The organism is Leptolyngbya subtilissima AS-A7, assembly GCF_039962255.1.
Classification (GTDB): Bacteria; Cyanobacteriota; Cyanobacteriia; order Phormidesmidales; family Phormidesmidaceae; genus Nodosilinea.
In genome coordinates, this window is record NZ_JAMPKY010000006.1 from 226,990 (window position 1) to 399,027 (window position 172,038).

General features: G+C 55.2%; 150 protein-coding genes, 3 tRNA genes and 2 pseudogenes (1 of these 155 only partly in view). 85 read left to right on the plus strand and 70 right to left on the minus strand.

What is annotated here, in order from left to right; genetic code table 11:
• Positions 1-1,025: the 5' portion of a 1-deoxy-D-xylulose-5-phosphate reductoisomerase gene (gene dxr / locus NC979_RS14785; protein ID WP_190515289.1), read on the minus strand. The gene continues 169 nt to the left of window position 1, outside the view; 1,025 of the gene's 1,194 nt are visible here — the first part of the coding sequence; its start codon is at positions 1,023-1,025; its stop codon lies beyond the left edge, outside the window.
• Between the two features lie 230 nt (positions 1,026-1,255).
• On the opposite strand from dxr, the gene NC979_RS14790 reads away from it, so the two are divergent.
• Positions 1,256-1,609 (plus strand): ArsR/SmtB family transcription factor, encoded by a 354-nt coding sequence (locus NC979_RS14790; protein ID WP_190515292.1) that lies wholly within the window; start codon positions 1,256-1,258, stop codon positions 1,607-1,609.
• On the opposite strand, the gene mrdA is transcribed toward NC979_RS14790, so the two are convergent.
• Positions 1,606-3,405, minus strand: coding sequence for a penicillin-binding protein 2 (gene mrdA, locus NC979_RS14795; protein ID WP_190515295.1), 1,800 nt, complete (start codon positions 3,403-3,405; stop codon positions 1,606-1,608). The genes NC979_RS14790 and mrdA overlap by 4 nt on opposite strands.
• Positions 3,406-3,535: 130 nt before the next feature.
• Here mrdA and NC979_RS14800 point away from each other — a divergent pair, with 130 nt between their 5' ends.
• On the plus strand, positions 3,536-4,831 hold the full coding sequence (locus NC979_RS14800; protein ID WP_190515297.1) for a TAXI family TRAP transporter solute-binding subunit: 1,296 nt from the start codon (positions 3,536-3,538) through the stop codon (positions 4,829-4,831).
• A 28-nt stretch (positions 4,832-4,859) separates the two neighbouring features.
• Here the strand turns inward: NC979_RS14800 and NC979_RS14805 are convergent, their stop codons facing one another.
• The 4 genes from NC979_RS14805 to NC979_RS14820 all read right to left on the minus strand — a co-directional run bounded on the left by NC979_RS14805 (position 4,860) and on the right by NC979_RS14820 (position 9,785).
• Positions 4,860-7,076 (minus strand): hypothetical protein, encoded by a 2,217-nt coding sequence (locus NC979_RS14805; RefSeq protein WP_190515300.1) that lies wholly within the window; start codon positions 7,074-7,076, stop codon positions 4,860-4,862.
• 203 nt (positions 7,077-7,279) lie between these two features.
• A complete protein-coding gene (locus NC979_RS14810) occupies positions 7,280-7,495 on the minus strand; it encodes a DUF2839 domain-containing protein (RefSeq protein WP_190515303.1) in 216 nt (71 codons plus the stop codon).
• 99 nt (positions 7,496-7,594) lie between these two features.
• Positions 7,595-8,137: a GNAT family N-acetyltransferase gene (locus NC979_RS14815; protein ID WP_190515306.1), complete on the minus strand. Its 543-nt coding sequence runs from the start codon at positions 8,135-8,137 to the stop codon at positions 7,595-7,597.
• A gap of 115 nt (positions 8,138-8,252) precedes the next feature.
• Positions 8,253-9,785 (minus strand): ATP-dependent DNA helicase, encoded by a 1,533-nt coding sequence (locus tag NC979_RS14820; protein ID WP_190515308.1) that lies wholly within the window; start codon positions 9,783-9,785, stop codon positions 8,253-8,255.
• A 178-nt stretch (positions 9,786-9,963) separates the two neighbouring features.
• Here NC979_RS14820 and NC979_RS14825 point away from each other — a divergent pair, with 178 nt between their 5' ends.
• The 3 genes from NC979_RS14825 (at position 9,964) to NC979_RS14835 (ending at position 11,483) form a co-directional block, all read left to right on the plus strand.
• Positions 9,964-10,806, plus strand: a complete 843-nt coding sequence (locus tag NC979_RS14825) for a prephenate/arogenate dehydrogenase (protein WP_190515310.1) — start codon at positions 9,964-9,966, stop codon at positions 10,804-10,806.
• A gap of 128 nt (positions 10,807-10,934) precedes the next feature.
• On the plus strand, positions 10,935-11,234 hold the full coding sequence (locus NC979_RS14830) for a DUF4258 domain-containing protein (protein ID WP_190515313.1): 300 nt from the start codon (positions 10,935-10,937) through the stop codon (positions 11,232-11,234).
• Between the two features lie 3 nt (positions 11,235-11,237).
• Positions 11,238-11,483, plus strand: a complete 246-nt coding sequence (locus NC979_RS14835) for a type II toxin-antitoxin system MqsA family antitoxin (protein WP_190515315.1) — start codon at positions 11,238-11,240, stop codon at positions 11,481-11,483.
• 49 nt (positions 11,484-11,532) lie between these two features.
• Here NC979_RS14835 and NC979_RS14840 read toward each other — a convergent pair whose 3' ends face one another.
• Together NC979_RS14840 and NC979_RS14845 are read right to left on the minus strand one after the other, a co-directional pair.
• Positions 11,533-13,344: an ATP-binding protein gene (locus tag NC979_RS14840; protein WP_190515318.1), complete on the minus strand. Its 1,812-nt coding sequence runs from the start codon at positions 13,342-13,344 to the stop codon at positions 11,533-11,535.
• A 159-nt stretch (positions 13,345-13,503) separates the two neighbouring features.
• Positions 13,504-13,737, minus strand: coding sequence for a hypothetical protein (locus NC979_RS14845; protein WP_190515320.1), 234 nt, complete (start codon positions 13,735-13,737; stop codon positions 13,504-13,506).
• Between the two features lie 290 nt (positions 13,738-14,027).
• Between NC979_RS14845 and lepA the strand changes: the two genes are divergently transcribed.
• The 4 genes from lepA (at position 14,028) to NC979_RS14865 (ending at position 19,476) form a co-directional block, all read left to right on the plus strand.
• Complete coding sequence (gene lepA, locus NC979_RS14850; protein ID WP_190515323.1) at positions 14,028-15,833, plus strand: translation elongation factor 4; 1,806 nt, start codon at positions 14,028-14,030, stop codon at positions 15,831-15,833.
• A 946-nt stretch (positions 15,834-16,779) separates the two neighbouring features.
• Entirely contained in the window at positions 16,780-17,826 is a 1,047-nt protein-coding gene (locus tag NC979_RS14855; protein ID WP_190515325.1) for a hemerythrin domain-containing protein, read from the plus strand.
• Between the two features lie 333 nt (positions 17,827-18,159).
• A complete protein-coding gene (locus NC979_RS14860) occupies positions 18,160-19,101 on the plus strand; it encodes a glycosyltransferase family 2 protein (RefSeq protein ID WP_190515327.1) in 942 nt (313 codons plus the stop codon).
• Between the two features lie 42 nt (positions 19,102-19,143).
• Positions 19,144-19,476 carry a ssr2422 family thylakoid membrane protein gene (locus NC979_RS14865; protein ID WP_242023859.1) on the plus strand — a complete coding sequence of 111 codons (333 nt, stop codon included), beginning with the start codon at positions 19,144-19,146 and terminating at the stop codon, positions 19,474-19,476.
• Between the two features lie 25 nt (positions 19,477-19,501).
• Here the strand turns inward: NC979_RS14865 and NC979_RS14870 are convergent, their stop codons facing one another.
• Positions 19,502-22,726 carry an alpha-mannosidase gene (locus NC979_RS14870; RefSeq protein ID WP_199308662.1) on the minus strand — a complete coding sequence of 1,075 codons (3,225 nt, stop codon included), beginning with the start codon at positions 22,724-22,726 and terminating at the stop codon, positions 19,502-19,504.
• Here NC979_RS14870 and NC979_RS14875 point away from each other — a divergent pair.
• From NC979_RS14875 to NC979_RS14905, 7 genes are all read left to right on the plus strand, one after another.
• Complete coding sequence (locus NC979_RS14875; RefSeq protein ID WP_190515330.1) at positions 22,700-23,965, plus strand: hypothetical protein; 1,266 nt, start codon at positions 22,700-22,702, stop codon at positions 23,963-23,965. The genes NC979_RS14870 and NC979_RS14875 overlap by 27 nt on opposite strands.
• A gap of 148 nt (positions 23,966-24,113) precedes the next feature.
• Positions 24,114-24,230, plus strand: coding sequence for a photosystem II reaction center protein I (locus NC979_RS14880; protein WP_073607192.1), 117 nt, complete (start codon positions 24,114-24,116; stop codon positions 24,228-24,230).
• A gap of 243 nt (positions 24,231-24,473) precedes the next feature.
• Positions 24,474-26,741, plus strand: a complete 2,268-nt coding sequence (locus NC979_RS14885) for a DUF3769 domain-containing protein (RefSeq protein WP_190515332.1) — start codon at positions 24,474-24,476, stop codon at positions 26,739-26,741.
• A gap of 127 nt (positions 26,742-26,868) precedes the next feature.
• The gene (locus NC979_RS14890) at positions 26,869-27,561 is read left to right on the plus strand and encodes a DnaD domain-containing protein (RefSeq protein WP_190515335.1); all 693 of its coding nucleotides are present in this window, start codon (positions 26,869-26,871) and stop codon (positions 27,559-27,561) included.
• Positions 27,562-27,619: 58 nt separating this feature from the next.
• Positions 27,620-28,096 (plus strand): hypothetical protein, encoded by a 477-nt coding sequence (locus NC979_RS14895; RefSeq protein ID WP_190515338.1) that lies wholly within the window; start codon positions 27,620-27,622, stop codon positions 28,094-28,096.
• A 209-nt stretch (positions 28,097-28,305) separates the two neighbouring features.
• The gene (locus tag NC979_RS14900; RefSeq protein ID WP_206755239.1) at positions 28,306-28,746 is read left to right on the plus strand and encodes a Vgb family protein; all 441 of its coding nucleotides are present in this window, start codon (positions 28,306-28,308) and stop codon (positions 28,744-28,746) included.
• Between the two features lie 36 nt (positions 28,747-28,782).
• Positions 28,783-29,352, plus strand: a complete 570-nt coding sequence (locus NC979_RS14905; protein ID WP_190515343.1) for a PEP-CTERM sorting domain-containing protein — start codon at positions 28,783-28,785, stop codon at positions 29,350-29,352.
• Between the two features lie 25 nt (positions 29,353-29,377).
• On the opposite strand, the gene NC979_RS14910 is transcribed toward NC979_RS14905, so the two are convergent.
• Positions 29,378-30,709: a glutamate-5-semialdehyde dehydrogenase gene (locus tag NC979_RS14910; protein WP_190515345.1), complete on the minus strand. Its 1,332-nt coding sequence runs from the start codon at positions 30,707-30,709 to the stop codon at positions 29,378-29,380.
• Positions 30,710-30,847: 138 nt separating this feature from the next.
• Positions 30,848-31,252 carry an ArsR/SmtB family transcription factor gene (locus NC979_RS14915; protein WP_242023860.1) on the minus strand — a complete coding sequence of 135 codons (405 nt, stop codon included), beginning with the start codon at positions 31,250-31,252 and terminating at the stop codon, positions 30,848-30,850.
• 135 nt (positions 31,253-31,387) lie between these two features.
• On the opposite strand from NC979_RS14915, the gene NC979_RS14920 reads away from it, so the two are divergent.
• A complete protein-coding gene (locus NC979_RS14920; protein ID WP_190515347.1) occupies positions 31,388-31,558 on the plus strand; it encodes a metallothionein in 171 nt (56 codons plus the stop codon).
• Between the two features lie 121 nt (positions 31,559-31,679).
• Positions 31,680-32,360 carry a cofactor assembly of complex C subunit B gene (locus NC979_RS14925; RefSeq protein ID WP_190515350.1) on the plus strand — a complete coding sequence of 227 codons (681 nt, stop codon included), beginning with the start codon at positions 31,680-31,682 and terminating at the stop codon, positions 32,358-32,360.
• Between the two features lie 25 nt (positions 32,361-32,385).
• Here the strand turns inward: NC979_RS14925 and NC979_RS14930 are convergent, their stop codons facing one another.
• A complete protein-coding gene (locus tag NC979_RS14930; RefSeq protein ID WP_190515353.1) occupies positions 32,386-32,964 on the minus strand; it encodes a hypothetical protein in 579 nt (192 codons plus the stop codon).
• An 81-nt stretch (positions 32,965-33,045) separates the two neighbouring features.
• Positions 33,046-34,170: a THUMP domain-containing class I SAM-dependent RNA methyltransferase gene (locus NC979_RS14935; RefSeq protein ID WP_190515355.1), complete on the minus strand. Its 1,125-nt coding sequence runs from the start codon at positions 34,168-34,170 to the stop codon at positions 33,046-33,048.
• Positions 34,171-34,445: 275 nt separating this feature from the next.
• Between NC979_RS14935 and infC the strand changes: the two genes are divergently transcribed.
• On the plus strand, positions 34,446-34,916 hold the full coding sequence (infC, locus tag NC979_RS14940) for a translation initiation factor IF-3 (RefSeq protein ID WP_073607200.1): 471 nt from the start codon (positions 34,446-34,448) through the stop codon (positions 34,914-34,916).
• 78 nt (positions 34,917-34,994) lie between these two features.
• On the opposite strand, the gene NC979_RS14945 is transcribed toward infC, so the two are convergent.
• From NC979_RS14945 to NC979_RS14960, 4 genes are all read right to left on the minus strand, one after another.
• Complete coding sequence (locus tag NC979_RS14945; RefSeq protein ID WP_190515357.1) at positions 34,995-35,372, minus strand: response regulator; 378 nt, start codon at positions 35,370-35,372, stop codon at positions 34,995-34,997.
• The gene (locus NC979_RS14950) at positions 35,369-38,230 is read right to left on the minus strand and encodes an ATP-binding protein (protein ID WP_190515359.1); all 2,862 of its coding nucleotides are present in this window, start codon (positions 38,228-38,230) and stop codon (positions 35,369-35,371) included. The genes NC979_RS14945 and NC979_RS14950 overlap by 4 nt, the downstream gene beginning before the upstream one ends.
• Positions 38,209-40,695, minus strand: coding sequence for a response regulator (locus NC979_RS14955; protein WP_190515362.1), 2,487 nt, complete (start codon positions 40,693-40,695; stop codon positions 38,209-38,211). Before NC979_RS14955 ends, NC979_RS14950 begins: the two co-directional genes overlap by 22 nt.
• Positions 40,696-40,930: 235 nt before the next feature.
• Positions 40,931-42,106, minus strand: coding sequence for a site-specific integrase (locus NC979_RS14960; protein ID WP_190515364.1), 1,176 nt, complete (start codon positions 42,104-42,106; stop codon positions 40,931-40,933).
• 75 nt (positions 42,107-42,181) lie between these two features.
• On the opposite strand from NC979_RS14960, the gene hemH reads away from it, so the two are divergent.
• The gene (gene hemH / locus NC979_RS14965) at positions 42,182-43,345 is read left to right on the plus strand and encodes a ferrochelatase (protein ID WP_190515366.1); all 1,164 of its coding nucleotides are present in this window, start codon (positions 42,182-42,184) and stop codon (positions 43,343-43,345) included.
• On the opposite strand, the gene NC979_RS14970 is transcribed toward hemH, so the two are convergent.
• The 4 genes from NC979_RS14970 to NC979_RS14985 form a co-directional block, all read right to left on the minus strand.
• Positions 43,342-43,899, minus strand: coding sequence for a DUF4126 family protein (locus NC979_RS14970; protein ID WP_190515369.1), 558 nt, complete (start codon positions 43,897-43,899; stop codon positions 43,342-43,344). The genes hemH and NC979_RS14970 overlap by 4 nt on opposite strands.
• 39 nt (positions 43,900-43,938) lie before the next feature.
• Entirely contained in the window at positions 43,939-45,036 is a 1,098-nt protein-coding gene (gene hrcA, locus NC979_RS14975; protein WP_190515371.1) for a heat-inducible transcriptional repressor HrcA, read from the minus strand.
• A 94-nt stretch (positions 45,037-45,130) separates the two neighbouring features.
• On the minus strand, positions 45,131-45,616 hold the full coding sequence (locus NC979_RS14980) for a 2Fe-2S iron-sulfur cluster-binding protein (RefSeq protein ID WP_190515373.1): 486 nt from the start codon (positions 45,614-45,616) through the stop codon (positions 45,131-45,133).
• A gap of 93 nt (positions 45,617-45,709) precedes the next feature.
• Positions 45,710-46,498 carry a hypothetical protein gene (locus NC979_RS14985; protein WP_190515375.1) on the minus strand — a complete coding sequence of 263 codons (789 nt, stop codon included), beginning with the start codon at positions 46,496-46,498 and terminating at the stop codon, positions 45,710-45,712.
• A 212-nt stretch (positions 46,499-46,710) separates the two neighbouring features.
• On the opposite strand from NC979_RS14985, the gene NC979_RS14990 reads away from it, so the two are divergent.
• Entirely contained in the window at positions 46,711-47,733 is a 1,023-nt protein-coding gene (locus NC979_RS14990) for a LysR family transcriptional regulator (RefSeq protein ID WP_190515377.1), read from the plus strand.
• A 26-nt stretch (positions 47,734-47,759) separates the two neighbouring features.
• On the opposite strand, the gene NC979_RS14995 is transcribed toward NC979_RS14990, so the two are convergent.
• The 3 genes from NC979_RS14995 to NC979_RS15005 all read right to left on the minus strand — a co-directional run bounded on the left by NC979_RS14995 (position 47,760) and on the right by NC979_RS15005 (position 50,863).
• Positions 47,760-48,494: a Crp/Fnr family transcriptional regulator gene (locus tag NC979_RS14995; RefSeq protein WP_190515380.1), complete on the minus strand. Its 735-nt coding sequence runs from the start codon at positions 48,492-48,494 to the stop codon at positions 47,760-47,762.
• A 667-nt stretch (positions 48,495-49,161) separates the two neighbouring features.
• Positions 49,162-50,106 carry an alpha/beta fold hydrolase gene (locus NC979_RS15000; protein WP_190515382.1) on the minus strand — a complete coding sequence of 315 codons (945 nt, stop codon included), beginning with the start codon at positions 50,104-50,106 and terminating at the stop codon, positions 49,162-49,164.
• A gap of 40 nt (positions 50,107-50,146) precedes the next feature.
• Positions 50,147-50,863: an ACT domain-containing protein gene (locus NC979_RS15005; protein WP_190515384.1), complete on the minus strand. Its 717-nt coding sequence runs from the start codon at positions 50,861-50,863 to the stop codon at positions 50,147-50,149.
• A gap of 407 nt (positions 50,864-51,270) precedes the next feature.
• Here NC979_RS15005 and NC979_RS15010 point away from each other — a divergent pair, with 407 nt between their 5' ends.
• Positions 51,271-51,792 carry a GNAT family N-acetyltransferase gene (locus NC979_RS15010; RefSeq protein ID WP_190515386.1) on the plus strand — a complete coding sequence of 174 codons (522 nt, stop codon included), beginning with the start codon at positions 51,271-51,273 and terminating at the stop codon, positions 51,790-51,792.
• Between the two features lie 111 nt (positions 51,793-51,903).
• Here the strand turns inward: NC979_RS15010 and NC979_RS15015 are convergent, their stop codons facing one another.
• Positions 51,904-52,317, minus strand: coding sequence for a DUF4332 domain-containing protein (locus NC979_RS15015; protein WP_190515389.1), 414 nt, complete (start codon positions 52,315-52,317; stop codon positions 51,904-51,906).
• Between the two features lie 94 nt (positions 52,318-52,411).
• On the opposite strand from NC979_RS15015, the gene NC979_RS15020 reads away from it, so the two are divergent.
• Together NC979_RS15020 and NC979_RS15025 are read left to right on the plus strand one after the other, a co-directional pair.
• A tRNA-Pro gene (locus NC979_RS15020) sits at positions 52,412-52,485 on the plus strand.
• Positions 52,486-52,631: 146 nt separating this feature from the next.
• The gene (locus NC979_RS15025) at positions 52,632-53,387 is read left to right on the plus strand and encodes a Tic22 family protein (RefSeq protein WP_190515391.1); all 756 of its coding nucleotides are present in this window, start codon (positions 52,632-52,634) and stop codon (positions 53,385-53,387) included.
• Between the two features lie 219 nt (positions 53,388-53,606).
• Here NC979_RS15025 and NC979_RS15030 read toward each other — a convergent pair whose 3' ends face one another.
• From NC979_RS15030 to NC979_RS15040, 3 genes are all read right to left on the minus strand, one after another.
• On the minus strand, positions 53,607-55,811 hold the full coding sequence (locus NC979_RS15030) for a phosphoketolase family protein (protein ID WP_190515394.1): 2,205 nt from the start codon (positions 55,809-55,811) through the stop codon (positions 53,607-53,609).
• Between the two features lie 221 nt (positions 55,812-56,032).
• On the minus strand, positions 56,033-56,503 hold the full coding sequence (locus NC979_RS15035; protein ID WP_190515396.1) for a hypothetical protein: 471 nt from the start codon (positions 56,501-56,503) through the stop codon (positions 56,033-56,035).
• 23 nt (positions 56,504-56,526) lie between these two features.
• Positions 56,527-56,931, minus strand: a complete 405-nt coding sequence (locus NC979_RS15040) for an NIL domain-containing protein (RefSeq protein WP_073607218.1) — start codon at positions 56,929-56,931, stop codon at positions 56,527-56,529.
• A 112-nt stretch (positions 56,932-57,043) separates the two neighbouring features.
• On the opposite strand from NC979_RS15040, the gene NC979_RS15045 reads away from it, so the two are divergent.
• On the plus strand, positions 57,044-57,625 hold the full coding sequence (locus tag NC979_RS15045) for a thioredoxin family protein (RefSeq protein ID WP_190515399.1): 582 nt from the start codon (positions 57,044-57,046) through the stop codon (positions 57,623-57,625).
• 8 nt (positions 57,626-57,633) lie between these two features.
• On the opposite strand, the gene ald is transcribed toward NC979_RS15045, so the two are convergent.
• From ald to NC979_RS15065, 4 genes are all read right to left on the minus strand, one after another.
• Positions 57,634-58,749, minus strand: a complete 1,116-nt coding sequence (ald, locus tag NC979_RS15050; RefSeq protein ID WP_190515402.1) for an alanine dehydrogenase — start codon at positions 58,747-58,749, stop codon at positions 57,634-57,636.
• A gap of 86 nt (positions 58,750-58,835) precedes the next feature.
• Positions 58,836-60,074 (minus strand): ATP-binding response regulator, encoded by a 1,239-nt coding sequence (locus NC979_RS15055; RefSeq protein WP_190515404.1) that lies wholly within the window; start codon positions 60,072-60,074, stop codon positions 58,836-58,838.
• A 192-nt stretch (positions 60,075-60,266) separates the two neighbouring features.
• Positions 60,267-61,505 carry an adenylate/guanylate cyclase domain-containing protein gene (locus NC979_RS15060; protein WP_190515406.1) on the minus strand — a complete coding sequence of 413 codons (1,239 nt, stop codon included), beginning with the start codon at positions 61,503-61,505 and terminating at the stop codon, positions 60,267-60,269.
• 254 nt (positions 61,506-61,759) lie between these two features.
• Complete coding sequence (locus tag NC979_RS15065) at positions 61,760-62,293, minus strand: peptidoglycan-binding domain-containing protein (RefSeq protein WP_199308663.1); 534 nt, start codon at positions 62,291-62,293, stop codon at positions 61,760-61,762.
• A 364-nt stretch (positions 62,294-62,657) separates the two neighbouring features.
• Here NC979_RS15065 and NC979_RS15070 point away from each other — a divergent pair, with 364 nt between their 5' ends.
• Both NC979_RS15070 and NC979_RS15075 read left to right on the plus strand, forming a co-directional pair.
• Positions 62,658-63,317 carry an RNA polymerase sigma factor gene (locus NC979_RS15070; protein ID WP_190515408.1) on the plus strand — a complete coding sequence of 220 codons (660 nt, stop codon included), beginning with the start codon at positions 62,658-62,660 and terminating at the stop codon, positions 63,315-63,317.
• 82 nt (positions 63,318-63,399) lie between these two features.
• Positions 63,400-64,119: a DsbA family protein gene (locus tag NC979_RS15075; protein ID WP_242023861.1), complete on the plus strand. Its 720-nt coding sequence runs from the start codon at positions 63,400-63,402 to the stop codon at positions 64,117-64,119.
• A 118-nt stretch (positions 64,120-64,237) separates the two neighbouring features.
• Here the strand turns inward: NC979_RS15075 and NC979_RS15080 are convergent, their stop codons facing one another.
• Positions 64,238-67,972 (minus strand): EAL domain-containing protein, encoded by a 3,735-nt coding sequence (locus NC979_RS15080; protein WP_190515413.1) that lies wholly within the window; start codon positions 67,970-67,972, stop codon positions 64,238-64,240.
• A 944-nt stretch (positions 67,973-68,916) separates the two neighbouring features.
• Here NC979_RS15080 and NC979_RS15085 point away from each other — a divergent pair.
• On the plus strand, positions 68,917-69,396 hold the full coding sequence (locus NC979_RS15085; RefSeq protein WP_242021217.1) for a hypothetical protein: 480 nt from the start codon (positions 68,917-68,919) through the stop codon (positions 69,394-69,396).
• Between the two features lie 316 nt (positions 69,397-69,712).
• Here NC979_RS15085 and NC979_RS15090 read toward each other — a convergent pair whose 3' ends face one another.
• A complete protein-coding gene (locus NC979_RS15090; protein WP_190515418.1) occupies positions 69,713-70,756 on the minus strand; it encodes an S-layer homology domain-containing protein in 1,044 nt (347 codons plus the stop codon).
• Between the two features lie 1,107 nt (positions 70,757-71,863).
• Between NC979_RS15090 and NC979_RS15095 the strand changes: the two genes are divergently transcribed.
• The 5 genes and pseudogenes from NC979_RS15095 to NC979_RS15110 all read left to right on the plus strand — a co-directional run bounded on the left by NC979_RS15095 (position 71,864) and on the right by NC979_RS15110 (position 78,691).
• Positions 71,864-74,560: a TnsA endonuclease N-terminal domain-containing protein gene (locus tag NC979_RS15095; protein WP_190515421.1), complete on the plus strand. Its 2,697-nt coding sequence runs from the start codon at positions 71,864-71,866 to the stop codon at positions 74,558-74,560.
• A gap of 2 nt (positions 74,561-74,562) precedes the next feature.
• Positions 74,563-75,705, plus strand: a complete 1,143-nt coding sequence (locus NC979_RS15100) for an AAA family ATPase (RefSeq protein ID WP_190515424.1) — start codon at positions 74,563-74,565, stop codon at positions 75,703-75,705.
• Entirely contained in the window at positions 75,698-77,278 is a 1,581-nt protein-coding gene (locus NC979_RS15105; RefSeq protein WP_190515426.1) for a TniQ family protein, read from the plus strand. The genes NC979_RS15100 and NC979_RS15105 overlap by 8 nt, the downstream gene beginning before the upstream one ends.
• A gap of 66 nt (positions 77,279-77,344) precedes the next feature.
• A pseudogene (locus NC979_RS25380) lies at positions 77,345-77,800 on the plus strand (TniQ family protein); the annotation flags it as partial.
• 186 nt (positions 77,801-77,986) lie between these two features.
• A complete protein-coding gene (locus tag NC979_RS15110; protein ID WP_242023862.1) occupies positions 77,987-78,691 on the plus strand; it encodes a helix-turn-helix domain-containing protein in 705 nt (234 codons plus the stop codon).
• A gap of 443 nt (positions 78,692-79,134) precedes the next feature.
• Here the strand turns inward: NC979_RS15110 and NC979_RS15115 are convergent, their stop codons facing one another.
• Positions 79,135-79,401 carry a helix-turn-helix domain-containing protein gene (locus tag NC979_RS15115; RefSeq protein WP_190515430.1) on the minus strand — a complete coding sequence of 89 codons (267 nt, stop codon included), beginning with the start codon at positions 79,399-79,401 and terminating at the stop codon, positions 79,135-79,137.
• Positions 79,402-80,055: 654 nt separating this feature from the next.
• Here NC979_RS15115 and NC979_RS15120 point away from each other — a divergent pair.
• The 4 genes from NC979_RS15120 (at position 80,056) to NC979_RS15135 (ending at position 85,704) form a co-directional block, all read left to right on the plus strand.
• Positions 80,056-80,604, plus strand: coding sequence for a type I restriction-modification system subunit M N-terminal domain-containing protein (locus tag NC979_RS15120; RefSeq protein ID WP_190515433.1), 549 nt, complete (start codon positions 80,056-80,058; stop codon positions 80,602-80,604).
• Between the two features lie 257 nt (positions 80,605-80,861).
• A complete protein-coding gene (locus tag NC979_RS15125; RefSeq protein WP_190515435.1) occupies positions 80,862-82,100 on the plus strand; it encodes a hypothetical protein in 1,239 nt (412 codons plus the stop codon).
• 13 nt (positions 82,101-82,113) lie between these two features.
• Positions 82,114-82,839: a hypothetical protein gene (locus tag NC979_RS15130; protein WP_190515437.1), complete on the plus strand. Its 726-nt coding sequence runs from the start codon at positions 82,114-82,116 to the stop codon at positions 82,837-82,839.
• A gap of 144 nt (positions 82,840-82,983) precedes the next feature.
• A complete protein-coding gene (locus NC979_RS15135) occupies positions 82,984-85,704 on the plus strand; it encodes a DEAD/DEAH box helicase (RefSeq protein ID WP_347403892.1) in 2,721 nt (906 codons plus the stop codon).
• Between the two features lie 184 nt (positions 85,705-85,888).
• On the opposite strand, the gene NC979_RS15140 is transcribed toward NC979_RS15135, so the two are convergent.
• From NC979_RS15140 to NC979_RS15150, 3 genes are all read right to left on the minus strand, one after another.
• Positions 85,889-86,395: a hypothetical protein gene (locus tag NC979_RS15140; protein WP_190515441.1), complete on the minus strand. Its 507-nt coding sequence runs from the start codon at positions 86,393-86,395 to the stop codon at positions 85,889-85,891.
• Positions 86,396-86,459: 64 nt separating this feature from the next.
• A complete protein-coding gene (locus NC979_RS15145; RefSeq protein ID WP_190515444.1) occupies positions 86,460-86,786 on the minus strand; it encodes a hypothetical protein in 327 nt (108 codons plus the stop codon).
• A 244-nt stretch (positions 86,787-87,030) separates the two neighbouring features.
• Positions 87,031-87,103: transfer RNA gene (locus NC979_RS15150), tRNA-Ala, on the minus strand.
• Positions 87,104-87,257: 154 nt separating this feature from the next.
• Here NC979_RS15150 and NC979_RS15155 point away from each other — a divergent pair.
• The 3 genes from NC979_RS15155 to NC979_RS15165 all read left to right on the plus strand — a co-directional run bounded on the left by NC979_RS15155 (position 87,258) and on the right by NC979_RS15165 (position 90,483).
• Positions 87,258-88,340: a RuBisCO accumulation factor 1 gene (locus tag NC979_RS15155; RefSeq protein ID WP_242023863.1), complete on the plus strand. Its 1,083-nt coding sequence runs from the start codon at positions 87,258-87,260 to the stop codon at positions 88,338-88,340.
• Positions 88,341-88,349: 9 nt separating this feature from the next.
• Positions 88,350-88,562, plus strand: a complete 213-nt coding sequence (locus NC979_RS15160) for a hypothetical protein (RefSeq protein WP_190515448.1) — start codon at positions 88,350-88,352, stop codon at positions 88,560-88,562.
• A gap of 181 nt (positions 88,563-88,743) precedes the next feature.
• Positions 88,744-90,483 (plus strand): potassium channel family protein, encoded by a 1,740-nt coding sequence (locus tag NC979_RS15165; protein ID WP_190515455.1) that lies wholly within the window; start codon positions 88,744-88,746, stop codon positions 90,481-90,483.
• A gap of 43 nt (positions 90,484-90,526) precedes the next feature.
• Here NC979_RS15165 and NC979_RS15170 read toward each other — a convergent pair whose 3' ends face one another.
• A complete protein-coding gene (locus NC979_RS15170; RefSeq protein ID WP_190515458.1) occupies positions 90,527-91,096 on the minus strand; it encodes a Uma2 family endonuclease in 570 nt (189 codons plus the stop codon).
• A 100-nt stretch (positions 91,097-91,196) separates the two neighbouring features.
• Here NC979_RS15170 and NC979_RS15175 point away from each other — a divergent pair, with 100 nt between their 5' ends.
• Positions 91,197-92,690, plus strand: a complete 1,494-nt coding sequence (locus tag NC979_RS15175) for a DEAD/DEAH box helicase family protein (RefSeq protein WP_190515461.1) — start codon at positions 91,197-91,199, stop codon at positions 92,688-92,690.
• A gap of 405 nt (positions 92,691-93,095) precedes the next feature.
• Complete coding sequence (locus NC979_RS15180) at positions 93,096-93,893, plus strand: hypothetical protein (protein ID WP_348253772.1); 798 nt, start codon at positions 93,096-93,098, stop codon at positions 93,891-93,893.
• A 226-nt stretch (positions 93,894-94,119) separates the two neighbouring features.
• Here NC979_RS15180 and secG read toward each other — a convergent pair whose 3' ends face one another.
• The 4 genes from secG to NC979_RS15200 all read right to left on the minus strand — a co-directional run bounded on the left by secG (position 94,120) and on the right by NC979_RS15200 (position 98,694).
• Positions 94,120-94,374, minus strand: coding sequence for a preprotein translocase subunit SecG (secG, locus tag NC979_RS15185; RefSeq protein ID WP_190515466.1), 255 nt, complete (start codon positions 94,372-94,374; stop codon positions 94,120-94,122).
• Positions 94,375-94,464: 90 nt separating this feature from the next.
• Positions 94,465-96,063 (minus strand): 2,3-bisphosphoglycerate-independent phosphoglycerate mutase, encoded by a 1,599-nt coding sequence (gpmI, locus tag NC979_RS15190; RefSeq protein ID WP_190515469.1) that lies wholly within the window; start codon positions 96,061-96,063, stop codon positions 94,465-94,467.
• A gap of 288 nt (positions 96,064-96,351) precedes the next feature.
• On the minus strand, positions 96,352-98,061 hold the full coding sequence (locus NC979_RS15195; RefSeq protein ID WP_190515471.1) for an ABC-F family ATP-binding cassette domain-containing protein: 1,710 nt from the start codon (positions 98,059-98,061) through the stop codon (positions 96,352-96,354).
• Positions 98,062-98,271: 210 nt separating this feature from the next.
• Positions 98,272-98,694, minus strand: a complete 423-nt coding sequence (locus NC979_RS15200) for a hypothetical protein (protein WP_190515473.1) — start codon at positions 98,692-98,694, stop codon at positions 98,272-98,274.
• Positions 98,695-98,991: 297 nt separating this feature from the next.
• Here NC979_RS15200 and hisIE point away from each other — a divergent pair, with 297 nt between their 5' ends.
• Entirely contained in the window at positions 98,992-99,642 is a 651-nt protein-coding gene (gene hisIE, locus NC979_RS15205) for a bifunctional phosphoribosyl-AMP cyclohydrolase/phosphoribosyl-ATP diphosphatase HisIE (protein ID WP_190515475.1), read from the plus strand.
• A 92-nt stretch (positions 99,643-99,734) separates the two neighbouring features.
• Here hisIE and rsmG read toward each other — a convergent pair whose 3' ends face one another.
• Both rsmG and NC979_RS15215 read right to left on the minus strand, forming a co-directional pair.
• Positions 99,735-100,469, minus strand: coding sequence for a 16S rRNA (guanine(527)-N(7))-methyltransferase RsmG (gene rsmG / locus NC979_RS15210; protein ID WP_190515478.1), 735 nt, complete (start codon positions 100,467-100,469; stop codon positions 99,735-99,737).
• Positions 100,470-100,484: 15 nt separating this feature from the next.
• A complete protein-coding gene (locus tag NC979_RS15215) occupies positions 100,485-101,141 on the minus strand; it encodes an ABC transporter ATP-binding protein (RefSeq protein ID WP_190515480.1) in 657 nt (218 codons plus the stop codon).
• 301 nt (positions 101,142-101,442) lie between these two features.
• Here NC979_RS15215 and NC979_RS15220 point away from each other — a divergent pair, with 301 nt between their 5' ends.
• On the plus strand, positions 101,443-102,378 hold the full coding sequence (locus NC979_RS15220; protein ID WP_242023865.1) for a Sll0314/Alr1548 family TPR repeat-containing protein: 936 nt from the start codon (positions 101,443-101,445) through the stop codon (positions 102,376-102,378).
• A 59-nt stretch (positions 102,379-102,437) separates the two neighbouring features.
• Positions 102,438-102,890: a DUF3531 family protein gene (locus NC979_RS15225; protein ID WP_073607252.1), complete on the plus strand. Its 453-nt coding sequence runs from the start codon at positions 102,438-102,440 to the stop codon at positions 102,888-102,890.
• Positions 102,891-103,064: 174 nt separating this feature from the next.
• Here NC979_RS15225 and NC979_RS15230 read toward each other — a convergent pair whose 3' ends face one another.
• Complete coding sequence (locus NC979_RS15230) at positions 103,065-104,036, minus strand: ribose-phosphate pyrophosphokinase (protein ID WP_190515483.1); 972 nt, start codon at positions 104,034-104,036, stop codon at positions 103,065-103,067.
• A gap of 204 nt (positions 104,037-104,240) precedes the next feature.
• Here NC979_RS15230 and gloA2 point away from each other — a divergent pair, with 204 nt between their 5' ends.
• On the plus strand, positions 104,241-104,630 hold the full coding sequence (gene gloA2 / locus NC979_RS15235; RefSeq protein WP_190515486.1) for an SMU1112c/YaeR family gloxylase I-like metalloprotein: 390 nt from the start codon (positions 104,241-104,243) through the stop codon (positions 104,628-104,630).
• Here the strand turns inward: gloA2 and NC979_RS15240 are convergent, their stop codons facing one another.
• Both NC979_RS15240 and NC979_RS15245 read right to left on the minus strand, forming a co-directional pair.
• Positions 104,631-104,948 (minus strand): DUF3067 family protein, encoded by a 318-nt coding sequence (locus NC979_RS15240; RefSeq protein ID WP_190515489.1) that lies wholly within the window; start codon positions 104,946-104,948, stop codon positions 104,631-104,633.
• Positions 104,949-105,034: 86 nt separating this feature from the next.
• Positions 105,035-105,271, minus strand: coding sequence for a hypothetical protein (locus tag NC979_RS15245; RefSeq protein WP_190515491.1), 237 nt, complete (start codon positions 105,269-105,271; stop codon positions 105,035-105,037).
• A 138-nt stretch (positions 105,272-105,409) separates the two neighbouring features.
• Here NC979_RS15245 and petC point away from each other — a divergent pair, with 138 nt between their 5' ends.
• The 4 genes from petC (at position 105,410) to NC979_RS15265 (ending at position 110,472) form a co-directional block, all read left to right on the plus strand.
• Complete coding sequence (gene petC, locus NC979_RS15250) at positions 105,410-105,952, plus strand: cytochrome b6-f complex iron-sulfur subunit (protein ID WP_190515493.1); 543 nt, start codon at positions 105,410-105,412, stop codon at positions 105,950-105,952.
• 74 nt (positions 105,953-106,026) lie between these two features.
• On the plus strand, positions 106,027-106,992 hold the full coding sequence (petA, locus tag NC979_RS15255) for a cytochrome f (RefSeq protein ID WP_190515495.1): 966 nt from the start codon (positions 106,027-106,029) through the stop codon (positions 106,990-106,992).
• Positions 106,993-107,233: 241 nt separating this feature from the next.
• Positions 107,234-109,024, plus strand: a complete 1,791-nt coding sequence (gene typA, locus NC979_RS15260; RefSeq protein WP_190515498.1) for a translational GTPase TypA — start codon at positions 107,234-107,236, stop codon at positions 109,022-109,024.
• 233 nt (positions 109,025-109,257) lie between these two features.
• Positions 109,258-110,472, plus strand: coding sequence for a DUF58 domain-containing protein (locus tag NC979_RS15265; RefSeq protein ID WP_199308664.1), 1,215 nt, complete (start codon positions 109,258-109,260; stop codon positions 110,470-110,472).
• 161 nt (positions 110,473-110,633) lie between these two features.
• Here NC979_RS15265 and gatB read toward each other — a convergent pair whose 3' ends face one another.
• The 3 genes from gatB to NC979_RS15280 form a co-directional block, all read right to left on the minus strand.
• Positions 110,634-112,136 (minus strand): Asp-tRNA(Asn)/Glu-tRNA(Gln) amidotransferase subunit GatB, encoded by a 1,503-nt coding sequence (gatB, locus tag NC979_RS15270; protein ID WP_190515500.1) that lies wholly within the window; start codon positions 112,134-112,136, stop codon positions 110,634-110,636.
• Between the two features lie 116 nt (positions 112,137-112,252).
• Positions 112,253-113,137, minus strand: coding sequence for a 4-hydroxybenzoate solanesyltransferase (locus tag NC979_RS15275; RefSeq protein WP_190515503.1), 885 nt, complete (start codon positions 113,135-113,137; stop codon positions 112,253-112,255).
• A gap of 87 nt (positions 113,138-113,224) precedes the next feature.
• The gene (locus NC979_RS15280; protein ID WP_190515506.1) at positions 113,225-114,190 is read right to left on the minus strand and encodes an RsmB/NOP family class I SAM-dependent RNA methyltransferase; all 966 of its coding nucleotides are present in this window, start codon (positions 114,188-114,190) and stop codon (positions 113,225-113,227) included.
• 481 nt (positions 114,191-114,671) lie between these two features.
• Here NC979_RS15280 and NC979_RS15285 point away from each other — a divergent pair, with 481 nt between their 5' ends.
• From NC979_RS15285 to NC979_RS15295, 3 genes are all read left to right on the plus strand, one after another.
• Positions 114,672-114,989 carry a hypothetical protein gene (locus NC979_RS15285; protein WP_348253777.1) on the plus strand — a complete coding sequence of 106 codons (318 nt, stop codon included), beginning with the start codon at positions 114,672-114,674 and terminating at the stop codon, positions 114,987-114,989.
• A 214-nt stretch (positions 114,990-115,203) separates the two neighbouring features.
• A complete protein-coding gene (locus NC979_RS15290; RefSeq protein ID WP_242023866.1) occupies positions 115,204-116,091 on the plus strand; it encodes a bifunctional transcriptional activator/DNA repair enzyme AdaA in 888 nt (295 codons plus the stop codon).
• Positions 116,091-116,990: a DMT family transporter gene (locus NC979_RS15295; RefSeq protein WP_190515508.1), complete on the plus strand. Its 900-nt coding sequence runs from the start codon at positions 116,091-116,093 to the stop codon at positions 116,988-116,990. Before NC979_RS15290 ends, NC979_RS15295 begins: the two co-directional genes overlap by 1 nt.
• A 37-nt stretch (positions 116,991-117,027) precedes the next feature.
• On the opposite strand, the gene psb29 is transcribed toward NC979_RS15295, so the two are convergent.
• On the minus strand, positions 117,028-117,777 hold the full coding sequence (gene psb29, locus NC979_RS15300) for a photosystem II biogenesis protein Psp29 (protein ID WP_190515510.1): 750 nt from the start codon (positions 117,775-117,777) through the stop codon (positions 117,028-117,030).
• Positions 117,778-117,864: 87 nt separating this feature from the next.
• Positions 117,865-118,863 carry a glycosyltransferase gene (locus NC979_RS15305; RefSeq protein WP_190515513.1) on the minus strand — a complete coding sequence of 333 codons (999 nt, stop codon included), beginning with the start codon at positions 118,861-118,863 and terminating at the stop codon, positions 117,865-117,867.
• Positions 118,864-119,127: 264 nt separating this feature from the next.
• On the opposite strand from NC979_RS15305, the gene NC979_RS15310 reads away from it, so the two are divergent.
• Complete coding sequence (locus tag NC979_RS15310; RefSeq protein ID WP_190515515.1) at positions 119,128-120,207, plus strand: SDR family NAD(P)-dependent oxidoreductase; 1,080 nt, start codon at positions 119,128-119,130, stop codon at positions 120,205-120,207.
• A gap of 21 nt (positions 120,208-120,228) precedes the next feature.
• On the opposite strand, the gene NC979_RS15315 is transcribed toward NC979_RS15310, so the two are convergent.
• Positions 120,229-121,134, minus strand: a complete 906-nt coding sequence (locus NC979_RS15315; RefSeq protein WP_190515517.1) for a LysR family transcriptional regulator — start codon at positions 121,132-121,134, stop codon at positions 120,229-120,231.
• 309 nt (positions 121,135-121,443) lie between these two features.
• Here NC979_RS15315 and NC979_RS15320 point away from each other — a divergent pair, with 309 nt between their 5' ends.
• Complete coding sequence (locus tag NC979_RS15320; protein ID WP_190515520.1) at positions 121,444-121,731, plus strand: hypothetical protein; 288 nt, start codon at positions 121,444-121,446, stop codon at positions 121,729-121,731.
• A gap of 129 nt (positions 121,732-121,860) precedes the next feature.
• Here the strand turns inward: NC979_RS15320 and NC979_RS15325 are convergent, their stop codons facing one another.
• From NC979_RS15325 to NC979_RS15340, 4 genes are all read right to left on the minus strand, one after another.
• The gene (locus NC979_RS15325; protein WP_190515523.1) at positions 121,861-124,881 is read right to left on the minus strand and encodes an EAL domain-containing protein; all 3,021 of its coding nucleotides are present in this window, start codon (positions 124,879-124,881) and stop codon (positions 121,861-121,863) included.
• On the minus strand, positions 124,862-125,596 hold the full coding sequence (locus NC979_RS15330; RefSeq protein ID WP_242023867.1) for a FecR family protein: 735 nt from the start codon (positions 125,594-125,596) through the stop codon (positions 124,862-124,864). Before NC979_RS15330 ends, NC979_RS15325 begins: the two co-directional genes overlap by 20 nt.
• 379 nt (positions 125,597-125,975) lie before the next feature.
• A complete protein-coding gene (locus tag NC979_RS15335; RefSeq protein WP_190515527.1) occupies positions 125,976-126,713 on the minus strand; it encodes a type 1 glutamine amidotransferase in 738 nt (245 codons plus the stop codon).
• 281 nt (positions 126,714-126,994) lie between these two features.
• Positions 126,995-127,564 carry a hypothetical protein gene (locus NC979_RS15340; protein WP_199308666.1) on the minus strand — a complete coding sequence of 190 codons (570 nt, stop codon included), beginning with the start codon at positions 127,562-127,564 and terminating at the stop codon, positions 126,995-126,997.
• Positions 127,565-127,864: 300 nt separating this feature from the next.
• Here NC979_RS15340 and glnT point away from each other — a divergent pair, with 300 nt between their 5' ends.
• The 4 genes from glnT to NC979_RS15360 all read left to right on the plus strand — a co-directional run bounded on the left by glnT (position 127,865) and on the right by NC979_RS15360 (position 133,307).
• Positions 127,865-129,190 carry a type III glutamate--ammonia ligase gene (gene glnT / locus NC979_RS15345; protein WP_190515529.1) on the plus strand — a complete coding sequence of 442 codons (1,326 nt, stop codon included), beginning with the start codon at positions 127,865-127,867 and terminating at the stop codon, positions 129,188-129,190.
• 536 nt (positions 129,191-129,726) lie between these two features.
• Positions 129,727-130,014, plus strand: coding sequence for a YkvA family protein (locus tag NC979_RS15350; RefSeq protein ID WP_190515532.1), 288 nt, complete (start codon positions 129,727-129,729; stop codon positions 130,012-130,014).
• Positions 130,015-130,214: 200 nt separating this feature from the next.
• Entirely contained in the window at positions 130,215-132,083 is a 1,869-nt protein-coding gene (ftsH4, locus tag NC979_RS15355) for an ATP-dependent zinc metalloprotease FtsH4 (protein WP_190515534.1), read from the plus strand.
• Between the two features lie 171 nt (positions 132,084-132,254).
• Positions 132,255-133,307: a Rieske 2Fe-2S domain-containing protein gene (locus NC979_RS15360; protein WP_347403890.1), complete on the plus strand. Its 1,053-nt coding sequence runs from the start codon at positions 132,255-132,257 to the stop codon at positions 133,305-133,307.
• A 55-nt stretch (positions 133,308-133,362) separates the two neighbouring features.
• Here NC979_RS15360 and NC979_RS15365 read toward each other — a convergent pair whose 3' ends face one another.
• A complete protein-coding gene (locus tag NC979_RS15365; protein WP_190515537.1) occupies positions 133,363-134,433 on the minus strand; it encodes a septal ring lytic transglycosylase RlpA family protein in 1,071 nt (356 codons plus the stop codon).
• Between the two features lie 891 nt (positions 134,434-135,324).
• Between NC979_RS15365 and NC979_RS15370 the strand changes: the two genes are divergently transcribed.
• The 8 genes from NC979_RS15370 to NC979_RS15405 all read left to right on the plus strand — a co-directional run bounded on the left by NC979_RS15370 (position 135,325) and on the right by NC979_RS15405 (position 145,179).
• On the plus strand, positions 135,325-135,531 hold the full coding sequence (locus tag NC979_RS15370; protein ID WP_190515538.1) for a hypothetical protein: 207 nt from the start codon (positions 135,325-135,327) through the stop codon (positions 135,529-135,531).
• A 158-nt stretch (positions 135,532-135,689) separates the two neighbouring features.
• The gene (locus NC979_RS15375; protein WP_190515539.1) at positions 135,690-138,248 is read left to right on the plus strand and encodes an EAL domain-containing protein; all 2,559 of its coding nucleotides are present in this window, start codon (positions 135,690-135,692) and stop codon (positions 138,246-138,248) included.
• Positions 138,249-138,577: 329 nt separating this feature from the next.
• A complete protein-coding gene (locus tag NC979_RS15380; protein ID WP_190515540.1) occupies positions 138,578-139,969 on the plus strand; it encodes an NAD-dependent succinate-semialdehyde dehydrogenase in 1,392 nt (463 codons plus the stop codon).
• Between the two features lie 96 nt (positions 139,970-140,065).
• Entirely contained in the window at positions 140,066-141,703 is a 1,638-nt protein-coding gene (locus NC979_RS15385) for an acetolactate synthase large subunit (RefSeq protein ID WP_190515541.1), read from the plus strand.
• Positions 141,704-141,813: 110 nt separating this feature from the next.
• Positions 141,814-142,563: a hypothetical protein gene (locus NC979_RS15390; RefSeq protein WP_190515542.1), complete on the plus strand. Its 750-nt coding sequence runs from the start codon at positions 141,814-141,816 to the stop codon at positions 142,561-142,563.
• Between the two features lie 117 nt (positions 142,564-142,680).
• Positions 142,681-143,493, plus strand: coding sequence for a carbon-nitrogen hydrolase family protein (locus NC979_RS15395; protein ID WP_190515543.1), 813 nt, complete (start codon positions 142,681-142,683; stop codon positions 143,491-143,493).
• A gap of 102 nt (positions 143,494-143,595) precedes the next feature.
• Complete coding sequence (locus tag NC979_RS15400) at positions 143,596-145,035, plus strand: cation:proton antiporter (RefSeq protein ID WP_242023868.1); 1,440 nt, start codon at positions 143,596-143,598, stop codon at positions 145,033-145,035.
• Between the two features lie 71 nt (positions 145,036-145,106).
• Positions 145,107-145,179: transfer RNA gene (locus NC979_RS15405), tRNA-Thr, on the plus strand.
• A 325-nt stretch (positions 145,180-145,504) separates the two neighbouring features.
• Here the strand turns inward: NC979_RS15405 and NC979_RS15410 are convergent.
• Positions 145,505-145,831, minus strand: coding sequence for a hypothetical protein (locus tag NC979_RS15410; protein WP_190515545.1), 327 nt, complete (start codon positions 145,829-145,831; stop codon positions 145,505-145,507).
• Between the two features lie 132 nt (positions 145,832-145,963).
• Between NC979_RS15410 and NC979_RS15415 the strand changes: the two genes are divergently transcribed.
• The 3 genes from NC979_RS15415 (at position 145,964) to NC979_RS15425 (ending at position 148,432) form a co-directional block, all read left to right on the plus strand.
• Positions 145,964-146,815: an ABC transporter ATP-binding protein gene (locus NC979_RS15415; RefSeq protein ID WP_190515547.1), complete on the plus strand. Its 852-nt coding sequence runs from the start codon at positions 145,964-145,966 to the stop codon at positions 146,813-146,815.
• Between the two features lie 418 nt (positions 146,816-147,233).
• A complete protein-coding gene (gene scpB, locus NC979_RS15420; RefSeq protein WP_190515549.1) occupies positions 147,234-147,794 on the plus strand; it encodes an SMC-Scp complex subunit ScpB in 561 nt (186 codons plus the stop codon).
• A gap of 269 nt (positions 147,795-148,063) precedes the next feature.
• Positions 148,064-148,432: a DUF760 domain-containing protein gene (locus NC979_RS15425; protein WP_190515551.1), complete on the plus strand. Its 369-nt coding sequence runs from the start codon at positions 148,064-148,066 to the stop codon at positions 148,430-148,432.
• A gap of 51 nt (positions 148,433-148,483) precedes the next feature.
• Here NC979_RS15425 and NC979_RS15430 read toward each other — a convergent pair whose 3' ends face one another.
• Positions 148,484-149,308, minus strand: a complete 825-nt coding sequence (locus NC979_RS15430) for a nucleotidyltransferase family protein (RefSeq protein WP_190515554.1) — start codon at positions 149,306-149,308, stop codon at positions 148,484-148,486.
• A 70-nt stretch (positions 149,309-149,378) separates the two neighbouring features.
• On the opposite strand from NC979_RS15430, the gene NC979_RS15435 reads away from it, so the two are divergent.
• The 8 genes from NC979_RS15435 (at position 149,379) to NC979_RS15470 (ending at position 155,412) form a co-directional block, all read left to right on the plus strand.
• Entirely contained in the window at positions 149,379-149,981 is a 603-nt protein-coding gene (locus NC979_RS15435) for an alpha/beta hydrolase (protein WP_190515556.1), read from the plus strand.
• 375 nt (positions 149,982-150,356) lie between these two features.
• Positions 150,357-150,536, plus strand: a complete 180-nt coding sequence (locus NC979_RS15440) for a hypothetical protein (RefSeq protein WP_347403891.1) — start codon at positions 150,357-150,359, stop codon at positions 150,534-150,536.
• A gap of 689 nt (positions 150,537-151,225) precedes the next feature.
• On the plus strand, positions 151,226-152,107 hold the full coding sequence (gene bchL, locus NC979_RS15445) for a ferredoxin:protochlorophyllide reductase (ATP-dependent) iron-sulfur ATP-binding protein (RefSeq protein ID WP_190515558.1): 882 nt from the start codon (positions 151,226-151,228) through the stop codon (positions 152,105-152,107).
• 215 nt (positions 152,108-152,322) lie between these two features.
• Positions 152,323-152,670: a DUF5331 domain-containing protein gene (locus NC979_RS15450; RefSeq protein ID WP_190515561.1), complete on the plus strand. Its 348-nt coding sequence runs from the start codon at positions 152,323-152,325 to the stop codon at positions 152,668-152,670.
• Between the two features lie 85 nt (positions 152,671-152,755).
• The gene (locus tag NC979_RS15455) at positions 152,756-153,187 is read left to right on the plus strand and encodes a DUF5331 domain-containing protein (protein ID WP_190515563.1); all 432 of its coding nucleotides are present in this window, start codon (positions 152,756-152,758) and stop codon (positions 153,185-153,187) included.
• A 27-nt stretch (positions 153,188-153,214) separates the two neighbouring features.
• Entirely contained in the window at positions 153,215-154,651 is a 1,437-nt protein-coding gene (locus NC979_RS15460) for a ferredoxin:protochlorophyllide reductase (ATP-dependent) subunit N (protein WP_190515565.1), read from the plus strand.
• Positions 154,652-154,756: 105 nt separating this feature from the next.
• Positions 154,757-154,972 (plus strand): hypothetical protein, encoded by a 216-nt coding sequence (locus NC979_RS15465; RefSeq protein ID WP_190515567.1) that lies wholly within the window; start codon positions 154,757-154,759, stop codon positions 154,970-154,972.
• Entirely contained in the window at positions 154,969-155,412 is a 444-nt protein-coding gene (locus tag NC979_RS15470; RefSeq protein WP_190515571.1) for a hypothetical protein, read from the plus strand. The genes NC979_RS15465 and NC979_RS15470 overlap by 4 nt, the downstream gene beginning before the upstream one ends.
• A 501-nt stretch (positions 155,413-155,913) precedes the next feature.
• Here the strand turns inward: NC979_RS15470 and NC979_RS15475 are convergent.
• Entirely contained in the window at positions 155,914-156,147 is a 234-nt protein-coding gene (locus NC979_RS15475; RefSeq protein ID WP_190515573.1) for a helix-turn-helix domain-containing protein, read from the minus strand.
• A 104-nt stretch (positions 156,148-156,251) separates the two neighbouring features.
• Between NC979_RS15475 and NC979_RS15480 the strand changes: the two genes are divergently transcribed.
• On the plus strand, positions 156,252-156,494 hold the full coding sequence (locus NC979_RS15480; protein WP_190515576.1) for a hypothetical protein: 243 nt from the start codon (positions 156,252-156,254) through the stop codon (positions 156,492-156,494).
• 134 nt (positions 156,495-156,628) lie between these two features.
• On the opposite strand, the gene NC979_RS15485 is transcribed toward NC979_RS15480, so the two are convergent.
• Positions 156,629-157,114 (minus strand): DUF4079 domain-containing protein, encoded by a 486-nt coding sequence (locus tag NC979_RS15485; RefSeq protein WP_190515578.1) that lies wholly within the window; start codon positions 157,112-157,114, stop codon positions 156,629-156,631.
• 173 nt (positions 157,115-157,287) lie between these two features.
• On the opposite strand from NC979_RS15485, the gene NC979_RS15490 reads away from it, so the two are divergent.
• From NC979_RS15490 to NC979_RS15500, 3 genes are read left to right on the plus strand one after another with little or no spacing between them, the layout of a single operon-like run.
• Positions 157,288-157,758: an Lrp/AsnC family transcriptional regulator gene (locus NC979_RS15490; RefSeq protein ID WP_190515580.1), complete on the plus strand. Its 471-nt coding sequence runs from the start codon at positions 157,288-157,290 to the stop codon at positions 157,756-157,758.
• A gap of 9 nt (positions 157,759-157,767) precedes the next feature.
• Positions 157,768-158,388 (plus strand): LysE/ArgO family amino acid transporter, encoded by a 621-nt coding sequence (locus tag NC979_RS15495; RefSeq protein WP_190515582.1) that lies wholly within the window; start codon positions 157,768-157,770, stop codon positions 158,386-158,388.
• A gap of 35 nt (positions 158,389-158,423) precedes the next feature.
• Positions 158,424-159,635: a murein hydrolase activator EnvC family protein gene (locus tag NC979_RS15500; RefSeq protein WP_190515584.1), complete on the plus strand. Its 1,212-nt coding sequence runs from the start codon at positions 158,424-158,426 to the stop codon at positions 159,633-159,635.
• Positions 159,636-159,739: 104 nt separating this feature from the next.
• Here the strand turns inward: NC979_RS15500 and NC979_RS15505 are convergent, their stop codons facing one another.
• A complete protein-coding gene (locus NC979_RS15505; protein ID WP_255524785.1) occupies positions 159,740-159,874 on the minus strand; it encodes a hypothetical protein in 135 nt (44 codons plus the stop codon).
• Positions 159,875-160,594: 720 nt separating this feature from the next.
• Between NC979_RS15505 and NC979_RS15510 the strand changes: the two genes are divergently transcribed.
• Positions 160,595-160,876 carry a hypothetical protein gene (locus NC979_RS15510; RefSeq protein ID WP_073610147.1) on the plus strand — a complete coding sequence of 94 codons (282 nt, stop codon included), beginning with the start codon at positions 160,595-160,597 and terminating at the stop codon, positions 160,874-160,876.
• Between the two features lie 121 nt (positions 160,877-160,997).
• On the opposite strand, the gene NC979_RS15515 is transcribed toward NC979_RS15510, so the two are convergent.
• Positions 160,998-163,307 carry an ATP-dependent helicase gene (locus NC979_RS15515; RefSeq protein ID WP_190515586.1) on the minus strand — a complete coding sequence of 770 codons (2,310 nt, stop codon included), beginning with the start codon at positions 163,305-163,307 and terminating at the stop codon, positions 160,998-161,000.
• A 121-nt stretch (positions 163,308-163,428) separates the two neighbouring features.
• A complete protein-coding gene (murJ, locus tag NC979_RS15520; protein ID WP_190515588.1) occupies positions 163,429-165,036 on the minus strand; it encodes a murein biosynthesis integral membrane protein MurJ in 1,608 nt (535 codons plus the stop codon).
• Between the two features lie 273 nt (positions 165,037-165,309).
• Between murJ and NC979_RS15525 the strand changes: the two genes are divergently transcribed.
• Positions 165,310-165,465: a hypothetical protein gene (locus NC979_RS15525; protein ID WP_190515591.1), complete on the plus strand. Its 156-nt coding sequence runs from the start codon at positions 165,310-165,312 to the stop codon at positions 165,463-165,465.
• 120 nt (positions 165,466-165,585) lie between these two features.
• Positions 165,586-166,026 carry a hypothetical protein gene (locus tag NC979_RS15530; protein ID WP_190515592.1) on the plus strand — a complete coding sequence of 147 codons (441 nt, stop codon included), beginning with the start codon at positions 165,586-165,588 and terminating at the stop codon, positions 166,024-166,026.
• Between the two features lie 88 nt (positions 166,027-166,114).
• Here NC979_RS15530 and kefC read toward each other — a convergent pair whose 3' ends face one another.
• The 4 genes and pseudogenes from kefC to psaA form a co-directional block, all read right to left on the minus strand.
• Positions 166,115-167,998 (minus strand): glutathione-regulated potassium-efflux system protein KefC, encoded by a 1,884-nt coding sequence (kefC, locus tag NC979_RS15535; RefSeq protein WP_190515595.1) that lies wholly within the window; start codon positions 167,996-167,998, stop codon positions 166,115-166,117.
• On the minus strand, positions 167,991-168,626 hold the full coding sequence (kefF, locus tag NC979_RS15540) for a glutathione-regulated potassium-efflux system oxidoreductase KefF (RefSeq protein WP_190515597.1): 636 nt from the start codon (positions 168,624-168,626) through the stop codon (positions 167,991-167,993). Before kefF ends, kefC begins: the two co-directional genes overlap by 8 nt.
• Before the next feature lie 507 nt (positions 168,627-169,133).
• Complete coding sequence (gene psaB / locus NC979_RS15545) at positions 169,134-171,362, minus strand: photosystem I core protein PsaB (protein WP_190515600.1); 2,229 nt, start codon at positions 171,360-171,362, stop codon at positions 169,134-169,136.
• Positions 171,363-171,483: 121 nt separating this feature from the next.
• A pseudogene (gene psaA, locus NC979_RS15550) lies at positions 171,484-172,038 on the minus strand (photosystem I core protein PsaA); the annotation flags it as partial.

A 172,038-nucleotide genomic window follows, 5' to 3' on the forward strand; every position in this document is an offset into this window, starting at 1 on the left:
TGGATCTTCTCGTCCAAAAATAGTGCCACCGCCTGCTCGTTGGCGGCGTTGAGCACAGCGGTCATCGTCCCGCCCGCTCGCCCAGCGGCGTAGGCCAGATCCATACAGGGGTATTTGGCGTGGTCAGGCTCGCGGAAGGTGAGGTCGCCCGCTTTGACTAAGTCTAGGGGTTCCCAGTCGGTGTAGATGCGATTGGGCCAGGAGAGGGCATAGAGCAGCGGCAGGCGCATGTCGGGCCAGCCCAATTGAGCCAGTACCGACGTATCTTGCAGCTCAATCAGTGAGTGAATAATGCTTTGGGGATGGATGACGATGTCGATGCGATCGTAGTCCATGCCGAACAAATAGTGGGCCTCGATCACCTCTAGCCCTTTGTTCATCAGCGTGGCCGAATCTACCGTGATCTTGCGGCCCATCGACCAGTTGGGGTGCTTGAGGGCATCGGCCACCGTTACCTGGGCCAGCTTTTCCACTGGCCAGTCGCGGAAGGCCCCGCCGGAAGCGGTGAGCAAGATCCGCCGCAGGCCATCCTTGGGCACCCCCTGGAGGCACTGAAAAATCGCAGAGTGCTCGGAGTCGGCAGGCAGCAGCTTGACGCCGTGTTTTTCCACCAGGGGCAGCACGGCGGGGCCACCGGCAATTAGGGTCTCTTTGTTGGCCAGGGCGATGTCTTTGCCCGCTTCGATCGCCGCCAGGGTCGGCAGCAGCCCGGCGCAGCCAACAATGCCAGTCACTACAGCCTCCGCGTCGCCGTAGCGAGCCACTTCCACAATGCCGTCGTCGCCCGCAAGCAGCTGAGGCATCGGATCGAGACCAGCTAGGGCGTCGCGCAGTTCACCCAGCTTGTCGGGATTGCAGATGGCGACGATCTCAGGCTTAAACTGGCGTACCTGTTGGGCCAGCAGCTCCACATTGTTCCCTGCGGCAATACCCACTAGGCGGAACTGGTCGGGGTGGTGATCCAAAATATCGAGGGTCTGGGTACCGATAGACCCAGTTGATCCAAGCAGGGTGATGGCTTTCACAGCAATCCTCAGGGTGGGTGAACGCTATCTTTAAGAATCCCATGACGGGGGCCATGGCCCAAGGTCTTAGCAGAATCTCGTTTTCTAAGATTTGATTTAACCCCACGGGGATCATGGCTAAGCAATTGACAAGATTTGATGACTGTATCGCTATGGATAACTGTAAAAATACAATAGTTGTTAAGATTACTGAGAATCGTTCGCGCACACCCGAGCCTACCCCCTAAACCATGGACTCTGTAGAACCGGTTTCAGTTGAAGTTGTGCAGCAGGTAGCGGATTATTTCAGCGTACTCAGCGAGCCGATGCGGCTACGCATCCTTAATTTCCTGCGCGAGGGTGAAAAATGCGTGCAGGAGCTAGTCGAGGCCACCCAAACTAGCCAGGCTAACGTCTCTAAACACCTTAAGGTGATGCTCCAGGCGGGCATTCTCAGCCGCCGCACCGAAGGTACCTCCGCCTACTACAGCGTTACCGACGAGCTCATTTTTGACCTGTGCGGCTTGGTGTGCGATCGCCTCGCCTGCCGCATTGAAGCCCAGGCCCAGCACTTTCGCAACTTTAGCCTGGCCAGCCGCAGCTAGGGAGCAGCCGCCGCTGCATTTTGGTCGGCTTTGAAGTAGGCTTCTAAAACCTTCAACACCATGGGGGCAGCCACCTTACCACCGCCGCCGCCCGAGTGCTCGGCAAAAGCCACAACCACCACCTCGGGTTTTTCCATGGGGGCATAGGCTCCAAACCAGGCGTGAGAAAGGCCAGGCGGCGCTTCAGCGGTACCACTTTTGCCCGAGAGGGGAGGTAGGTGGGGCACGTTGAGGCTCTGGCCCGTGCCGCCTGTAATTACCCGTCGCAGCCCCTGGTGTAAGACGTCAATCGTCGCATCGCTCAGCTCTAAAGACTCTTTCCAGTTGCGGTGCTCCTCGTTGTCTTTGAGCAGGTGGGGGGTAACCCGGTAGCCATTGTTGGCGGGCACCGCAAACATGTTGGCCACTTGAAGCGGCGTCGCCTGCATAAAGCCCTGACCAATAGACATGTTGATCGAGTCGCCAATCACCCAATCTTCGTCTAGGTTTTTTTGCTTCCAGGCTTCGTCGGGCACTAAGCCTGCGCTCTCTTCAGCACCTAGCTCAATACCGGTTTTGCGGCCAAAACCATAGCGGCGGGTCATCTCGATCAGAGTAGGGCCGCCGATGCGCATTGCCACTTGGTAAAAGAAGGTGTCACTACTCCAGGCCATCGCGCCAGGGAAACTCAGGGGGCCAAAGCCCGCCCGGTTCCAGTCGCCAAACTGAATGCCCCCCACCTGGATGTAGGGATAGGTGGGCAGCACCGTACCCGGATCGTACTTGCCCGACTCTATGGCCGCTGATGTGGTGACAATCTTAAAGGTGCTGGCTGGTGGAAACGCTTGCAGCGATCGGTTGAGAAAGGGGTGATCAGCTCCCTGAAGCTGTCGCCACTGGGCCTCAGTGATGCGGGTAGTGAAAATATTGGGGTCGTAGGTGGGCCAGCTGGCCATGGCCAGCACAGCGCCACTGCGCGGGTCGATAGCGACGATCGCCCCCTCGCGGTTGCCCAGAGCCGCCTCCGCCGCCCGCTGCAGCTCAATATCGATAGTGAGCTGAATGTCTTTACCGGCAACGGCGGGTTTATCGCCCAAAATGCTAATAATCCGCCCAGCGCTATCGACCTCCACCTGCTGGCCACCCCAGGTGCCGTGCAGCGTGCTCTCAAAGGCCGACTCGGCCCCCATCTGCCCTACTACATCCCCTAAGCGATAGCCCTGCTCGCGGCGGGCCTTGAGCTGCTCGTCGGTGAGTTCGCCTGTGTAGCCAATCACGTGGGCAGCGAGGTCACCGTTGGGGTAGTTGCGCACCGCCTCAGCCTCCAAACGCACCCCGGGCAGCTCGTTGGTGTATTCGGCTAGGGCTGTGGCCTGGGCTGGGCTAATGCCGCGGGCAATGGTAATCGACTCAATCGACTCGTAGCCCGCCTGCTCTAGGCGCTTTTGAATCTCGTCGGGGGGCACATTGAGCACCTTGGACAGCCGGTTAATCACCATAGGCCACTTGTCGCGGGGTAGCGCGATCGGCCAGATTGACACGGTGTGCGACAGGCGGCTACCGGCGAGAATTTTGCCGTTGCGGTCAAAAATCGTGCCGCGAGCCGGGCGCTTTGGCACCAGGCGAATGCGGTTGGTGTCGGCCAGCTGACGATTGCGATCGCCCTCCACCACCTGGAGCTGAAATAGCCGCAGCCCAAAGGCCCCTACTAGCAGCACCGACACCAGCACCATCAAGAACACGGCCTGAAAGCTGCGCCCAACAGTGCGACCGCGCACAGTATCGGGTACGTAGGGTAAATTTTGGAGTAGAGCCATATATGTAAACCCAATCCAATTCCAGAGATGGAGCGTTGCGGCGAAAAGGCTACCAATCCTAAGCTGGACTTGGATTAGCCCCCCACGGCAAAATCGGCCAGTCACCATTTTATATCGGCCCAGGAGATCTATGCAGGGAAAGGTTGTCTTGCCGGTGGTGGTGCTGAGTCTGGTGGGAGTCGTGGCCTCGGCCTTTTTTTTGGTGCGTGAGCACACCCGCACCTACCGCCTGGTTCTGGCCTCAGGTGGCAGCACGGGTGAATATTACGCCTTTAGCCAGGCCTTTGCCCAGGTGGTGGCCCGCAACCATCCCACCATTGCCATTGAGGTGCTAGAAACCGACGGCTCTCTGCAAAATATGGATTTGCTCAAAACCAACGCGGCCCAGCTGGCCCTGGTGCAGAGCGATACACCAGTGCAGCCGCCGGTGCGGGCGGTGGCCTTACTATTTCCTGAACTGTTTCATCTGCTGGCTCGCACCAATACCAACATCAACGGCGTAGCCGATCTGCGGGGCAAGCGGGTCGCCCTTATGCCCAAGGGCAGCGGCTCCTACGCCCTGTTCTGGCCGCTAGTGCAGCACTACGGCCTGAGTGCAGACACGGTGACGGTTCTGCCCATGCCCGTTGACCAGGCCCACGCCGCCTTGGCCACGGGAAAGGTGGATGCCCTGTTTCGCGTTATTACCCTAGGCAACCCTGCCGTGGGGAAGCTGCTGCAAACCGGCACCACTCGCCTGATTCCCATCGATCAGGCCGATGCCCTCCAGCTGTCGCTGCCCTACCTCGAAGCCCAGGTGATTCCTAAGGGAACCTATAACGGCGGGCGCCCCGTGCCCCCAACCGACCTACCGGCGGTGGCGGTAAACGCTTTGCTGGTGGCCCACGAGAGTCTGCCCCCTAAGGTGGTAAATGCCCTCACCCAAACCTTGCACCAAAACCGCAACGAGCTGGTGGCTTTGTACCCACGCGCCGCCAGGATTCGCCTCGACACCTCGGGGGATTTAGGCCTGCCGCTGCACCCTGGAGCTGAGGCCTTTTATAGTCAGGGCGAGCCTGAGTTTTTGGTGGAGTATGCCGAACCCATTGGGCTGCTGCTGTCGGTGGGTGTGCTAGGGGTTTCAAGCCTATGGCAGCTGCAATCGTGGCTGTTGGGCAAGCAAAAAAATCGGGCCGACACCTACAACCTAGAAATTTTGGCACTGATCGATGCGATCGATCGGGCTCAATCGCTGGAGGAACTGGCAGCCCTGCGTGAAACCCTATTTGACATTCTCAAACGGGTGATAACCGATCTAGATGTCGATCGCATTACCAGCGAGTCATTTGAGTCATTCACCTTTCCGTGGGAGATCGCCAACAACACCATTCGCCACCAGGAGATGGTGCTGCGCAGCAGTGCTGGCAGAGCCGATCAGCGGAGGTAGGGACGTTGATCAGCGTTGAGCCAGTTGGTTAATGCCCGGCGTAGAGCGCGCCCGAAAACAGCACTTCGGTATTCAGGCTGGCAGCGTGGGGCAACCCAATTGGCGCATGGGCGAGGTATTCGGGCTGGGGCTGAACCGATATGACGGGGGCCACGGGCTGCGTTGCCTGGGGCTCTCCAGCGGGGGCAGCCGCCGGACCGGGCACTAGTTCGAGGGGCTGAGGAGCCGGGGCTGACGGCGCTATCAGCGGCTGGGGAGGAATCGCCGCCGGTAGGGGAGCCGGGGCAAGATCCACCGGGGCGGGTACTACCGCAGGAGCACTGGGAGGTTGAGGCGATCGCGGCACTGGGGCTTCTGCCTCAGCTGGAGCCGCTGGGCCAGGGACGGTGTCAATGCGATCGGGTAGGGGAGACTGCGGCCAGCCCAGGTTCGAGTTGATTGGCGCAGGGGCCATCGGTAGGTCCTCTGGCAGGGGCGAGGTTGTCGCATTCTCAAGGGATGCTTCAGCAGGAGTCTCCACTGTGGCAGCCTCTTCGGGATCTTGCACCTCGGTCCGACGAGCGGCAGCCCGTTCGATGGCGCGCAGGCGAGCCCGCTCGGCAGCCGCAATCTCTCCCTGCCAGCCGGCGATCGCGTCGGTGGCTTCATCGTAGAGGGCGCGGCCGGGCTTGACGCCACTGGCCTCAACAATGGCTTGAGACAGCTGACCGCGCTGGGCTAGCGATCGCGCCCGGTTGAGCAAAGGCCGATCCTCCATCACCTGGAGTTCACTGGTCCAGATATAAACCCAGCTTTGGGCCTCGCCGCGCAGGGCTCGGTGGAGGGCGATGCCGCTGGCGGTCTGAATTGCCTCCCGTAGGCCGTCAAAGGTTTTGGCTCTAGCCAGCTCGTGGGCTTTGACTAGCTGGGGGCGATCTTCCAATCGCTCAATCTCCTGCCGCCAGTGGGCCACCATGGTTTGGGCTTGCACCCGCCGGGGGTGCCCCTGGGGCACTTGGGCAGCCTGGCTAGCAGCTGCATTGAGGGTCTCTTTGGTGCGCACTTGCCCAATGGCCTGGGCGGTTTGCAGGCGGGCCAGCTCGCCCATGTGGTTGCGCCAGCTCATCACGCTCGACTGGGCTTGGGGATAGTAGGGGCTGTCGGCGGGCAGGCGATTGGCCAGCAGCATGGCCTGGTAGAGCGTCACCAGCTGGTCGGGGGAAGTGCGCCAAGTAGTCAGGCTTTTCTGAGCCATCTGGCGGGCCTGGCTAATCCAGATTAGCTCTTGGGCAACTTGGGCGCGGCTGGGGTTGAGGGCAGCGCTGCGACCCAGGGCGATTGCCGCATCGAGCTCTGAGGCATACCACTTGTCTTGCCCCAGCTTGAGCAGCAGGTCGCTCCAGCGATCGAGGTAGGGCTGCACCTGCTGGCGAGCGTAGGTGCTTTCGTCGATCTGGCTGGCGGTGCGCAGGGCAGCTTCGAGGCGATCGCTGCCACCAGGGACAGCCGTGGCCACCGCCTCACCCAACAGCTCTTGAGCACGACGCTCTAGACGAATCTGGCGCGACAGGGCCTGCACCTGCTCGACCCGCCAGTGAGAATTATTCAGCTCGGCCAGGGCCAACACCTGCTGCGAGGCCGTGGCCCAATCTTTTTGCTTCAGCGCCGTTTGGGCCGTGGCCATGATCGCTTCGCCCTGATCCCACTCGCCCTGCCAGGTCTGCATGGTCTCTTGGGCGGTGGCAAATACCGGACTTTCCGTCGGAATGTGGCTCACCAGCGCCTGGGCCTGCTCCATGCTACCGTTGCTGCGTAGCTCTTGCTCAGCGGCCTTGAGTACGACCCAAGACCACTGCTCAATCAGAGGCTGCACTTCGTAGTAGAGCGGGTGTCCAGCCGTCCAGCTGCCCGCTAGGTCAAGGGCAGTCAGCACATCGGGCAGTGCGCCCGACTCAGCCGCCACCTGGGCACAAAATAGCTGAGCGCGATCGGTCGTTACCGAGGCTGGGTTTTCACAGTTGGCGGTGGGGGGCAGATTAATCAGCCAGAAAAATGCCCCAAGCGCCGCGCCACTGGCGGCAAAACAGCTCAATAGAGTAATCAGCAGCAGCCGCCAAGACTGATTGCCGCTCTGGGGCACTGGCACCATCACCTCAGACAGCCCCAGGGCCGAGTCGGCCTCATCGATCACTAGACTGAAATCCTTAGCAACCCCTTCTGTCAGAGGTTCTCCCCGCTGGGGGCCAGACTGCTGTTGACTCAGCATATACCCGTAAGCTCCCGCGCAACCACCTTTCCCCACTCTACCCAGAATCAAAGGAAGACGGGAAGCATCAGTTACGATTTCTTAGCGCTGGCGGGAAATTTGCCTCGGTTTTGTCTTCAAACCTTGAAATGCAGTGCTGGCCAAGTCATTGTAGGACATGGACAGCTAGACGAAGCCAAAACCGAAACGCTATCTGGCTCGCCCTAGTCCGCCAGCGTCCACCAGCCTAAGCTGGGGCCAATAAACCGCAGCGTAATCCAAAAAGCGATGATCAGCACAATGGCACCCCAGGTACCTCGGGCAGTCCACTTCATAAACTGCTGCGACTGATCTTTGGTAATTGGCAGCCAGGGTAAAATTGGCTCTGACTGACCGTACTTTTCGCCTAGCTGCTCTTTGCGTCGTTTTGATTCGCCCATGGGTCTACGCCGCTACATGCTCTACTCATCATCAGATTAAATGATTTGATGTCATTCGGGCCCTCAATTTACGCCGGGCCTTAACTGATCGCGAGATTGTCAGACCGGCTCTCGGACTTTGGCGAAGATAAATGTGTCTCGTGGTGTGGGCGAAAGGTTAGGGCGAATCATAAACCGAGGCAATATGCCCTCACGCCGTAAACCCGCCTTTTCCAAAACTCGCGCTGAAGCAAGATTTTCTGTGTCGCACGTCGCCCAGATGCGATCGATCTCAGGCAGACTCATCAACCATGACACAACTGCCCTGGCTGCTTCCGTCGCCAACCCTTGCCCCCAATAGCGGCGGTTGAGAACATAACCAAAATCTGCCCCAGGGCTCTCTATCCGGCACGCAATCGTCCCAATCGCTGTGTTCTCAGTCTTGGTAGCGATCGCCCAACAGAACTCACTGCCAGACTCCCATTGAGCAGCAAAGCTTTCGAGCGCGTCGACCGTATCCTGAATGCCCGTGTGCCTTGGCCAATCCATGTAGCGAGCCACTTCAGGATCCCGACCATACTCGTAGACAGCCGCCGCGTCGGCCAGGGTTGGACGCCGTAAAATCAGTCGGTCTGTAATCAGTTGGGTAGGGACTTGGTACATGCCACAACGCCTCAGGAGTACGGTTCGAGGCTGTGACCAAAGTGTTTTGGTTGCGTCACCGCTCGCCCTCCATGCATACAGCCGTTCCCACTCCCCAGGTTTTACAGTTCTCGCCCTAAGGCCCCCACTGGGTAGGCAGCGATCGCGTGCAGGCCGCTGGACTCAGCGCCTCTAAGATTTGCGCTCCATAGCTGCGGTAGTGAACGCGGGTGTCGAGCAGAGCCACCGTGCCACCGTGCAGCCGCGAGGGGGCCACGGCCCGCTGCAACTCCGTCACTGCTGTGGGAAAGAGGTATAGCCGAAACCAATCCTGCCGCCGCCGCTTGTGATAGGCTACGCGCCCCGCCACCATCGGGTTTTCTAAAGAAGGCAGGGGCAGGGTCGCAATAATCAGCAGCGCCGGAGGCGGCAGCAGCGCCTGGTGCTGCCGCCAAAATGCCCAGCCGCTGACGAGAATGCCGTTGGTGTCGATGGCGGCATTCTCCACCTGCACCCGCGAACCAAATTCTCCAGCCAGCATTGCCCCTAGCTGCCCCTTCAGGGGCAAATCATCCAGCAAAATTACTGTAGGGCCAGAGACTTGGGGGCGAGCAACGTTCAGCAGATGGCGAATTTCTTGGTGCAGCACCCCCTGAAACTGGGGAGTGTTAGGCAGGGGCAAATGGGTGGGCAGGTAGAGCTGAATCGCGTCGTTTTGCCGATTGGGGGTGAACTGGAGGCAGGTGAGATCGCCAAGCCCCAGGCGCTGGCGAAAGTTGTCGGCTGCTTCATCTGGGTCAAGGGCGGCACCGATTAGCACCACCGGCTGGCGAGGCCACACGGAAGTCATAGCAGTGGCGAGTTCTACCGGGGCGCAGTGCAGCGTCATGTGGCCGCGATCGCGATCGACCGAAAACCAGAGCAAATGGTCGGGCGGATTAAACCGCTGCCAGAACTTCACCCACTGAGGCGGCATTGGCCCCTCGGCCTGGGGCGCACTGACACGGCTGGCGGTCAGCACCTGGTGCAGGCGCTGGAGTTGCTGGCTATCGCCTTCTTCGAGCAGGTAACGGTGGTAGGGGTTGGCCGGGCGCTGAAAAGCTGCGTGGGTCAGGGCCACGTGGGTGTTTTGAATGAGGCTCTGGTGGTCGGGGTAGGCCAGCGCCAGATGAGTCCAGTCGAGGGTGCCGAGGTCAACGGTGAGCTGCTGATGCAGCCAGAGTTCGAGGTTGTCGGCATCGTCAATCAGCGTAGGAATGCCGTCAGGGAACTGGTGGCCCCCCTCCAGGCGATCGCCCAGCCAAGCCTCGGGCGTAGTGATCAGCAGCCCATCGAAACCGTCGCCAGGCCAGCGATCGCCCATCTGCACCGGCTTCCGCAGCCGCAGCTTTTCTTGCAGCCGAGGAATATCAACCATCAGCACCCGTTGGGCCGTGGAGTCAGGCGCCACTACCACCGCTGGGCCAGGCCACATCATCAGCGCAATTAGGTAGCTGAGGCGATACTCGCCTTGGTAGGCAGACAGACCACCCACCTGCATCAACGCACTGCGCCCCAGCCGCAGGGCCCGCGCCACTAACCGCGCCAGCGTCAGATGGTGGGGCCAGCTCGGCTCTCCCCATTCCCGCAGCAGCGCGCGCAGTTGTTGGTGTACTTGGGCCTCAATCACGGGGGGAAACGCCGCAGCGCCACGAAAGAATTGATTGGAACGGTTGACGACTGAAGTAGGTGGCGGGTTGCCCGCTCAGCTACAGGCGTTCATTGTCGCATAGATGACTGGTTGGGATCTCTAGGTATCCCCCCACCGATATGCTGATAGGGTTTGCTGTGGATACGGGATTACAGCTATGGAACGCATTGCCATCATTGGTTTGGGCCTAATCGGCGGATCGCTAGGGCTTGATTTGACCCGGTACGGTCATCCCGTCGTGGGCATTGCCCGTCGCGCCACCACTGCCGAGGAGGCTCTGGCGATGGGAGCCGTGACCGAGGCTGGCAACGAGCTGGCGCTGGTGTCGGGGGCCGATGTGGTATTTATCTGCACCCCGATTGATGCTGTTGTCGCCACGGCAGCGGCGATCGCTCCCTATTTGTCTGAGGGAGCGGTGGTTACCGATGTGGCGTCGGTGAAAGGAGAGCTTGTGCCCAGCCTAGAGTCTCTGTGGCCGGACTTTGTGGGTGGCCACCCAATGGCGGGCAAGGCCGAGGCTGGGCTGGCGGTCGCGGAGGCAGGGTTGTTTCAGGGCCGCCCCTACGTGCTTACCCCCACCGAGGCAACAAACCCAGAGGCTTTGGAGCGGGTACGGGCGATCGCCACTTCCCTAGGGGCGAATCTTTGCCAATGCCACCCCGACCAGCACGATCGCGCCGTCGCTTGGATCTCGCACCTGCCGGTGATGGTCAGCAGCAGTCTGATTCTCGCCTGCCAAGGAGAATCAGACCCGGACATCCTCGCACTTGCTCAAGCCTTATCCAGCTCGGGCTTTCAAGACACCAGCCGGGTGGGCGGCGGCGTACCTGATCTGGGTACATTGATGGCCCGCCACAACCGCACGGCATTGCTGGAGGCGCTGACCGGGTATCAGCAGCAGCTAGAGCAGCTGAAAGCCTTAATTGAAACAGAGAACTGGGACGCTCTGCACAGCCAGTTAACCAAGTCGCAAGCCGCCCGATCTGCCTATCTAGGCTAAGTAGAAAACGGGTTGCCGATCGCGAGCCATTTGTATCCGCCTGCAAGGTCTGCGAAGAGTGTGTTTGGAGCCTGGAAGCTAGCGGAATAGCGGATGGGTAGATAGGTGATGGACGGTGGGGTGGCAAAATGGATATTGAGAGCATTCAAAAAAAGATTCGCGCTGAGGAATATGTCTACACCTCCCATGCAGACATTGAGCGCAAAGCCGATGATTTGACCTTGATGCAGGTAGAAGAAGCTTTATTAAATGGAGAGTTTCTAGAGCAATATCCAGATACAGGTCGTGGCGAAAGTTGCTTAATTCTTGGACATTCTAGTAATCTGCCCATTCATATTGTCTGCGGCTGGCGAGGGGAGAGAGTTGCCATTATCACCGTCTATATACCAGGGCCGCCCAAATTTATTGATCCAAAAACAAGGGCTTAACCGATGCGAGATATTAAATGCAACACCTGTAGTAGCGCTGACTACGAAGAACGCCGAATTACTTATCTGTATAGCCATCAAGGACAATATCTGATTGTCCCCAATACCCCCGTGGAGATTTGCAATGACTGCGGCACAGTCTATTACAGCGCTGAAGTTCTAAAGAATATTGAGCGTCAGTTTTTTGCTATTCGCAACAATACCGAAACACCTGACCAATATCTCCAAGTGCCTGTGAAATCCCTGTAAAACCTGCGAGTCATCTGCTGGTGATTCTTTCGCAATTCAAAGATGCCGCCTACTTCGGCGGGTACACCGGCTCTTTGTCGATCACCACCGGCTTCTGGTACAGCAGGGCTGTAAAGGTCACCGTGGAACCCAGCCCTTCGCCCATGCTGATGAACTGCACCACGCCGCCCATGGCTTCCACCAGACGTTGGGAAATCGCCAGACCCAGGCCGGTGCCGCCGTACTGGCGGGTGCGATCGCCATCCACCTGGCTAAAGCTCTGAAACAGCCGATCCTGCTTTTCTAGCGACACGCCAATGCCCGTATCGGCCACGCTAATTTTGACTAGTCCGGGCCAGGTTTTGCCCTGGTATTCCACCTTTTGGGGCTTCACCTCGGCGCTGATAGTGACACCGCCCTCGTGGGTGAACTTGATGGCATTGCTCACTAGATTTATTAGCACCTGGAGCAAACGCTGATAGTTGCCGTTGACGGTAATATCGTCGCGGGTAGCGGGCAGCAAAATGTCGAAAGTTAGGTGCTTTTCGTCGGCCTGGTGGCGCATGAAGTTTTCCACGTCGGCCAACAGCTCCTTGAGGCTAATTGGCCCCATGTCGATCTGCATTTTGCCCGCTTCGATCTTGGCAATGTCGAGCACATCGTTGATCAGCTGTAGCAGGTGGATGGCTGACTTGTGGGCCTCCTCAATGAATTCTTCTTGCTCGGCGGGGTCGTCGGCCATGCCGTCAAGCACCAGCTTGAGAAAGCCAATCATGCCGTTGAGCGGGGTGCGCAGCTCATGGGAGGTGTTGGCCAAAAACTCGCTTTTCAGGCGCGAGGCTTCTTCGGCCTGCTGGCGGGCTTCCTCAGCTTGGCGGCGGGCCTCCTGAAACTCAAGCTGCTTCTCCATCAGGCTAGCGTTGGCCTGCTGGAGTTTGATCGCCAGGGCATGGCTTTCGCCAAACAGGGTAGCGTGGGCGATCGCCGTACCCACCTGATCGGCCAGGTCAGTGAGCAAATTTAGCTCGATGTCTGACCAGGGGCGATCAGGGCGATCGTGGAGCACGATAAAGCCGTTGATGGTGTTTTGGTAACGGGTGGCCACCGCCACAATGGATGGGTCAGCGGGCTGCCGCTGCGGCACCACCGCCACTGACGACTGAGCCGCAGCACTGAGGCAAGGCGTTTCGGCCAGCGTCCACACCTGCCCCTGCCAACTGGGCAAATCGCCCAACCGCGTATACTCAGCGGTCACCGTGGCAGTCTGAGGAGCCACGTTGGGGATGGCGTCGCAGCTGCACACCAGGCAGCGGTTCACCCCAAACAAGTCGCCTAGGCCCTCCACTGTCTGCTGACGAATTATTTCTAGATCCAGCGTCCAGCGAACGTTGCGAGTAATTTGGGTGAGCCGAGGCGAATAGGTTTGCAGCTGGGCACAGGCCGCAGGCAAGCTCTCCTGAACCACAGCGGGAACTTCTGCGGTCCGCAGCCAAGGAATATTAGCCAACCCGTGCGGGTCAACCAGGTAGCCTGTGGCGGCAATGCGAAATAACTGGCCGTCTAAGCCAATTATGGGTTGGAGCACCCACTGCACATCGATGCTGTGGGATCCCAAGGGGCAGCGCCCCGGCAGCTGCACCGGTTCCTGGTGGGTGGCTAAGCTTTCGAGCGCCTGACCCAGGGCATGGGGGGCAGCAAAGGAAACGATTTCGGCCAGCGATCGCCCCACCCAGTTAGCCGTTAGCGTCTCCGGCAGAGCTTTGACCCCCACGGTCTGAATTGACTCCACCACCGCCGTAGGGCTGAGCACCATAATCCAGGCGGAGATAGCATCCGCTGGGCTGGCCGCGGCCAAGGTCGGGAAAGAAGGTCGCGATCGCATAGGGGTACGAGGCCGGAACGCTCCCATGGTAACTAACCGATCGCACCGATGGCTCTAGTTGAGAGGGAATTAGAAAGGTTTAGGGTGTCAGGTATAGAGTTTAAGGGGCAGCCTTAGACCCTACACCCCACACCTTGAACCCTGATTCTGCGCTCCTAATCAATCATTCCACTCGCCCTTGGGCGGCACCGTCGGGTTGCGGGGCAGGTGGCGCACTAGGTCATCTTCGTAGCGGCGATCGCCCCGCAGCCACTGGCGCAGAGCAACATCGATCACCTTGCTGGGGTCAGGGGAAAGATGGGTAACCTGGTCGAGCAAGTCCTTATCGATTTGTACCGAAAGATCGACTTTTTCCGCCGACCGCTCGCCGGAAGAAGAGGCAGAGTGTTGCATAGTGAGTGGCCTAACTGCCGGGTATGGGGTGGATTTAGAATCTATCATCCAGTCTAAGCCCTGGCATAGGTGGGTTTGACGCCAAGGCCCACAACCCCTGCAAGATTAGGTCTGAAGATCTTGACATAACAAGCCCAGTCCCTCCACCTTCCCTATCTCCTCACCCTCCCTTTACTCTCCTACCCCCGCACCCATCTACCCATCCACTCCCCTAACCCTCCGCCGAGCATTCGCTAAACGAGGGATTACAATATTAAAGTCTGTAAACTACTGCCGCTGGTAAGCCTTGTATGACAGAGGTTCCCGTCTCTCAGATTCGCAATTTCTCGATTATTGCCCACATTGACCACGGCAAATCGACCCTGGCCGACCGGCTGCTCCAGCGCACCGGCACCGTCAGCGATCGCGAAATGAAGGCCCAGTTCCTCGACAACATGGATCTGGAGCGGGAGCGGGGCATTACCATCAAGCTCCAGGCCGCCCGTATGAACTACAAGGCCAAGGACGGCAAAGATTACGTCCTCAACCTGATCGACACCCCAGGACACGTAGATTTCTCGTATGAGGTGTCCCGCTCTCTCATCGCCTGCGAAGGAGCGCTGTTGGTGGTTGATGCCTCCCAGGGGGTTGAGGCTCAAACTTTGGCCAACGTCTATCTAGCCCTAGAGAACAACCTCGAAATCATCCCCGTTCTCAACAAAATTGACCTACCCGGTGCCGAACCCGAGCGCATCAGGCAAGAAATTGAGGACATCATCGGCCTTGATTGCAGCGGTGCTATTCTTGCCTCAGCCAAAGAAGGCGTGGGCATTGACGAAATTTTAGAATCTATCGTCTACCTGGTGCCGCCCCCGGCCGACACCGTCGATCAGCCCCTACGAGCGCTGATCTTTGACAGCTACTATGACAGCTACCGGGGCGTGATCGTCTACTTCCGCGTTATGGATGGCAGCATTCGCCGCAAAGACAAAGTGCGGCTCATGGCCTCAGGCAAAGAGTACGAAATTGACGAACTGGGCGTGCTTGCCCCCACTCAAATTCAGGTAGACGAACTCCACGCAGGAGAAGTGGGTTACTTTGCCGCCTCGATCAAGGCCGTAGAAGATGCCCGCGTGGGCGACACCATTACCCTGGTGCAAAACCCCGCCACGGAAGCTCTGCCTGGCTATGCCGAAGCCAAGCCGATGGTGTTTTGTGGTCTCTTCCCCACCGTCTCAGACCAGTTTGAGGAATTGCGCGAGGCCCTCGAAAAGCTCCGCCTCAGTGACGCCGCCCTTCAGTATGAGCCAGAAACCTCAAGCGCCATGGGCTTTGGCTTTCGCTGCGGCTTTTTGGGCCTGCTGCACATGGAAATTGTGCAGGAGCGTCTAGAGCGCGAATACAACCTGGATTTAATCACCACCGCGCCCTCGGTAATTTACCGAGTTACCACCCTCAAGGGTGAGGTGCTCGAGATCGACAATCCCAGCACCTTACCCGACCCACAAGCCCGCGAAAAAATTGAAGAGCCCTACGTGCAGCTCGACATGATCACCCCCGAAGAATATGTGGGCGCCCTGATGGAGCTGTGCCAGAACCGCCGGGGCGAATTTAAGGACATGAGGTACCTGGCCCAGGGCCGTACCACCTTGATCTACGAGGTGCCCCTGGCCGAGGTCGTGACCGACTTTTTCGACCAGATGAAGTCGCGCAGTAAGGGTTACGCCAGCATGGAGTACCACCTGATCGGCTACCGAGAAAACCACCTGTCGCGGCTCGACGTGTTGATCAATGGCGATCCGGTCGATTCTCTAGCATCCATCGTCCACCGCGACAAGGCCTACTACGTGGGCAAAGCCCTAGTCGAAAAGCTCAAAGAGCTGATTCCGCGCCACCAGTTTAAGATTCCGATCCAGGCGGCGATCGGCAGCCGAGTGGTGGCCAGTGAGAGCATTCCCGCCCTGCGCAAAGACGTGCTGGCCAAATGCTATGGCGGTGATATCTCGCGGAAGAAGAAGCTGCTGCAAAAGCAGGCCAAGGGTAAGAAGCGCTTAAAGGCGATCGGTACAGTAGATGTGCCCCAAGAAGCCTTCATGGCGGTGCTGAAGCTGTCGTAATCTAGAGAGCGCAAGGGCTAGCTAAATCTAGGGTATCTGCAGGGTGTGTTTGGTCGCAGCGATGATGTCTTTAGAGCCTTTTGCTTTTAGGTTTGGTCTCAAAGCAAAAGGTCTCCGAAGAAGCCTAGATCTGCGGCACTAACACAGCGCCTATAGGAAGTGAGCGCTAATCCAATAAATCTTCTGCTGGGAGGAGGTCGAGAAGCATCCTGAGGCTGCTAGAGCCAGCGGAGACCTCGAATTTTATAAAATCTCTGCAATGCTGCTTTTGACGTGTTTAGAGGCTGTTTTAGTTACACGCATCAAAACTGAAACTAAACCTTCACGTTGAAGCAGCCGAACTGCTCTAGTGCTATGTCTAACTAAAAATAGGAATGCCCCTAAGCTGAGCGAATCAAAATGTTTGCGCAGTATCTCCAGCCGAGAAACCCAAGCGTTGGTGGGCTTGGTTGGATTCCGCTAGCTGACGCTCTAATCACTAACAAAATCCAAACTTTTCCTTTGTAGTTAATTCGTTAGGAATACCCGCTCCTATGCGGCAAGGCTAAAACCTATGACCCAGGTTAGGTAGACGATAAAGACTCACCTATTTAAAATTTAGAGGTGAGTTATTCAAGTTTTTTGCCTCTCAAAATCATGGCATAGGATGGCTTACATAGGTTTTTCCTAGTGCTTGTAGACGTTGACCAATAGGCATATTTCCTGTTAACCAATAGATAATTTAGCTGTTCAACGTCTACAAGCAGGATGTAGGTATACTTCCATGATTCTATAGCACTTCTCTAATTCGAAAAAATTCTTGGGATAGGCATCTTACCTCTAAGGCAAGATGCCTATCCTGAATTTAAGAATTATTTGGACTGCTGTAATCCGGCGGGGGCACCCAAGTTTCGCCAAACCTGATAACTAAGCTTGAATTCAGTTGTTTTGCAGAGGAAAGTCAATCATGGTTACAACGTTAGACGATACAAAACGGCAGTTAATTGGTGAGAAGCTGGCAGACTTAAAGGCCTTTCAAAATTTGATAATCTCGAATGATCAAAAGCTCATGGAGGCCTGCCCCTACCAAGATATTCGCGAACGTCTCCAGAACTTTCTGGAGGACGACCAGAAAAACCTTGGCATTATTGAAACTGTAATTGTTCAATATGGTGTTCCAGCCGATCCTAGTACTGCAACTGAAACATTCATTTCACAGTCTGAGCAGATGATGTCTGGTGATGAGTTTACATTTTATCAAAAACTCATGCACCATGAATTGATGAAGCATAGTCAAGCGATGAGCGGCATCGTAATTCATAAGGCAGCCCAGAAGGTAGGAGCAGACATTGAAGTAGCCATTGGACCTTTGAATACGGTCAACTTTGAAGGGCGTGCCCATCAAGAACAGCTTAAGGGGATGCTCGAACAGGTGGGTGTTCGTGAGATGACTGGTCAAGACGCCGATCAAGGAATTTGGGCACGAGTGCAAGACTCGATCGCCGCATTGTCGGGGGTATTTGGTAGTGTGGTGACCCAAAATACCGACAAAGAGGATATGAATATTCAGACTCTGATTCGGCTAGATCATAGCAAGGCAAACACCATCTTTACCGAAATCGGTGGCACTCAAGATCCTCAAAAGCTCCAAGAGTATTTTGGGCAGCTCTATAAAGATTTACTGGCTCATGCTGGGGCGGAAGAAGAAGTCGTCTATCCGAATGTGCGCTCATTCTACGGCAATGAAAATACTCAAGAGCTGTACGATGAGCAAGCTGAAATGAAGCGCATGCTGGATGAGATCAAAGCCATTGACCCTGCTTCGACTGATGAGTTCAAATCAAAGGTTAAACAGTTAATGGATATCGTTGGCGATCATATGCGCCAGGAAGAATCTACGATGTTTGCCGCCATTGATAAGAATTGCAGCACTAGTCAAAAGGAACAAATGGCAACTGACTTTAAAGCTGCCAAGGGTAAGCTACAGCGGGAAATGGCATCTGCTATTGGGTAATAGCGCTTTTTCTCGATGTAGCATCGCTACTCAGTGCAGCTAACTTTCGTGAGCTTGTTTCGCCCTATGGGAAGCAAGCTACATCCTTCAACCCCTTCTCCCGTTTTGGAAGAAGGGGTTAAAGGTTATTTCTAGGATGATTAGTCTAGGAGCGTAAATAAGCCTGCCGTTGATGGGTTGATCTGACGTAACTTTGACCATCTCTTCACCCGTGGTAGAAGCCTCTATGAGGACTTAAACTCCCTGGTAATCTATTCTGCTGGTAGGGCATGCTAAGGCCGTGATCAATATCCTAACTAGGAATACTGGGCCTACTGGCCTGGAGAGGCGGCCATGAAATTTAGCCTGGTAATTACTACCTATAATCGGCTGGACTTGCTGAAGCGAGCGATCGCCTGCGGTCTCAACCAAACCATGCCCTGCGAAGTCGTGGTCGCTGACGATGCCTCCACCGACGGCACTGAGGAGTATGTGCGCAGTCTGGGTAGCCAGGTTGTCTATCACCGCAATGCCCAAAACCTTAACCATGCCGCTACGGTAAACAATGGTGTAGCCGCCGCCAGCGGTGAGTGGGTCAAGTTTTTGGATGATGACGACTATCTAGCACCCGACTGCCTTGAGAAGATGGCGGCGGCGATCGCCCAGCATCCTCAAGCCGTGCTCTGCTCCTGCCAGGCAATTCAGGTTGACGAGTATGGTGCTGAGATTCGCCGCACCCCAGCTACCGGACCCGGCCAGGTGTTCTACATTCCTCAAAGCGCCATCCACTACGGCATGTTGATGGATCAGGTGCCCTTTGGCACCCCAGCCCAGGTAGCGGCCCGCCGTGATGCCTTTTTGCAGGCGGACGGCTGGGATACCTCCATGACCACCAACTACGACGACATCGACGCCTGGGTAAAGGTGGCCGACTTTGGCGATGCGCTCTTCCTCAACGAATGCCTGGCCTACCGCACAATCTGGGCCGGGGGCTACGAGCAAAAAATGTCGCTCAGCCGCCGCATGGCGCTGAATTTGACCATCAAAGAGCGCATTTATGGGCGGGTGCATGAGGGATACCGCGATCGCATTCCCACCCTTGTCGCCATTGGCCAATACCTGCACCTGCACTGGGGCCTAGTCGCCCTGCGCCAGCGCCAGGTCGCGGCTGGGCTCTCCCTATTGGCCCCCGGTGCTCTGTCGCCCGAGGCCTGGCAACTACTGGCCCAGGCTCGCAAATTGCGATCGCAGCCAGGAGCGAATAGCTTAGTCCCCCGTACTGTTCTGGTTCCCTAGGGCGTTAGGTATGATGGAAACACCGACTCACTGGATCAGGTGATGCAGGCCAGCGAAACACCCGAAGGATTTCAGCAGCAGATCTTGTCAGAGCTGCGGCAAATCAACCAGCGGCTCGACCGAGTAGAGACTGATATCAGCAACGTGAAGACTGATATCAGCAATGTCAAGACTGACATCGGCAGAGTAGAAACTGATATCGAAAAGCTTAACTTCAAATTTGACACCTACCAAAACGCCTCTGACCAGGTCACGCGGCTAGCGACAACTATTGTGATCGCAGCAGCATCGGTGGTAATTTTGTCGCCCGTTTTGCAAGCCATTACCCCAGCCATCAGTGCTCTGGTGACTGGGATAGCTCCTGGCAATAGCTAGGACGCAACCTGCAATGTCCGGGTATCTATAGGGCCGGACTAACGGATACCGCCAGACTGACAATTTGCCAGGGCTCTACCTCATGCCATCCCTTCGCTTCGTAGGGTTCTTCTAGCAAATTTACTCGCCCCGTTACCTCCATTGATATGGAGCCCTGGAGTTTTAGAGTCGTTTCTAGGCCACTGCTCTCATAACCGCGCAGAATGTACTGTTCTGCTGATCCTTCTGCCTGCTTGAAGGCTGACAGCACAAACCCAGTGTCTCCTAAATTAAGGAAGCTGGCGGAGGATTGAGCGCCTATAGACATGACAGAGGATGGCAACACGCAGGGCCGAATAGGCAGGTTGAAGTTGTGGGCGGCCTGTACGGTTTTGGCCTGCTGCCAGCCACGTGCGTGGGGATAAATGGCGTAGCTAAAGGTTTGGCAGCCGCGATCGCACCCCGGATCCGGCCAGACAGGAGCCTTAAGCAGCGTCAGCCGCAGTTGGTTGGGTGTAGCATCAAACCCGTGCTTGTAGTCGGTGAGAATGCTGATGCCGCGATCGCCATCGCTGAGGTCGGCCCAGCGCAGGGCAGGTACTTCCCATTTGGCCTGGTCTTGGGGAGTGGTGGGAGTGGTTGAGCGGGCGATCGCTCCGAAGGGAATTTCATAGGTCGCCTCAGCCGCCGACACCGTTAGCGGAAACGCCGCCTTCAGCACCACTTGGGTTTCGTGCCAATCTACCTCGGTGTGAACTGCAAGTATGGAAGAATTTGCCTCCAAACGATAGTCTTGGGCGATGGTGGACTGGCCAAAGTGATGGACTACTCGGAGGGTCTGCCGCGCTAGACCATACTCAATCCAGCTAACACTCTCAAGTACAAAGGCATCTAGGGGATGGTCTTGGTAATCAGGGGCAATATTCCACGCGTCCCAATATTGGCCCTCGTCTTTGAAAGCCTGGAGCTGGTTTCCACAGCCCTGAAAGGTTTCGGTGCCGGTAGCTTTGTGGATCAGGCTGGCGATGCCGCCAGTGGCCGGGTCGATGGTGGCTCTCAGATAAGCATTCTCTAAAACCCACTCGGCGGGGGTCGGACTGGGGAGGGCCGCCTCGGCAGGAATCAGCCAGATCAGGCGATAGCCCACCGAAGGAATAGCGGGAACGTAGACCAGCAGCGACGGAGAGTCAGTCTGTTCAAGCTGGGTGGGTAGCGTTTGGCCCTCGGCATCCTGCGCTTGCCAGGAGGTTTGAGGCAGGGAAGACAAAGAAACGTTCACTACTTCACTGCGCTCCCAGTTCAGCGGGTTGAACAGCGCCACGGGCACGGCGTCAGGCTGTGGAGGCGCAGGTAGAGGACAGCGCACGGCGAGAGCCTGAAGAGAGGTTTGCAAAAGGCGATCGCCCATCTCCAACGCCGCCTGCCATTCTGCATTCGCTTGCTCAAACACTTCGGGGATCGACGACCCCGGCAAAATATCGTGGAACTGGTTAAACAGCACTAGCTTCCAGGCGGTTTCTAGCTCGGTCTGGGGATAGGGCTGAAGCCCGTAGATTGCGGCGATGGAAGCAAACAGTTCGGCTTGGAACAGAATGTCTTCGCAGCGGCGGTTGTACTGTTTTTGGTCGCCGTGGGTGGTGTAGCAGCCCCGGTGGAGTTCGAGGTAGAGTTCGTCGTTCCAGGTGGGGAGTGGGGGAGGAGGCGAGGGAACGGGCGGATGGGTGGATGGGTGGATGGGTGGATGGGTGAGTTGGTCAAACAAGGGGGCAGCGTGGCCGAAGGTGAGGGTGGGGAAGAAGGGGGAACTGGCCCAGCGCTGGGCTTTGTGCAGCATGTCGCGGGTGGGGCCGCCGCCGTGGTCGCCGACGCCGGGGAGCCAGAGGGCGTCGACAAACCCTGTGTTGGCTTCCCACTGGCAGGCGTATTGGGCCATGTCAACCGGAGCGATGTCGGTGCCGATGGGGGGCAGGGTAACGCCCGTAATCTCGGTGCCGTCTAGCCCCTGCCAGCTAAACAGGTCGTGGGGAAAGGGGTTGGTGTCGTTCCAGCGGAGTTTTTGGGTGGCGAAGTAGCGAATGCCGCCCTGGGTAAGCAGCTGAGGCAGTTGCCAGGAGAAGCCAAAGGTGTCGGGCAGCCAGGCGACCGCGCTCACTCCGCCAAACTTCTCAGCACAGTATCGCTGGCCATAGAGAATCTGTCGGGCGATCGCCTCTCCCCCCGGCAAGTTCAGGTCAGGCTCAACCCACAGCCCCGCATCAATCGCCCATCGTCCGGCTTTAACTTCTTGCTGAATGGTGGCAAATAGCTCGGGGCGGTGCTGCTCTAGCCAGGCAAACAGCGCTGGGGAGGAATGGCTAAAAGTGAGTTCGGGAAAGTCTTGCTGTAGGGCTAACACCGAGCGAAACGTATTCTCGGCCGCTTCCCAAGTTTCGGGGACGGGCCAGAGCCAGGCTAGATCTAAATGGGCGTGGCCTAGACAGTGGAGGGTGCGCTGCTTGAGCCAGGGCGAAAACTGCTTCAAAGTATCCCGTACGCGCAGAAGTGAGATGTGGAAGCGATCGCGATCGCCCACTCCATCCCAATCAATTTCTCCGAGAGCCTGGGTGAGAATGTCGAGCTTTTCCCCATCAAACTGAGCTAGATAGGTGGCTAACACCGCCAATTCGTCAGCCACAAAACTGGGCTCGGGGCAGTCGCCCGCCAAAGCCTCAAACACCAGTTCGGCCTGCACCAGCGCCCCCTCATCGTGGCCCGGACTTAGCAGCTTCAGCGAAACATCCACCGATTCTCCCGGCACAACCCTGTCCGTCAGCACAATCCGCGTCCAGCAGTCGAAGATATCTCCCGTCTGCACCGGCTCGCCATTGACAAAGATGTCCGCTTGGTCGGCCCACCAGCGCAGCGCCAGCCGTGCCGTTAGCCCATGAAGGGGATAGCCATTGAGCTCGGTGGGCCAAGTAAAGCGCTGGTGCAGCCCCAGGGAGACTTTGCCCTTAGGCCAAGCGATGTGATGGCGATCGTTCAGCGTTGCTAGCGGCCAGGTTTTCCAGGCATTGCCAAAGGAAACATTCAGATCATCCACAGCCTCAGGACAGCGGTGCCAGGTACTCCGCACATCGAGTTGGCTCAGGTGACGGAGGCGATCGAGGATGGCTAAAATCTGCGGCGGGAGTACAGGGAGAACGGTGGCAGGGGGCATGGCTCCGGTATGATCAAAGGCAGTCTCCCCAGTGTAGGCAGAGTTATGGCGACTTCGTCGCGCTCGTTTCAAAGCCAAACCGTGGCCCGCTTGGTGGCGGGATATCAGCAGATGGCCCACAGCACCGGGCAGTGGCTGCGGCAGGGGCGCACCGCAGCGGTTTGGGGTCTGCAAGTAGCCGTTTACCCCTTCTACGCAGCGGTGCAGGGGCTAAGAATGGGCGCTCGGCAGTTGCAAGCCACCCGTCCCTGGCGGCCGGTTTGGGCCAAACTCACGGGAGCACTCCCTGCAGAACTGGTAGCAGCAGACACACCGATTCGCGCCTTGCTGTCGGTCATTCAACCACCGGTAGTCCACGGTCAAATGGTTCGGCCTGGCGGGCTACAGCTAGTCAACGTCCATGGGCCATGGCTTAAGCAGTCGAAGGCTGGCGCAGTGCTAACCCCCGGACAGTGGCATCTAGTGCCGCTCAATCAACCCATTCGCGGTATCGCCTCAGACTTAGCAACTCAGCAGCTAGTGCTAGTGACCGTTGACAACGGGATTTTTGCCGACCTGAGCGACGATCAGCAGCAGCGACTTCAGCAGGCCCTAGTGCTCATGCTGGCAGAATATGCGCGGGTGCGGCGCCGCCATAGTCTTAACTCTCAGCTCCAGCAGCCTGGGCTGCCTCTACCCCAAACTAATCCAGCGGTGTTGCCACCCATGCGCTGGCTGCCTGCTGCGCTGCGCTGGCTGCAAACTAGCCCCCTGGCAGCGGCCACTAACCTGTTTGGCGAAGCTAGCCAGCAAGCAATGACCGCGACAATCACCCTGCACAGACGCACCACGCATCGCGCCATTGGCCAAAGGCCTCGATTTGAGGCCGCAACCACAGAGCCTAAAAATCCCTACGGCCACTATCCGCCTCGTATTTGGGGTCGGCCTGCGTTGAGAACTCTGCCAGCGACGGCTTCGGTTGAGCAAGCCGCTGAGTTGGTGGTAACGATGGCCGGGGCGGTGTCCGCGGTCCCTAAGGGATCCAATTCCTCTGCCTTGGAAACCCAGCAGGGGCAAAATGGTGCGATCGCCCCAGGCAGCCAACGTTTACCCATCGAAACTGTCACCGCTGGCCGTTCGCCCGGCTCAACTACACTCACGGGCACGAACCAGTATCAGCTCGATTCCCCGAGCGCCCTAGATGTCAAAGTTACCCAAATCAACTACGTCGACCCGCCGCTGGTCACTGTACTGCGGGGTTTAGACTGGGTGCTCTACGTGCTCGAAACCTGGCTGCGAATGGCGTGGGCCTGGCTGCGATCGCTTTGGTAGATTAATCAGGGCCGGCAGATAGGCGAACGTTTGGCGATATGATAGACCCAGCTTAGTCCTGCACCGGGGCCGTTTCCGTCAGCGGAATTTGGCTACTGCTTGGGGCAGGTCTTGGGCCTACTCTGCTACCGGTTTGGAGACCTAACTCATGCTCACCCTTAAGATTGTGGTTTACCTCGTAGTCGCCTTCTTTGTGTCCCTGTTCGTGTTTGGCTTTTTGAGCGGCGACCCCTCCCGCAACCCCGGCCGTCAAGACATGGACTAGGTTTGGCCTGGGTGACAGGTTGATATCTACTAAATGGCAAATGCCCTGGGAACTGTTCCGGGGCTTGTCATCTGGCCTGCCCTGCGGAACCTGAACCGCTAAAAGTAGTCTGGGAATTGGCAGCCCTGCCATGGGTTGCCCGTCTGTGCCCTAGAGCTGCTACATCAAGGTTAATAGCCTGGTGACAGTGGCCTGTTTGAGCCCGCTTGCCGGGCTTTGTTTTTGCTTTGGTGATGCCAGCCCATGCCTTTGCCGCCTATGTTGCCCGCTGTGCCCCCACCCCCAGAATCAGCCGAAGTCGTGCTGGTTTCAGCGGTAGCGGCCTCCCAGTTAGGGCCGGGGGGCATGGCAGCGTTGGCGGAGCCTGACCTTTGGTCAATCGCTCCAACCGATAGTGTTGTAGCTAGCCCCCTGTCTTTGAGCGGAGTTAGCCTGTTGGCGAGCGATGACGGCTCAGAACCCCTGGTGCCTGAACCCACCGATAGCGAGCCTCTAGTGCCCGTTGAACCAGCGATCGAGGACACCGAAGCACCGGTTGAAGTCGATTCAGAACCTCTTAATCCTGGGCCTGAAAGCCCTCAACCCGAAAATTCTGAGGCTGAACCGCCTGAGCCTGAATTACCCGACACCCCCGTCGAAGATGCCCCCGTCGAAACAGAACTGCCGGCTGAGGGGGTGGGCTCTATATTGCTGCGGGCCGATCGCCAGGAGTTTGAGCCCGTTCGCCAGATTGTGACTGCTACAGGCGATGTCCTGGTGCAGTTTGGCACGGGGCAGCTAGCCGCCGATCGCCTCTGGGCTAACCTAGTCAATCGCCATCTGCGAGCCGAAGGCAACGTTTTCTTTAACCGCAACAATCAAATTATTGAGGGCGCAACAGCCACCTACAACCTATTGCAGGGTGCAGGCACGATTACCGAGAGCCGAGGTGAGCTAGAGCTGCCCGCCCTAGAAGACGATTTCTCCACCGATTCGGCTGGTCTAGGGCAGGGTTCTAACATTCCTCTTGACTATCGGCTGCAAAATCAGGGGTCCATTTCCCAGGTCACCAGTCCGGGCGGGATTGCCCTGGCGACGGGCGATCCTCAGGTGCTGCTGGGGGGAGAGCAGCGACCAATTGAGCGGGTACGGTTTGAGGCCGAGCAAATTTCCTTTGATGCTGACGGCTGGTATGGCGAGCAAGTTCGGCTGACAAACGATCCCTTCTCGCCCCCAGACTTGGAGTTTAGGGCCAATAGTGTGCGGCTTACACCCATCAATGAGTTAGAAGACGAGCTGGTGTTTGAGAACCCCCGGCTGGTATTTAACCAAGGCCTTTCCATTCCGTTGTTTAGAAATCGCTTTGTGCTTACCCGAGGGCAGCTGCCTCCAGAAGCCCTAAATCCGTTGCCAGCGGGCATTGGCATTGATGGTCGCGATCGCGGTGGCCTGTACGTCGAAGCCCCGCTGCCGATCAATAGGGTAGGGCCTTTAAACATCACGATCGCGCCTCAGTTTTTCATCTCCCGCTGGTTGGGCGCCTCAAACTACAATATCGGTGACCCCGCCAACTTTGGTTTGGCAGCCCAGGTTGAGGGTTCTTTGGGGCCACGCACTCAAGTGCTGGGCTCTGCGAGCCTAGCGGGGTTTGACTTGGCAAACTTCAGCGAGCGATTTCGGGCCAGCTTTCGGGCTCGACAGCTGCTTGGCACCCACCGCCTCACTTTGGAGTATAGCTACCGCGATCGCCTCTTCAACGGCTCCCTCGGGTATCAGGATGTGCAAAACACCATTGGTGCCCTGCTTGAGTCTCCCGTGGTGGCTTTGGGTAACAGCGGTATTAACCTCACCTATCAGGTGTCTGGGCAATACATTACGGCCAACACCGACCGGCCTGATCTCTTAGACCCCGGGGAAGGCATAGGCTTAGCCAGCCTGTTTCGTTTTCAGGGTAGTGCTGACCTCACTCGCAACTTCTTGCTGTGGCAGGGGCAACCGCTACCTGCTACCGCTACCGAAGGGTTGCGCTATTCTCCCCGACCGCTGGTACCCAACCTGGCGCTAGGGGTCGGGCTACGAAGTGGAGCTACCTACTACACCAGCAGCGACTTCCAAGAGTCGTTAGAAACCAGAGTTATTTTGTCGGGTCAGCTGGGCCACCTACAGCGTAAAACCTTCGACTACACCCAGTTCAACATTGGCTTTAGACACACTATCATCGGTGGCGATACATCTCCCTTTCTGTTCGATCGAACGGTCGATCGAAACGTGCTGTCTGGGGGCGTTATTCAGCAGATTTATGGCCCTTTTCTAGCCGGTTTTCAGGCCTCGATGAACGTAGATAACGGGCGCACCATTGATAGCAATCTGATTTTTGAATACCGCCGCCGCGCCTACGGGCTACTGGTAACCTATAGCCCCACTCAAGAAACCGGTTTCTTGGGATTTCGGCTTAGCGGTTTTGATTGGGTAGGGCGCACTGCTCCCTTTGATTCGCCACCAGATACCCCCAGCGATGTGGTAGTGCAGTAGCCCTGCCTTCCACGGACAGTAATAAACCTTACGATGGTAGTCTTTACGCAGGCTTAAGATTAAGCTGAAAGGTAATGACTACCTAAAATGCCCCATTCAGTGGGGATTAACGCGTAGGCAAACCATTATGACTTACCTCAGCAACACTCCAGATGTTGAGCCCATCTACCAGTTGCTCACCAGCTACAGCTTTGAGGCTGAGGACTATCCTACCAAAGCTGTTATTGCCGGTTGGTTGGAAGAGTTTGGTCCAGTTTGGGTGAGCCACGCTATTACCGAAGCCCTTTATCAAGGGCGCTACAAAGTTATTTCTATCGACCAAATTCTCAAGCTGTGGCAGCGGCGGGGCCAGCCCATTCGCCACTTCAATCGCGAGTTTGAATCCATTATTTTAGGCCAGTCGCTGCTCTGCCCTACGGGCTATGGAGATGGCACAGAGTCCTCACCCGTTCGTTGGGCTCTGCCGTCGATCGCTCCGGCCAGCTTAAATTTAGAGATTGATGCCCCACTAGAAACTGACGCACCGCTCTCCAGCACTGCGTCTACCGACTTTACACCTGCCTCGATCGCAACCAATTCAGAAGTAGAGGCAACGACTGGTTCCTTGGACGACAGTGAGCCAGGGGCTGAGGTTACAAGCGAACCGGCGATCGCCTCTGTACCAAACACCTCCAACATCCCTGATTTTCGCCCGCTACCTGCAGAGGCGGTGTCCCCCCGGCACCAGGCCGACATTATTCAGCCCTTTGTACCCCGGCGCGATGGGTCAGAGTTGCACGAGCGGCTGCGATCGGTGGTACAGGGGGGCATGCGAGAATAAAAGCCTGCCCTAGGGACTCGGTAGCGTATACTGATATAGTACGCACGATCTACACTAAATGGTTCAATATACTCTGGCCCAGAGCCCAGATGTCGTTTTGACAGTGTCGGGCAAAGATTCTCGCAAAGCCCGCGACAAGGCGATGGATCAGCTCATGGCCATGCTTGACGATGGCGAACTGCCTACCGCTTTGGCTGATGGCTTTAGCGTCGAGCAACTCGTAGAAGTGCAGCCCCCTACCTCCTCAGCCGCCGTGCAGCAGCAAGAAGACGCCGTCGTAGAAGCCATTCAGGTTTTGAACCAGTTGGCCACGCTCAAGGTAAAAGTGCAGTCATCTCGCGATGAAGCGCTTCAGGTGCGCAACCTGGTAGATCTGCTGTTTACCGATGACCCGATGACCGACGACCAAGTGACTGAATTGAAGGACGGCTTTAAAGTCTTGAAATCGTTTGCTCAGAGCAACCTGCGGTTCAAAGAAGCCAAAGCCCAGGCAGAATCAGCGCGCCAGGTGCTGGACGAGGCATTAGGGAATTAGGCCGTCAAGAAAAATTGCTCAGGAGCAGCAGTAGGTGATGCTTCGCTCTACCAGGACGCTAGGGAAACGCGCGAATGCAATAGTGGGCTTCCTATAAAGATTTGATGAAATCAAAGCAAATGTCGGAGTAGGCACAGTTCCCTTGTCAAATTCAACAGAGAATTTGGATGAGCATCTCAGTGTTTACACGCAGTTTCTCCGGCAGCGCCATGAAATATTTGACCCAATTTGGTCTTCCGTTGCTGAGCACCCTTGGCGTCGCAACGTTTTCTATGGCGGCGAATGCAGCCCTGCTGGTAGGGAACACTTCGGGCAATAACATCGTTATTTTTGATGAAATTACCGGTGATTTTCGCGGAGAACTAATTCCAGATAACGGTCTGCTAGATAGCCCCAATACCTTTGTGTATGGGCCTGATGGCAACCTATATATCAGCAGCGGCACTACCCCAGAAAACTCTGCCATTTTGCGGTTTACCCCCGAGGGTGAGTTCATCGACGTGTTTGCTTCGGGGAATGGCCTGTTTCGTCCCTATGGTGTGGCCTTTGGCCCCGACGGCAACCTGTACGTCAGCAGCTTTTTGTCCGACGAGATTCTGCGCTACAACGGCACCACCGGGAAGTTTATTGATGTATTTGCCCAGCGATAGGGAATTACGCCGGATGGCCTCAACGGCCCCAACGGTTTGCTCTTTGGCCCCGATGGTCGGCTCTATGTGACGACTCAGGGCAGCGTTGCAGTGAAAGGCATGCCCGTCTTTGGCCAGCCCAGCATTATTCTCAGCTATGACATTGCCACTAAAGCCAAGACGGTGTTTGCTGAGCAGTCCGAGCCTTCGCCCGACAGCAGAGGATTTGTGAGCTTCTTGGGCATGGCGATGGATCCTCTCAGCGGTGAACTGCTGGTCAGCGATTTTGCCAATGGCATTCGTCGCTACGACTTTCTCACAGGGACGCTGTTGGGAGAACTATCGACCAACTATACCGGCTCTGTGCCGAGCAGTAGCTTTATCGGCAGCTTAGCCTTTGCCCCCAATGGCGATCTGTTTACCGTGGGGTTTGACATCGTTTCGGAAATTGGCTCCATCCTCAAATACGATGGGCCGACCAAAGAGCGATCGCTGCTAGCCGACGCCAACCCTAAGCTACAGCGCCCCATTGGTATTCTCTATGCCGCACAGCCAGTGCCAGAGCCCTTTGCTTTGGGAGGGCTGGCGATCGCCGCTGGTGGCCTCATGCTCTCTCGCCGCCGCTAACCAGTATTTGTTTATCCTGCCGTAGCTACTGTAAGTCCAAATCTCTGTGAGTGAAGGGTTTGGCGTCACTGCCGCTGTAAGTCACAGAAACGTGACCGTCACCTACTAGCTGATATTTATAGGTAACCAACCCCTCTAATCCCACTGGGCCGCGAGGGGGCATCTTTTGGGTGCTGATGCCGACTTCGGCCCCGAAGCCATAGCGAAAGCCATCGGCAAAGCGGGTAGAGCAGTTGTGGTAGACACCGGCAGCATCGACACGATCCATAAAGTGGGCGGCGGTGGCAGGGTTTTGAGTGGCAATGGCTTCCGTATGGCGCGACCCATAGGTATTGATGTGGACGATCGCCTCATCCACCGACGCCACAACTTTGATCGCCAAAATCAGATCGCTGTACTCCGTCGCCCAGTCTTCCTCTGTGGCGGAGGCTAAATCGGGCAAAATCTGCTGCGCCAGCCGATCGCCCCGCAGCTCTACTTGAGCAGCCCGCAGCGCCGCCGCCAGAGGTGGCAACCCTTGAGCGGCAGCATCTTGGTGAATCAGCAGGGTTTCGATCGCATTGCAGGCCGAGGGATAGGCAGTTTTGGCATCGACGGCGATCGCAATCGCCTGGGCCAAATTTGCCTCGCTGTCGATGTACAAATGGCAAATGCCATCGGCGTGACCCAGCACCGGAATGCGCGTATTCTCTTGCACGAAGCGCACAAACGCGTTGGAGCCGCGTGGAATGATCAGATCCACGTAACCTTCGAGATTCAGCAGGGCGCGGGTTTCTTCGCGGGTGGTCAAGAGCTGCACCGCCGCTGGGTCTACCCCAGCATTCTCAAGCCCCTCTTTGATCGCCCCCACCAGAGCAGTGCACGATCGCACCGCCTCTTTGCCCCCTTTGAGAATCACTCCGTTGCCCGACTTAATCGCCAGGGCCGAAATCTGCATCACCGCGTCGGGGCGCGACTCAAAGATTACCCCCAGCACCCCTAAGGGCACCGCCAGCCGCTTGAGCACTAATCCCTCGTCTAGCTCGCGGTGAATTTGCACCGTTCCTACCGGGTCGGGCAGGCGGGCTACGTCGCGCACACCGGCGATCGCCCCCGCCAGCTTCACCCCATCCAGCTTGAGCCGTCCGTACAGCGGCTTGGCCAGGTTGTCGGCTAGAGCAGCTTCGCAATCTGCTTGGTTGGCCGCCACAATGCGATCGGCATTGGCTTCAAGGGCAGCGGCCACGGCCTCGATCGCCTGGTTTTTGGCCTCAGCAGAGAGACTAGCTAAAGTTTGAGCCGCCTGGCGAGTGGCCTGGGCGATCGCCAACAGCGGCTGAGTAGCGGCAGCATCCTGGGCAAGGGGAGAAACGGTCATAGCAATACGACAACCCGGCAATACTCCAGTCTACCGTTTCCCTGGAGACAGGTTTACGGTCCCAAGTTTATGGTCTGAGGTCTAGAAATACTTCACCTCCCCTTACCCATCCACCCCCTTATCCATCCACCCATCCACCTACTCCTCCGGCGGTTCATCCAAGTGATCCGACGCTTCCCGATAGAGATTGAAAACGTGATCGTCCTTGAGGCAGTAGAGCACATTGCGCCCCTGCTTGCGGTAGCTGACCAGACGAGTGGCGCGCAAGATGCGCAGCTGATGGGACACCGCCGACTCGCTCATGGCCACGGCAGTTGCTAGCTCACCTACCCGCATTTCGCTCAGAGCCAGAGCCGAGAGAATGCGCCAGCGATTGGGATCGCCCAGCACGCCAAAAAATTCGGCCATGCGCTGGGCCTTTTCTATGCTCAAAATCTCGTCCACAGGCGACGAACCAGCGTGATGGCAGGAAGGGTCATCGAGAGGGGGGCGATCGCCAGCCATACCAGTGATCTCTGAAGAATAGCCAGGGCCTAGGGACATATCCCAATTATCACAGCAAACAATAGTGAACCATTTAACCCATGAACACTTGTTCACATGTTATAGTCAACTTATGAACAGGTGTTCAAGTATTGAGCATCAGTTTAGTTCACCTAGCCCAAGAGGAACCTTGCTATGACTACCGTTACCCAAATGAAATGCGCCTGCGACTCCTGCCTGTGCATTGTTGACACCAGCCAGGCCCTAGAGAAAGATGGCCAGTACTTTTGCAGTGATGCCTGCGCCGACGGTCACCCCGAGGGGTCTTCGGGCTGTGGTCACACTGGCTGCGGCTGTAATAGCTAACCCGTTGCGACAGCAAGGTGCAGGGGATTCAGTTGCCTGCACCCTGCTGTTCCCATTCACCGCTAGCAGCCTAAACCCCATTAAAATCAAGAAAGAGGCGAATCAAGGGATAGGCTAAGAAATGGCACAAAATGACCCAAACCGGGTGCTACGGCTGCTGCCGCTGGTAACGGGAAGCTTGGGCGGCACCCTGCTGCTGCTCAACCGAGTGCTGACTCCAGCCCTGACCGAATCTCAGGCGCGATCGGACGTGATGGGTGTGATTCTTAGCGCTCTGCTGATTTTGACGGGCTTGCTGTGGCAGCGGGTGCAGCCTACCCTGCCTGAAGCCGTTGCCTTAATTGGAGAAGAAGGGTTAGAGCTAGATGAGGCCCTGCCCGATGCCGCTAAAACTGAACTGGCCTGGGCTTCTCACCTGCTATTGACCAACACCGTTACGCGCTCCGTCGTCGTCTACCGCCAGGGCAAAACCCTGCTGCGGCGCGGAATCTTAGCTCCTAAAGCCGAGGTCACCCCCGGCCCAATCTTGAAACGAGTGTTGGAGACTGGCAAAGCAGTGTATCTGGTCAAACTCAGCATTTACCCAGGCCGTGTAGAGTTCGACTATTTGCCTGAAAATACTCAGGGCGTAATCTGTCAGCCCATGGGTCAGGGCGGCGCGCTGATCTTGGCCGCCAATGCCCCCCGTAGCTACACCCGCCAAGACGAAGCCTGGATCGAAGGCATCGCCGACAAGCTTGGCCATACCCTAGATACATCAACGATTACCCCAGATGTCCAAGTAGAGATTTCCCAGGCGTGATAAGAAGCAATTATTAGATAACTTTCTATTGAAGAAGAGCTAATAGAACACACAACCCACCAATTAAGCAAACCATAATGTGCAGGGCAGACCAAAGATATAAAGTAGGAAACTTGCTAAAGAAAGGATCCCGACTAGCACTTTCGTCTAGCGCTTCGCATTCAATTTCTCGCAACTGTGCCTGTGGACAAAGTTGAGCGATGCGCTTGCTAATTAGTTTGGCTACTCGATAGTTTTTTAAGTAGTGCTGCGAATACTTAGCCGACATGAATAGGCCAAACAGGCCAAGAAAGATTGTCAATAACCCAACAGGAATAGTTTGCTTAGAGAATTCCTGCTGTGAAATAAAAGCAAAGGTAGCAGCCGCAATCGTAATTAGAAAATTGCTCATGGTTGCTCTTTGATCTTCAGCCTGCTTGGCAAGCACATACCTCGTTTCATACATTTTGAGCAATACTTCGACCGTGAGCTGTTTTTCTGGCTCAGGAAGCTCATGCATGCTGAAACCTCGTGTTCTTCCTTGCTTTGATGTGATGTGATTGATGTCTTCCCAATCAGTTCCTGCTAAGTTTTCTGGCCAAGCGTCGATTTCAAACTTAACCATCACAGTACCCAACTGATCTTTTGAAGAGATCAACACTAACGGCTTCGCGAGTTGCAAAGACTTCTCTCACCATAAAATTCCTCAATACAGTTCGTACTTGAGCCACTGGCAGTGGAGCGTGCCGTTATAAACCGCCACCCGCTGAGCCGATTTGAGGCCAATGTGTTGCGACAGGGCTTTGTTGCCGCTAAGGACAAAGGCCGTCCAGCCTTTGAAGCGCTGCTTCAGCACGTTCCCCAGCAGTTTGTAGAAGGCTCCTAGGTCTTCGTCGGCACCTAAACGTTCGCCGTAGGGCGGGTTGCACAGCAGAAAGCCGCTGTCGGCAGGAGCCTCTAGATCGGCCAAATCGGCGGCCCAAAAGTTAATCTGCTCGTCCAAGTCGCAGCGTTGGGCATTGAGACGGGCCTGGTGAATGATGTCGGGATCGCGATCGCACCCCCCCACCCAGGTGCCCAGATTGTCTTTGCGCGCTGCCTCCGCCTCCTGCCACAGGCGATCCCACAGGTCGCCATCAAAGTCAGGCCAGGTCTGGAAGCCAAACTCTTCGCGAAAAATGCCTGGGGCGATATTGAGCGCCGCCATGCTAGCCTCCAGGGGCAGCGTGCCAGAGCCGCAGAGAGGATCCAGTAGCGGCACGTCACCGGGCCAGTCCGTCAGCTTCACCAGCGCTGCCGCCAGGGATTCTTTCAGCGGGGCGGCTCCCACGGCGGGGCGGTAGCCACGGCGGTGCAGGCTGCTGCCCGAACTGTCGAGGCTGACGGTAGCGGTGTCGTCCTGAATGTGGACGTTGAGCCGCACCTCGGGATGCTGGGTGTCGATGGTAGAGCGATCGCCCCAGTGCTGCCGCTGCTGATCGACCACGGCATTTTTCACCTGAAGGGCAGTGAAATGGGTGTGGTTGAGGCTGCGGTTTTTGCCGGTGGCATCGACCGCAAAGGTAAGCTCAGGGGTGAGGTAAGGCCGCCAGTCAATGCTCTGAATGCCCTGGTAGAGATCTTCAGCGTCGCGGCAGGGACACTCGCCCAGCTTGACCAGCACCCGAAAGACCAGCCGCGACCAAAGGTTGACCCGATACAGCAGGGCCAGGTCGCCCTCAAAGGCAACCCCGCAAAAGCCCGGCTCAACCTGCTGAGCACCTAAATCTTCGAGTTCGGCGGCGGCCAAGGCCTCGAGCCCACGGGCAACGGTGGCGAAATATGCAGCCATGGGGCCTCCCCTATGAGTTCTGTTGTACGCCCCAGCATAGCGGGATCAAAGCCCGACTTTATAAGGCATCTACCGTTTTGTTAAGACCGGATATTTCGACACAGCTCTGGCTTAAAAGCTAAGCTATTCTATGGATAACATGATGGATAATACCCTTCTAGGTGTATTAGGTGTATGGTTGCTAGGCCAAGCAGCCCTAGGGTCACTTCTGTCCCTAGCCATCGCACCGGCCAACTGTCGAATTTTGAGAGGAACGACTTATTTCTAAGACGCAACTGGTAAACCGGCAAATTCGCTCACCTCAGGTGTTCTTAATCGACCAAGAGAACCAAAATCGGGGTCTCATGGAAACTCGCGAAGCGCTTACGCTAGCCGAGGATGCAGGACTTGACCTGGTGGTGGTCTCTAACGGCAAAGATGCCCCTGTGGCCAAAATTCTGGACTACGGCAAGCTTCAGTACCAGCAGAGTAAGCGGCAGAAGCAAAGCTCTAAGCCGTCTTTGAAAGAGGTCAAGCTGCGCCCCAACGTGGGTGAGTCTGACTACCAGCTCCGGATTCGCCGCTCGGTCGAGTGGCTGTCGAAGGGAGACTCGGTTAAGTTTTTGGTGCGCCTGCGTGGGCGTGAGCACCAGCACCGCGATCGCGCTGGAGAGCTGCTCGATAGAATCGTGAAGGACATCGGCGATGCGGGCAAAGTGCAGGCCCTCGACAAGAAGGCCCTGGTGCTGATGATTACCCCCGCCTAGGGGTAAGCCGGTCGTCTTCCCTGCTGCATTCTGGCGACTGCTTGGTCGTCCCTGGTGCTTTGCTCCTGAGTTCTACGGTTAGGTGGCCCAGTCTAAGAGCTGGGCCACCTGTTGCCATACCTTCACCGGGTTAAAGGGTTTAGCAATTACTCCAGCCACGCCTAGGGTACAGAAGCGATCGCGATCGCTGGTCAACACCTTAGCCGTGAGCAAAATTATCGGTATGGCCTGGGTCTTGCGGTTAGCCTGAAGCTGCTCGTAGACCGCAAAGCCATCCATCTCGGGCATTGAGACATCTAGCAAGATGGCATCCCAAGGGGCGGCTAAGGCCTTGTCTAAGCCCTCCTGCCCTGACCCGGCACTGTCAGTTTGCCAACCGCCAAACTCTTCAAGCGAGAGGCAAACTACTTCGCGAATGTCCAGTTCGTCGTCGATCACTAAAATCCGCTTGCTCATGCTTTCTTCAGCGGCAGCGTAAAGAAAAATGTACTGCCATGGCCGACCTGGCTCTCTACCCAGATTTCCCCGCCGTGCTGCTCCACAATCTGTTTACAGATGGCTAGCCCCAGCCCCGTGCCCCCGCGCTGCCGCGAATCCGACACATCCACCTGCTGAAAACGCTCAAAAATCATCTCCAGACGATCGGCTGGAATGCCTCTCCCCTGGTCTTTGACTGCGACCCGCGCCCAAACCGGCTGATCCCCAAGGGTAGTGTCAGGGGCCGCAATCGCTTTGGGAGTGAAGACCAGAGCCGCTGTCAGCCAAATTTTGCTCCCCGCCTCAGAAAATTTAATCGCGTTGCCCAGCAGGTTGGTGAGGGTTTGCACTACCGCATCGGGGGCGGCTAGCACCGTAGCGGCGGCGGGAGTGACCCCAATGGTGACCTTGGCTTCCAAGGCGATCGCCTCTACCCCGTTAACCGCCAGCGCCATCAGCTCATCCAGGCGGCAGGGCTCCAGATTGAGCTCAATGCGGCCCGACGTTAAACGCTCCAGGTCAAGAATATCGTTGACCAGCCGAATCAGCCTTTCAGTATTGTTAAGGGCCATACCCAGCATTTGCTGAGCTTTCTGGGGCCGGTTGTGCAGCACCCCCGACTCTAGAATGCCTAGAGCTCCCCGAATAGCCGTTAGGGGCGTCCGCAACTCGTGGCTGATGATGGAAATGAACTCATCCTTGAGGCGGTCGATCCGGTAGCGATCGCTGATGTCACGCACCACCACCAGCACCTCGTCCTGAGTCACTGGAATAATTCGCGCCTCTTCGTAGATGGTCTCCCCCCCCACGACAAACTCGTACTCCTGGCGCTGAATGCTACCCGTCTCTAGAGCCAGTTCGACGCAGCGCTGGCGCTCTTGGGCAATGGGGCCAGGCAGGTTGTCATAGACGCTGTTTTTGTAGAGCTGGCTGCGATCGCCCAGCCAGGTCACCGCCTCTGGGTTATAGATTTCTAGGGGACGACCTTCCCGCCCCAGGCGCATCAGCAGGTCAGGAATTGCGTTGATTAAGGCCTTTTGGGTAGCCTCACTGGCCGCCAGAGAAGCCATTTGCTGCGCTACCTGATGCTCTAGCTCGCGCTGGTAGTCGACCCGAAACCGCTCAACCTGCCGCCGCTCGGTAATGTCTTGGAATGTATTGATGCTGTAGAGCACCTGCCCCAGGCTGTTGAACACCGGAATCGTGTGCACCTCTAGGGGAATGCAGCGATCGCCAGTGTCTACCTCAATGTCGTCGGTGTAGGCGGTTTCACCCCGCAGCCCGCGCACCACCGGTAGCTCGTCGGTAGGGTACAACTCGTTACTGCCGGCTCGGTAGAGCTGATAGGTTTCTGCCAGCTGTCCAGAGTCGGCGGTCGTAACCCCGTTGACCAACAGTTCTTTACCCTTGGCATTGAGAAACAGCATTTGCCCCGCCTGGTCATGCACACTCAGGGCGACTGGCACCCCGTTCAGGAAAGTAGCTAGCGCATTCTCGCGGTCCTCAAGGGCATGAAACGACGACACCAGCTGGCCCACCATGCGGTCAAACCCCTGGCGCAGAGCTTCAACTTCTTGAATTGTGCTGGGCTGGGTGGGCGGTACAATCGCCAGGCCGTTGGTCAAAGCCTGAGTCGCCCGTTGGAGCGACAAGATCGGTTTAGCAATGTATTCAGCCGTCCAAATGCCCAGGCCGATCGACCCAATCAGGGCCAAGGCGCACAGCAGGGCTGTCCGGGCCGTGTTGGCATCGATGTCAGCCATAAATTCAGAGGCCGGTACCACGGTAACCAACAGCCAGTTCAGGTCGCCCTGGAGCGGTGTTGTCTGCACAAAATATTGCTTTTGGTCAAACTGGAGGTGAGAAAAGCGCGGCGATCGCACGTTCTCAAGGCTGCCATAATCGGCAATCAGGCTGGCCGCTACCGTCCGGGTGAGTGGATTGCGGCTTTGACTCACCGCCAGTCGGCAAGACTGTAGCGCCACATTCTGCGCCGGATCAGAGCGCGGCTGTTGATCAAACGGCAGCTCCCCAGTAGAAGTCGCCACCAGATGACCGTCGGGCTCAATTAAGAAAATCTGACCCTCGCCGCTCGGGATCAGCTGCTGCAAAAACTCCCCCAGCTTGGTAAGCAAAATGCCGGTGCTAAAGACGCCGCCAAAGTCTCCCTTGGGGGTCTGAAAGGGGACAAACCGCACCATTACCAGCTGGGGCTGATCGTCTCCTCGCTCTAGGGTCACTACTAGCCGCCACAGCCCTTCTGGGTTAGCCTGAGCTGCCGCATACCACGGGTTGTCTGGGGGATCGCGGTGGGGGTGGTAGCCCTGCCGAATTGGCGGCAGCAGTGTCTTAGATTGGTCCGCGACATCTAGCCGGTAACGGTAGAGCCGGTTGTCGACCACGGACACATTGCGCTGCCGCACCGAGAAAAATCCTGGGGGTGCTTGACGAGCTACGTTTAGAAACGCACCGGCCTCGTTGGCAATGACAATACCCGTCAGCTCTGGAAAGAGTTGGAGCTGCTCTACCAGGTGACTTTCCAAGCCGACTAGGTCGGTGCTGCTAAGCGTTCCAGTTTCGAGCAGATAGGCATTGGTCTGAGCCACAAATCGGGACGTTTGCAGATAGGCATTGAGGTTTTCCCTCGCCCGCTGGCCCGTGATCGTCATCATCTGACGGGCTATATCCTGCACGGCCCGCTGCCCACTGCGGTACGACAGGTAGCCCACCAGCCCCGTAATGCCAATCACCTGTAGCAAGAACGGCACGATGAGCAAATTGCGCAGAGAAAACTTCATGGCTAGGTCGAGTTCACTCAGCACATCGGGTATAGGCAAAAGGTGTTGCCACCGCGCCCTTTGGCGTCCTTGAGAGCCTGGTCAGCGGTTTTCAGCAGCAGATCGATAGAGAGGCTACCGGTGGGGGTGGTGCCACCGATGCCTAAGCTCAAGGTAATGTAGTTGCCCTCATCAGAGGTGGGCTGAGGAATTTTGAGGTCGGTGATGGCCTGCTGCATGCGCGCGACCACCCGCAGCGCCCCATCCAGGTTGGTGTTAGGCAGCACAATTGCAAACTCATCGTCGCCGCAGCGGGCCACCAGATCAATGTTGGGGTTAATGGTGCAGTGTAGGGTGCGAGCAATGCGGCGCAGGGCAGCATCGCCCGCCTGCTGCCCGTAGATCTGATAGTAGGTGTGCAGGCTATCGGGGCTGCACAAAATCAGCGAGATCGGAGCCTGGTCCTGGCAGTGACGCTCCCACTGCTGCTGCAAAAAGGCATCGAAGTGTAGGCCGTTGGCCACTTGAGTGAGGGGGTCGGTGGTCTCTTGCTGATTCCAGTAGAGGGCTTGGCGATGGCGCATTTGCTCAATTTGCTGACGCAGTCGCGATCGCTCAATCCGGCTCAGCACCCGCGTTACCAGCTCTGGCCCCACGATGGGCTTACCGATTAGGTCATCGGCCCCCATTTCAAACACCTGGCGCACGGTCACAGTGTCAGGATGGGCTGCCACCGTCAGAATGGGCAGGTTGCCAAACCGCGAGTCTTGGCGCACCACCTGGCACAGGTCAATGCCGCTAAAGGTGGGCATTTCTAAAGCCAGCAGCAGCAAGTCAGGCTGCACCTGGCGCAGCATCTCCCAAAACTGGCTGGAGTCGCCCAGCTCAGTCACCTGTAAACCCCAGGGAGTGAGCAGTTCTGTAATGGCACCCCGAGTGACGGGGTCGTTGTCGACTACCATCACCCGTGCCTCAGGCGCTTGGGTTTCCGGCAAGAGGTGGCTTAAGGTATCAAAAATTTGGCTGGGGGTAGCCGGTGCCACCAGGTAGCGATCGCCCTGGAGACGAGCCACCTGTACCCGTTCCTCTAGACTGTCGCGGCAGGTCAAGACCAGCACTGGCAGCTGTGGAAACCGCTGCTTAACCTCCCGCAGGGGCGCTAATTTTTCGGCTAGAGGAGCGCTCTGGTCGAGGGTGAGCACCACCGCCTCCGCTCGGCCCTGGGCCAAGGTCTGCAAAAGCTCGCCTAGGTCGGTGGCCCGATCGAGGTGCCAACCGTAGCTGACAGCATCGTCCTGTAATTGGTTGATCAATTCGAGCTCCACCGACAGAATCACCCCAAGGTGGTCAGCCTGGCCAATCTCAGCTGATAGCGGTTTAGGAGTTAAGGCCAAGGTCTGCTTGAGGTCGAGCAGGTGGCGAGAAAGCTGGTCAATTTCTGTGGTTTGCAGGGGGCAATCGCCCAGCAACTGCTCGATCTGGCGGGCGTAGGTCGAGCCTTCCTCATAGCCAAAGGTACCCAGCCCACCGGCCAGCCGATGGGCCTCCTCCTGGGCAATGGCCCGCTGCTGAGGGGGCAAGTTGCCCGCTTGAAGCGATCGCACCGCTGCTTCTACCACCGCCAACCGCTGCTGAATCGACGCCTGAAACCGAGCTGCGATCGCCTCTAAAGTCTTGCCCTTGAGCGCGGTAACCAGTACGGGCTCTTGAGTTTCTGCCTGAGCACCGCCGCTAGGCTCATGGAAACCATTATTGGCTGTTCCTAGAACCAAACTCGGCGGCAAATCGCGGAGGCGATAGCCTAGCCCGTACACCGTCTGAATCACGCTTTCGACCACGCCGCTGCGCTTGAGGCGGTTGCGCAGATCCTTCACCAAGTTGGTCACGGCCCCTTCGGTGGGCGAATCGTCAATAGTCCACAGGTGGTCGAGAATGGCACTGCGGCTGAACACCCGTTGGGGATGGCGCAAAAACAGCTCCAGCAGGCTGTATTCCTTCGGCGTTAGGGGAACGACTTGGCCGCCGTAGGTGACCTGAGCCAGGGTTGGGTTAAGGCACAGATGCCCCCACACCAGCGATGAAATGGTTGTCGCCCGCGCCCCCCGCCGCAGCAGAGCGCGAATGCGGGCTAGCACCTGAGATACCTCGAAGGGCTTAGTTACGTAGTCATCGGCCCCAGCGTCCAGCCCGGTAATCACATCCGCATCGTCGGCCTGGGCTGTCAGCATTAAGATCGGAGTAGACACTTCCTGATCCCGCAGGTGACGGCATAGGCTCAGGCCATCCAGCCGGGGAATATTGATGTCTAGCAAAATTAGGTCGTAACTCCACAGGGCCGCTAGCTCTTGAGCAATGATGCCGTCAGCCGCCTGCTCCACGGTGTAGCGCGCCGCAGTCAAGTGAAAAACCAACAGTTCTCGGGTAGAGGGGTCATCCTCAACGAGCAAAATTTTCATCGGTGGGGCATAGCCAAAATAGTAGATGCTGCCGATGCCGAGAGACAGTAGCCGGGCTGAGGCCAGCATAAGGCCAAGCCGATTACTGTCTGTCTATGGAACTTCACAAGCCAATCGTTTCAGTAGATTTACGATGGGCAAAAAGTTAAGCACACCCTTTTTGTAAGACAATTGCGACTCTGCACAGGCTCTTGGCGACTCACCTGACAGCGTTGCCCAGTAGCGCTAAGAGTGAAAGACCAATCTAGCCGAGCTAAATATTTCTTAGCATATCGTTAAGGATTTATTTTCTCTACCGCCTCAGCTACAAAGGGGGCTGCCAGGTGCCCCGCTGCAGAGCTGCCTGCACGGCCGTCCGTTGGTCACGGTGGGTAATCCAGCGATGGTAGGTGCGATTGTGAATCGCTACCGAGTGCCCCATCATACGGGCCGCTACGGTGTCGGGCAGGCCAAAGTGAATGGTGCGTACTGCCCAGGCGTGGCGCAGGTCATAGGGCGAGAACGGCACTCCATAGCGCCTAAACTGAATCGCCACCTGCTGACCAATCCGCTGAAGGGTAGTGTGAGCTAGATCGGTGTTGATAGGCGGTAGGGCGCCCTGGCGCAGGTCGAAGCGCTCGATCCACTCTGGATAGAAGGGCCACACATCGTGCAGACCTGTCTTGGTCGTTTCGAGCACTGTAATCCGACCCTCAGGGTCGCCCTGGAGGAGGTCTTGGTAGTCACAGAAAAAGACTTCGTGATTGCGCAAACCATAGGTGGCCATCACCCCATACACATAGCGCCAGGCCGGGTTGGGGATGCGATCGCACCATTCCACAATTACCTCATCGGAAGGTAAGAGCCGTCGCTGGGCCTTACTGTTGCCGTAGGTACCGGCCAGCTGCTCGAAATCCTCAGGCAGGGTCAGCCCCTGAAAGTCAGCAAAGGCTTTTAGGGCCGTACAGGCTACCTGACGGCTGCGGGACTGGGGTGATAGGGTCTCTAAGGTGGCTACGATAGCCGCCTCAAGCGGCTGGCGGGGCTGCTGCTCAGCCTGCACCAGCAGCTTTTTGAGGTAGGGGGCATAGGCTTTATCCCAGGTGGTTTTGCGCGAGGCCATGGCGGCGACATCAGCGCAGGGTTGCGCCATCAGGTGGGCCTCAAACTGGGCAACCCGGTCAGTCAGGGGCATCGTCTCCTGCTGACACTCTGCCGCTGGAGCCAGATAATTGGTCCAGCTAAAACGGCGCTCGATTAGCTGGGCAGCAATGATTTTAGCCTCGCGCTCGATCTGCTTGAGCCCGGCGGGGGTGGCGGGCAGCTTGAGGGGAATGCGCTGCTGATGGGGCCAAGTTTTGGCGCTGTCGGGGCGAGGCGGGAGGGTGCCTCGCAGGCTGAGGCGATCGCCCCGGCGCTCGATCTGGAGCCCCAGGCGGGCGGCTTTGAGGCGGGTATTGAGCGCTGCGATCGCGTCATCTAAAGCGGCGGGGGAAGCCATCAACGTCGGAAACCGTTCATTCAGCTTGTAGAATAATTGGGGTATGAGTACTTACTTTAGAGCCACTACAGTGCCATGGGTCGTGTTGGGGTCTTATTACTAAATCTGGGGGGGCCAGAGCAGCCCGACGACGTTCGCCCCTTTTTGTTTAACCTGTTTGCCGATCCAGAAATCATTCGCTTGCCCTTCCCTTGGCTTCAGCGGCCCTTGGCCTGGTTAATTTCAAGCTCGCGCGCTAAACAGTCGCAGGCCAACTACCAGCAGATTGGCGGTGGCTCGCCCCTGCGCCGCATTACCGAAGAGCAGGCCGACGCCCTCAAGCAGGTGCTGGCCGACAAGGGCACCGAGGCCAATATCTACATCGGCATGCGCTATTGGTACCCCTTCACCGAAGAGGCCGTGGCTCAAATTAAGCGCGACGGGGTCGAAAAGCTGGTGGTGCTGCCCCTCTATCCCCAGTTTTCGATCAGCACTAGCGGCTCCAGCTTTCGTCTGCTGGAGCGGCTGTGGCTCGAAGACCCGGCTCTTCAGCGCATTGTCTACACCGCTATCCCCTCTTGGTACGAGCGCCCTGGCTATAGCGAGGCCATGGCCGACCTGATCGCCCAGGAGCTCGACAAACTCGAAAACCCCGACCAGGCCCACATTTTCTTCAGCGCCCACGGGGTGCCCGTCAGCTACGTCGAAGAAGCCGGCGATCCCTACCAGCGCGAGATCGAGCACTGCACCGAGCTGATCATGCGATCGCTCAATCGCCCCAATCCCCACACCCTGGCCTACCAGAGTCGGGTCGGGCCAGTGGAGTGGCTCCAGCCCTACACCGAAGATGCGATCGAGCAGCTCGCCCAGCAGGGTGTAAAAGACTTAGTGGTAGTTCCCATCAGCTTTGTCTCCGAGCACATTGAGACTTTGCAAGAGATCGATATTGAGTATCGCGAAATTGCCGAAGAAGCGGGTATTCACGGGTTTCACCGCGTGCCTGCCCTCAACACCCATCCCCGCTTTATTGCCGACATGGCCGACATGGTCACCGAGGCTCTAGAGGCCCCGCGCCAGCTCTTCTCCGACGTGGTGCAGCCCGACAAAAAAGTCAAAATTTACCCCCAAGAGCGATCGGCCTGGGGGCTTACCCCCGTTGCGGAGGTGTGGAATGGGCGACTGGCTATGGTGGGCTTTTTGGCTCTGCTGCTAGAGCTGGTCAGCGGGCGCGGCCCGCTGCATTTCGTGGGCATTCTCTAGGGCCGCGATCGCCGCGGCCAATGCTGCCACAGGTACGAGGTGCGAATCACCAGCCACAGCAGTAGCAGCGCAATAATGCCCCCCTGATTGGGGGCATCAAAGGCCAATATGGCGAGCACTATGCACAGCCCGTCAACTACAAAAAAGCTCCAAAGGGGTGGGCGACGAGGCCGAAAAAAGAGACCCATCTGCAACAGCTGAATCACCAAGGCTAACAGGGCGCTGATCAGGCCAATTAGGGGGTAGATCCAGCCTTCTAGGCCAAAGGTTCGAGCTACCCCTAGCCCTGCCAAAGCGCCGACACCAGGGCTCAATATCAGCTCTAAACCCTGAAAAAATCGCTGGCTGTCACTGCTCTTCGACAGCATCAGCTCAGCCATCGACCAGCTCACCAGCACCCCCAATACCAGAGCCGGGGGCAACCGTGATAGCAGGGGCACATTAGACCAGAGCTGGGGGCCAGACAGCAGGCCAATAAGCAGCAGCGGCAGCGCCAGCCGCAGCCCCGTCGCCGCCGCGATCGACAAAATAGCCAGTAATTCTGTAATAATCACGGTCTTCCCTTTTCGGCTCGGGCTGTTTTCAGGGATACCCTATTCGCTCAGGGCAGTAGATAGGTAGTCGGCCGCCGCTTTAACCACCGCCACCGCATTTTCGTACACCATACGGGTTGGTCCTAATACCCCCACACTGCCAACAGAGGTATCGTGTCGGGTGTAGTTAGACACTACCAGGGCACAGCCCTGCATGGGCTCTAAAGGATTTTCAGCGCCAATCCACACTTTAACGTCTACGCCCTTTAGCGTCTGAGTTGCCACGGGCGGGGTGGCAAAAAACAACGGCCACAGCTGCGACTGATCTTCTTCTAGCAGACGCACGATCGACTGAATGCGCTGGGCATCGGAGAACTCGGGCTGGCGCAGCACCTCAGCCAGGCCGCTGATCACCAGTTGAGGGGTTTCGGCGGCCTGCGATCGCAGGGCTAAATCCCCCAGTGCCTGGCATAACAGCACTCCGTAATGCTCAAATTCGGCGTCGAGATCGCCCCAGTTGAGGGTAGTTACATCTGCCAGGGGCCGACCCCGCAGGTGGTGAGTTAAAAAGTTAGACAAAATTTCTAGATCCCGGCGACCGGGTTCTCCGGCTGCCCCCGATGTAGCCGAACCCAACACTGCTGGCAACTGCACTACCACCGACTGGGTCGCCAACGAGTCGAGCACCACCACCATCAGCACCTGCCCCCCATCTACCACTACCAGCTGAATGTGGCGAATGAGTACGGTATTGGCTTGGGGCACGGTTACCAAGGCCAGGTAGCCACTGATCTGGGCCAAAATCTGAGTCGCCTCCTTTAGCAGCGACTCCAGGCTACGGCCCATCCAGTGCAGCTCTTCTGACAACGCCGCATCAACTCGGCGACCCACCCGAGCCGACGGCGACATCAGCCGATCTACGTAAAGTCGATAACCAAAATCAGAGGGCACTCGCCCTGACGAGGTATGGGGTTGATAGAGCAGCCCATATTTCTCGAGCAAGCCCATGGTGTTGCGCACCGTAGCTGGACTAACCCGTAGGTTATATTCCTGGGCTAAGGCCCGTGACCCAACTGGCTCTGCTGTGGCAATGTAGTGACGAATGGTGGCCTGAAGCACCTGCTCATGGCGAGCACTCAGGGGAGGGGCAGGGTCCATAGGGTGGTTGGTATAAAACTCAACTACGGCATTGCCCTACCATAACAGATGTTTTCTGGTGTTCAGCATTACCCCTCAGCCTCCAAGCCCATGTCTACAGGTCTGTGCTCTGGCTAAAGAATTCACCCACCTTAAAGCTAGCAGTGCTCTCGAGCTGAGCCATCGTCGATCGCGTAATCAGCTTGCCCTGCTCCACCAGCACCTCACCGGTAATGGGGTGCAGCAGATCTTGGTCTGCCCGGCGACCAATTAGAGCCTCAATGTCCTGGAGAGAATTGACGTACATCCCCGGTGGTAGCTCGACGATGACGCCGTTGTTCACTACTCGGGCTTGGCAGGCCAACCGCGAATTGGGCTTGCAAGAGGTAATTACCTCCAGGGTGCGCTGCTCACGGCGGTTGATCGGAGTCAGTGCCTCCATACCCGACTGCACGTAGATATGGCAAGTAGCGCACATACCTCGGCCGCCGCACTCCTTGAGTACATCTAAATCTTTGTTTAGAAGGACCGAAAGCAGGTTGCCGTTGGTTTCAACGGAGGTTTCTTGGGCAATAGGCTCTAGGCGAACAGTTTTGGCCATGGGTACTACGGGGGTAAAAATATAGAAGAAAGAGCCTGGTTATCAGCTAAGAGCATAGCGGCAGCCATGGGGACCTGCTCAAGCCCCGCTTAGCTAGCTACTGGACGAGAGCTCTAGCAAAAGACCCTTCTCCTGAGGGGTAAGGGTCTGGCCAGTAGCCAGAGTTTGAAAATTGCGGATAGTTCTGCCGCCGCGACCCAAAAAGGCTGTCACCCAGTCTTTTATCCACTGCTGTTGTTCTGCTGTCAAAGGCGCTTTACCATCGGCGGTAACAGTAAAGTGGGCATCCTTTTGAATCTCAAACTGCTCTAGCCAGGGGTGAGCTGGGCGCGATTGCTTCCAAGTGTTGATCACCATGGTTTTTCCCAGGTATTGGATAGCCCCATCACTGAGGTGGTTGAGGGCAGCAATTACCTCATGGCAGCTTGGAGTTAGGGTACCCCGTTTAGGGGCCGTAGGCTCCAGCGGAGGGGCTGCAGCCCCAGAAATCGTGCTAGCACCGCCGAGGGTGACGCAGCCAGCCAGCAGGCGAAAGGTAGACACTGCATTGTGGGGAGCTTCTACCAAAGTGGCCTTGAGCTGACCAATCGCCGTGCGATAGTCGGCCAGGGGCATTTGGTCGGTAATGAGCACCAGCAAAATCAGGCCCTGATCGAGCTTGTAGATATGGGCCAGCTGGTTGGCAAAGCGAAAGGTAAAGGTGTCGAAATGGGCGGGAGTGGTTTCGACCACCTGCTGAATACCCTGGGCGAGGGCATCCTGCTGATGGGAGTTGAGGCTAATGTCTGGCCCAAAGAAGAAGGGGCGGTTGCGTCCGTCAATGAGCGCCATCCCAGAGATGCCGGGCAAATTCAGGACATTCTGGATCACCTGACGTTTCATAAATCCTTAGGGTCTCGCTCTAAATTTTGGTGTTGAGTGTCCCGAACCAAGTAATCTAGGGATGGCAGACTTAATTCAGCACCGGCCTAAAAGGCATGAGCTTGGGTCATTAGTTTACCCAGGGGTGGTGCGGTGGCACCACGGGGAGCAGCCTGTATTACTATCATGGTTTGTTGGCAGCCCAGGATTATCGTACGTTAGGGTTAATGCCCATGTCTGACCTTCCCTTTACCCTCGATCAGCTGCGTATTCTCAAAGCTATTGCAGCGGAGGGCAGCTTCAAACGAGCGGCAGACAGCCTATACGTGTCTCAGCCAGCAGTCAGTCTTCAGGTGCAAAACCTAGAGCGCCAGCTAGATGTGCCGCTGTTTGACCGGGGTGGGCGACGGGCACAGCTCACCGAGGCAGGGCATTTGCTGCTGAGCTACGGCGATCGCATTCTTAGCTTGTGTCAAGAGACCTGCCGCGCCATTGAGGATCTGCAAAACTTGCAGGGGGGCACCTTGATTATCGGCGCCAGCCAAACCACTGGCACTTACTTGTTACCCCGGATGATTGGCCTGTTTCGCCAAAAATATGCCGATGTGGCGGTGCAGCTGCATGTGCACTCCACCCGCCGTACCGCTTGGAGTGTGGCCAATGGCCAGGTTGACCTAGCAATCATCGGTGGCGAACTGCCTCCCGAACTACAGGACTCTTTAGAAAGAGTGCCCTACGCCGAGGATGAACTCGCACTGATCATGCCGATGTATCATCCGCTGGCCAGTCAAGCGGTAATTCAGCGGGAAGACCTCTACAAGCTGCACTTCATCGCCCTTGATTCGCAGTCGACCATTCGCAAGGTGATCGACCAAGTCCTGACCCGCTGCGGCATCGAAACTCGCCGGCTCAAAATTGAGATGGAGCTCAACTCCATTGAGGCGATTAAAACCGCTGTGCAGTCAGGGTTGGGAGTGGCTTTTGTGTCTAACTCAGCGATCGAGAAAGAGTTGCAGATGGGGGTACTGCATCGGGCTAAGATCGATTCAGTGGTTGTCAACCGCACCCTGTCAGTCATCTTTAACCCGAACCGTTATCGATCTAAGGCCGCCGCCGCTTTTACCGCTGAGATTTTGCCTCAGTTCACCAATCTACCTTTGAACTTCAAGCCCATAGGTGCGGAGAAAAACGGGGCTGACAAGAACGGCACTAAGCCTACCGCTCCACCGCCAGAGCCCCTTAACCTCAGCCCTTAAAAATTTTCTGTACAAGGCCAACCTGCCTACGCCTCCCGGACTGCTGCTGGGTCGCCCGGAATCGCAATCAAACCATCTTTGTGAATGTGAATCAGCTTGCGCTGGCGCAGTTTGCCCATCAGACGGGTCACCGTCACCCGCGTGGAACCAATGGCGCTGCCAATCTGGGCATGGGTCAGGGACCAGGGCAGGTAGTAGCCAGCCTCATAGGGCTCGCCAAATTCTTCGATCAGCAGGGTGAGAAAGCCGAGCAGGCGATCAATAGTGCGCCGCTGGCCTAGGGTGCTCAGCCACAGCAGTTTGCGCTGGTGCTGGTACCGAAAGGCATCGAGCACCTCGCGCCGAAAGTGGGGCCAATTGTCGAGATCGCTCCAGTACAACCAGATCACGGTGGTCTGATCGACGTGGGCAAAGCTCTGCAGCAAGAAGGGCGACTGAGCCACAATTTCAAAGGGCTGACCGGCCCCGACAAATCCTAAAAATGCCTCTTCACTCAGCCCAACCGCTAACCCGTCGGCGGCGACGTCATCGCTGGATTCATCTAACTCTGGGCCAGCCAACTCCGAAGCTAGCTCAGTACCCTGGGCGCTGCCCACTAGGCGCACAGAGCCCCGCTCAACCAGGTACAGCAACCCAGAGCGGGCAGGGATGCGCTCGTCTTTATTAAAGGTTCTGGCCCTATAGTGGGCATGGGCCCAGTCGGTAATGCGCTGCCAGGTCAAGAACGGTCGGGCATTGTCGGAGCGAGGGGATGATTGCATAGCAATAGCTGGGCTAAACGGTACAGACCGTGACCATGGGGCAAAGGGTAGGTGCGATCGCTCAGGACGAGTGAGTAATGTCAGCAGCACTCACCGGGTTAGACTACCACTCCGTTGGGGACAGGCGGGTTGTCAGCCACTATCGACTGACCTCGTCACAAAGGGCATGGAGTCTCAAATTTAAGCACTTCCTCCAGTTCAGACAGTCCTGCGGCAGCAGCAAACCTGACTTGTTTCAGATTCTTGTAAATTTGTCATCGTGAAGGTTACGTAAACCATCCAATACTAATACAGAGATCCCGTAATTTCCCGTAGCGCCTTTAGCTAATCGGCAACATTCTGTGGATCCTTTCCCTTAATCTTTCTATTAGACAGCTTAGCCAGTTGAGCTCAGTTTGCTATCCCTCTAAAGCCCTGTAGCCGTCTAATAAGTTGCGTGATAAGGCGATCGCCTACCGAGTAGCTTTACGCCTAAATTTCTATAAGAAAAACTGTTCGTTTGACTGGGTTTTAGGGGGTGACATTTCCCCAAAGTCAGCATATAGTATAAATGTGTGAGGAGCGAACCAGAAGAGATGCCGAGACGAAACACGGCCAGTCGTCGGCATCTCTTTTGTTTTGTATGTAACCAAAATTGTCTATGGATGCTGGCAAATCGCTTCATGTGCTAGCCCTGACAAAATTGAAAATCTTTTTCCCCATTGTGCTCAGCTCTTTTGGGACTGAAACAGTGGGTTTTGAGAATACTTCGCAGTGCTTGGGCGACCATCTGAGGCTGTTCTAGCATAGCCAAATGGCCGCAGTTTTCAATCTCAATCACCGGAAGTTCTCCTGGGTGGACACCTTGGAGATAGCCTGCTAAATGGTGCACGTAGCGCAGATTCATCACCTGGTCTTGGCGACCCGCGATAAAGTATACCGGCTGCTTGAGCGTAGCCACCAGCCGGGGCAGCAGATGCACTTCGGCTTCGGTGGTTGATTCTAGCAGGGTGCCCAGGGCCGCGGCGGGGTCTGCCTGAAGCAGATCGAGGCAGCGATCGCGACCCCAGCGGTAGTTCAACGGCTGGTGCACCATCATGCGAGTGAGCAACAGCGGCAGCAGCGGCAATCGACCCAACCAAGGCCGTCGCCAGCTCACGATGTACTGCCCCGCCTGGCGAAACTGTTGAAACTCTCGGTCTAGATAAAGGCCACCGCCCGCATTCAGGCAAACCACTCCCTGCACCAGCTGTGGGTAGCAGTGGGCCATCCACAGCGCCACGCTGCCCCCAAGAGAATGGCCCACTAGCCACACCGGACCCAGGTTGAGCTGCTCTAGCAGCGCCGCTAAATCACGGGCATAGGCCCCCAAACCGTAGGGCGATGGCGAAGCTCCCCAGCGTTGGGCAGCGTCAGGAATGCCTGGACTGTGGTGCTCAAGGCCGCGGCGAGATTCGCCAAATCCTCGCAGGTCGTAGGCCAGGCAAGGGTGATCGGTACTCAGCCCGTCAATCAGCGGCTGCCAATACCGATGGCTGAGCAACCAGCCGTGAATAAAAACTAGAGGCGGGGCGTCACCCTCGTTGGTGAGCTGGTAGTAGTGGGGTACACCAAAGACTGTGGTAGTGGCCATAGGGTCATGGCCTCAAAGGCTGGGCTACCACCATCGTACCCTAGCTCATTAAGCGGTAGCGCATGCCCTCAGCGATTTTCTGCCCCAAATAGTCTGGAATCAGGTTCTCATTGGGCCCAAGTAAGTAAAGAATGAGTCGAGTACGCCCTCGCCACACCAGTAGGTTGGCGTTGACCACCAGCAGATCCTCCTGCCAAATGGCGTACATCACTTTATAAAAGAGTCCCGGCTGGTTGTCGGCTTCAATTAGTAGCGCTGGCAGATGAAAAACCGGATCCACGTAAAACTCCGTTTCTACCCGTTCGAGCCCGGCGTTGAGGTTAAACTCCACCGTCAGCATTTCTTCTACTTCAAAATGTCCTGCCAGAGTTTCTTGAATAGCGCGGCACACATTGTCAGTAGTCTTAGGGGTCAGGGCCTTGCCTCCCCGAGACACCACTAACTTAATGAACACCAGCATGGGCGGATAGATTTGCCCATAGAGACTGAGATTGTGAATGGTTAGCCCATAGGCCGCCAGCACACCAAAAATATCGCTTAGCAAAAACGACTGGTTGCGATAGACAAAGTGCAGCGCGCTTTTGTTGCCCTCGGGTTTAATGTCAAGCACAGCCTTGCGCTGCTTGTAGAGCTGGTAGGCTAAGCGCAAGTTTTGCAGCTGAATCTCACTGCTGACAAACTGCTCATAAAACTGGGGGAAAGCTCGGTTGAAGCGCTTCAACAGCTCAACCGTTGAGGGGTTTAAGCCAGCGGCCATGGTGGGAAGGATGGAACTCCATGGAGGTAACGTTAGCATTTGCCGCATCAGGAAACCCTAGCAAAAGCAAGAATCTATTCCCCCGTCCTAACGCTTTTGGCCACCGTTGTCGTCGGGGGAACCTCCTAAGTACTGGGTTAGAGGCGTCAGATACCCAAAGGAGCCACAGTGGGCCTCGAAGGCTCAGGCTGCGATCGCCCGCACGCTCCTCAAGACAGAGCCTCTTCAGCAGCCCACATAAATCTCCAGTGTTGCCAGAAGCATAGGGATTTTATGGGGATATACTATGAGAAACGGTCGTCAGGCTTTTAAGTCTAACCTTTAGCCGTAGCCAATGTGCCGCGCTATTGAGGTGCTTAACTTATACTGCTGAACGTTGTGCCACTTCATTATCAGACAGGGCCTGCATGGGTTTTTGGAAAAGTCTTTTTGTCGGATCTGATGGCGCTGCGTCCGGAGAAACCAAGTCGGCAGGTAGCGTCTTAGAAGCTCTGCCTGAGCAGGGTGAAGGGTCAACCATTGTGTTTAGCACCGATCGCGACCTCGACCTCTACGAACTCGAAGAGTTATGTAACGCCGTGGGTTGGGCCCGCCGTCCTATTCGCAAAGTTAAAAAAGCCATTCAGCACAGCTATCTAGTTGTCACCATGTGGGAGCAGCGCGGCGCCCGCCGCCGCCTAGTCGGATTTTCTCGCGCTACCTCCGACCACGCCTTTAACGCCACGATCTGGGATGTAGTTGTGCATCCTGACTTTCAGGGGCGTGGTTTAGGCAAAGAGCTCATGCGCCAGTTGATCAAAAAATTGCGCAGCGAAGACATCAGTAACGTAACGTTATTTGCTGACCCACAAGTGGTTGAGTTTTATAAGGGCCTAGGTTTTATGCCCGATCCAGAAGGCATTAAGGGCATGTTTTGGTACCCAGATTAGGCGCAGCATAGGGCGCAGGGTTATCAGCACAGCGCTGACCGGCCGGTGGGTAACGCCCAGACCACATCAAAAGTTTTAACCAATACCGAAAGTACCGTCCGTCTTCCGGGCTTAGGCTGAACGCGCCAGGGCCTTGGCCTGTTGAATCCAGAGGCTGACCTGGTCAGGGGTGGGGCACAGGTCGTTGCGCTGCAGAGTAGCCACATGCAGCCGACGCAATCGGGTGTAAAGCCCTTGGGCCGTGGCCTCAGACAGCTGCGCCACCGAGATAATGCCAGCGTGCAGCAGCAGCCCGTTAAACTCGCAACCCACAGCTGGCACCCGAGCCAGTTCTGCCAAAATAACCCATTTAGTGACGTAGCGTAGGGGCACCTGCATCTTCTTAGCCAAGGTTTGGCGATGGTCTACTGTGGCGCCATAGCGACGGAGTTGGTCGGTGCTGGTTAAGCCTAGCTGCGCCATCCCTTGGGCATGGGTGGCGCTCAAACCAGGCAGTTGCTCAAGGGGATAGGCTGGGCTAGCCATAGAAGACCTATATCGATAAAGGATGGCGTTCATCTAAGCATGAACCAGCTGTACCAGCAGAAAAGCAGGCTATACTGGTGGGCATGTTGGTCTACGGGATGTAGCGCAGCTTGGTAGCGCGCCTGCTTTGGGAGCAGGATGTCGCAGGTTCAAATCCTGTCATCCCGATTTTGAGTATAGTGGCTTGCCTTAGGCAGATAGTAAGACTGTCACAGGGAGCCGTAGAACATACTGTTGGTTTGTAGTATTTATAGTCAGGATATTGACGATTATCCGTCCGCTTCTTTGCTGTTACGCTACGCAGAAACACCCCTATGAAACACCTCTTTTCCCCCCTTCTACGGCCTCTTCCCCTGATGACCCTGGTGAGCGGCAGCTTGCTGGGAGGTAGTCTGGCGATGCCTTTACCCGCCTCCGCTTTGGGTGAAGAGGCTATTGTCGACAAACTTGAGCAGGTGCCGGTCTTTGTAATTTTGAACTCTGACGGTCAGCCCCTCACCGCTGCGGCCGAGGTCGACGACCAAGAGGTTAAGGTGCCCGTAGTCTTTATTGATGGCGAGGCTGCTGAAGAATTTTTGACCCGCGCCCAAGAAGAAGATCCCAGCGCTGAGGTAGCTCTGGTGGATCTCGGTACTTTGTACCAGGAGACAGTCCTTGGCGACGAAGAGAAGGTGCCGCTGCTGTATCTTCCCATTGGCGACGAGTTAGATACAGCGATCGCGCTTCAGTCCAATTTTCAAGGGGTGCCATTGTTCATAGCCCGTCAGGGTGCAGACGGTCCTTACCTGACCATCACTCAGGATGGTCAGGCATCGCTGCCGATGTTCTTCTCGCGCAACGATCTGCAAACGCTGCTCGATCGCTACAGTGAATCTGACGCCGCAGCCGCCGACGATATCGTAGTACAAGTGCTTTCGCTCGAGTGGTTGCTCGCTACCATGACCAGCAACAGTGACCCTGAACTCGATGCTCAACTTCAACAGGTGCGGCTCTTTCCCTCTACGGAAGTGCTCAACTACATTCGGGCTCAAGAAGAGGCAGCGCCTGCCGCTGCGCCTGCTGCTGAGTAAGCCTCTAACTGTCTTGGATGTACCCGTCAAGAGCAGGCATTAGCAGAGCTACGCCGGTTCTACTTTGTGCAGCAGTATCTATCTGCTAACCCAGAGTTAGGATGCTGGCCTGAGGACACCGAGGTCAGATTTTCTCAGATAGCCGATGGCTTCGACTTTCCTCAGCCATCGGCTATTTTTGTCTTTAGGTTGCTGTGGCCACAGAGACAGTGGCGAACCTTAGCCCAGCAGCGCCGTGGCCCTGGCGACAAAATCGTCGGCAGTGAGCCCGTTAAGCGCCATAATCTGGCCGGCGCTGGCTGTGGTTTCGCCCCGTCTCCAGCAGAAGGTGTCGCGGGGGGCGATACTGCGCAGCATGATGGGTTCGAGCATAGCGCTCGAGCCCCCCGTCACCCCAATCAGCACATCGCCACCAAAGAGCCGCTCGAACCCAGCGTCGTCTAAGAAATTGCTGTCGGGTTCAGAGCACATATCCCAAGCCACATCGGTAGGGCGATAGAGCTGGCGGGGGTTGACCACTGACACAATGCGGCTGCCGATGCCCTTAACGGCTAACTGTTCGGCGGCCTCAAAGACAGGTATCAGGGTCATATCGCCGATCACGGCAAACACAACGGTTTTATCGCCAGCGATGCTGGCCAAGGTTACCGCTCCCTCGGCCAGAGCGCGGCGAGTCTGCTCAAAGGTGGTGCGAACGGGCAGCGGCGACTTGCTGGCCGTGATCGTGATGCCTTTGTTGCGGGTAGCCAGGGCCCAGTCGTAGCACACCTGAATGCTGTTGGCGTCGGTGGGAAAGAGGGCGTATACGTTGCCGTTGCGCAGCATACCCGCGAAGTAGTTCTCAACCTCGGGGCGCTGATGGGTCCAGCCGTTGCGACCCTGTTCTAGGGCCCCAGCGGTAAACAGGGCGATCGTAGACGGGGTAGGGCGGCGCAGCTCTGCCATCGCTTGGGTAACGGTCTGCCAGATCGGCAGGCCGTTGATGGCAAAGGATTCGTAGGAGCACCAGAGGGTGCGAGCGCCAAACAGGGCCTGGGCAGCAGCGAGTCCGGCGCAGGCGTCTTCGCTGAGGGGTTCGTACACCTGACCCTGGGGCTGCTGGAAGTAGGTGGCGTCAGTGGTGGGGTGAATGATTTTGAGCGCCTGGTTGATGTTGTTGATGCCAGAGGCAGCGTTGCCATCGGCGTTAGTGACTACAAACTGGGCATCTTGCTGGCCCACGTAGCCCACCAGAGCTCCCATAGCGGTGGTGGCTACCTGCTTATCCCCGCCCACAGAAAATTCGTTGAGGGGCAGCGTGCCTAAATCGGCCAGGGGCAGCACCGATTCTGTGACCGCTGTTTTAGCACCAGGGCCGCCCGTGGAGCGCTCATAGTTAGTGCGCACCAGTGCCCAAGCGTCGGGATGCAGGGCGCGGGTGGTGAGAGCGCTGACAATGTAATCGCGCTGGAGGGAGTCGCCGGGGTAGAGGTTGTGGGACTGAGCACCGCGCTTGTGAACACCTGCTCCCTTGAGCTGCTTGACGATTAGCACGGTCAGGGTGCCGCCCAGGGCGAGCTTGGCCGCTTTGTCGGTAGCTTCGAGCACGGCTTGGGTAAAGGCAAACCGCTGAGGGAAGGAGAAGGCGGTGCTGTCTACGTAATCGCCAGGCTGGTTAGCGTCGTCGAAATCTTTGGCATCGACCAGCACTACTTCCTGGAAGCCGTTGCCGCGCCAGTAGTCGACCATGGCCCGATTGGACTTGGTAGAGACCATGCTGTGGTGCTCTTGGCTATAGCCATTCCACACCAAGATGGGCAGGAAGTTGGTGACAGTGGGGTAGGCGGTGTTGAAGTGGCCAAAACTGCTCATGATGTAGGGTTCGCCCAGCCCGCCGTCGCCGATGGTGACGGGGAAAAGTACGCCGGGGTGCAGCTTGGCCCCGACCATGGCAAAGTGCTGGCCTTGGCCTAGCGGGCCAGCGGGGTTGAGCAGGCCGGGAATTTGGCCGGACAGGTGGCCGAGCAGACCGTGGGTTTCGCGGAAGCGATCGCACAGCTGCTGCACGGTCTCAATTCCCATGTCTTCTAAGGATCGATCTAAAAACACATTGCTGTAGAAGCCAGGAGCGTGGTGGCCGACCTCGGTAATGATGTTTTTGTGGCCCAGCATGACCAGAGATGCGATCGCCTCAGCAATGCTGGCAAATCCGCCGGGGTGGCCCGACTCTTTGCTGGCGGTGACTTGCAGGGTGAGGTAGCGCAGCGCATCGGCAGCCAGCAGAGTCTGGTAGACGGCCACCGGATCGCTGGGAGAAGACACGGCGGTTTGTTCCGGGGCGATCGCCGCAGACTGGCCGTAGGCCGCAAACTCGGGAGGCAGCTCCCCAAAGTGCTGAATGCCTTCGCAAAAAGCCGGAATCGATTGTGTGGTGGCCACTGTCATACCCTAACCCCTTAACTAGCGTCAAAAGAACGATGGCTCCCCAGCCTTGCTTGCGTGCCTGGTTTGATTGAAAGTCATCTAGCTAGCAGGCGCAGTTGTATACAGTTGGCAAGGAGCTGTTAACCATCCTACACAGCGATGGGGCACCGAGGCGGTGGACACTATTACGATTCTGGAGGGCTGAGATTGGGGTAAGCCGACACATTGATATGGTTGAGAGCTTAGAGGTGCGCACCATGGATTGTGGCCGATTGCAGCAGGACGGGTAGCCAGCTCAGGGCTAGCCCCAGGAGCGCCAGGACTGACAGCCAAACAAAGGCCACCATGTCTTTGTATCCAGCGATTAAATTGTCGACGCGGGCCAGCAGCGACACGGCAATGAGCATGACAAAGTAGGCAAACCGCTGAAACTGGCTGACCGCAGCCACGGCCAGCGAGGCAGTGGTGAGCGCCATGATGAAATAGCCCAGATCAGACTGAAAGCCTAGCAGCAGGAGATGCCGCATTTTGGGCCAGCCCAGGGTAATCGCCCAAGCCCCCCAAATCGCCAGCAGAGCGCTCACGGCCCAACCTCCAGGAGATGTCTCGCCGTGGTGCAAAAAACCACCGTAGGTAGCGTAGGCCATGATCAAAAGCGTCCATGAAAGCCAGTGGCTCTGGAGCACGTTAGACAGGGAGCGGCTGGGTCTCATGGCGATCGCCTCGCAGGGAACGGCTAAAGATTGGTAGAAATGGCCTGCACGGGGCAGGTGGGCACGCACTGCTCGCAGACAATGCAGCGCGAGCGCGCAAAGGTTAACCGGTAGGTCTCTGGGTCGAGGGTAAGGGCGCGGGTGGGGCAAACTCCGGTACACAGACCGCAGTGGACGCAGAGGTCTTCGTCCACGACAATTTCACCGCTGGCGCTCGACACCTCAATGCCCTGCACCTCTAACCAGTCGATGGCGTCGTTGAGCTGGTCGATGTCGCCCGACAGCTCAACCACCAGGGTGCCCACCTGGTTGGGGGCCACCTGGGCGCGAATAATGTTGGCAGCAATATTGAAGTCTTTGGCCAGTCGGTAGGTAATCGGCATGTGCACCGACCGCTTGGGGAAAATTAGCTTGACCCGTTTTTTCATGGCCGCCTCTACACCCCGATTCTTTTACACTAAATACTAGCGGACTGCTTCTATCCTAACCGGAGAGCCAGTGTGTCCCACCTTGATCGAATGCTGAGATTGCCGTCGCCCTATGCCAGACAATGCCCCTAGCTCTACAGAACTTCCTTCGAGCCGCGCCCGCAATCTGGTGGTCGCGATCGCGGCCATTGGGCTGGCGATCGCCATGGTTTTAGGGATTCGCACCCAGTCGACCACGCCCTCACTGAGCGAGCTGGCTAACAGCGCCGTGCCTTACGAGGTGGCCCAAACCAACGGCAAGCCCACGCTGCTAGAGTTTTATGCCAACTGGTGCACCAGCTGCCAGGCGATGGCGGGCGATATGGCCGAGCTGCGGGACGGGTACGGCGATCGCGTCAATTTTGTCATGCTCAACATCGACAATAACAAGTGGCTGCCCGAAATGCTGGCCTACCGCGTTGAGGGCATTCCCCACTTTGTCTATCTGGGAGCTGATGCCCATCCCATTGCCACCGCCGTTGGCGAACAGCCTCGGCAGATTCTCAGCGATAACCTAGATGCGCTGATCGCCCAGGCTCCCCTGCCTCACCGGCAAACCTTTGGCCGAGCTTCAGAGGTGGAGGGTGACTTTCTGTCGCGGCAGAGCGCCGTCAATGACGACCCTCGTGCCCATAGCAGCGCAGTGGTGAATTAACTCACGTCCTACACCCCGACCAACGTTCCACCGGTCTGCCCTGCCAAATCAGGAAACACCTCCCGCACAGCAGGATGGACGAGCTGCCCTGCGGACACATTCAGCCCCGCGGCCAAACCGCTGTCGGTGGCCAGCGTATCCAGGCCGTGGTGCGCCAGTTTGAGCACATAGGGCAGAGTAGCGTTGTTTAACGCCTGGGTGGCTGTCCAGGGCACGGCACCGGGCATGTTGGGTACGCCAAAGTGCACTACCCCCTGCTCGACGTAGGTGGGCTGACTATGGGAGGTGGGGCGCAGGGTTTCGATGCAGCCGCCCTGGTCTACAGCGACATCAATAATGACTGAGCCGGGGCGCATGGTGGACACCAGCGCCTTCGAGACTAGGGTGGGAGCTTTACGACCGGGCACCAGCACCGCGCCAATCAGTAGATCGGCCTGGGGCACGGAGGCGGCAATTTGGGCGGGGCCGCTGTAGAGCAGCTCAACACGGGAACCAAACAGAGTTTCGAGATAGGCCAGGCGATCGACGTTGAGATCGATAATCTGCACCCTAGCCCCCAGCCCCACAGCCATTTTGGCGGCCTCGGTACCGACTACACCGCCGCCCAAAATCACCACGGTGCCAGGGGCCACACCGGGCATACCGCCCAGCAGCACCCCTCGCCCACCCTGCTGACGCTCTAGATAGCGAGCCCCAAACTGTACCGAGAGCCGTCCGGCAATCACGCTCATGGGGGTGAGCAGGGGCAGCCTACCGTCAGCGGCGGTGACGGTTTCGTAGGCGATCGCCTCAATGCCGCTGGCCATCAACGCTGCGGTGAGCGATCGCTCGGCGGCCAGATGCAGGTAGGTAAACAAAATCAGGTCACGGCGAAAAAAGCCGTACTCCGAGGGCTGGGGCTCTTTGACCTTCACCACCATGTCCTGGCTCCAGGCGGTGGCCGCATCGGTTACCAGCGTGGCCCCGGCCGCGTGATAGTCGCTATCCTCAAAGCCCGACCCGGTCCCGGCCCCGGTTTGTACTACCACCGAGTGCCCCTGCTGAGCAAGGCTTTGCACCGCCGCCGGGGTCAACCCCACGCGAAATTCCTGGTCTTTGATTTCCTTGGGTAGCCCGATGCGCATAGTGTCGCTGTCAATAGGTGGAAGGGTACTTCCATCCTAGCTAAACCACCAGGTGAGGCCATCCCCTAGTAGGCCGATGGCTCCCCTTACCCTGCGCTCCCGAGCTGGGGCAAATAAAGCGTAAAGCAACTGCCCTGGCCAGCCTCAGACTTGAGGGAAATGATCCCGTTGTGGAGCTTCGCAATCCGCTGGGATAGGTGCAGGCCCAAACCATGGCCTGCCCGAGCATGGTTGCCCTGGCGAAACCATTCAAAGACCGCGGACTGCTCGGCAGCGGGAATGCCGATGCCGGTATCGGTCACAGACAGCCAAACCCAGGGGCGATCGCGAGGGTAGCCAGTCGCCTCAACCTCAGGCGGCAGGTACGGCTCACTGCCTACCGTAACGCTGACTTGGCCAGCGTCAGTAAATTTAATAGCATTGCCGATCAGGTTGGTGATTACCCGGCGCAGCTCTAGGTGGTCGCCTTCGACGATAAAAGCATCGTCGTTCAACAGGCCGTTCCCGCGAGTAAACCCATCTGCAGTAGCAGCACCATTGACGGCAGCTGCGGAGACGGCGTGAGGGGCATCTACCCGGTCAGCCCGACACAGCATAGCCGTGAGCGATTTCTCGGCGGCGATAGGGGCCAGCTCAGTCACTACGGTTTCAGCCAGGGTGAAGAGATTGACGGGCGAGAGGGTCAGCGCCTTGTGCCCAGCCTCATGGCGATACACCTCCAGCAGCGTGTTGACCATACTGAGCAGGTGGCGGTTGCTGTCGATAATGGTAGCGATCGCCTCTTTACCGTCGTCGGGCATGGGGCCAAAGGCGTCGCCCTGGCACAGCTTAAGCATGCGGTTGGCGGCCACCAAAGGCGTGCGTAGGTCGTGGGTAAGACGGGCCACAAAGTCATCCCGCTGGCGAATCATGTTGGCTTGGGCATCCATGCTGCGCTTGAGGCGAAGCAGCGATCGCACCCTAGCCCGCAGCTCATTGACATCCACTGGCTTACGGATGAAATCATCTGCCCCAGCATCAAGTCCCTGCACCAGGCTTGACTGATCGTGGGCCGTGATCAGCAGAATGGGAATGTAGGGTAGAGACGTATCGTCACGAATCTTTTGGGTCACCGCATAGCCATCTAGGCCAGGCATCATGACGTCGAGCAAAATCAGGTCGGGGGGAGGCACCTGCCGTACCACATCCAAAGCCGCCTGACCGCTCTCCACACAGGTCATGCGGTAGTCAGGATCATCCAGAATCGACTCGATCAGGAACAAGTTGTCTGGAGAATCGTCTACAGCCAGGATAGCGAAGGAATCATCGGGGAAATCCGGAGGCATTACGGGTTCAACACTGTTGGCGGGGCACTTATTATAAGGTTGCTGCGGAGGTTGCTGCGGCGTTCTGCAAAGCGTCACCAGGACAGTAACAATACCTAATACTCTGCTCTTCAAGTTGCCACAGTATTATGCCAGCAACCTCTATCTGAGGGTATACGCTTTTCTGTTGGGGCCGCTGTCTGAGCAAGGCTCCTAAGCGAGGGTAAACAGCTCCAGCTCTTGGGCCCGACCACGAATGGGGTGCACCCCCACAGACTGCAAAGGCCAGGCGCCAGCCCGCTGTCGAGTGGCAGCGCTCACCAACACCCCATGCCCCAAAGTTTTCGTTAAAGCTTCGAGTCGGGCGGCCACGTTGACCGTATCGCCAATTACCGTAAACTCAAGGCGACCGCTGGTGCCCAAGCAGCCTGCGACTACTGGGCCAGAGTGCACTCCAACACCCATGGCTAAGGGCGAAATTTGCGTTACCTCCCGCACCATGGCGGAGGCGGCAGTGAGGGCGCTGCGGGCGTGGTTCTCCAGCGGGTCGGGAGCACCAAAAACCGCCAGCATGCCGTCGCCCATAAACTTATCTACCCAGCCCCCGTGGTGCTCCACAATAGTGGCCAACAACCCCTGATAGCGATTGAGAAAATCAAGAGCCGTCTGGGGTTCTAGGGCTTCAGCAAAATGGGTAAACTCGCGCAGATCGGTCACCACCACCGTAACGTCGCGCTTTTGAGACTGTTGAAGCAGCTCCAAGGGCGCCTCAAAGGCGGCTTCGACAATGGTTTTGGGCAAAAACTGCGCCATCAGCAGGCGGCCCGACTCGTTTTTGACGTGGCGGCGCACAATGACCGCCATGCGCATGCCCAAATAGCCAGTGCCGAATACCGTAATGCCCGCAAACAGGGCAAGGGCCAGGTTGAGCTTAAACAGCACCGCCGCGTAGCCAAAGTTAACCAGAGCCAGCAAGGAGGTGAGCAGCGCAGCGCGACGACTCAGACGCAGCCCTCCCGACACCGCCACCAGGCTGCAAAAGGCCACCACGTTGGTTAAAATCAGCGGTTGGGTAGCCCCTAGCACCCGCCAAATGTTGGTAATGAAAGCCCACAGCAGCAGATTGTCGAAGATGGGAATGATCACCTGCCAGCGGCGCAGGGCCTCCATCGACAAGCCCTGGCGCAAAATGACCACCAGCCCCAGGGCAAACAGGTTGGCGCAGAGACTAATGATCAGCACCGTGGGCGGTACGTAGTCTTTGCCCAGCAGCTGGGGAAACAAAAATACGGCCGCGTCGAGCAGCAGGGAGATCAGCAGCACGCCCATGCGCACGTAGGACAGCTGGAGTTCGTTGCGGTGGGCCTCTCGGGATACTACCTGGTCGAGGACGGCCTGGATGCTGAGGCGACGGGAGAGAGCAGTTGCGCCCGAAGGGGTTTGAAAGGTCATCTCCGCTGATGGTTGAGGGGGAACACAGAAGCGATGTCCCTGATGAGGCGGACGGCGATGGTCAAGGACCGGCCCCCTAGGGCCATCGCGCCGCAACCTAACGGCTTAGTTCATTAAAGCACGGCCCTTTCCATGGTTCTGGGCTTGTAAGCGAAGGTTAACCCTAGAAAGGTTGCTCTGGCTTCAGAACAACCTCAAGCTACCCAACCATGCCCGCTTCGGCATGGCCTGCGATCGCCCCCAGCACCTCGGTCCTATAGGTATCCCAGGGGAAGCCCGTCGGGGTATGCCGTCTTGAAGGATTCTATGGCGCGCTGGGTGGTAGGCCCCATGATGCCATCGATCGCACCGCTGTAGACCCCCACCCGCTTGAGGTAGGCCTGAAGGGCTTTGGTCCTGTGCTGTAAATCATTCCACAACGTATCGACCCAGTTTTGCCCCAAAATGCGCTGGAGCCGGTGCTGCTGCTGTCGCAGCACGTCGGCGGGCATGAGGTTGAGCTGTTCGCCCACCCAGCCATCGGCCTCGTCGAGCCAAAAGCTAAGCACAGGATCATCGACGGCCTGGTCTAAGATAGCGCTCAAGCGAGCCTCGTCAGCGGCAGACAGCCGGGGCTGAAGGGCCAGGGTGCAGTAGTCAGCCAGCGTCTGGCGGTGCTGCTCTAGCCCCCGCCCGAGCGCGTCAATTGGGGCATGGTCTCGGGCAGTGAGTAGATCGACTACGGTGGAGCCGGAAGCCCCTGCCATAGAAGGATCGCCTAGGGGTGCCGTCGCGTGTTCCGTGTTCATGACTCCTCGCGTGCCTCCGGAGGGAAAGCAAAATAGACAACCGAGATTGGCGAGCTGCCCGCTGCTGTGATGCCGCTGCGATCGCAGCGGCATCACAGGCTTACATCAGCCAGCTGCCAAGCAGTCAAAACCCAGGCAAAGCTCCAAACTAACCCGGTTGAAGCCGAAGCCGACAGGGTTTGGAGATTGCCGCACTAGTGTATTAGTGACCTCAGGCCGACGTTTGTGACAGGCCAAGCCAAACTTTTTTGCCAGAATTCTTTAGAAGTTTTTGAGCGCTAGTTTCCGCAATTTGAAATGTCACAGTGGAGCCATCTACATCACTTAGAAAGTGAGTGATGCTGCACCTAAGGCCCTAGGGAATATGAGCCAACCTGACGACACCAGTGGTTTTAATGAGTTCCGCCCACCCGCCGATGCTCCAGCCCAAGATGTGTTCGATCAAGCGCTGAGTGAAATTCTCAGCAAAGACAACACCCATGCTCACACCCTGCTCAGTGTCATTCAAAGAACCCTCAAGCAGTACCATCTAGACGCCCAGTTCGAAGCCCACGAGATTCTCCACGAGGCCTATCTGCGGGGCAAAAAGAAGCTCCAGACCGGAGAAGTGATCCGCAACCCCTATGCTTGGCTCAAGGCTACGGCCGTTCACGTAGTCTACGAACGCAAGCGCCAGCATCGCACCAGCGCCACTGACCCCCAGGTGATGGAGGCGATCTTGCCTGACTATCGCCTCAACCTGATGCAGCAGCAGATGCTGCTCGAAGAGCTAGACCTGCTCTATCAAGCCTTGCACCTGCTCTACCAAGAAGACCCTACCGCAACCTGTCTGCTCTATCTACGCACCGTGCGCGGCTGGTCTTGGGATCAAATTTGCCAGTGGCTTGTCGCTGAGGGACAGCCGCTGGCCAGTGAAGTCGCGCTGCGCCAGCGGGCTTCTCGGGCGAAGCGCCGCCTGCAAAACATCGTCTGGCGACGCATCGATCAAGGCGCTCCACCGACTGGGCCGATGTCCTATCGATGAGCAACGTTTGCTGAGAAAAAGCTGGCTAGGCTACCTCTAGAACGGCATGATGGGGATAGCCCTAGCACCGAAAAGGAAGCCCATGGATAAGGTCTTGGCGCGGCTGCGCGAATCCAAACTGCTGCTGTGGGGCATTGTTGTCGCTCTGCTGGTGGGAGTAGCGATTCCAATGTTGATTTTCTTACCCCGACGCAACCAGGCCAGCCCGCCCCCTAACCCCGAGGCTCACCAGGAAGTCGTCACTGAGGTGATCACCTCGACCGATCGCGCCAGTTTAATCGGCTCCTCGCCCACTAAGGGCAATCCCAACGCGCCGATTGTGCTGTTCAAGTTCTCTGACTTTGAGTGCCCCTACTGTGCTGTGGCGGCGGGCAATATGAATGAGTTTGTGGGCAATCACGAAGCCGATATTCTCTACGTCTATAAGCATTTTCCCCTCACCCAGATTCACCCTGAGGCAATGCCGTCGGCGAAGGCGGCCTGGGCAGCGGGGCAGCAGGGGCAGTTTTGGCTTTACCACGACGGTCTGTTTGTCAACCAAGGTCGACTGGGCGAAGACCTCTATGTTGAGCTGGCCGAGGCCATGCAGCTCGATCTGGAGCAGTTCAACCGCGATCGCGCCAGTGCCGAGGCCGAAACCGCCATTCAGCAAGATCTGGACCTAGCTCAGCAGCTTCAGCTCCAGGGCACTCCCTCCTTCATCATGAATGACCTGCTAATTCCTGGGGGCGCGCCCCCTGAGCTGTTTGAGGAGATCTTTAACCAAATTAATGCGGCCATTAAAAGCCAGAGCCAACTTTAGGAGGCGTCTCAGGCAAAGGTGACAGGTGGGTGGGATATAGGGTCTAAGGTGTACGGTTTAGGGTGTAGGAGTTAAGGTCTGCCCTAGACCCTGAACCCTACACCCTTTTGTCTTTAGGCTAGGCCATCTGAACCTCAGTTAGCTCAGTCACAAGGGTTTCTGCTACCGCCGCCGTGACCGGGGCATTAAACAGGTATCCCTGGCCCAGTTGGCAGCCCAGTGATTTGAGCTGCTGGAGCTGTTCTGGGGTTTCAATGCCTTCGGCAATGGTAGTTAGGCCCAGCTGCTGAGACAGATTAATAATCGTTCTCGCCATGCTGAGGTTGCGATGACTCTCAGACAGGTTGTTGACAAACGACCGATCGATTTTGAGGTTGTTGACCGAGAGCCGGTGCAAATAGCTGAGGGAAGAGAACCCGGTACCAAAGTCATCAATGCTGATCTGGATGTCCCGCTGGTTGAGCTGCTGTAGCCGCTGGTTGATGACTTCGATGTCTTCCATAAACATGCTTTCAGTAATTTCGAGGGCAAGGCAATGCCCCGGCAACCCGGTTTCAGCTAAAACCTGCTCCACTAAAGCCACCAGGTTGGCCTCTTTGAGCTGAACCACTGAAAGGTTAACGCTCATTTTGAGCGCTGCTGACGCAGGAAACTGCGCCTGCCAGGCGGCCAACTGCTGACAGGCGGTTTTTAATACCCAGGTGCCGAGGGGCACTATGAGCCCTGTATCTTCGGCAATGGGGATGAAATCGACGGGGGAGATCATGCCTTGAACCGGATGTTGCCAGCGGACCAGGGCCTCAAAGCCAACTAGCCCGCCAGTGGCCAAATCGACGATGGGCTGGTAGCGCAGGGTCAACTCCTGCTGGGCAATAGCCAGACGCAGGGCATTTTCCAGTTCTAGGCGCTGCAACGCCTTCTGGTGCATGGTTTGGTTGAAAATCGTATAGCCTAGCTGGCCCGTTTGCTTGGCTGAGTACATGGCAATTTCGGCATCGCGCAGAATATTGATGCCTTCGTTATAGCTGCGATCGCCCAGCACAATGCCAATGCTGGCCCCGATGACGACATCTTGGCTAGCCAGAGGTATAGCCGTTTGAAAACTGCCTAACACTCTCTCGGCGGTGCGCACCACCGCCGTCAAATTGTCGATGTCTTCGATCAGCAGCACAAATTCGTCGCCGCCTAGGCGGGCCGCCAGATCAACGCCGCCGATGGCAGCCTGCAGCCGCTTGGCAATGAGCTGTAGCAGGCGATCGCCCACCGGATGCCCGAGGCTATCGTTAATTACCTTGAAGCGATCAAGATCAATCAGCAGCACCGCGAACTGCGCGTCATCATGCTGATGAATCCGCTTGATCGCCAGATTCAACCGCTCAAGCAGCAGGCTGCGATTGGGCAACCCGGTCAGGCTATCATGGGTGGCGTCGTGCTCCATCTGCTGAAGCATGCGCACCTGGTCACTAATGTCGCGAGAGCTGGTTTGCAGGTAAGTGGGCACTCCCTCGTCTGAGTAAATCACCTTGATGAGAGTTTCGAGCCAGATATAGCGCCTATTTTTGCAGCGCGCCCGATAGGTGATTGAGCCAGAGGCTGGATCGTGAAGGGCCTGCTGAAACTGAGGCTGAATCAGGGGGCGATCTTCTGGGTGGCACTGGCGGTAGGGATCGCTGCCCACCAATTCTTCGGGCTCAAAACCCAGGAGCGCGGTGCAAGAGGGGCTCAGGTAGAGAAACTTACCCGACAGGTCGTGTAGACAGACCAAGTCTTTAACATTCTCAGCCAGCAGTCGAAAGCGGGCCTCACTCTGTTGTAAGGCCGCTTCAGCCTGCTGACGCTCTAGCTCAGCAGCGGCTCGGTTGGCAAAAATTTGCAGAATGGTAGCGTAGTCAATGCGATCGCGCAGAGGCCGCTTACTCATCACGCAGAGCAGACCCAGCACATCGCCCCCGGCGCTGGTCATCGTTACCCCTACGTAGCCCTTTAACTTCAAACGCTGCAAAAAGGGGTTGGTGGAGAACGACTCAGCAACTTGGTCAACGCAGCGATGAAACCCTTGACTTAGCACCAGGGCACAGGGCATCTCCGTAGCCGCGATCGTGATATTGGGCTGTAGCTCTCCCTCACACCAAAAGGCTAGGGTGTGCATCCCGTCGGTTTGGCGTTCTGCTACATAGACGCAGTCGGCATCTAGGGCTGAGGCCAAATGCCCCACCAGCTGTTGAAAAAACGCTTCCCCGGTGACAGCTGCCGTGCCAGCCATTAGCTGTTGCAAGGCGTCGGTAGCTTGCTTAATCTCAGTAATATCGCGCTCAATGACCACGTAGCGGTAAACCTCACCCTGCTCATCTCGAATTGGAAACGAGCGATTCCATATCCAGCGGGTGTGGCCGTCAGCGCCAATGAACCGATATTCGTCATTGAAAAAGTCTTTGCCCTGCAGCTCGTCTGCAAATTTCTCAGCAACCCAGGGGCGATCGTCAGGATGAACGTACTGTAGCCAGGCTCCAGGGGAAGAGTTGTCGGCCACGACATCTTGGTAGAGATCCGCAAACCGATTGTTGGAGTAAATCAGCTTGCCAGTGCTGACCTCTCGCAGCAGCAGCGAATCTTCGATGCCATCAACGATCTGCCGCAGCTGTTCGTGGCTCCGCTTCAGCGATCGCCCCATCAGCCTTTTAGCCTGAAGCTGCTGCCTGAGCTGTGAGTTGCTCGTACGCAACGCCGTTTCCTGGGCGAACAAATTAGCAATCAGCTGGGTGAATGCCTCCGTTAACCGAGAGACCTCGTTGCGGCCCTTGACCCGAGGCAGCAGCACATCGCGGTTGCCGTCACGAATTTGATCGGCGGCGGCGGCAATTTGCAGCAGGGGCTTGGTGATGCGGTAGGCGGCGATCCAACCCACAACCACAAACCCACAGCCGAGGCCTAGCCCGCCCAGCAAAATTTGCCAAAATAGGGCGCGAGCTGGGCTAAAAGCTGTAGACACCGGCTCGTGCACTAAAATCGTCCAGCCCAAGCCGGGGTAGCTGCTATGCCCCTGGCTACTAAAAAACCCTACCAAGTAGTGTTCACCATCGGGCCAGCGCTCCACAGTAAAACCCTTTGACTCGGTCTGAGCCAGACGCAAGCTGTTTAAGTTCAGCTGCTGCCCCTGCCAAGCTTCAGGGCCAAGAATAACCTTGCCTGCAGCATCAACAATAAAAACAGCTTGATTACTGGCAGCGGGATCCTGCATTAGCGAAGTTGCTACCCCTTCCACCCATTCCCAGGTGATGTGAGCGCCCAAAACACCTTGCAGTTCTCCGCGATCGCTATACACAGGAGCGGCCACATCTAGCAGACGCAGAGGGGCTCCATCGGCCTTGGGCGGCAAAAGCTTACTCAGCAACTTGGCATCGTGCACATCTCCCACGAAGGGTTCATTTTTGGCCGCAATAAACCAGTCTCGCTCAGCCACGCTCACCCCCTCTAGCAAGTCCTGGGTGCTGACTTGAACGACACCTTGGGTGTCGGCAAAGCCAATCCAGGTGTAGTCGGGGTAGGTGCTCTGGAGACGTTCAAGCAACGACTGCCGCTCAACCATGGCCTGGGAAAACGTTCCCACCAGCTTGAACTCGGCAATAATTTGAATCTCACGGTAGCGCTCAAACAGACTGCGGTCTAATTCTTCTGTAAGCTGGCCCGCCATCAGCTCCAGCCTGTAGCCCATGTCGCGCTCGATCTGATCCTCTGCCTGTCTACCGGCCACACCGCCTAAAACAGCCGACAGCAAAAGCGTGATGCCGCTAAAGGCAACTCCCAAACGGATACCTAGGCTGGTGTTGACCCAGGACGGAAAAAATCGCTGCATAAGCTCAAATTTGAGGGAGCTAAGAAACTTTAAAGAGCCATACGGCTTGAATGTTGCTGTTTGTGAGCACAGGGACATGGAGGAGCTCACAGGTGTGTATAACTACTACCGAATAGTCAGATTCACGTATAGTGCTCTGACTATTCGGTAGTGGAGTTTGCCACAGAAAGATAACGAAGAGATATGTCTACTGTGCTCTCAGAACTTGAGATTTAGTTGCTAGGAGACATTTACTTCGTGGCTAATATCCTAGAAAATACTTACTTCCGTACCTGAAACTAGTTGTGAAATGTTAGTTTTCAAAGATCTTGATCCGTATTTTTAGTAGTCAAAAACGCAACACTGCGTTTTTTGAGTATGCCCACTTCACCAATTTTTCATCCTGTGATGAGACCCTGCAATCTTTAAGTCAACCTAAAGGCCAGCACCTATAGATAGTCTGCCTTTTAACAGCCGGTTTTGGTCTTACTTCAAAGCAACGAAACCCGTGATTAACCGATTAGAACTATATAGATCTATCTATATATAAAAATGTGTGAGCGGCGAGCCGGGTTATCGGCGCCCCAGCTGCCCAGGAAGACTATGCCAGTTGAGTGTGCCAGTTTAGCTGTCTGCCTCCCCTACCTCCTGAATTGGAACAGGCAGGTCAAGGGCTTGGTCACACATTTTTGCTGGTTCTAAAGCTGAAAACGCCTGTGGATATAGGGTTTTGCTAATTTAGGCTGTCTCCTCGACTGTTGGGTCACTGTCACCCACTACACAAAGTGTCATGGCCTCGCTAAGGGATACACAGGCCCTAGCGCTACAACAGTGTCATGGCGAAAGCGAAGACAACTGCTTCCCCGCCGGCCCCATCCAACCTAATGGCATTGCTCAAACCGTTTTGGGTGGGCTTCTCAACAAAAGACAGTCAACAACACACAGTTTGCATTTGGAGAATGACCATGAAAACCCGTTCTATCGCTGCGATCGCCTTGGGTCTTACCGCTGCTTCTATGGCTGCCCTTCCTATGGCCGCTAACGCCCAAGATGCCAGCACTGACCTCAACTACATCGGCGCAGGCGTCGGCATCAGTGACGACATTGGCCTCTCGATCAACAGCAAGGTTACCGTAGCCGACAACATCTCAGTGCGCCCCGGCGTCATCAGCGACCTCGACTTCAATGGCGACGATGGTGAAACCGTCTTCCTGCTGCCCGTGACCTACGACTTCAACGCCATTACCGACAACGGTCGTATACTGCCCTATGTTGGGGCTGGCCTATCGGTTTCTACCGAAGGCTCTACCGAGGTCGGTCCTATGCTCACCGGCGGGGTTGACTACCGCATCACTGAGCGCATCGTAGCCAATGGTGGTGTCAACGTATCGTTCTATGACAACACCCAAGTCAATGGCTCTGTCGGCTTAGGCTACGCGTTCTAGGTTCCTAGACCTCCTGCTCTGAACCAGTAAACTAGCAAAAAAGAGATCGGTGGAAGTTCCACCGATCTCTTTTCTTTTGATTGAGTTGCAGCGCTGAGTTGAGAATGTCGTCATTGGTCAAATTGACCAAGCCACTGTAGGTCAGCCCCGTACTGCGGCCAATTTAAACGCTCATCTCAGAGCCTTACTCGGCCGATTCAAACTTTCATTGGTGTAGTGCAGCGAGCGCCCTACCTCTACTTGCCAGATTTGCTTAGCTCCTAGAGGTTATTGCCAGACTGACTTTACCCACGAGCGCCCCCTAGAATCCTCAACCTTACTGGCCAGACTGAGATGGATTCACGATGTAATTGGCTGCTGGGTTATCAGCTAGTGGAGCCAACCTGCCTTGGTGAACCAGAGCCTGATGAATAAACGCTGCAATTTCAGCACGGGTAGCCGGCCGATCAGGGTTGAGTAATTGGCGGTCGGGATAGTTAACCACTAAGCCTGCCTGAGTTGCAGTGGCGATCGGATCTACTGCATAGACCGGAATTTTTTGGGCATCGGTATAGTAGTTGCTCACGACCTCTGAAGGCAGAGCCTCAAACTCAGGATTGTCTCCTGCTGCACGATCGGTGCGATTTGGAGTTTCAGCTGTATTTGCCGGAGCCGACGAATTAGGAGCAGCGGCAGTGTTGGCAGAATCTGGGGTTTGAGCAGGGCGATTAGCCGCAGGGGGAACGTTTCTAGCTCTAGCGGGAGCCACAAGGGGCTGCATCAAAGTTGTTAGCGCCATCGGCATGAGAAAGGTGTTTCTGCGGGGTCGCTGGGTGGCACGGGAGGATTGGTTTGCTGCTGTTGATTTGGCAGCTTGATTATTGGTAGCTGCTTGATCGGTCGCAGATTGCTCTGAAGCGGTTGAATTATTGACTGCGGGAGTCGCGGCACCTGAAGCATTCAGGTTGGGCGGAGCTTCCAGGTTGAGGTTTTGAGATAGGGAGACTAGGGCTTCGGTTCTTGAAATGTCTCGATCAGGTGCAAACAAGCCACCAGGGTAGCCAGACATAAAGCCGGATTCGTGAGCTTCTTCAATGGCATCTTTAGCCCAATGATCGTCTGGAACATCGTTATAAACGCTGCCATCGGCGATCGGGTCTTCTTGGACTTGATTAAAGCTTTGGCTGAGGATGGCAGCAAACTCGTCACGCCGCACTGGCTGATCGGGTCTAAACGTTCCATCTGGATAGCCTTTAAGCAGATTTTGAGCGGTCAGACTTTGGATAAAAGGCTGTGCCCAATGCCCTTCAATATCTGGTAAAGAGCCTGCTTGTCCGCTAGTCTGCTCGGGAGATGCGATCGCTGACGTGGGTTGCAGCATCAGTAAAGGGACAAACGTGCCGATTGAGAGTCCTAGAACTGCAACTGTTGCACCTGCAACAGACCAATGAGAGCGATTCAGCATTTGTCTTTCCCCTGGGAGGTGGCGGATTTCTTGGTATTCAGGCTATGCAATCTTTAAGCTGATCTTGTCTATCTTTCGGACGACACACCAGGCATAAGTTGAGTGGGCTAGTAGTGCGAACCCTGAACGCTCAACCACGGGCAGTGAGCGACTACCGAGGGGCAAAGCATCAGCGCGGGCAAGGCTCTGATCTTCCCAGCTCCCAAAAGCGGAATGATTTGTGACCATAACTCTTGCCAGTGGCTCTGGAAAGATTTGCTGACTATTGTGGGTTTACCCATAAACGTACCAAGGATAGAAGCATAAAGGTACCACCCAGGGGTCTCGAGCATCGCAACCACGTCAAGATCTGACGCATCATAGAAGCATAAGTTTACCAAGAGTGGAATCTGGAAGCATAAGCTTACTGAGAGTTTAAGGGCTACTACCTCTATATCCCGCACTCAATTCTGGCCTGGACATTGAGCTATCTATTGTCCAAGCCATTTCTATGGCTTTTATAGTGGCTCTCCTTGGAGGAAGGTAGCTAGGGATACCTGTAGCGAAAATACTGTATGGACGTAACGGCCAGGCAAGTTTCGCAAGATATTCCGACAATAGCTAAAGCAAAGTTCGGACTGAACTCTCTCTGCTCTGCATTTTGCAATTGAGTACGCAGAGTGCAGAATTTAATACCCTTGTCAAGTTATAGAATAATGTAACTGGCACAATGGCACTCTTTTTTAGAGTTTTTTCGATCTAAAACAGACTTTCCCTAATTTCATGCAATACAAATAAAACCTAGAACTCTCACAGAAAGGTATCCTCAGCCCACTTTGCCCAGACTTCGGTCCGGAAATTCAGTAAATTAAAAGATAGGATTAACCCATTAAGAATGGCTCTTTTTCTTATTTTTTTGGAGGCAAAGTTACATTATCGTGTAAGTTTTGCTCCGCTTCATTTGTGCCACTTTATATAACTCCAAAAAAGATTGACAAGCGAATTTCAATCAGCTAATCTCCCTTAATACTGAGCGGAGAGATTATGTTGACTCAGCTGGAATTTGATTCTTGGTGCAGTCGTCTCAATCTCTCGGTTGAGGCAAAAGAAGCAATAAACAAAATCAGAGCATCCCAACCAGCTCGAAAGGTTGGAGGTAGTTACAAAAATGTGTGCGGGCAATTTCCAAGTCGAAAGATGGGTGTTTCCATCCAGTTCGAGTCTCACAAAAATGAATTGCCAGTAATTTATAAATTAGAAAATGACGACAGCGTTCTAGAGTATTACGATCAGCCAAATCAGATCATTTTCCCTTCCGAGACCAAGCAAGGCGCGGCAAGAGGTTATCTCAGAACTCCAGATTTTTTTGTGATTTGCAGTGATTCTGCAGGTTGGATTGAATGCAAGACCGAGAAAGATTTAGAGAAACTTCAAGCGAAAAACCCAAGGCGGTATTGCTTTGGGGATGACCAGAAGTGGCATTTCCCGCCAGGCGAAGCATACGCGACGGAAATGGGTCTCTATTTTCATGTTTGGTCAGACTCAGAGATCAATTGGGTTCTTTACAGAAATCTTATTTTTCTTGACGACTATTCTTCCAAGTATGAGATCAATAGAAGAGAAGAAAAAGAGCTTCTAATATCATTAATTTCCGAGAATCCTGGCATGAGCTTGACTGATCTATTCAGGCATAAAAAGAATTTTCTTAAAGATTTAATTTATTCTTTAATCGCTCAAAGAGAAATATATATTGATCTTAATATTGCACCATTAGTAGAACCTGAAAAATGCCTTCTTTTTGCCAACAAGGAAATATCAATAGCTTATAGAATAAGCATTGATTCAATGAACAGCTTGCAAGCAAACCAAATTTCTCAGGTAAAGCTTCAGGCAGGAGAAAAATTAATCTATGAGAATAAAGAGCTAACCATTTGTTTCGTTGGTTCTGAGAGTGTAGTTCTTCAGGATGAAAATCAAAAATTCCTAGAACACAAAATCTCAGAAATAGAGTTATTGATTACTCAAGGAAAGATCAAGGTATTAAATTATCAATTGGAAATACCAAGCAAGGATGAAATTCTTGAGTGCTTGATTGAAGCAAGTAAGGATGACTTATCAATAGCTAATATGCGCTTCAATTGCATTCAAGGAAATATCGAAGAGGGGTACTCGTTAGAGACAATAAGAAAGTGGAAGAGGAACTTTAAACTAGCCAAAAAAGAGTGTGGTGTAGGGTTCATCGGCCTTCTTCCTAAAAACCATAAAAAAGGAAATAGAACAAGAAAAATATCTGAAGAAAAAATAGTTTTAATGACTCAATTCATTGATCAGAAGTATGAGACATTTAAACAACAAACAATTAAATCTGTCTACGGTTCTTTTCTTCATATTTGGAAGGAGAAAGGAATGTCTATTGATGATGCTCCAAGCTATAAGACATTTGCCGAGGAAGTTAAGAAAAGACCTAAGTATGAACAAGAAATGAAAAGAAGAGGATATAAAGCCGCATATAAACATCAAGAGTTTCAATACGAACTAAATTTTAGCATACCCAGCCATGGAGATAGACCTCTTGAAATCGGTCACATAGACCACACAGAATTAGATCTAGAACTTAGATGCTCTACCACAGGGAAGAAACTAGGTAGATCATGGCTCACAATTTTGATTGACGCTAATACAAGAAGAATTCTAGCTCTTTACATAACTTTCGATCCACCATCATACCGCTCCTGCATGATGGTAATTAGAATTTGTATTCAAAGACACGGACGTTTACCTCAAATAATCGTCACTGATAATGGAGCTGAGTTTCATAGTATTTATTATGAAACTCTCCTTATTTATCTGGGTTCTACAATAAAGTACAGGCCACCGTCAAAATCACGATTTGGCGCAGTATGCGAACGTTTATTTGGCACTTGCTCTAGACAACTAATCTATAACTTGTCTGGAAATACTCAGATCACAAAAGATGTTAGAGTAACTACAAAATTTAATAATCCAAAAGAATTGTCGACATGGAATTTAGGCGATTTGTATACCTACTTAAGCATCTGGTCGTACGAAATTTGCGAGCATAATACTCATAGTTCTCTCGGAATTACTCCTCAAGAAGCATGGCAAAACGGCATAGAAAAATTTGGCTCTAGAGATCACAAATTTATTATATATGACCAAAATCTAAAAATTCTCACTATGCCTGGGCCAAGAAAAGGCACTGCAAAAGCCCGAGCAGGTAAAGGTATTCGAATTCAAAATCTTTACTATTGGGCTAATGATTTTCGGGATCCTGAACTAGAAGGAGCAGATGTTGACGTTCGGTATGATCCGTTTGATAGAGGCATAGCTTATGCATTTTTGAAAGGCCGATGGGTTGAATGTAAAAGTGCTTATTACAGTATTTTTAAAGGGAGATCAGAGAAAGAAATAGAAATGGTTTCCGCCGAGTATCGCAAGAGAAATGAAAGAAGTAATAAGGAATTGAAGCTTAATGCTTTAGTAATAGGCAATTTTTTGAAAGAGATTGAAGCTGAAGAAAATTTTCAAAAGCAGCGACTCAAAGACTTAGAGGCTCAGCAAATCTTAGAATACTTAGAGAATTCTAATGGCTTACTTGCAATGGAAAAAAGTGATGACGCTTCAGAGGAAGAAATATTAGATGCGTACAACAAGGATGAAAGAAAAGAAGTTCATAACGATGTCACCTCTTTAACATTTCAACCCATGGAGCTTATTTAAGTATGAGCCGACTATTTCCTCAAGACTTGTTGAAAGCCGACAAGGTTGAAAGAAGTCAGTATTTTCAAGGCGTCATAGTGAACCACGGAAAGTTGTCAGAAGTCATCCAGAAGGTTTACGAATTAATAATTAATCCAAGCTCTCAATCTTCAATCATCACTGTAATCGGACCTACCGGAGTCGGAAAGTCTACTTTAATACCAAGAATTGAAAAACTGCTGATTGAAAGATCTCTTGAAGATAAAAATTTTCATCCAGGAAGGATACCTGTTGTTTCACTGGAAGCAGCCTCACCGTCTTCAGGGAACTTTGATTGGAAAGATTATCACTATCGTGCTCTTGTAGCAATGGAAGAGCCACTGATTGACTATAAGATTGACTATTCAACTCAAGAAGTTTACAGAGATGTAAATGGGAAAGTAAAAGTTCGGTCTACTGCATCAACAAATAGACTACGACATGCTCAAGAAAACGCTTTACAGCATCGTCAGCCTTATGCGGTTATTTTAGATGAGGCACAGCATATTCAGAAGATGTCTAGCGGCAGACGGCTGCAAGATAATATGGACTGTTTAAAGTCCATTGCGAATATCACTACAATCCCTCATGTCTTAATAGGTACCTATGAACTTTTAATGATGCGCAACCTAAGTGGGCAGCTAAGTAGAAGAAATCAAGAGGTTCATTTCCCACGATATAAAGCAAATTCCGAAAGCGATCAAAAAACATTTCGTGCAGCTCTTCAAGCTTTAACTTTTTATTATATGCCTATGGCTGAAGAAAATAATTTGGATTCTGAGTGGAAATATTGTTATGAAAGATCATTGGGATGCGTTGGGATACTAAAGGACTGGCTTAGTAGAGCATTAAACTATGCTTTAGATGAAGGAAGCGAAAAAATCACAAAGCATCATTTAGAAAATACAGCTTTAACAGTTGCTCAATGCCAGAAAATTGTTATTGAAATTATTGAGGGCGAGAAGTTACTAGAGGGGTCTCCATCAGAGGTTGATAAGCTTAGAACACTTTTAGAGTTAGATGAAGAATCCGTTAAAAAACTCGAAAAAAAGCCTGATTCTAATAAGAGGGGCAGGAGGATAGGAACTCCAGATCCAGTTCGTAGAACGAGTCATTCCGATGAATGAAAGCTACTCTATTAAGAGCGCTGGTATTAATCAAAGCCAGTACGTTAGCAGGCTTTATTCAATGCAGCCTATCGGCTGTGGTCTTCCACATGTCGAAAGTTTAATTAGCTACGTTTCAAGACTAGCCACAGCACACTGTGTTCCTACAGGCCTCTTGGTGACAAAGGAAATTGCTCCTTTAATTAAACCTAATTATAGTTTGGTTAGTAAGTCTCACCCAGGGAGTTTGGGTGTCATATTTTCCGATTCAACTAGTGCACTCAATGGATATGGTGATTGGGCATTTGGAGCAGTCAACGCAGTTGAGAAGCTTACTTGCAGAACGGATATATTTCAACTAACTTTGCTTAATTGGCGAAAAACTATATCTAATTGGAAACTTTTAAAGCAGCAAAGAGCTTGGTGTCCTCTTTGTTTTAAGGAATCACTTGATGATTCTAAAATTCTGTATGAACCTCTTAATTGGAGTTTAGAAGTACTCAAAATATGTCCTACTCATAAGACTCCTCTTGCTAACATTTGTCCTCATTGTGAAAAAGAGAACAAACCGCTTTCATGGTATAGCAAGTCAGGGTTTTGTTCAAAGTGCCGAGAGTGGCTAGGTATTGATGCTTACACACGTAAACTACCTAATCTGAAATTTGAAGCAGTTGAAGATGAAGAGCAACTTCACTGCATCAAATGCGTAAGCGATTTATTTTCCATGCCGCCAGAGAGTTTTTCTGACAAAGTCAAGGTTTCCATTGCAAGCCATTTAGATCGTTTTGTAGAGGGTAAAGCGCGTGGCAAAGTTTCATATTTAGCTCAAGCCTTAGCAATTGATATATCTGCAGTACAAAAATGGCGTAAAGGCCAAAGTACTCCAACTTTAGCCTCTATGATCAGTATCTGCTACAAACTTCAAATTGATTTTCCCACTTTGTTCGAGCCTGCTTGTAGTGAGGCTATCGATAAAATTTGTGAGTTAGACAAAAATCATAAGGAGCCAAGTGAAAAATCAATTTCTTATAGACCCAACAGGCGTAATGTGCAAAAGCGGAGATTGGTCATATCAGTTTTAGAGACAGCACTTCTTGAGAATCCCCCGCCATCAATCAATGATATTGTAGCTACGTTAAAATACCGTACTAGCTCAGCCCTCTATTACTATGCTCCTGAAACCTGCAAAAGATTGATACAAAGGCACAAGGTTTTTTTGAAGGAACATTTGAAGGAGCAGCAGGTCAAGTCTATCCGAGAAATTTTGGAAAGAGCTTTGGACGAATATCCTCCAAGATCTTTACAGAATGTTGCTAGTGAATCAGGAATATATCCGCAAAAATTGAGAGCTTACGAAAAAAGCTTGTGTAAGCAGGTGTCTTATAATTACTCTAAGTTCATAAAACAAAGGAGAGTTGATCAGGAGGAAATTCTTTTTGAGGAGATGAAGCAGATCGCTCAATCTCTTTACAGCAAGGGCATTAGACCTACCCAGAAACGTGTAGCCCTTCATCTGAGTAGTCCTTGCTTGGTTTTGCGACATGGGATTCGAGAAAAGCTAGAGCAGTTTCTTCAAGAGAATGAGTGGTTTTGAGGTGTTGCTACAATGTCTCGACCCATATCAAATTCAAGTGTAAGTTTAGACCTAGGCACAGTGGTGATGGGTATACCACCGAGGTCTGTTAGTAGGCTCTATCATGTTCTCCCTAAAGGTATTGATACTGCCTACATCGAAAGCCTAACTAGCTTCATATGCCGTTTAGCTATAGCTCATTGTGTACCTGCAGGTGCGCTGCTTGAGAATCTAGCGAAACCTATGCTGGGAAAAGAGCATGGAAGCGCAACGCTGCATAAAATTTATAACTATACTGCTGCTATAAACGGGCCGGGCACAATGGCTCAAGACCTAATTTCCTGTTTAGAAGAGCTTACACATCAACATGCTCTTTCCAGAATTACCTTAATACCCTGGGCTGAGATTCTTACTACAAGACGACTCTTACGATCCCACAGGGCTTGGTGTCCCTGCTGTCTGCAAGAACTTAGGAATCAAGGGCTTGAGGTTTATGAAGCGTTGCTCTGGACAGTTGAAGCTGTCAAGGTCTGCAATAGACATCATCTCTATCTAAAAGAGAACTGCGCTGCCTGCAGTAAATCAAGCATCTTCTTGACTTGGCAGGGCCGACCAGGCTATTGCTCTCACTGCTCATCATGGTTGGGCTTAGAGCATAGCCAACTCACCACAGAACAGGGATGTCGAAGTGATGAACAGCTAAGCCGACAGCTCTGGATCGCGAACGCTGTGGGTGAAATTTTAGCTGCTGACAGTAGCTTGCTTAAACCTTCTAGGGAAAAACTAGCTAAAGGATTATCGAAAGCTGTCAGTCATTTTGCTGACGGTAACACTGCAGGGTTGGCAAGACAGCTAGGAGTACCTAGGAATACCCTTTGGCTTTGGTGTAACGGTAAAAATCATCCTACTCTCGGTTCTATATTGGATATCTGCCAAAAAGTAGGAGTTAATCCTCTAAATCTTTTCTGCGATGAGAATCTCAAGCTTCCACTGCGCACTCTGCTGAAACCAACACTTCTTCAGGCGCCTGAAACCTTTAGACAATCCCCAAAGAGATTTCCCAGAGCTACAGTCGAAAAACACCTTCAAATGCTGTTATCTGTTGAAGATGGCCCTTTTCCTTCTTTAGAGGAGGTTGCTCGACAGCTCAAGCAGGATAGACGGACCATACTGCGACACTTACCAGAGCTAAGTCGCGAGATATCGAAGCGCTATAGAGCCTACCGACGGGAGGCAAAAGAAGCAAATATGAAAGCCTCTTGTGAGGATATAAGGCAAATCGTTATCGAACTACGAAAAACGAACCAATATCCTTCGGAGGCTCGAGTGGCATCACTTATGGCTCATCCTGGGTTCTTACGCTACGAGGTTGTTCGAAGCACCCTTAAGGCGGCACAAAAACCGATGCATTTCTCTGACTCTGGTGACCTTTAAGCGATGTGTGGTGCTCGTGCACCTGCGAAGCCCCTTTTGCAGCCGTAATTCTGAATAAGTGGTCGAAGGGATTATCTAGGGGGATCTTGGAAACAGGGGAGACTGGGATGTAACCTTGGATCGCCTATGCTCACGATATTGGACATATCAAATTTAGTAGGGTCTACTGGCTCTCCAGGTACGAAGCGGTATGGCTGAGGTTCCCAATCAAATAGGGTCGGTACATAGCCTTGGCCATTGCCTTTCCAACTAGCCGTGTCTTCAGCCAACCTCGTACAAAAGCTTTCAATGAGATCTTGGGCTTGGTTGGTCTGACCCTGTGAGCAAAATTCCGAAAGCTTATCGATTAAGCGGTTCATGACATCCTCAAGCTCTTCTGCCACCATGGGGCACCTCTAGTTACTTAATACAAGGGTACTCAATTTTCTGGGGGCAGTTCAACTTCAACGCTTACTCGGCTTCCCAAAGCTTTGCTCAGAGGGGCTTTCGAAGTCTACGAAGTACATGAGAGGCTTATCGTAGATCGAGGCGAATTCAAGGAGTTCAATGACGTCGACGCGTCGCTCGCCGGACTCGCACTTGGAAACGAAGGACTGAGGGACGCTGAGGCGGGCCGCCACCTGCTGTTGGGTCAGGTGGGCTTCTAGGCGGGCAGCTTTCAGCCGGGCGAGGAACTGTTGGTAACGAAGTGAATAGACTGAGCTGCTCATGACGAGCAAGCTACAATCAGCGGTTAAAATATCCCAAAATCGGATATTCGTAGAGGTTTAACTCGATGTTGAGATTGTTTGTGGAATGGGACGGGGATGCAGCCAACCTAAAACTATTTTTGAGGTGTTCCTCTTGTGGTGGGATCATTGATGACTCAGATCTTGCTGTAGCGCTCTACCCAGTCAGAATCCAGTCTCGGAGAGAGGTGTATGGTGTACCCATCACTGATCTGGACTGGACTACGGTGTATACGGTTCACTCTGGACCGTGTTCTTATAGAGCAAAGACCTTAGCCCTAGAAAGCTATAAGCAGCTTGAGGCCATGCAGCTTTCAGTGTTTTTATCTCAGCTCATGAAAAGTACAGATGCCCTTCGTGATACTCGGCCAGAGCTTTGGGATGATATCAAGCGGGAAATGGAGTGGGATGAGTAGGGTGCTCAGCACTGAGGTTCTACCCAGCCGTGCTGCCACCTCAGAATTAGGGTTGGTTGATCGTCTGGCAGCTCTACGGTCAGGTAAAGTTTCCGTTAAAAAATAAAGAACTCGTTAGTTTGGGCCGTATTTAGAACTAGAACGGGAACTATCAGTGGAAATACCCGCCTCGCGAACGGCTCATGGTGGGTTAGCTAGACCAGCGATAGGGATCGAGTGAATGCCGCGCGGAAAAAAGAACGGAGCTAAGGGCCAGCCCAGCAACGGAGCCAACCTAGGCTTTGAGCAAACTCTCTGGGCCGCCGCTGACAAGATACGTGGCCATGTGGATGCTGCTAAGTACAAGCACGTCCCTCTAGGGCTGAGCTTCCTCAGGTACATCTCCGATACGTTTCAGGAGTTATACAACGATCTAGCCGCTCGAGCCGACACCGACTACACTGGCCCCAAAGACCGCGAGGAGTACACGGCGGAGAATACCTTCTGGATGACGAAGGAGGCTCGGTTGAGCCACATTCAAGCCAGCGCTAAGCAGCCCACGATCAGCAAGATTATTGCGAAGACCATGCTGGCGATTGAGAAGGAGAACCCCAAGCGGCTGAAGGGAGTGCCACCCATAGGCTACGCTCGCCCAGGCTCCAATAAAATCCCCCTGTGGCAACTGAGCGAATTAATTAGCATCATTAGCCCCAGGGATAAGGCTAGCCGCTCTAAGGGGCTGGTACATGACTTTTGCAGGAGGTACATGACTTTACGGCCCTGTCTATAGGTTATGACTTGAAGTTATTAAAACTACCAATCATTTGTACTAATTAAAAGCTTGTAAAGAGTGAAAATTAGGAGGAATATATTATTACACTCAGTACGATAACAAGTTGGCTGGCGAGTTCAGTAACGCCTTCTACCGATGGTAGGTACAGACATCAATTATGTGAAGAAGATCTAAACCATCGTGCTGCAGCGATCATTGAGCTTAAAGAATTTATTAGAGAAGCTCATGAAGATGCTCGCTCTCGCTTAAGAGATTTGGAGTCAGATTCTCTTAATCCTATACCTTCTAATTTGGACCCAGCGAAAGGTTATCCTGAGATACTCCATATTCAAACTTTGAAGGGTTATTTCGGAGAAACATTTGCAGGAATCATAGCGTTAAACTTTTCACCTTTTGGTGAAACAGATTGGGAGGTTCCGGCCTTTCTTTTTCGGTTTCACTTAACCGAATTTCAACAACTAGAGTTCCTTCAGCAAGTTGAGGATGAGGAAGCTAACCTTCGTCCTGGAAGAACCGGAGATGATTGTTTAGCCTTTAGACGTAATCACGCAGGCGAGATCATCGCTTCTTTAGTTTGCGAGGCTAAATGTACTGCAGATCATCAATCCAGCATGATTTCTGAGGCCCATGAAAAGGCAAGCTCGGCAAATCCATTGCCTGTTGATCGTCTTCAGTTAATTGAGATTTTGAAAGATCGAGGAGATCCTGAGGCAAACAGTTGGATCGACGCTTTAAGGCAACTAAAACTACGTAGTTCTGCTTCCAACTACGAAAGATATGACCTCATTAGTTATGTCTGTGGATTACCAGGTGTACAAGGTGGTGTGGAAAGAATTTCAAGATCCGCTCCACACCTTAATTATACTGGAAGAAGAAAGCTAGAAGTAGTTGAAGTTCACTTGCATGATATAGAAGGGCTCATAGAAACTGTCTATGAGAAACCACAAGAGTTCTCTTTACTTACAATATGCAATCCATCAAGCATGGAAGAAAAGTGGAACAACGTATTATCTCAAATCAGGACTGCTGCTACTTTGAGTTTACTTCGCACGCAATGCAACTTATTACACTTCGACGGAGAAACAGCTTATATTGGAGTTAATTCTTTACCCCTTTTTAGAGATGTCCAGAAAAAAATAGATGATCTAAAAAAAGCCTTTAAAAATTCCGGCGAATACACTCCACGACAAGGAAGAAGAGGAAGAGAGATACAAGTAGAAATCAAGCTCAAGCTTCTATGTTCACCAATAGCTATCTCGTCCTTATATTTATCTCAAGTATGGGAAGATGTGCTATCTCATGTTGAGCAGACTTCAACTAAGGCGTTACTTAGGCAGCAATGTAACCTCTTGAGCATAAGTGGTGATGAAGTCGTCATTGGAGTTGCATCACAACCATTACTTGATCGAGCTCTCAGTCAAAGTCAAAAGATTCAGGAAGCTTTTGAGCAGGTTCTAGGTCATAGAGTTAATGTACAGCTTATTAACTTATAAAATTTAAGGGTGAATGATGGCTCAGCCTAGTAGAGAAACCCTAGATCTGGCAAGCGAGCTACAAAATCGAATGGCTGGAGAAAACCTGATTCCTTCATTCGCCAAACTATATAGCCAGTATACAAGATTAAGAGAAGGCCGTCCCGGATTAAACAGGTGGAGAGCAGATGAAGCTAGTAATAGGTTAGACGATGCCATTACGTTAATTGAAACCTGTCTAATCAATCAGGAAGCAGGTATTCCTGGCTGGGAAGAGAGCATGCGAAGAGCTGGAGAGCTATTAGAATGGCTGTCACATCCAGAGTTAAACCCTAACAACTTACCAATACATTTATTGTCTGCGGCTACTTATCAGTTAGCGGGATATCCTGCAAGAGCATCAGGCTTACTCAATGAAAGTATAAGACAAGAATCTGAGTCTGAAATTCTTCGTCTATTACTCAAAGCAGATTTTCCAGGCTTGTTGAATCAAATAGTTGCTTACTGGTCAGAGGAAGTAAGCCAAAACGAGCTAGGAAACTCAAGATCAAACTTGGGAGTTTCTCAGGGGTTTGAAGTTGAATTACAAAAAAAAATAGTTAAAGAGACAATTAGTTGCTTAGGCGTCTTATGTTCATTCGCGAGATGGGGAGAAGAGTCTCGGCTTGAAAGAGCTATTAATAAACTCGCTAATATCAATAAAGTTCTTGTTCATGGAGATTTTTTTTTATTCTTGGCTGTTGGCAAAACTATGCTCTGAGGTTGCGGCGTCATATCCATCAAAGTCTTTTCGACATAACCTAAACCAACTCATTGAGAATATCAGCCAGACAGGTAGAATCGCTATAGAACGTTATTTAAGACAATCTTATAAGGAAAAAAATCGCTTGCTTGGCCTTCTCAAATATGCGGAATTGAAAGGTTGGCTTCAAGTGAGTCTTTCGCCCTATGCACACCTACTGGATCAGGTAAGACAGCAGTTGCTGAGTTGGCTATTTTACAAAGCTTATTTATTTCTTCTGGGGAGCAGGGTTCTCCTTCTAATATTTCGAATCCTCTAGCAATTTATTTGGTTCCATCACGAGCTCTAGCTACTGAAGTAGAATCCACATTGGCTCGAGCTTTGCATTTTTCAAGTAATGAGCAAATTAAGGTAACAGGTCTATATGGAGGAACGGATTGGGGACCTACTGATGCATGGTTAACGGCCAGTGAGCGAGTAGTGCTAATTTGTACTTATGAGAAAGCAGAAGCACTTTTCAGATTCTTAGGTGTCCTTTTCATTCATAGGGTTAGATTGGTTGTAATTGATGAAGCACATGCTGTTCAGTTTGATGGCAACAACGATAGTCTCCGATCTTCAGAGAATCGCTCATTACGTTTAGAATCTCTTGGCACAAGATTGTTGACTTATCTCAATCAAGATTATTGTCGAATGGTTGCTTTATCAGCAGTTGCAGCAGGTGCAGAAAGTCAAATGGCAAGGTGGATTTCAAGACAGCCAGACGCTACACCTGCTAAAACCTTTTACCGAAGCACTCGTCAGCTCATTGGTAGATTAGAGTGCTTTGAGAATAGAAAATTCAGAATTTACTATGATCTACTAGATGGAGCCGATTTGGGGTTTCGGGAGACAGATCAACCTCCAGATAGGCCTTATATTCTAGATGCATTCGAGCCATTCCCAAGGCCAGTCGGTTCGTGGAATGGCGTTGAAAAAAGTCTCCGCCCGTATCTATTTTGGGCTGCAATTAATTTAGCGAAAGTTGATAGTGAAGGTAAAAGAAAAACTGTTCTAATTGCAGTTCCTCAACAGCCGGGTGGCTATGCTGATGATTTCTTAAACCTCCTCGAAAGAAGCTGGAATCAAGTTCCAAGACCTGATTTTTTTGAAGAACCTAGTGATCCCATAAAGCTTCGGCTCTGGCAGAGGTGTCTCCGTTCATGTGAAGACTATTTCGGAAGAGGCTCTCGAGAATTTAGACTATTAGAACAAGGAATAGTTGTTCATCATGGACAAATGCCAGGATTAATGGCACGTCTACTGCTTGAGCTAATTCAAGAAAAGGTTGTACAAATCGTTTTGGCAACATCAACTCTTTCTGAAGGCGTTAATCTTCCCTTTGAATTGATACTTATTCCCAGCCTTTTTAGAGGACAACATCGCATCTCAACTCGTGAATTTCGAAACTTGGTTGGACGTGCTGGGCGTCCTGGCTCCGGCACCGAAGGTCGAAGTTTAATGGTACTTTCACCTGAACAGTTGCCGATGCCTAGAAGAAGAAGAAATAGACAAAATGTCGCTTATGACGACTTAATATCTGAGATTAGAGGGCAAAATATCCCTGATGACAGCAATTCTGATGCTAAAAGTCCTTTGTCAGAACTTTTATACCTCTTACGAGATCAATGGAGAAATATATCAGAGTCAACCTCAGCAGATGCTTTTTTAGATTGGTTAGAGCATACTAGGCCTATAGATTTTTCTACCCTTTCTGGGGCATCAATTCCGTTAGCGGTTGAAACCCTTGACTCATTAGATAGTGTACTGATATCTGCCATTGTAGAGTTAGAGCAGCTATCACATGAAGAATTATCTATAGATGCTTTGGAAGCAAGAATTCGAGAAATTTGGCAACATAGCTATGCTTTCTATGCAAATCGGCAACAAGCAGAACTGGAAACATTCTTTACCCACAGAGGTAAAGCATTAAAGACTAGAATTTATCCAGAATCAACACAGCGTCGTCGTTTATATAAAACAAGCTTGCCACCTCGATCAGGAAATCAGTTATTGTCTGTTTATGATGAAATAAAACAACACCTTCAGACAGGAGATAGTTACTATGCCTGGGAAACTAATCAACGCATTAATTTTATACAAAATTTAGTTACCCTTTTAAGTCTCATACAGAGTTTCAGACCCAAAGCAGATAGTTTAGATTGGCAGCAGGTGTTGCATTGGTGGCTTGATCCTTCAAGTGCTGAAGTTTCTCCAAATGCCAAACAGATTTCAAAATGGCATCGATATGTTAGCCACAATTTCACCTACCGCATTAACTGGGGCTTAGGAAGTGTCCTTTCTTTAGTCATTGATGAGACTTTCCATGGTGAGCTGATAGAGATTTCGTTAGAAGATTGGCATCGCACGGGTTTACCTTGGATCGTTTTCTGGTTAAAGGAATTGATAGTGTGGGGCACTCTTAATCCTGTAGCTGCATATTTGCTTGCAAAAGGTTTTGCGACAACTCGTGCTGAAGCCTCACGATTATCAGAAACTTATTATCTTCGTTATGAAGACCTTGGCCCTAATGAAGTTTTGAATGCTTCGATCATTAGAGAATGGTCAGATGCAGCTTTTGCAGATCCTACACGTTCTCTACCTATAAATAGGCCTGCAAGTCGCAATGAGGTAGAACTACTTAGAGACTTCCCGGAAGAAGCCAGTCAACAATGGAAGGTCATTCCAGTAGAAGTTAGCGAGGAATTATATTGGTATGATCCTGCAGGTTTTCAGTTAGCTAAGTGTCAAAAACCAGCGACTTGGGAAACATCTTTTTTGAACGAATATGATTTCATACTAGACTCAGCGAACCGAGTAGTTCTATCTGAAATCTACGTTTGAGTTTAGAGATGTTTTTGCTGTTGTAATCAGCAAATGGTCTTCAGAAGCCTCTGAAGTAAAGTTTTGGCTTCAAAGGAAACCTTGAGGCTTGCTGATACTTACGGGGGTCTGAATCAACACTCCTCAACAAGTAGGAGAAGGCGACTCAGACAGTGTTGCAACAGGCTGAAACTTTGTGCAAGGACTAAGCGCCTTGATCGGATTGTGATTCAGTTCGCGGCATTACCACGGTGCTGTCGGTTGAGTACTGCTGCTGGCGTTCGATCGCCTCTCTAGCTAGTTCAAGCAATCCTCGAGCCAGTTCTTCTTGATTAGTGGAAACAAGGTATGAGTAGGAATTTGAAGTCAAAGACTTGAATTCGGGATGTGCAGCGAGCGCTTCGAGCGTTAAAAAGCGGAGCTCATACTTCCAGTCGGACCATTTACTTGGATCAAGAACTTTAAAGTAGGTGTCGCCATCAAAGATACATGCGATAAGCCAGCCCACAAAGAAGTGGCTATAGGCCTTTTCCCAAGTGTGCTTTAATCGCAGGTCACCGAATAAATGGCGAACCTCCGGTTCGAAGTTTTCTGGCTGAACATGTGCCATGTTTGACCTGTGTATCCAGCACCAAACGTGGAACACTTCGGCTTTCAGCTTTTGAATGCTGATTAAACCTTGAGTTAGTGGTTTAGCGCGCAGCCTTTGCATACATAAAATGTGAGTCCATGAGGTAGAGCTGTCTAACTACATGTCGCCTGAACTCTACGAACCTTTAGCTCAAAACTTGTGAGATTTGAGCACCCAAATGCTCTAGAGTCTTTTGGCGAGCCTGGTCAGCTGCAGCTCTAGCGGACTCGGCCAGTATCGTATCTGTATTGGGGGTAAGTTTTAGCGCCCCGCCGAGGTAGCCCAGAGATTTGCAGTAGAAATCACTTAGGTTCTCTAGGGATAGACGCTTTACCGTCTGGTAGTCGCCCTGCTGAAACGAGTAGAGTGCTTGACGGTGGAGATCAGTCTTGGGCTCTCCTAGAACCTCTAAGATGATGGCGATGGCTGCGTTGACCTTCTCGGTCGTTAATTCTGCCGCTGAAGCGCTCATGGGGTTTAACCCTCAACTATCACTGTGAGCATAGTACAGCTTGACGCATAATAGTACTAACGCATTGTTTTTGGCGAATTCCCAACACGGTATTGGAACCATATCCTTACCAAATTAGAGCTATATCCTTGCCAAAACGTGGGAAGCATAAGCGTACCAGGCAGCTTTGGAAGCATAAGCGTACCTGTTTGGTACGCTTATCGGTAAACGCACAACTATAGCCTCTGTGGAGGCGTATTCTTTATGGAGCTAAGCGGATTCGAACCGCTGACCCCTTGCATGCCATGCAAGTGCTCTACCAACTGAGCTATAGCCCCTCATGCGCCAACTTTTTCGCTGAGCGCATCAACAATAGTGACCTAAGGGGGGTACCGTCGTCAACCCCAAATTTTCCCTGAGTTTTATTCAACGGTAGCGGTGAAGGGCAGCCATCCGCGATAGAGTCAGGAAGATTGTAGTGTTCACGTGGCAATGGCAATGGTTTATCCTGGTTCTTCGTCTCCCCCCGATGCCGATGCGGTGCAGGATGTGCTGCTGCGGTTGCGGCGTAAAGAAGGCACTTGGGTCAACTGGGCCCAGGGCTGCCAGGCTCTGCAAAAGGCGCGGTTCACTCCCCAGCAAATTTTTGAAGAAACCGGCTTTGAGCCCATCCACCAAAACCAGATTATGGTGGCGGAGCAGGTCTACCAATCTATTCTCAAGGCGGGGGTGACCGAGGCGACCCAGGCTCACTTTACCGAGCGGGGCAGCGATGCCCTCTACGAGCTGCGGGTGCTCTCCCAGGGCGATCGCGCTGCCACCGCTGATTTTATCTTCCAGCACGGCATCGACTCTGAGGAGGTGCGCGATCTGGTCAAGCCGATCAAAGAATATGCCTACCGCAAAGACAAACCCGAGGGCTTTGCTGATGGGCCAGGGGATGCGATCGCCTACCAGTTCTGGAAGCTAGCCCGTCAAAAAGACGATCTGCAAGACCGATCGCGCCTGATTGCCCAGGGCCTGCGCTTTGCCCAAAGCCCCACTGCTCGCCAGCACATCGAAAAGCTGTTGACCGACTTTACGGTTGTCAAAGACCGCCCCGCCCCTCGGCTGCCCCTCTACCGGCTCGAAACTGAAAGCGAGCTGCCGCGCATGATCCCCGTAGTGGGGCAGATGCCGCTGACGGTGGACGATTTGAAGGCGGTGCCCGTAGTGGTGGCGGAAGAACCCTTCAGCATGGTCAGCGCTAACGGCGCCAGCGCCTGGATTGCGGTGCCCGGCTGGCAAGTGATCTTTCGGGCCGAAGACCCAGTGGGAATTCTCACCCAGTCCCGGCTGTTGCCCAACTACCCTAGCGATGGTGCCGATGAGACGGTGCTGGTGGTCGTCGATCGCAGCGATCGCACCTGGGACGACGACGGCTACTTTCTCACCACTAACGGCGATCAGCTCGCCTTGTCGTGGTCACCGAGCCCGATAGAGACCCCCATCTTGGGCAAAATGATTCTCATTCTGCGGCCGAAGCGCATTTTGGATGAGAACTACAACCGCGAACTCTGGCAGCTAGACGAATAGGAGACAACCATGGGCCTCGAACGACGCTTATCTCGCACCATGTTCTTAAATACCGAGATTGTGGAGCTGCGGCAAATGTGCTTCACCCCCGGTCGCGTGTTTGAACCGGGCAAATATATCGCGGGCGACCTGCCCGACACGGCCTTTGAGATGGGATTAGTAGACAAGCTGCCGCCGGTACGGGGAAAGAGCGAGGAGATTGGGGATCCGCCGGAAGCGTGAGTGAGCGGGTGAGGAGGGTGAAAAATTCAAAGTTCAAAATTTTGAATTCTCAATTTTGAATTTTGCATTCATTCCCCTATCTCATCCTCACCGTCCAAACTTTTAAGACAACGTGCCCCAGACTACAGCGGCTACCGCCTCCAACCTCGACAACAGATCGTAGTATCTGTGGTTGATGGCCATGGTCGTGACATCCTTAACGCCTCAGGAATTGCCACCGCTGCCACGGTCCCAGATTATTGTCTGCGGTCTGGGGCGCACGGGGTTGCGGATTTTTAGGCTGCTGCGGCAGCAGGGGGCGCAGGTGGTGGGCATTAGTTACCATCCCCTGCCAGAGGTGGTGGGCGAGATTGTGGTGGGGGAACTGCGATCGCCTACGACCCTCACCCAAGCCGGCATTCACCAGGCCCACACCCTGGTGCTGGCCACCTCCGACGACGCCCTGAATTTGGCAATTCTGACCCAGGCGCGTATTCTTAACCCCAGCATTCACATCATCAACCGGCTGTTCAACATCAGCCTGGGGGAGCGGCTCGACCACACCCTGCCCCACCACATCAGTTTCAGTTCGGCGGCGCTGGCGGCACCGCTATTTGCCTTTGCGGCACGGGGCAACCGGGCGATCGGGCAGCTGCGCCTGTTTGACCTTACCTGGCCAATGTACGAGGAGGTGATCGACGCCACTCACCCCTGGCACGGCAAGCCGCTAAAAACCCTCTGGGACAATCGATCTCAGCTCTTGATTCACTACCACTCGGCCCACCACCCGATCGAGCTGGTGACAGCGGTAGTGACGGGGGAGGTGTTGCAAGTGGGCGATCGCATCGTGGTGGCCACCCAGCCCCAGCAGCCTATCCTCAAGGCTCGCCACATACCTCAGTTTTGGCAGCGACTGCTGGTCACCCTCGACCACGGCCGCCGCCGCGCCCGCGCCACGCTGCTAGTAATCTTGGCCCTGCTGATTACCATTGGTCTGGCTACGTTCACCTATCTTTGGCACGACCTTAACACCAGCTGGGTCGACGCCCTGTACTTCTCGGTAGGCATGATTACCGGAGCCGGGGGCCAAGAACAGGTGGCAGAAAACTCCTCGGCCAGCATCAAAGTTTTCACCGCTGCGATGATGTTGGTGGGGGCGGGGGTGATCGGCATCTGTTACGCCCTGCTCAACGACTTTATTTTGGGCTCACACTTTCAAAGCCTGTGGAGCGTTGCCCGTATGCCCCGGCAGCACCACTACATCATTTGCGGTCTAGGGGGCGTAGGCTATCGCACGGCCCTTCACCTGCACAAAGCCGGCTATCGGGTAGCCGTAATCGAGCAAGATGCCCACAACCGCTTTTTGTTCTCGGTTAAGGCGCTCAAAATTCCGGTCATCATCGCTGATGCCAACCTGACCTCCACTCTAGAAACCGTGAACTTGGCCTCGGCCCAGGCCTTGCTAGTCGTGACCAGCGACGACACAGTGAATTTAGAAATTGCCCTGACGGCCCGCAGCATTAGCCCCCAGGTACCCAGCGTCGTGCGCATCTTCGATGCCGAGTTTGCCCAGCAGGTGCAGCAGGTGTTTGAGTTTGACCAGGTACTTAGCCCGATGGATTTGGCTGCACCCACTTTTGCTGCTGCGGCCCTTGGGGGTAGAATTCTCGGCAACGGCATGTCTGGGGATCTGCTGTGGGTGGCGATCGCAACGCTGATCACCCCTCACCATCCCTTCTACAACCAATCCATCCAGACCATAGCGCAGACAGCGCAGCTGGTGCCCCTATATATCGAGTCAGCCCATCGCACGCTCCACGGCTACAGCTTACTCAACGTGACCTTGACCGACGGCGATGTGCTCTACCTAACCATGCCTGCCAATCGACTAGACTGCCTGCAATACACCCCAGTAGCTGTCACAGAAGAGCTGCGAGGGTGAGAGGGTGTAGATCGATGGGGCGCGATTGCCTATCCCTCGGATCTCAAAGATGGTTGATCTGAAGCCAGCTAAACAGCTGCTCCGGGGCCAGCGTTAACGGCACCCCTAGTAAAACTGGCAGCTCAGCATCTTCAGCCCATTCCTCAGGCAAGCGCTCGGGGCAATAGACCAGCACCACCCGTTCTTCAGGATCAATCAGCCAGCCCATCTGCCCCCCATGGCGCAGGCTGTGCAAAATTTTGCGAGTCACCTTCATCTGGCTCTGCTGGGGGGAAAGAATCTCAATAATCCAATTTGGGGCAACGTTAATGCCAGTGCTCAGGATCTCGCCATTCTCGTCAACGGGAATCTGGCTTTGTTCCAGCACAACAATATCTGGCACTATGGAGCGCCCACCAACGGTACAGCGCAGTTCGGTGAAAGCTTCATAGGGCGAATCAGCGGCGTTGTTAATGACGCTAACCAACCGCGACTGAATTCGACTGTGTTTTCCACCGGGCATCGGTTTTTGGCTGACCTCTCCCTGCACAAATTCCCAAGCCGGTGACTCTTCAATGTAGGGCAGCGTCAAAAACTGCTCTAGGGTCAACCGTTGGGGTAAGGCAACAGTCATGACGATGGCCCTCGCTAGCCGTCAACTGCCTGAATTGTAGCTTTCTGAAACCCTCACGTTTAGCTGCCCGCTACAATATCCCCAGTAACTATGAACCACCATGGGGCGCACACCCACCCTCACCTACGATCGCGGCACCCTGATCCTGCATCCACCGCCGCGAGGCAAAAGCTGGGTAGACTTTGCCCATTGGGACGATCGCATTGAGAAATTCCGCGTTCCCGCTCAGCAGTACCGCGCCCTAGTCGAAACTCTGCGAGCCGAGCAAGTGCCCTTCAACGATCAGGCCCAAACCTTCAAGCCACTGGAGCTTGATCCCCGGCTGAGCCTGGAACCCTATCCCCATCAAACAGAAGCCCTACAGGCCTGGATCGACCAGCGCTGGCGTGGTGTGGTGGTGCTCCCCACCGCTAGCGGCAAAACCTTCCTGGCCCAAATGGCTATGCAGGCCACACCTCGGCCCACACTGATTACCGTGCCGACGCTGGACTTGATGCATCAATGGTATGCCCATCTAGAGGCAGCCTTTCCCGATGTAGAAGTAGGGCTTTTAGGCGGGGGATCAAAGGATCGCACGCCGATTTTAGTGGCTACCTACGACAGTGCCGCCATCCACGCCGAAAGCCTGGGGAACCAGTACGCCTTGCTGATCTGCGACGAATGTCACCACTTACCCAGCGACTTCAACCGGGTGATTGCTGAATACTCCATCGCGCCCTACCGGCTGGGGCTGACCGCCACTCCCGATCGCGCCGACGGTCGGCATGAGGATTTGACCCATCTGCTGGGGCCAGTGGTTTACGCCAAGTCAGCGGCAGATCTGTCGGGGGATGCCTTGGCCCCGTTTCAGATTGTGCCGATTAGGGTGAAGCTGTCGAACCAGGAGCGATCGCGCTACGACCAGCTGATTGCCCAGCGCAACCGTTTTTTGCAGGAGGCCAATATCTGGCTCAGTTCGGCCCAGGGGTGGCAGCGATTCGTTCGAGCTAGTGCCCAATCCCCAGGAGGGCGGCGGGCGATGCTGGCCCACCGAGAGGCGCGGGCGATCGCCCTGGGTACTGAGGGCAAACTGCGAGTGCTTGCCGACTTGCTCGCTCAGCACCACCCCGATCGCACGATCATATTTACGAACGACAATGCCACGGTTTACCACATCTCCGAGACCTTTTTGATCCCCGCTATTACCCACCAAACGCCGGTCAAAGAGCGCCATGCCATCCTCCAGGATTTTCGCCATGGCCAGTACCCTACCCTGGTGGTCAGCCACGTACTCAACGAAGGAGTGGATGTGCCCGAGGCGCGGGTGGCCATTTTGCTCTCCGGCAGCGGCTCCACTCGCGAGTATGTGCAGCGGCTGGGGCGTATCTTGCGCAAGGGCAGCGGCAACAAACAGGCCATGCTTTACGAAGTTGTGGCCGAAGAAACCACCGAAGAATCTATTTCCAGTCGTCGCCGCCAGGGAGTGCAACCGTCGCCGGCTAGCCCTCGCCAGCTAGAACTAGTACCGGTAAAACCGGTCTATAGTGCTGATCCCCTACCGGCTGTGCCGCGAGCAGCAGAGGCACCATCCTTACCTCTTTCTGACCCAGAGTGAGCACTCACCCGTGCCACAAAAATAATCCCAAAGATAGTGGACACAGGTGTGCTCAGAAAGCTCCTCAAACGCTATCTTAGTAGTAAGCTAAAGTCTTGCTAGAAGAGGGTTACCGGCGATCGCGCCCGAGCCTTACATCGGAGCTTTGCCCACGGCTTAATGCCGCGTTTATTGATCTAGGCTTTCCCCCACAGCCCTACGTGTCGGGTTTTGCCCTAGTTGACGAGAGTTAAGTAACGAGCTAGGTAAGCCTGGTGGTCTAGTTCTTTGGCCTGCTGTAGTTGTAGAGCTGGCCAGCGACCCGCCTTTTACTGCCAGATTTGAGCCTTAACTTCCATTAACTTGGGAACCAGTTCGCTTGGGTTCTCGGACTCTTGCGAGCGCGGGTGCCTCTGTCTCATAGCTTTGGCGATTGCCCCAGCGCCAAGCATTCCTGCTTTCCCAATCCCCACCTATCCTTCGATGAGTCACCTGTTTGCTACGGCTTTGCTTCTTACCCTTGGTGTTGGTTCAGCGGGACTGTTGACAGTTTCTGCCCAGCCGACTCAGGCCCAGTCTTTCAACCCCCTCAGCCCCTTGCAGGCGGGGCTAATGGGCACTAGCTCTGCAGTGCCCGCTCTCGACAACTACCTAGCTCAAGTAGAAATGCCCCTGGCACCAGAAGCAGGGATCGCAGAAGCTGGGACATCCTCTGCCGGGGAGCAAGACGAGTCTTTAGATGCGATCGCCGCCACGATTTGTGCTCACCTACCGGAGTGGGAGCGCCCGTCGGCGATCGCTCAAACTAAGCAGCTAGAAGCCATGCCCTATTACGGTGAAGTACTCGATACCGATCCCATGGCTGAGCTGGCCAAAGCTTGGTGGAGTCACGAAGTTTTTGTATTCACTACCTACGGCCTCAGCGCCCGCACCGATCCCCTTTATCTCTCTGGGGTGTGGACAGCAATGGATGACCTCTGGGACTGCTACAGCGGCGATCAGCCCGAGCAGATCAATCAGGGGGAGCTGGCAGAAATGTGGCTGCTGCATCACCGCTTGGTCAACCTAGAATGGCAAGACAATCAGTACCTAGTCACTGTTGAGCCCGTGGACGCTGGCCTGCAACTGGTGCAGTTTCCCCGCCGCGAGAATGGTCAAACTTTACCCCTAAGCATTGTCTCCACTACAGGGCAAGCCCTGGCGGTGATGTCTGGCGATTGGTGATCCCCACGAACACAATTCAATAAGAGAAAGCCTCCGACTCGTTTGAATCGGAGGCTTTCTCTTATTCTTTTCAAACTCTAGTTCCTTGCCAGCTCTAGCCAAATTCGTTAGTTTTCAGACCCTTTGTTCAAATAGGGCAAACGGTATTGACTCCTACAAGCCAGACCGTTTTTGAATCAAGGATGTTGAATCGAGGATAGTTCTTAGAGCCAAAAATTCAAAGGTTTTAGAGGGCAGGAGGAGTGGCGGCGACATCGAGCCAGCCTGCACTCAGCACTACCGTCAGGCCCATAAACAGCACGGTTAAGGTCCAAGTAACGCGGTTGAGAGTGGTTTCAGCGCTTTTGGTGCTGGTAAATAGCTGGGCCTGACCACCTAGGCCGCCCAAACCATCGCCCTTAGGGCTGTGCAGCAGCACCAGGGCCGTTAGACCCACAGCAGCAACCATCCAGATAACTTTCAAAATTGTGATAACTATCATCGCGTTTTTAAACTAACCTGCTCAAAATAATGGCCCAATCTTCACTATACCCCAAGCCTTCCAGCCATTCCAGCATCGCCTCAGGTAGGACTAGAGGGAGAGTTTAACCGGGGTACGGTTGTTGCGAATTTCTACATCGGCGGGGAGAAACATTGAGCGCCCGGTCATTTCTTGGGGCTGAGGCAGACCCAAAATTTGCAGAATGGTCGGGGCAATATCAGACAGCCGCCCGTCTTCGCGAAGATTAACGTCGCCACCGTAGGCAGGCACCTTGAGCTTCTCACCTTCAACCAGAATAAAGGGCACCGGGTTGGTGGTGTGGGCTGTCCAGGGCTTGTGGTTTTCGTCCCACATCAGCTCGGCGTTGCCGTGGTCAGCAATGATAATGGCGGTGCCCCCAGCTTTGCCAATACCGTCAATTAAGCGGCCTAGCTCGTGGTCAACGGCTTGAAGAGCCGTGATCGTGGACTCCATCTTGCCGGTGTGACCCACCATGTCGGGGTTGGCGTAGTTGATCACCACCAGCGAATAAATCCCTTTTTTGATGGCAGCTAGGGCGGTGTTGGTCACCGCCGCCGCCGACATGGCCGGAGCCTTATCGTAGGTCGCGACCATCGGGCTAGATACCAGCTCTCGGTCTTCGCCCTTTAGGGGTTCTTCCAGACCACCGTTAAAGAAGTAGGTGACATGGGCGTACTTTTCGGTTTCGGCGGTGCGAAACTGCTTAAGCCCATGGTTGGCTACTACTTCGCCCAAAATGTTGCTCAGGTTTTGAGGCTGAAAGGCCACCTTGACCGGCATCTCCGGGTCGTACTGGGTCATAGTGACAAAGCTTAGGGGTGCCACTAAATTCCGCTCAAAGCCCTTAAAGTTGGGATCAACTAGAGCCTGAGTTAGCTGGCGAGCGCGATCGGGGCGGAAGTTGAAGAAGATTACGCCGTCCTCTGGGGCGATCGCACCGGGAGCCAGCCGCACTGGCTCTACAAATTCATCGTTGATCTCCTGGTCATAGGATTCCAGCAGCGCTTCCATGGCGGTTTTGCCGCTGCCCTCGCCGGGGTCGGTCATCACTCGGTAGGCCTTCTCGACGCGATCCCAACGGTTGTCGCGATCCATGGCGTAGTAGCGGCCGCTGAGAGTGACCAAGCGGCCCAGGCCTAGCCGGTCAACGTAGTCCTGAATTTTTTGAACCGACACCCTACCTTCGGTGGGCTTTGTGTCGCGGCCATCGGTAATGACGTGAATGCAAACTTCATCAACGTCTTGGGCTTTGGCCATCTCTAGCAGGCCAAACAGGTGAGAGAGGTGAGAGTGCACGCCCCCCTCAGAGCACAGCCCCACTAGATGCAGCTTACTATTGCGGTAGCGCACCGCCTGACACACTTCTAGAAAAGCCTCGTTCTCTTGCAGGGTGCCGTCTTCTACGGCGTCAGAAATACGCACCAATTCTTGGGGCACAATGCGCCCTGCACCAATGTTGAGGTGACCAACTTCGGAATTGCCCATCTGACCGTCGGGCAGCCCCACATCCTTGCCTGATGTACGAATTAAAGTGCGGGGATAAGCGGCCCACAGACTATCCATAACCGGAGTCTTTGCGGCGGCGACAGCGTTACCGTCGGTATTTTCCCGATATCCCCAGCCGTCAAGAATGATTAAAACCATCGGCGGGACTGACGCTTGACTCATAGGTAAGAATCCTTGGGAGTTGGACTAACGTCTCAGCAATCATACTATCCAGAAATTTGGCCCCAATCTGAGCTGGGACGGAGCTGGAATAGCCGTTTAAAGACTCACTTACACGCGATCGCGCCAGGCAGATACATTTAGTTCGCTGCTGTGAGTGCGTAACCCACAGCACGAAAAGCTAGCAACTGTACTCTGAACCCAGCCTAAACGCGCTATACAGGCATGTGACCAGGTTAAAGCGCAATTTAAGAGAAATTTTTATAAACTGCATATTACTCTACATCGGCGTCATTTTGTAGCGCCTGCTTTGCGTTTGGCCTGCTGCTGCTGGCGCTTAGCGTCAGCCTTTGCCTTTTTCTCAGCCTCTAGGGCGGCTCGCTTTTCGGCCTCGGCCTCTTCTGCCACCTTGTCGAGGTAATAGTGGTAGTCACCCCGATATAGCCGCAACTCGCCATCGCGAATTTCGACAATTTTGGTAGCAACGCGGGAAATGAAGTAGCGATCGTGGGAGACGAGCAGCACCGTACCGTCGTAGTGCTGTAGGGCCTCCTCCAGCATCTCCTTGGCGGGGATGTCGAGGTGGTTGGTGGGCTCGTCGAGCATCATCAGGTTGGCGGGTCGCAGCAGCATTTTAGCCAGGGCCAGGCGAGCTTTTTCGCCGCCGCTGAGGGCTTTCACCTGTTTAAAGGCCATGTCGCCTGTGAACAGAAACCGCCCCAGCAGGGTGCGGACTTCTTCGTTGGTCCAGTCGGGCACTTCGTCGTGAATGGTGGCGATCACGGTTTTCTCTAGATCGAGAGCCTCAGCCTGGTTTTGCTCAAAGTAGCTGGGGATCACGTTGTGGTTGCCCACTTCGACCTGACCGTCGGTGGGAGTTTCTAGCCCGGCAATCAGGCGCAGCAGGGTCGATTTGCCCGAGCCGTTGTGGCCGAGGAAAGCGATGCGATCGCCTCGCTCAATCAACAGATTAGCCCCCAAAAACAGGATCTTCTCATCGTAGCTGTGGGTGAGATCAGCAACCGTCACTACTTCGCGCCCACTGCGGGGAGCCGGGGGAAAGCGAAAGTGCAGCGTGCGCACGCTGCCGGTGGGGGCCTCAATGCGCTCTACCTTATCCAGCTGCTTTTCGCGGCTTTTGGCCTGGGTGCTGCGAGTGGCGCTGGCCCGAAAGCGATCGACAAAGGCCTGCTGCTTGGCGATTTCCTTTTGCTGGCGCTCAAAGGTGCTGAGCTGAGCGGCCAGGCTTTCTTCTTTTTGGGTGAGGTAGGCGGTGTAGTTGCCCAGGTAGGTGGTGGAGACGCCGCGCTCGGTTTCAACAATCTGGGTGCAGAGGCGATCGAGAAATTCTCGGTCGTGGGAGACGATCACCATGGGAGTAGTGAGCTTTTTGAGGTAGCCCTCTAGCCACTCGATAGTGTCGAGGTCGAGGTGGTTAGTAGGCTCGTCGAGCAGCAGCACGTCGGGGGCTTGCAGCAAGATTTTGCCCAGGCCCATGCGCATCTGCCAGCCACCGCTAAACTCGCTGACGTAGCGATCGCCGTCGCTGGCCTCAAAACCCATTTCAGGCAAAATTTTCTCAATTTGCGACTCTAGCCCATAACCGCCCAGGGCATCAAAGCGCCGCTGCAGCTTGTCGAGTTCGTGGATCAGGCGATCGAGTTCAGTGGGATCGGCGGTCTCCATCAGCGTGGGGATGTGGTGCAGCTTTGACTGTACCTCGTTGGCCTCTTTAAATACCGTCCAAAATTCGTCGCGCACCGTGTGGCTGGGGTCAACCTCAAACTCCTGGGAGAGGTAGGCGATTTTGAGGTCGGCAGGGCGAATGATAGTGCCCGTGGTGGGCTCAATCTTGCCGGTGATAATTTTGAGCTGGGTCGATTTGCCGGCGCCGTTGACGCCGACGAGACCGATGCGATCGCCTGGCTTCACCTCCCAGTTCACGTCTTTGAGAACCTCCCCGGTGGGGTAAATCTTGCTGATGTGCTCTAAACGCAGCATGGGCGGCTCCAAAGGCGGGGAGTAAACGAATCTTTACCAAAGGTAACGAAAAATGGGGGCAGGTTGTTGACTCTTGCGCTATCTGGCTAATTCATCTCTGGGAGAAAAATCGATCCGCCGCTGCGCCCACAAAAAAGGACGCAGCTAGGCTACGTCCTCGTTAATTCACTAGTAAAACTTTAGCCTCAGGCATAACCTGAGAACTACTGACTACTTCTTCATGTCCTTAGCCATTTTGCGGAACATGTCGAGGCTGGTATCGACCTTGCGACGCTCGGAGCTAGCATCCTTCTTGACAGCAGGTTGAATAGAGATTTCAGACGGGGCAATCTTTTCCACAGACAGGCCCTGCTGCTCTTGCAGACGTTTAGCCTCTAGAGCAGAAATTTGCCGAACGCTTTCTTTTTCTACGGTTTCGCCGCGCTTTTTGGCAAAGGTGCGCCGCACGGTCTTAGACGAGCGCATGTACTCAATGTTGCCATAGCTCTTAGCGTCGTCCTCATTCAGAAAATAAGCCCCCCCGACCTGTTTGATGGTGGGTTGCTGGGGGGCGGGCTGCCGCCGCACGGGACGGTCTGACTCGCCGGGATTCTTAGCTTTGCCGCCAAACAACCCGCGAATAAATCCAGTCATGAAGCTCTCCTGCGTCTGTAAATAGTAGGGTCGAATGAACCAAGCCCGCAGGCAAAGCGCCCCTAATCAGGGCAGATGGCCAGACTAGACTTAGCTGAAGGTTTGTTAACTCCTATGTTAACTTTTGTTGGCAGCAAAGTTGGCAGCAAATTGGCCTAATCCTCGTTTTGTATCAGGTTGGGCGTTTATGAGAGCAGTTCATGGAGCAAGCCGCAGCGGCCAGCGATTTCTAGAGCATAGGAGCAGGGCCAAGGCGAAGAAATACTAGAGTGGGTAAGGATGTTTTACCCCCTTGCTATGGTCACTTCTCCGTCTTCGCCCTTTGCCGCCGCTGTGCCCGTCGATCGCATTCGCTACAACGACCAGGGGCTGGTGCCTGCCATTGTGCAAGACCACCTCGACGGCACCGTGCTGATGATGGCCTGGATGAACGCCGAATCGCTCCAGCGCACTCTAGATAGTGGCGAAACCTGGTTCTGGAGTCGATCGCGCCAAGAGTTTTGGCACAAGGGCGCAACCTCGGGCCATGTGCAAAAGGTGCAGGCCATCCGCTACGACTGCGACAGCGATGCCCTGCTGGTCACGGTAGAACAGTTAGGCGACATTGCCTGCCACACGGGCGAGCGTAGCTGCTTTCATCAAGTAGACGACCACAAAGTTGCCCCGCCCGCCGATACGCTGTCTCAGGTGTTTGAGGTAATCTGCGATCGCCGCGACCACCCCAACCCCGACTCCTACACCTGCAAGCTGCTGGCCGGAGGCGACAACAAAATTCTCAAAAAAATTGGCGAAGAAGCCGCTGAGGTCGTGATGGCCTGCAAGGATGATGACGCCGATGCGATCGCCGGGGAAGCCGCCGACCTGATGTACCACACCCTAGTTGCCCTAGCCCACCACGGGGTTGATATTAAGGACGTGTACCGCAAGCTCCAAGAGCGGAGACGGTAATGTGAGTGGATGAGTGGATGGGTAGGGAGACAGATAAAGATACTGTTTCAATCCCTCACCCATCCACCCCCCACTCCCTACCCATCCACTCCCTACACCAACGGCGTCTTCGACGGGATCCCCGGCAGGCGCGGAAACTTGTCTGGCGTGCGCTCTACTTTAGTGAGCACGACGTTGTGGCGCACGCCCTGGGTGATGGGCGTGATCTGCGATCGCACCTCCAATAGCTTGCCGCCCAGACGCGGCAGGATAGCTGTCAAGCCAGCTTCCTCTTCTGCCGACCACTGGCCTCGGTAAAGAATGGCTTGGCCGCCCAGGTTTAACAGAGGCAGGGCATACTCAGCGCAGGTGTTGACCGGGCCAACCGCCCGCAGCAGAGCCAGGTCATAGGATTCGCGGTGAATGGGCTGGTGGGCCACCTGCTCGGCTCGCTGGGGCAAAAAGCTGACGTTAGCGATCCCCAAAGTTTCGCAGACGGTTTCGAGGGCGACGAGCTTTTTGCGGGTGGCGTCGAGCAGGGCGATCGCCCAGTGGGGAAACACCAGCGCCACCGGCAGGCCGGGGAAGCCGCCCCCGGTGCCAACATCAACCACCTTGAGCGCGTCGGCACTGGCTCCCTCGCTCAGCCACGGGGCCACACCCTGAAGCGAATCCCACAGGTGCTTTTCCCAAAAATCCTCAGGGGTGGTGATGCGGGTTAGATTGACCTGCTGGTTGGCTGCCAAAATGGCGTCGTAGAGCAGCTGAAAACTCTGCTGCTGGCGATCGCTAGGCTGCCAGTGCAAAGTACTCTGCCAGCGATCGCCGTAGGAAGGTAGCATGTCCATAAAATTCTAAAGTGCCTATCCGGCGGTGGTCGAAAGGGTTGTTGTCGGCACCGGAGCCAGACGGCCATGATCGAGATGCCAGCAGCGATCGGCCAGCTGAGCCAGTTCGTCGGCATCGTGAGACACCACCAGCAGTGTCCAATTCTGCTTGAGCTGCTTGAGCAGCGCAATGATCTGCTGACGCATCGACCAGTCTAATCCGGCGGTGGGTTCATCCAGCAGCAGTAGGTAGGGCTTGCGAATGAGTTGTACCGCTAGAGCCAGGCGCCGCTGCTGCCCGCCGCTGAGGGCGTGGGGCGCCGCCTTGAGGGAGAGCTGCTCTAGCCCTACCGCCCGCAGCGCTTGCTCAATCTGGTCACGGGCCATTTCTGGATGGCCCAGACGCAGTTCTTCCAGCAGGCTGTGCCCGCAAAAGTGGCGTTCAGGAAACTGAAACACCAGCCCCGCCAGCTGCCGCAGCGACTCAGGGTCGAGGTCTTGCTGCCGCCACTGAATCGTGCCCTGGGTGGGTTGAGCAAACCCTGCCATCAGCTCTAGCAGCGTACTCTTGCCCGACCCGCTCGGTCCGTAGATCAACCCTAGCTGCTGGGGCGCTAGCTCGAGGGAAATATCCTGCAAGATGGCCTTAGGGCTGGCCGGGGGATGATAGGTCAGTTGGCGAAGATAGAGCATTCCACCCGCACAATACAACAGAAGACAACACGACTAAATTCTGCGAAAACCAGTACAGCCACCATGACCGACAGCCGATACCTTTTCCAGTGTGCCCTACTAGGTTGCCATTGGTAGAGAGCCGAGGCCGATTTGACGAGAGCTAGGCCAGTGTAGCTTCTGTAACATTACCGCTGCAAACTCCTAGGTAATTCGCCACAATTGGGCCATCAGGTATCACGATGGCTGATTGAGCAGGCATCTCTCCCTCCAAGTCATACTGTTCCGTTTTGATGTTCAGGTCGTAAGGGGTAATTTATTCATGGTTTTTCACGTTCGCCTGGCTCCACCTCGATTGAGTTCGCGCCTCAAAGCACTGTCTGCTGGTGCTCTCACCACAGCCTTTTTAGCGCTTACTCCCCTGTCGGCCCATGCTGGAGATCCGTTCCGCCCCAACGATCCTCACGAAATTGGCGACAAGACTGAGGCCGTTTTTAACGCGCTCTTCTACGAAGGCAACTACACCGCAGCCCAGTCACTAGTTGGGCAGGCGATCGCAGCTGAGCCCGACGAGCCTATGAACTACGCCGTTGCGGCAGCGCTTGGCTACCTCAACAAAGATTTAGACAAGCTGGCCGAACAGGCCCGCCTCACCCAGCAAACTGCCACTGCTCTCAAAGAAACAGACCCCCTGCGTGGCCACCTCTACACCGCTGTGGGCATTTTCATGGAAGGTGCCCATGTTCTGCAAACCCAGGGGATCGCTCGAGGCACTCCCTCGACCCTGCGCCTGCTGCAGCGGGTCTTTAGCGAGCTGGCAGCCGCGGAGCGCATCGACGCCAACGACCCAGAACTCAGCCTGCTCAAAGGCTTTATGGATTTGCTGCTAGCGGTCAATCTGCCCTTTGCCAACCCTGATCAGGCGATCGCCCGGCTACAAAACGGCAGCCCTGCCTATCTGGCCCACCGGGGTGTTGCCATTGGCATGCGTGACCTAGGGCGCTATGACGAAGCCCTAGCCGAGGTCGACAAGGCGCTAACGGCCGCCCCCAACAATCCTGATTTGATTTATCTCAAAGCACAGATTCTATTTCTGCAGCAGAAGTATGACGCCAGTCTGCCCCTATACCAATCAGCGCTGACCTACGCTGACCAGCTGCCAGCCTCGACGGTGCAGCAAATTACTCTTGAGGCCTGCCAGGCTGAGGGAATCGCTGGGGAGGTCTGCGTCGAGCGATCGCGCAATCTCGAACCCTAGCCTCCACAAGTTCAGGTAAGTTAAGCCCTATGCTGAGTAATGCAGTATGGGGCTTAACTATGCAGGTTGAATTTCGCGAGTGCGACTTCTTTAACCTTTGGATCTGGCTCAAATTTGAAACCGTGCCCTCCTCCATGGAGCAGCAGTACATCGACGAAGTCTTTTCGTCGTGGTTTTTTTTGGGGAAGCTGGGGGGCTTTAATGCCGAAAACCTTCAAGTGCAGGATACGGGCCTCGATATCAGCTATCTTCCCTACAATGAAGAGCAGCTGAGCAACAGCATGCTCTCGGTGATGCACAACATGGGTGAAGTCGAGTACGAAGGGCTTTGGGCCCGCTGCTGGCTCGATCTGGGCACCAGCGATGCCCTGGCCATCGACGTTTTAATCAACACCCTAGAGCAGTTTAGCCGTGAGTATGTGGTCATTGAGACCTGCTACATCGGGGGCGAAAACGCCGACTGGCCAATTCCAGGCAGTGGGCAGCCCGAGTTTGTTGACGAAGACGCCTAGCCTGTCCCGCTGACATTAGCAGCACCTAAGAAAACATAAAGAGGGGATGCCTGATGGCATCCCCTCTTTGTGTAAGACTACAGCTGCGATTCGCGCAGGGTAAAGCCTATGGCATCCCAGAAACGGGAACCGACTCGGAACGAGTATCCGTTCCGGAATCGCTTAGTCTAGCGGCTAGCGAAACATGCTGCTGACAGAGCTTTCTTCGTGAATGCGCCAGATAGCTTCACCCAGCAGATTTGCCATCGACAGCACTGTCAACTGCGGAAACTGCCGCGCGGCCGTCATCGGGATCGTATTAGTGACAATCACTTCTTCAAATAGACCCGCTGATAGGCGCTCCACCGCCGGGGGAGAAAACACCGCGTGGGTGGCGCAGGCATAAACCTGGCGAGCCCCTTCCTGTTTGAGTAGGCGAGCTCCCTCACAGATCGTGCCAGCGGTGTCGATCATGTCATCGACCAGCACGGCAGTTTTGCCCCGCACGTCGCCCACCACGTTCATCACTTCTGCCACGTTGTGGGCCTGGCGACGCTTGTCAATGATGGCTAGAGGGGCATCGTTAAGCTTTTTGGCAAAGGCGCGAGCGCGGGCTACCCCGCCCACGTCGGGGGAGACCACCACCAGGTCTTCCAGCTTTTTGCTGGAAATATAGTCAATCAATACCGGGGTGCCGTAGACATGGTCGCAGGGAATGTCGAAGTAGCCCTGAATTTGGGCGGAGTGTAGATCGATCGCCAAGATGCGACTGGCTCCGGCCTTGGTCATCAGGTTGGCCACAAGTTTGGCGGTGATTGACTCGCGCCCAGCTGTTTTGCGATCGGCACGGGCATAGCCATAGTAAGGAATCACCGCGGTGATCTGCCGCGCCGAAGCCCGTCGACAGGCGTCGATCATGATCAGCAGCTCCATCAGGTGATCGTTCACCGGATAGCAGGTGGGCTGAATCAGGTATACGTCACAGCCGCGAATCGACTCTTGAATTTGAATGTAAACCTCACCATCGGCAAAGCGCTTACGCACCATAGGGCCGAGGTCTAGCCCTAGGTAGCGAGCCACTTCGCGCGCTAGGTCAACGTTGGCCGAGCCGGAAAAAAGTTTGAGGCGGTTGTTATCTCCGAAGTGCGACAGCGACGGAGTTTGCATCGGCAAAGTGGCGGAACGGATCACATCAGGCCCTCTGAGCATGTTCACCTAGGAAATCGTAGCATTCCAGTCTAAAAAGCTTCTGAGCAATTATCCTTAAAATGCTGTTGTGCCATGCCGCTTGGGCATGCCCTGAGGCCAGCGTTCCCCCGTAGGGCAAACCGCTATCCTGAAGCGCATGGCACTCAAATATCTTAATGAGTGATGGCATTTTGTCAGGGGATTCACCACATTGCGATCATCTGTAGCAATTACGCTCAGTCTAAGCAGTTTTACACCCAGGTGCTGGGCTGCGCTGTGGTACAAGAGACCTATCGAGCCGAGCGCCAGTCCTACAAGCTTGATCTGCGCCTAGCCGATGGAATTCAGATTGAGCTATTTTCTTTTCCCCACCCACCGCCTCGTCCATCACAGCCAGAAGCCCGAGGCCTAAGGCATTTAGCTTTAGTTGTTGAGGATCTGGAGGCGGCTATTCAGCACCTTCACGCTTGTCAGGTGACGACAGAAGAGATTCGGCTAGATGAATTAACGGGCAAACGCTTTGTCTTTTTTCAAGACCCTGACCAACTGCCCATCGAGTTGTACGAGCGCTAGTTAAAACTCATCGGTTAGCCACTCGGAGGCGCGTTCTCCTAAGGGTAGGGGAATGCTGACAGCTTTGCCTAGCCGGGGGCGATCGCGGGTTTCAGCGATCTGCTGCTGCACGTATTCCACCTGTCCCCACTCGTATAGATAGAGCATGACCTGATTGAGGTGGGCCAAGTACTCCTCTTCACTGAGAGGAAACGATACCTGCTCTAGGTATCGCCACATCACCTGGAGAAATATTTTGCCCTGGGTACGCCGAAACTGAATGTCAAAGGAGTAACCCCATTTGTCTATTAACAGCGCTTGTAAATCTGCCCCTGTCACGCCCCTACCTCTGCTCTAGCTATCGTTGCCGTATATACATTTCTTTACGATACGCCCTAGTGGTCAACCTCCCTTGCGCCGAAGCTTCACTTGCCAAAAATGGGCGATTGATGGAAATAAACAGGATTTTTCAAATTTTGAAGCTCTTTTTGACTTCCAAGGGTGTCTTTCTCTCCCTTTCTCTCGTCTATACCCGCTTTTTCTGGGATTTTGGGATTATGACTATGCGATCGCTCCCATCCTTTTACTTTCGGCAGGGATTTTCTGAGAACAGCAAGGTGCAATAATACGATTGGTAAAGCTAAAGGCGTGGTCAGCGACATCGGGACTGCTCCACATTGGTGCCCCGTAAAGGGTTTGCCGGGCTAGCGTAACGGGTCATGCATCCGCTTGCTGATCCCCGCTCAGCTACCGCCGTTGATAGCTGTTATTCATTTGAAACAGGTATACCAGTCTGGATTATGACTCAAGTTTCTGGAACCTCCGATGTCCCTGATTTGGGGCGCCGCCAATTTATGAACCTGCTGCTGCTGGGGGCCGCCTCTGGGTCCGTCGGGGGCATGCTCTATCCCGTTATTAAATACTTCATTCCCCCCTCTAGTGGTGGCGGCGGTGGTGGGGTAACCGCCAAAAACGAGCTAGGCAACGACGTGATTGCTAGCCAGTTTGTAGCGAGCCACAACCCCGGCGATCGCGTCCTGGTGCAGGGCCTCAAGGGCGATCCCACCTACCTAGTGATTCAGGAAAGTGGTTCCCTAGAGAGCTACGGCATCAGCTCTATCTGCACCCACCTGGGCTGTGTAGTACCCTGGAACGCCAGCGAAAACAAGTTCATGTGTCCGTGCCACGGCTCTCAGTACGATGCCACAGGCAAGGTCGTACGAGGCCCAGCACCGCTGTCTTTGGCTTTGGCTCACGCCGACGTCACTGACGACGACAAAGTTACCCTCAGCAATTGGACTGAAACCGACTTTCGCACTGGTGACTCGCCCTGGTGGGCCTAGACGAGCCTGTGCTTTGGCCAACTGCAGCGCCATACCCCGTTGACATCACCCCAGTTGACATAACTTTTGAACGCATGAATAGACTCACTTCGTTAATCAACGGCCTGCGCCCCCTCGCCATTACCTGCGCCGCCGTTCTGACGGTGTTTGCAGGCTGGCTGGCGGCTCCTCAGACCGCCGAGGCGTATCCCTTCTGGGCCCAAGAAAACTACGCTGTCCCCCGCGAGGCCACCGGCCGGATTGTGTGCGCCAACTGCCACCTGGCGGCCAAGCCCACCAAGGTAGAAGTGCCCCAGGCCGTTCTGCCCGATTCCGTATTTAAGCTCAAGGTTGAAATTCCCTACGACCTCAGCACTCAGCAGGTATTGGGCGACGGTAGCCGCGGCGGCCTCAACGTCGGTGCTGTGGTGGTTCTCCCTGAGGGCTTCAAAATTGCTCCCGCCGATCGCATCTCTGAGGAGCTCAAGGAAGAAGTCGGCAATACCTACTTCCTGCCTTATAGCGACACCCAGGAAAACATTGTTCTGGTCGGCCCGCTACCCGGCGAACAGTACCAGGAAATTGTATTTCCCGTGCTGGCCCCCGACCCCGGTCAAGACAAGTCGGTTGCCTTTGGCAAGTATCAAATTCACGTCGGCGGCAACCGCGGTCGTGGCCAGGTCTACCCCACCGGTCAGGCCAGCAATAACACCGTTTATAACGCTACCTTGACCGGCACCGTCACAGACGTTGAGCCCCAGGCTGCTGGTGGCTACCAAGTCACTATTGAGGCAGACGCAGGCAACACCGTGACCGAGACCATTCCCGCTGGTCCTGAGCTACTCGTGGCTGAGGGTGACGTAGTGGAAGCCGGCAAGCCCCTGACCACCAACCCCAACGTGGGCGGCTTTGGCCAGATGGATGCCGAGATTGTGCTGCAAAGCCCCAACCGCATCAAAGGTCTAGTGGCCTTCTTGGCGGCGGTTATGCTCACCCAGATCATGCTGGTGCTGAAGAAGAAGCAGGTCGAGAAGGTTCAGGCTGCTGGCATGACCATGTAGGCCATTTACAGCCTGGTTGGCAAACTTCATCGAATTTCTCGACGATAGGGAAAAGGGACGTCAGTTGGCGTCCCTTTTTTACGGCCTGAATTTAGATGGGTAGCTGTCGTCAGGAGTCTGTTGGATGAGCTACAATTGTTAAGTATTTTTTCATATTCGAAACTTGTCTTGAGCTTCCTTACGTTTGGCGCTCTGGGGTAGTTTCGTCGCCCGCTTATTGTCGCCAAGGTTTTACACAGTTATGACGCTTCCCATTCGCAACGTTGCAATTATTGCCCACGTTGACCACGGCAAAACCACTCTGGTAGATGCCCTGCTAAGGCAGTCTGGCATTTTTCGTGAAGGGGAAGCCGTACCTGACTGCGTGATGGACTCCAACGACCTAGAGCGCGAGCGGGGCATTACCATTCTCTCCAAGAATACCGCCGTTCACTACGGTGAGACGTTGATCAACATCATCGACACCCCTGGCCACGCCGACTTTGGTGGCGAGGTGGAGCGGGTGCTGGGCATGGTTGACGGCTGCATTCTGATCGTGGATGCCAACGAAGGCCCCATGCCCCAGACTCGGTTTGTGCTGAAGAAAGCACTTGAGAAAGGACTGCGCCCCATTGTTGTAGTCAATAAGATTGACCGACCCCAGGCCGATCCCCACGGTTCGGTTGATAAGGTGCTGGATCTATTTATTGAGCTAGGGGCCGACGACGATCAGTGTGAGTTTCCCTACCTGTTTGCCTCAGGGATATCGGGCTACGCCAAGACCAAGATTGAAGACGAAGGCATCGACATGAAGCCGATGTTTGAGGCCATTCTCGACCATGTGCCGCCTCCGATTGGCGATCCTGAAAAGCCCCTGCAAATTCAGGTAACGACCCTCGACTACTCCGAGTACCTGGGCCGCATTGTGATTGGCAAAATCCACAATGGGGTGATCAACGCGGGTCAGCAAGCTGCCCTAGTCAAGGAAGACGGCAGCATGGTGAAGTCTAAAATCTCTAAGCTGCTAGGTTTTGATGGCCTACGGCGCATTGAGATCGAAACCGCCTCAGCGGGCCACATTGTGGCGGTAGCGGGCTTTGCCGATGCCAATATCGGCGAGACCATTACCTGCCCCACCAACCCCCAGGCACTGCCGCTGATCAAGGTAGACGAGCCGACCCTACAGATGACCTTTGTGGTCAACGACTCACCCTTTGCGGGTCAGGAGGGCACCTTTGTCACCTCCCGACAGCTGCGCGATCGCCTCATGCGTGAGCTTGAGACTAACGTGGCGCTGCGAGTCGAGCCAACCGACTCTCCCGATCGCTTTTCAGTATCGGGCCGGGGTGAGCTGCACTTGGGCATTTTGATTGAGACCATGCGCCGCGAGGGGTATGAGTTTCAGGTGACCCAGCCTCAGGTAATCTACCGCGAAGTCAACGGTCAGCCCTGCGAACCCTACGAACTCCTGGTGCTCGATGTGCCAGAAGAGGGTGTAGGCGGCTGCATGGAGCGCATTGGCCAGCGTCGGGGTGAGCTGCAAGATATGCGGGTGATGGGCGATGGCCGTGCCACGCTGGAGTTTGTGATTCCAGCGCGGGGCCTAATTGGCTTCCGCGGTGAGTTCATGCGTCTGACTCGCGGTGCAGGTATTATGAACCACAGCTTCTCAGACTATCGCCCTCTCTGTGGTGAGATCGAGGCGCGCCGCAACGGGGTGCTGATTGCCTTTGAAGAAGGGGTAGCCACCTTCTATGCTCTCAAGAATGCTGAGGACCGCGGGATATTCTTTATCACCCCTGGTACCAAGGTTTACAAGGGTATGATTGTCGGCGAACACAACCGCAACCAGGATCTCGACCTCAACATCTGCAAGAGCAAGCAGCTCACCAACCACCGAGCCGCTGGCGGCGACGAACTAGTACAGCTGCAAACCCCTGTAGATATGAGCCTGGAGCGTGCTCTTGAGTACATTGGCCCAGACGAACTGGTGGAAATCACGCCTGAGTCTATCCGGCTGCGCAAGCTGTCTAAGAAGCTGGCCAAGCGCTAAGTCGATGGTATGACAGCTCGCCATAGAGCTGCTCAAAAGCTAAGAGGTCTGGACGAATACCTCAGCCCAGCTGAAGTATTTGCTTAGCCTTACCAAAAGCGTCTACATCTCGCCTGCCCTTTTTAGCAGAGCGCTAGGATGTAGACGCTTTTGGTTTGTAAAAACGCTGGGCTGTCGAAGTGGCTGGGTACGCTGAAACGTAACGACAGCGGCACGCTATAGGGGAAACAGGTTTGAAACGGTTTACGCAGTGGCTAGAGCATCGCTGGGTCAACCCAGCCTATGTAGGTTGGATATTGCTGGGGCTGGCGCTGTTCTTTTTTGCGGCGGCCACTAATACCTTGGCGGGCTGGCTATATGTGATTAGTGGAGTGATGCTGGCGCTGCTGCTGATCGCGGCAGTGCTACCACCTCGGAACTTGCAAGGACTTGTGGTGACGCGATCGCCCATTGCCCCCGTCACCGCTGGGGCACCGTTGGATATTGAGCTGAGGGTTCGCAATACTCAGCGCCAGAGTAAAGGGCTGTTTCAAATTATCGACCCTGTGCCCTCGCGGCTGGGGGCCGTGGCGACACATGCCGTGGGCGCGCTGCCCCCAGGGCAAAGCCACACCTGGCGGTATGCAGTGCCAACCACGCGGCGAGGCGTCTACCGCTGGTCAACGATAGATCTGCGCACAGCGGCCCCCCTGGGTTTGTTCTGGTGTCGGCGCACAATGCCCGCTCCTGCCACAGCCGTGGTCTATCCCCAGGTGTTGCCCCTGAAGCGCTGCCCTCTACTGGATACTGTCGGCCAGCGCCAGGGTCAGCACTGGCGCTACAGCCCGCTAGCCAAGGCTGACACCCAGGGAGTAACGCGATCGCTGCGCCCCTACCGCTGGGGCGATCCAACCCGGCTGATCCACTGGCGCACCAGCGCTCGCTACGGCGAACTGCGGGTGCGCGAGCTAGAAAGCATCACCACCAGTCGAGAAGTTTTGATTGCCCTCAACACCACCGCACGCTGGAATGAGGAGAGCTTTGAGCAAGCGGTAGTAGCGGCAGCATCGCTCTATAACTACGCCTTAAAGCAGGGGTTTGCCGCAGCCCTGTGGGTTCCCCAAGTAAACACCCTGCGCGACTCAGCCCGAGTGATGCACGCTCTGGCTGAAGTGAACCCTGATCCAGGCCACGAGCTGCGAAGCGTAAAGTCTAGGGCATCCCAGAAGCGGGAGTCGACCTGGGACGAGGATTCAGGCCAAAATCGCGCTATTACTCTGCCTCAAGTAACAACAATTTGGCTCACCGCTGCTGGAGCCCAAACCGTTAGCCTCGCTGCTGGCAGTCGACAATTGATTTGGGGCAACGGCGATCGCAACGCTACTTCGGCAGATATGCTAAGCACGCTTCAAATGGATCCAAGTCTTCCTCTGGAACCGCAGCTACAGGCTAATTTAGCGGCTAGATAAATGTGGAGTGGCTGTGGCGGCATTGCGCAAAAAATTGGCAAAAAAAAGGAGAGCTCAAACGGCTCTCCCTACCATCAGGGTGCATCTAGTATCATGTTAGCCCAAAAATTGCATGGGGGGTAAGACCCCTTATTGAATTTTTTCAATATTTCTAGGGCATATCATTGATTGAGTTTTTGGCTAAGCAGCTGATTGCTCAACTTTGGATCTACTCTGCCGCCGCTACGCTTCATTAGCTGACCCACAAAGAAGCCTTGAAGCTTTTTCTTACCGCCGCGATAGGCCTCTAGCTCTTCGGGATGGGCTGCCAACACTTCGTCGATCATGGCCTCGATCTGCGCAGGGTCAGAAATCTGGCTGAGGCCTCGCGCTTCCACTAGGGCTTTAGGAGAGCCGCCCTGGGTCAGCAGCTCAGGTAGCAAGTCTTTGCCGATTTTGTTGCTGATAGTGCCCGCCGCGATCAGCTGCACTAGCTCGGCTAGGGCAACAGGGGTTAGGGGCAGCGCATCAATGGATACTCGCTCGGTGTTGAGATAGGCGGCAATGTCTTGGGTAATCCAGTTGGCGGTGAGTTTGGGGTCAGCACCAGCCGCCATCGCCGCTTCGAAGTATTCCGTGATGGCGCGCTCGTCGCTCAGCACGCGGGCATCGTAGGGAGAGAGGCCAAACTCAGACTCGTAGCGATCGCGCTTTTGAGCCGGTAACTCGGGCAGTTCCGCCAGCCAGCCCTCTTTTTGCTCTGCTGACACCACGATGGGCGGCAGGTCAGGTTCAGGGAAATAGCGGTAGTCACTAGAGCCTTCCTTAGAGCGCATGCTCTTGGTGCGCTGGCTGCTTTCGTCCCACAGGCGAGTTTCTTGAATGATTTTCTCGCCGGTTTGGTTAGCTTTGATTTGCCGATCGATTTCGTACTCGATCGCTTTTTGAATGGCGCTAAAGGAGTTCATATTTTTGATCTCCACCTTGGTGCCAAACTCCTCTTGGCCCACTGGCCGCACGGAGATATTGACATCACAACGCAGAGAACCCTCCTGCATGTTGCCGTCGCTAATGCCCAGGTAGCGCACAATGCGGCGTAGCTCTTGGGCGTATTCGGCAGCTTCTTGGCCGGTGCGAATATCGGGCTCGGAGACAATTTCGATCAGGGGAACGCCGGCTCGGTTGTAATCAACCAGGGAGTAGGTGGAGCCAGCTAGGCGATCGCTGCCTGCGTGCACCAGTTTGCCCGCATCCTCTTCCATGTGCAGGCGGGTGATGCCGATACGCTTGCGGGTGGCTTCTTTAGTCTTTTTGTCGATCAGCTCGATCTCAAGCCAGCCGTGCTCAGCAATGGGCAGGTCGTACTGAGAAATTTGGTAGTTCTTAGGCAGGTCGGGGTAGAAATACTGCTTGCGATCGAACTTAGAGTAGGGTGCGATCTGGCAATTTAGGGCTAACCCAGCCTTGACGGCATACTCCAGCACACGTTGATTGAGCACCGGCAGCACCCCCGGCATGCCCACCACGATAGGGTCGATGTAGGTGTTAGGGTCGGCCCCAAAGGCTGTAGAGGCTGGGGAAAAGATTTTGGTTTCGGTACACAACTGACAGTGGGTTTCGAGGCCAATGATGGCTTCGTACTGAGTTTTAGCGGGCTGAGTTTTGGCGGGGGCCGCAGTGGTCATAAACCGCTCCAACGGGGAATTGCATTCTTAGAGTAACTATTGTAGCCCTGACGGGGTAGGTGGAGGGGTGGGGGAGTAGGGGGTAAGGGAGTGGAAGGGTGAGGGGTGGGGAGTGGTCATAGCAGATAACCTAGGATCATACCGATGAGAAGGACGAAGCCGAGTTGGACGTTCTGCCGAAAAATCTGCCCGTAGAGGTTGAGCGGTGGCTTGTAGCGGCTGAGCAGGTAAGACTGGCGCGACCACACGATTAGCGCAGCGGCCAGCCCCAGCCAGTAGGGAAACGCGAGGAACAGCAGCAGGCCTAGCCAAATTAAAAGCAGCCATGCGCCGAAGAAGCAGAAGCCAATGAACTGGGGGGTGTAGTCGCCAAAGAATAGGGCAGCGGAGTTGACACCCAAGCGGCGATCGTCGTCGCGATCGGGGATGGCGTAGACGGTATCGAAGCTTAGAGTCCATAGCACCACGGCCAGCCAGAGAATCCACACCGGTAGATCTAAGTTATTAGTGACCGCTGCCCAGGGAATCAGCACCGCAAACCCCCAGGCGAGAGACAGCACCAGCTGCGGCACCGGAAACACGCGCTTTGCCAGGGGATAGAGCAAGATAAACGGCACGGCCAGCACGCACAGCCAAAAGCTGAGGGCATTGAGGTAGAGAGACAGGCCGTAGGCGCAGAGGAGGGACACCAACAGGACTCCGATCCCCACTTGCACGGACAAGTCGCGGGCGGCAAGAGGGCGGGTGCGGGTGCGCGCGACATGGGGATCAATGTTGCGATCCCATAGGTCGTTGACGACGCAGCCAGCGGCACTAGTAGCCAAGGTGCCTAGAATAATGACGCCAACCAAAGGTAGGGGAGGGCTACCTTCGGCAGCCAGCACCACCGACCACAGAGCCGGAATCATCAAAATCAATCGCCCGGTAGGCTTATCCCAACGCAGCAGACGAATGATGGCATCTAGGGTAGAGGGTTCGGGACGGGTAGAAGGACTCGCCATAGTCGCCAACGATGAGTGCATAGGTACATCTTCAGCATAGCGGCCCTTGAGCTTGGCCCAAAGCGTTGGCAGCAGGGCACAGCAGGGTTAAGGCGATCGCTCTACGCTATAGATTTGCATGCCCTTAGCAGTTAGAAAGTCTAAATTGACAGGCTCTGTTGAGGTCGCGCTATTGCGCAGCAGTGAAGTGAAGCCACCTGCCCCTAGCCTAGATTGGGGCCACAGGCGATAGCAGGGAAAGGCGGACAGAGGTGAGGCATTGTCGGCCAAAACGGGGACGTCTACTGCCTCAAACTGGGGAAACTTTTTGAGCAGCCACTCCACGACCTGCTCGTTCTCTTCGGGAGAGAAGGTGCAGGTCATGTAGGCTAGATAGCCGCCGCCTGCCACCGTTTGCGCGGCACTGGCCAAAATTCGCTTTTGGCGACTGGCGTTTTTCTTGATGTTGACGGGGTGAAAACAGCCTAGGGCCTGATCGCCTTTGGCCAGGAGTGACTGGCCGCTGCATGGAGCATCGACCACCACTACTGAGGCGGTGTGGGAGAGTTGTTCGGCAAAGGTTTGAGGATCGAGGTTAAACACCAGCGAGTCTGTCAACCCGCAGCGTTTGAGGTTAGAAATCAAGATTCTGACCCGCTTGCGAACGACCTCGTTGCACCAAAGATGATCGGGCATCAGGGCTTTCCAGGCCAGCAGACTTTTGCCCCCTGGGGCGGCGCAGAGATCGAGCACTGACTCTGTTGGGGTTGCGATCGCGCTAAACACCGCCGCCGAGAATACCGAAGCCATATCCAGGCAGTAGTAGGCGCCAGCTTGGTGAAGAGGGTGTTGACCAGGGCGCTGATCACCGCTGAGGCGATCGACCCAGGCGGGCTGCCAGGGTAGGGGTGGTGCGATCGCAAAGGGCACCACCTCTGGCCGAGGCTGCATCCACACAATGGCGGTGGGAAACGGCTGAGGGTTGACCAGAGCCTCTACAAAGGCATCGCGATCGCGCTCCTCAGCAAATAGCCGACGGCTCAGTTTTAGCAGCAGGTTAGACGGTTCGCCCATAGGGCAGGATTATGCCACAGCCTGCGGGTCAACCCTAGATATATGGGCAATGAACCGGGAATATTGCTCCTCAAGCTTTGACCTTAAGTTAATTAATCGTTAACTCAATTCGTATTTAAAGAACGATGGAGTTTTAAGAGGATAATATTCAACCCAACTAAATAGTAGTTATGGTCACATTAGCAACTAAGTTTTCAAACATAGATCTAGTGAGCTCACTATCTTCTCCGTTAGTCAACAGGGATATTACCCCTGTTTGAACTGATCCCTAGCAAGTTTACGTTCGTTAAAGTTTTAAGAAACGTTCATTCACATAATTGTGACTGTGCTCAACACAAACATGAAGACAATATAAAGGGCGTTTAGCAATTGCAGAAGCTATATCCTTGTAAGCGTCAGAGGTTTGGGCCTTACGGTAGATGATCCCCATTTTTTCAAGAGTGAAAATGTAGAGGTTAAACACAGCTTTTAGGAAGCCACTATGAAATCAGCGCAGTGCCAGGTGTCATCTTGTAGCCGCTGCCGTTTTTATTCTCCGGAGGGACGGCGGGGAGGACAGTGCAGTCAGCTCGGCGTACCTGTAGAAAGCCGGTGGTCACCGTGTTCCTTAGCTGTACCCGTGTTTACATCGCCGCTGGTGACGATGAAACCCCTGGACTTTTTGCCTCAACCCTTAGATTTAGGCTTTGCCGAAGTTTCCCGAGAGGCGGCGCGACTAGAGGCATCATTAGAGGCCCCTGCTGTGGAGAGGTATTCAGAAGACGCTCTTCGACCTGCCCCTGCCCGAGTTCGGCGCTAGATCGACTGTAGTTAGCTCCCAAAATTTCTGAGAAATTATCCCACCCTTTTGCACGGACAACTGAAGTACCTAGGCAGCTATGTCTCATAGGGCGCTAAAGCTCTCACTTTTCGGTGGGTAGGTGAGGGGCAAAGGCTGGGGTAGCATCTGAGGCCGCAAGAAACGGGTGGTCTGGACTGGGGGCGATCGGTAGATTGGGAATTGTAGTTGACCTATGGCTGCGAAACCCATGAATCCTGTGGTGAAATCTGCAACCTACGACGATGAAACCTACAGGCAGATAGCTGATGCGATCGCATTTCTGCGCCAGCACTATCTCGACCAGCCCGATCTGGCCGCCGTAGCCCGCCATGTGCACCTCAGCGAATACCACTTTCAGCGCCTGTTTACTCGATGGGCGGGCATTAGCCCGAAGCGGTTTTTGCAAAACCTGACGGTGGACTATGCCAAGGCCAAGATTGCCGAAACCAAAAGCCTGTTGGATCTGACTGGGGATGTGGGTCTGTCAAGTCCAAGCCGTTTGCACGATCTGTTTGTCAGCCTAGAGGCCGTGTCGCCGGGTGAGTTTAAGTCCGGAGGGGCGGGCCTGGAGATTCGTTACGGCATTCACGCTACTCCGTTTGGGCTGTGTTTGCTGGCCAAGACCGCACGGGGCATCTGCAATCTGCACTTTTTAGAGACACCAGATCAGGCGACGGCGGAGCATCTATTGCAGGCGGAGTGGCCTAAGGCAACCTTGGTAGACGACCAGCCTGGAACGGCGGAAGAGTGTCATCGTATCTTCACCCCAGACCCCAATCACCCCTTGGCGCTGGCAGTCAAAGGCACCAACTTTCAGATTCAGGTGTGGCGGGCGCTTTTGCAGATTCCTCCGGGTGGGCTAACGACATACCAGGGCTTAGCAGAGGCGATCGGCCGGCCTACAGCGGCGCGAGCAGTGGGCAATGCCATTGGACAGAACCCGGTAGGGTATCTCATTCCCTGTCACCGGGTAATTCGAGCCTCGGGTGAGTGGGGTGGCTACCGCTGGGGGCCAGCGCGCAAGACGCTGCTGTTAGGCTGGGAAGCGGGACAGACCCAAGCCCTCCCCCAGGAGGTGTAATGCGAAAAATCGATATTGCCGAGCTTTTGCTGCTGGCGGCACTGTGGGGCGGCTCGTTTCTGTTTATGCGGGTGGCGGCTCCGGTACTGGGTCCCCTATGGCTAATTGAGATTCGCGTGGTGCTAGCTGGTTGTGCTCTGCTGCCGATGGTCGCACACCTCAATCTGTGGTCAGAACTGCGCCAACACTGGCGAGCCCTTCTAGTGGTAGGCAGTATTAATTCTGCGATCCCCTTTGTGCTGCTGGCCTTTGCTTCCCTGTCGCTACCGGCTGGGTTGACCTCTATTTTGAATAGCACAGCGCCGTTGTTTGGCACGGTTGTGGCCGCGGTCTGGCTCCAAGAAACCCTTACCCTCACCCGGTGGATTGGCTTTGGGCTGGGCTTTGTGGGTGTCGTGATTTTGGTAGGTTGGCAACCGATTATGGCGACACCAGGGTTTGGATGGGCGGTGGCGGCAGGGCTAGTTGCTGCTTTTATGTATGCGATCGCAGCTCCCTACATTCGGCAAAATTTGGCTGGAGTCTCGCCCTGGACCATCACCGCTGGTAGTCTATGGGGGGCTGCCCTGACTTTGCTACCGGCCCTACCCTTCACCGTGCCGCACCAAATGCCTACGCCCACCGTTGTCGCTGCAGTGGTGGCTCTGGCGCTGCTCTCTACAGCCTGCGCCTACCTACTCTACTTTCGGCTGATTCAAAACGTCGGCCCGACCAAGGCACTGACGGTAGGGTATCTAATTCCCATGTTTGCCGTGCTTTGGGGTGCTGTGCTGCTGGCAGAGCCCGTCACCTGGTCGATGGCAGTAGGAGGCAGCTTGATTTTGCTGGGCACCGCGATCGCCAACGACCTATTCAACCCCAGACAAAAAAGAGCCCAGACTCCTTCAAGAGAAGTCTAGGCTTGGGGTTCTAGGCTAAGTTTTCCAACATGGTGGCCTACTCCGCCGAGCCAGATTCTCCTGCATCGGGGACAGTGGCTACGGGCTCAACGATACCTGCGGCCTCGGCTTCGGCAGCTTTTTTGCGGTCTTCGCGCTTTTTGCGATCGGCGGCCAGCATGTCTTTCATTACTTCCTGGGCCTGGGCAAATTTCTCCATGTTGCTGCGGTAGAGTTCGACATCTTTTAGCAGCTTATCGTTGGAGATATTGAGCTTGCCCGCCAGGTCTTTGAATAGGGCCTCGACAACTGCTTTATCTTTGAGGTCTTCGGCAGGGGTCACAGCTTCTACCAGAGTGTAGAGCCCGATGCCAAAGGGGCGGCTGTACTTGAATTTTTCTCGGTTGGCGACCGAGGCCAGCGTGCCGCGCAGGCCATCGCCGCCGTCGCCGAGATGCTCAAACTGCCCCTTCAGATCGTCTAAGGACATGCCGTTGACGGAAGACCTTACGGCCTCAGCATCACCGCGATAGTGCTCGGGGGTGCTGTTGATGGAACGGCACAGGGCGTTGAAAATGGTAGTTTTGTCGCTCTCGGGCTCGTAACCGACCATGAAGCGATCGAAGGTGGTAACAATGCCCAGGGCGTAGATGGGGTCGTAGGCAAAGTCGACATTGACGGAGAGCAGGTGCATCTCTACCATCAGCTCGTCTACCACGCGCCGGTAGATGGAGTTGATGGGGCGAGTGTGGTGGGTGTAAAAGTCGCGCTTGGCGTCAGATACCGTGCGTACGGGTGCGTTGTTCACAGCCTAGGGTTCAAAATATTACAGTTCTTATATTCTATTGTCTCGCGGGACTGTGCCTTTGCCAACCTACCCAGTCAAAGCTGGGGATCAACGGCCTTTGAGCTTTTTGCGAACTTTGGCGGTAGTGCGTTGCAGCCAAAGGCGGGCCAAGCGAGGTTTGGTGAGGTCGGGAATATTCCCAGGATGCTTGGCCCGATAGTCGAAGAAGTGGTTGATTTCAGCCAGAATGACCTCTAGCCGGGGCAGCAGAGCTGGGGCACGGTAGGGTTCTAAATCTGTGGTGGACATCGCTAGGGGAGTAGGCGTTTGCAGGGCGGTGAGGATGCGATCGCAGTCATACCCCGTCGAATGCACCCCAATCTTGTAGCAGTTAAACCCCGGATCTAAGTAATCGGCCAGCGCTCCGTTGACGCTAGTGAACACCTGACAACCACAGGCCATCGCCTCCATGGGGGGCAGGCCAAACCCCTCGCTCACCCGGCTCAGCGCCCAGTATTCTGCCGAGTCGTAGAGAAAGATTTTGCTGCGGTTAAACAGAATCGAGAGATCGTCGACAAACCCAGTCAGCGTCACCAGATTGCAGCGAGACTCCAAGGCTGGAACCAGCTGGTTGAGCAGATAATCTGACGACTTGCGCACCTGCACCAACACGTCAATATCCCTAAACTGCTGTTGGTTGGTGAACTCGGGCGAGATGTGGTTGGGCAGGTAGAAAACTAGCCCGTTGGGCCGCTTTTGCCCCCAGTAGCCCATGGAATTGCGGCTGACGGTAATGATGGGAATGTCCCTTGGGAGGGTGAACCCGTAGCCACTGCTGTGGGCGTGGTAGACCACCGGGTAGCCTCGCAGCCGCTTCACCAAGCGAGGAATATGAAAGCCCCAGCTAATTACAAAAATACTGTTGCCGGGGCTGGGCCGCTGGAGCAGGTCATCCAAAAACAGCGTGTCATCCTCGCGCTGGTCGTAGGTGACCACCTCGGCGGAGCAGACCTGCTGGGCTAGCTTGAGGGTCTTGAGCTCAGCAAACAGCCCGCCGCAGTGGAAGCGCTTGCCGGTGCCGGGGACCAGAAAGTATAGGTGACGCATGGATGTTTTGCGAATTGACTAGCCATTCTACAAGTGGACTAGTCACTTTAATCGGGTTTCAGCCAACTCAGCCGCGTTTAAGATGGAGACATTTTTTAGCTGTTGCCTCAGCTCTAATCGCCCTCAATCATCAAACGTCCCAGAGTTTAGGGACAGGTAGGTGATGAAAAAACTGGCCCATTGGCTGGGGCAGTTTTGCCCTAGGAAAGAGTTTGCCATCGGCTCGCACCACCTACAGTGAAAGCCACACTGGAGGGTGGAAACATGTCGATTAACCATTTGGGATTGCTGGGCTTGGTCGCGATCGCCCTGCTAACGATCGTTCTCTGGCTAGGTCGCCGGTGGCGCGAACAGCAGTATGACCTGCGCGGCAAGACCATTTTGATCACTGGGGGCTCCCGGGGGCTGGGTCTGGTCATGGCCCGCCAGCTGGTAGCGGCCGGGGCTCGACTGGCGATTTGTGCGCGGGATGAGGCCGAATTGGAGCGGGCAAAAACCGAACTGGTGCAGCAAGGCGGGGAGATTTTGGCCCTGATCTGTGATGTCACCCACCAGACCCAGGTCGAGCAGATGGTGCAGCAGGTCAGCGAGCAATTTGGGGCGATCGACATTCTGATCAACAACGCTGGCACTGACATCGTGGGGCCGTTAGAGAACCTGACCATGCAGGACTACGACGACCTGATGCAGCTCCATTTCTGGGCACCGCTCTATGCTACCCAAGCGGTGCTGCCGGGGATGCGCGATCGCAAAGCTGGTCGCATCGTCAATATTTCGTCTGTGGGGGGCAAAGTGGCGTCGCCGCACATGGTGGCCTACTGCGCCAGCAAGTTTGCCCTGACGGGGTTGTCGGCCGGATTGCACATTGAACTGGCCCAGGCCGGCATTGTCGTCACCACGGTCTGTCCCGGTTTGATCTATACGGGCGTTAACGATCACGCCCTGTTTAAAGGACAGCGCAGCAAAGAATATACCTGGTTCAGCATTAGCGAGTCGCTGCCGATCATCTCTGCCAGCCCAGAGAAGGTAGCTCGAACCGCCATTGCCGGCATGCGTCGGGGGGCGGCCGAGGTGGTAGTGCCGCTGCCAATTCTGCTCATGGCCCGGTTCTACGGCCTGTTTCCGGGGCTCATGACTAGTTTGCTGAGCTGGGGAAGCAGGCTGCTGCCGGGACCCGTTGCAGGTGGTGAAAAGCGGGCCTTTGGCCGAGACAGCCACTCGCTTTGGGCACCATCCTGGTTGACCTATCTGAGCGATCGCGCCGCGCGGCGCAACAATGAACTGCCCGTCCAGGAGCCGAAGTCGGCCTCCGAGGCCGAACCAGTGGGTAGCAGGGAGCAATAGCCCAATGGCCAAGCCGTGACGCTAAACAGCTTTGATGCGGCTAAATTCGCCCACTTCCCGCAGGGCGTCTAAAAAGGCATAGAGCGCGGGGGTGTGCAGGGCGTCCTTCAAAATGGTGGCCCCAATCGGCCGAGAAATTGGGAAGGGCATAGAGACAATCTGCACATCAGGGGGCACCGGCTCGGCGGCGAGGCGCGGCAAAATGGCGATGCCCAAGCCCTGCTGCACCATGGCCACCATCGACGAGTCGTGGCGAATGCAGTAGGCAATTTCTAGAGGATGCTCTTGGGCACCCAGCACGGTGCGAATGCGCAGGCCACAGCTGCTGTGGCTAGAGCCAATAATCGGCATTTGGCGCATGTCATCGACGGTAAGCTTTCCGGTTTTGGGGCAATAGCCGGGGGGCAGCAGGGCCACGTAGTCGTCGTCAAAGATGTGCAGGGTTTCAACATCGTCGTCAACGATGGTTTCAGCAACGCAGATATCAACTTCGCCCTTAAACAGCGCCTGCTTCAGTTGGTGCACTTCATCCATTTCGTGGACGCTGATGGCGATGGTGGGGTAGCGGCGGTGCAGCCGAGCGATCGCCCCGGGCAGCACATGGGTCGCAACGCTGCGAAAAGAGGCAATGCGCAAATTGCCCCCCTGTACGCCCCGGGCCTGGTTGGCCTCGCTGCCAATGGTGTCGAGCAGGCTCAGCACATCGCGGGCGTGGGCGGTGATGCGATCGCCCACGCTCGTCAGTCGTGCCCCATGGCGGCCCCGCTTCAGAAGGGTAACGCCCAGCTCGTCTTCTAGGGTGGCAATGGCGTGGCTGATGGTGGACTGGGTGACATCGAGCTTGAGGGCCGCTTCGCTGAAGTTGCCGCACTCGGCGATCGTCACCAGTGCCCGCAGTTGTGACAGCTTGATTTTGTTGAGGTTCATGGCGGCTCCAAGCCCCTAAACGCCTATTCCAAGGCTAAGGGCAGAGGCTTGAGCTGGCCTATCGATTTTTTGCATAGCACCCATTCACGTCATGCTTTGTTACAAACTGATGCCCCGAATACATTGGATACATCAGCAGCGGTAGCGCTTGGGGCGAGATGCCTCTACTCCTAGGAGTGGAACCCTAACCGTTAACCTCAGCCTTTGCATTCTGACCCTTTGCATTTGTGCTCAGCCCCTCTAGGGCTGACAGAGGCTTTTGGTTAGACGTGCAACTGCCCGCTGTAATTCCTTTAGTCAGAAAATGCCATGAACACCACTACTCGTAACTCTAATTCCGAGCTCAACCGGCAGCGGCAGCGCCTTGAAACCCTAGTACAGCCAGCCCAACGGACCCTAGGTGTAGGCCAGGCTCTCAGTACTCTGGGCGATCGCCTGCTCAACTTCTTCACCGGCACCCAAGAGCTGCGCATTTGGCAGAGCACCCGCAACGGTCATCAAGTCTGGTTTGCTCACGATCCAGTCACCAATCGCACTCGCTCGTTTTATTCTGAGCAGGATGTGCGGTACTGGCTCGACAATCGCTACTACGAATAGTCGGCGCTATTGCCATCGAGAACCATGATGGAATACCCCGACGCAGAAGGTGAGGCGCACTGTAGCCCTCCAACCTCCAGGGCAGCAAATCCGAGCTTAGGCCGGCTTGCTGCCCTGTTTGGTATAGGCTCACCAACCGCCTTCCCCGTTGTCTCGGTTGCGTAAATATTGACTGAATTGACTGACGCTCAGCGGGCGGGCAAAGAAGAACCCCTGACCAAATTTGCAGCCCAATTGAGTGAGCGACTCCAGCTGGGGGAACTGCTCAATCCCTTCAGCAATGACTTGAATATTCAGGTGGGCCGCGAGGTGAATGATGGTTTCGACGATGCCGTACTGCTGTGAGCTGTGATGAATGTTGGCGATGAAGCTGCGATCGATTTTGAGAATATCTACCGGCAACTGTTGCAGGTAGCCAAGGGAAGAGTAGCCAGTGCCAAAGTCGTCAATACTGAGGCGAATGCCGCGATCGCGCAGGGTTTTAATGATCGGTACCACTTGCTCAGGATTTTGAATCACGACGGTCTCGGTGATCTCGAGTTTAAGGTTATCCGCGGGCAGGCCGCTGTCGGCGAGGACGCTGTCAACCTGGGCCAAAAAATCGGGCTGAGCAAACTGAAGCGCTGACAGATTGACGCTAACGACAGCATCGGCGTTGATCAGGCTACGCCGTCGCCAGCGCTGCATTTGGGTACAGGCTTCTCGAAGCACCCAGGCCCCGATCGCCGCCATCATGCCCGTGTTTTCGGCAATAGCAATGAAGTCGTCGGGGAACAGCAGCCCCCGGTCGGGGTGCAGCCAGCGCAGCAGGGCTTCGCACCCCATCAGCTGCTGGGTATCGAGGTTCAGGATCGGCTGGTAGTGGAGCTGAAATTCTTGCCGCTCTAGGGCCAGCCTGAGGGCAGTCTCAATCTGGAGCGAGCGACGCACGTCGAGGTGCATGCCCGGCTCAAATAGGGCATAGCCCTGGTTGTTGATTTTGGCCTGGTACATAGCAGTGTCGGCATCGCGCAGCAGCTCGTCGGGGTGCTGGTAGTCGGGGCCGCCTATGACAATGCCAATGCTGGTGTTAGTGAATAGCTGGTGCTCTTGGATGTGCAGCGCTTCGGTAAACCGCTGGCGAATGCGCTGGGCCACGGCGATCGCATCCCCCGCCTGGTCAAGGGTCGTCAGCAGAATAGTGAACTCGTCGCCGCCAAACCGGGCTACTACGTCGGTGGGGCGCACGCACTCCTGCACAATGGTGGCCACCCGCTTCAGCAGTTCATCCCCCACCCAGTGGCCAAAGGAGTCGTTGATCAACTTGAAGCGATCGCAGTCAAGAAACAGCACCGCGTACAGCCCCGGCTCGGGTAGGCCAAATTGCTCGCCCAGGTGGCTCAAAAACTGACGACGGTTGGGTAGCCCGGTGAGCGGGTCGTGCAGCGCCTCGTAAGCCAGCTGATGCTGGGCCAGCTGGCGCTCGGCAATCTGCTCGTGGAGCGATCGATTGAGCTGCTCTAGCTGCCGCGTACGCACTTCCACCTGGCTTTCTAGGCTATCGTTGAGCCGCCGCAGCTCGGTTTCCATCTGCTGGCGGTAGGTGATGTCCTCAAACAGTACAATGGCTCCCTGTGGCCAATCGGCGGGGGGGCTGGCACCGACAGCCAGCGATTCTAGCCGCAGCTCGTACCAGCGATCGCCCCGCTGGCGCAGCTGATGCGTTACCGCTTGACCGCGACAGACCCGCTCCCACAGCTGCTCCCAAGCGTCGCCCTCAAACCAGTCGGGCGGCAGGGCCAAGCCCAAGCGATCGCCCGCCGCTAAATCCAACCATTCGGTGGCTAAGGGGTTGGCAAACCACACGGTGCCATCCGCCGCCGCCGCCACTAACCCTAGGGGCAGGCTGCGGGCAATGGCCGCCTGAATTGCCTGCGATCGCCCCAGCTGCTGAGTCAACTCGACTAGCTGGGTTAAATCCGAGGCGCGATCGCCCTGGGGCACTAAGCCAGTCTGATCGAGAGCAGCGGCGGAAGTTGGGGGCTTGGGCAGCAGCACCTCGGGTGAGTGACGATGCTGTAATGCCGTTGTCATCTGCCGCAGCCAGCGGGTCTGTCGCAGCCAGTGCTGACCCAGGGTCAGGCCGCCAACGGTACTTAGCAGCAGCCCCGGACCCACCACCGGCAACCACAGGTTAGCGCCCATGAGCACTAGGGCAGTTCCCCACCAGCCTGCGACCAGGCCGCCGACCAGCGCCCCCTGCTGCCAAAACGTTCCCTGTCGCCGCTGTAGCTTCAAGCTCAGGGCTAGGGCCAGGGCGATCGCCCCGGCCCAGCCACCAGCCACCGGTCTTAACCAGCGCTGGAGCAGCAGGTTATCGATCAGGGCTCCGTGCAGATAGATGCCACTAGCAGGCGGATCAACATTGAAGGGGGTCGCCCAATCGTCGAGCCCCAGGGCCGTGGCCCCAATTAGCACAACCTTGCCCTCAAACGTTTGGAAGGGCACCCGACCCTCCAGCACATCCACAAAAGAGTAGGTGGGCAGCGCCTTGGTCGGACCGGGCCAGTCAACCCAGAGCGGGCGATCTAGAGGGGGTAGGGAGACGGCCTGCTGGGTAAGGCTGAGGGCTTCTGCGGTGGCAATAGCTAGGGCGGGCCGGTGGCCCACCATCGGCTCAACGCTGTGGATGTAGCCACCCTGGTGGCGCTGCAAAATATGGCCAGTGGCCAAAGCCGCCTCAGTTAGCGTCGGGTTTAGCCCTAGGGGACGCCCGTCGCGATCCCAGGCGGAGGCTAGGATGACAGCAGAATGAGTGGCGATCGCCTCGGCAAACACCGCATCATCGGGGCTGGGGTCGCTAAACAGCAGGTCGAACACCACCACCTGGGGGCGGCCTCTTTGCAAACCTTGCATCAGCTCAGCGTAGCGGCGACGCGGCCAGGGGAACGCTCCCAACGCGTCTAAACTGGGTTCGTCAATGGCAATCAGCACCACCTGGTCAGCCCAGGGTCGCTCACCCCACAGTCGGAAGCGTAGCCCATACTCGGCCTGCACCAGGGGCGTGAGCAGGCCCAGCTCGCTCAAACTCACAACCAACAGGCTGGCAGCAGTCAACGTCAGCAGCGATTCTAACCCTCGCCGAAACCGGCTAGAGAAGATAGATCTCATGGACTTCCTGGCGGCCAAGGGGAGTAATCACTACAACCTCAACTCGCAGTCGGGCTGTTGCCACCCGGGTCAGGCGAAATTCACCTTGGCGATCGACAAGTTGGGGGGCACCATCGACAAATACGGTGTTGACGGGGTCGACTCGACCCGTGAGCGTGACAACGCGAGTGTTCCCCTGAAACGATACGGTGCGCTCGTACTCTAGACCCGAATCATCCCGCAGGGGTACTGGCTGGGTGGGAGGTTCGCCGGGCAAGATTAAGTTTTGGTAGCCCCCAGGCACCGGCACCGACGCCCCAACGGCGCTGGTTTCTACCGCTCCGGAGAGGGTGGCGATGCCAGTCTTGCCGTCGTCCTGCACGCTGACGCCAAACTCCGTCCCCCGTACGCCGCTAATGCCGGCGGGGGTTTCGATCTCAAACTCAGAGCCTTGGTTGGTAAAGCGACGCAGCTGAGTACGCACCTGCCCCCGCGACACATTAAGGTGGGTAATGCGCCCACCATCGGCGGCCGTCTCGAGGGTGCGAATGCGCAGCTCGGTACGCTCTGAAACCTGCAAAGAGCCGAGGTCAGTATCTACGTCTAAAACCGCGGTCGATCGCGACCCCGTCCGCAACCCGTCACCGACCTGACCGAGGCGATCGCCCGCCCGAGCAGGGCTAGTGCTGTTGGAACGCAGCAGCGTCACCTCTCCCTGTAGCTGTCTCAGCGACATCCCTCTCTCCACTCGAACAGGTATAGCTTGAGTAGCAAAGGATACAGATACAACCGCAATAATACTGATTCCAACTAGGGCCAGCTTTCGCCACCACGAGGAACGCGTCTTTGAAGCGGAGGCAATTGGCCGTAGTAGATGATTGATCATGTGTACTTTTTACCATGATCTCTCTTTACATACGTTAGCCGACGTAGTAATTCTTGAGGCTCTCTACCCGCTTACGCCGATATCAGCTTTGGTTCTAGGCTGCTAAAAGACTTAACCTTTACAGTTTCACTACCGCTTATCGGCCTATCAACTAGCTATACAGGTCGTCAAAAAGCTGTGTAGCAATTGTTGCACCTCTTTCTTCTTCGCAAGGCTCAACCGACGCAAGTTAAATTGGGCTGCTTTGCTGAAGTAATGACCTTGTTTGGGCCGAAGTCACTACCTGGTCATACCAGGCGTTGGCTAGCTTCTCGGTGAACTGGGCCGACTGAACCCAATGCAGCACCAGCTGCTCCCGCAATTGCTCAAACAGGTTGGGATAGTTAGCCTCAATCCATTCAGTATTTGAGGCTATCCAGTCCATCACTATTTGCGGGGTGACTTCGGGGTGAAACTGTAGGCCATAGATATTGCTGCCGATGCGAAAAGCCTGATTTTTGCAGGCACTGTTAGTGAGCAGCAGTTTCGCCCCGACTGGCAGATCAAAGGTATCAAAGTGCCACTGCATCATCGGCATCCCCGGTGGGTAATCTTGCAGCCAGGGTTCCTCAGGGGCAGCGGTTGGGAATAGGGGCGTAAAGCCAAGTTCTGGAACCTCGTTTTGATAAACTCGGCTGCCAAAGGCACGGGCAATGAGCTGAGCCCCTAGGCAAATGCCCAACACTGGCTTGCCCTGACTATGAAATTCGCGAATTAGCTCTGCAACTCGCGCTAGGTGAGGAAAGTTGTCGTCTTCGCAGGCGTTCATTTGGCCGCCGAGCACAATTAGAGCGTCGTAATAGCCATAGGGCGGAGTCGGTCTCTGGGGTACTAACCAGGTGTGCAGCCAGGCTCCTTTGACCTCTAAATATCGGCCTAAAATGCCCACAGGGTCGGCTTCGACATGTTGAACGACCAAAATATCCATAGATGAACCCGGCCTTTGATAGACGCTTGGGGTGAAATCTTGTGCAGCAAGAGTAGCTAAGCTTAACTCAAATGCCCCCGGGGGGCATACCATCAAGCTTGTCATATCAAGTTATCCCAGAATTCTTCGAGGTTGGCAAACAACTCGCTGGCGTTTGTGACTTTGTTCTAGGTAGTAGTTTTTGGGGAAAGCAAAGGTGCCCTACGATCGCCAACCGCCGAGTCAGAGTTACTGCTCAGCGGTTGGCGAGAAACTATTTCAGGTAGCCTGCCCCTAGGGGGTTACAGCATGCCGGTGGTGCCATCGGTCCGGTGGGTGTCGTTAACACTGCGGCGATCGTCAACCTGCTGATCTGAGTCACGGCTGACGGTAGACTCTAGCCGGTGCCAGGCATCTTGGCTAGCGTGCTTGGCCTTCTCCCAGCCAAGGCGGCCGTTGTGGCTTTCATAGTCTTTCCGCAGATGGGGTTCAGCCTGGGTAAAGGTCATACCTTGACCAGAGTAGGTGTTGTAGCCCTCATAGCCAGTGCGATAGGCAGGGCTATAGTCGTCGTAGCTGTGGTCAGCCTCCACATATGGCCGATTTTTGTAATTGGTGCGCCAGTAGTCGTCCTCCACGGTGGGATCAACTTTTTCTGCAACGCCTTTACCCGCTAACCCACCAGCTACAGCGCCAACGGCTGCACCAACTACGGCTCCCACAGGGCCACCCACCGCACCACCGACCGCAGTGGCGATCGCGCCTACTCCGGCCGCGCCTACTCCAGTGCCAACGGGGTGTGCTCCAGGCTGCCCAGTGATGGGATCGGGGTTAGTGTCAGGATTGCGATCCAGGTTCTTATCGCTTGCCATGGTGTTAACTTCCGTACTAACAACAATGCCTTGCATGGGCCATCGTTAAATAGCCTCACGCTCTGCATTTAGAACTGTTCACAGATTAGAAATTTCTCAGCTGAAATGCGCCGGCAGGATGGCAGAGATTTGTCTATGCAACTGGGGAGAGTTAGCGCCGTTCTGCCAGCCCACACCGGTGCTGTTCTCGGCTGAAGCTGCCCGCGTGAAAAGAACACCACCGACCTCAACCCGTATCTACAATGACAAAAGCGACTTCGTCAGCCTGTTTTACTAAGCTGAAACGTCTGGAGTCGTTCTATGGTCGGCATGCTAACCCAAGCACAGAGCCTAGTAGAAAGGGCCAAGGCCCTCGGCATCAAGTTTTTTCTAGTTTCCTACACCGATTTGTTAGGGGGCACTCGAGCCAAGCTGGTGCCCGCCACTCAAATGGCTGCAGTAGAAAAAGACGGCGCGTTTTTCTGCTCTTTTGCCTCCAACCTGGGCCTGGGGCCGGAGGCCGCAGAAATCGCCGCGGTGCCTGACCCCGACTCGCTAATTCAGCTGCCCTGGGAGCCTACGGTGGGCTGGGTAGCCAGCGATGTGTACTTTGAGGGCGAACCCTTTCCGGCTGCCCCGCGAATGATACTCAATCGAGTGATCGATCAGGCAGCAGCGCTGGGCTACACCCACAAAACAGGGGTAGAGGCAGAATTCTTTTTGCTGCGGCAGACAGAGAAGGGCTATGAAATTGCTGACCCTAAGGACACTGCCGATCGCCCCTGCTATGACCAGCTCAACCTGATGCGGCAGTTTGACCTAATCTCAACTTTGGTCACCTATATGGAGGACCTGGGCTGGCAGCCCTACCAGTGCGACCACGAAGATGCCAACGGTCAGTTTGAGCTGAACTGGACCTACAGCGATGCGCGGACTACCTGCGATCGCCACGTGTTCTTCAAATACATGGTCAAAACCCTCGCCGAGCAGCGCGGGTTCACCGCCACCTTTATGCCCAAGCCCTTTAGCCACATCACTGGCAACGGCGGCCATGTCCACAACAGCCTGTGGCAGGGCGACACCAACGTCTTTGCCGAAGGTGCCGACAACGGCGGCCTTTCGCCCATCGGCTACAACTTTTTGGGCGGTGTCTTGGCCCACGGCAAAGGGCTGGCTGCTCTCTGTGCTCCCACGGTCAACTCCTACCGTCGACTGGGGGCCAGTACCACAGCCTCTGGCAGCACCTGGAGCCCCCGCTACATTTCCTACGGCGGCAACAACCGATCGCACCTGATCCGCATTCCTGACAAAGGTCGGTTCGAGTGCCGCATGATCGACGGTGCCGTTAACCTCTACCTAGCCACCGCCGGCCTTCTAGCCGCCGGTCTAGAGGGCATCAAACAGCAGATTGACCCCGGCCAGCGCATTGACGAAAACCTGTTCGCCCGAGGCGACGAGTTCACCAACCTGCAAACCCTGCCTCACAATCTCTACGAGGCCATGGCCGCCCTCAAGCAAGACGCTCTGCTGATGGACATGATGGGAGAACTCGGTGCCAAGACCTTTCTAGAAATGAAAGCGAAGGAATGGAACGCCTTCAACGCCCAAATCACCACCTGGGAAATGGATCAGTACGTGAATATCTAAAGGGCACGAACAAACAACCGTCTGCCCCTGGCATAGAGGTAGCTGGTGGGCAGTGCCCACCCTACGGTTGCCCAAATCAATTGCAGAGAAAAATAAGACGCTTGGCAAGGCAGAGGTTTAAACCGATGATCCGTCAATCCTTTCCGTGAGGTGAAGGACGACGGAACGTCCTTCTCGTAGGGGTCTGGGGGGACCGAAATCCCCCCAGCGGCAAGCTTGGCTTTTCTCCCCAAAACTCTCTCAACGAGCAGTTAGTTAAGTCGTCACTTAGTCCCACTGCATCGCCACACAAACGCACCCCACGGCCCCTAATTTCACAGGAAAAAACCTTTAGCTTGGCGCGCGGCTGGCACTCGCAAGGCAGTCAATAGCAGGGGTATAGGGTGCAAGGTATGAGGGCTATTGCTGCACCCTATACCTCAGGTATTAATTCCCTCATCAGTTCGGTCGTCGCCTAGCTGGCGGGCGGCTATCCGCCACAGAGAGAACCAAGGGTTCCATGGCACCATAAAGCCATCGCACTCAACCTTGGACCCATGAACCCCTCTCCCCAAGCTTTCTACGACTGGTATAAGCGCACCCTTGATAATCCTAAGTATCGCTGGCTTCTGGCCGGTGCCACGCTGTTATACCTGCTTAGCCCCATTGACATTTCTCCCGACTTCATCCCCATCATCGGCTGGATTGACGATGCTGCGGTAGCCTCTTTGTTCATTGCTGCCATGTCGCAGATTGCACTTTCAGGGTTGAATAACAAACGCTCTGGGCTCCAGGCCGACGCCCCCGAGACCGCTCACACCACCGTAGATGTCAACTATGACTAACGGGCGACTGGGCAAAGCTCAATCCGCTGACGAACATCCCTATTAGGGGCATTACAATGCAATGCCCCTACGCCAACTATGGAAATAGCCTTTAACGACGTCTTCAAACCGTTAAAAGCCTGAGGGATGAGATAGTCGTCCATCCCAACAGTCAAAACCGACAACCATTTGATTGGCTCACTACAAAATTTAAAGTTGCTATGCCTGTAAACAAAAATCCTCAGCCGCCACGATCGCGCCAAATTGCCAACATCGTCCTGTGGGCCGCTACTGGCCTCCTGCTGCTCAACATTGTGTTCTCGGGGTTCTTCGGCAGCCAAACGGCCCGCGAACCCTACAGCATGTTCATCCATCGGGTGCAAGAGCAAGAGGTATTACGAGCCTCCGTGGGGCAAAACGAAATTCGCTACCAAGTCAAAGATGCCACCACTGGTGAAGCGGGCGATGTCTACAGCACAACGCCCATTTTTGACCTCCAGCTGCCCCAGCTACTCGAAGACAACGGCGTTGAGTTTGCTGCCGTGCCGCCGCCCAAGGGCCAGTGGTTTGGCAGCCTGCTGAGCTGGGTGATTCCACCACTGATCTTTATTGGGGTGTGGCGATTCTTCTTGGCCCGTGGTGGCGGTGGCCCCCAGGGCGCCCTTTCCATTGGCAAAAGCAAAGCCAAGGTCTACGTCGAGGGCGACGCAGGCAAAATTACCTTTGATGACGTGGCCGGTGTCGAAGAGGCCAAAGCCGAACTGGTAGAAGTTGTCGATTTCCTCAAAACTCCCCAGCGCTTTACGGATCTGGGAGCCAAAATTCCCAAGGGCGTGCTGTTGGTTGGCCCGCCAGGAACCGGTAAGACTTTGATGGCTAAAGCCGTCGCAGGTGAAGCAGGCGTACCTTTCTTTAGCATTTCGGGCTCTGAGTTTGTGGAACTGTTTGTAGGCGTGGGCTCCTCCCGCGTACGCGACCTGTTTGAGCAAGCTAAGAAACAGTCCCCCTGCATCATCTTTATTGATGAGCTGGATGCGATCGGCAAATCCCGCTCCAGCAGCAGCTTCTACGGCGGCAACGACGAGCGTGAGCAAACCCTCAACCAGCTGCTCACCGAGATGGATGGCTTCGAGGCCGGTGGCACCACCGTGATCGTGCTAGCCGCCACCAACCGTCCCGAAACCCTTGACCCTGCCCTGCTGCGCCCCGGTCGCTTCGATCGCCAGGTACTGGTCGATCGCCCCGATCTCAAAGGCCGCGAAGCCATCCTTAAGATCCACGCTAAGGATGTGAAGCTGGCTGACACCGTCGATCTCAAGACGACCGCCACTCGCACCCCAGGCTTTGCCGGAGCTGACTTGGCCAACCTGGTCAATGAAGCTGCCCTGCTGGCTGCCCGTCGCGGCAGCACCGTAGTCGAGCAAGAAGACTTTGGCGAGGCGATCGAGCGCGTCGTCGCCGGTCTAGAGAAAAAGAGCCGTGTGCTTAACGACAAAGAAAAGAAAATTGTCGCCTACCACGAAGTCGGCCACGCCTTAGTTGGCGCTATGATGCCCGGCACCGACGAGGTTGAAAAAATCTCCATTGTGCCGCGCGGTATGGCCGCCCTCGGCTATACCCTCCAGCTGCCCACCGAAGACCGCTTTCTGCGCGATGAGGCCGAGCTGAAGGGGCAAATTGCTACTCTGCTGGGCGGGCGATCGGCCGAAGAAATCATCTTCGGCAGCATCACCACCGGAGCATCCAACGACCTTCAGCGGGCCACTGACCTGGCTGAGCAGATGGTCACCACCTACGGCATGAGCCAGGTGCTCGGCCCCCTCGCCTACGATCGCGCCCAGCGTAACGCTTTCCTCGATGGCGGCACGCCCAATGCTCGCCGCCCCATCAGCGAAGAAACGGCCAAGGCGATCGACGAAGAGGTGAAGGCGATCGTTGAAGAAGGCCACCAGCGTGCCCTCGACATTCTCAAGCAGAACCGCGAGTTGCTAGAGACCCTAGCCCAGCAGCTGCTAGAGGACGAGGTGATCGAAGGCCCGCCCCTGCGCGAACAGCTCAAGCAGGTACAGGAACCCCAACTAGTTGGTTAAGAGCTATTGAATAGTTGACAATTGCCCCAACCTGGCTTGCACAGGCTGGGGCAATTGTTGTAAAAGCGCAGCTGCGAGACGTGCTCCGAACTGGCCCAAGCTAGACCTTCGCCACTACCAAGCCTCTGCTACAGTATTAATCGCCTCAATCCCTAACTTTCCAAAAAACCTGTGGTTGCCGTTAACGACATCTACCTGCTGCGCAACATCTGGTACCATGCCATGCCCAGCCACGAGCTGAAGGCGGGTAAGATGGTGGCCAAAACCCTGCTTAACGAGCCAATTCTGTTTGGTCGCACCAACCAGGGCAAAGCCTTTGCCATCCGCGATATTTGCCCTCACCGGGCCGTGCCCCTCAGCTGTGGCCGTTTCGACGGCACCGAGGTTGAGTGCTGCTACCACGGCTGGCGCTTTAACGAAAACGGCCAGTGCACCGAGATTCCATCATTGATGCCGGAACAGCAGATGGATCTGAGCCGCTTTGACGTGAATTCCTACGAGGTCAAAGAGGTGCAGGGCAACCTGTGGGTTTATGTGAGCGATCGCGACAACCCCCAACCTCCGCGCTTCGAAGTGCCCCGGGTGCCCGGTTTTAGCGACGACGTTCGCCCAAGCGTTACCTACACCATGCGGTTTCCCTGCTACATCGACCATGCCGTGGTGGGGCTAATGGATCCGGCCCACTCCCCCTTTGTGCATCGCTCCTGGTGGTGGCGCGGGGCTACCCTCAACGATGAGATCAAGTGGTTTGACCCTTCGCCCTACGGGTTTACCATGCGCAAGCACCGCATGGGCGAGAACATGGGCTACGGCTACTGGTTAATTGGCGGTGTGCCCGACAACGAAATCATCTTTTACCTGCCCGGCGTCCGCACTGAAGAGACCACCACCTCAAAACACCGGGTGGTGAACTTGACCACCGTCACCCCCCTCACCGACGACCAAACCGACGTCACCTTTGAGCTGTACTGGGATCTCCCCTGGGGCAACCTGCTCAAGCCGATTCTGCCCCTGATGATTCGCTCCTTTTTAGGCCAAGACCGCGACGTCGTCATTAAGCAGCAGGAGGGGCTCAAGCATGAGACCGTATTGCGGCTGATCAAAGACTCTGACACCCTCGCTCGGTGGTATTACCAGCTCAAAAAAGAGTACCAGCGCTCCCAAACGGAAGACCGCGAGTTTGCCACCCCCGTCAAAACGCAGCTGCTCAAATGGCGAGCCTAAAGTACGTTTGGCTCCACGTCGTCGGAACCCCCATCTCTGTCAATCCGCCCACACTCTAGGGTAGGGTAGCTACCACATCAGATCGCCATGCCTGGGGAACTCCCGGCGCTAGAATTGTCGCCTGATAGGGAATCAACCCCACGCGATCGCTCCCCAGACACCGGGCAGCAGCATAGGACAGATCGAGAGAGCGATCGCCGATATATGGACCGCGATCGTTGATACGTACAACCACGCTCTTACCGTTAAGCTGGTTGCGCACCTTGAGAAAGGTGCCGAAGGGCAAGGTCTTGTGGGCCGCTGTCAGGTCGTTCTGGTTGAAGGTTTCACCGGTAGCCGTCTGCCGTCCATGGAAGTAAGGCCCATACCAAGACGCTGTGCCGTTAAACGTCTTGCGGGTTTCACCCAGGCCGTGGGCCACCATTTGCACCTGGCTGGGCTCTAGAGGAGACCCCCCAAAGGCCAGACGCAGATTGTTGACCCAGGCGGTCGCTTGCAAGGCAGTCTGGCTAGGGTTGGATGCACTGACTGAACTAGCCTGAGCTGACATTGCGCCAGGCAACACAAACACGGTTTTGCCATCGACCTGCGCGGCGGCCAGAGCCTGGCTTAATTTAGGGGTTAGCCCGTTGGGGTTGGCCTCTAGTTGAGGCACCGCTTGGCGAATCTGACGGGCAACCTGGTCCGCCGCCGGACGCGACGGCACCTGCCCAATCGCTACATTCTTGACCCGAATAGTAAATCCTTTTGCTGGAGCGCTAGCGTTTGCCGCAGCTAATTTGCCACAGGCAACGGGAGTCGGGGCAATCTGAGTTACCCCGCTGCTAACGTGGGCGTTTGTTCCCTGGCCGACTACGGCCACAGCGGCGGTAGCTCTCCAGAGGCGCCAATCCACAGCCGCCGTCTGCGGCCAACCCAGCTGGGGAAACAACTGAAGGGGCTTGTGAATAGCGGATTGTAGATGCAGGGGAGAGTAGGGAGAAGCTCTTAAATCTACCGCAGGCTGACGCTGCCCATGAGCCACTGCGTTGGCGTTAGCCGTTTGCAGTACTAGAGGGGCAGGTGGGTTGAAAGGATTGAGATAATGCGGTAGAAACGCAGCCCAGAAAAGTCCAAATAACGTCATTTATGCGTGTGCAGAAAGCGACGCCCCGGCTCCGCTAATTTCATCCAGGGATGAAGTCAGCCACAAGCTTGAGCCACGGGCAAGACAAAAAGCCACCTTAGGTGTTGCGCTTGCTCAGCAACTAAGGCAAAAACTGGGTTTTTAAGGCATAAAAGGCATAAAACGTCTATTCGCAAGGTTGCGACTAGTTTTTTTAGCCTATCACTTAAAATTTGTATCTGCAATCACACACTAATAACGTTCTTTAGAGTAAAGAAAAATCTCGCTACCGATAGAGAAGCATTTCCTCCTATAGATGGAGGAGAGCGATCGCGCTCAAGCATAAACACAAAGAACAAACCTGCGATCGCAGCAGAGTATAGACAATTCACTTAATGCAGCTGAAAAATGCGTTCAAGGTGCGATTCCGGAACAGATTGCTTAGCAACTCGCACCCCAGGCCTCACCTAATAGGGTTTATAGGGTTTCTGCCATCAGCCCAGTAGCTTTCCGAAGTGGCTTCCCAAAGTAGCAGCCCCATCAAAGTGACGCCAACGAAGGGAGTCAGACGGGGCTGGAGACGCAGTTAGGAGGTATCTTGCGTTCAGCATATCTGTGGAATGGTTGAGTAGGGCCTTCCCTTAACAAGTTTTTAAGGCTCAGCGGTGAGCGATCGCCAAGCACAACGAGCAACCAGACCCTCATCTCGGTTTGAAGACTAGGTTAGCTCCAGGCTGACTTAGCTTTACCCCTCCATAAAGCTTCAGTGAAAGCTCGGCCAGTAAAGTATCGAATATAACTTAGCGAGTGAAGAATCACACTATGCCCCTCGCAGCGTAGAACGTTCGTTGAAACGAGCTTTCGCCAGCGGGAGAGCAGGGGTTCCATCACTATTCAGGTTCAATTCCAGCTATGAAGGCAACACTGATTCGAGTCTTTATTTGGCCCAGTGGTACCGCGTTATTGGTGGGGTTGAGCGTGTTAAGTTTGCTACTTCTTCACTGGCCCAGCCTGGAGGCTGAGCAGCAGGCCAGCGGCAACCGAGACGAGTTTCCAGGCCAGCGGCGGGGGGGCGGCACCCACTGGGTTAACAACCAACACAATGACACTATGGCTTAAAGGCTGTGGCTTAGCAGGCTGACGATGCCACGGGACACAGGGACCGATTCGGTGGGAGCGATTTCCGGATAGCGCCCTTATTTCCTGTATATCTCTGTATTCAGGGAATTACGAGTCAATGCCTGCCATTGCCACTCCTACCGTTGTCGGTTCAATCCATGGTGCATTTCCGGGTCTGGCCGTTTAGGCAGCAGCTCCAACAGTGGGCCTCCCGTTTTTCTAAACCTATTAATTTTGGCAGTCGAGCCGTGCTGGTTTCTAGCCTGCTCGCCCTCACACTGGTGTCTGCGGGCAAGCGGCTACAGCTGTTTGAATCCTTAGAAACCTCTAGTTTTGACTTGCTGACCCGGCTATTGATTCAGCAGACCTCAGACCCGCGGCTGCTAATTGTAGAGGTGACCGAGGCTGATCTAGAGGCCTACGGTTGGCCCCTGTCTGACCAGGTGGTGGCCGATATTATTGCCGAGGTGCAGCGCCATGAGCCAGCGGTAGTGGGGCTCGATCTGTACCGCAACACCCCCCAGGACATGCCAGGTCAGACGGCCCTTGCCCAAGCCTTTGCCGATTCCTCAAAGGTGATTGGCATCTTCAACGTGGGCAAGCAGGGCACTAGCATTGAGGTGCCCGCTCCCGCTACCTGGCCCGCCGACCAGGTGGGATTTAACGACTTAGCCATTGACCCGGATGGGGTGCTGCGCCGCAACCTGCTGTACGTATCCACACCCAACAATCCTGCCTACTCGTTTCCGCTGCGGGTGGTGCTGGCCTATCACGCCGATTTAGAATTTCAAGTCGATCGAGGCAACGATCTGCTGCGCATTGGGGAGGCTGAATTTCCAGCCCTGCTGGCTAGGAATGGCGGCTATGCCAATATTGATGACCGGGGCTATCAGGTGCTGATGAAGTACCGCACTCCCTACGAACCAGCCCCAACTTTAACCATTACCCAGGTGCTTGCCGGAGCGGTGCCCCCCGACTGGGTGCGCGGCAAAATTGTGCTGATTGGTTCTACCGCTTCTAGCCTTAAGGATGAGTTTTATACGCCCTTTAGCCACGAGCATTCAGCTCGGTTTGTGATGGCTGGGGTGGAGGTGCATGCCCAGAGCATTAGCCAGCTACTCGATGCGATCGCAGGTGAACCCACCCTCTACCGTTTTTTGCCCCAGTGGGGCGAATTTTTCTGGCTGCTGGGCTGCACCCTAGCGGCTGGGGTAATAGGCTGGCAGGTGCGCCGGCCACCCATGCTGCTGTTGCTCAGCGGCAGTATGGTTTTGGGCATTTGGAGCCTGAGCGGCCTAGCCCTGGCCAACATGCTATGGGTACCTACGGTAGAACCCGTGGCAGCTTTTTTGCTGGCCCTGGGGCTGGTGTTGACTCAAAAGGTGCTGTACCGCAGCAGCTACGACCAGCTCACCCTGCTACCGGGGCGAGACATGTTTGTGCTGCAAGTGCAGCGGGCTCTCTGCCAAAAACCCGCCAGTGCAGTGACGGTGGTGTTCTTAGACATCGATCGCTTCAAGCTGATCAACCAGTCCTTTGGGCACGTTGTGGGCGATCGCGTACTGCAAACCCTGGGTCAGCGGCTGCGACAGTTTTTGCCCCCGTCGGCGCAGCTATCGCGGGTGGGTGGTGATGAATTTGCCTTTTTGCTGCCGGTGCACGAGCAGCCCACCGTAGACCAGTGGCTCAATCGTTTGCAAACCGAACTGTCAGAGCCCTTTTCGATCGCACGGCGGCGGCTCTCGGTAACCAGCTCTATGGGGGTTGCCATGGCCCATGGCGAACATTCCCCCAGCCCCCAAGACCTGCTGCGTGACGCCCATACCGCCATGTATCGGGCCAAGGCCCTGAACGAGTACCGCTACGAAGTGTTTGCCAGCACTATGCACGAAGAGGCGGTGCGTCGTTTAGAACTCGAAAGCCACCTGCTCAGCGCCTTTGAAAACAACGAGTTTTTGCTCCACTACCAACCGATTGTGTGTCTGCAGAGCGGTTGCATTACGGGCTTTGAGGCCCTGGTGCGGTGGTACCGTCCTGAGGAGGGCTTTGTGTCGCCAGGGCAGTTTATTCAGGTGACCGAGGAAACCGGGCTGATTGTGCACCTAGGCCAGTGGATCTTTCGGGCTGCCTGCGCCCAGCTCAAGGCCTGGCAGCAGCAGTTTCCCGACCATCCCTTGACCATGAGCATTAACTTATCGCGGCGGCAGCTGCACCAAGTTGACCTGGTGGATCAGTTTGGGGCCTGTCTGCATGAGCTCAATCTAGCGGGCAAGCAGGTGCAGCTCGAAATTACCGAAAGCATGATCATGCGGGACGTCGATGGGGCGACAGAGCTGATGCATCGGCTGAAGCAGCTAGGGTTAAAGCTGGCGATCGACGATTTTGGCACCGGCTATTCGTCGCTTAGCTATCTGCATCGTTTCCCCACAGATACGCTCAAAATCGACCAGTCTTTTGTTGGCCGCATGGATCAAAGCGGCGACGATCGCGAGATCGTGCACACCATTATTGCCCTAGGCCAAAAGCTGAATATGGATCTGGTAGCCGAAGGTATTGAAACCGAAACCCAGCTCAACCGACTGCGGGCCATGGGCTGCCGACGTGGGCAGGGCTACCTGTTTTCTCAGCCCCTGGGCCGTGAGGCGGCTACGGCACTATTGACTAACCCCTGGCCCTGGATCACCGTTGGCACCCCTGACGAAGCCCAAAAGGCTTGAAAACAGGCGGTGTTTGGTCATCGTTACATAACACTATGTTTTGTGCAGAAGTAATAGGATGGTGGAGTAGGCTTTTGTGCTTCAGGGCACAGTTATAGAGAGCCTTAGTTTTAGAGGTTGGCGGTCAAGCTACGCTCGTTTTGAGAGCTGATACAGTCCACATGCCAACTAGTCTGGGTTGTCGAGATTTAGACCCAGCTGGGCTACCCGCGATTCTGACGAATTGCTGCGCTGATCGCGGTGGTGACGCCGCGATCAGCGGTAGCCGTGGTGATAGAAACGACCGAGAGCCCTACCGCCGACCTCAGTGACCAACAGGAGGTCAAACCATGCCCATTGCCAGTATTAACCCCGCCACCGGAGCGGTGCTCAAGCGTTTTGAACCGTTGAGCGAGGCCGAAATTGAGCACAAGCTCGCCTTGGCCGCCCAGACCTTTGCTACCTACCGTCAGACATCCTTTGAGCAGCGCGCCGGGTGGCTGCACCAGGCCGCCCAGGTGCTCGATGACAACAAGGCTGCCTACGCCAAAATCATGGCCTTGGAGATGGGCAAGCCCCTAGTGGGGGCGATCGCCGAAGTCGAAAAAAGCGCTCTGGTCTGCCGCTACTATGCCGACCACGGAGCCGAGTTTTTAGCCGACGAGCCCGCTACCACCGACGCTAGCCGCAGCTTTGTGCGCTACCAGCCCATTGGCCCGGTGCTGGCGGTGATGCCCTGGAACTTCCCGTTTTGGCAGGTGTTTCGCTTTGCCGCCCCAGCGCTGATGGCGGGCAACGTGGGGCTGCTCAAGCACGCTTCGAATGTGCCCCAGTGCGCCCTGGCGATCGAGGAAGTTTTTCAGAAGGCTGGCCTGCCCGAGGGGGCGTTTCAGACGCTGCTGATTGGGGGCGATCGCATTGCTAAGCTGGTCACCGACGATCGCATCAAAGCCGCCACCCTCACCGGCAGCGAACCCGCTGGGGCCAGCCTGGCCGCCGCCTGCGGTCAGCAGATCAAAAAGACGGTGCTGGAGCTAGGCGGCAGCGACCCGTTTATCGTCATGCCCAGTGCCGATCTGGAGGCGGCGATCGCCACCGCTGCCACCGCCCGCATGCTCAACACCGGCCAGTCTTGCATTGCCGCCAAGCGGTTTATCGTCCATGAGGCGATCGCCGAGCGCTTTGAGCAGGGGATGACCGAAAAATTCGCGGCGCTCAACGTGGGCAACCCCCTCGACGAAGGAGTGACCGTTGGCCCCCTGGCCACCCCCGACATAGCCGCCGAGCTAGAGCAGCAGGTCAACGCCTGCCTGGCCCAGGGCGGCACCGCGCTGATTGGCGGCGATGTTGCAGCGCTGAAGTCCCAGCTGCCCGCCGATCTGCAAAACGGCAACTGGTTTCCGCCCACCATTCTCGCCGCTCTGCCGCCCGGCACCCCCGCCGACCAGGAGGAGTTCTTTGGTCCAGTGGCCCTGGTGTTTCGTGTGGGTAGTTTGGATGAGGCGATCGCGCGGGCCAACGACATTCCCTTTGGCCTGGGGGCCAGCGCCTGGAGCCAGGACCTCGCTGAGCAGGAACGACTGATGGCCGAGCTAGAGGCTGGGGCAGTCTTTATTAATGGACTGGTTAAATCTGATCCGCGTCTGCCCTTTGGCGGCATTAAGCGATCGGGCTACGGGCGCGAGTTAGGCCGCCATGGCATTCACGAGTTCGTCAACATCAAAACCGTCTGGGTCAAATAGCCACCCCTACCCTTCGGGAAGTCGCTATCGCGTCTACACCCCATCACTCTCCCACCTTCCCCACCGTCACATTTCCTCTAACCCCCGACACGATCTATGAACACCGCCGAATTGCTTGTCCAGTGCCTTGAGAACGAAGGCGTCGAATACATTTTTGGCCTGCCAGGGGAGGAAAACCTCCAGCTGCTCCAGGCCCTAAAGCGATCCTCGATTCAGTTCATCACCACCCGTCACGAGCAGGGGGCGGCTTTTATGGCCGATGTCTACGGGCGGCTAACGGGCAAGGCGGGGGTGTGCCTTTCGACCCTGGGGCCGGGGGCGACCAACTTAATGACTGGGGTAGCCGACGCAACGTTGGACCGCGCCCCGCTAGTGGCAATCACGGGGCAGGTGGGCACCGATCGCATGCACATTGAGTCGCACCAGTACCTTGACCTAGTGGCCATGTTCGCCCCGGTCACCAAGTGGAATGCTCAGATCGTGCGACCCAGCATTACTCCCGAAATCGTGCGTAAGGCCTTTAAACTGGCCCAGGCCGAAAAGCCCGGCGCGGTGCACATTGATCTGCCCGAAAACATTGCCGAAATGGAGGTGGTCGGGGCCGCCCTGCGCAAAGACAGCCAGGAGAAAACCTACGCCTCATTGCAGAGCATTCAGCAGGCGGCGGTGGCGCTCTCCCAAGCCACTAACCCCATGATTTTGGTGGGCAACGGTGCCATTCGCGCCAGTGCTAGCGAAGCCCTGACCGAGTTTGCTACCCAGCTCAACATTCCGGTGGCCAACACCTTCATGGGCAAGGGCGTAATTCCCTACACCCACCCGCTAGCGCTGTGGGCGATTGGGTTGCAGCAGCGCGACTACATCACCTGCGCCATGGAGCAGACCGATCTGATCATTGCCGTGGGCTATGACCTGATCGAGTATTCGCCTAAAAAGTGGAACCCTGACGGCAAGCTGCCCATTCTGCACATCAACCTCACCCACGCTGAGGTTGACAGCAGCTACATTCCTAAGGTCGAAGTGATTGGCGACATCTCAGACTCGCTAGAAGAAATTCTCAAGCGGGTGAAGCGCCAGGGTCGCCCCGAACCCCACAGTCTCAAAATTCGCGACGAAATTCGCGCTGACTACGAGCAGTATGCCGACGACTACGGCTTCCCAATCAAGCCCCAGAAGCTAATCTACGACCTGCGCCAGGTGCTCGACGCCGAAGACATTGTGATTTCTGACGTGGGGGCCCACAAAATGTGGATGGCCCGCAACTACCACTGCCTGCGCCCCAACACCTGTCTGATTTCAAACGGCTTTGCGGCCATGGGCATTGCCCTACCGGGAGCGCTGGCGGCCAAGCTGGTGCACCCCAACCGCAAAGTGGTGGCGGTAACCGGCGATGGCGGCTTCATGATGAACTGCCAGGAGCTAGAAACAGCCCTGCGGGTGGGCACCCCCTTTGTCACCATCATCTTTAATGACGGTGGCTATGGGCTGATTGAGTGGAAGCAGATGAATTACTACGGCGAGTCAACCTACATTCACTTCACCAACCCCGACTTTGTGAAACTGGCGGAGGCTATGGGCCTCAAGGGCTACCGGATTGAGTCGGCGGAGGACTTTATTCCGACGTTGAAGCAGGCATTGGAAGACGATGTGCCGGCGGTAATTGACTGCCCAGTGGACTACCGCGAAAACCTGCTGTTTAGCCAGAAAGCGGGCGATCTTAACTGTTTGATCTAAAAGGGTTTTGAGGTTAAAGGGCGGCCTTAAACCCAAAACCTCGCTAAAACCTCCCGGTTGGCGACCCAGTAGCGCTGAAACACTAAGGGTCTACACAGGGCAAGGTTTCTATGAGGCTCAATCTGGCTAAGTCGCCTTTGGTTTGCAGTATTGGCGGGGTGGGCGCGATCGCCGCCGTCCTCATTGGCATGTCGTACCTGCCGGTGGCTAGCGGCCCTGCCCCCGAACCCGAGCTGTCCCTCAACAATCTTTCCATTTCGCCCTGGCAGCAGGGCACTGACTTGGGTTGGCAGGCCGCAGTCGCGGCTCAGACCGCTCAGACCCAGGCCGACTGGCAGCGGGTGAGCGATTTGTGGGATCAGGCGATCGCGGCCCTAGAGACCGTGCCAACCACCGATGCCAACTACGCCCAAGCACAGGCCAAAGCAGAGGAGTATCGAGGCAATCGGGCGATCGCGGGCGATCGCCTTGCCAAAGCCAGCCCTGACGGTGGTACCGTTGCCAGTGATCTACAAAAGGCTCTGACTGCCGCCGAACCATCTTTTAGCTTTTCCTCCGGTCCGGCCAACCGCACGGTCGGCCAGTCTGCCGATGGCCTGGCCACGGTAGAACTTACCAGCGATCGCGCCACTCTGGTCTTAGCCCGCAGCGAGCAGGGCAGCGCCCTGACCATGGCTCAAGTGGTCTACGCCAACCAGTTTTTAAGCCTTGCCGCCCCCGAAACCGCTGCGCAGCCCTGGCTATTAGAGGGGCTGCGCGATGTGCAGCGCAATCAGCCTCCAACCTTACCCGCCGATACTCCAGTCACCCTCAGTGCCGCACCAGATGCTCTCACCATCACGGTTGTAGCCGAACCCTAACCCTCAGTAATTCCGCGGCTGTTTTGGGGCAACAGGATAAACGTTCCCCCAAGCGAATAAAATTGAAGTCTATGGAACTCAGCGGTTCCAGTTTCTTCAACTCCAGCCAGGTAATTTATGAGAGCGTATCGGGCCGCCGCCGTACAGATGACCAGTGTGCCAGACTTGGCCAAAAATTTGGCCCAGGCCGAAGAGCTAATTGACCTGGCAGTGCGTCAGGGGGCAGAACTGGTCAGCCTTCCCGAAAATTTTTCGTTTTTGGGCGACGAAGACGCAAAAATCGCCCAGGCCGACACCATCAGTCAGGCCAGCGAAGCGTTTCTCAAAACCATGGCCCAGCGCTACCAGGTGACGCTGATTGGCGGCGGATACCCCGTGCCCGCCAAAGAGGGCAAAGTCTTTAACACTGCCCTGCTAGTTTCCCCCGAGGGGCAAGAGCTGATGCGCTACGAAAAGGTGCACCTGTTCGACGTCAACCTGCCCGACGGCAACACCTACCGCGAGTCCAACACCGTTATTTCTGGGCACCTGCTGCCCGATGTTTTTCCATCTAAGCCCTTTGGTATTTTGGGCCTGTCGGTGTGCTACGACGTGCGCTTTCCGGAGCTGTATCGCCACCTGTCGCAGCAGGGGGCCGAGGTGCTAGTAGTACCTGCCGCCTTTACCGAGTTTACCGGCAAAGACCATTGGCAAATTTTGCTGCAAGCCCGCGCGATTGAGAACACCTGCTATGTGATTGCTCCGGCCCAAACCGGCTTCCATAACGCCCGTCGCCAGTCCCACGGGCACGCCATGATTATTGACCCCTGGGGCATGGTGCTGGCCGATGCTGGCGTGGATAAGGGGATTGCGATCGCCGAAATCAACCCCGATCGCATTTCCCAGGTGCGTCGCCAAATGCCCGCATTGGCCCACCGCGTCTTTCCCTAAGACCTGTTTCCCTCAGCAAAACAGCCATTGGAACGATCCCGGTTAACTCTTCAGTAGAAGTAATTTCATGTACATTGGACGGGACGAGTTGTAGCGGTCTGCATGGCAAATTGGATGAGTGGCCTCATCGGCAGCGGCCTGATTAGCAATATTCCCACCGATTTTTTCCAGGTAAAATCTGCGTTCAACCCCTGGCTGGCAGAGCTGTCAGAGGCGGAGGTAGAGCCCCTAGTGCTCGCCAGTGTATTGCTAAGTCTAGTTGTGGTCTACCTTGCGGCCAAGATTGGCGGTGAGCTGTGTGCCCGAGTTAACCTACCCGCGGTCCTAGGAGAGCTCATCGGAGGCGTCATCGTCGGCGTCTCGGCTCTGCACCTGATTGTGTTTCCCGAAAGCGGCGGTGAAGTGCAGTCGCTGCTCATGAACCTAGTCGGTATGACCACAGGCCAAGCCCCAAGCGAACTGCTGCGGGTCTTTCAGGGGGAGAGTGAGGTGATCTCTGTTCTAGCTGAACTAGGGGTGATCATTCTACTGTTTGAAATTGGTTTGGAGTCAGACCTCAAAGAACTTATTCGCGTTGGCCCTCAGGCGGCGGTGGTAGCCGTTGTTGGGGTAGTGGCCCCCTTTGCCGCTGGTACCGCTGGGCTAATTTTGATCTTTGGGATCGATACTATTCCAGCCGTGTTTGCCGGAGCGGCGCTCACCGCTACCAGCATTGGCATTACCGCCAAGGTGTTGGCCGAAATGCAGCAACTCAGCTCCAGGGAAGGCCAAATCATCATTGGAGCTGCCGTACTCGACGACGTGCTGGGCATCATTGTGCTAGCCGTAGTGGCTAGCCTCGCCAAAACCGGCGAAATCGAAATTCTCAACGTGGCTTACCTAATTGCTGGAGCCGCCGCGTTTTTGGTAGGGTCTATTTTCATTGGCCGCCTGCTCAGCCCCTACTTTGTCATGGTGGTAAATCAGATGCGCACCCGAGGGCAGGTCATTATCAGTGCCCTGATCTTTGCCTTTGTGCTGTCCTACATTGCTGCGGCCATTCAGCTAGAGGCAATTTTGGGTGCCTTTGCCGCTGGCTTGATCTTGGCTGAAACCTCTAAGCACAAAGAGATTGAGGAGCAGATCAGCCCCATTGCCGACATGCTGGTGCCGATTTTCTTTATTGTTGTCGGGGCCCGGACCGATATCAGTGTGCTCAATCCTCTCAACCCCGAAAACCGGGCTGGGTTAGTGATTGCCTCTTTTCTAGTGGTGGTCGCCATTCTTGGTAAGGTCATTACTGGCGTTGCCGTCTTCGGGCAGCCTGGCATTAACCGCTTAGCCATTGGGGTCGGCATGATTCCTCGGGGGGAGGTGGGGCTTGTGTTTGCTGGCGTGGGGGCGGCTAGCGGCGTGCTTACCGAGTCACTTGAGGCTGCCATTATTGTCATGGTTATTTTCACCACGTTCTTGGCACCGCCCCTGCTGCGGGTCGTCTTCAAAGACGACGAAGGCCCAGTCTCCCCCGCTTCCCCCGCCCCCGAATTGGAAACCGCTGATTAGGTGAGGCTGAGCAAGAGGAAGCTTTTCGTTTATAAGCTACCCGGTAACGTTGCTATACTGGGTATGCTTTTGCTGGTGTAGCTCAGTTGGTAGAGCAGCTGATTTGTAATCAGCCGGTCGCAAGTTCGAATCTTGTCACCAGCTTATTCTTAGAAACCTCTGGGAGCTTTTCCTCTCAGGAAGATGTTGCGGTAGCAACTCTAATGGCCGGTCCCAGCGCCAGTTTTAGCAGACCGGCACGTGGTGCTAAGTCTAAAGCGGCGTTCTACACAGCTCAGCAGGGTTAAAAACTACCCAAGGCGAAGGCTAGAAAAATAGAGTCATACCGAATCCTATTTAGTTGCACCCGGTTTGTAGGGGCAGTGCAGTGCCCCTACGAGATCTTTATTGTGAACCGGGGTTGCTCAAGGCAGATTTCGTATTAGAGGCTCTCTTTGAGAGATTGCACTAGCCTCCGGGAGGCGACATCCTATAGATGCTCTTCGTCGTCGTACTCATCATCCGCTATCCAAGTGCCGACGGGGCGTAGGACGTCAGGAATCGTCGCATCATCCGTAAATTCCAATACCGTCTCTCGATAGCCCAAATACCCTGACTCTGTGAAGGTCAACAGCATGCGCCCCAGCGCTGGCCACACGACATCGGCAAATTCCCAATCGTGGTTGAACCCGGCGCGGTCTGCGATCGATCGCAGCGCCCAAAAATAGCTGTTGCGCACCACTGAGCCTGACTTTTTATAGGCTGGCACATCCTTCTGATGAATGTAGAGAATGTCTTGGTCGATTCGAGCGCGCACAGCTAACCAGAGGTAGATGGGTGATACGGTAAGGCTATTAACAATAAGTTACAGACGGTTCTGGGTTAAAGACTCATAGGTCAGATTCAGCCCCGATCGCAATGACTTAACTTCTGGAGCTTGTGCCTTGCCATGTCCGCTGCGGTTTGTCTGCAAAACGTCCACAAAGTCTACAACGGCGTATCCGTCGTTAACGACCTCTCTTTAAATATCGAAGCCGGAGAAGTTTTTGGTCTACTTGGCCCTAACGGCGCGGGCAAGTCAACCACCATTCGCATGGCCACCACCCTCACCCGCCCCAGCGACGGCCATGTGGTTGTCGCAGGTTATGACGTCAACCGCCAGCAGCTCGATGTGCGCCGCCAAATTGGCGTAGTGCTGCAACAAACCAGCGTCGATGGCGACCTCACCGTGTGGGAAAACATGGAGCTGCACGGACGCATGCACCACATCCCTGCTGCCCAGCGCCGCGCCGCCATCGACACCTGGTTGGAGTATGTAGAACTGGGCGATCGCCGCGACGACAAAGTTAAAACCCTTAGCGGCGGCATGAAGCGACGGCTGCAAATTGCCCGCGCCCTACTCCACAACCCCAAGATTCTCTTTCTCGACGAGCCCACCGTGGGCCTCGACCCTCAAACCCGCCGTCGCTTGTGGGAAATTATTCGCGGCCTCAACCAGCAGGGCATGACCATGCTGCTCACCACCCACTATATGGAAGAAGTCGAGTACCTGTGCGATCGCATCGGCATTCTCGACCAAGGCAAACTGATCGAGCTGGGTACCTTAGACGAGTTTCGCCACCGCCACGGCGAAGGCATTGTCATGACCCAGCGAGGCGATCGCTGGGACTACCAGTTCTTCCCCACCCTAGATGCCGCCAACGCCCACCTCGACCAGCAGCCCGACAAAACGGGCATGATGACCCGCCCCTCCAACCTCGAAGACATCTTTGTAGAGTTAACGGGTCGCAATTTGGATTAAGTCTAGAACGGTGCATTGCTGGCGCGAATGCACCCTACGAACTACAGCCTGCTAGATTGCCTAGACAACCTAAAGTTTTTCATCAGTCAATTTGCAGAACATAGGTTTAAACCGATGATCAGCTAGTCCTTTCCGTGAGGTGAAGGACGACGGAACGTCCTTCTCGACGGGGGTCTGGGGCCAACGAATTGGCCCCAGCGGCAGACCTGGCTTTGCCCCAAATTGTGCGCCGCACTAAACCTGGCGCTGTCAGCTCCATTTTGCAAGGCAAACGCCGTTTACCCCTACGAAATTATCTGTTCTTTAACAGTTCTCTGAATCCCAAACCCACATTAACCCCCCTCTCTAAATTCCCAAAATCAACCGTTTCCCAAAATCGGCGCTAGGCTTGAGGATGGTTTCAGGGTACTAACAATCTATGCCTGGTCTAGCCACCACCATTGAAGCGATTTTGTACCTCAAAGGACAGCCCCTCGACATTGCCAAGCTAGCCGAGCTAGCCCGCTGCGATCGCGAAGACGTCGAAGAAGGGCTGATCGAGCTGATGAACGACTATGCCCACCGCGACGGGGCCTTAGAAATCATTGAAACCGTCGATGGCTACTGCCTTCAGCTCAAAGAGCGCTATCGGTTTTTAGTGGATTTGCTAATTCCCATCGATCTAGGCGTGGGGGCACTGCGAACACTGGCGGCGATCGCCCTCAAAGGCCCCATCAGCCAAACCGACCTCGTCGATCTTCGCGGTTCTGGCGTCTACCAGCACGTGCCAGAACTCGTGGCCCAGGGCTTTGTGCGCAAGCGTCGTCAAGCCGAAGGGCGATCGTCTTTAGTGCAGGTTACCGACAAGTTTTACCAACATTTTGAAATTGACGCCCTGCCCCAGCTGCGGCCTAAAGGATCAACCGCCGCCTTGCCAGATGCAGGCTCTGACGATGGCGATGAACCCGAGTTTGAGCCCGAGATCGATGAAGCCTCGTAGCCCTGCTGCCCTGCTTGTGCCATCAAACTATTGTAAAGATAAAAATTCGCGGCATCTGCGCGTCAAAGCACCTTATAGCCTGGGTTTGAGTCAAACAGCCTAAGCCCACGCTACTAGAGCGACGCAATATTACACGATTCGTTACGCTATCATCGGAAATATTAGTAGGTATAGGCAGGCCAGGGGTTGCCTTTGTTGCATTGGATCCGATCGCCCCGATTTTGGTACTCGCCGTCGCCTACGTTGTGACCAAAGGTCTTTGAGATTCTATGGTATTTAACCCTGAAGACGCTGAATTCATTAGCATGTCGGCCAATAGCGACCACCCCAATGAGTTGCTTAAATATCTTCAGCACCAGTCCCCAGAGGTGCTGACTCGGGTGGCCCAGGCAGTCAGCGGTGAAATCAAGCAGATTATTGCCCACAATGTGCAGGGGTTGGTCGGTGTGCTGCCAGGAGACGGGTTTAACGTCCAAGTCACCACCGATCGCGAAAATCTAGCCGGGCTGCTCGCCTCCGCCATGATGACGGGCTACTTTCTCCGCCAGATGGAGCAGCGCATGGAGCTAGAGCACACCGTATCAGGTTCCCTCTTTGGGGCTGACTTCGGCTCTGACGATCTCGACTTTGACGATTAGGCCGGCGATTTCTTCGGATAGCTCCGCTAACGTATCTTTTTTTTGCCCTGGCTAACCCACCGGAAACGGATACTGCTGAATAGCTTTAGCCAGGTTTTCTGGGGTGCCAATATCTAGATAGCCGCCCTGGGCAAAAGGCTGGGCCTCTATCCGCAACCCTGATGCCAATGCCACCTGCATAACATCCCCAATGGGAACTTCAGCGTAGGGTGGCAAAATTGTGAGGTGCTGAGGAATTTGGCTGCCGATCAAAGCCTGCTGGCGATCGCGCACAAACCCGTGCAAAAAGTCTGAGAAGCTGGGCCGCCAGGCGGCGATCGCCCACATATAGGGCAGATGAGTCAGGCTAGACTTCTCGTAAATGCCCCGCACTACTCCGCTCTCGTCAAAATCGACCACCCCCACCTTCCCCGGCTGATCGGTGGGAAACAGGCCCAGCACCACATCCGCTGTGCCGCTGTGCAGCCGCTCCAGCAAAACTTGGTAGGCATTCTCCGGCTCAAATAGAATATCTGGAAAGCCGAGCACCACCGTCGCTCCGCGCAGAAAAGGGTAGGCCTGGTTGAGACTAAAGGGCACCCCAAAAGGCACATGCACGGTCAGATAGCTCAGGTGCATCCCCAAATCGGCTCCGTCGCCCAAAAAGTTGGGGATATCCCACTTACCGGGTCGCAGAATGAAAAACGCCTGCTCCACCCCGGCCCGCCGCATTTTTTCCAGCAAATAGTGGCACACCACCTTGGGGCGAGGCCCTGCCTGATTCGTTAGCATGCGAAAACCGATTGGAAACAATTCTTTGCTCATCGGCAGGGGTGAAATGCGCGTGCCCTGCCCTGCGGCGGGGATTAGACCAATGGTTGGTAGCGACGTAGACATCGGCAGAGGGAACCTTGAAGGCAAGTCAATCGTCCTTAATTATCCTGGTAGTAGGTGTGGGCTGAGCACTATGCAACAATTCTGGCAGGCCGTTAATCAACTGTCTTCACTGTCCCTAGCGCTAGGGCAGCGCTTTGGGCAAAGTGCCACTGCGCTGGCTCTAGTGGCGACCTCTATGACCGGGCTGGCCATAACCGCACCTCAAGCCAGTGCGGCAGAAGATATTCAAATTACCTACGGGTCACTAGACGCGCCGCCCATTTCGGTCAGCGATTTAGAATCCTTCGCCACTACAGGGATTCCTAGCCGCGACCTACAGCTGCTGCTCAATGTGCTCCGCATTGAGGAAGACCAAGCTCGCCAGGCGCTGACCCAGAACGTGCTGGTAGAGGTAGATACCCTGCGAGAAATGTCGGATACCTTTGCCGGGCAGCTTTTCTGGCGGCTACTGGCCACGACCGTCACTTTTTCTGACAACGACACCCCTGGGTGGGAGCTACTGCGCAGCGCCGTTTTAGATACGGCTGATACCGGCCAGCTCACCCTGATCGACGTACTTCGCACCATTGAGGCGACGACGCTACAGGTTGACGGTCGGCGAGTGATGGCGATCGCATCTCAAATTAATCTCGAAAGAGCAGGTAGCTTAGCATCCATACTGCTGGGCAAGTAGCGGTATTAGGGCTATCACTAGCGATCTTCTCCTGTTTGAGACAGCGGCCTAGGAGGGTGGAAATGCTGACTGCCCTAGGCCCTTCTCTATGTCCAAAATTGACTCAACTCCTACAGGTTAGGCTAGAGCTGCCGGCAATCTCTACGCCAAAAGCTTCTACGCCTAGACTCAAGCCCAAGCAGAGCTGCTTCGCCATCAGGTCTGGAGCCAGCTTGACCTACCCCATTTAATTGAGGCAATTAAATCCAAGCAGCGCTAGGGACTTCGCAACCATCTCAGCATACTGATTGGGCATCTATTGAGATGGCACTACTAGCTCCAGGGGCGTAGCCGTGGTTAACTGGCCTGCGCATTCAGCGGCTAGATACTGCTGACTTGCTCGACGATAACCCCAGCCTCAAACCTTATTTAACTGAAGTTCTTGGTAAAGCCTATCCAAGGGGATTGAACTCGCCTCTGGTGAAATCCACCTGCCTAGCCGCACTTTCCCTTCCCAGTGCTCCTACAGCTTGGCCGAAATGCTGGGTACCAATTTTTTTCTGGCGAACCCAGTGATCTAATCGCTAAGAACAATTAGACCCAACCTACGGAAACACCGTCTTGCTATCGTCACTTTCAAGTGGCCGATGCCCCTATGCCTGGGCAGCAACCGTTACATTCCGTTGCATGGATTAGAAAGTTTACGAATGTATAGAAAGATCGCTTGGGGCTTGGTGTCAGCGGCGATTTGGGAAGCACGGGGGTCAAAGCCTAGCCTCTATTTGGAGGGCGATCGCACTCCTCACCCCTCAAAGCCCGCTCCCAAAGGGGCAAGCCTCCAAATTTAGCCGTCTCTTACCGATCAGAGCCGCTTACAGACAGGCGTTTCAGAATGCTTACTGCCCTAGAAGATTTAAGATTCACCTATTTGCTATTGTTCTTAATTAAATAAAGTTAGAACCTAAAATTTAGGCTAACGCCTTGGAAGCCTGCAACAGCCCTTTTTAGCGGAAGAGCGGTTTTTCCTTATACTCAGCAGGTTTCGTCTCAACTTTGCGGGGCTATCTATTCTCAGTCCCCCTTCCCAAGGCCTGGGCGGTATCGTCATAATCCAAACAGCCGAAACACCTTGGGCCGCGTAGGCAACTGCGTAGACCCTATTTGTTGAACAGCCAATCTAAGTCCAGTGGGTAGAACGTCTATCCAAAAAGATGGCCCCTGGACTTGGGTTTGGCCCTATCCGCCCTAGACGAGTATTTTCCCCTATGGATCACCAGACATTAAAGCTTTCTGTGTATGGGAAAGGGGGCATTGGTAAGTCCACCACCAGCTGCAACATCTCGGTGGCCCTGGCCAAGCGGGGCCGCAAAGTCTTGCAGATTGGCTGCGACCCCAAGCACGACAGCACCTTTACCCTGACCGGGTTTCTGATTCCCACCATCATTGATACCCTGCAAGAAAAGGACTTCCACTACGAAAACGTGTGGGCCGACGATGTGATCTATAAGGGCTACGGCGGCGTGCACTGCGTTGAGGCAGGCGGTCCTCCCGCTGGTGCAGGCTGTGGCGGCTACGTGGTAGGCGAAACCGTGAAGCTGTTGAAGGAACTCAACGCCTTCGACGAGTACGACGTGATTCTCTTCGATGTGCTGGGTGACGTGGTCTGCGGCGGCTTTGCGGCCCCGCTCAACTATTCTGACTACTGCCTGATCGTGACTGACAACGGTTTTGACGCGCTGTTTGCCGCCAACCGCATTGCCGCCTCAGTGCGCGAAAAAGCCCGCACTCACCCCCTGCGCCTAGCAGGGCTGATCGGCAACCGCACCTCAAAGCGCGACCTGATCGATAAGTACATCGAGCACGTGCCCATGCCGGTGCTGGAGATTTTGCCCCTGATCGAAGACATTCGCATCTCGCGGGTGAAGGGCAAGACGGTGTTTGAAATGGCCGAAACCGACCCCGCGCTAGATCCGGTCTGTCAGTACTACCTGAACATTGCCGACCAGATCTTGGCCCGTCCCGAAGGCGTAGTGCCTAAGGATGCTGCCGATCGCGAGCTGTTTAGCCTGCTGTCTGACTTCTATCTGAATCCGCCTGAGGGTGCACCTCAGCAAGAGAAGGAGGAGATGGATCTGATGATGGTTTAGATGCTCTGCCCTCACCCCCCAACCCCTCTCCCAGAGGGCGAGGGGAGCCAAGCTGATTCATTTTCCCTCTTCTTAAGGGAGAGGGCTAGGGTGAGGGCCACACCTATGCTGCAAAAATCCCCCTTGATCAAGTTCTAATCCTGAGTCGCTGCATTATCATCGGTACGCAGCCGTCTGGCGGCTATCTATAAGCGATTTAGCAAAGAGTCAGGATTATGGCCTTTTTCGAGAACTTTACCCAAGTCATTCGCCAAAAGTGGTTAGATTACGTGCAATCTAACCGAGCCTGGTTGACGCTGCAAATGCAGCAGACCTCAGTGCGGACCCCCGATGGCGGTCGCCGACCATCCTCCTTTTTGGTGCTGGGGGTGGTGAATGCTCTAGAACCCAAGCTGTCGAACTTGATGGTGCCCTTCTACAAGCTCAACTCTGACGAGGACGCGCTGGTAGAAGTGCTGGGGCTCAACTTTGACCCCGAGATGGTGTTAGATAACCCTGATCACACCCAAACCATCGAGGCCAACGATGAGCAACCGCTGTTGCCCGATAGCCCAGATATGTAAGCCCATTCATAGACTCGTACGGTAGCGGTTTTCTGGTTTAATCAATCTCTGGACACGAGGTTGGCGAACCCCGCCCGAGGCATCTGTGAACAGCAAACAACTGCGGCGATCGCTCAAAATCAAGTGGTTAACCTACTACCGCGACAACCGCGAGTGGATCGACAAATTGGGTATATGGGTAACAAGTAACGGGCAGCGGCGACCCTCGTCGGGCTTTATCTTGGGAGCATTGGCCACCCTAGAGCCTGACCTGACCAACCTGCTACCCCTGGTGGTGGATTTAAGCAGCAACCCCGATCGCATTATTTCTGCCCTGGGTTTAGATATCAGCCCGATGAAGGAGCTAGCAGCGCTAGAAAAGGCACACAAGATGTTGCCCAGTAGCGCTCAGGCCGAGGTTTCTCTAGCTTCAGCCGAGCTATTGACCATCGACGCTCCGCCACCGCTCTCCCCCGCCTACGACGACGAAGCCTGCTCAGGTGCAGGCGGCAGGGAGGATGATCGACCCAGGCCATAAGTCCTTCACTAGGGAGATACCCCGACGATGACCCTGGCCCAAGCTCAACCCCAACCCTCCGCTCTAGAATTTGACTGCGACACCGGCAACTACCACACTTTTTGCCCGATCAGCTGTGTGGCGTGGCTGTACCAAAAGATTGAAGACAGCTTTTTCTTAGTTATTGGCACCAAGACCTGCGGCTACTTTTTGCAGAATGCCATGGGGGTGATGATTTTCGCCGAACCCCGCTACGCTATGGCTGAGCTAGAGGAGGCTGATATCTCGGCCCAGCTCAACGATTACGAAGAACTGAAGCGGCTGTGTGAGAGCATTAAGCGCGATCGCAACCCCTCAGTGATCGTCTGGATTGGCACCTGCACCACCGAGATCATCAAGATGGATCTCGAAGGGCTGGCCCCCCGCCTCGAAGCCGAAATCGGCATTCCCATCGTCGTCGCTCGCGCCAACGGCCTCGACTACGCTTTTACCCAGGGCGAAGATACCGTGCTGGCCGCCATGGCTCAGCGCTGCCCCACTGTTGAAGAAGCTGCCGCCAAGCAGCCCGCAGTAGCTAAGGAAGAGGCGAAGGGCGGCGGCATCCAAAAGCTGCTGGGCCTAGGCCGCAAGAAAGAAGACGAAGTAGTGGTAGCTGAAGAAAGCGAATACCACGACCACCCGCCTCTAGTGCTGTTTGGCTCGGTGCCTGACCCCATCGTCACCCAGATGACCCTGGAACTCAAAAAGCAGGGCATTAAAGTTGATGGCTGGCTGCCCGCCAAGCTCTACACCGACCTGCCCGTGGTTGACGAAGGCTATTACGTTGCTGGCATCAACCCTTTCCTCTCGCGCACCGCTACTACGCTGATGCGCCGCCGCAAGTGCAAACTGATCGGCGCACCATTCCCCATCGGCCCCGACGGCACCCGCGCCTGGATTGAGAAGATCTGCTCCGTCTTCAACATCGAGCCCCAGGGCATGGAGGAGCGCGAAGCAAAAATCTGGGAATCGGTAGAAGACTACCTGGAAATCATTCGCGGCAAGTCAGTCTACTTCATGGGCGACAACCTGCTCGAAATCTCCCTGGCTCGCTTTCTCACCCGTTGCGGCATGACGGTGCAGGAAATCGGCATCCCTTACATGGATAAGCGCTACCAGGCGGCGGAGCTGGCCCTGCTAGAGAAAACCTGTAACGAAATGGGCACACCGTTGCCCAAAATCACCGAAAAGCCCGACAACTACAACCAGATTCAGCGCATTCAAGAGCTGCATCCTGACCTAGTGATCACCGGCATGGCCCACGCCAACCCGCTGGAGGCGCGCGGCATCAACACCAAGTGGTCGGTGGAGTTTACCTTCGCCCAAATCCACGGCTTTGGCAACACCCGCGACATTCTAGAGCTAGTGACGCGGCCCCTCCGCCGCAACAACAACCTCAAAGACCTCGGCTGGGAGAAGCTAGTTAAGGAAGAAGCGAACGTGTAGCCATATTTGCACGCCAGGGTTCTTCGAGAACCCTGGCGTCTAGAGCAAAGTCTGTAGAGACTATCTAGGGTAGTGATTGCCTAACCTCAGTCACCGTATCTTGCGATGAATGCTAGTGTGATTGTTGATACTAGCTTCCGCGAATTACGGGGATTCTCTATGGGCTACGTCTCTTGTATGGAAGATGAGAATGAGCGCAAAGATAATTTTTGGAACTCTGCTGTAAATGAACACAAGAGTCCAAAGTTACCCAAAGGTTCGGCAAAGCAGCAATGGCTAGAAGAAAAGTTAAAGAGTGCTGAAATAGCTTGGCTAAAATGAGTAACCAACGGCATGAGGAACATGAGAAACGGCTGAAGGCAGAAGAAAAGGCTGCACAGCTTTCTCAACAGAGAAAGAATATACAAAAAAGCTTTAGTCAATCCGAACAAAGGATTCTAGATCTAGAGCAAGAGATAGAGTCTCTAAGGAAAGAAAATAAGGCACTTAGCACACAGATCAAAAGATTCCAGGAACGCCTGGCATCATATAAAAGAGACGACAATATAGCGAAAGAGACTTCCAAGAGCTTTGCTGATCAACTAGAAAATGTTAAGCCTGTGCTTTTGGGCGGAGTTAATGAGCATAAAGACCGTAAAGCCAACATCACGGCTGATGCGCCGAAAATAGATTCTGATACGGTCAGCACCGAAGCCATGGAGAGAACGATGACAGCTCATTTCGGCCGTAGACAGCCATCTAAAAAGAAACATCGAGCCTAAATATTCTTTTTTGTCTAAACCTGTTGCAGGAAACTACTCGTAACAATAGACGAAGACTTATTCACCGAGGAAAGGCTGGCCGCGCCTGCTCTGGAGACAAAGACAAGTTGAGCACTAAAACATTTGGCAAGCTCAAAATAGCGCTAAGATTTCGGTGCTTTCGCTGGTGGAAAGCTGCGCGATCGCGTCAGAATTTTCTCAACGTCTTGGTTGAACAATTACCTCGACGAATTCAAATTACCTTGGGCGGAAATTTTAGGTAAACAACCAATTTGCTGTGATGCGAGTCTTGCCCTCTCTATAGGTTACGACCGCCGCCCACAGTTTGAGACCCAATTTTCCCTAAGATAACTAACCGAGGCTCGTCTAAGGTAAGAGCTGGCGATGCAATTATCATTCTGCAAAGAGTTTGGACTTCAACAAAATCCACACCTTGTTTGAGCTTTTTGAGTGACTCTTATTCTCATCAAACTCAAATTCCATCGCCTCTGACTCGCTTACTTAGTCATTCTCAACAATGTTGCCGAGGTAAAGCTGCACAAATGCTTTAGCAGCTACTGGATTTAGCATCTTGAGAGCTTGGGTAATCTGAGCAATATTTTCAGCGCTGGGGTCAAGTCCGTGGTACCAACGCCCAACATTGGCGCGACTAATATCCATCGTCACCGCCAGTTTATTCTGGCTAATGCTGTAGGTGTCTAAAACCTGCTTCAGTGCGTCGCTTGCCCTTCCCATGATCTAATCCTGGCAGAGCCGCACACGAAGGTAAATGTCACAATTGTGGATACATCGCACCTATGTTAGTGTCACAGTTGTGACTACATTGCACTGGTATCTCCATGTCAGAAGAATTCATTCCCAACAGCGAGATCTATAGCGCCCCTCCTGGTAGCACGGTCCCTACCCCGACCAGCCGCGAACCCGTCCACATCACCGTCATCGGCTCTGCCACCGGCATTGATACGGTGGTCAAAATTCTCCATAGCCTTGGCTTTGCCGAAGCTCGCGCTTGGAGTAAGCTTCAGATTGACCCCAACACCGGCAGACCCATGCGCGTGCTCACAAAGTGGCTGCGGTATTAATCAAATCCCATGTGCAACGCAGACCGGCAACTCTATTCACGCCTTGCCATGGCTCAGTGGTAAAAGAGCAAAAAGCCCCGAAGGAACCTTGCCTTCGGGGCTTTTGAGTAGATTTGATCAGATACAAATTCTGGCTAGATCGACAGGCCCAGGCGTAGGCCCAAAAAGGCGTGGACAAACATCACCGCCAGAGCAAAACTGCCCAGGTAGGCGTGGGCGGTGCGCAGAGAATCTTTGCCGCCGCCAAACTTGGTGATCGAGATGGCCCCGTTGAGGGCTAGTAGTGCGATCACCAGACTGCCCGTCCAAAAGTGGGGGCTTTGGAAGATATCTTTTTCTTGCATCACCAGCGACAGCACCCCACCGGTATAACCCAAGCTAATAAAGGTAAACATCCACAGGGCCAGGCGCTTGTGGGTGTGGCGGTTTTCGGCTTTTTTCTCTACGTCATCGTCGCCGATGCGGCCCTTCCAGCCCATGTAAGCGGTAAAGCTGCCCATCACAAAAATCACAATGCCCATCATCGCCGGGTGGCCCCAGTGCACAATCGGCTCGGGGGTGCCAAACCCAGCAAAAAAGTCGGCAATGGGCTGCAAGAACCCGCGAATGCTAGAAACCATCACTATCTCCCAACAAAGTAAGCGCCATCCCTAAGGTGCCATATTTTCTCTACCGAAAGGCATAGGGCATGGGTATCCCGAAACCAAAAGTTATGTCATGGAATCGTGGCAAGCTTAATCCGTAGAATTTTATTTTGGCTTAAAACTCAATCTTTGCCTACTAAAATAAGGCAATGGACCTGGATGACCTTGATATCAAAACCCTATCCTTTCTCTGCCAGCGAGGGCGCATGACCTGGGCTGAGCTGGCGAGTCAGCTGGGGCTGTCGGCTCCAGCGGCGGCCGATCGCGTCAAACGCCTTGAAGAGCGCGGCATTATCACGGGCTACAGTGCCCAGCTCGATGCCGAAGCCCTGGGGCTAAATTTGACTGCATTCATTGCCGTGACGCTCGACCAACCACACCACCGCAAGGGCTTTTTAGCCGCAGTGCAGGCTACGGCTGAAATTTTGGAATGCCACCACGTCACCGGTGACGATGACTACCTATTGAAAGTGCGCTGCTGCCACACTCGCGCCCTAGAGGCATTGATTACCCACGGGCTGAAAGCGATCGCAGGCGTCGTCAAAACCCGCACTCTGATTGTGCTCTCCACAGTCAAAGAGACTCAGGTGCCATCGCTGGATCATTTGCGAGATTCCTAGGGAGGGGTCATGGAAAGCTGGACACTGCTGAGGGGCATGGGGTTGGGGCTGGCGATCGCAGTTCCCGTTGGCCCCATTGGGTTGCTCTGCATTCGGCGATCACTTACCCAAGGCCAGCTCATGGGGTTGGTCACAGGGTTGGGAGCCGCCACCGCCGACGGCATCTACGGCAGCATTGCCGGGTTTGGCCTGACTGCGATCGCCGATCTGTTGGTTAAGCACACCCAGGCCATGCAGCTCATCGGGGGCGTGTTTCTCTGTTATTTAGGCTTCACCACGCTGCGAACCGACCCTGCTACCGAGGCGGCAAAGGTCTCTAATCGAGGGCTTTGGGGGGCCTACGCTTCTACCTTAGTGTTGACGTTGACGAACCCGGCCACTATTCTTTCTTTCATTGCGATTTTTGCTGGGCTGGGTCTGGTGGGCAATAGTCAATCGTGGGGAGCCTCACTAACCTTGATTTTTGGGGTGTTTTTGGGGTCTGCTCTGTGGTGGCTGTGCCTGAGCTGGGGTGTAACGCTTTTTAGCCAAAAGCTGACACCCTCCCGACTTAAGTGGTTAAATCGGCTGGCCGGTGCCGCTATTTTTGGCTTTGGGGTAGTCGCTATTGCGCTCACCTTTAAGGGCTAAACTCCAGATTCCTACTCCAGGTACTGCCTGTGACCATGCTGCGAACTCATCCGTTTTCTTCTGCACCGACCCGGCGGCCTGTTGCCGTAGCCTGGGGACGATGGCTGAGCCTAGGGTTAGCCCTGGTATTGGTCAGCTGGCTGGCGCTAACAGCGTTTCCCAACGCCCAGGCAGCGCCGCCTGAGCTGATGGCTCAGTCAATTCAAGATCTGCAAAATAAGCAAAAAACCCTTGAGCAGCAGCGCAACGAACTCCAGCAGCAGCAAACCGAACTGCAAAATCGCCAGGCCACTTCAGAATCTACCCTCAAGGGCCTAGAGAATAGCATTGTCTACACCGCCAACCAAATCAACGAAACCGAGTTTCGCCTCAACCAGGCCGCGAAAGAGCTGAAAGATTTTGAAGCCAAGCTCGCAAAAGCCGAAGCCGATTACGAAAACGTGCGCACTGGCACTGTGGCCCGGCTTCAGTATCTCCAGCGGCAGCAGGGCAGCGAGGGCTGGGCAGTGCTACTGCAAAGCCAGAATTTTAATGAGTTTCTAGACCGCCAGTACCAGCTCAAGCGGGTTTACGCCTCCGATCGCCAGGTGCTGGCCGACCTCAAGGCCCAGGCCGAAGCCATTCAAAAACAGAAGGCCGCTGTCGAAGAAAAGCGTAACCAGGTCGCCCTGCTACGCCAGCAGTTGCTCTCCCAAAAGCAGCAGTACGAAGCTGAAGCCAGCGAAGAAAAGCAGCTAATCTCTCGTTTGAGGGATCGTCGCGGGGCCCTAGAAGCCGCTGAGGCCCAGCTTGCCCGCGACTCAGAGCAGGTTGCTGGCCTAATTCGTCAAAAAATTGCCGCCAGCACAGGGGTAATTCGCGGCACCGGGCGATTTGTCTTCCCCGCTAACGCCAATATTTCGAGCGGGTTTGGCAACCGGGTGCACCCCATTTTGGGCTACAGCCGCTTCCACGGTGGGATAGATTTTTCGGCCAGCTATGGCAGCACCATTCACGCCGCCGACTCGGGCCGGGTAATTTTCTCAGGCTGGTATGGGGGCTACGGCCAAGCGGTGATCATCGACCACGGTGGCGGGCTCAGCACCCTCTATGCCCACTCCAGCCGTCTGTTTGTTAGCGAGGGACAGTCGGTGCAGCAGGGTCAGGCGATCGCCGCTGTCGGCTCCACCGGCCTCTCTACTGGACCACACCTGCACTTTGAAGTGCGGCAGAACGGCAATCCGGTGAATCCGGCGGGGTATTTGTAGGAAGTAATGGAGTAGGAAGGTAGGGAGTAGGGGGTTAGGGAGTTTGTTAGTAGGTTCAATCACCCGCACCTATCCACCCCTTAACCCCCTACTCCCTACAGTTTTTAGCCCAGGCTCTTTTTCAAATGAGCCATAATGCGAGCCTTACGGGGGTCTTCGCTCTTAGCGGGAGTGACGCCGGCGAAGTTGATTTTGCTGGTTAGGGCAAGGTGCTGCTTAATTTGATCTTTACTAGCCACGAAGATACCTCAGAGAAACGAACAGGGAAAGCCTAAACGACCAAGGCACAGGCCCTGGCAGTTCAGCCTGGGAATGGCATCCCAAAATATTCTCCCTATAGACAATTTAATGCATGTGTCCAGGGTTACTGCAAACTCCTGGAATCAATGGCTAGATAGCAGTGGTCGGCACAGGCGTTGCGCCCAACCTTTGGTGCGGTGTCTGAAACCCTAAGGCTGCGGTAAGAGCGATCGCGATCGGCTAGCTCATTCCCAAAACGGTGAAGGGGGTTAGGACCGTAACCTGGGGCGGTGAGGGCAGCTTTGCCATATTTGAGTTTGTGCCGCTGTTTTCTCCGGTGCTCGTCTGATTCGGAGAGCTGCTGTTTGAGTAGACAGACCCTAATTTGATTTCTTTTTAGGATTAACCCTGTCTTACTCAAATTTCTCTGATTTGGGTTGAAAACACTTTAAAGCTAAGCTTATACCCCGCTTAATCTATTACTAAAATTACAAATCAGACTGTTCATGGCCCCAATGGCAGCGTTGAATAATGGGGTCTGAGCTGGTAAATTTTAGAGCAGACAGCTGTAAATCTCGCTTGAACCACGGGTGGCCAAGCACGAGCCATAAGTTTTCTTAATGCAAAACACAGATGATTTATGGACTAAGTTACTCTTAACCCTAGAGTCAGAGGGTAGAATTTAGCTTGATTTTCAGCTTTGGACGGCATCATGCATTATGGCAGACTCTGGAACTTCTCCGATTAGTGAAAACTTTGATTCTTTACCCCGCGAGGTTAGGGTTGATAACCTCCGCAACGTTCTAGAAACCCTGCAAATTGCCGACGAAATCGCCAAACAGGGCTATCTAATCACCAGCTCAGAACTGGCCGATTTGATGGATGTGAACGCCAGCGCCGTGACGAGTCGAGGCGAGTTTTGGGCCTGGCGCAACTGGTCAGTGTCGCGAGTGCGGCGCGAAGGTAACCAAATTCTTTGGCAGATTGAGCGTATCGACTAGAAACTTTTGAACTGAGGAATTTAAAACTTTGGCGGTGAGCTGTGACTCGCTGCTGGTGATACTTGGCGACTCCCGTGCCACTTTTCAACCTTCAGACAAAGTCTCTGCTCACCGCCACCTCTCATCTCCCCATCCACTCCCGCAGCACTGGCAGCACTGGGCAGGGGTTCGCCGCCTGCACATTCTCTGGCTTGCTCCAGGTAAACGGGGCCTGCTGGGCCGCAGACATCCACAGCAGGCGCTTGGCGCGGGTCATAGCAACGTAGAGTAGCCGGTATTCTTCGGCCGCTTTGAGGTGCTTGGCCTGCTCCCAAGCCGAGATGATGTCAGGAATTTCGCCTTGCCCTGGGGCAAAACCGGCGTGGGCGTGGGCGCGAATCTGCGCCCGGGCCACCTCTGCTAGGGTAAAGTCGCCCAAAAATTCGCCCTGGGGTGGCACCCACAGGGTACCAGGGATGGTTTTGTCGTGGAGAAAGGGCAGAAACACAACATCCCAATCAAGCCCCTTGGCCTTGTGCATGGTGATCAGGGTGAGCTGGCCGGGGCGGGCATAGAGCGAGTCGGTATCTTCGGTGTCGACGGCGGTGAAGCGCTCGGAGCCCACAATATCCTGCAAAACGGCGATCGCAGCCGCCAGCGTGTCGTCATTGCGAATTTGCTGGCTGACGCGAGCGGCGAGTTTGTCGGCGGTGGCCAGCTCGCTCTGGTTGTAGCCCAGGGTGAGCCCGATGAAGGAGAACAGGCTGTAGGGAGGCAGTTCGAGGCGCGATCGCAGCAGCCCGGCACAGTACCGCCGCGCTATTCGTGCTGCCTCAGTGTCGGGCGGCGCATCCAGTGGGCCGGGGTAAAGAAACTGCTCAGGAGCCTGGGCTAGGGCGTTGAGATCTTGGGTGGGCACCCGCTGGCGATCGACCAGCACCCGCAGCGCTCCTTTGAGGCGATCAGCTGAGTGGGGCCGCTCAATGAATTGCAGCAGGGTGAGCATTTCTTCGGGCACCTGAGTTTGGCGGTCTTGCTCACCCACGTCGTAGAACTTCAGGCCCATGGCGGCCAGAGCTACGCCCCCTACCAGGTCAGGATCGCGCAGCAGGTTGCCAACAAATTGCCCCTGTCGACCCTCCCGCACGAGAATGGCAAAACTAGTCTCAGGATTTGCAGCGTAGAGCTCGCTGACCCGCTGGGCAATCAGCTTGACGGACTCTAGCGTGGTTGACGGCGAGAAAATTTCTACCCCAGCCCCCAGCGGCTCTGGGTTGGCCCCAAGTTGCGGGTCGTCGGGGTCTACGGGGGCGATCGCCTGATTACGAAAGGGAGTCTCTGGCCCAGCCACCTGCGCCTGGTTAACCCAGGCCAGCATGCGGTTGGCAGCGGCCATAATGATGCCGCTGCTGCGTCCGGCCTGATCCATCGTCACCAGGCGACCCTGGCGGCGGCAGTCGTCGCAGAACTGGTTGAAGAACACCGGGTCTGCCGGCGTAAACGTCGAGTTGATCGCTTGGTTAGGATCGCCCACCCGCACCAGGTTAGGCTCCCCATTGGGGTCGTCCGGATTAGCCGCCAGAAGGGTCAATAACCGAGTCTGCAATGGTGACGAATCCTGCGCTTCATCTTCGAACACGGCGAAGGTGCGCCCCTGCCAAAAGCGGCGGCTGTCGGGGTCATCTAGGGTACGGAGGGCACCTAGGATCATGGCGTCGTAGTCAATCCAGCCCCGTTGCGAGAGCAGGGCTTGATAGCGATCGTACAGGCCGGCCGCAATGGTGAGCACGTCGTAGTCTTCAACATCTCCTGGTAGAAAGTGGTTGACGTTTTGAGCCAAATCTATCAAGGCAGCAGGCAGTAACCCCGAGCTTTTAGCTTCGCGAATCACTGTATGGGCCAGGCTGGGCAGTACCTCGGTTCGCAATACCGACTGCCGCCTGAGCTGCTCGGTTTCTTCACCATCAAACTGTCGCCCTTCGATCAGGCGGTAGTAGGAGTTGGGGTTGGCTACAATCCACTGCTCTACGCAGGCCCGCAGAATGCGGTTGTTTTGGGAGGGCGAAACCAGCGTCAGCGTATCCAGGTTCAGGTTGGAGAGTTCAGGGTTGCGGGTAGCGATGCTGAGGGCTAGCCCGTGCAGCGTCGAGACCGTAAAGCTGGTCTGGGGAAGCCCGAGAGTCTTTAGGTGCCCGCGCACCTTGGCTTTAAGGTTCGCCGCTGCCGATCGCGTGAAGGTAACCAACACCAGCTGACGGTTGAGATGAAGCTGGTGGCGGGCGATCGCGATCGCCGCCGCCGCCGCCATGCCCGTAGACTTGCCCGAGCCCGGCACTGCCGACACCGCCAACCGCCCCCCGGCCCAGTCGGCCAAAGCCTGTTGACCCCGCCGCAACCCGGCGCGAATCTCTTGTAGCGCGGCCTCGCGATCGACGGGTACTGCCGTTGTCATAGGGCTTCTCTGGGGGTTGCCCTTTTAGGATAGCGAGTGGGAGACAGGAAGATGGAGGCGGTAACAGTTCTACCCACTCTCCTACCTATCCACCCTCCTACCCATCTACCCCTTCACTCTCTTACCGCCTCACCCGCTCTCGAATCCGCGCGGCGAGCTGCTTCGTCTCAGGTATCGGCAACAGGAATGCGCCAATTATGAAGAGCAGCAGCCCCACCCCACCAGGAATCAGCAGTTGCAGCAGCAACACGCCAAGGCCTTGGGTGCCAAGCCAAGCTTCCAGCCACTGGAGGGTACCCCAGGCGGCGGTGCCAGCCACAAAGCTGAGCAAGGTGAGTAGGGCGATCGCGCCACTCCATTCTCCCAGCGGCAGCCCCCGCAGTCGCCGATGCAAAATCACTGTCAGCGCCAGGGTCGAAAACACGTTCACCCCCACGGTGGCTAGCACTAGCCCCGGTGCCCCCAGCCAGCGAATGAACCAAAAGGCCATCACCACGTTTAGGCCAATGTTGATCAGGCTGATGCGAAAGGGCGTCTGCCCATCGCCCAAGGCATAAAACACCCGCACCAGCACGTCGCGAGCCAGGTACACAAACATGCCAATGCCGTAGACCATCAGGAGCGAAGTCACCAGGTTCGAGGCCTCTTGGTCAAAGGCACCCCGTTCATAAATCACCCGCACCATGGGCATGGCCAGCACCACAAACATCGCCCCCAGGGGCAGCATGGTCAACGCCGTAAACAGCAGGCTTTGACGAATGCGGAGCTTGAGTTCGGGCCAGTCTGCGGGGTCAGCCAGACGGGCAAACATGGGCAAAAACGGCACCAAAATCACGTTGGAGATAATGCCTAGCGGCGTTTGTACGAGCAGGTTTGCGTAGCTCAGCGCCGCCGCCGTACCGGGAATAAACGAGGCAAAAAACAGGTTGGTAAACAGGTTGATTTGCAGCATTCCCGACGACAGCGTAGCGGGCAGCAGCACCTGCATCACCTCTTGCACCTCAGGCATCGACCAGTCAAAGCGCAGCCGAGGCCGCCCCAAACCAGACTTCCATAGGGCAGGGAGCTGCACGAGCCATTGCAACACGGCCCCGCCCAGCGTGCTGCCCGCCAGCACCGCGCTACCTACCATAAAAAACTCTGGGCTGGTCATGTCGCTGCCGATCGCCCCATAGAGCAGCCCCAGCCCTACTAGCACCGCGCCACTAGAGAAAATTGGGCTAATCGACGGCAGCCAAAACTGGTTATCGGCGTTGAGCGCCCCAAAGCCAGTGCCGATCAACCCCGCCAACAGAGCCATGGGTGCCATGATGCGAAGCTGCAACACCGCCATATCCCTAGCCACAGGGTCGTTTTGGGCCAGGCCAGGGGCAATGGTGTTGATAATTGGACCCGCCAGAAGAATCAGCAGCAGCGATAGGCCAATCAAAATCAGCCCGACCAGCGTATTGACGGCTTCGATTAGGGCGGCAGTGTCTTTGCGGTCTTGCTGCCGCGCCACTACGCTGACGATCGCACTATGAAACGGTCCGTTAATGCCCCCCAGCAAAATCAGCAAAAAGCCGGGGATGATGTAGGCAAAGCTGTAGGCATCGGCCACCGGCCCCACCGCAAAGGCCGCCCCGATCGCCTGCTGACGAAACAGCCCCACAAACTTGCTGAGGATGGTGGCCACGGCCACAATGCCAGCAATATTGGCTAGCGATCGAGAGGGTTTGGCGTCTGACACAGGGCCTCACAGGGGGTGAACAGCAGCGGAGCCACCGTTGGCATCCAGAACCATCCCCCATTTAACTGCATTATTGAACTTGCATCGGGTCAATACACAGGAGCTATTGCACTTGATTACGGTTTCCAGGTCTGGCTTAGAAGTGAGCCAGAATAGAGATGTAGCGCAACCCGCTGTAGGTAGACTATCTCTGCAATTTGCTGCCTCAGCCCCAGGGTATGCAGCTAGGGAAATTCTCTGGCTGTGGGCTATTCTCTGTCACCAGATCGCACCATGTACGCTTCATCTTCAAAACTACCTCTAGATCACCAGGCCCTTTTGCGAGAAAACCAACGTCTCCTGGCCGAAAACAATGCCTTGCGCCAAGAAAATCAGCAGCTTCAGCAGCTAATTCATCAGCTAGAGCGGAAAGTACGCCGCTATTCGTAGACTGCGATCGCCCTTGAGACCGGTCTTTGACAGTCGCTCTCACCGCTGCAACCCGGCCTGTGATTTTTAGCTGACCGTGGGTAGCATGTCTTCATAGACCTGCTACCGGCTCGCTTCACAATGCCCCTGGGCCACCGTTCAAAACCAAAGCGCCGTCTGCTGATCGCCGCAATTGTGGGGGGTGTGTTGGTCACTAGCTTTCCGTTTGTGGTGGTGGGTGGGCTGCTGGCCAAAACCAACTGGGATGAGTGGCAACACTGCCGGGGCTACATCCAGTTCAACGCTGCGCAGTGGAACGACCCAGTTCTCAGCGCCGAGCCCACCTACGTTCGTCTTTGCATGGTGGATGACCTGCTGGCAAAATACCTGCTGCTAGGCAGACCCCAGAAGGGTGTGATCGAGCTGCTCGGCCAGCCAGAACCCCAAAACGGCTTTGCCGGCTACGATATGGTCTACATGCTAGGGCCAGAGCGCAAGTTTATTAGCATCGACTACGAATGGCTGGTGATTAAACTCGATGCGGCGGGCCACGTTAGCGATGCTGCGATCGCAACTGATTGAGGGTTTAGCAGTCTAGCCAGGGATTTGTCTTGGGAGCATGGCCCGCTATGCCCCCAAGTTGCGCTTACGATGCTTTCGCTGGCCTGTATTAAGCCCCATACTTTTTCAGCGCCGTCGTATCCCAAGCCTGGTCGACTTCGCGAGGCAAATCAAAACTATCCGACTGAAGAACTTCCTTCAAATCGGCAGCGAGCTGCTGCGACTTAGCCACCAGCTTTGGCATATCCATTTCGGTTTCGGCCACCTCGCGCATAGCCTTAATGTCGTGATGGCGAAAGATGCGGGCGGCTCGGTGGGCGTGGTAAGCCCGAAACCCTAACAGCTTCAAGGCCTCAGCACCCAAGCTCAGGGCCGACTCAAAGGTTTCCCGCTCCACGACGGCAACATCCCGGCGCAGCAGTTCATAGGCATGGCGACGATCAATAGCCCGCGCCAAAATCTTCAGGTGGGGAAAGTGCTGTTTCACCAGGTCAATGGTTTGCAGCGACCTTTCCACATCGTCGATCGCCATCACAAACAGCTTGGCATCAGCGGCCCCTGCCGCATAAAGCAGCTCAATGCGCGACGAGTCGCCATAAAACACCTTGTGGCCAAACTGACGCAGCAGGTCAATGGTGGCCGGGTCGTGGTCTAGCACCGTAGTCTGAATCCCGTTGGCAACCAGTAGGCGGTTGACAATCTGGCCAAAGCGCCCAAAGCCCGCAATGATCACCGGAGTTTCGCCATCGTCGATGGTGTCGGGTTCTCGCTGCTCGCCCTGGCTCACAAAGCGGGGCTGCACCAGCCGCTCATTGGCAATCATCACCAGAGGGGTAAGGGCCATCGACAGGGCCACCACCACGACCAGTGGTGCGGTAACAGTCGTCGGCAAAACCCGGCTTTGCTGGGCAAAGGAAAACAGCACAAAGCAAAACTCTCCCCCCTGAGCCAGGGCCATGGCAAACAGCAGATTCTGGCTGAGCGACTGCCGAAAGAAACGCCCCAGGGCCACCAGCACCAGCCCCTTGAGCAGCATCAGCCCAATGACCAAGCCCAAAATCAGCAGGGGCTGGCGGGCCAGCACATTAAAGTCGATGCTGGCCCCCACCGAGATAAAGAACAGGCCCAGCAGCAGGCCTTTGAACGGTTCAATGTCGGTTTCTAGCTCGTGGCGATACTCGTTATCGGCCAGCACCACCCCGGCGACAAAGGTGCCCAGAGCAGGCGATAGCCCTACCATCTGCATGATCAGGGTAATGCCAATCACCAGCAGCAGGGCTGTCGCCGTAAACATCTCCCGCAGGCGCGTATCGGCAATAAACCGAAATACTGGCCGCATCAAAAACCGACCGACCACAATAATGCCCCCCACAGCCCCCATCACCAGCAGGGTTCGCTGCCAAGCGGGTAAGCCTCCGCTGGCCTCGGCCGTGGCCACCAGCACTGCGGCATGGGGGCCGGTCGCAGTCTGGCCCATTTCCAGCAGGGGCAGCAGGGCCAGCATGGGAATCACTGCAATATCCTGAAACAGCAGCACCGAGAAGGAGGCCTGCCCCGCCTCGGTTCTCATCAGGCCCTTTTCGTTTAGGGTTTGCAGCACGATCGCCGTCGACGAGAGCGATAAAATCATGCCGATGGCCAGGGCCATAGTCCAGGGCAGGCCCACCAGCAGGGCAATCAGGGCGATCGCCCCGGTGGTCACCGCCACCTGCAAGCCCCCCAGCCCCAAGATTGGCCCCCGCAGCTGCCACAGCAGCGAAGGCCGCAGCTCTAGGCCAATCAAAAACAGCATCATCACCACGCCGAATTCGGCGAAATGCATGACGTCGTCTTGCTGTTCTCCCACCAGGCCCAGCACAAAGGGGCCGATAATCACTCCCGCAATCAGGTAGCCCAGCACCGACCCCAGCCCCAGCCGTTTGGCCACGGGCACCGACAGCACCGCCGCCGTGAGGTAGATAAACGCCTGAAAAAAAAAGTCTTCGCTATGCATGGGGGGCCACCTCGGGAGCGAGCAATACCTGGCTCAAATCTTGGTTGAGCTGGGTCAGGCCAGGCAGCGCCGCCCAGTTGATTTGGTTATCGCGCAGGGCCTGAAGCAGGGTGCGGTACTCTTGGGCGCGATCGCTGATTTCGGGGCCGTCAAGCAGCTGGTGGGTGCCGTGGACAACAAACGGCGGCAGATAGTCCATGCCGCACAGCCGCGCGGTTTGGGCAAAGGGGGCTAGCAGCTCGGCGATGGTGTAGTAGTTGTAGCCTTCCCGCTGATAGGCCTGATTGCTGCCGCCCGTCGAAATAGCGGAAAGGCATTTTTTGCCTTGCAGAGCTGTACCCTCGTGGCCGTAGGCAAAGCCATATTCGAGCACCAGGTCTTGCCACTCTTTGAGAATGGCGGGGCTGCTATACCAGTAAAAAGGGTGCTGCCACACCACGATGTCGTGGTCGATCAAAAGCTGCTGCTCGCGCTTCACATTGATATGGAAGTCGGGATACTCCTCATAGAGGTCGTGGAGGGTGACCCCCTCTAAGTCGGCGATCGCCTGCACCAGCCGACTGTTAACACGGGACTTGTTGAGGGCAGGGTGGGCAAAGAGCACCAAAATCCGGTTGGAAGGAGTCATAGCCACAGAAAAAAAGAGCAGATTGGCCCTAGCGCGATGACCCTACGGAGTCGGTTTGAGGCCATCGGTTTTGCCACCGCAACTGTATACGATCTAAGCCATCAGTGGCGGTGCCCCACCTATCCTTCTAGTTACATAGCTAATAAAAGTCCTGGCTCAACTACCCCGAAGAACCAGGACTCTTGAGAAGCGGAGAGTCTCCATCCGTCTCAAGGTTAGGAAGTGGCAGAGGGCGATCGTAGGGAGCCGCTCACACACCTCAGATTATTCAAAATGCTGAAAAGAAGACTCTTGTTGTGGGTAAGTATTTGGGTGAGTCTTGTGTAGGGTGGCACAGCCCACCGCTAGAGATCTTTTTCGTTAGGAACTTGCTTGAATAAAGAATTTCTTTTTCTCTTAGAAAAAGGTGTCCGGCGAGCGGGGTGGGTTGGCTCATGGGAACCCACCCGTTTACGCCAGGGGTGTAAGGTGGGCAATGCCCACCCTACGAGGGATTAGCTATCCCAGTTAGCCAAATCGACTGGAGGTCGAGGCTATCAAGAAGGCCGCGTAGGTGAGGATGTAACCCACCGTGAAGTGAGCCAGACCCACAACCCGACCCTGGATGATGGACATGGCAACGGGCTTGTCCTTCCAGCGAACCAGGTTCGCCAGAGGAGTGCGCTCGTGGGCCCAAACCAGAGTTTCGATCAGCTCCTGCCAGTAGCCCCGCCAGGAGATCAAGAACATGAAGCCAGTAGCCCAAACCAGGTGCCCAAAGAGGAACATCCAGGCCCAAACCGCGAGGTTATTCATGCCGTAGGGGTTGTAGCCGTTGATTAGCTGCGACGAGTTAAGCCACAGGTAGTCGCGGAACCAGCCCATTAGATAGGTCGAGTTTTCGTTGAACTGGGCAATGTTGCCCGACCACAGGGTGAGATGCTTCCAGTGCCAGTAGAAGGTCACCCAACCAAGGGTGTTCAGCATCCAGAACATCGCCAGGTAGAACGAATCCCACGCGGAGATGTCGCAGGTACCGCCACGGCCAGGGCCGTCGCAGGGGAAGCTGTAGCCGAAGTCTTTTTTGTCGGGCATCAGCTTCGAACCGCGGGCATCCAGCGCACCCTTGACCAAGATCAGGGTGGTGGTGTGCAGGCCGAGGGCGATCGCATGGTGAACCAAGAAGTCGCCAGGGCCAATGGTCAGAAACAGCGAGTTGGTAGTGCTATTAATGCCATCTAGCCAGCCGCCGAGCCACACGTTGCCGTAGTTAGGCCAAGCCGTCGTCGCAAGGCTGTCCGGGTTGGATAGGAGAGTATCCATGCCGTAGAGCAGCTTGCCGTGGGAAGCTTGAATCCATTGAGCAAAGACTGGTTCAACCAGAATCTGCTTTTCGGGGGTGCCAAAGGCCACCACCACGTCGTTGTGCACGTACAGACCCAGGGTGTGGAAGCCCAGGAATAGCGACACCCAGCTTAGGTGCGAGATGATTGCTTCCTTATGCTCCAGCGCGCGGTATAGCACGTTGTTCTGGTTGGCTTTGGGGTCGTAATCGCGCACCAGGAAGATGGCCCCGTGGGCGAAGGCCCCCACCATAATGAATCCAGCGATGTACTGGTGGTGGGTATAGAGGGCCGCCTGGGTGGTGTAGTCCTTAGCAATAAAGGCGTAGGGCGGCATCGAGTACATGTGCTGCGCCACCAGGGAGGTGACCACCCCTAGGGCCGCTAGGTGAAACGCTAGCTGGAAGTGCAGCGAGTTGTTGTAGGTGTCGTAAATGCCCTTGTGGCCTTCCCCAATCGCACCGCCAAAGGGAGTGCCTTCGGGGGGTCGGTGCGCATTCAGGATGGTCTTCATGTCGTGGCCAATACCGAAGTTAGTCCGGTACATGTGGCCCGCAATGATGAAGATCACCGCGATCGCCAGGTGGTGGTGGGCAATATCCGTCAGCCACAGCGCATCGGTTTGCGGGTGAAACCCACCCAAGAAGGTGAGAATCGCTGAACCGGCCCCGTCACTGGTGTTAAACACGTGGTTTGGCGTGTCTGGGTTTTGGGCATAGACCCCCCACTGACCGGTAAAGAAAGGCTTCAACCCAGCGGGGTGAGGCCGTACCGAGAGGAAGTTATCCCAACCCACATGCTGCCCCCGAGCTTCGGGAATAGCCACGTGAATCAGGTGACCGGCCCAAGCCAGCGAGCTGACGCCAAACAGACCAGCCAGGTGGTGGTTCAGGCGAGACTCAGCGTTTTTGAACCAGGCCAGGCTAGGCCGAAACTTGGGTTGAAGGTGCAGCCAGCCAGCGAACAAAAAGATCGCCGACAAAACTAGCAGGAACAGGGCACCGCTGTAGAGGTCAGCATTGGTGCGCATACCGACGGTGTACCACCAGTGGTAGACCCCGGAAAATGAGATGTTAACCGGATAGCTGGCCCCGCCTTGGGTGAAGGCATCCACAGCGGGTTGGCCAAATTGCGGATCCCAAATCGCGTGAGCGATTGGTTTCACACCCAGCGGGTCTTTCACCCACTGCTCAAAGTTGCCTTGCCAGGCGACGTGGAACAGGTTGCCTGAAGTCCACAAAAAGATGATTGCCAAGTGGCCAAAGTGGGAGGCGAAGATCTTTTGATAAAGATTCTCCTCCGTCATGCCATCGTGGCTTTCAAAGTCGTGGGCCGTGGCAATCCCGTACCAGAGCCGACGCGTGGTCGGATCTTGGGCCAGGTCCTGGCTAAATTTTGGGAATTTAGTTGCCATGAATCAAAACAGGTTTGATGTACGAATGGGTCAGAAAACGCAATTCGTTGAAGTGCAGCAGATTGGGGTTGGTAGGGGCACAGCATGCCGTGCCCCTACGGGAATCCCATGACCAAACGGGTCATCCCACCGCGATAATTCGAGCCAGGAAGAAGGCCCACGTCGTGGCAATCCCCCCGAGGAGGTAGTGAGCCACACCCACAGCCCGACCCTGAGTGATGCTCAGAGCGCGAGGCTGAATAGAAGGCGCTACCTTCAGCTTGCTGTGAGCCCAAACAATGGACTCAATCAGCTCTTGCCAGTAGCCACGGCCACTGAACAGGAACATCAGGCTAAAGGCCCACACAAAGTGAGCACCCAAGAACAGCAGACCGTAGGCCGACAGCGCCGAACCGTAGGAGCCGATTACCTGGGAGGCCTGAGCCCACAGGAAGTCGCGCAGCCAACCGTTGATGGTGATGGCGCTAGCCGCAAAGTTGCCACCCGTAATGTGACTTACCGTGCCATCAGGGCTCACCGTGCCCCAAATGTCAGACTGCATCTTCCAGCTGAAGTGGAAAATTACAATCGAGATCGAGTTGTACATCCAGAACAGGCCCAGGAACACGTGGTCCCAACCGGAAACCTGACAGGTGCCACCCCGACCCGGACCGTCGCAGGGGAACCGGAAGCCCAG

Coding starts and splice junctions, on each gene's coding strand:
- NC979_RS14790 (WP_190515292.1), top strand. CDS start 1,256: ATGGACTCTGTAGAACCGGTTTCAGTTGAAGTTGTGCAGCAGGTAGCG.
- mrdA (WP_190515295.1), bottom strand. CDS start 3,405: ATGGCTCTACTCCAAAATTTACCCTACGTACCCGATACTGTGCGCGGT.
- NC979_RS14800 (WP_190515297.1), top strand. CDS start 3,536: ATGCAGGGAAAGGTTGTCTTGCCGGTGGTGGTGCTGAGTCTGGTGGGA.
- NC979_RS14805 (WP_190515300.1), bottom strand. CDS start 7,076: ATGCTGAGTCAACAGCAGTCTGGCCCCCAGCGGGGAGAACCTCTGACA.
- NC979_RS14810 (WP_190515303.1), bottom strand. CDS start 7,495: ATGGGCGAATCAAAACGACGCAAAGAGCAGCTAGGCGAAAAGTACGGT.
- NC979_RS14815 (WP_190515306.1), bottom strand. CDS start 8,137: ATGTACCAAGTCCCTACCCAACTGATTACAGACCGACTGATTTTACGG.
- NC979_RS14825 (WP_190515310.1), top strand. CDS start 9,964: ATGGAACGCATTGCCATCATTGGTTTGGGCCTAATCGGCGGATCGCTA.
- NC979_RS14830 (WP_190515313.1), top strand. CDS start 10,935: ATGGATATTGAGAGCATTCAAAAAAAGATTCGCGCTGAGGAATATGTC.
- NC979_RS14835 (WP_190515315.1), top strand. CDS start 11,238: ATGCGAGATATTAAATGCAACACCTGTAGTAGCGCTGACTACGAAGAA.
- NC979_RS14840 (WP_190515318.1), bottom strand. CDS start 13,344: ATGCGATCGCGACCTTCTTTCCCGACCTTGGCCGCGGCCAGCCCAGCG.
- NC979_RS14845 (WP_190515320.1), bottom strand. CDS start 13,737: ATGCAACACTCTGCCTCTTCTTCCGGCGAGCGGTCGGCGGAAAAAGTC.
- lepA (WP_190515323.1), top strand. CDS start 14,028: ATGACAGAGGTTCCCGTCTCTCAGATTCGCAATTTCTCGATTATTGCC.
- NC979_RS14855 (WP_190515325.1), top strand. CDS start 16,780: ATGGTTACAACGTTAGACGATACAAAACGGCAGTTAATTGGTGAGAAG.
- NC979_RS14860 (WP_190515327.1), top strand. CDS start 18,160: ATGAAATTTAGCCTGGTAATTACTACCTATAATCGGCTGGACTTGCTG.
- NC979_RS14865 (WP_242023859.1), top strand. CDS start 19,144: ATGCAGGCCAGCGAAACACCCGAAGGATTTCAGCAGCAGATCTTGTCA.
- NC979_RS14875 (WP_190515330.1), top strand. CDS start 22,700: ATGGCGACTTCGTCGCGCTCGTTTCAAAGCCAAACCGTGGCCCGCTTG.
- NC979_RS14880 (WP_073607192.1), top strand. CDS start 24,114: ATGCTCACCCTTAAGATTGTGGTTTACCTCGTAGTCGCCTTCTTTGTG.
- NC979_RS14885 (WP_190515332.1), top strand. CDS start 24,474: ATGCCTTTGCCGCCTATGTTGCCCGCTGTGCCCCCACCCCCAGAATCA.
- NC979_RS14890 (WP_190515335.1), top strand. CDS start 26,869: ATGACTTACCTCAGCAACACTCCAGATGTTGAGCCCATCTACCAGTTG.
- NC979_RS14895 (WP_190515338.1), top strand. CDS start 27,620: ATGGTTCAATATACTCTGGCCCAGAGCCCAGATGTCGTTTTGACAGTG.
- NC979_RS14900 (WP_206755239.1), top strand. CDS start 28,306: ATGAAATATTTGACCCAATTTGGTCTTCCGTTGCTGAGCACCCTTGGC.
- NC979_RS14910 (WP_190515345.1), bottom strand. CDS start 30,709: ATGACCGTTTCTCCCCTTGCCCAGGATGCTGCCGCTACTCAGCCGCTG.
- NC979_RS14915 (WP_242023860.1), bottom strand. CDS start 31,252: ATGTCCCTAGGCCCTGGCTATTCTTCAGAGATCACTGGTATGGCTGGC.
- NC979_RS14920 (WP_190515347.1), top strand. CDS start 31,388: ATGACTACCGTTACCCAAATGAAATGCGCCTGCGACTCCTGCCTGTGC.
- NC979_RS14925 (WP_190515350.1), top strand. CDS start 31,680: ATGGCACAAAATGACCCAAACCGGGTGCTACGGCTGCTGCCGCTGGTA.
- NC979_RS14930 (WP_190515353.1), bottom strand. CDS start 32,964: ATGGTTAAGTTTGAAATCGACGCTTGGCCAGAAAACTTAGCAGGAACT.
- NC979_RS14935 (WP_190515355.1), bottom strand. CDS start 34,170: ATGGCTGCATATTTCGCCACCGTTGCCCGTGGGCTCGAGGCCTTGGCC.
- NC979_RS14945 (WP_190515357.1), bottom strand. CDS start 35,372: ATGAGCAAGCGGATTTTAGTGATCGACGACGAACTGGACATTCGCGAA.
- NC979_RS14955 (WP_190515362.1), bottom strand. CDS start 40,695: ATGCTGGCCTCAGCCCGGCTACTGTCTCTCGGCATCGGCAGCATCTAC.
- NC979_RS14960 (WP_190515364.1), bottom strand. CDS start 42,106: ATGGCTTCCCCCGCCGCTTTAGATGACGCGATCGCAGCGCTCAATACC.
- hemH (WP_190515366.1), top strand. CDS start 42,182: ATGGGTCGTGTTGGGGTCTTATTACTAAATCTGGGGGGGCCAGAGCAG.
- hrcA (WP_190515371.1), bottom strand. CDS start 45,036: ATGGACCCTGCCCCTCCCCTGAGTGCTCGCCATGAGCAGGTGCTTCAG.
- NC979_RS14980 (WP_190515373.1), bottom strand. CDS start 45,616: ATGGCCAAAACTGTTCGCCTAGAGCCTATTGCCCAAGAAACCTCCGTT.
- NC979_RS14985 (WP_190515375.1), bottom strand. CDS start 46,498: ATGAAACGTCAGGTGATCCAGAATGTCCTGAATTTGCCCGGCATCTCT.
- NC979_RS14990 (WP_190515377.1), top strand. CDS start 46,711: ATGTCTGACCTTCCCTTTACCCTCGATCAGCTGCGTATTCTCAAAGCT.
- NC979_RS14995 (WP_190515380.1), bottom strand. CDS start 48,494: ATGCAATCATCCCCTCGCTCCGACAATGCCCGACCGTTCTTGACCTGG.
- NC979_RS15000 (WP_190515382.1), bottom strand. CDS start 50,106: ATGGCCACTACCACAGTCTTTGGTGTACCCCACTACTACCAGCTCACC.
- NC979_RS15005 (WP_190515384.1), bottom strand. CDS start 50,863: ATGGCCGCTGGCTTAAACCCCTCAACGGTTGAGCTGTTGAAGCGCTTC.
- NC979_RS15010 (WP_190515386.1), top strand. CDS start 51,271: ATGGGTTTTTGGAAAAGTCTTTTTGTCGGATCTGATGGCGCTGCGTCC.
- NC979_RS15015 (WP_190515389.1), bottom strand. CDS start 52,317: ATGGCTAGCCCAGCCTATCCCCTTGAGCAACTGCCTGGTTTGAGCGCC.
- NC979_RS15025 (WP_190515391.1), top strand. CDS start 52,632: ATGAAACACCTCTTTTCCCCCCTTCTACGGCCTCTTCCCCTGATGACC.
- NC979_RS15030 (WP_190515394.1), bottom strand. CDS start 55,811: ATGACAGTGGCCACCACACAATCGATTCCGGCTTTTTGCGAAGGCATT.
- NC979_RS15035 (WP_190515396.1), bottom strand. CDS start 56,503: ATGAGACCCAGCCGCTCCCTGTCTAACGTGCTCCAGAGCCACTGGCTT.
- NC979_RS15040 (WP_073607218.1), bottom strand. CDS start 56,931: ATGAAAAAACGGGTCAAGCTAATTTTCCCCAAGCGGTCGGTGCACATG.
- NC979_RS15045 (WP_190515399.1), top strand. CDS start 57,044: ATGCCAGACAATGCCCCTAGCTCTACAGAACTTCCTTCGAGCCGCGCC.
- ald (WP_190515402.1), bottom strand. CDS start 58,749: ATGCGCATCGGGCTACCCAAGGAAATCAAAGACCAGGAATTTCGCGTG.
- NC979_RS15055 (WP_190515404.1), bottom strand. CDS start 60,074: ATGCCTCCGGATTTCCCCGATGATTCCTTCGCTATCCTGGCTGTAGAC.
- NC979_RS15060 (WP_190515406.1), bottom strand. CDS start 61,505: ATGACCTTTCAAACCCCTTCGGGCGCAACTGCTCTCTCCCGTCGCCTC.
- NC979_RS15065 (WP_199308663.1), bottom strand. CDS start 62,293: ATGAACACGGAACACGCGACGGCACCCCTAGGCGATCCTTCTATGGCA.
- NC979_RS15070 (WP_190515408.1), top strand. CDS start 62,658: ATGAGCCAACCTGACGACACCAGTGGTTTTAATGAGTTCCGCCCACCC.
- NC979_RS15075 (WP_242023861.1), top strand. CDS start 63,400: ATGGATAAGGTCTTGGCGCGGCTGCGCGAATCCAAACTGCTGCTGTGG.
- NC979_RS15080 (WP_190515413.1), bottom strand. CDS start 67,972: ATGCAGCGATTTTTTCCGTCCTGGGTCAACACCAGCCTAGGTATCCGT.
- NC979_RS15085 (WP_242021217.1), top strand. CDS start 68,917: ATGAAAACCCGTTCTATCGCTGCGATCGCCTTGGGTCTTACCGCTGCT.
- NC979_RS15090 (WP_190515418.1), bottom strand. CDS start 70,756: ATGCTGCAACCCACGTCAGCGATCGCATCTCCCGAGCAGACTAGCGGA.
- NC979_RS15095 (WP_190515421.1), top strand. CDS start 71,864: ATGTTGACTCAGCTGGAATTTGATTCTTGGTGCAGTCGTCTCAATCTC.
- NC979_RS15100 (WP_190515424.1), top strand. CDS start 74,563: ATGAGCCGACTATTTCCTCAAGACTTGTTGAAAGCCGACAAGGTTGAA.
- NC979_RS15105 (WP_190515426.1), top strand. CDS start 75,698: ATGAATGAAAGCTACTCTATTAAGAGCGCTGGTATTAATCAAAGCCAG.
- NC979_RS15115 (WP_190515430.1), bottom strand. CDS start 79,401: ATGAGCAGCTCAGTCTATTCACTTCGTTACCAACAGTTCCTCGCCCGG.
- NC979_RS15120 (WP_190515433.1), top strand. CDS start 80,056: ATGCCGCGCGGAAAAAAGAACGGAGCTAAGGGCCAGCCCAGCAACGGA.
- NC979_RS15130 (WP_190515437.1), top strand. CDS start 82,114: ATGATGGCTCAGCCTAGTAGAGAAACCCTAGATCTGGCAAGCGAGCTA.
- NC979_RS15140 (WP_190515441.1), bottom strand. CDS start 86,395: ATGCAAAGGCTGCGCGCTAAACCACTAACTCAAGGTTTAATCAGCATT.
- NC979_RS15145 (WP_190515444.1), bottom strand. CDS start 86,786: ATGAGCGCTTCAGCGGCAGAATTAACGACCGAGAAGGTCAACGCAGCC.
- NC979_RS15155 (WP_242023863.1), top strand. CDS start 87,258: ATGGCAATGGTTTATCCTGGTTCTTCGTCTCCCCCCGATGCCGATGCG.
- NC979_RS15160 (WP_190515448.1), top strand. CDS start 88,350: ATGGGCCTCGAACGACGCTTATCTCGCACCATGTTCTTAAATACCGAG.
- NC979_RS15165 (WP_190515455.1), top strand. CDS start 88,744: ATGGTCGTGACATCCTTAACGCCTCAGGAATTGCCACCGCTGCCACGG.
- NC979_RS15170 (WP_190515458.1), bottom strand. CDS start 91,096: ATGACTGTTGCCTTACCCCAACGGTTGACCCTAGAGCAGTTTTTGACG.
- NC979_RS15175 (WP_190515461.1), top strand. CDS start 91,197: ATGGGGCGCACACCCACCCTCACCTACGATCGCGGCACCCTGATCCTG.
- secG (WP_190515466.1), bottom strand. CDS start 94,374: ATGATAGTTATCACAATTTTGAAAGTTATCTGGATGGTTGCTGCTGTG.
- gpmI (WP_190515469.1), bottom strand. CDS start 96,063: ATGAGTCAAGCGTCAGTCCCGCCGATGGTTTTAATCATTCTTGACGGC.
- NC979_RS15195 (WP_190515471.1), bottom strand. CDS start 98,061: ATGCTGCGTTTAGAGCACATCAGCAAGATTTACCCCACCGGGGAGGTT.
- NC979_RS15200 (WP_190515473.1), bottom strand. CDS start 98,694: ATGACTGGATTTATTCGCGGGTTGTTTGGCGGCAAAGCTAAGAATCCC.
- hisIE (WP_190515475.1), top strand. CDS start 98,992: ATGGTCACTTCTCCGTCTTCGCCCTTTGCCGCCGCTGTGCCCGTCGAT.
- rsmG (WP_190515478.1), bottom strand. CDS start 100,469: ATGGACATGCTACCTTCCTACGGCGATCGCTGGCAGAGTACTTTGCAC.
- NC979_RS15215 (WP_190515480.1), bottom strand. CDS start 101,141: ATGCTCTATCTTCGCCAACTGACCTATCATCCCCCGGCCAGCCCTAAG.
- NC979_RS15220 (WP_242023865.1), top strand. CDS start 101,443: ATGGTTTTTCACGTTCGCCTGGCTCCACCTCGATTGAGTTCGCGCCTC.
- NC979_RS15225 (WP_073607252.1), top strand. CDS start 102,438: ATGCAGGTTGAATTTCGCGAGTGCGACTTCTTTAACCTTTGGATCTGG.
- NC979_RS15230 (WP_190515483.1), bottom strand. CDS start 104,036: ATGCAAACTCCGTCGCTGTCGCACTTCGGAGATAACAACCGCCTCAAA.
- gloA2 (WP_190515486.1), top strand. CDS start 104,241: ATGGCATTTTGTCAGGGGATTCACCACATTGCGATCATCTGTAGCAAT.
- NC979_RS15245 (WP_190515491.1), bottom strand. CDS start 105,271: ATGTCGCTGACCACGCCTTTAGCTTTACCAATCGTATTATTGCACCTT.
- petC (WP_190515493.1), top strand. CDS start 105,410: ATGACTCAAGTTTCTGGAACCTCCGATGTCCCTGATTTGGGGCGCCGC.
- petA (WP_190515495.1), top strand. CDS start 106,027: ATGAATAGACTCACTTCGTTAATCAACGGCCTGCGCCCCCTCGCCATT.
- typA (WP_190515498.1), top strand. CDS start 107,234: ATGACGCTTCCCATTCGCAACGTTGCAATTATTGCCCACGTTGACCAC.
- gatB (WP_190515500.1), bottom strand. CDS start 112,136: ATGACCACTGCGGCCCCCGCCAAAACTCAGCCCGCTAAAACTCAGTAC.
- NC979_RS15275 (WP_190515503.1), bottom strand. CDS start 113,137: ATGGCGAGTCCTTCTACCCGTCCCGAACCCTCTACCCTAGATGCCATC.
- NC979_RS15280 (WP_190515506.1), bottom strand. CDS start 114,190: ATGGGCGAACCGTCTAACCTGCTGCTAAAACTGAGCCGTCGGCTATTT.
- NC979_RS15285 (WP_348253777.1), top strand. CDS start 114,672: ATGAAATCAGCGCAGTGCCAGGTGTCATCTTGTAGCCGCTGCCGTTTT.
- NC979_RS15290 (WP_242023866.1), top strand. CDS start 115,204: ATGGCTGCGAAACCCATGAATCCTGTGGTGAAATCTGCAACCTACGAC.
- NC979_RS15295 (WP_190515508.1), top strand. CDS start 116,091: ATGCGAAAAATCGATATTGCCGAGCTTTTGCTGCTGGCGGCACTGTGG.
- NC979_RS15305 (WP_190515513.1), bottom strand. CDS start 118,863: ATGCGTCACCTATACTTTCTGGTCCCCGGCACCGGCAAGCGCTTCCAC.
- NC979_RS15310 (WP_190515515.1), top strand. CDS start 119,128: ATGTCGATTAACCATTTGGGATTGCTGGGCTTGGTCGCGATCGCCCTG.
- NC979_RS15315 (WP_190515517.1), bottom strand. CDS start 121,134: ATGAACCTCAACAAAATCAAGCTGTCACAACTGCGGGCACTGGTGACG.
- NC979_RS15320 (WP_190515520.1), top strand. CDS start 121,444: ATGAACACCACTACTCGTAACTCTAATTCCGAGCTCAACCGGCAGCGG.
- NC979_RS15325 (WP_190515523.1), bottom strand. CDS start 124,881: ATGAGATCTATCTTCTCTAGCCGGTTTCGGCGAGGGTTAGAATCGCTG.
- NC979_RS15330 (WP_242023867.1), bottom strand. CDS start 125,596: ATGTCGCTGAGACAGCTACAGGGAGAGGTGACGCTGCTGCGTTCCAAC.
- NC979_RS15335 (WP_190515527.1), bottom strand. CDS start 126,713: ATGGATATTTTGGTCGTTCAACATGTCGAAGCCGACCCTGTGGGCATT.
- NC979_RS15340 (WP_199308666.1), bottom strand. CDS start 127,564: ATGGCAAGCGATAAGAACCTGGATCGCAATCCTGACACTAACCCCGAT.
- glnT (WP_190515529.1), top strand. CDS start 127,865: ATGGTCGGCATGCTAACCCAAGCACAGAGCCTAGTAGAAAGGGCCAAG.
- NC979_RS15350 (WP_190515532.1), top strand. CDS start 129,727: ATGAACCCCTCTCCCCAAGCTTTCTACGACTGGTATAAGCGCACCCTT.
- ftsH4 (WP_190515534.1), top strand. CDS start 130,215: ATGCCTGTAAACAAAAATCCTCAGCCGCCACGATCGCGCCAAATTGCC.
- NC979_RS15365 (WP_190515537.1), bottom strand. CDS start 134,433: ATGACGTTATTTGGACTTTTCTGGGCTGCGTTTCTACCGCATTATCTC.
- NC979_RS15370 (WP_190515538.1), top strand. CDS start 135,325: ATGAAGGCAACACTGATTCGAGTCTTTATTTGGCCCAGTGGTACCGCG.
- NC979_RS15375 (WP_190515539.1), top strand. CDS start 135,690: ATGGTGCATTTCCGGGTCTGGCCGTTTAGGCAGCAGCTCCAACAGTGG.
- NC979_RS15380 (WP_190515540.1), top strand. CDS start 138,578: ATGCCCATTGCCAGTATTAACCCCGCCACCGGAGCGGTGCTCAAGCGT.
- NC979_RS15385 (WP_190515541.1), top strand. CDS start 140,066: ATGAACACCGCCGAATTGCTTGTCCAGTGCCTTGAGAACGAAGGCGTC.
- NC979_RS15390 (WP_190515542.1), top strand. CDS start 141,814: ATGAGGCTCAATCTGGCTAAGTCGCCTTTGGTTTGCAGTATTGGCGGG.
- NC979_RS15395 (WP_190515543.1), top strand. CDS start 142,681: ATGAGAGCGTATCGGGCCGCCGCCGTACAGATGACCAGTGTGCCAGAC.
- NC979_RS15400 (WP_242023868.1), top strand. CDS start 143,596: ATGGCAAATTGGATGAGTGGCCTCATCGGCAGCGGCCTGATTAGCAAT.
- NC979_RS15415 (WP_190515547.1), top strand. CDS start 145,964: ATGTCCGCTGCGGTTTGTCTGCAAAACGTCCACAAAGTCTACAACGGC.
- scpB (WP_190515549.1), top strand. CDS start 147,234: ATGCCTGGTCTAGCCACCACCATTGAAGCGATTTTGTACCTCAAAGGA.
- NC979_RS15425 (WP_190515551.1), top strand. CDS start 148,064: ATGGTATTTAACCCTGAAGACGCTGAATTCATTAGCATGTCGGCCAAT.
- NC979_RS15430 (WP_190515554.1), bottom strand. CDS start 149,308: ATGTCTACGTCGCTACCAACCATTGGTCTAATCCCCGCCGCAGGGCAG.
- NC979_RS15435 (WP_190515556.1), top strand. CDS start 149,379: ATGCAACAATTCTGGCAGGCCGTTAATCAACTGTCTTCACTGTCCCTA.
- bchL (WP_190515558.1), top strand. CDS start 151,226: ATGGATCACCAGACATTAAAGCTTTCTGTGTATGGGAAAGGGGGCATT.
- NC979_RS15450 (WP_190515561.1), top strand. CDS start 152,323: ATGGCCTTTTTCGAGAACTTTACCCAAGTCATTCGCCAAAAGTGGTTA.
- NC979_RS15460 (WP_190515565.1), top strand. CDS start 153,215: ATGACCCTGGCCCAAGCTCAACCCCAACCCTCCGCTCTAGAATTTGAC.
- NC979_RS15465 (WP_190515567.1), top strand. CDS start 154,757: ATGAATGCTAGTGTGATTGTTGATACTAGCTTCCGCGAATTACGGGGA.
- NC979_RS15470 (WP_190515571.1), top strand. CDS start 154,969: ATGAGTAACCAACGGCATGAGGAACATGAGAAACGGCTGAAGGCAGAA.
- NC979_RS15475 (WP_190515573.1), bottom strand. CDS start 156,147: ATGGGAAGGGCAAGCGACGCACTGAAGCAGGTTTTAGACACCTACAGC.
- NC979_RS15480 (WP_190515576.1), top strand. CDS start 156,252: ATGTCAGAAGAATTCATTCCCAACAGCGAGATCTATAGCGCCCCTCCT.
- NC979_RS15485 (WP_190515578.1), bottom strand. CDS start 157,114: ATGGTTTCTAGCATTCGCGGGTTCTTGCAGCCCATTGCCGACTTTTTT.
- NC979_RS15490 (WP_190515580.1), top strand. CDS start 157,288: ATGGACCTGGATGACCTTGATATCAAAACCCTATCCTTTCTCTGCCAG.
- NC979_RS15495 (WP_190515582.1), top strand. CDS start 157,768: ATGGAAAGCTGGACACTGCTGAGGGGCATGGGGTTGGGGCTGGCGATC.
- NC979_RS15500 (WP_190515584.1), top strand. CDS start 158,424: ATGCTGCGAACTCATCCGTTTTCTTCTGCACCGACCCGGCGGCCTGTT.
- NC979_RS15510 (WP_073610147.1), top strand. CDS start 160,595: ATGGCAGACTCTGGAACTTCTCCGATTAGTGAAAACTTTGATTCTTTA.
- NC979_RS15515 (WP_190515586.1), bottom strand. CDS start 163,307: ATGACAACGGCAGTACCCGTCGATCGCGAGGCCGCGCTACAAGAGATT.
- NC979_RS15525 (WP_190515591.1), top strand. CDS start 165,310: ATGTACGCTTCATCTTCAAAACTACCTCTAGATCACCAGGCCCTTTTG.
- NC979_RS15530 (WP_190515592.1), top strand. CDS start 165,586: ATGCCCCTGGGCCACCGTTCAAAACCAAAGCGCCGTCTGCTGATCGCC.
- kefC (WP_190515595.1), bottom strand. CDS start 167,998: ATGCATAGCGAAGACTTTTTTTTTCAGGCGTTTATCTACCTCACGGCG.
- kefF (WP_190515597.1), bottom strand. CDS start 168,626: ATGACTCCTTCCAACCGGATTTTGGTGCTCTTTGCCCACCCTGCCCTC.
- psaB (WP_190515600.1), bottom strand. CDS start 171,362: ATGGCAACTAAATTCCCAAAATTTAGCCAGGACCTGGCCCAAGATCCG.